The following is a 168,104-nucleotide window of genomic DNA, read 5'->3' as shown; positions in this document are numbered from 1 at the left end:
ATGACGTCTTTGAGCGATGAACGCCGGAAGATCATGAGAGTGCTCAGTGGTGAAACGCTGACCCCTCCCCCTCTCTGGCTGATGCGCCAAGCTGGCCGCTATCTTCCGGAGTATCGGGAGACAAGGGCAAAGGCCGGGAGCTTTCTCGAGCTCTGTTATACCCCTGAACATGCGGTCGAAGTGACGTTGCAGCCGATCCGGCGGTATGGCTTTGACGCTGCAATCCTGTTCTCCGATATCTTGGTGATCCCTGATGCGCTGAAACGCAATGTGCGTTTTACCGAGGGGCATGGTCCCGAGATGGATCCGATCGACGAAGCCGGTATTGCGGCGTTGAAGACCGACGGCGTCATTGATCATCTGGCTCCGGTGATGGAGACGGTACGGCGGCTGCGGAGCGAACTGCCCGAGGAGACGACGCTGCTCGGGTTCTGCGGTGCGCCCTGGACGGTCGCGACCTACATGATCGCCGGCCATGGCACACCGGATCAGGCCCCTGCCCGGCTTTTCGCCTACCGGCATCCAAAGGCATTCGAGCATCTGTTGATGCTGCTTGCCGATATTTCCGCTGACTACCTGGTGGCGCAGATCGATGCTGGCGCGGATGCGGTGCAGATCTTTGATTCCTGGGCGGGCGTGCTCGGTGAAACGGAGTTCGAGGCTTTTGCCATCAAGCCGGTTGCCAGAATGATCGCTTCGGTCAAGGCACGGCGGCCGCAGGCGCGGATCATCGCCTTTGCCAAGGGCGCGGGCTATCTGCTGAAAACCTACCGGCAGAAGACAGGAGCCGATGCGATCGGTCTCGACTGGTCGGTGCCGCTAAGCTTTGCGAGGGAGCTGCAACAGGAAGGACCGGTGCAGGGCAATCTCGATCCGATGCGTGTCGTTGCCGGCGGTAAGGCTCTTAGCGATGGGATTGACGATATTCTGCAGCATCTCGGCCATGGTCCGCTGATCTTCAATCTTGGCCACGGCATCACGCCGCAGGCCGATCCATCCGATGTCGCCGCCTTGGTCGAGCGCGTGCGTGGATGGAAGGGCTGACGAGATGAACGAGCAATCGGGAGAAAAGCAGATAGATCCTCGCGCCGGCGCATACGCCAGCCGGCGCGCCTATTTCATGATCCTGCTGTTCGCGGCATTGGCGATCGGCCTGTTTGCCTGGCATCCGGACAATCTCTATCTCTGGATCAAGGCCTTTCATATCATCGCGGTGATCTCGTGGATGGCCGGGCTCTTCTATATGCCGAGGCTTTTCATCTATCACACCGATGCCGAGCCCGGTTCGCAGCAGTCGGAAACCTTCAAGGTGATGGAGCGCCGGCTTTTGCGGGTGATCATGACGCCGGCAATGATGCTGACCTGGATTTTCGGGCTCTATCTCGCCTGGTCGGTTTACGATTTCCACGGCGGTTGGCTGCATGCCAAGATTGGCCTTGTCGTGCTGCTGACCATCGTCCATATGTTCTTCAGCCGCGCCGTTCGCGCCTTTGCGCGCGATGAAAACCGGCATTCGGCTCGCTATTGGCGGTTCATGAACGAGGCGCCGACGGTGCTGATGATCCTGATCGTCATTCTGGTCGTGGTGAAGCCGTTTGCGTGATATAAGACGCAGAACTTAACGCGAAACTTAAATTTCCTTCATTTTGCCAGCCCCCCTTGCGGGGCCGAAAGTGAATCGCTATTTTCCCGCCATCTCTTCTTCGTGGCATGTATCAGTTCTGTCGCCCGCGAACACCCTCATCGCGGTTCTGAATACGACCAACATTGCCTTTCCCCTTCTAAAACAGAGTAAATCCCTTCATGGCTGAAATGAAGCTTCAAGAACTTAAGAACAAATCCCCGACCGATCTCTTGGCCTTTGCCGAATCGCTCGAGGTCGAAAATGCAAGCACGATGCGCAAACAGGAACTGATGTTTGCCATTTTGAAGGTGCTTGCCAGCCAGGACGTGGAAATTATCGGCGAAGGCGTTGTCGAGGTCCTGCAGGACGGGTTCGGCTTCCTGCGTTCCGCCAATGCCAATTATTTGCCGGGTCCGGACGATATCTATATCTCTCCATCGCAGATCCGCCGCTTCTCGCTGAAGACGGGCGATACGGTCGAGGGGCCGATCCGCGGACCGAAGGAAGGCGAGCGCTATTTCGCGCTGCTCAAGGTCAACACCATCAATTTCGACGATCCGGAAAAGATTCGTCACAAGGTGCATTTCGATAACCTGACGCCGCTTTATCCGAACGAGCGCTTCCGCATGGAGCTCGACGTTCCGACCTCGAAGGACTTGTCGCCGCGCGTCATCGATCTCGTGGCGCCGCTCGGCAAGGGTCAGCGCGGCCTGATCGTAGCACCGCCGCGCACCGGTAAGACGGTGCTGCTGCAGAACATCGCGCATTCGATCACCGCCAATCATCCGGATTGCTATCTGATCGTTCTTCTGATCGACGAACGTCCGGAAGAAGTGACGGATATGCAGCGTTCCGTGCGCGGCGAAGTCATTTCGTCGACCTTCGATGAACCCGCCGTTCGCCACGTACAGGTCGCCGAAATGGTCATCGAAAAGGCTAAGCGCCTTGTCGAACATGGTCGCGACGTCGTCATCCTGCTCGATTCGATCACCCGTCTTGGCCGCGCTTATAACACGGTCGTCCCCTCATCCGGTAAGGTTCTGACCGGTGGTGTTGACGCCAACGCCCTGCAGCGTCCGAAGCGTTTCTTTGGTGCCGCCCGTAACATCGAAGAGGGTGGTTCGCTGACGATCATTGCGACGGCGCTGATCGACACCGGCAGCCGCATGGACGAAGTGATCTTCGAAGAATTCAAGGGAACCGGCAACTCGGAAATCGTCCTCGACCGCAAGGTTGCCGATAAGCGCATCTTCCCGGCGATGGATATTCTGAAGTCCGGCACCCGTAAGGAAGACTTGCTGGTTCCGCGCCAGGATCTGCAGAAGATCTTTGTTCTCCGCCGTATCCTTGCGCCTATGGGCACTACGGATGCGATCGAATTCTTGATCGACAAGCTGAAGCAGACGAAGAACAATCCGGACTTCTTCGATTCAATGAACACGTAATCCTTAGCCGGATTCATCGTTCATCTGAGCGCCGGGTATCCTGTGAATTTGATCGGGTCGCTTTATGCGGCCCGATTTTGTTTGTAAGCATGTGCCGTAGGCTTTGAAAGTCGATCTCGGCCAATTCGATTCGGATGCGGATCAATTCTATGCAGCACTCCAGCGATACGATCTTTGCGCTTTCCAGCGGCGGTCTCCCGGCGGGCGTCGGAGTCGTCCGCATCAGCGGTTCGGAGGCTCTGGCGGCGACCAAGGCGCTCGTCGGAGCGTTGCCGAAGCCGCGGCAAGCGGCGCTGAAAACGATTCGGACTCGAAATGGTCTCGTGATTGACCGAGGCTTAGTCCTTATTTTCCCCGCTCCAGCTTCCTTTACCGGGGAGGATTGTGCCGAGATTCACGTTCATGGCGGCAAAGCGGTTGTGGCTGCGCTTCTCAAGGAGCTCGCCGGCATTAAAGGCTGCCGCTTGGCGGAACATGGCGAATTTTCGCGTCGCGCCCTTGAAAATGGCAAGATGGATCTGGTGGAAATCGAAGGCTTGGCCGATCTCATCGCAGCCGAGACGGAAATGCAGCGCCGGTTGGCTGTGGAACACGCGGCGGGCGGTCTTTCAAAGCTTTATGAGGGATGGGCGGATCGTTTGACACGCGCTCGGGCTCTTATCGAGGCGGAGCTGGATTTTGCGGATGAGGATGATGTGCCAGGTTCGGTATCCGATCTGGTCTGGACGGATATGGCAAAGCTGCAATCCGAATTGTCAACACATCTTGCTGGGGCCGATTTGGGCGAGATTGTCCGGGATGGGTTAAAAGTCGTTATCGCCGGCGCGCCGAACGCCGGCAAGTCGAGCTTGATGAACGCACTGGCGCGCCGCGAGGTGGCGATCGTGACGGATATTGCTGGAACCACGCGTGACGTTCTCCATGTCGATCTCAATATCGAGGGATATGCGGTCAGGCTCTATGACACTGCCGGCTTGCGGGACACGGAGGAAGTCATTGAACGCGAGGGGATCCGGCGGGCGCTGAAGACAGCGTCGGAGGCGGATATTATTCTGTCGTTGGCTGAGATAGGGTCTGCCCCGCAAACCAAATTCGACGGATTTGACGGAAAAGTCTTTCGAATAGGCACTAAATCGGACATACATCCGATTGGTGGTGAAGATTACGATCTTCGCATTTCTTCCACGACTGGCGCAGGCTTGGCCGAACTGCATCAATTGTTGGTTAACGATTTGCTAACGCGGTCATCAGCACTTTCATTGGCTTTGCCAAGCCGCTTGCGGCATCGGACGCTGTTTGCGGAAAGTCTGGAGGCACTGAACCAGGCCGTGACCTTCAATGCTGCAGGCTTGGATATACGCGCGGAGTTCCTGCGGCAGGCTGCGCACAGTTTAGGCCGCATCACCGGAAGGGTAGATGTCGAGGATTTGCTTGATGTTATCTTTTCCGAATTCTGTATCGGCAAATGATTCACGTGAAACACGGCGTTAGGTACGCTGTGGAAAACGTTTCACGTGAAACCTTCTTGACTCCTGATTTTGGTGTGCCAAACAGACGGCAATACCGAGGGCTTTACGATGCTCGATAAAATATATGATGTGATTATTGTTGGTGGTGGACATGCGGGCAGTGAAGCTGCGGCCGCAGCCGCCCGTCTGGGCGCGCAGACCGGGCTCGTCACCCATAAACGCGATACGATTGGTGTGATGTCGTGCAATCCCGCGATCGGCGGCCTGGGCAAGGGTCACCTGGTTCGCGAGATCGACGCCCTCGATGGTCTAATGGGCCGCGTCGCGGATGCGGCAGGTATTCAGTTCCGCATGCTGAACCGGAAGAAGGGTCCGGCCGTTCGCGGTCCGCGCACCCAGGCAGACCGGAAGCTCTATCGTCTCGCCATGCAGCGTGAGATCGACGCGATCGAAAACCTGGACGTGATCGAAGGGGATGCCTTTGATCTCGCCATAGAAAGTGACCGCGTTTCCGCGGTGATTCTAAAGAATGGCCGCATCCTTCGATGTGGTGCTGTCGTTCTGACGACCGGGACCTTTCTCCGTGGCTTGATCCATATTGGTGATAGAAAGATCCCGGCCGGCCGAGTTGGCGAGGAACCCTCGATGGGCCTATCCGCCACGCTTCATCGTTATGGTCTGGCGCTCGGCCGTTTGAAGACCGGGACGCCGGCGCGCTTGGATAGCACGACCATTGACTGGGATTCCGTGGGCCGCCAAGGCGCTGATGACGAGCCCGTGCCCTTCTCTTTCATGACGGATGCCATTACGACTCCGCAAATCGAATGCGGGGTGACGCGGACAACACCGGCAACGCACAAGATCATTGCGGACAACCTCCTGCGGTCGGCGATGTATTCCGGCCAGATCGAGGGTGTGGGTCCGCGTTATTGTCCATCGATCGAAGACAAGATCGTTAAGTTCGGCGAGCGCGACGGTCACCAGATTTTTCTGGAGCCGGAGGGGCTCGACGATACGACCGTCTATCCCAACGGCATATCGACCTCGCTTCCCGAGGACGTACAGGATGCATTTATCAGAACCATTCCGGGTCTGGAACGAGTCCGAATTCTGCAGTGCGGCTACGCGATCGAATATGATCATGTCGATCCCCGCGAATTGAAGCCATCGCTCGAAGTCATGAAGATTCCCGGTCTGTTTTTGGCTGGGCAAATCAATGGAACCACGGGTTACGAGGAAGCTGGAGCACAGGGCTTGATTGCCGGCCTGAACGCCGCTCGCTTAGCCTCCGGCGGAGAGGCTGTGAAGCTCAGCCGCACGGAATCCTATATTGGAGTAATGATCGACGACCTCACCTCTCGTGGAGTGGCCGAACCCTATCGCATGTTCACCTCTCGCGCAGAATATCGTTTGTCCCTGCGAGCCGATAACGCTGATGTTCGGCTGACACCGCTGGGGATGTCTATTGGTTGCGTCGATGTGAATCGCGGCGAGCGGTTCAAAATCTATATGGAGAAGCTCGAGCAAGCTCGGGCTCAATTGAAGAGTTTGAGTGTCACGCCGACGGAAGCGGCAAAAGCCGGGCTGCATCTGAATAAGGATGGTCAGCGCCGATCGGCATATGATCTTCTATCCTATCCGGGTCAATCCGTTGACTCACTGTCTGGCCTGTGGCCGGAGTTGCGATCGATCGAGGGCCGCGTCGTTGAAGCTGTCGAGATCGAAGCTGCCTATGCAGTCTATATGGATCGCCAGACTTCGGACATCGTGCAGGTGCGACGCGAAGAAGAGCGCGTAATTCCGATGGGCTTCGATTTTTCCGTCTTGTCCGGTCTATCGAACGAGCTGAAGCAGAAGTTGACGGCTGCGCGCCCGAAGAATATTGCACAAGCGTCGCGTGTCGACGGGATGACGCCGGCGGCCATATCGCTTTTGTTGGCCCATCTGCGGAAGCACGTCGAGGCGGAAGAGCAGAAGCTCGTTTCCTGATATTGCAAGGTGTGAGAGTCCTGCCATGGAATTAAACGGTGTGCGTGTTTCACGTGAAACACAGGGACGCTTGCAGCATTTTGCTGAGCTGTTTCAGAAGTGGGCGAAGACCATTAATCTGGTGGCGCCCTCGACGATCAACGATCTCTGGCAAAGACATATTGCCGATAGCGCACAGATCTTTCAACTTCATCCGAAACCAGCCCGATGGGTTGACCTCGGTAGCGGCGGCGGTTTTCCCGGCATCATTACCGCCATTCTACTGGCGGAACAGGCCGATGGACATGTCGATCTGGTGGAGAGCAATCAGAAAAAGGCTGCGTTTCTGCGGGTTTGCCTCAGGGAATGCGAGGCTCTCGGCGCCGTCCACGCCATCCGTATCGAGGAAGCGCCGAAGGTCATTCGTCACTGCGAGGTGATCTCGGCAAGAGCGCTGGCCGAGCTGGATGTGTTGCTGGACTACGCAGCGCCTTGGGCGGAACGCAACGAAAATATCCGTTTGCTGCTGCATAAAGGCCGGGATTACGAGCGTGAAGTCGAGAAAGCCCGTGGTCGGTGGGAATTCGATCTGGTAAAACACAACAGTGTGGTCGAGCGAGATTCTGTTATTTTGGAGTTAAATCGCCCTCGACGTCGAATTTAACCATAATTGGATATGCGGCAATGATCGGCGAGCGAAACCGGATTATTACTATCGCAAATCAAAAGGGTGGCGTCGGCAAGACAACCACTGCGATCAACTTAGCCACGGCCCTAGCCGCTATCGGCGAGCGGGTCTTGATCGTCGACCTCGATCCGCAAGGCAACGCCAGCACCGGCCTGGGCATCGAACGGCGGGATCGAAAACTGTCGTCCTATGATCTCCTGGTCGGGACCCATACGATTCTTGATACGGTTCAGGAAACGGCTGTCCCCAATCTCTACATCATTCCCTCGACGATGGATTTGCTTGGGATTGAGATGGAAATCGCTCAACAGTCCGATCGTGTCTTCCGGCTGCGCCGCGCGCTGAATGGCGCGGCTACCGCTTTTTCCTACATCCTGGTCGATTGCCCGCCCTCGTTCAACCTGCTGACCATGAACGCCATGGCGGCCGCCCATTCGGTTCTGGTGCCGCTGCAGTGCGAATTCTTTGCGCTGGAAGGTCTCAGCCAGTTGCTGGAAACCGTCGATCAGGTGCGCCGCACCGTCAATCCCCTGCTCGATATTCAGGGTATTGTCTTAACCATGTTTGATTCCCGCAACAATCTTGCGCAGCAGGTCGTCAATGATGTGCGCACGCATTTGGGCGAGAAGGTCTACCATACGTTGATACCGCGCAATGTTCGCGTATCTGAAGCGCCCTCTTATGGCAAGCCGGCGATCCTTTACGATCTAAAATGCGCCGGCAGTCAAGCCTATCTGCAACTGGCGTCGGAAGTGATCCAGCGGGAGCGGCAGCGTAAGGCAGCCGCCTGATCTATTGTTTGTTCTGAAGTGAGTAATTGCGATGAATGATGATGTTTCGAAACGGCGTCTCGGCCGCGGCTTGGCCGCTCTCATCGGAGAGATGGATCAGCCGACGCCGGTGGACGCCGGCAAGCCGGGCGTCAATCCGGATCGCATGGTGCCAATCGAATTCATCAGCCGCAACCCAAAGAATCCGCGTCGCTATTTCGACGAAACCGAGCTGCACGATCTTGCCAGCTCAATCCGACAGCACGGCATCGTTCAGCCCGTGGTCGTGCGTACGGTCTCGGTCGATCGCTATGAAATCATAGCCGGAGAAAGACGCTGGCGCGCGGCGCAACTGGCCGGCCTGATCGAAATTCCCGTTATCGTGCGCGATGTTGATGACAAAACCGCTCTGGAAATCGCCATCGTTGAAAATGTTCAGCGCGCCGATCTCAATCCTTTGGAAGAAGCGCTGGGCTACGAGCAGTTGATAGCCGAACATGGCTATACGCAGAATGACCTTGGCGAGATCATTGGCAAAAGCCGCAGTCATGTCGCCAATTCGCTGCGCCTGCTGAAGCTGCCGGAACCGGTTCGCGACATGCTCGCCGGCGGTAGTCTATCGGCCGGCCATGCACGCGCGCTGGTTTCGACTTCCGATCCGGCAGCACTTGCTCGGACGATTGTTTCCAAGGGAATGTCGGTGCGTGATGCCGAGCGGCTGGCGCAGAACGATATCAAGGCTCAGAACGATCCCCGCCCCGTAAGCGCTCGCAAGGACGAGAAGGATTCCGATACGCTGGCGTTGGAAAGAACATTATCCGACACGCTGGGGCTGGACGTCGCGATCAATCATCGTGGCAGCGGCGGTCAGGTGAAGATCTCCTACAAGACCCTGGAGCAGCTCGAAGAGATTTGCCGGCTGCTGGAGCGGCGTTGAGCGGTTTCGCGTCAGTCAGCCCTTGCGGGCCGATTGCAGCGTGGTTGCCAGCAGCGTCTGGGTGGCGATTGTGTCTTCCAGACTGGCGCGTTGCCGCGTTTGAAGAATGGCGGCCTGCAATCTGTTCATTTCCCGCGCGATTGCCGGCGCCGTCCAGCTCTTGAGGGCCTGTTCGATGATCGGCTTACGGCGGAAGTGCAGGTGCCGGCCGAGTGTCTGCATGACCTGTGCCGGCGGCACGCGCTTTTCGTCCATTTCCGTCCGCATCATGTCCAGCAACTGAAATTGTCTCAGACAACCCTGAAGCACGAGAAACATCGGTGTTTTGGAAGACGCGATTTTTTGCATGGCATGCAGAAAAGCTTCGGAATCGCCTTTGAGAATGGCATCCACCGCGTCATCTGCCGAAATGGCGCTGGCATCGCCGATGATATCGGTGACGTGATCCTCTTCAATTGTCCCCTGCCCGCGGCAATAAAGCGCCAGTTTACGGACTTCGTTGCGCGAAGCGATGCGATCGCCGCCGAGAAACTCTAACAGGATTTGACGCGCCGCCGGTGTGATGCGCAGATTTTCGTTGGCCAGCTCCACATCGATGAGGCTGTTCAGCGCGCGAATGTCGTCGGTATAGCACGGAATAGTTGCGACAGCTTTGGAAGTCTCTGCCACCTTGCGAAGGCTGGAGCCCTTCTTCAGATCACCGCCCTCGACAATGACAAAACTGGCATCCGGCGGATTATTGGCAATAATCTGCAGCGAATCGACGAGAGCCTTTTCGTTGGCGGCACCGCGGATCCACACCAGCTTTTCACCGCCGAAAAGGCCGATAGCATTGACCTCATCGAGCAGGCGGCCGGCATCGTTTTGGAGATCGCTCACATCGAGCTTGATCAGGGAAAAAGGGTCGTTCAGATCAACGCCGGTCTTGCCGGCGATCTGCCCTGCCCGCTCGGAGACAAGGCCGCGGTCAGGGCCGTAGATGACAAAGAGGCGGTAGCTGCGCGCGGCGTTTTGGAGAAATCCGTCAAACTCGTGGGATTTGATTTCCGCCATGCCGCGCGCTCATATTAACGGCTAAGCGCCGCAGCGATGTCGGCGCCTACCAGCTCGGCAACTTCGCGGGCTGCGCGGTCTTCAGAATCGCGGATGGCGCGTGCCTTGGCGAATTCCTGAGTTGGGAAGTCCACCAGCGACGTGACTGAGCGGCTACCGGATTTCAGAACCTTGCCATCGCTGGCATCCTTGAGGGTGAACGATGCCGTCACCGTCGTGCGGCCTGCGGCCGACGTATCGGAGGACGGCAGGTAGAGAACGCCGCCCGTGCCGGAGCTAACGCTCAGATCGACCGTATATTTCGGGGTCTTCGTTTCGCCGGCGCCGCGGCCGGCGATGAAGATCAATTGATTGCGAACCTGCTGACCGACGCGCGAACCGGCGTCGGAAAAGGCAACGTCCGCGAGCTTCTGCGTCACGCCGGTACTCTCCGCGTAAAGCGGCTTGACCTGGCATGAGGACAAAAGACTGGCAACGGCAACCAGAGACGCAACGCCTGCAGCGCGAGCGAGCTTGAAAAGACTATCAGACGACAATGTTCACGATCCTCTGTGGAACGACGATGATCTTCTTTGGCGCCTGACCATTCAATGCGCTTGCGACGGCATCCAGGGCGAGTACAGCCTCTTGCACGGCATTCTGATCTGCATCGCGCGCAATTGTCAATTCGGCGCGCTTTTTGCCGTTAATCTGCACCGGATACACGATCTCATTCTCGACGACGAGCACTTCGTCGTAGCGCGGCCAAGCGCTCACGGCGACCAGATGCGCATTGCCGAGCGCTGTCGAGCATTCCTCGGCCAGATGCGGCGTGATCGGTGCGACCAATGCGATGAGAATCTCGACCGCTTCACGAACGGCGGAACGATAGCTGGCATCCGTGTCGCCAGCGGCGACCTTGGCCAGCGGAGCAGCCAATGTGTTGACGAATTCATAGATGCGCGCGACGGCCTTGTTGAAGGCGAGCTTATCATAATCGCCCTGAACCGCTTTCAGCGTGCGATGGGCGACCTGTGAGATCGCCAGCGCGCTGCCTTCTTTAGCCGGAGTCGCGCTGACGGTCTTCAGCGCGTCAGCGGCCTCCGACACCAAGCGCCACATGCGCTGCGTGAAACGATGCGCGCCCTCGACACCCGCTTCCGACCAGATAACGTCACGGTCGGGCGGCGAATCGGACAGCACGAAGAAACGAGCCGTATCGGCGCCGTAGGAGGCGATGATATCGTCGGGGTCGACGACGTTCTTCTTCGATTTCGACATTTTCTCGATTGCGCCGATGGTTATCTCTTCGCCGCTCGACAGCAATGTCGCGCGGCGCTGACCGTCGGTTTCCTCGATGCGGATGTCGGCTGGCGATACCCATTCGCGCGTCAGGCCATTGCCACGGCTATAGGTCTCGTGAACGACCATACCCTGGGTGAACAGGCCCTTGAAAGGTTCCTTGGCCGCGACATGACCGGTTTCGCGCATGGCGCGGGTGAAGAAGCGGGAATAGAGCAGATGCAGGATCGCATGCTCGATGCCGCCAATATATTGATCGACGGGCAGCCAGCGATCAGCGGCCGCTTTGTCGGTGGGCTCATTTTCCCAAGGTGCCGTGAAGCGAGTGTAGTACCAGCTAGAATCGACGAAGGTATCCATGGTGTCGGTTTCCCGGCGGGCATCCTTGCCGCACTGCGGGCAGGCGACATGCCGCCATGTCGGATGGCGGTCGAGCGGATTGCCCGGCTGGTCGAAGGTGACATCGTCCGGCAGCTTCACCGGCAGATCCTGCTTCGGCACTGGCAGGACGCCGCAATCCTCGCAATGGATGACCGGGATCGGGCAGCCCCAATAGCGCTGGCGCGAGATGCCCCAGTCGCGCAGGCGGAAATTCACCTTGCGCTCGGCCTGCGGCGCATTGCCGAGGCTTGTCGCCGACAATTTCGTCGCCACCGTCTCAAAAGCTTCTTCAATGCTCATGCCGTCGAGGAAGCGCGAATTGATCATGACGCCGTCGCCATCATAGGCGACATCGTCGATGCTGAAGCTTGCGGCGTCACCATCCCTCGGCATGACGACGGGCACGACCGGCAGGCCGTATTTACGGGCGAAATCCAGGTCGCGCTGGTCACCGGAGGGGCAGCCGAAGATGGCGCCGGTGCCATAATCCATCAGCACGAAATTGGCGATATAGACCGGCAGCTCCCAGGACGGGTCGAGCGGATGGCGGACGCGGATACCCATGTCCATGCCCTTCTTCTCGGTGGTTTCCAATGCGGCAAGCGAGGTGCCGGCGCGGCGGCATTCTTCGCAGAAGGCATCGATAGCCGGATTCACCGCTGCCGCTTCCTTCGCCAGCGGGTGGTCGGCCGAAATCGCCAGGAATGAGGCGCCGAACAAGGTGTCCGGACGCGTGGTATAGACGGTAATTTCGCGTTCAGAGTTGGGCGAGGTTTCTAGCACGATTTCCCAACGAATCGTCAGGCCTTCGGAACGGCCGATCCAGTTCTTCTGCATCAGCCGCACTTTTTCCGGCCAATGGTCGAGCGTATCCAGCGCGTCCAGCAGGTCCTGGCTGAATTCGGTGATCTTGAAGAACCATTGCGTCAGCTCGCGCTGTTCGACCAGCGCGCCGGAGCGCCAGCCGCGGCCGTCGATGACCTGCTCGTTGGCGAGCACTGTGTTGTCGACCGGGTCCCAGTTGACCTTGGACTTCTTGCGGTAAACCAGGCCCTTCTCCATCATGTCGATGAAGAGCATCTGCTGGCGATGGTAATAGTCGACGTCGCAGGTGGCGAATTCGCGGCTCCAGTCCAGCGACAGGCCCATGGCCTTCAACTGCGCCTTCATCGAGGCGATGTTCTGGTAGGTCCATTCCTTCGGATGCACTTTGTTGTCGCGGGCGGCGTTTTCCGCCGGCATGCCGAAGGCGTCCCAGCCCATCGGATGCAAGACGTTGTAGCCACGGGCGCGCTTGTAGCGGGCGACGACGTCACCCATGGCATAGTTGCGCACATGGCCCATATGGATGCGGCCCGACGGATAGGGGAACATCTCGAGGACGTAATATTTCTCGCGCGGATCGGCGTTGTCAGTGAGGAAGACCTTTTCCTCGTTCCATTTCTGCTGCCAGCGAGGCTCGGCATCGCGCGGATTATAACGTTCGGTAGCCATCTGATCTTGTATTCCAGAAAATCATGGGGAGTTGGCCGTGACCTTCATCACGAAACCAACCAAGCGTCAAGTTTAGCGGGTGCGGCAAGTGCTTTATCTTGCAAAGCAAAGCCGGATTCTGTGGCATCGGCCCTTGGCAAAGGCCGCCTGCCTCATTACTGCAAAGTCTCAAGGAACAGGCGTCAATATCGAGGTGAAAAGATGGAACTTCAAGAGCGGTTGAACGCGGTTCGTGCCCATATCGCTGCAGCGGAGCATCAAGCCGGTCGACCGGCGGGTGCCGTGCAGCTCGTCGCCGTTTCCAAGACCTTCGATGCCGAAGCGATTCGCCCTGCCATTTCGGCCGGCCAGCGGGTGTTCGGGGAAAACCGTGTGCAGGAAAGCCAAGGCAAGTGGCCGCTGCTCAAGGCGGAAACGCCCGAGATCGAGCTGCATCTGATCGGGCCGCTGCAATCGAACAAGGCGGCGGATGCCGTGGCCTTGTTCGACGTCATCGAAACGGTGGATCGCGAAAAGATCGCCCGCGCCCTCGCCGATGAAATGAAACGGCAGGGCAAGGTGCTGAGGCTTTATGTGCAGGTCAATACCGGGCTGGAGCCGCAAAAGGCCGGGATTGCGCCGGACGATACGACCGCCTTCGTCGATTTCTGCCGGAAGGAGCTTGGACTTTCGATCGAGGGACTGATGTGCATACCGCCAGCGGATGAGAATCCTGGGCCGCATTTCGCGTTGCTCGCCAAGCTAGCCAAGAAGAGCGGGGTCGAGAAACTCTCCATGGGCATGTCGAGCGACTATGAGATTGCCGTGGCTTTCGGCGCTACGAGCGTTCGCATTGGGTCGGCGATTTTCGGAGCTCGGTGAGGCCCAAAAGAAAGCCCCGGTGAAAACCGGGGCTTCGAACTCGCTAGAGAGCTGATCGCGTCTCAATAACGGTCGTCGTCGTCATCGTCCGGCGTGGTGGACTTCAGCGACTTCAACTTGGCGAAGACGGCGTCGGCGTCGATTTCCTTTTCCTTCTCTTCATCGCGATCATAGCTGAAGCCGAGCTTCTCGGTTTCCTGCGCCGGCTGCAGCGTCGCGCCGAGTTCGGCGGCTGTCGGCAGCGGACGGCCCTTGGCGGCCTTTTCGACTTCCATGTCGAGGTCGATCTGGCTGCAGAGGCCGAGCGTTACCGGATCCATCGGCGTCAAGTTCGTCGAGTTCCAGTGCGTGCGGTCACGGATCTGCTCGATGGTCGACTTGGTGGTTCCGACGAGGCGGGAAATCTGTGCGTCCTTCAGTTCCGGATGGTTGCGCACCAGCCAGAGAATGGCGTTCGGGCGATCCTGGCGCTTGGAAACCGGCGTGTAGCGCGGGCCACGACGCTTGGATTCCGGCACGCGAACCTTCGGTTCGGAAATTTTCAGCTTGTGGTTCGGATTGGCTTCGGCGCGGGCAATTTCGTCGCGCGAGAGCTGGCCGGTGGCGATTGGGTCGAGGCCCTTGATGCCCTGTGCCGCTTCGCCATCGGCGATAGCCTTGACTTCGAGCGGATGCAGCTTGCAGAACTGTGCAATCTGGTCGAACGACAAGGCCGTATTGTCGACAAGCCAGATGGCTGTTGCCTTCGGCATGAGCAATTGTTGAGCCATGGATATAGTCCTTCTGTCAGTCCGCGCCGGTGTCGCGGTCCGGGGTGTAACACCACATTGTCCGGGAAATATGGCCCTATATAACCGCAGCGTTGCAGAATTGCAATTCTTTGCCGATGAAATGCGCTTTGTCTAATTGCTGTCGTAACTTGAGCTGCTATTGATGGCACGGAATGAGCACCCATAGTCTCGATAGAGGGTGCCAAGGTTGAGGAGGAAATGATGTCGGAAAAGATTCATCCGGTGACGAAGCCGGTTCAAGCGCGCGCTTTGATCGACGCGGCGAAATATCAGAAATGGTACAAGCAAAGCGTCGAGGATCCCGACAGGTTCTGGGGCAAGCACGGCGAACGCATCGACTGGTTCAAGCCCTACACCAAGGTCAAGAACACGTCTTTCACGGGCAAGGTCTCAATCAAATGGTTCGAAGACGGACTGACCAACGTCTCTTACAATTGCATCGACCGCCACCTGAAGAAGCACGGCGATGACGTGGCCTTCATCTGGGAGGGCGACAATCCCTATATCGACAAGAAGATCACCTATAACGAGCTCTACGAGCATGTCTGCCGGCTGGCGAATGTCCTGAAGAAGCAGGGCGTCAAGAAGGGCGATCGCGTCACCATCTACGTGCCGATGATCCCCGAGGCCGCCTATGCGATGCTTGCCTGCGCCCGTATTGGCGCCGTGCACTCCGTCGTCTTCGGTGGTTTCTCCCCGGAGGCGCTGGCCGGCCGCATCATCGATTGCCAGTCGACCTTCGTCATTACCTGCGACGAGGGCCTGCGCGGTGGCAAGCCGGTGCCGCTCAAGGACAATACCGATACGGCGATCCACATTGCCGGCCGGCACTATGTCACCGTGGAAAAGGTGCTGGTCGTGCGCCGCACCGGCGGCAAGACCGGTTGGGCGCCGGGTCGCGATCTCTGGTATCACGAGGAGGTCGCCAAGGTGAAACCGGACTGCCCGCCGGCGAAGATGAAGGCGGAAGACCCGCTGTTCATCCTCTATACGTCGGGTTCGACCGGCAAGCCGAAGGGCGTGCTGCACACGACGGGCGGCTATCTTGTCTATGCGGCGATGACGCATGAATATGTCTTCGATTATCATCCCGGCGACATCTACTGGTGCACGGCCGATGTCGGCTGGGTGACCGGCCATTCCTATATCGTCTACGGGCCGCTGGCGAACGGCGCGACCTCGCTGATGTTCGAAGGCGTGCCGAATTTCCCGGATCAGGGCCGCTTCTGGGAGGTCATCGACAAGCACAAGGTCAATATCTTCTATACGGCGCCGACGGCGATCCGCTCGCTGATGGGTGCCGGCGATCAGTTCGTCAAGCGCTCGTCGCGCTCCAGCCTGCGCCTGCTCGGCACGGTCGGCGAGCCGATCAATCCGGAAGTCTGGGAATGGTACTATAACGTCGTCGGCGATGGCCGCTGCCCGATCGTCGATACCTGGTGGCAGACGGAGACCGGCGGCCACATGATCACGCCATTGCCGGGTGCGACCGACCTGAAGCCGGGTTCGGCGACGACCCCGTTCTTCGGCGTCCAGCCGCAATTGGTGGACAATGAGGGCAATCTGCTGGAAGGGGCGGCCGACGGCAATCTCGTCATCGCCGATAGCTGGCCCGGCCAGATGCGCACGGTCTACGGCGATCACGAACGCTTCATCCAGACCTATTTCTCCACCTACAAGGGCAAATATTTCACCGGCGACGGCTGCCGGCGCGACGAGGACGGCTATTATTGGATCACCGGCCGCGTCGACGACGTGCTGAACGTCTCCGGTCACCGCCTCGGCACGGCCGAGGTCGAATCGGCCCTCGTCTCGCACCAGCATGTCTCGGAGGCCGCCGTTGTCGGCTATCCGCATGCGATCAAGGGTCAGGGCATCTATTGCTACGTGACGCTGATGGCGGGTCAGGAGGGTTCGGATGCGTTGCGCCAGGAGCTCGTCAAACATGTTCGTGCCCAAATCGGCCCGATCGCCTCGCCCGACAAGATCCAGTTCGCCCCGGGCCTGCCGAAAACCCGCTCCGGCAAGATCATGCGCCGCATCCTGCGCAAGATCGCCGAAGACGATTTCGGCGCACTCGGCGATACCTCAACGCTGGCCGATCCCGCTGTTGTCGATGATCTGATCGCCAACCGGCAGAACAGGGCGGATGCGGCTTGATCAAAAAGCCGCCACACATGACCGAGTGATAATTCACTTCAATCGACGGAACGAAGCAGAATTTTTTTGGCGCCGGAATCTAAATTTCGGCGTCAATCCTGCGAAATTGCTTTGAGCCCCTTTTGTAGCCGGCGCGCGGTGAATTCGCCTTAATGGTGGTAAGAGCTACGTCAAAACATTCGTCAAAACAAAAGAGTCGCCAATCAGGTATAGGAGGCGTGCTACTTTGACCGTCTACTTGGTAGACGCACATAGCGGGGCGGCCAGCAGTAGTTACTCCTACAGTATGAACCTCAACTGTGCGGGGAAACCCATCGTAAGTCAGACTAAGTGAAACGCCCGCTCCTAAAGCTGATAGGGCTAACAGTTTATTCGATTCCGCTTGTGATGAATTCTTCGGCTTAAACGGTTTAGCGGCCTTCGGCCAAACAGAGTTATTCCAGCTCGAAGGTTTCGGCATTGGCATCTCCCTTCAAATCAGAGATTCCAATTTAAGTGATTCTCATTGAGTTTGCCGAAATATGTATCGGCTCAAAAATCGATCGCACGCCCATTGATCTCCCAATCGCCGAAGCGCGAGGGCTCGGCGCCGCCGCGGCCGCCGGTTTCGGGGGGGAGATCGGGTTGCGCCTGGGCCTTGCGGCGCTCCTCCGCTTCCGCGAGCGCCCGTTTGGCGGCTGGCGAGAGCGGTTTGTGAGGCGCCGTGCCGGCGTCGATGTCATTTTTATTATCGTTATCTGCAATCTGCATGGCGTGATGCGGCCTGGAACCGTTGAAATAGGCGGGTGAATAGCCAAATCATAGAGCGTCCGGCCGCAAAGAGAAAGGTTCGGACTGACGATGTGATGGAGACATCAGATGAACCTCATGCGCACTGCCATGTTGCTTGCCTTCATGACCGCCCTTTTCATGGGCGTCGGCTATTTGATCGGTGGTCAAGCCGGCATGATGATCGCGCTTGTCGTCGCGGCGGGGATGAATTTCTTTTCCTATTGGAATTCCGATCGCATGGTGCTTTCCACCTATCACGCACAGGAGGTAGACGAGCGCAGCGCGCCGGAATTCTATCGCATCATCCGCGACCTTGCCCGGAATGCAGGCCTGCCGATGCCGAAGGTCTATCTCTATGACAGCCCGCAACCGAACGCGTTTGCCACCGGCCGCAATCCCGAAAATGCTGCTGTCGCGGCATCGACGGGCCTGCTCAATGCGCTGACACCGGAGGAAGTGGCTGGTGTCATGGCGCATGAGCTGGCGCATGTGCAAAACCGCGACACGCTCACGATGACGATCACGGCGACGCTCGCCGGCGCCATCTCCATGCTCGGCAATTTCGCCTTCTTCTTTGGCGGGCGCCGCGACAATAACAATCCCCTCGGTGTCGTCGGCGTGCTGGTGGCGATGATCGTCGCCCCTCTCGCCGCCATGCTGGTGCAGATGGCGATCAGCCGTACGCGTGAATATTCGGCGGACCGTCGCGGCGCTGAAATCTGCGGCAATCCTCTCTGGCTCGCCTCGGCGCTCGGCAAGATCGCCCGCGGGGCGGAGCATATCCCCAATGAAGAGGCCGAAGGGCATCCGGCGACGGCGCATATGTTCATCATCAATCCGCTTTCGGGCGCGCGCATGGACAATCTGTTCTCCACGCACCCGGATACGGAAAACCGGATCGCCGCACTTCACGAGATGGCGCGCTACGGCGGTGACGGCGGCCCTGCTGCCGACATGCAGGCCGGCTTTGGCTCGACGGGACCGATCTTGACTGATAATCCGGTGCGCAAATCGCGCTCCGTACCGAATACGGGTCGCGGTGGTTCGCAACCGCCGAAGGGACCCTGGTCTTGAATTCCAACAATAAGAAGCCTTTCAACAAAGACGGAAGGCAATCGGGCAATCGCCCGCCGCGTGATTCGGCTCCCGCCAAGCCAGGATTTGCGGCGCGCGCCGCTGCGACGAAGATTCTGGCGGCGGTCATCGATCGCAAGACGCCGCTCGACGGCATGCTGGATGCCGAAGGCGGCAATCCTGCCTATAGAGCGCTTGGCGAGAGCGACCGGGCGCTGGTGCGCGCCATTCTGAATTCGGCGCTTAGGCATTTGCCGCGCATCGAGGCGGCGATCGCTTCCCTGCTGGACTCACCACTGCCGGAGGGCGCCCGCGCCCTGCATCATGTCCTGGTGGTGGGTGCGGCACAGATGCTCTATCTCGACGTGCCGGATCATTCCGCGGTCGATATTGCCGTCGAGCAGGCCAACCAAGACCCGCGCAACCGCCGCTTCGCCAAGCTGGTCAACGCGATTCTCAGGCGGATAGGGCGGGAGAAGCAAGAGATTCTGAGCCGGGTTGCCAATGTGCCAGCCATGCCGGCCTGGTTCCTGGCGCGTCTCGAGGCTGCCTATGGCACGGAGGCTGCGGCAAGGATTTCCGATACGCAACTGGAGCCGGCGGCGATTGACGTTACGGTGAAATCCGATGCCGAGGGCTGGGCGAAACGCTTGAATGGCGTCGTCTTGCCGACCGGCGGCGTGCGGCTTGCCGCTTTCGAAGGCTCCATTCCTTCGCTCGATGGGTTTTCGGACGGCGAATGGTGGGTCCAGGATGCCGCCGCCAGCATTCCGGCAAAATTGTTCGGTTCGCTTTCTGGCCGTAAGGTGGTGGATCTCTGCGCCGCGCCGGGCGGCAAAACCGCGCAGCTCATTCTCGCCGGCGGCAAGGTGACCGCGCTCGACCAATCCGCCAATCGCCTCAAGCGGCTCTCCGCCAATCTGGCAAGACTTGGGATGGAGGCGGAAACCATCGCCGCCGACATGGCAAAGTTCCAACCCGACGATCTTTTCGACGCGGCCCTTCTCGATGCTCCCTGCTCGTCAACGGGCACGACGCGTCGCCATCCCGATGTGCTGTGGACCAAGGGTCCGGAGGACATCGCCAAGCTTGCCGGCCTGCAGGAGCGTTTGCTTCGCCATGCTTTGACCCTGGTCAAGCCTGGCGGGCTCGTGGTCTTCTCCAACTGTTCGCTTGATCCGGAAGAGGGCGAGGATCTTGTCGCGCGCGTTCTGGCCGAGACGGAGACGGTCGAGCGCGTGCCGATCAAGCCTGAGGATTGGCCGGGTCTCGAGGCCGCAATCTCGCCTCTCGGTGCTTTCCGCACCACGCCCGACATGCTGCCGCTTTCCGGCGGTTTCGCATCCGGACTGGATGGGTTCTTCGCAGTGGTGCTGCGCCGCACGCGATAGTAGCGGCTCCGAGGGGTTACGCTCGACTTGTTCAAAAATCGGGCACAATGTCCTTATTTGGCATATTCCTAACCTCTTCTTAACCACCGATATAGAGAGTAAGCATAAGCAAATATGCAGTTTTCCGGCAGGGTTCGGTGAGTTTACACATGCGGGAAGCATGGCGGCGAATGTCGCGCCGCGCGGCACTGACGCGATTGCGTCTCACCCGCCACACGATGCGTGTGCCGGAACGATTGATCGTGGCTCCGACGGACCTGCGCAGCATCGATCCGTTTTTTGTCGAAGAGCTTTTGAACGGCCGTATCCTGTTGGCAGGCCGGGTGCTGGAAACGGAGGGGAAATCTCCCTTCGCGCTGGAGCTGCCGTCGCAGGCCTTTGCGGCCCGCCTGCATAGCTTCCGCTGGCTGCGGCATTTGCGGGCGGAAAAAAGCGATCAGGCTTCGGCGCTGGCGCGCGCCATCCTCAATGACTGGATGGCCGTGCATGGCCGTCGGCTGCATGGGATAGCCTGGTCGCCCGATATTGCGGCACAGCGGCTGATCGCCTGGTTGTCGCATTCGCCCGTGGTCCTGCAGGGCACGGATGGCGGCTTTTATCGCCGTTTCATGCGCATGCTGGTTTTCCACGTCTGCTATCTCCGCCGTGTGGCGGCAACGACGCGTGACGGCGAGACGCGGTTCCGGGTGCGGATCGCGCTCGCCATGTCCTCGGTTGCCATGCCGAACGGCAGCTCGACACTGAAGCGTGCCGGCCAGGCGCTCGATCGCGAAATCGACCGGCAGATTCTCCCCGACGGTGGGCATATCTCGCGTAATCCCCGCGTGGCGCTGGAACTGCTGCTCGACTTGCTGCCGCTGCGCCAGACCTACGTCAATCTTGGCCACGACGCGCCGGCGCGTCTGATTCCTGGCATCGACCGCATGTATCCGGCCTTGCGCTTCTTCCGGCATCAGGATGGCGATCTCGCGCTGTTCAATGGCGCGACGTCGACGCTGGCCAACGAGCTGATGTCCGTCCTGCGTTATGACGAAACCGCCGGCCAGGTGTTCAAGGCGCTGCCGCATACCAAATACCATCGGCTGGCGGCCGGACAGGCCGTGGTCATCATCGATACCGGGGCGCCCGCTTCCGCCGACCTCAGCCGCACGGCGCATGCCGGCTGCCTGTCCTTCGAAATGTCTTCGGGCAAATCCCGCTTCATCGTCAATTCCGGCTCGCCGAATTTTGCCGGCGACCGCTACGTCCAGGCGGCGCGCGCCACCGCGGCGCATTCGACCGTGACGCTCGATGACACTTCGTCGAGCCTGTTTTCGAGGTCCAAAGCGCTCGGGCCTGTGATGGTCGGCGGCGTCAAGAAGGTCATTGTTGAGCGCGCGGAGACCGAAGATGGCCGCGACTATGTCCGGGCGGTGCATGACGGCTATCTCTCGACCTTCGGTTATGCCCATGAGCGCGAGGTGAGCCTCAATGCCGCCGGCACCATTCTTGCCGGCCGCGACCGTTTTTTTGTGCCGGAGGGCAAGAAATCGCTACTGAAGAGCGACGGTCTTGCCTCCGCCCGCTTTCATGTTCATCCCTCCATCAGCCTATTGCAGACCGAGACCGACGCCGCGCTGTTGATCGCGCCGGATGGCGAGACCTGGGTGTTCTCCTCGCCGGGCAATGAGGTGCTGGTGACTGAGGATATCTTTTTTGCCGACGCTTCCGGCATGCGCTCCTCCGACCAGCTCGAGATCGTTTTCCCGATCACCGAAAAGCCGGAAATCCGCTGGTTTTTATCCCATCGGCCATAGGCTAAGTGCTTAAGCTGTGTTAACGGGGCGGGCATATTGTCCCGCGCCGTTTTGCCGGACATCTCCTCACGCTCGATTGGAGAAAGCCATGGCCGTCGTTTCCAAAAAAATCCCCGCCCCCGACAAAGTGAAGGTGAAGACCGCGCTTCTGTCCGTCTCCGACAAGACCGGCATCGTCGAGCTGGCGCGTGCGCTCAGCGAAAAGGGCGTGCGGCTGCTGTCGACCGGCGGCACGCACAAGGCCATTGCGGCGGCGGGTCTTGCCGTGACCGATGTATCCGAAGTGACGGAGTTTCCCGAAATCATGGATGGCCGCGTCAAGACGCTGCATCCGAAGGTGCATGGCGGCCTGCTCGCTATTCGCGATGACGCCGAACATCAGGCGGCGATGAAGGAGCATGGCATCGAGGGTATCGACCTGGTCGTCATCAATCTCTACCCCTTCGAAGATGTCCGCAAGGCCGGGGGCGATTATCCGACGACGGTCGAGAATATCGACATTGGCGGCCCTGCGATGATCCGCGCTTCGGCCAAGAACCATGCCTATGTCACGATTCTGACCGATCCGGCCGACTATCCGGAGCTGCTAGAGCAGCTTTCGGCCGATGCCGGCCAGACCGCCTATGCCTTCCGCCAGCGCATGGCCGCCAAGGCTTTCGCCCGCACCGCGGCCTATGATGCGATGATCTCCAACTGGTTCGCCGAGGCTCTGGATATCGCGACGCCGCGCCATCGCGTCATCGGCGGCGTCTTGCGCGAGGAGATGCGCTATGGCGAAAACCCGCATCAGAAGGCGGCTTTCTACGTCACCGGTGAAAACCGTCCTGGTGTCTCGACCGCGACACTGATCCAGGGCAAGCAGCTTTCCTACAACAACATCAACGATACCGATGCGGCCTACGAACTTGTTGCCGAGTTCCTGCCGGAAAAGGGTCCGGCATGCGCGATCATCAAGCATGCCAACCCGTGCGGTGTTGCCACCGGCCCTACCCTGGTTGAGGCCTATAAGCGGGCGCTGGCTTGCGATTCCGTTTCGGCCTTCGGCGGCATCATTGCGCTGAACAGCCTGCTCGATGCGGAAACCGCCGAGGAGATCGTCAAGCTCTTTACCGAGGTCATCATCGCGCCAGAGGTCAGCGAGGAAGCCAAGGCGATCATCGCCCGCAAGCCGAACCTTCGCCTGCTGTCGGTCGGCGCCCTGCCCGATCCGCGTGCGGCCGGCCTGACTGCCAAAACCGTCTCTGGCGGTTTGCTCGTCCAGAACCGCGACAATGCGCTGGTCGAAGATATGGAGCTGAAGGTCGTCACCAAGCGTGCACCGACGGCACAGGAGCTGGAAGACATGAAGTTTGCCTTCCGCGTCGCCAAGCATGTGAAGTCGAACGCCGTTGTTTACGCCAAGGACGGCCAGACGGCCGGTATCGGCGCCGGCCAGATGAGCCGCGTCGATTCGGCCCGCATCGCCGCGATCAAGGCCGAAGAGGCCGCCAAGGCCATGGGGCTCGCCGAGCCGCTGACGCGCGGCTCTGCCGTGGCCTCCGAAGCCTTCCTGCCGTTTGCCGACGGCCTGCTGTCGGCGATTGCCGCCGGCGCGACGGCGGTCATCCAGCCGGGCGGTTCGATGCGGGACCAGGAAGTCATCGATGCCGCCGACGAGCATGGTGTTGCGATGGTCTTCACGGGCGTACGTCATTTCCGGCATTGAGCCATAGCTCGCTTCGTCGTCGTTTCGTCCACCCTCATCCTGAGCTTATCGAAGGACGAGGGTGGCCCATAAGCAACCACCCGCCCTTGTGGTTCGAGGCTTCGGCCTTTCAGGCCTCCGCGCCTCACCATGAGGGCTGATCCTCTCGCTTGCTGGTATATCCCTAATTAAATGGAGGGATATCTCACTTCGCCTTATCGGCCGGATAGGGCGTCGGCAGCAGGAGCAGCAATCCGCCTGCAAGGAAGATGATCAAGGTCGCCATGCCGAGGCGGGCGGAGCCGCTCCAATAGGTCATCAGCGAGAAAAACAGTGTCGCCATGAAGCTGGTGGCGCGGCCGGAGAGTGCGTAGATGCCGAAATAGCGGCCTGCTTCGGCGAGGCTGACACTGCGGGCGAGATAGGAGCGCGAGGAGGCCTGGACCGGGCCGAAGGCGAGGCCGACGAGCAGGCCATAGGCAATATAGGCCTTCTCCGCCGCTGTGCCGAACAGGCCGCCAGAATCGGCGGTCGAGAGCGGCACGAGGCCGAAAAGCGTAAAACCCGGTCCGGTGGAGATGATGCCGAGGGCCGCGAGGAGCAGCATGGTCAGGCTGATGACGACGGTTATCTTCGAACCCAGCCAGCGATCGACATAGCCGGCGATAAAGCAGCCGAAAATAGCGACGACGTTGAGGATGATGCCGTAGATGCCGATCTCGATGGTCGCCCAGCCAAACATTCCCGCGGCGAAGGTGCCGCCGAGGATCAGCAGGCCGTTAACGCCGTCCTGGTAGACCATGCGGGCAATGAGGAAAAGACTGATGCCCCGGCGGCGTTTCAGTTCGCCGAGTGTCATTCTCAGCTCATGCAGGCCGGAGCGAACCGCCGTACCGAGCGGCAGACCGCGGGCGGCATCCGGCGTGAAGAAAAACATCGGCAGAATGAAGAGAAAATACCAGACGGCGGAAATCGGTCCGGTGATGCGCGCATCTTCGCCGAGACTGGCGTCCAGGCCGAAGAGCGGTGTCAGGCCGAGGATGGTCTTGCCAGTTTGCGGGTTGCCGGCCAAAAGCGCCACCACGGCGATAAGCACGATCATGCCGCCGAGATAGCCGAGTCCCCAGGCGGCATTCGACAACCGGCCGATATCGTCCTTGCTGACGAGCCGCGGCATCATCGAATCGTTGAAGACGATTGAAAACTCTGCCGAGATCGAGGCAAGGATCATGAAGATGACGGGGTAGATCACCGGCGAACCGGGTGCCGCACCCCAAAGGCAGAACAGGCTGGCGATCTTGATGACGGCAAAGAAGGCGATCCAGGGTTTACGGGCGCCGGACTGATCGGCGATCGAACCGAGCACCGGCGACAAGACGGCGATGATCACCGAGGAGATCGTCGCCATATTGCTCCACATTGCCTGCGCGGCCACCGGATCCGCCGTCAGGCGCGCGACGAAATAAGGACCGAAGATGAAGGTGGTGACGACGGTGAAGAACGGCTGCGCCGCCCAGTCGAAGAACATCCATCCCCAGATGCCCCGCGCCGGCACTTTCGCCGGCGCGTCGTCCCTTATCTCTGTGGCCACCAAATTCCTGCCCCTGATTCGATAGTGCGTCTATCACGCGGGGCGGACTGTCTCATCTCGCCCGATCGTGCGCAAGGTCGGTCAGGAGGCCGGCGGCGACGGTGATCCGGGCAAGGTTCGGATCGCCGCTTTCGCTGAGGCCCGCAAGCTCTTCGGCAATGCGGTTGATGCGGATGCGGTCTTCGGCGTGCCATGCAAGGATCGGCTGCTTGTCCTTCGGATGATTGCTGAGCGCCGAGATGACGATATCACGGCGGGCCCCAGCGATCTGGTCGAGGCTGCGGGCCAGCGCCAGGCTTTCATAGTGATCGCCGGTGATGATCCGGCTGCCGGCGAGCAGCAGACGGCCGACCCGGAAGGTCTGCGACACCGTGAAGTAGCTTTCGGCGGCGCGGTTGAGCGTATCGCCTGTCCGTTCGGCGATCTGCATGATTTCCGGCACGAGGACGAGCGCGTAGATCGTCGCGATCTCGGAAGCGAGCTTTTCAGGCAGACCGGCGGCCTGATAATCCGCCTGGCGGGTCGCGATCTCGGCGGCGAAATCCGCCGGGATCTGGCTGAGGAAGACCGGTCTCAGCTTTTTCAATGCCGCCTGAAGCCGGCTAACGGTTTCCTCGATATCGCCCTTCGCCGCTCCGGTTTTCAGCAACAGGCGGGTCAGCACCGTATAGACTTCGGTGATTTCGCCATAGACGCGGTTCTGCGTCTGGCCGCCGACCTTACCATCCAGCGCATCGGTCTCGTTCCAGAGGCGATCGAGATCGAAGCCGTCGCGGGCGAGCACGGCAGCCTTGACCACTTCGGCGGCAGACGCGGCCGTCGCATCCATCATGCTGACGGCAAAGCCCGGTCCGCCGCGGTTGATCGCTTCGTTTGCCAGTACCGTCGCGATGATTTCGCGGCGCAGACGATGGCCGGCGATATCGGCGGCATGCGAGCGCTGCATTTTTACCGGGAAATATTGGCTGAGCGTCGCGGCAAAATAGGGATCGTCCGGTAGGTCGCTCGCCGCCAGGGCATCGAACAGGACGATCTTGGCGTAGGAGAGCAGGACACCGATCTCGGCGCGGCTGAGGGGCCGGCCATTGGCGTAGCGTTCGGCAAAGGTCTGGTCGTCGGGCAGCGTCTCAACCTTGCGGTTGAGCTGCTTCGCCCCCTCCAGCACGCTCATGAAACGGCTGAGTTCCAGACCGTTGCTGGTGCCTTTGCGTTCCGTCAGGGAAATCGCCAGAGACTGCAGATAGTTGTTGCGCAGCACCAGCGCCGCCACCTCGTCGGTCATCGAGGCCAACAGCGTATCGCGTTTGGCGCGTGTCAGGCGGCCGTCGAACATGGCGGATGCCAGGGCGATCTTGATATTGACCTCGACGTCGGAGGTATTGACGCCTGCCGAATTGTCGATGGCGTCGGAATTGCAGCGCCCGCCCTTGAGGCCATAGGCGATGCGGCCCTTCTGGGTAACGCCGAGATTGGCGCCTTCGCCGATCACTCTGGCACGAACCTCTTCCGCGGTGATACGGATCGGATCGTTGGCACGGTCGCCGACTTCCGAATCCGTTTCGGCCGGTGCCTTCACATAGGTGCCGATACCGCCGAACCAGAGCAGGTCCACCGGGCTCTTCAGGATCGCCGTCATGATCTCGAAGGGTGTCGCCACGGTCTTGTCGATGCCGATAGTGGCAGCGGCCTCATGAGTCAGCGTCACCGATTTTGCCGAACGTGAGATGATCATTGCGCCCTTCGACAGGACGCTCTTGTCGAAATCCTGCCAGCTCGAGCGGGCGAGATTGAAAAGCCGCTGCCGCTCGGCGAGCGTCTTTTTCATGTCCGGATCGGGATCGATAAAGATGTCGCGGTGATCGAAGGCGGCGAGAAGGCGGATTTTCGGCGACAGCAGCATGCCGTTGCCGAAGACGTCGCCCGACATGTCGCCGACGCCGGCGACAGTGAAGGGCGTCGTCTGGATATCGATGTCCATTTCGCGGAAATGCCGCTTGACGGTCTCCCAGGCGCCGCGGGCCGTGATACCCATCTTCTTGTGGTCATAGCCGGCCGAGCCGCCCGAGGCGAAGGCGTCGTCGAGCCAGAAGCCGGCTTCCTGCGCCAGGGCATTGGCAGTGTCGGAGAACGTCGCGGTGCCCTTGTCGGCGGCGACGACGAAATAGGGGTCGTCTCCATCCTGCCGCACCGTGTCCGGTGGCGCAATGATATCGGCGCCGGAGATATTGTCGGTGATCGACAGCAGGGTGCGGATATAGGTCTTGTAGGCCTCGCGGCCGGCATTGAAGATCTCGTCGCGGCTGCCGCCGACCGGGAGTTTCTTCGGATAGAAGCCGCCCTTGGCGCCGACGGGCACGATGACGGCATTTTTAACCTGCTGCGCCTTCACAAGGCCCAGAACCTCGGTGCGGTAGTCTTCGGCGCGATCCGACCAGCGCAAGCCGCCGCGAGCGACCTTGCCGAAGCGCAGGTGCACGCCCTCTACCTCGACGCCATAGACGAAGATCTCGCGGAAAGGCCGCGGCTCCGGCAGGCCATCCAGGAGTTTCGGATCGAGCTTGAAGGCAAGCATGGCTTTCGGTGTGCCGTCCGGGTTTTTCTGGAAATAGTTGGTGCGTAGCGTCGCATCGACGGCGTTGACATAGCGGCGGAGAATCCGGTCGTCGTCGAGGCTTGGAACATCGGCGAGTTCGGTCTCGATCGTCGCATGCAATTCGCTGAGTTTTTTCGTGCGGTTCTTGTCGTTGAGCTTGGGGGCGAGCGTGTCGTGGAACAGGCGGAAGATCGAGGCTGCGATGCGCGGATATTTGTCCAGCGTCGCGGCGATATAATCCTGCGAATAGGCGATACCAGCCTGGCGAAGATAGCGGGCATAGGCGCGCAGGACGTTGGTTTCGCGAGCCGAAAGACCGGCGGAGATGATCAGCCGGTTGAAAGCATCGTTATCGATCGTGCCGCCGAAGGCTGCGAGGAAGGCTTCCTCCAGCGCCGCGCCGTGGCGCGCGAGATCGATCGTCACGCCGCCGCGGGCTTCGAGTTCCATATCGTGGAGAACGACACGGCCGTTCGCGCCGTTCTTGCCGGTGACGTAAATGTCGAAGGTCCGCTCGCTGAGGACATTGAAGCCGAGATTTTCGAGCAGCGGCACGCGGCGCGACAGCGCCAGATTGTCTTCGGCGTGGAAGATCTTCAACGACAGGATATCGCCCGCTTCCTCCTTGCGGATGTAGAAGGCGATTCGGATCTGATCGGGGCCAGCGGTGGCGGTGATATCGGGCAGGTCGGCAACGGCGTCCTCCGGCGAAAAGGCCTCCTGGAAGGCCTGGCTGACGGAGATATGCGGGGCCTTGGGTCCGGCCAGCATTTCGAAGCGGTCGTCCCAGCGGGCGGTGATGGCGCGGATCGCCGCTTCAAGCTTCGCCTGCGGAACATGCGGGGTCTTGCCGCCGCTGCGGCCGATGATGAAATGCACGCGCGCGACGCCGCCTTCCGGGAAGGCCGGATAGTAGGCGGAAACGCGACCGTCATAGACGGTCTTCAGGTAATTGCCGATCCTCTCGCGGACGACGGAATCATATTCCTCGCGCGGAACATAGACGATCACCGAGACGAAGCGGTCGAAATGGTCGATGCGCGGCAGCGCGCGCACGCGCGGGCGGTCGGCAAGGTCGTTGATCTGTTCGGCAAAGCTTGCGAGCAGCGTCGTGTCGATCTGGAAGAGATCGTCGCGCGGATAGGATTCCAGCGTATTGTCCAGCATGCGCCCGGAATGGCTGGCCGGGTCGAAGCCGAAATGGTCCTTGACCTTCTGCACCTTGGACCGCAGCAACGGCACCTCGCCGGCGGCGCTGGTGTACGCTGTGGACGTATAGAGGCCGACGATGCGCAGTTCGCCGGTGACATTGCCGTCGGCATCGAAACGCTTGACGCCAACATAATCCATATAGGCACGACGGTGAACGACCGACTTCACATTGGCTTTGGTGACGATCAGGAAATCCGGCCCGTCGAGGAAGGCCAGGATTTCCGGCGTGGTGGTGACGGCGTCTTTTCCCTGGCGCAGGACGAGGACGTCGGGATTGGAGAGGATGCCGAGGCCGGCGCCACGGTCGCGCTCCACCTTGGCGCTGGCGCCCTTGCCGGAATAGACATATTCGCGCATGCCGAGGAAGGTGAAATTGCCGTCGCGCAGCCAAGCGAGAAAGGCCAGCGCCTCATCACGATCCGCCTTGCGGCGGGCGGCGGTCTCATAAGTGGAAAGCTCCGTTATCACTGTATCGAGCCGCGTCAGCATTGGCTTCCAGTCGGAAACGGTCAAATGCGTCTGATCGAGCACGATTTGCACGCGCTTGATCAGGTCCGCCGCCTGCGCCGCGGTCAGCGGTGACAGATGTAGTTGAATATGGCTGACACGATCGGCGGGATCGCTCGGATGATCGGCAGAGTAAAGCGTCGGCTGCTTGCCGTCTTTGATGACGAGGATCGGATGCACCGCCATGAAAAGATCGCGGTAGCTGCTGGTCACCTCGCCCATGGCCGATTCGTAGAGGAACGGCATGTTATGATCGGTGATCGAGAGGATCGAAACCGGCACGCCTTCGGGGTCGATATTGGCGACCTGTTCGATGGTGACGCGGGGAGAATCGCCGTTCCAGGCTGCCAGTTCCCCAGCCGCATGCACAGCGGCAAGGGCAAGCATTTCCGGGCTGTAGCGCTCCAAATCGTCATTGCTCGCCCGGCCGAACAGGATTTCCGGATCGAGATGCGCCTCGCCGGTTGCAGCGGCGATCTTGCGGGCCGCTTCGATCTGTTTTTCCCGTTTCGGATTGGTCCTGGGTGCCATGAAATTCCTCCCTTATTCCAAGTTTGGTCACTTTATCAGAAGGTTTATCGAAAAAACTGGCAAATTGAATGCGAATTTCATCGCTTTTCGACCAATTCGGTCTCAAATTTTGAAGAATCTTGCTGATTTGCGATGATCTTGATGCAATCCGTGTAAAAATTGGCGCAGAATTGGCGATATTGCGTAGTCAACAGAGGTTTTCATGACTCTGTGAAGCGCGATTGACAGAGTGACGATAAAAAGATCATCAAACGGCGCAATCAAGGCCGGAAGATCGGAACTGGAAGCAAGCATCATGTCGGATATCGCGGCGGGCGCCGTTATCGTCATCTCCAGCCATGTCGTCAGAGGTTCCGTCGGCAATCGTGCCGCCGTCTTCGCGCTGGAAACCCTGGGCCACCCCGTTTGGGCGCTGCCAACAGTCGTTTTGCCCTGGCATCCCGGCCATGGCCGCTCGACCCGGCTGACCTTTGCCGAGGCGGATTTCGACCACGCGATCGACGATCTTATCGCCGCGCCCTGGCTCGCGGAGGTGAAGGCGGTGCTGTCGGGTTATTTCGGCAATGCCGCGCAGGCACGCTCCGTCGCGCGGCTGGTAACGGCACTCAGGGAAAAGAACCCCGATCTCTTCTATGCCTGCGATCCCGTTATCGGCGATGCCGGTGGGCTCTATGTGCCCGACGCAACCGCCGAAGCGATCCGCGATCAGCTCATCCCGCTCGCATCGCTGGCGACGCCGAACCGCTACGAGCTTGCCTGGCTTGCCGGCGCGCCGCTGGAGGACAACAATGCCGTCATGGAGGCTGCCCTGGCGCTGGGGCCGCCGCGCATGCTGGTGACGTCGGCCGTGCCGATGATGACCGGTGGCACCGGCAATCTCTATCTCAGCGGCCGAAATGCGCTGTTTGCCGAACATCGCAGCATCGACAACGCGCCGAACGGGCTTGGCGACCTGCTCTCGGCCGTGTTCCTGTCGCGGCTTCTGTCGGGCATGGACGAAGAGAGGGCTTTGCAATTGACCACGGCCAGCGTCTATGAAGTCCTGGCGCGGGCGGTCAAGCGCGGCAGCGACGAATTGACGCTCGCCGCCGATGCTTCCAGCCTCTCGACCCCCATGGCAATGGTGCAGATGCGGCGCCTGCTGCATCCGGCGCAGCGACGGAAAAAATAGCGGTCGCCGATGCGATAGCTTTTTGCGTTGCAATAGTTGCCATTGGCGGCGGTGCGCTGTAATTCAATGTCATGAGCTTTCCTACCTCCCTTCTGAACGGCTATCGCAACTTCATGAGCGGGCGTTACGTCGATGAACGCGATCGCTATCGCAATTTGGCGGAGGAAGGGCAGAAGCCCGGAACCCTGGTGATTGCCTGTTCCGACAGCCGTTCGGCGCCGGAGACCATTTTCGACGCTGGTCCCGGAGAGCTTTTCGTTATCCGCAACGTCGCCAATATGGTGCCGCCCTATGAGCCGGACGGCCATTTTCACTCGACGTCCGCAGCTCTGGAATTCGCGGTGCAGTCCCTGAAGGTCGCGGATATCGTTGTCATGGGACATGGTCGCTGCGGCGGCATCCGCGCAGCGTTGGATCCGAATGCCGAGCCGCTGTCGCCGGGCGATTTCATCGGCCGGTGGATGGGCCTCGTAAAGCCGGCCGCCGAGCAGATCCAGAGCAATGACGTTATGACGCCGGCCGAGCGGCAGACGGCGCTGGAGCGCATCTCCATCCGCAATTCGCTCGACAATCTACGCAGCTTTCCCGATATCAAGGCGCTGGAAGAGGAAGGGAAATTGAACCTGCACGGCGCATGGTTCGATATCTCGACCGGCGAGCTGTGGGTGATGGACCCGACGACGCGCGATTTTATCCGGCCGGAAATCTGAGACTACGATAAGGACAAACGAAAAAGGCGCTCCGGGCCATTTGGCCGAGCGCCTTTTGTCGATTTGTTGCCGTAGTTATTGGCCGTCGATCTGCTTGCCGATATAGGCGATCGCCTGCTGGTAGACCGCTGCATCGTTCCAGCCGCCGATCGCCGCGAAATTGGGTTCGCCGGGCTGGTAGCCAAGACCTGGCTGCCAGCCATGGCCCTTCAGGAAGTTTGCAGTTGAGGCCAGCGCGTCGGCGCGGGATCCGACCAGATCGACCCTGCCGTCGCCATCGCCGTCGACGCCGAAATTGACGACGTTCTTCGGCATGAATTGTGTCTGGCCGATTTCGCCATGGGCCGCGCCGCGGGCGGTCGGGCTCAGATAGCCTTCGCCGACGAGCTTGAGGGCGGCGTAGAGCTGATCGGTGAAATAGTCGGAGCGGCGGCAGTCATAAGCGAGCGTCGACACGGCCGAGAGCGTATGCTGGTCGCCCATGAAGCCGCCGAAACCGGTTTCCATGCCCCAGATGGCGATGATCGGGCCGGCGGGCACGCCATAACGCTTCTCGATTCTCGCGAACAGAGCGGCGTTGGCCTGCTTCATGTTCTTGCCACGAGTGATAATCGCCTGGCCACCGCGCTTTCTCATGAAATCTTCGAAGGAGAGCTTGAAGCTCTTCTGGCCGCGATCGGCGCGGATGGTCGGTTGATTGTAATGCACGTTGGCGAAGGCTCGGTCGAGAACAGAGGCACTGACGCCCTGGGCCTGTGCTTCCTGCTTGAATTCCTGCATCCAGTTCTCAAAACCGGCCGACGAGTTGCCGCAAGCTGCCGCATTCGCCGCAAATGGCGTCACCAACAGCAACCCGCCTGCCACGAGAGCTGCCATTCCAGACTTTGTCATGCGCATTCAGAGTCCCCGAATTCTTACCGCGCGAGGCGCGGTAATGGTTTTTGATGGCGCATAAGCCTTCCATTTTTGAGGCCTACGCGCGGTCTTACTGTGACCGGACCATGCCAGTATCCGGCAATTCTGTCATTATCACGGTTAAGCGATCAATATTTTCGCTTCACGTGAAACACTATACCTGACGCAGCTTTGTAAAAGCCTCGCCATTCGATCGGAAATAGCGAGGCTTTTATTTGGTTCCTACTTAGCCAGCAAAGGTTGAAAAACCGTAAATGGTTTATAAACCCTTTATGCCGCCTGCTTGCGCGGCTTGACCAGGCCACGGTTGATCAGGAGTTCGGCAATCTGGATGGCGTTCAGCGCCGCGCCCTTGCGCAGATTGTCGGAGACGACCCAGATGTTGAGACCGTTTTCAACCGTTGCGTCCTCGCGAATGCGCGAAATGTAGGTCGCGTCCTCGCCGGCGGACTCATAAGGCGTGATGTAGCCGCCGTTTTCGCGCTTGTCGATGACGAGGCAGCCCGGGGCTTCGCGCAGGATATCGCGGGCCTGATCGGCAGTGATCTCGTTTTCAAACTCGATATTGACCGATTCCGAATGACCGATGAAGACCGGCACGCGCACGGCGGTGCAGGTAACCTTGATCTTCGGATCGAGCATCTTCTTGGTTTCGGCCAGCACCTTCCATTCTTCCTTGGTGTAGCCGTCTTCCATGAAGACATCGATGTGCGGAATGACGTTGAAGGCGATGCGCTTGGTGAACTTCTTCGACTCGATCGGATCGGCGACGAAGACGGCGCGGGTCTGGTTGAAAAGCTCGTCCATGCCGTCCTTGCCGGCGCCGGAGACGGACTGGTAGGTCGAGATGACGACGCGCTTGATCTTGGCGAAGTCGTGCAGCGGCTTCAGCGCCACAACAAGCTGCGCGGTCGAGCAATTCGGGTTGGCGATGATGTTGCGCTTGGTGAACTGCGTGACGGCATCCGGGTTTACTTCCGGCACGATCAACGGCACGTCGGCGTCGTAGCGCCAGGCGGAGGAGTTGTCGATGACGACGCAGCCCTGGGCGCCGATCTTCGGCGAGAACTTCTTGGAGACATCGCCGCCGGCCGACATCAGGCAGATGTCGGTGTCGGAGAAATCGTAGTTCTCCAGGTTCGAAACCTTCAATGTCCGGTCGCCGAAGGAAACTTCGGTGCCCTGCGAGCGGGCCGATGCGAGGGCTACGACCTCGTCAGCCGGAAAACCGCGTTCGGACAGGATATTGAGCATTTCGCGGCCGACATTCCCGGTCGCGCCCGCAACTGCAACTTTGAAACCCATTTCTCAAGCTCTCTTTCTCTTCTCTCCTCTTGGGCGAGGGGGGGGAACCGCGGCCATAACGGCCGGTTCCTGTCCCCAGCCGAGCCGGGGAGAGAGCGGCAGGCCAGAGACGTCAGACGGTTTTCGTCGTCGTTTTGGCCTTGGTTTTGGAAGAAACCGGAAAACGGAACTCCTGCCCGGCATAGTCTGCCAGGTGACCGAAGCTATCGATCTGTTCGAAGCGAACCATGGAGGTCTTCCTTTTCCGTCGCCGGTTCTACGGGGTTTTCCACAGGAGTCAAGGATTTCCGCGTTCCGACCGATGCGGGAACGCGGAAATCAACATCAGCCCTCAGCGGTTGGTGTTGCGGGTGGATTCGAACAGGAACCAGGTGCGGCGTTCCGTCTCGTCCAGCCAGCTTTCAAGCAGGCTGGCGGTGGCGATATCGCCATATTCATCGCAGACATCGTGGGCGGCGCGGATTTCGGCGGAAAGCCTGAGATTGTCGTCGGCCAGTTCGGCGAGCATGTCCTGGGCGTCGACATATTCGGCGTCATTGTCGGGGATACGCTGCAGCTTGGCGATGTGGCCGATCGAACGCAGCGTGGTGCCGCCGATCTTTCTGGCGCGTTCGGCCATCGGGTCTGTCATGGCGAAGATCTGCTCGCCCTGCTCGTCCAGCAACAGGTGGTAATCGCGGAAATGCGGTCCACTCATATGCCAATGGAAATTCTTGGTCTTGAGATAAAGGGAAAAGACGTCGGCCAGCAGCGCATTCAGTGCTGCGGAAATATCGCGTGTCGCTTCTTCGCTGAGATTGGTGCGCGTGCCCAGTTTCGATTTGGTGTTGGCGGTATTCATGATGACGTGCTCCGTTTCGTTGGTCGCAACAGCGATCCTCAGAGATTTTCGCAGTAATTCATGGCGTTCGCTCGCGAGGGGTCGCATTGCAGACAGGGATCTGTCTTGAAAGTTTCCGCGGTCAAGATGTCGTTTTGCAGCAAAAGCGGCTGCGGAGATCTTCGGAAAAACCCGAACGGCAATGATACTATGAAGACGGAGACGGTTTGGCAATTCTCGCCGGAGGTGGCCGCGCGGATCGGAACCATGGCATGCGGGCAATTCCGCTTCCCTTGCCAAGGAGGGAAGCGGCTCTGCGGATAGGCGGTTACTTCAGGCCGCCGCCGGCATAGAGGGTTTCGCCCGTCAGCCAGCCGGAGTCCTTCGAGGCGAGGAAAACGGCGATCGGGGCAATATCGGTCGGCTGTCCGAGGCGGCCAAGCGGCGTTTGGGAAACCATCTGCTTTTCGAGATCGCTGCCGATGATGCCCGCTGCAATGACGCCTTCGGTTTCGACCCCGCCAGGCGAAATGGTGTTGACGCGGATATTGCGCGGACCGAGCTCCTTGGCGAGGATCTGGGTGATCGAGGTGACGGCGGCCTTGGTCGCCGTGTAGACCGTGGCGGTTGGCAGGTTCATGGTGACGGCGGTCGAGGCGATGTTGATGACATTGCCGCCTTCAGGACCGAAATGCTTCACCGCTTCCTGCGTCGTCAGCAGCGTGCCGAGAACGTTGATGTTGAACTGCCGGTGGAATTCCTCTTCGGTGATCTCTTCCAGCGGCTGGAATTGATAGACGCCGGCATTGTTGACGAGGATGTCGACGCCGCCGAAGGCTCCCTTCGTTTCAGCAAAAAGCCGCTTCACGTCGGCGGATTTCGAAACATCGCCGTGAGCTGCGATCGCCTTGCCGCCCTTGGCGGTGATCTCGGCCACGACCTTGTCGGCGCCTTCGCGGCTCGACGCATAGTTGACGACGATAGCCGCACCCGCCTCGCCCAATGCCTTGGCGATGCCTGCGCCGATCCCCTTCGATGCTCCGGTCACGATTGCGACCTTGCCTGCCAGTTTGCTCATGTCTAGCTCCTGTCGAGATAATTGTTAGATGATTTTATAAATATCGAACTGATGGCGCAGACGAGGCCTTACACCGGCGGTCTTCGCTGCGTCACTTTGATATTTAGATACTCATCTAACTGATGCAAGAGCCGCCGGCGCGGCGTGTGGGGAAAATGATTGTCAGATGTTGGAGAGTTCCGCCATGTAGGCATTCAGGACATCGCGCCGAAGCACCAGGTTTGCGAACTTGCCTTCCCGCACGATCTCGATGAGACCGGCGTTTTCGAGTTCCTTGATGTGATGCGATATCGTCGCGGCACTGACGGTGTGGCACTGCGTCAGGACGCTGCAAGGCATAGGCTCGCCGCGACCGCCGATTTCTTTCAGCATCTGCACACGGCGCGGCTCGGCGAGCGCCCGGGCAATCAATCCCATCTGCCTTTCGCTTAGCCTCGTCTGTCCTGCATCGGTCATCGTCTTCGCCACACTCAAACGGGGAAAGGTTTCCCGCAAATTCGCCGCTTCAGATATATGAATGCAGGGGATGCTTGGCAACCATTCAGGGTGCAGCGATGGACGGGACCAAGGTAGTTCACGAATGATTTTTCGAGAGCTGTGGGGGGGCGGCCCTCGTGGTTCGAGGCTTTGCTGCCTTTGCTGACGCTCTGACATCAAAACACCTCACCATGGGGGCGGAGCGATGACGCGGGCCAGCTCAAGGAGAGCTCTCACCCTTAAGGAGCGGAACCCGAAGGGTGGAGCCTCGAAGGGCGAGGGCGGATGAGGGAAATGATCCCTACTTCCCCTTCAGCAGCGGTAATTTTGGCACCGGCCAGCCAGTCTCGCCGATGCGAAAGAGCAGGCCGTAGCGGGAATAGACGATCGCCGTCATGAAGGAGAACCAGCCGCCAAGCGCGAGGCCGGCGATGACGTCGCTCGGATAGTGCGCGCCGATCATCACTCGCGTCGTCGCGAGCCAAAGAGCGCAGGCGACGAAGATGTAGCGATAGCGGGGGAAGAGGAAGGCAAGTGCCACGAAGAAGGCGCCAATGGTGGTCGCATGGCCGGATGGGAAGCTTTCGAAGCTGGCATGGCCGTTGAAGGGGGAGAAACCGAAAGGACCCCAATCCTCAAAATGAGTGGGGCGGGCACGACCGATGGCGCGCTTGAGGAGATTGGCGATGATGCCCGAAAGCGCGATGGTCGTCAGCAGATAGCCGCCGATCTGACAGATGCGCAGGGCCTGGCAGCGACAGCGCGGCGACTGCAGCAGCCGGCTGCCGGCCCAGCCTTCGAAGAACAGGAAGGCGCTGACCAAGATGATCCAGCCGGATTCGCCGAAATTGGTGAGCAGCTTGCCGAAGAAATGAATGGGCGGTGCAATGTTCTTGATGGTCGCGCCGACCGGCCAATCGAACAGCAGGGCCGCCAGCAATACGATATTGGCGGTCAGGAACAGGCAGATCTTCCAATGCGAAGGAGCGAAGCCGCTCCTATTGCGCCGCCACCGCCTGTCCAGAGACGTCAAGATCGCCTGCATACCCACCGCCTGTCGTCGATACTCCACCCCAGTCGACGATCACGCGTAGCAGGCTCCTGCTACAGTTTTTTTACAGATTTAAGACGATCGGCAGCGAAGCCCATGGTTCAGCCGCGGCCGCGGCCAACCGTCTTGTCCTGTGGAGAAGACCAGGCCGAAACGGGAAAAGAGGATCGCGACGGCGAAGGCGATCCAGGCGCCGAGCGCCAGCCCCGCGGCGACGTCGCTTGGATAATGAACGCCGATGATGATGCGAGAAGCGCCGAGCCAGAGGCCGATGCCGATGAACAGCAGCCGGAATCGCGGGAAAAGCAGAGCCAGCGCGGTAAAGAGAGCACCCACATTGGCCGAATGCGCCGAGGGAAAGCTCTGAAACAGGAAGTCACCATGAAACGGTTCGAAGCCGAGAATGCCATATTGGTCATAAAGCAGGGGCCGCGCCCGTCCGATCGCGTATTTCAGAAGATTGACGATGATGCTGGTGGAAAGAACCGACAGGCCGACATAGGTGACTATCCGGATGAGAAGGACGCTTCGGTAACCGCCATGCGTCGGCGAGCGTCGTACGATAAAAAGACCGACGGCAAACACGACGGCGATGGCGGCGAGGATCCAGGCCAGCCTGCCGATATCGGTGACGGCGCCTGCGACCGCAATCAGTCGCGGCGAGAGGTTTTTCGCAGCCTGCCCAAGCGGTGTGTCGAAGACGAAGAAGGCGAGAACGACGATGTTGATGGCGGTCAGCGTGCAGCCGAGCCAAGGAAGGCGGCCATGACGGCTGCGGCGGACGTCATAGCGCCGCGCCAGCCTCTGCCAAGGTCGTAATTGCCTCTGGATTGTGCTTACTGGTGGCGATGTCGTTTCCGTGCTCATGCGATGGGAAATAGGAGTCCGTCGCGTTGAGTTCAACAAAAAGCCCCCGCTCTGCAAGCAAAGAGCGAGGGCTTTGAATGTTTCACGTGAAATACTAGAGCGAGCTTTGGGCGTTCAGATGAACGCGTGGCGCTCTAGGCGGCGATTATGCCGACAGAGCCTTGAATTCGGCAAGGATGGCATCGCCCATCTCGGCGGTGCCGACCTGGCGGCTGCCGGCGGACATGATGTCGCCGGTGCGGATACCGCTGTCGAGCACGTTGGCGATTGCCTTTTCCAGCGCATCGGCTTCGGAAACCAGGCCGAAGGAGTAGCGCAGGCACATGGCGAAGGAGGCGATCATGGCGATCGGGTTGGCAATGCCCTTGCCGGCGATATCGGGTGCGGAACCGTGTACCGGCTCGTAGAGCGCCTTGCGCTTGCCGGTCTTGGCATCCGGAGCGCCGAGCGAAGCGGATGGCAGCATGCCGAGCGAGCCGGTCAGCATGGCGGCAACGTCGGACAGCATGTCGCCGAAGAGATTGTCGGTGACGATGACGTCGAACTGCTTCGGCTGGCGAACGAGTTGCATGCCGCCGGCATCGGCGAGCATATGCTCGAGCTGCACGTCAGCATATTTTTCCTTGTGCGTCGCGGTGACGACTTGGTTCCAGAGCACGCCCGACTTCATGACGTTGCGCTTTTCCATCGAGCAGACGCGGTTGTTGCGAGTGCGCGCCAGTTCGAAGGCGACGCCGGCGATGCGCTCGATCTCGTAGGTGTCGTAGACCTGGGTGTCGATGCCGCGCTTCTGGCCGTTGCCGAGGTCGATGATTTCCTTCGGCTCGCCGAAATAAACGCCGCCGGTGAGCTCGCGGATGATGAGGATATCAAGGCCGTCAACCAGCTCCGGCTTCAGCGAGGAGGCCGATGCCAGCGCCGGATAGCAGATGGCCGGGCGCAGATTGGCGAAAAGCTGGAGATCCTTGCGCAGGCGCAGCAGGCCGGCTTCCGGACGCACTTCATAGGGAACGCTATCCCACTTCGGGCCACCGACGGCGCCGAAGAGCACGGCATCGGCCGCAAGTGCCTTCTGCATGTCTTCTTCGGAGATGGCGGCGCCATGCGCATCATAAGCGCTGCCGCCGACGAGACCTTCGTCGGTGACGAAACCGGCATTCTTCGCCTCGTTCATATAGGCGATGATCTTGCGGACTTCGCCCATGGCTTCGGGACCGATGCCGTCGCCAGGCAGGAGGAAAAGATTGCGCACTGTCATGGGAAAGCCTCCGCAAAAGAAACAAGTTGCGGGTTCTTAGACCCGCAGATGCGGCTTTTCAAGCGAGGAAGGAGCGGAAACGGTACGGTTTGGGGCTTTTGCGGCCGACCCTCGTGGTTCGAGGCTGCGCCTTTTGGGCTTCGCACCTCACCATGAGGGCGGAGCGAACTATAAGCCAGGCGAGAGCATGAGCCCTCATGGTGAGGAGGCCCAAAGGGCCGTCTCGAACCACGAGGGCGGATGGCTTGCGTTGCTTTATCCTTACTCCGCCAATCCAAGCGAGGCGAGATAGGCGGCCGATGCCGGGATTTTCGACTTGTCCTTGATCTCGATGATCAGGCGCGGATTGCTGTCGAGTTTGGCAAGGGCGGCGAAGACGGCGCGCCAGTGGATATTGCCTTCGCCAAGGCTCCAGTGGCGATCGGCATAGCCGTCGGCATCCTGCAGGTGGACATGCTGCAGGCGGTTGCCGGCGGCGTGGACATAGTAGTCAACCGGCGGTGCGCCGGTGTAGCCATGGGCGTAATGGGCATGGCCGGTGTCGATCGAAACGGCGACGGCGGGTGTATTGAAGCTGTCGGCGAGACCGACGCGGATATGCGGATCCTTGTCCTCGATATTCTCGATGACCATGGTCAGGCCGATATTCTCGGCGCGTCTGACAGCGTCCCTCAACGTCAGATGCGTGTATTCGATGATCTTCTCGCGTTCGCCCTTGTTGTTGTCGAGGTTGTTGTAGGACCAGGACGTATAGGGGCTATGAATGACCATCTGCGTGGCGCCGATATTGGCGCAGACGTCGAGCGCCTGCGTGAGGCGCTTGGTGACGACGGCGCGGATCTCCGGATCCTGCGAGGCGATGATGAAGCCCCAGAATGGTCCGTGGATGCCGAGCCGGCCCTGGTGACCGTCGAGCAATTTCCTGGCGTGCTCGGCGAGCGGCGCCCAGTCGCCATTCAGGATTTCGGCTTCGACGAAGCTCTGCAGTTCCAGATCGCGCGGTTTTTCGAGCAGCCAATCACGATGGGCTTCGACATCGGCAAGCGTCATGGCTGCGCCAAGAATTGGAAGGGAGGTCATGAAATGCTCCGATTGGGAGGAGGAAATGGAGGAGCGGGAGCAGCCTGAAGGGCTCCGCAAAGACTATATGATCCCCCTTTTTGTCGGGCATATTACAGCCGGCAACCTCATGAACTTTCCATGGCATGAAAAGAAAAAGCCGGGCTTTTCAGCCCGGCTCTGACACGCAAATGTGATAATGAAATCGATCAGGCAGCCCAGGGACGGGATGCGGCGTTCGTCTTTTCGAAGCTGTCGATCGCCTTGGCCTTTTCCAGTGTCAGGCCGATATCGTCGAGGCCGTTCAGCAGGCAATGGCGCTTGAATTCGTCGAGCTCGAACTTGATCGAGCCGCCGTCCGGGCCGGTGATCTCAAGGTTTTCCAGATCGATCGTCAGAATGGCGTTGGAGCCGCGCGAGGCGTCGTCCATCAGCTTGTCGAGCTCTTCCTGGCTGACCTTGATCGGCAGGATGCCGTTCTTGAAGCAGTTATTGTAGAAGATGTCGGCGAAGCTCGTCGAAATGACGCAGCGGATGCCGAAGTCGAGCAGCGCCCACGGGGCATGTTCGCGCGACGAACCACAGCCGAAATTGTCGCCGGCGACGAGGATCTTAGCATTCTGATAGGCCGGCTTGTTCAGCACGAAATCCGGGTTCGGCGAGCCATCCTCATTGTAGCGGGCTTCGGCGAACAACCCTGTGCCAAGACCGGTGCGCTTGATGGTCTTCAGATAGTCCTTCGGGATGATCATGTCGGTATCGACATTGACGACCGGGAGGGGTGCCGCGACACCGGTCAACTTCACGAACTTGTCCATGGGGGTCCTGCCTTCAATTTTCGTCTATGCACGAATTATCCTGCCAATAGAGCAAATCCCTGCAAAAATGAAGGGGAATCTTGGAAATGCTCTGAAACCGGGCGCTTCGGCCGCAGTTCCGCAATTCAGGAATTACGCGTGGATGAGCGTACTGGAGAGCGGCGAGGCGCCGCCCTGCCCTGACCTTGGCCTAGAGATCGATGATCGTGCCGCGACCGTCGTTCCAAATGCGCATTTCGCGCTGACCGTTCGCCTTGGCGCGCACCGGAGCAGGCTTCATCCGCAACGAAATCGCGCGACCCACCATAAGCACGGTGAGGATGCCGCCGACAGCGAGCGTGAGTGAAACGGTAAACAGCGCCAGGGCTGCAAACACGGTGATGCCGGCAAGCGCGATAAACAAGGAACGGATATTCTGCATGGTCGAGACCTCTCTACTCATGGCAATGTGGTCCTCTCTGTTTCTCTCTGCAAGAGGAGCATGGCTTTTTGTTGTCTTGCTTGTTGTTGTCTTGCGTGATGGCCGAAAGCGCGGCAAAACTGTATTATGAGCCGTCCCGCCCCTCCCCGTTCCGTCCGTCTGCGCCGCTCGGTGCTGAGTGTCCCTGCGATCAACCGCCGGGCTCTTGAGAAGATAGCCGATCTCGATTGCGATGCGGTCATCTTCGATCTCGAGGATTCCGTGGCGCCGGAGAAAAAGGCGGAAGCGCGGGAGAATTTGCGGGCTTTTTTCGCCGGCTCGCCGCCTGATAGCGAAGAAAAGGCCGGCAAGGAGCGCATCATCCGCATCAATACGCTATCGTCGGGCTTCGGTGCCGATGACCTGGAGTTGGTGCTGGCGCTCGAGCCGGATGCGGTGTTACTGCCCAAGATCGACGAGCCGCAGGATGTGACCGTTGTCAGCGATAGGTTTGCCGAGGCGGATGCGCCGGAGAGCCTGCGCATCTGGGCGATGATCGAGACGCCGCGCGGCGTCTTGAACGCCGCGGCAATCGCCGAGGCCGGGCGCACGGCGGGAAGCCGGCTCGATTGTTTGGTCGTCGGCCTCAATGATCTGCGCAAGGAGACCGATGTGTTGGCGCAGCCAGGCCGCGCCTATCTCGTGCCCTGGCTCATGCAGGTGATCCTGGCCGTCAGCGCCTACGGGCTCGACGCCATCGACAGTGTTTTCAACGATTTCAAGGATATGCAGGCAGTGGACGCCGAATGTGCCGAGGGCCGCGCTATGGGCTTTGCCGGTAAGATGTTGATCCATCCGAACCAGATCGAAGCCGCCAACCGGCATTTCGGCCCCGATGAAGCTGCCATTGCGGAGGCGGAAGCCATCATCGCCGCTTTCGCCGATCCGGCGGCGGCCGGCCTCAATGTCGTAAACCTCGGCGGACGCATGGTCGAGCGGCTGCATCTTGTCCAGGCGGAAAGGCTGGTCCATAAAGCTCGCCTGATTGCAGAACGCCATCGTCCTTCGACAGGCTCAGGATGAGGCTGATACGTATGAAAGACGACTTGATGAAACTCTACCGCTTCCTCACCGGCCCTGACGACGCTTCCTTCTGCCATAAGGTGACCGCGGCACTGAACAAGGGCTGGGAACTCTCGGGCTCGCCGACCTATGCCTTCAATGCCGCGACCGGCCTGATGCAATGCGGCCAAGCGGTCGTCAAGGACGTCGAAGGCAAGGATTACGATCCGGAAATGAAGCTTTCCGAGCAGTAAGCATAGCAGGATCGGTTCCTCACCGGTCCGTCGCTTCTTCGGCGCTCGCCTCGATGCGCTCCATGTCCTCGTCGCTCAGGCCGAAATGGTGGCCGATTTCGTGGATCAGGACGTGGGTGATGATGTCGCCGAGGGTTTCCTCGTTTTCCGCCCAGTAATCGATGATCGGCCGGCGATAGAGGCGGATCTTGTTCGGCATTTCCCCGGTTTGGGCGGTGAAACGCTCCGATATGCCGCGGCCTTCGAACAGGCCGAGCAGATCGAAGGGCGTTTCCAGCGCCATGTCCTCGAACACGTCGTCGTCGGGGAAATCTTCGATGAGGATGATGAGATTGCCGGTGAGCGAACGGAATTCGTCCGGCAGGTGGCTGTAAGCCTCCGTGGCCAGGGATTCGAATGTGCTGATCGAGGGGGCATGGCGGTCCCGCCAATCCTCGCTCTGGTCAATGCGGGCCATGAATGCTTCCTTCCTTAGCTGGTCATATAGAGCCTTTGTTTCGGTTTTTCGAGAGTGGATTCAGGCAGAGGAATATTTTCTCATAAAATGGTGTTGACTCTTCTTCCGACCTCTGGAATCCATAAGAACATAACAGGAACATAATTGATCTGGAGCTAACGTCATGGCCGAGGCCGCCGTGGCGCGGGAGACGCTTTTTGCCCTGCGTGAAACCATTGCCCGACTGGAAGGCAGGCCGATACCGGCGCTGGCTGCCGTGGCGCATGAGGCACGGGCAGCAGAGCCGGAGGTTGGTTCAGCCGATGCCGTCCAGCCGCTTGCGATAGGGGTTGCCGATCTCGACGAGGCGATGCAGGGCGGCGTGCCGCTCGATGCGCTGACGGAGATCCGCTCACTGGCCTTGCGGGATGCCGGAGCGGCCAGCGGTTTCACGCTTGCTCTCGCTGCACGGCTTAGAGCTCTCGCTGCGCGGCCTGGGGGGCAAGCCGCCGGCAAAACTGCGGCCGTATCGCCGGTTCTGTGGATCGGCGATACGGTCGCGGCGATGGAGGCCGGCCTGCCCTATGCGATCGGGATTCGGGATTTCGGATTGGAGCCGGCCGGTTTTCTGCAGGCATCGCCGCGCAAGCTGGAAGAGGCGCTATGGCTGGCGGAGGCGGCTCTCGTCAGTGCGGCCTTTGCGGTCGTCATTCTGGAGGTACGCGGCAATCCGGCCCGTTTCGGGCTGACGGAGAGCCGGCGGCTTGCGCTTCGGGCCAAGGCAGCGGGGCGGCCCTTGTTTCTGTTGCGTCAAGCGGGCGAGGAGGAGGCGAGCAGTGCTCTCTTCCGTCTCGCCGTCGAACCCGCGCCGGCCCTGGCGCGGCCCCTGCCGGACGGATCGCTACTTGGCGGCAGCATCGGTCATCCGGCCTTTCGTCTCACCCTGGAAAAGAGCCGCAACCCGGCACCCTTTTCCATAACCCTGGAGTGGAATGCCCATGACCGCCAGTTTGCCCCTGTCCTCGACACTCAGCGCCCTGCCTTTCCCGGCGAATACGCAGCGCATTCTGGCGCTGACCTTTCCGCATCTGCCGACCGACCGGATCGCCCGCAAGCGATGGGGTCTGTCCTGGCGTTCGACCGGTCGGCTTGAGGCGCCACCACTCGCCTGTGCCGGCAAGCTGAACAATGCCATGCGGCTCACCGCGCTCAATGAAAGGGCCGAGACGATCGGCCTGAAGCTTGCACAGGGCGTCGCCGAGGCGAAGGCGATCTGTCCCGCCCTTGACGTCGTCGAAGAGAATCCGGCCGCGGATCGCAAGCTGCTGGAGGCGATCGCCGATTGGTGCGATCGCTATACGCCGCTGGTGGCGATCGACGGCAAGGACGGGCTTTTCCTCGATATTACCGGCTGTGCCCATCTCTTCGGCGGCGAAGAAGCGCTGCTCGAGGATATTCTGATCCGGATTTCCCGGCTTGGTCTCGATGTCCGTGGCGCCATCTCCTCTGCGCCGGGTCTGTCCTGGGCGGTGGCCCGCTTCGACGAGAGCCGTGTCGTTCCTCCGGAAGCCATGGAAGAGGCGCTGGCGCCACTGCCGGTCGCCTCGCTCAGGCTTGGCGAGGAAACAGTCGCCGCATTGCAGAAGCTGGGATTGAAGCAGGTGGGCGATCTCCTGGCCGCACCGCGGGCGCCGCTGACCCGCCGTTTCGGCGCGCAACTCCTGTTGCGGCTCGATCAGGCCGTCGGCCTGATCGAGGAGCCGATCTCGCCGCGCCGGCCGGTCGCGCAGTTGTCAGCCGAGCGGCGGCTTGCCGAACCGGTGCAGGCGGAGGCCGATATCCTGCAGCTTGCCCGCCAGCTTGCCGAAACCTTGAAGCCGGGGCTGGAGGCCCGCGGTGTCGGTGGCCGTTCGTTCGAGCTTTTGCTGTTCCGGGTCGACGGCATGGTGTTCCGCATCGCCGCCGGGGCGTCGCAGCCGCTGCGGGAGCCGAGCCGGATCGCCAACCTGTTCACGGAGCGCTTCACTGCCATTCATGACGATCTCGATGTGGGATACGGCTTCGAAATCGTCCGCCTCAATGTCCTGGAACATGCGCCTTTCGACGCGGCGCAAGACGATTTCATCGAAGAGGGCCGGCAGGATGGCTCGCTCGCCGCCTTCGCCGACCGGGTCGCGGCACGGCTGGGGCCGGACTGCCTGCAGGGCTTCGCGCTGCAGGAAAGCCATATTCCCGAACGTGCCGTTCGATCGATACCTGCCGTAGAAATCCTTGCGGCCCACAGACGGACAGGAAGCGAGCATGCCGGTCATGGCTTCTTCCGCGGGGAGCGCCCGCTCCGGCTGTTTCGCATGCCCGAGCCGATCGAAACCTTTGCCACCGAAGTGCCTGACGGTCCGCCCCGGCAATTCCGTTGGCGGCGGATCACGCATAAAGTCCTGCGGGCCGAAGGACCGGAGCGGCTTGCGGCGGAATGGTGGGTCGACGAGGAGGAAACCCCGGCCCGCGATTATTTCCGCATCGAGGATGAGGCCGGTCATCGTTTCTGGCTGTTTCGCAAGGGTCTCTATGGTCAGGGTGCAACAAGGCCGAGCTGGTACATGCATGGAATCTTCCCATGAGTGCCCCTGCCCCAACTCTCGAAACCGTGCCCTTTTTCGAGATCGGGGCACGATCGAATTTCTCCTTTCTCGAAGGAGCTTCGCATCCGGAAGAAATGGTTCTGGCCGCAAAGATCGCCGGCCTCAGCGGCCTCGGCATCGCTGATCGGAACAGCGTCGCCGGCGTGGTCAGGGCGCATGTCATCGCCAAGCAGCATCGCTATCGCTTCCAGCCCGGCGCCCGCCTGATCTTTTCGGACGAGACGCCCGACATCCTCGCCTTCCCGCAGAATCGCAAGGGTTGGGCGCATCTCTGTCGGCTGTTGAGCGCCGGCAATCTCAGGGCCGAGAAAGGGGAATGCGAGCTTCACGAGGCCGACCTCCTGGAATGGGGCGACGAGATGATGCTGGCGCTCGTGCCGGATGCTGCGAGCGTGGAGACGCAGGAGGGACAGGCGAAACTGGAAGGGTGCCTGGCGCGGCTGTGGATGCGCTTCGGCAGGAAGCTCCATATGGCGCTGTCGCCCGCCTATGACGGGCGCGATCACCTGTTCTTCGCGACACTCTCCATCCTCGCGCTCAGAAACGGGGTGCGCTTGATCGCCACCAATCAGCCGCTTTATCACGCGAGCGAGCGCAAACCGCTTGCCGATATCGTCGTTTCGATCCGTGAGCATGTGCCGATCGCCGAGGCCGGCTTCAGGCTGGCGGCCAATGCCGAACGCTGTTTGAAGGGCGGGGCGGAAATGGCACGGCTTTTTAAAAACTACCCGAAAGCCATCGCCAATACGCAAAAGTTTTTTAGCCGGCTGTCTTTTTCGCTGGATGAGCTGAAGCACAATTATCCCGACGAAAGTGTTCCGGGCGAGACTGTCTCGGAAACGCTGGAGCGACTGACGCGGGCGGGCGCCAAATGGCGCTATCCTAATGGTATTCCACCCAAGGTCGCCAAGCAGATCGACTACGAGCTCGATCTGATCAAGCAGAGGCAGTACGAGCCCTATTTCCTGACGGTGCATCGCATCATGGAACATGCTCGCAGCGAAAATATCCTGTGCCAGGGCCGCGGCTCCGCTGCCAATTCCACGGTCTGCTATTGCCTTCGAATTACCGAGGTCAATCCGGAGATCACGACGCTTTTGTTCGAGCGCTTCATTTCGACGGAACGGGAAGAGCCGCCGGATATCGATGTTGATTTCGAGCACGAGAAGCGCGAAGACGTTATTCAGTATATCTACAAACATTACAAAAAGGAGCATGCCGGGCTGACGGCGGCAGTCACCAGCTATCGGGCGCGCTCGGCTGGCCGCGAGGTGGCGAAGGCCTTCGGCCTGTCGGAGGATGTGCAATCGGCTCTGGCGAGCGGTGTCTGGGGCTGGTCGACAGAAGAATTATCCGAACGCGAGGCAAGGATTGCCGGCCTCGACCTCAGGGATCGGACGACGCAGCGCGTTCTGTCCTATGCTTCGACGCTGATGGGATTTCCCCGGCATCTGACCCAACATGTCGGCGGCTTCGTCATCACCAGGGACCGGTTGGATGAAGTCGTGCCGATCATGCATACGGCGATGGACGACCGCTATATGATCGAGTGGAACAAGGACGATCTCGATTCCCTCGATATTCTCAAGATCGACGTCCTGGCGCTGGGGATGTTGACCTGCCTTGCCAAGGCCTTCGATCTGCTGCGCCTCCACTATGATGTGAAGAAGACGCTCGCCGATCTCGGCAATGCCAATCATCCGGACGGCGAGCCGGTCTATGACATGATCTGCCGCGCCGATACGATTGGGGTTTTCCAGATTGAGAGCCGGGCGCAGATGAGCATGCTGCCACGGCTGAGGCCTCGTAGATTCTACGATCTGGTCATCGAAGTGGCGATCGTCCGGCCTGGACCGATCCAGGGCAACATGGTGCATCCCTATCTCAAGCGGCGAGAGGCAGACCGGGCAGGAAAGGAACTCGACTATCCGAGCCCGGAGCTGAAGGAGGTTCTGAAGCGAACGCTGGGAGTCCCCCTCTTTCAGGAACAGGCAATGCAAATCGCCATTACGGCAGCGGGGTTTACACCTGCGGAGGCTGACAAGTTGCGCCGGGCGATGGCGACCTTCAAACGAACGGGGACCATCCACACTTTCGAGAAGAAGATGATCGAAGGCATGGCTGAAAGGGGGTACGAGCGGGAATTCGCCAAAAACTGTTTCGAGCAGATCAAGGGTTTCGGCGAATATGGCTTTCCCGAAAGCCACGCGGCTTCCTTCGCCCTCCTCGTCTACGCCTCTTCCTGGCTCAAGGCCTATTATCCCGATGTCTTTTGTGCGGCGATCCTCAATGCGCAGCCCATGGGTTTCTATGCGCCGGCGCAGCTCGTGCGCGATGCGCGTGAGCATGGCGTCGAGATGCGGCCGGTGGATGTAAATCATTCCAGTTGGGATTGCCTGCTGGAGAGGGCGCGCTTCGATCAGGACGCCGTCGAGCCGCGTCATGTGTCGATGCGCGCACTGATCAAGACGCAATGCGCCGTCCGCCTCGGTTTCCGGCAGGTCAAGGGCCTGTCGGATAAGGAGATGGAACAGCTCGTCGAGCGTCGTGGCGCTGGTTACAGTTCCGTGCGCGATCTCTGGCTGCGCTCCGGTCTTGCCAAAGCGCAGATCGAACGCCTCGCGGATGCGGATGCCTTCCGCTCCATCGGTTTGAGCCGTCGCGAGGCGCTTTGGGCCGTGCGGGCTCTCGATGTCGGCAGCGCTGCGGAAAAGCTACCTCTCTTCGATCTTGCCGACCGCACCGACCTGCAAATCGAGCCGGTGGTGTCCCTGCCGGAAATGCTGCCTGGCGAGCAGGTGATCGAGGATTATCGCTATCTTTCGCTGTCGCTGAAGGCGCATCCGGTGTCTTTCCTGCGGGCGGATTTCGCCCAACTGGGCATCGTGCAGAACAGGGATTTGCCCAATGTTCCTAATGGCAGGATGGTGACGATTGCCGGGTTGGTGCTGGTGCGACAGCGGCCGGGCTCGGCGAAGGGCGTGATCTTCATGACGTTGGAGGACGAGACCGGCGTTTCCAATGCGATCGTCTGGCCGAAGATGTTCGAGAAATACCGCGCCATCGTCATGGGCGCCCGGCTGGTCAAGATCCGCGGCCGTCTGCAGAGCGAAAGCGGCGTCATCCATGTGGTGGTCGACTATATCGAGGATATGACTTCGGCGCTGGGGATCCTGCAACGCGAAGCTAGGCGGTTCGGCGTCAGCGATCGGGCGGATGAGGCCCTGCGTCCGACCATGGATCACCGGCAGAAGAAGCGGCTTACCGAAACAAGTGCGTCCGTGCGAGAGGCTGCCGAGATAGCGGCAGATGGCCGCAGCAATGCGGCCGAGACGGCAAGCGTCATGCCGCGAGGCCGTAACTTCCATTGATGCGCAGGGCATCATGCGTCACGCCAAAGTGACCCTGTCCGGCTCGCCCGATGAAAAATGAATCGAATTTTTCTTGACAAAGATCGTCTTCTTTCGCAGATAACAAGACAGCAGATGTCATGTTTGACGGGCTGAGCGAAGAATGCTGGTTTGCAGTTGTAATTACATCACCGACAAGGAAATCCGGGAGGTCATCATCGAGCTCCTCGATCAGGATTGTTGGCAGCTCATCGTTCCTGCCAAGGTCTATCACGCCATGTCGAAGCGCGGCCGTTGCTGCGGCTGCTTCCCGAATGTCGTCGACATCATTATACAGACGACCGAGGACTATCATGCCCGCCGCCACTCGACGGAGGCGGAAATATTTGATTTCATGTCCCGCTTGAAAAAGTTCCATGAAGAAAACAGGAGAGCGGACATTGAAAGGCGACAAAAAAGTCATCGAGCGGCTTAACGAGGCCCTATTTCTCGAACTCGGTGCAGTCAATCAATATTGGGTTCATTACCGGCTTCTGGAAGATTGGGGCTATACCAAGCTTGCCAAGAAGGAGCGTGCGGAATCCATCGAAGAGATGCACCACGCCGATCGTCTCGTTGCTCGCATCATCTTCCTCGAAGGGCATCCGAACCTGCAGACACTGGCGCCGCTGCGCATCGGCCAGAATGTCAAGGAAGTGCTGGAGGCCGATCTCGCCGGCGAATATGACGCCCGCACCGCCTACAAGAAGTCGCGCGACATCTGTCACGATGCCGGCGACTATGTTTCGATGAAGCTGTTCGAAGAGCTGTTGGCGGATGAGGAAGGTCATATCGACTTCCTGGAAACCCAGATCGACCTGCTTGAAAAGATCGGCGAGGCCAAATACGGCCAGCTCAACGCCGATTCCGCTGATTCTGCTGAATAATTAGCATCGATTTTCCGGCCGCCCTTTCAGGCGGTCGGAATGCGCTCAGTCTTCCGCCTTCAACCCAGCCAAATTTTGGAATTCGGCGACGACCTGCTCGTAGACGGACCGTTTGAAGGCGACGATCAGACTGGGTAGCTCCGCCATCGGCTTCCAATCCCAGGCCTCGAATTCCGGTTCATGGCCGCCCGGCGGCGGATTGATGGCGATTTCGCTTTCGTCGCCGTCGAAGCGGAAGGCGAACCAGCGCTGGGTCTGGCCGCGGAATTTTCCCTTGAGGCCGATGCCGATCAATTGCGGCGGCAGATCGTAGTTGATCCAGTCCTTCGCTTCGGCGAGCAGCGTCACGGTCTTTATGCCGGTCTCTTCGTAAAGCTCGCGATAGGCGGCCACTAGCGGGTCCTCGCCTTCGTCGATGCCGCCCTGCGGCATCTGCCAGAGATGCGGCGAGCCGTCATATTCGGAATTGCCGTCCGGAATGCGCTTGCCGGCCCAGACCAGCCCTTCGCGATTGAGCACCATGATGCCGACGCAGGGGCGATAAGGCAGGTCTTCAGCTCTGATGGGGACGCGGCTCTTGCTCATGGTAATCCTCTAAGCCTTCAGGGATGTTTGGGGTCGTCGGCAAGCGCCGAGACGGCGACGATCTCGATGCCGCGCATGGCGGCCTCCTCGCTCCATTTGCTGATGGCGTCGACGCTCTCGTCGAAAGCGGACGCAACGCCGATAGCCGAGCCATTACGGCGGGCGATGCGCTCCAGCTCGTCGAGCTTCTTCAGGATGGCATCCTGCTTCAATTCTCCGTCGAGCTGCACATCCGCAAATGCATGCGGCACCTCAAGCGCCTTGGCAACCGTACCGGATTTGGACTGTGCCGAGGAGCCGTCGTCGAGGAACAACAGACCGCGCTTGCCGATATCACGCATGACCGGTTCCATGGCATCGGCATTCGACAGGAATCGTCCGCCGAGATAGTTCATCACGCCAGTATAGTTGGTGATTTCGGCCAAAGCCTTGTGCAGGTCTTCGATGTTTTTGGCCGCGGGCTGCGAGGTCAAAAGCGTATCGGGTCCGGGGTTGTTGCCTGGGTAATCGAATGGCTCGAAAGGCACCTGGATCAGGATTTCATGGCCGCCACGCCGCGCCTCCTGCATCCAGCGCTGCAGGCTGTTGCCGCTGGCGGCAAAGGCGAGCGTGATTTCCTCCGGCAGTTTCTCGATGGCGCGCTGCGTACCGGTCTGGCTGAGGCCGAGGCCGCTGACGACGATGGCGACGCGCGTGCCGCGGGCACCGGACCAGGGCCGCGCATATTGGTCCATCGGTCTCAATCCGCTCGGCGCGATAATCGGCAGCTTGCCGAAAGGCGAATCCTCCAGCAGGCTGTCGTTCGGCGTCGCCGCCATGCGCGGATCCTGGCCGACCTGATTGGCATTGATCAGCACAGGGCCGTCGCCGTCGCGCGTATTCGGGCTGAACATGGTCACGACCGAACCGTCGCTGGTGACGATGCGATGCGTATCGGCGCCGGATTGCGGATCGACCTGCTTCAGGCCTGTCGTTTGATCGCCCGTGGCCGGCTTGTTACTGGCCTGCGGTGATGGCGACGCCTTTTCGGCAGTCTCGACCGGGGGAGTCTTCTGCAGATGGTCGCGCAACAGTGCTGAATAGAGGGAAAAACTGGCGATCGCGATCAGACAGAAGCCGGCGAGGATGCGCCCGAAGGGCGGACGCCGCCGCTTGCGGCCAGAGCCGCGGTTCTGGCCCAGCGGTGCATGCAAATCCGTTCCCAAAGTCCGTATCCACCCCAAAATGGGAAAATGTCCGCCCCCGTGCATTCCAGTTTCATGCAGCCATCAAAGCAGGGAGACGCTGCAGATTCAAAACACTCAAGCAGATCCAAAATGGATTTCGAATAAGACATGCTTATTCAAATAGTTAGAGCGAGATGAGATCAATCACCTCGCCCTGGATATGAAAGCGCCGGGTCTGTTTCCAGCCCGGCGCTATTTCCTTATTTGGAGGAAACCGCCTTTTCCGGGTTCGGCGGGAAGGACGGGTCGGTCTTTGCGCCGCGCAACAGGTCAAGCGCGTAGTTGAGCTGAACGTCGTCCTTCGGATCCGGCGGCACGTAAGCGGCCGAGCCGGAGCCCTGGTCGGTTTCGCTCTGGCCCTTGATGTGGCCCGGCAGGCTGGATTCGCCTTCCGTCACCAGCTTGCCCTTCAGATCGTCCGGCAGCGGCTCGTCGACCTTGACGTCGGGCGTAATACCGGTGCCCTGGATCGAACGGCCCGACGGCGTGTAATAAAGCGCCGTCGTCAGACGCAGCGCGCCGTTGCCATCGCCAAGCGGGATGATCGTCTGCACGGAGCCCTTGCCGAAGGACTGGGTGCCGAGGACGGTGGCGCGGCGTAGATCCTGCAGAGCGCCGGCAACGATTTCCGATGCCGAAGCAGAACCGCCATTGATGAGCACGATGATCGGCTTGCCGTCGGTCAGGTCGCCCGGGCCCGCGTTGAAGCGGCGGGTTTCGTCCGGATTGCGGCCGCGGGTCGAGACGACTTCGCCACGCTCCAGCACATCGTCGGCAACGTTGATCGCCTGGTCGAGCAGACCGCCCGGATTGAGGCGCAGGTCGAGGACATAGCCCTTCAGCTTGTCGGCCGGGATATCCTTCTTGATCTTGGCGATCGCGGCTTCCAGGTCCGGCGTGGTCTTTTCGGTGAAGGAGATGATGCGGAGATAACCGACATCGCCGCCTTCTTCGCGCGACTTGACGGCGGCAACGGCGATCACGTCACGGATGATGGTGAGTTCGATCGGCTTGTCGGCGCCCTTGCGCATCAGCGTCAGCTTGATCGGCGTCTTGACGGCGCCGCGCATCTTCTCAACAGCGTCTTCCAGCTTGAGGCCGCGGACCGACTGGCCGTCGATGGCGGTGATATAGTCGCCGGCGAGAACACCGGCCTTGGCGGCGGGCGTGTCGTCGATCGGGGTGATGACCTTGACGAGGTCATTGTCCATGGTCACTTCGATGCCGAGACCGCCGAATTCACCCTTGGTCTGGGTGCGCATGTCGTCGGCGTCCTTGGCATTCATGTAGCTCGAATGCGGGTCCAGCGAGGACAGCATACCGTTGATGGCGGCTTCGATCAGCTTGTCTTCCTGGGGCGGCGTTACGTATTGCGCGCGCACACGTTCAAAGACGTCGCCGAAAATCGACAGTTCCTTGTACGTGGAAGCGCCCGCGGCTTCCGCCGGCGCTACCGCCGTGTAGATGACGCTCATCGCGGTCGCACCCATCAATGCGCCAACGAGAACAAGAGAAGCCCTACGTATCATTGCGTGCCTTTCCAGTGTCTTTGGAGGTCCACCAAGGCCGAGAATCGACCGGCTTCCCATCTTTTCGAAATTCAATGTAAAGCGTTGGTCGATCCGTTTCCAGCGCCAATGCAGTCGCGCTCGCGACTCTTTTTTGGCCCATTACAGCGAGCGGCTCGCCAGCGAAGACAAATTTGCCGAGACGCGTCTTGATCGCGTCCATTCCCGACAGCACCATATGATAACCGTCGCCGGTATCCAGAATAACCATCTGGCCATAGCTGCGAAATGCGCCGGCGTAAACGACAGTCCCATCGGCAGGAGCGGTGACGAGCGCGTCGGCGCCGGTTGCGAGGGTCAGGCCCATCGCGGTATGTCCCGTACCGTCATCGTCGCCGAACTGGCGGAGAATATCACCCGCCACAGGCAGCTCCAATTTCCGTTTAAGGTCGGAAAACGGATATGCGGGCGCAATGCGGTTTTTATCGGGCACGCCGCTTTCGGCCAGTGCCCTCGCCTGTTCGCGCTGCTGATCGGTCATCTGCTCCCGGCGGGCCTCTTCCGCCCGGGCCGCGGCGGCGGCATCGCGCACCGAGCCGATCTGGCTTTCCAGCGATGCGACGAGGCCCTCGAGACTGGTCGCCTGACCCGCCAATTCTTCGGAACGCTTGCGTTCGGCGTCCAGTTCGGCGGCATTCTCATGGCTGTGCTTGTCGTTTTCGGCGACCAGCATGTCCATGCGTCGTTCCTCCTCCAGACTGTTGGTCATGGTGGCGGTGAGATCGGCCTTTTCTGCCGCGGTGGCGGCATGCAGTTTGGTGAGATCGGTAAGGTCGGCGATGAGCTTGTCCGTCTCCTTGCGCATGCCGGGAACGACGGCGCCGAGCAGGATGGCGCTGCGCACGGAAGCCAGCGCATCGTCGGGCGTTACCAGCAGCGCCGGCGGCGGGTTGCGGCCCATGCGTTCCAGCGCGCCCAGAACTTCGGCCAACAGCGCACGTCGCTCATGCAATGATTTGCGAATCTTGTCTTCCTTGACTGCGAGATCGGTCAGCTTCCTTTCGCTCTGCTCTATCTTGCGGTCCATATCCCTTCGGCGGGCCGCGCTGTCGATCAGCGCCTGGCGCAGGCTGGCCGTGCTCTTGTCGAGCGAGGCGATGCTGTCTTCCAGGGCTTTCGTCTTGTCGGAGGAAAGGCTGATCGTCTTTGACAATTCCTCCAGCTCGGTGCGGGTTTGATCGCGCTTCTTGGCAAGATCGGCGGCAGGGTCCGGCGCCTGTTCGGCCGGCTGCGTCGAGGATGCGGTCGAGGCGACGCCGGGCTGGTCGTCCTTGGTTTGCGTGGGGGTCTGCGCGGGCGAGGCGCCGTCATCTTCCTGCGCCAGGGCCATATCCCGGAACTGAAACGGGCTTTCCACATAGACACCGACGCCAAGACACACCGCCAGTGAGGGCAGCAGCAAGCGGGAAAGCGTGGGTGGGGTTTTTCTCATCCAGTCGTTTGGGCTCGGCCCCTTCAGATCGCGCGAAATTAAACCGGTTTGCCGCGATTATCCAGGAAGCATCATCAATTTTGCGGCGGGAATCAAAACACGCCTGTGTGAGCGTTCCGTTAACGCAAAATAGCCGAAAGCCAAACTGTTTTCGAGCAATTCGATCCGGGGCAGCGGAATCTCAAACCCGATGGTAGGGGTGACCGGAGAGGATCGTGACCGCACGATAGAGCTGTTCGGCGATGAGAATGCGCACAAGCTGATGCGGCCAGGTCATCTTGCCCAGGCAGATGGTTGCGTCGGCTCTCTCGTAAAGGGAGGGGTCGAGACCGTCGGCGCCGCCGATGGCGATCGTGAGATCGCGCTTGCCCTGGTCGCGGAACGTGCCAAGCAAAGCGGCGAAGGCTTCGCTGTCCAGCGCCTTGCCCCGCTCGTCGAGCAGAATAAGAACGCCGCCGTCCGGATGCGCTTTCTGCAACAGGACCGCTTCTTCACGCTTGCGCGTCTCGCCGTTGGATGCGCGGCTTTCGGCGACTTCCGTCATGCGCGCCAATTCGAGGCCGATTGCTGGACCAGCCTTGGCGAAACGGTCGAGATAACGGGCCGCAAGATCCTTTTCAGGGCCGGTTTTCAACCGTCCCACGGCAAAAAGGCCTATCCGCATTCCCGCTCCCAAGCATATCCGCCATCATGGCGGCACAAAATATAGACCGTTGCCGGACAATCATGTCCGGCTATTCAAACCTACTAACCGGGACCGGGAATAATGCCCGGAATAGGTCAGTGCAGCGTGCCCTCGTCGAGATCGGGCGCGGCCCACATCTTTTCGATGTTATAGAACTCGCGAATCTCGGGACGGAACACGTGAATGATAATGTCACCCGTGTCGATCAGCACCCAGTCGCCGCCTTCCAGGCCTTCGACGCGGGCATTGCCCAGGCCTTCTTCCTTGAGGTCGGTGATCAGATGGTCGGCGATCGCCAGGACATGCCGGTTCGAGCGTCCGGAGACGACGACCATGTAGTCTCCAAGCGCGGACTTGCCAGCAATGTTGATGGTGACGATATTTTCGGCCTTGGAGTCCTCGAGGCTTACGAGGACGGCTTGCAGGGCGCGGGCAGCGGCATCGACGCCACGTTCCGGGCTCTTCGGGACAACGACAGGCGTTCTTCCCTTGGCGTGTACTGTTGTCAGTGCTCTTCCTTCCTTGAGTAACAGAACAGGCACATGATCTGAGTCGATCACACCTTAAAGATAGGCACCAAAGCATTAAGGTTTCAAGACGCTGGTTGTCATCTATTGGACGTAAAGACAAGCTTTTGTGGTATTTCCCGCCTCTTTCGCACCATATGTGGGCAATTCGGCCGGGCGGCTGCGCGGCGAGCGTCAGGGTAACGCAAGGTGAGGTGAGCCCCGTCCTCCGATCTCGGCCGCCCGCTTCCCATGTACAGGCGCGCGAAGGACGCGTATACACAAGATCAGATCGAAACGCTCCGACGCCATGACCAAAGCTCCACAACAATCCCTGAAACCCATCCTCCGCATCAGTTTTTCGGGGCAGGGCCGGCTTGGGCGCGGCAAGATGGAACTCCTTGAACATATTCGCGAAACCGGTTCGATCTCGGCCGCCGGTCGGGCCATGGACATGTCCTATCGCCGTGCCTGGCTGCTGATCAGCGAATTGAACCATATGTTCCAGGAGCCGGCCGTCGAATCCCAGCGCGGCGGCCCGAACGGCGGCGGCGCGGCATTGACGCCCTTCGGCGAGGAATTGCTGCGGCGGTTCCGCGGCATGGAGAGTTCGGTGCGGGCCGCCATTGCCGGTGATCTCGAATGGCTGGAGGCCAATCGCAACCCTGACGACGCCGTCGCAGAGCCGCAGGTGGAGTCCTGATCGCCCTTAGGATTCGAGCGCCACGGTCTTGATGACCGCGTGGATGGGCAGTCCGATGCGCAGACCCAGCCGTTCGGAGGAAAACTGCGTAATGCGGGCAAGGACCGTGTCGCCACCGCAATCCACTTTCACTTCCACGGTGCCATCGGCCGCCGTGCCGAGGGCAAGCACCCGTCCTTCGAGGATATTGAGGGCGCTGAGACCTTCGGGCCGTGCCGTTGCCAGTATGACGTCGCGGGCGGGAATGTGGACGCGGACGATCTTGCCAATTCCAGCCGCTTCCCCGGGCACGAAGAGCCTTGCCGCTTTCAGCGCCACAATGGTCAGGCGGTGCTCGCGGTCGATATGCTCCACACGGCCCTCGAGCAGAACGCCCGCTTCGCGGCGGTCGATCGCCTGTGGGCCGGAAAGCTGGCTAAAGATCTCGACCGCCGGTCCCGTCGCTTCCACCTTGCCGTCGCGCATGACGACGACACGGTTGGCCAGTCGCGCTACCTCGGCGATCGAGTGGCTGACATAGATGATCGGCACCTTCGTCTCGTCGCGAAGCCGTTCGAGATAAGGCAGGATCTCGGCTTTGCGGGCCTCGTCGAGTGCGGCCAACGGTTCGTCCATCAAGAGCAGCCGTGGTGACGACAGCAGGGCGCGGCCGATGGCGACGCGCTGTTTCTCGCCGCCGGAGAGTTTGGCCGGTCGTCGATCGAGAAGGGCTGCGATGCCGAGGAGATCAACGACGCCATCGAAGCTTTCGCTATGGCCGCTTTTCGGCGCGAACCAGCGGCCGTAATTCAGGTTCTGCCGCACGGAAAGATGCGGAAACAGCCGCGCCTCCTGGAAGACGTAGCCGAAACGGCGGCGGTGGCGCGGAACGAAGACCTGGGCGTCGGTGTCTCCGAGCACCGTGCCATCGAGGTCGACGCGGCCATGATCGGGTTGGATCAGGCCGGCGATGATGCGGATGATCGAGGTCTTGCCCGAGCCGGAGCGGCCGAACAGGGCCGTGACGCCGCCGTCGGAGGTGAAGGCGGCTTCAAGCGAGAATGCGCCCAATCGATGGCGGATATCGACGATCAGCGTCATTCCCAATCCACCCTCTTGCCGGCGAGATAGGCGAGGAATTCAGAGGCGAGCAGTGCCACCATGGAAATGACGATCGCGACAATCGTCAACCGCAACGCGCCGGCATCACCACCTGGCACCTGCGTAAAGGTGTAGATCGCCGACGACAACGTCTGCGTTTCGCCGGGAATGTTGGAGACGAAGGTGATGGTGGCGCCGAACTCGCCCATGGCCTTGGCGAAGGAAAGGATCATGCCGGCGATGATGCCGGGCAGGATCAGCGGCAAGGTCACCGTGAGGAATATCCAGAGCGGGCTGGCGCCAAGCGTTCCGGCAGCCTCTTCCAACTTGCGATCGACCGCTTCGATCGACAGGCGGATGCTTCTGACCATCAGCGGAAAGCCCATTACGCCGCAGGCAAGCGCCGCGCCGGTCCAGCGGAAGGAGAAGACGATACCGAGATATTGATCGAGCAAAGCCCCGATGGGGCCTTTGCGGCCGAAGAGGATGAGGAGGACGAAGCCGGTAACGACGGGCGGCAGGATCAGCGGCAGATGGATGATGCCGTTGAGGATCGATTTGCCCCAGAATTTGCCGCGCGCCAGCAACATCGCGGCGGCTATGCCGAAGGGCAGGCTCACCAGCATGGCGACGGTCGAGACGCGCAGGCTCAGCTCGATCGCCGTCCATTCGTCGCTGCTCAAACCCAATGCGTCCAAGTTCGGCCTCGCAAAGACATGTCAGGCCCGCCATCAGCCGGCGAGCCTGTAAAGACGAGCTTTTTTGCCTACGGTCGAGCGATGACGCTCACTTCTTGAGAACCGTGAAGCCTTCGTGCTCGAAGAACGGAACAGCCTTAGCCGATTTCAGATAATCGACATAGGCCTGTGTATCAGGGTTGGTGCTGCTGGCCGTGATCGCGATCGGATAGATGATCGGCGGATGGCTGTCTTCCGGAAAGGTGCCGACCACGGCAACGCCCGGATCGGCGGAAACGTCGGTCTTGTAGACGATGCCATAGGGCGCTTCGCCGCGTGAAACGAGCGCAAGCGCGGCGCGCACGCTTTCAGCGCCGGCGACCTTCTTCTCGACGGAAGACCAGATGCCGAGCTTTTCCAGCGCTGCTTTGCCGTATTTGCCCGCCGGCACCGATTCCGGCTGGCCGATCGCTAGGCGTCCGTCGCCGAGAAGGCCGGCAAGGTCCATGCCCTGCTTGACGTCGACGGGTTTGGCCTTGTCCTTGGCGGAGACGAGAACGATCTGATTGCCCAGCAGGTTGACGCGGCTGTCGTCCTTGATCAACTTTTTCTTGGCGGCATAGTCCATCCAGTCGGTATCGGCGGAAATGAAGACATCGGCCGGCGCCCCGTTTTCGAGCTGCTTGGCCAGCGGTCCGCTTGCCGCATAGGAGACGGTGACTTGCTTTCCGGTTTCCTTGGTAAAGGCAGCGTCGATATTATCCAGGGCGTTTTTCATGCTGGCGGCGGCAAAGACGGTGATCTTGTCGGCGGCGAATGCCGGCGTCGGAATGACCGACACGCCGAGCCAGGCGGCGGAAAGGGCGGCGGTTGCAAGCTTGATCCATTGGCGGCGGCGCGTGGCCATTCTATTTCTCCTGGAAGATATCGACATATCTGGACAGATATAACGGCCGACGATGCTTGGCTAGGGGATATGTTCCAGAAAATATAGCGTTACGGCGGAGCGTAACTCTACGAATTTTATAGGGATTTGCCCCCGGGGCGCATACAAGAACGCCCTGCCATTGCATAAATGCATGGCTGAATACGCCCAAAAGGATGGCGAACGCTCACGGGATGAGACGTAACGTTACGAATCGTGCGATTTTAGGGAGATTTTGGAGAAGGTCGCGCCGGAAGCCGCGACGCAATTAGCTCAGATCATGTAAAAGAAGCGTTTTTTGGGCAGATTGTTTTCGGAGCCACGATGAAAATGCATTGCTGCATTGCGCTATCAGCGTTTTATCATTTGGTCAAATCTGCTAAAACATAATCATCGAAACGGCGATCTCCTCCTCCCAAAGCCTTTCGATATCGATCAGCAACACTCCTCCTCCCAGTTGCTGATCAGGTTTGAAAGCCCGACGGATCTCCTCCCCCGTCGGGCTTTTTCATTTTGGAGGTTTTCCTGAAAATCAGACTCGTTATCGCGCCGAGGCCGTCATTGTGCTGCGCGCAAGGCGGTTGAGCTCAATGTCGAGCGCCGACCGTGAATGAAGGTCCAGGCCGGAGCCGGTTTTTTCCACAATACCCGTGCGTCATCCTCGTCGACGCGCGCATAGTGAAACGTCTTGGCCATCTTCGCGGAGAGATAGGATAGCGTCGATCCCGGCCGGTCGATGACGGCGATCGGAAAGGTGCGGGCAATCTCCTGCCATTTCTGCCAGCGGTGAAACGTGTTGAGGCTATCCGCACCCATGACCCAGATGAAATGAACATGGGTATTGCGCGCCTTGACGTAGGCGAGCGTATTGGCCGTGTAGCTCATGCCGAGCGTCTGCTCGAAAGCTGTCACCTTGACGCGCGGGTCATGCGTGACCGCCTCGCTGAGCGCGATGCGCTCGGCAAGCGGCGCCAGATGATTGCGGTTCTTCAACGGATTGCCAGGCGTCACCATCCACCAGAGTTGGTCGAGGCCAAGCCGTCGGATGGCGATTTCAGCCACCAGCGCATGGCCCTGATGCGGCGGATTGAAGGAACCGCCGAAAAGACCGACTACCATGCCGCGTTCGGCATGCGGCATGCGCAGATAGCGGTAATCGATCTCTTCTTTCAGCACGTCAGGGCCGTATCTGTCCGGTGCCGCGCACGCGATATTTGAAAGAGGTAAGCTGCTCGACGCCAACGGGCCCGCGCGCATGCATCTTGCCCGTGGCGATGCCGATCTCCGCGCCCATGCCGAACTCGCCGCCATCGGCAAACTGCGTCGAAGCATTGTGCAGCAGGATCGCCGAATCGATCTCGGTGAAGAAGCGCTCGACCACGGCGGGATCCTCGGCGATGACGGCTTCGGTATGGTTGGACGAATATTTGCCGATATGGCCAATCGCGCCGGAAATACCGTCGACAATGGCGACGGAAATAATGGCGGCGAGATATTCGGTCGACCAATCCTCTTCCGTCGCGGCTTTCAATCCCGGCACAAGCTTGAGCACCTCGGCAGAACCGCGGATTTCGCAGCCTGCCGCGGCAAGCCCGTCGAGCAGCGGCTTCAGATGGGTGGACGCCACCTTCGAATCGACCAGCAGCGTTTCAGCCGCGCCGCAGATGCCCGTGCGGCGCATCTTGGCGTTGACGACGATGGATTTCGCCATCTCCAGATCGGCCGAGGCATCGATATAGATGTGGCAGAGGCCTTCGAGATGGGCGAAGACCGGCACGCGCGCTTCGGTCTGCACCCGGGCGACGAGGCTCTTGCCGCCGCGCGGCACGATGACGTCGATATTGCCCTCGAGGCCGCGCAGCATGGCGCCGACGGCGGCACGGTCGCTCACGGGCACGAGCTGAATGGCGTGCTCGGGTAGGCCGGCTGCCTTCAGCCCCTCGACCAGGCATTCATGGATCGCCTGAGAGGAACGGCGCGAATCGCTGCCGCAGCGCAAGATTACGGCATTGCCGGCTTTCAGGCACAGCGCGCCGGCATCGGCGGTGACGTTCGGCCGGCTTTCGAAGATGACGCCGATGACGCCGAGCGGCGTGCGCACGCGTTCGATCTTCAGCCCGTTCGGACGATCCCAGGCGGCGATAACTTCACCCACCGGATCGGCCAAGGCGGCGATGGCGCGAATGCCTTCGGCCATCTCGGCGACGCGCTTGTCGTTCAGCGTCAGGCGATCGACGAAGGAGGCCAGCATATCCGTGCCTTCGACGTCTTTCAGGTCCTTGGCGTTTTCGGCAAGGATATGATCCTTGCGGGCAAGAATGGCATCGGCCATGGCGTTCAACGCCTTGTTCTTGCTTTCGGTCGAAGCGAAGGCCAGAGGTCGCGACGCAGCCCGGGCCTTGCGGCCGATATCGTTCATCAGCGCATCGATGTCGGGGCTTTGTGCGACAGTATCAAGCATGAGCTTCATCCTTCTTCAATTTCTCGGCCTTCGTCTTGACGGACGCGGTCATGACGAGGTCGTCGCGATGCACCATGGCGGCGCGGCCGGGATAGCCGAGGATCGCCTCGATCTCCGCCGACTTGCGGCCGGTGATCTGGCGGGCTTCCTCGGCATCGTAACCGACAAGGCCACGGGCGATTTCTCGACCGGAGGGGCCGATAACGGCAACGGTGTCGCCGCGGCCGAAATTGCCGACAATGCTGCGCACGCCGGCAGGCAGAAGGCTCTTGCCGGCGCCGAGCGCGGTGACGGCGCCCTCGTCGACATGCAGCTCACCGGCGGGCTGCAATTGCCCGGCAATCCAGGTCTTTCGGGCGGTGACGGGCGTGCCCGAAGGCGCGAACCAGGAGGAGCGCGCGCCGTTTTCGATTGCGTTCAGCGGCCGGTCGGTCTTGCCCGAGGCGATGATCATGGCGCAGCCGGCGCCCGTGGCGATTTTGCCGGCATCGATCTTGGTGCGCATGCCGCCGCGCGACAGTTCGGAGGCCGCGCCGCCGGCCATGGCTTCGATTTCCGGCGTGATCTCGGCGATCGTTTCCAGGAATTTCGCTTGCGGATCGAGATGCGGTGGGGCGGTGTAGAGCCCATCGATGTCAGACAGCAGGATCAGCAGGTCGGCGCCGGTCATGGTGGCGACGCGGGCGGCCAGCCGGTCATTGTCGCCATAGCGGATTTCGCTGGTGGCGACCGTGTCGTTTTCGTTGATGATCGGTACGGCGCCGATCTTCAGGAGCTGATTGATGGTGGCGCGGGCGTTGAGATAGCGGCGGCGCTCTTCGGTATCGCCGAGTGTCAGCAGGATCTGGCCGGCGACGATATCGTCATGCGACAGGCTTTCTGACCAGGCGCGCGCCAGCGAAATCTGGCCGACGGCCGCGGCCGCCTGGCTTTCCTCCAGCTTCAATGCACCGGAGGGCAGGTCGAGCACCGAACGGCCGAGCGCGATAGCGCCGGAGGAGACGACGAGGACATCGGCCCCCTTGGCCTTCAGCCCGGCAATATCGGCGCACATGCCGTCAAGCCAGGTTTTCTTCAGGCCGGCCTTGCGATTGACCAGAAGGGCGGAGCCGATCTTGATGACGATGCGGCGGTAGCGGTCGAGCGGCTTGCGGGCAGTCATCCCTGCTGCTCCTCGTCGTCGTCGCTTTCCTTATCGACAACGGCCATGTCACGATGGCGCAGTTTCGGCGCTTTCGCCGGCTTCTCTTCCTGGGTGCCAGCGTTCGCCTCGACAATCACGTCGCGCAAAGCGCGCAACACCTCGGTCATGCCGCTGCCGGTGATGGCGGAAATGCGGAACGGCGTCTTGCCGCAGGCTCGCGCCAGTTCCCGCGTCTTTTTCTTCAACGTCTCCTCGTCCAGCACGTCGATTTGCGACAGTGCGACGATCTCCGGCTTGTCGGTGATATCGTTGCCATAGGCTTCGAGCTCGTGCTTCACCATCTTGTAGGCCTTGCCGACCTTTTCTTCCTGGGCGGAGACCAGATGCAGCAGCACGCGGGTGCGCTCGACATGGCCGAGGAAACGGTCACCGATGCCCACACCTTCATGCGCGCCCTCGATCAGGCCGGGAATGTCGGCCAGAATGAATTCCTGGCTATCGATGGTGGCGACGCCGAGATTGGGGTGCAGCGTCGTGAATGGATAGTTGGCGATCTTCGGCCGGGCGCGGCTGACGGCGGCAAGGAAGGTCGACTTGCCCGCATTTGGCAGGCCGACGAGGCCGGCATCGGCGATCAGCTTCAGCCGCAGCCAGATGGTCTTTTCTTCACCGGGCAGGCCGGGATTGGCCCAATCGGGCGCCTGATTGACCGAGGATTTGAAATAGGCGTTGCCGAAGCCGCCATTGCCGCCGGCGGCGAGACGAAAGCGCTGGCCCTCCTGTGTCAGGTCGCAGATCAGGGTTTCCTCGTCTTCTTCGAAAATCTGCGTGCCGACCGGGACCTTCAGCGTCACGTCGTCGCCCTTGGCGCCGGCGCGGTTCTTGCCCATGCCATGCATGCCGATCTTCGCCTTGAAATGCTGCTGATAGCGGAAATCGATCAGCGTATTCAGCCCGTTGACGGCCTCGACCCAGACATCGCCGCCGCGGCCGCCATCGCCACCGTCCGGACCGCCGAACTCGATGAATTTCTCACGCCGGAAGGACACGCTGCCCGCGCCGCCATCACCAGACCGAATATAGACCTTTGCTTCGTCGAGAAATTTCATTTTACTTCCGTCACTCGGTATTGGCGCATAACCCCTTACAACGAATGGAGTCAGGAAAGCCTATGCGCTCTTTTCAATTGTTACCGCGTCCTCTGCATGTCCGCCAGGACAGGCGGCGCGGTCATTTGCCCGTCATGTCGCCTTCGATATAGGCGCTTCAGCCGGAGGTCAAAGATTATCGTGAAGTTGGCAAGCTATAACATCCAGTGCGGCTTCGGCCTCGATGAAAGATATGATCTTGAACGCATCGTCGGAAACCTTGCGGGCGCCGATATCATCGCTTTGCAGGAAGTAACCCGCGGCTTTGTCCGCAACGGCCGTACCGATATGGTCGCTGCGATCGAAGCGTTGCTGCCAGACTATTACTCCATCTATGGAACGGGGCTGGATCTGCTGCCGCCGGGAGCGGCCCACGCGATCTGCGCTTCCAGTTCGGTAATATGGTGCTGTCGCGCTGGCCGATCCTTGCGACGCGGACGCTGCTTCTGCCGCGCAGCCGCACGCTTTCCAAACTCAATCTGCAGCGCGTTGCCGTCGAAGCGGTGATCGATGCCCCAGGCGGCGCGGTCCGGGTCTATTCCGTGCATCTCGACCACGTCTCTCCGGATGAGCGCATCCGCCAGATCCACTATCTCAAGGATCGTGCGATCAATTTTGTGCGTGATGGCGGTTCGCTGACGGGCGCCGTGGAGATCGACTTCGACGATCCGCCGCTGCCGGAGGATTTTATCCTGATGGGCGATTTCAACATGGTGCCGGAATCGCCGGAATATTGCGCGCTTGCCGGCCTGAAGGACGCCTTCTACGGGCGCATGCCGCGTTTCGATGTGCCGACCGACGCGCTCGACGTTGTCGGCGCGCTGAAGCCCGAAGCCTATAGCTGGATGGATCCGAAGGATCGTAACAAGCGCATGCATCTCGACTACTGCTTCATCAGTTGCGGGTTGAGTGACCGTCTGCGCTCGGCCCATGTGGATATCGATGCGGAAGGCTCCGATCATTTTCCGGTCTGGGTCGAAATCGACGGATAGGGCGCCATCGCCGGTGGAGCCGGCGATGACTGGTTTTTAAAGCGCATTGCAATCTTTCAGATTCGCTCCTTGCGCTTTAGATCTTTGATTTTGCGGATGTCGTTATCGCAAAACCGCTGCGCACTTTTGCGCGACATGTTTGGCTTCACGCCGCCTGCGAGAGCCGCAGCGCGCCCGGATTCAGCACGGTTTCGATATGCGGAACCATGGTGTTGCGGGCGAAGCTGTAGACCTCCGCGCAGCCGATGATGTCGAAGCCGAGCTTCTGCTGCAGCTTCAACGAGGCCGGATTGTCGGCGAAGACGCCGGAGAAGACGGCGACTTCGGGCATGCGGCGGGCGAAGCGCTCGAGTACGGCCGGGACAGCCTCGCTCATGATGCCGCGCCGCCAGTAGTAGCGGTTCAGCCAGTAGCCGAGATGCCAGCGGCCATGCCGGAGGTCGATGCCGACGCAGCCGATATGGACGTCGTCCCCCTCGGTGATGGCCAGCATCCAGTCGCTATCGAGGCCGGCGGTGCGCGGGACAAGCCAGTCCAGCGCATCCTGTCGGTCGTACGGCACCGGCACGCGGGCGAGCATGCGAGTGACGGCGAAATCCGACAGGGATTCCGTCATCGCGTCGGCATCGCCGAGCCGGTGCGGGCGCAGCGTCAGTCGCTCCGTCCGGATGACCGGCGTCGGTCCGGGCGTCAGGCTCCTGACGTCCCGGCGGGGCAAGATGGCGGCGTTCATCGCATGCCTCCCCAGCTTCTGAGTGACATCCAGGTCTTGCGGTCGAGCCGGTACCATTCGACCGATACCGTGCTGCCGAGTGCCAGCGATGCGGCAAGGCCGGATCCCTGGAACTGGAAGCCGCACTTCTGCACCACCCGCCTGGAGGCGACGTTCATGACCCTGCAGCGGGCGTCGATCTGCGCGACGTTTTCGCGCGTGCGGAAGACCATGTCGATCAGGGCATGGGCGGCTTCCGTCGTGTAGCCCTGGTTCCAATAGGGCTCGCCCAGCCAATAACCGATCTCAACAGTGCGCGGATCGGCCGTGGGTTCGACCCCGCAGCAACCGAGAAAGGCGCCGTTGTCGGCTTTGGTAATCGCATAGACGCACTTGCCAATCTCGCCAAGCTTCGTGCGTCGCACGAAATCGGCGGCATCATTGGTCGTATACGGGTGCGGCATACGCGATACCATTGTGGCGACGTTGGCGTTGTTGGCGAGATGGGCAAGGGCGTCGATGTCTTCTTCGTGGGGCGCGCGCAGAACGAGCCTTTCCGACAATAAGACAGGGCAATCGGTCCTTAACCGCTCCGGCCTCAGCCGTTCTTCGGGAGACCTCGATTGGCCTTCCCTTAACAATTCGCCTTGCATGGTTCAGTCCTCCTTGGTTGAGGGTAAAGAAAAAAGGGGAGATGGCGCCCCATCTCCCCTTTTTTCTTGACTGAACCTGATGCTTCAGCCGGGTCGATGAGACGCCGGCTGTTTTAGAGCGCTACCGGCTTATTCCGCTGCTTCCGCTTTCGGCATTACAGAGACGTACACGCGGCCATTGGCCTTCGTACGGTAGTCCACGTTGCCCGCCGTAAGCGCAAAAATCGTGTGATCCTTGCCGAGGCCGACATTGGCGCCCGGATGCCACTGCGTACCGCGCTGACGCACGATAATGTTGCCTGCGAGGACGGCTTCGCCGCCGAACTTCTTCACGCCAAGGCGCTTGGATTCGGAATCGCGACCGTTGCGCGAGGAACCGCCAGCTTTTTTGTGTGCCATTGGAGTTCTCCTTTAAACCTTGATCCCGTTACTTACTTGGCAGCCACGATGTCCGTGATGCGGACGACCGTGTGATGCTGGCGATGGCCGCGCGAACGCTTCGAGTTCTGACGACGGCGCTTCTTGAAGGCGATGACCTTCTTGCCGCGGTTGTGCTCGACCACTTCGGCCTTGACGGAAGCGCCCTTGACGAAGGGAGCACCAATCGCAGCGTCGGCGCCTTCGCCGATAACGAGGACTTCGGTGAATTCTACGGTGTCGCCGGCGGTGACTTCAAGCTTCTCGATGGTCAGCACGTCGTTTGCTGCCACACGGTACTGCTTACCGCCGGTCTTGATGACTGCGAACATTTTTTATCCTTTCATGTTCGTTCCGGCTCTCTCGCCCGAAAGGACAAGCGGCCGTCTTTTTATCAGTCTAAGTTTAGCAGGGATTCCAAAGGCTTGCGGCCTCGAAAAAGATCTGCCGGTGAAACCCCGCACAGAGCGAGGCGGCCAAGGCACGGACTTATCCACACCTATTGCGTCGCACGGGATATATAAGGGCCTGTGATCTGTCAAGGCAAAAGGATGAAAAGCTTGAATATTCACCCTTGCCATCCCATCCTTCTCTCGCTATGAGAACGCCCGCGCCGAGAAACGCGCCGACCAGCATAACCGGAGAGGTGGCAGAGTGGTCGAATGCACCGCACTCGAAATGCGGCATGCCTGCAAGGGCATCGTGGGTTCAAATCCCACCCTCTCCGCCATTGTCTTGTGCAGAATGCTGATTTTCCGGTTTCCCAAGCTGGAAGCCTTCCGCCAAAAGCCGAGCCCAGCCCGCCGATTGAATACGCCCAGCCTCATCGAAAATGCAAAAGAAACATCGTCGGCCCGACCAAAGTCATGGCGAAGATGAATAGTGATATGCCGAGCTTCAGTATCTTCATGCGGCGTGTCTTCACGCCATCCCAGTCGTAGTCCATGGCTATATCCCCCTTCCTTATTTGCACCGAGTTCGACGGCGCATTAGGAGTATCTTGTATGAGGGATGTGCGAGGCTTGCCGCGCTGCTGGGGAGTCTTTCTTCGACCGCCAGACCTTCGTGCGTTCATTTGAACGCACGAAGGTCGCTCCGGTCTTTCGAATGGGTGTACTTTTCGCTTTCGGTCGATTTCGCCTGAAAGCGGGATGCTCTACGTGCGATGGAAGACTTCGTCCGTTAGCAGCAAAAGGAAATTCTCGTCGTCCAGTTTGTTGGCGATCTGGCCGTCTTCCGTCATGTAGTCGAAAACGGGGCCTCCCGGTCGGTCCGAGAAGGCGAATTTGGGCCATTTCAATTGTTCGATAATGACGATGCGGCGTCCGGCGTCATTTTCGCATGCTATTCTTTTGGTCTCCTCGAAGTAGGTCATGGCGACACCTCAGTAGTAGTTCCAAACTGAAGCTTAGGTCGCGCTAACAGCGAGTCAACCTTAACATCGTGGCTAACACGTAAGTATTATCGCGCCCCGCGCCCTTCATTCGATCTATCGCCTTGGGCGGCATCACGAAAATCGCCGTTCGATGAACTCTCCAAGTGCGCGGCCTCATCCGTTTTAGCTACTTTAAGAGTGCTAAATTGACCAATAACAACTTCAGGTTTATTGTTGTCTCTCTAACGTAATGGAGAGGGGCATGAGAACGTTCGTGTGTTTTCTCGTCGTATTTTGGGGTGCCACGGCCGCAGGCGCAGCGCAAAACATTATACGTGTGTCGTCGATAATACCCGCAGCCGAGATCGCAGAAAGTGCCTTGTTGCTGCCGGGCCGCACGGACACGACCGGTTGCGTCTATACTAAAAAATACGGTCCTGACGGGGTTCGACTATGCTGCCGGCGGGCTGCCGGCTTACCGTCGAGCGAATCTGCGCCGGCAAAAGCGCGGGTGGTCGTTCACCCGTAGCCTTGCTCGCATTGCCCGGATTTCGAAAACCGGGTGCATTTGCTGTTTGAATGAGGAGGCCGGGGCGACGACGGCGGCCTCTCAACGTGTATGCCTGTGTAGAGCCGATGCGCTAGCGGACGGCCGGACCCTACTCCTGTGAATCATCAGACTCTTCGGGCTTGGGCTTGGCGCCGAAGAGGCTCTTCAAGGCATTGGTCTTCACTTTCGATGCCTTGCTGACTTTCAGGGCGCGCGTGGCCGCCTTGGCTTGTTCCAGCATCATCTCGATCTGGATCTGCTGGATTTCGGTCAGCCGCTCCCATTGGCGATTGAGCAGATGGTCGACTTTTTCGTGCAGGTGGCGGATTTCCAGTTCGGCTTTCAGGTTGACCTTATAGTCGTTGAGGGCACGCAACCGGTCCTTTGCTTCCTGCCGGCGCTGGCTCATCATGATGATCGGCGCCTGCAGGGCGGCGATGGTCGAAAGGATCAGGTTCAGCAGGATGAAGGGATAGGCGTCGAAGGCTTTGCTTTCGCCCATGGCGAGGTTGATGCCCATCCACACCGTCAGGAACAAGCAGAATGAGATGATGAAGGTCCAACTGCCGCCGAAGGCTGCGACCATATCGGCCATTCGGTCGCCGATGGAGCGATGGTCCTCGTAATCCTCTTCGATGTTCTCGGCCAGGGTGTCGTGCGTCTTCAAGCTTTCGACGACTTCGTCCTCCAAGTTCGAAAGCTCGCCGCGCTCGTCCGTCAGCAGCTCGGCGATATATTGGGCGCGATAGTCGTCCATCGCCTTGCGGCTGATATAGTCGTCGGAGCGGATGCCCGGATGTTTCTGGCGCACGAATTCCGCAAGCGATGGGCGCAGGTCATCGAAATGGACCGCATCCTTCTTCTTGAGGGTTGCGCCGGTAATGGCGTCGACGAGCTTGACCGACTTGGCCTTCGCCTGCGCGAGGCTTTTCGTATAGTCGTCCATCTCCACGGTCGCTGCTTCGCCTTCGCCCGCGTCAAAATCGACTATACCTTCCGCCGGATCTGTCTCTGTCATATCGCCCTCTTTCGCAGTTGCTGGTCGTCTAGCCGATGATCGGAACAGGATTGTGACTGTAGATTGGCGGCGCGATTGGCTTTGACAAAACTGTCCGGTTCTGCCTCAGTCTCGGCCGGCCACTCCTTCTCTGTAAATGCTCCTAGCGATCTTATCCTAAGCAATGGCAAATAAATTTATGCTGCAAGTGCGTTGGCCCAGCGAATGATGCTCCATTCGCCCATCGCCAGAAATATATTAGCAACATTTAACAACTGATCCGTGAGTCATTGAAATCGCTTGTAAAATCGCAAGGCGATTGCCTCGCAAATTTTCGTCAAACAAGCAGAAATGTGCGTTTTGAGCCCCTTGACCATGGTGAGTGGGTTTCTATTTGCCGCAGTGCAGCAGGCGTCTCGCAACGCCTTACAGTGGCCAACTTCCAACGAATTTCTCAATAGGCCTCGGCCTGTTGCATGGATTTATGCGCGTGCGGAAAGGATACTTATGCACAATCCCCCGGCAGATGACTTGGAGTCCATCGCCCGGCAGGGCGGTCGTCTCAAGCGAATGGCTGTTCGCATACCCACCTATTTGACGGATGTGCGGGAAAATCCGGCTTGGTTGCCGATGTTTCTGCTGGCGCGAACGATGCCGTTTCGGCGCATGCATTGGTTCGCGACCAGGCGGCCGGTGGCGCGTCCAGGGGCCGGCACATCGATGTTCACGGGGGTCGAGTGCGATGCTGTCGTCAATGCGCTGCGAACCGACGGGCTTTTTCCCGGCCTGATACTGCCCGACAATATTCATCGGGAAATTGCCGAGTTTGCCGGGAGCACCGGCTGCTTCGGCAATTTCGACAGGAAGCTGGAATTCGTGGCGCCCGAACATACGGATGCGGAGGCGCGATTCGGGCGCTCGCTCCTCAGCGGGCATTTTTTCGAGCGTTCGCTCGATTGCGACGCGGTGCTGGCGGTTCAGCGCGATCCGCTGCTCGGGGACGTCGCCCGACATTATCTCGGCGGGCAGGCCCAGGTGATAACCACCCGCATCTGGTGGAGTTTTCCGACAAAATCGGCCTCCGAGGCCGAGTTAAGCCGTGCCTCGTTCAAATATCATTTCGACCTTGATGACTGGCGAATGCTGAAGTTCTTTTTCAATCTGGTCGATGTGGATGAAGGCACCGGGCCGCATGTCTTCGTCAAGGGCAGCCACAGACGGCGGCGGATGAAGCATCAATTGACGCTCCTCGTCGGCCATCCGGCGGAGGAGGTGCTTCGATTTTACGGAGAGGAAAGCGCCGTCACGCTGACCGGCAAGGCCGGTTTCGGCTTCGTCGAAGATCCCTTCGGTTTCCACATGGGCACCATGCCGACGCAAAAGCCGCGGCTGATGATGGAAGTCGGCTTCGGCGTTTCGAAACCGTCTCGCCGCCGATTCCATGGGGAGCCGGTCTTGCGGTAGATGATGGTCCATGGGCTCTGCCCGGACGCTGTTCATTCGGGCGGTTTTTTCAGATAGGCGCCGGTCCCTCTGCCAAGGTGCCATGGCCGTTCGGCGTCTGGATCGTTTCGCAGGTTCCGGCAGGAACCAGTTTCCAGGCATTCTGCTGGTAGTCGATTGTCGAGGTGCCGGCACAGGTGGTGCCCGCGCCGGTGGCGCAATCGTTCTGACCCTTGAGCGCAACGCCGTAGCACTTTTCCTTGGCCTTGCTGTCGGCTGCTGTAGCGGGAGCGGCGACAAGGGATGCGACCGCGGAGGCCAGCATGCCGGCAATGGCCACCGTGACGACGCTGTCTTTCATCATCCTGGCTCCCTCAAGCGTACAAAGCGTCGTTGCATTGCACTGACGTCGATAGAAACGCTCGGCGTATATTACAGCATTAGCGGTGATGTTTGATTGCTGTCCAAATTCCTGCGAGAGCAGTCTATTACTCGATTCCTTGCATGTATACCGGGAGCAGGGATGAGCTTTGGTTCTGTAAGCAGGGAAGATACCATGGCCGAGGGGCATTATTAGACTGATCGTCAGATAGCGGCCTTTCCAAGCTGCGCTCTTTCATGTCTCATAACGGTCGAATCACTGGCTGAAATCCGCTTCAGGCAAGGTTTTGCAAAAGAATGACCATTGCCAGTAACAAAATCGTGGAGTCGCGCGTAGGAGATGTCGAATGAATTATTCGGCGCGCGAAGAGGAATGGGCAGTCTGGATGCGGGCAGCCATAGACGGCGATGCGCAGGCCTATCATCGCTTCCTGTCCACTGTCACTCCGCATTTGCGCGCCATGGCGCGCCGACGTTGCGATCAGTTCGGCGCGCCGGCAAGCGAGGCCGAGGACGTGGTCCAGGAAGTGCTACTGACGATCCATCTCAAACGCGGAACGTGGGACATCTCCCGTCCCATCGGGCCGTGGCTATCGACCATCGTGCGCAACAAGCTGATAGACAGCCTGAGGCGACGCGGGCGGCATATGAGCGTGCCGATCGACGATGTCATCGATATTTTGGAGGCGGAAGAGCAGACGGATGCCTTGGATCGCCTTGATGTCGATCACATGCTGGAGCAATTGAAGGATCCGCAGCGAACCATCGTACGCTCGATTTCCGTCGAGGGAACAAGCGTGCGCGAGACGGCCGATCGGCTGAAGATGACGGAGGGTGCGGTGCGCGTCGCCCTGCATCGCGCATTGAAGGCGCTTGCCGCCTTATATCGGAGCGAGACCAGTGAAAACCGATGACCTCATCAATCTTCTGGCGCAGGATGCGCCGGTCCGCGCGCGGATCGGGCAGGCGCTGACGCTGGCGGTCGTCGGTGGCATCCTCATCAGCGGCGCGATCTTTTTCGCTGCAATCGGGTTTCGTCCCGATATCGGCAATGCCATGGAAACGATCCGCTTCCTGTTCAAATTCGTCGTCACCATTGCGCTGGCCGTCACCGCCGGTGCCGTCGTCTTCCGCATCGGCCGGCCCGGCGTATCGTTGCGCCCCTGGGGCTGGATGCTTTTTGCCGCCCCGCTGTTGTTGGCTGCTGCCGCGCTGGCCGAAATGATGGTCATGCCGGTCGATAGCTGGGGCGCGCGGATGATCGGGCACAATGCCCGCTTTTGCCTGACCTTCATTCCGCTACTGTCGATCGGCCCGCTTGCCTGCTTCCTTTTCGCACTGCGCCAAGGAGCGCCGGAAAATCCGGGCATCGCCGGCGCGGTCGCCGGGCTCGCAGCAAGCGGCATCGCCGCCACCTTCTATGCTTCCAATTGCACGGACGACAGCCCGCTCTTTGTTTTGCTCTGGTATCCGATCGCCGTCGCTGCGGTGACGGCGGTTGGATATTTCGCTGGTAAGCGCATGCTGCGCTGGTGATGTAGCTGCTGTTGTCGGTGGCCAGCCGATTTTAGATATAGGCTGGAAACGCCGCTATTCAGGGACTATCTTGTCTCTTGCCCAAAAAATCGCATTCGCTGGCGTTAAAGTGTTTGCATCCGCGGCGAATTCCATTATAGAGGCGCTGCTTTCCCCGCGGGGGCGTCCATCGTCCGGCGGCTGTTGGGAAATAGTTCAATGGTAGAACAGCGGACTCTGACTCCGTTAATCTTGGTTCGAATCCAGGTTTCCCAGCCAATCTAAGCTTCCAATCAACAGGCCCTCGTTCGCAGACATAAACTGTCCGCGTTCATACGCATGTTGCAAGCGGGCTGCCCGCAAGGCGTCGATACGACTTTTTGATCGCCGGCCTCGATCGCCTCTTTCCGCGAGCGAAATCGCAACACACCGAGACAATCTGTGAGCGAATTGGCAGTGGGAGCTTCCAAAAACGTTTGTGGACGTTGTACAAGTCGGGCATCCATCGCCAATATTTCTTGGCAATATAGGTCTGGCGACCGCGACGTACATTAGAAGTTGTATTTAAAAGTTTTAGGTGAGACTAAAAGCGAAATGACGATACTGGTTTCTGGTGGCGCCGGGTTTATCGGCGGGAATTTCGTTCTCGATTGGCTCGATCAGTTCGATGAAACGGTGATCAATCTCGACAAGCTGACCTATGCCGGCAATTTGGACACGCTGAAAGAATTGAACGGCAATAATCGCCACGTGTTCGTTTATGGCGATATTGGCGACCGCGATTTGGTCGGTGATCTGCTCGCTACCCATAGGCCGCGCGCCGTCGTCAATTTTGCCGCCGAAAGCCATGTCGACCGCTCCATTCATGGACCTGGCGAGTTCATCCAGACGAATGTCGTCGGCACGTTCAATTTGCTCGAATCGGTTCGTGGTTATTGGGACGGCCTGCCGGGTGACGAGAAGCAGGCGTTTCGCTTTCTTCATGTCTCGACCGACGAGGTCTATGGCACGCTTTCAAAGGACGATGCGCCGTTCAACGAGCTCAATCGATACGAACCGAACAGCCCCTATTCCGCGAGTAAGGCGGCGTCCGACCATCTGGTGCGGGCCTGGCATCATACTTATGGCCTGCCGGTATTGACGACGAATTGCAGCAATAATTACGGCCCCTATCATTTTCCTGAGAAGCTGATCCCCCTGGTGATCTTGAATGCCTTGGCGGGAAAGAGCCTTCCGATCTATGGCGATGGCCAGCAGATTCGCGATTGGCTCTATGTCAGGGATCACTGCAGCGCCATCCGCCGCGTGCTTCAATCCGGCAAGGTCGGCGAGACCTATAATGTCGGCGGCTGGAACGAAAAGCCCAATCTCGACGTCGTGCATACGATCTGCAGTATTCTCGACGAGTTGCGGCCCAAGTCTGGCGGCGGTCGCTATAAGGACCAGATTGCTTTCGTGAAGGACCGGCCCGGTCACGATCGCCGCTATGCGATCGATGCCCGTAAGCTCGAACGCGAATTGGGCTGGAAGCCCGAAGAGACCTTCGAGACCGGCATTCGCAAGACGATCGAATGGTATCTCGCTAATCAGGATTGGGTGGGGAACGTCACCAGCGGCGCTTACCGCGAATGGGTCGGCAAGCAGTATGAGGTTCAGGCGTGAGCGCGCTTCTGATCACCGGCGCCAATGGGCAGGTCGGCTTCGAATTGCAGCGTTCTCTGGCGTCGTTGGGCCAAATAATTGCCGCGACGCGTGCCGAGATGGATTTGGCCGATGAAGCGAGCATCCTCTCCGTGCTCAGGGAGCACAAGCCGGCGATCATCGTAAATCCCGCCGCCTATACGGCCGTCGATCGCGCCGAGAGCGAAAGGGAGCAGGCGATGGCGGTCAATGCCGCAGCGCCCGGCGTGCTGGCGCGCTGGGCTGCCGATAACGGCGCCTATCTCCTGCACTATTCGACGGACTACCTCTTCGACGGGATGAAAGCCGATCCCTATGCGGAGAGCGACCCGGTCAATCCGCAGTCGGTCTATGGTGAAAGCAAGTGGCTGGGCGAAGAGGCCGTGCGCGCTGCCGGCGCAAATCATGTCATCTTGCGGACAAGCTGGGTTTACGGGCATCACGGCAACAACTTCCTCAAGACCATCCTGCGGCTGGCGCAGGAGCGCAGCGCGTTGAACGTCGTTGCCGACCAGGTCGGCGCACCGACTTCGGCGGCGCTGATTGCGGATGTCACGCGCAGGATCATCGAGGTCGTCAGTGGCCCGAATGCGTCTGATGTGTCGGGCACCTATCACCTGAGCGCCGGGGGCAATACGTCATGGCATGGCTATGCCACGCATATCGTCCGCGAAGCTTCGGCGAAAAACGTCAAGCTTGCTCTGACGCCCGATGCTCTCAAGCCGATTTCGACCGCCGAATATCCGACGCCGGCGAAGCGGCCACAAAATTCCAGACTGGACTGCGCGAAATTGACGGATTGTTTCGACTTGCGTCTTCCCGCGTGGCAGGAAGGTGTGAATGAGGTGATTGAAAGGCTTGCACGGGCCATCAATTGAAGGCGCTTATTTCCATAATTATGATTTGTAATCAATGAGTTGATTGGCTGTAAGACGAATTCGATACGAGACGTTTCTACAATGAACAAAGCACGTAAAGGCATCATACTCGCCGGCGGATCCGGGACTCGCCTGTACCCCGCCACCCTTGCCGTCAGCAAGCAGCTCCTGCCGATCTACGACAAGCCGATGATCTACTATCCGCTGACGACTTTGATGTTGGCCGGCATTCGCGAAATCCTGATCATTTCGACGCCGCAGGATACGCCTCGTTTCGAACAGTTGCTGAGAGACGGAAGCCAGTGGGGCATCAAGCTCGACTATGCGGTTCAGCCGAGCCCGGATGGTCTTGCCCAGGCGTTTCTCATCGGGGAGGCGTTTCTCGATGGTGCTCCGTCCGCCCTAGTGCTGGGAGACAACATCTTCTACGGGCACGATTTCACCAAGCTTCTTCATCAAGCAAACGACAAGCAGGGCGGCGCCACCGTTTTTGCCTACCACGTGCAGGATCCGCAGCGTTACGGCGTGGTCGAGTTCGATTCGCAGGGGCGTGCGATCAGCCTCGAAGAAAAGCCGAAAGTCCCCAAGAGCCACTATGCCGTCACCGGGCTCTATTTCTACGACGCCGATGTCGTCAATGTGGCGAAGTCCATACGTCCCTCGCCGCGCGGCGAACTGGAAATAACCGATGTCAACGCGCATTACCTCAGGGCAGGGCAGCTCGACGTCCAGACGATGGGCCGTGGCTATGCCTGGCTCGACACCGGCACGCATGAATCGATGCTGGAGGCGAGCCATTACATCGCCACCATCGAAAGCCGGCAGGGCCTGAAGGTAGCCTGCCCCGAGGAAATCGCCTATCGGAGCCGCTGGATCGACGCTTCCCAGGTCGAGGCCCTGGCCGATCCGCTGAAGAAAAATGCTTATGGGCAGTATCTTCTCGGGATGCTGCGGGAACGGGTATTTTAACAACGCGCTTGGTGATGCCGCGCGCTGCCGGCCGCGCCAATGCGGGCTGAGTGAAGCAGGAAAGACAGATGAAAGCCATCGATACCGCCATACCGGACGTCAAGATCATCGAACCCACGGTGTTTGCCGACGATCGCGGGTTTTTCTTTGAGAGCTTCAGCCAGGTAAAATTCGAAGCAGCGACCGGACTAAGCCCGACATTCGTGCAGGACAATCACAGCCGGTCCGGGAAAGGTGTCCTGCGCGGCCTGCATTATCAGTTGCCGCCACGCGCTCAGGCCAAGCTCGTCCGGGTCGTCATCGGAGAGGTGTACGATGTTGCCGTCGACATCAGACGGTCTTCCCCGACCTTCGGCCAGTGGGTCGGTGTGCTTCTGTCGGAGGAGAACAAGCGCCAGCTTTGGATTCCGGAAGGGTTTGCGCACGGGTTCCTGACCTTGAGCGACCGCGTCGAATTCCTTTACAAGACCACTGATTATTATGCTCCGGAGAGCGATCGCGGCATTCGCTGGGACGATCCGGAGCTCGCGATCGATTGGAAATCCGCCATCGACGATCTGACGCTTTCCGGGAAGGATCAGCGGCAGCCGCTGCTGGCGGATGCCGAGATATTCGATTGATCCCGCATTCGCCGCGCGGCTCGCGAGGCTGCCGAAGATGATAGATTGGCTGCGGTATGAAGGAATGATCTGACATCCGGATCTTCGCGCGATACCGGTTATGGACCTGCGCAGCTTCTCTCGCTACAGGAGGGACATGCGCGTTCTACATTTTTTCAAAACATATTGGCCGGATACGTTCGGCGGGGTCGAGCGGACAATCCATGCGATCGTCAAGGGCGTCGCAGGACACGATATACAGTCCGAAGTCCTCTCGCTCAGCAAAACGCCGGAGAAAAACGCCGTCGAATTCGATGGCCATATGGCTCACAAGGCGAAGCTTGATCTTGAATTCGCCTCCACCGGCTTTTCGCGCGAGGCATTTGGGCGTTTTCGAGAGCTGAGCCGGAAGGCCGACATTGTCCACTATCATTTTCCGTGGCCGATGATGGACATCGTCCATCTTGCCATCCCGCCCGGCAAGCCGACGGTCGTAACCTACCATTCCGACATCGTGAAGCAGAAGTTCCTGCTGAAACTCTATGGGCCTGTCATGCATCGCTTTCTCGCGAGCGTTGACAGTATCGTTGCGACATCACCGAACTATCTGGCGACGAGCGAGGTCCTGCAGCGCTACAAGGATAAGACCGCCGTCATCCCGCTCGGTCTGGATGAGGCGGATTATCCCAGGGCGAGTGAAGAGGATAAAGCGCGTTGGCGCACGCGGTTTCCCAAGCCGTTTTTCCTCTTCGTCGGCGTGCTGCGCTACTACAAGGGCGTTCACATCCTTCTTGAGGCGGCGCGACAGACAGCCAGCGATATCGTCATCGTCGGCGAAGGTCCGATGGAGGCGTCCTTGAAGGCCTATGCGCAGCAGAACAATCTCAAAAACGTCTTCTTTTTGGGTGCGCTGCCGGATGCCGATAAGACCGCTCTTCTCGAACTATGCACCGGGGTCGCATTCCCTTCCAACCTCCGCTCGGAAGCATTCGGCCTTTCACTCGTCGAAGCCGCAATGTTCGGCAAGCCGATGATTTCCTGCGAAATCGGCACGGGGACGAGTTTCGTCAACCAAAATGGCAAAACGGGCTATGTCGTGCGCCCCGACGATCCGCCGGCGCTCGCGGAGGCGATGAGACGGCTTGTGGACGATGCTGAAGCGGCAGCGTCCTTGGGCGCAGGGGCCCGCCTGCGATACGAAGAATGCTTTACCGCAGAGCGGATGGGGAATGCCTATGCAGCGCTCTACAAAAGACTGCTCGGTCAAACGTCTTCCGGCTCAATGGAAAGAAAGCGCTGAAGGGGCTCGTCGACCGCAGGGTTGCCGCGCCGACCCGCTCATGATCAGGCGCTGACGGCCTCTGCCTGTTGTTTTTTCGCCGGTATCAGCAGGCGTCCCCCGCTCAAGCGGATGCTGCACCAACAGGCGAAGGCCGAGCTGGTCAACGCAAAGCTTTCGCCGATCGCGAGGCGGTTGTTGGAGTTGCTGAGCAGCGTCAATGAAAAGAAGAATAGGCTGACGGCATAGGCATGCCAGGCGGTGCGCGGTATGAGGCCCGCCTTACGGGCACGCCAGACATTGACGATGAGCCCAGTGAGAATGACCGTCATGACAAGGCCGCCGAACAAGCCGTGCCGCACCAGCATCTCGAGATAGCCGTTGTGCAGCAGCGTGTATTGGACGTTGGCATAGCGCGTGTGCTTCCAGCGTTCCACCCATTGGCCGCCCCAGCCGAAGATTGGCGCGGAGGAGAACAGTTCCCAGCCGTTCGACCAGAGCTGCAGCCGTGCGTCCATGGCAAAGGGCGTGGTATCGGAGGTGATCGTGCTCGACACGGCGTCACCGAGATTTTGGCTCTTGGTGATGTTGTCGATCATCTCGATGGTGGAAGACACCGTCGGGCCGGCGGTCTTTTCGATATTGTGCCGCACCGCATAGGCGCCGGCCAGCAGAAGCACCGCGGTGCAGGCGACGACGATAAGGCCGGTTTTCAAGCGTAGATAGGTCAAGGTCACCAATCCCAGCACCGGCAGTGTGGCGGCAAGCGCCAGCCAGACGCCCTTCGACTTGGCGCCGTAGATGGCGATCAGACAGAGAATGGCAATCAACGGCGAGACGATGTAGGCGAAGCGGGCGATCAAACGACTGCTGGATTTGTCCGTCAGATAATGCAGCAGCCAGAAAGCGGTGAGGATCAGGATCAGGCCGCAGGCGACCGCGCCGTGAATCTGATTGTTCATGATCAGCGGGCGCACCGTTTCGCCGGCAAAGACGTCGCGGAAGTGCTGCGTCGCGATCAACATGATCAGCACGACGGCAAAAACTGCGGCGATGATTTTTTCCAGCACCGGTTCGTAGAGCAAGAAGGCGACGCCAAGGATCGGAAAAAAGAACGGATAGGCATAGAGCCAGTCGGACGCGCCGATCGAATGCTCAGGGGTCATGAGGAAGATGGCGACAAAGCGGATGAGCACGTAGGCGCCCCAACCCATGCACAGCCAACCAAGCCAGTTGGTGCTTGGGCGCACCAGCGCCTTCCGGTAGTAGTGGAGGGCGATGAGCGCGAGGAACGGAGCGACATACCGATAGGCGGCGCTTTCGATGAATAGCGGCGAAATGATCACCAGCCACAGCAAGCTGCCCAGGATGATCAGGCGCTGCGGCAGGACGACGGGCACCAGTTCGCCGGCATTGTTTCCGGACGCGAGATCGACGGGTGGTTTATTCGTCTGCAACTGTGCCAATAGTGCGTCCGCCTTTGTTCCTATTTCAGCCAGCAGCCGGTGTCCGTTGCCAGTAAGGTCGCAAGCGGGCAGGAATACGGCATTTTGGTGACCGGCATTTTGCGTGCTCTGTTTATGATATCAAAACCTTTGATATCGCCGTCCCGTTAATGCGTCACTCCATCACTGCGCAGAACTTTCAGCACCGTCAGGACGATGATCTTCAGATCGAAAAGAAACGAGCGCCGGCGCAGATAGTCTTCGTCCAAAGCCACTTTCTGCGGGATCGGCAGTTCGTCGCGGCCGTTGACCTGCGCCCAGCCGGTTAGGCCCGGCGGTAGGGCGTCGACGCCGCGCTCGGTACGCAGCGCAATCAGGTCATGCTGGTTGAAGAGGGCCGGGCGAGGGCCGACGATGCTCATCTCGCCCTTCAGGATGCACCAGAGCTGCGGCAGTTCATCCAGGCTGGATTTGCGCAGGAAGGAACCGATCGGCGTCAGATAGGCGTTGGCGTCCTTCAGCAGATGGGTGGCAACCGCCGGGGTGTCGGTCCGCATGCTGCGAAATTTCGGCATGCGAAAAATCCTGTTTTCACGGCCGACACGGTCCGACCAGTAGAGTACGGGGCCGCGGGAGGTCAGCCGGACGGCGATGGCGACGATCAGGATCGGGATGGAAAAGACCACGGCTGCGCCGAGGGCGGCCAGGAAATCGAAAAGGCGCTTGGCAATGGTATAGGGCATCGTTTCCGTTGGTTCTGCCGGTGCTCGTGTCTCAATTGCGCCGATAAGGGCTTTCTGCGGAGTGCATCTCATATCACGGACTTGTTCACAATCGCCCTCATCACGAATTTTGCCGGGCTTGTTCCCTGCAAAGGGAATGTGCAAAGCATGGCGGGAGTGAAAACCGGGCAGAACGAGGGGTAGCAGAGGCATGATCCTGGTGACGGGCGCGACGGGTTTTGTCGGGCAGGCGCTTTGCGCCGAGCTTTCGCGGCGACAGATGGCCTATCGACCGGTCAGCCGTACCCCGAGGCCGGGATTTCTGGCGCTGGGAACGATCGATGGCGGGACGGATTGGACCAATGCGCTCGTCGACGTCGAAACGGTCGTGCATCTGGCGGCGCGGGTCCATGTCATGAACGACACCGCGGCCGACCCGCTTGCGGCCTTTCGCGCTGTCAATGTCGACGCCACGGTCAACTTGGCGCGGCAGGCGGCGCAGGCCGGCGTAAAGCGCTTCATCTTCTTGAGTTCGATCAAGGTCAATGGTGAGGCGACCGCGCCCGGCAAGCCGTTTACCGCGTCCGATACGCCGCATCCGGAAGACCCCTACGGGCAGTCGAAGCGGGAGGCGGAGGAGGCGCTCCTTGCTATCGGCAAGGAGACGAACATGGATGTCGTCATCATCCGCCCGCCACTCGTCTATGGCCCTGGGGTGAAGGCGAATTTCGCGAGCTTGATGAAATGGGCTAAGCGGCCGTTGCCTTGGCCTTTCGGCCTGGTCGCAAACCGGAGATCCCTAGTGTTCGTCGGCAATCTCGTCGATTTCATCCTGCTTTGCATCAGCCATGCCGATGTGGGAAATCGAGTGTTCCTGATTAGCGATGGCGCGGATCTTTCCATCGGCGAGCTGATAGGCAAACTCTCCTCGGCAATGGGGCGCAGAGCTTTCCTGCTGCCCGTACCGCCGCGCCTGTTGGAAGGGCTTGCGGCGCTGCTCGGGCGCCGTGCGGCGGCGCAACGCCTTCTCGGTTCGTTGCAGGTCGATATCGGCGAAACGATCGCAATTACCGGATGGTCGCCGCCCTATTCGGTCGATGACGGCCTGCGGCAGACAGTCGCCGCAGCCGAGAGGGATCACTGACTGTCGTTCACAGGCTCCAGACGGCGTGGCCGTTGAGTAGAGGGTTGTTCTGCTCAAGGGCAGCCTTCACGTCGACGACCACGCCGTTCTCGCCCAACAGATTCAGGATCTGCGCCGCACCGTCGCTCAGGTAGGATTTGTGCGGCACGGCAAGCACGAGGGCGTCGAGCTTGCCGAAATCATCGAGCGCCGCCAGCCGCACACCATATTCCTCTTCCGCCTCGTGATGGCTGGCCATGGGGTCGTGCACCAGCGGCTCAAGGCCGAATTGGTGTAGTTCGCGGATGATGTCGGGCACGCGGCTGTTGCGCAGATCAGGCACGTTTTCCTTGAAGGTCAGCCCGAAGATGCCGATCCGGGCACCATTGATCGGCTTTTGCGCCGCTACCAGCATCTTGATGAGTTTCTGGGCGATGAAGGCGCCCATGCCGTCATTGATACGGCGGCCGGAGAGGATGACTTCAGGATGATAGCCGAGTTCCTCGGCCTTGGCGGTGAGGTAATAGGGATCGACACCGATGCAGTGGCCGCCGACCAGGCCGGGCGTGAAGGGCAGGAAATTCCATTTGGTCCTGGCCGCCTTCAGCACGTCGGCGGTGCGGATATCCATCTTCTCGAAGATGATCGACAGCTCGTTCATCAAGGCGATGTTGAGGTCGCGCTGGGTGTTTTCGATCACCTTGGCGGCCTCCGCCACCTTGATGCTAGGCGCGCGGTGAATGCCGGCCTCGACCACGGCGCCATAGACGGCGGCGATCCTTTCCAGCGTTTCCTCATTGTCGCCGGCGACCACCTTCACGATGCGTTCGAACGTGTGCTCCTTGTCGCCGGGGTTGATCCGCTCCGGTGAATAGCCGACGTGAAAATCCTCGCCCTGGCGCAGGCCCGAGACCTCGGCAAGCACGGGGCCGCAGACCTCTTCCGTCACGCCGGGATAGACCGTCGATTCATAGACGACGATGCCGCCCTTCTTCAAAGCCAGGCCGACGGTACGCGAGGCGGCAATCATCGGCCGCAGATCCGGCTGCCGATTGCGGTCGATCGGCGTCGGAACGGCGACGATGAAGATGTCACGGTCCTGCAGGTCATGAATGTCGCTGCTGATGCGGAGGCCACTTTCCTTCAGGCGGGCCGGCGACACCTCGCGCGTGTCGTCTTCCCCGGCTTTCAGGGCGGCAATGCGGGATGGCTTGATATCGAAGCCGACCACATCGGAAAATTTTCCGGCGAGCGCGATCGCAACAGGCAATCCGACGTAACCCAGGCCAATGACGGCAATTTTTTCGCTCAACACAATCCACCTCGAACAATCGACCTGAATTAGCCCAAACCCAAGCGGCGTGTCAGCGCAAATCTTTGTTAGGAGACGTCAATTCAGGCGCAAGTCAGATCAATGTGACGATCGGGCGGAGGCTTTGCAAGAGAGGCATCGGCGGGGCGCCGTTGCAAGCCGCCTGTCTTCTTAAGGCAGCCGAATAAAAAGGAAACCTCACGTGTTTGCTGCTTGTTCCTCCCAAGGAGATCGCAAATCATGAGTAATTTCAATATGGCTGCCGCGGATGCGCGGGCAGCCCGCTACGACCATGTCACCATCACGTTCCACTGGCTGACGGCTCTTCTGGTGCTGACCATGTTCACATTGGCCGAGGCGCGAAGCTTCGTAGCCCGTGGGACGCCGCTTCGCGGGGATCTGATCTTCGTGCATATCTCGCTCGGCATTCTGCTTGCGGCCGTCCTAATCCTGCGCATCGTCTGGCGCATTGCGACCCACCGGCGCACGGCCCCGGCGGTCTCCGGGCTTCAGCATGCGGTGGCGACGCTTGCCCACCTTGCTCTCTATGCACTGATGATTTCGCAGGTGTCCTATGGCTTCCTGATGATCTGGGCCTCGGGCAACGAACCGAGCTTCTTCGGCCTGTTCTCGGTGCCGCCCTTGATCGTCCTCGATCAGCCGACACGGCATGTGATGGGTGAACTGCATGACTACACCGCCTGGGCAATCATCGCCGTTGCGGGAATTCACGCCGCCGCCGCCCTTGGGCACCATTACGTGTTTCGGGATCGCGTGCTTGTCCGGATGATCCCCGTGCGCAAATAAGCGCCGGCGGTTCATTCTCAAATCGCCGCGGCAGGCCAAAAGGTCGCGGCGCTCCCTATCGAAACCCTTCGCAGCGTACCTATTTTAGTATTCAGAGACATATTTCTCGGAATGCGTGGTTCGCAATGCGTAACACATATCTTGCCCATTTATACGCCAGGCGCTCGGAGCTGGAGTCCAAGCTCGAGCTGCATATAGCACGCTATTGTTTCGGCGAGGGAGAGGTTGATGACGGCACCGAGGCGGAGCTCCGGCAACGCATCACGGAAATCTCCGACGAAATCGCCGATCTTGAGGCTGAACGTGGCGTATAGTCCTTTGGCTCGCGGACGCAGCCGCTACTTTGTTGTGTCTGGCTGTTCGGTGTCGCAAAGGATGGAAGGTAATCCTGCACGGGGCTAAGTTGCCAATCCGCAAAGGGTGGATTGGCAAGAAGAGCCGTTGAATCCGTGGATATGGGCGCGACGCAGGCCGAAAATGGCTGACCGACTGCGCAAGCGCCGGCCTTGACTAAGTCGTCGGCGGAAACCTTATCGGTCAGTAGGCCGATTTTCATTGCTTCATCCGGCGTAATGAGCCGTATCGAACTTGGCGCGGCACTCATCGCCATATCGAGGATCGACCGATCGACGCCCATTTCCTTGAAATAGGTGAGAATCTTCGATCGCAGCGATTTCGACAGCTTCGTGCTATCGTACAGTCCGACAAATTTGCGACTGACCTCCTGGCGACTGATGATGTGCTTCTTGCCGTTAACGACCTGATATTTCTCCCGATAGATTATCCGCTCCTGATCAAAGGTTGTCCTGACCTGATGGACACCCACGATGCTGAAGGGACTGGTGACGCGTCTAACCCCGGCTGCCAGTACGAAAGGGCAGGCCGAAAGACATTCGGCGCCGGCGGAATAAACCATGCCCTTCGCGCCGGCCCGCCAGCCATCGCCACAGAGCGGCTGGCCGCTTGGACAGGACTGGAGCCTCGTGCCGCCCACAGCGACGGACAGGCCGCGCTTCCGGATGATCTCACCCATTTCCATCGCAGCCGCTACATTTCCGCCGGGCGAATTGACGATTATGGGCAGTTTCCGGTCACCGATGCTAGTGAGGAGCTTGCGCAGATCGCCAGGAGATCTCGCATCGATCATGCCTTCCGCCGCGATCCAGTCCACGCAGCCCTCGGGCCGACAGTTGCCGGAGCTGGGATCGGCATGAACGAGCATGAATTGCATGGGTGCGCCGGGCACCTGGGCCGCAGCAACAGTCGCCAGCCCCAAGAGTGCCGATCCCGCTATGGCTCCAAGCCGACAAGCGTTAGCGGCGCCACGTACAAGATGCCATAAAACTGCAAAAATCATGAACCGATGCCCCACCCTCTGAACCGAAAGCTAGCAAAGCACAACCCAATCAGGCAAGGGTATACAACCTCGGTCTGCAACATGTTACGGGCCTGCCGATTGGCAAGAAATACGGTGCTTTGATCGGCAGACGCGCAAACGTCTCGACATCGGCGGCTATATGGCGCGATAAGGTCGGAGCCGATCGAAATGAGCGAGGAGCCGATGAAGCCGAGCCTGCCGACCCTTCTCAGCATCAACGGCGGCTATGTCGACACTGCCGGATTCCTTGCCCTGCACGGTCTGTTCACCGCACATGTCACCGGCAATTTCGTTACCTTCGGCGCTTCCATGGTACTGGGAACCTCGGGTGCGATTGCCAAGCTGCTGGCGCTGCCGGTCTTCTGCATCGTCGTCATTCTCGCCCATCTGTTGGGCGGTGATCTATCTCGACGCAAATTGCCGGTGTTGCGGATAATCCTGACGTTGAAATTCCTGCTGCTCGTGCTTGCGGCCATCTTTGCCATCAGCTTCGGCCCCTTCCCCAGCGGCGACGGTTGGCAGGCGATCCTCACCGGAATGACGCTGGTTTCAGCCATGGCTATCCAGAATGCCTTGCATCGCATCCATCTTGCCTCCGCGCCGCCGACGACTTTGATGACGGGCACGACGACGCAGATCATGATCGATATCGCCGACCTCCTGCTAGGAACCACCCCAGAGGCGAAAGCCACCATCAAGGCAAGACTCGGCCGGATGGGTGCTGCGGTCGGCGGTTTTGCCTGCGGCTGCGCCGCGGCGGCCCTGCTTTTCATGTTCGCCGGCGTGGAATGCTTCCTCGTGCCGCCGGTTATGGCGCTGGTCGGAATCCTATTTCATGCAAGCAAGCCGCAGGCAAAGCCGGCATAGGCCATTCTGATGCTCTTCGTTAGAGCTGGCAGAGCTCCCGTCTTTTTCTGGTCTTGCAACTGATCTACAGGTCTCTAACTCTACGCGGGGATTCGAGCGCGACGCTGCGTGCTTGAGCAGTCAGTCTTTGAGAAGGGATGGTCATGGCAGGAGAAACGGTTCTGGTGGTCGGGGGAGCCGGCTATATCGGCTCGCATACGTGTCTGGATCTGGCGAATAAGGGGTTTCAGCCCGTCGTCTACGACAATTTTTCCAACGGTCATCGCGAATTCGTCAAATGGGGTCCGGCGGAAGAGGGCGATATCCGGGATCGGGCTCGGCTCGACGAGGTCTTGGCGAAATACAAGCCAGCCGCCATCCTGCATTTCGCGGCGCTGATCGAGGTCGGCGAGTCGGTCAAGGATCCTGTCTCCTTCTATGAGAACAATGTCATTGGCACGCTGACGCTGCTGTCGGCGGCGCAGGCGGCCGGCATCGGGGCTTTCGTATTTTCATCCACCTGCGCGACCTATGGCCTGCCGCAGAGCGTTCCGTTGGATGAAAGCCACCGGCAGGTGCCGATCAATCCCTATGGCCGCACCAAATATATCGTCGAGCAGGCGCTTGCCGATTATGATCAATACAAGGGCCTGCGCTCCGTGGTGCTGCGCTATTTCAATGCGGCCGGTGCCGATTTCGAAGGGCGCATCGGCGAGTGGCATACGCCGGAAACCCATGCCATCCCGTTGGCGATCGATGCGGCGCTTGGCCGCCGTCAGGGCTTCAAGGTGTTCGGTAGCGACTATGATACACGCGACGGCACCTGCGTGCGCGACTATATCCACGTCCTCGACCTGGCGGATGCGCATGTCCGGGCGGTGGAATATCTGCTGCGCGGCGGCGAATCGGTCGCGCTCAATCTCGGCACGGGTACGGGCACGACGGTCAAGGAATTGCTGTCGACGATCGAGACGGTGTCGAACCGGCCTTTCCCCGTCGAATATGTCGGCCGCCGCGAAGGCGATTCGACCACGCTGGTGGCCAATAACGACAAGGCCCGCGATATTCTCGGCTGGTCGCCGAAATATGATCTGTCGCGGATCATCGAATCCGCCTGGAATTGGCATGCCAAATCCAATCAGCATTAAGCGTCGGGCTTCGAGCGAGCGCCCGAATGTATTGCTGATATCGGCTGATCAATGGCGGGGCGATTGTCTCTCCGCCGTCGGTCACCCCTGCGTGAAGACGCCCAATATCGACGCTCTGGCGCGCGACGGTGTGTTGTTCCGCCGGCATTTCGCCGGAGCAGCACCCTGCTCGCCGGCGCGGGCGACGCTTTATACCGGCCTTTATCAGATGAACCATCGCGTCTGCCGCAATGGTTCGCCGCTGGATGTGCGTTTCGACAACCTGGCGCTTGCCGCCCGCCGCGCCGGCTATGATCCGACCTTGTTCGGCTATACCGATACGGCGCCGGATCCGCGTGGCATGGACCCCAACGATCCGCATCTGACGACCTATGAGGGCGTACTTCCCGGTTTCAGCGTGCGCCAGCTTCTGCCGGAGCATGAAAAGCAATGGCTTTCATGGCTGCGCTCGAAGGGGCATGAGGGGGCGACGAGCCGTGATATCCACATCCCCGTCGGCGTGAAGCCAGGTGACATCTCCAATGCCGCGCCGGCTTACTCCAAGGATGAGACGCAGACGGCTTTTCTCGCCGGCGAATTCATTCGCTGGCTCGGCGAACAGGACGAGCCCTGGTTCGCGCATGTCTCGTTCCTCAGGCCGCATCCGCCGTTTTCGGTGCCTGAACCCTATAACCGCATGTTTGCCGCAAGCGACGGACCGGCTTTTGCGCGCGCTGCCGACCGCCAGGCAGAGTTGGCGGCACATCCCTTTCTCGCCTTCGCCATCCCGCTGATCGGCAAGGGCGGCTTCATCCATGGCGGCGAGGGGCCTGCGAGCGACTGGACGGCTGAGGATCTCTCAGCGATCCGCGCCACCTACTACGGCATGATCGCCGAAGTGGATGCGCAGCTCGGGCGGATCTGGCAGGCGCTGAGGGATGCGGATGCCTGGGACGATACGCTGATCGTCTTCACGTCAGACCACGCGGAAATGATGGGTGATCACTGGATGCTGGGTAAGGGCGGCTTTTTCGATGGCAGCTATCATATCCCGCTGGTCATCCGCGATCCCGGGCAGCCTGGCGGTACCGGCCGGCAGGTGGAGCGTTTCACCAGCGCCGCCGATATTTTCCCGACGCTTTGCGATCGCCTGGGTCTCGTGCCCGACAATCATCTCGACGGTGAGACGCTTCTGCCCTTTATGGAGGGCGCGGAGCCGGAGCGGTGGCGCGATGCGGCCTTCTGGGAGTTCGATTTCCGCGATATCGCTAACGGCGAGGCGGAACGGCATCTCGGCCTCAGGTCGAATGCCTGCAATCTCGCCGTCATCAGGGACGAACGTTTCAAATACGTCCACTTCACCGGCCTGCCGCCCTTGCTGTTCGACCTAGCGAATGATCCGATGGAGCTCTCCAATCTCGCCGATGACCCGGATTATGCGGCAACTCGGCTTGCCTGTGCCGAAAAGCTGCTGTCGCTGAGGGCCGAGCATCTCGATCAGACACTCGCCTATACCGAACTGACGGAAAAAGGGCCGGTATCGCGCCGGCCCTGATCCAGCTTAAATAGCAGGCTATCGGGCAAACGGGCCGAGATAGGTCATCTTGCCGACCGGCAGCCCGCGGCTGCGCAGAATGTCGTGCACTGTGGTGACGTGGAAGAAGAAGTTCGGCAGAGCGAAGCTTGCGAGATAATCCTCGCCGCTGAACACGATCTTGTTTCCGCCGGGCGCGATCGTCACTTCGCGGCTCTCGGTGCCTTGCATCGTCTCCGGCGTGATCGTCGCCAGGAAATCCTCCGTCTTCTTCACGCGTTCGCGCAGCTCTGCAACGGTGGTTTCGTTGTCTTCGAAGCGCGGCGCGTCAATGCCCGTCAGCCGGGCGATAGCGAGTTTGGCGCTGTCGGTGGCGCGTTGAAATTGGCCGGAGAGCGGCAGCATGTCGTCAATGAGGCGTGCGCCGACAAGTTCGTTCGGATCGGTGCCGTTTTCCGCCGCATAGGCCTCGATCGCGTCGAGATAGGTCGCAAGATTCGCGAGGCCGCGTTGAAAGACGGGGACTGAGAAGCGGTACATCGAGGGCATGCTGGTTCTCCATTGTCAGTCGGTGGCTTCGGCCTGAGGTCGACGGTATTTTACGTCATTCGAGTGTCGATGGAATGTCCGTTCCATCAGGGTGAGCGGCCCACATGTATGCTCGATCGTCAGCTTTTACAGCCTTTTTGGGCCAAAAATTCCCTATCGCGCGTCGATCGCCGGTTCCGTCGGCGCGGCTACAAAATAGTGTTGACGTTTTTACGGAAAAATGGAATAAATATTCCGAAGATGGGATTTTACGGTTTGTTTGTTCCGTTTTTTGAGGTGCCGTTATGGGAGATGGCAGCTCGGGATTGTTGGCCCTGCGGTCGAAACCGAGGGCTCCGGCGTTCAGGAGGGGTGTGGCCGGACACCGCAATTGGGAGGAAAAATCATGAGAAAACTCATTCTGGGCTCCGCGATGGCGCTTCTGCTGTCGACTGCGGCCCATGCCGAAAACATCGGCGTGTCGATGGCGCTGTTCGACGACAACTTCCTGACCGTTCTGCGCAACGGCATGCAGGACTATGCCAAGACGATGAAGGGTGTGACGCTGCAGGTCGAAGACGCCCAGAACGACGTCGCCAAGCAGCAGAGCCAAATCCAGAATTTCATCGCCAGTAAGGTCGATGCCATCATCGTAAACCCGGTCGACACGGATGCCACGGCTGCCATGTCGAAGCTCGCTGCTGATGCGAAAATTCCGCTGATCTACGTCAACCGCGAACCGGCAAACGTCGACAGCCTGCCGGATAAACAGGCTTTCGTCGCTTCCAACGAGCAGGAATCCGGCACGCTGGAAGCCAAGGAAGTTTGCCGCCTGCTGAAGGGCAAGGGCAAGGCCGTCGTCATGATGGGCGAACTGTCGAACCAGGCAGCCCGCATGCGTACCAAGGACGTGCATGACGTTCTCGCCACCGACGAATGCAAGGGCATCCAGATCGTTCAGGAACAGACTGCCAACTGGCAGCGTACCCAGGGCTCCGACCTGATGACCAACTGGCTCTCCAGCGGTTTGGAATTCGATGCCGTCATTTCCAACAATGACGAAATGGCGATCGGTGCCATTCAGGCGCTGAAGGCAGCCGGAAAGTCGATGGATAAGGTTGTCATCGGCGGTGTCGACGCCACGCAGGACGCCTTGGCGGCCATGCAGGCCGGCGACCTCGACGTCACCGTTTTCCAGGACGCAGCCGGTCAGGGCAAGGGTGCGGTCGATGCCGCGCTGAAGCTTGCCAAGGGTGATAAGGTCGACAAGAAGGTCTATATTCCCTTCCAGCTCGTGACGCCCCAGAACGTCAAGGACTTCGTCAAGAAGAACTAACAGAGCGCTGTTAGCGACGGATGCGGGCGCAACAGCCCGCATCCCCAAATTCCGACAGCTCCCGGGAGGGAAAAGATGGTTGTGAGCCCATCCACCATGGCTGCGGTGCGCGCCAGCGGCGCGGTCCCCAATGCCGCCTATCTGCTGAGTGCCGAAGGCATTCGCAAGGAATTTCCGGGCGTGCTGGCCCTCGATGATGTTTCCTTCCGTCTAAAGCGCGGCACCGTGCATGCGCTGATGGGCGAAAACGGCGCCGGCAAGTCGACGCTGATGAAAATTCTAGCCGGCATCTATATTCCGGATCAGGGCGAAGTGCGCCTGAAGGGCGTCGAGATTCGTCTGAAGTCTCCGCTGGATGCGCTGGAAAACGGCATTGCGATGATCCATCAGGAGCTCAACCTGATGCCGTTCATGACCGTTGCCGAGAATATCTGGATCCGTCGCGAGCCGAAGAACCGCTTGGGCTTCGTCGACCATGCCGAGATGAACAGGAAGACCGACGAGCTCTTTCGCCGCCTGAACATCACCATCGATCCGGAAATTCAGGTGCGCGAGCTTTCGGTCGCCAACCGCCAGATGGTCGAGATCGCCAAGGCGGTATCCTATAATTCCGACGTGCTGATCATGGATGAGCCGACGTCGGCGCTGACCGAACGCGAAGTGGCGCATCTCTTCGAGATCATACGCGATCTGCGCGCGCAGGGCATCGGCATCGTCTACATCACCCACAAAATGAACGAGCTGTTCGAGATCGCCGATGAATTCTCGGTGTTCCGTGACGGAAAATATATCGGCACGCATACGTCCACCGACGTCACCCGCGACGACATTATCCGCATGATGGTCGGCCGCGAGATCACCCAGATGTTCCCGAAAGAAGAGGTGCCGATCGGCGACACCGTCCTTTCCGTCAAGGGGCTCACCCTGAACGGCGTGTTTTCCGATGTCTCCTTCGATGTTAAGGCCGGCGAAATCTTGGGGGTCGCGGGTCTCGTCGGCTCCGGCCGTTCGAATGTCGCCGAAGCGCTGTTCGGCGTGACGCCGGCTTCGTCCGGCACGATCGAGCTTTTCGGCAAGAAGGTCGATATCTCCTCGCCGGCGACGGCAATCCGGCACGGCATGGCGTTCCTGACGGAAGACCGGAAGGATACCGGCTGTCTGCTGATCCTCAGTGTGCTCGAGAACATGCAGGTCGCCGTGCTGCACGACAAGTTCGTGCGGGCCGGCTTCGTGCAGGAGGGCGCGATGGAGGCGACTTGCGAGGAGATGGCGCGCAAGCTGCGCATCAAGACGCCGAACCTTGACGAGCGCATCGAAAATCTTTCCGGCGGCAATCAGCAGAAAGCGCTGATCGGCCGTTGGCTGCTCACCAATCCGCGCATCCTGATCCTGGACGAGCCGACCCGCGGCATCGATGTCGGCGCGAAGGCGGAAATCCACCGCCTGGTCACCGAAATGGCGCGTAACGGCGTCGCTGTCATCATGATTTCGTCGGAGATGCCGGAGGTTCTCGGCATGAGCGATCGCATCATGGTGATGCATGAGGGACGGGTGACCGGTTTTCTCGATCGTGCGGAAGCAACTCAAGTGAAGGTGATGGAACTGGCCGCGCAGTGACGCCGCCAATCATCGCAAGGGAGGACTGAACCATGGTTAGCAAAGTTGCAGAGGCGACCGCACCGTCAGTGACGCGTCCCAGGCGCCGCCGCGTCCCGCCGGAACTCGGCATCTTCCTGGTGCTGATCGGCATTGCGCTCCTGTGCGAAATCCTCGGCTGGATCTTCGTCGGTCAGAGCTTTCTGCTCAATGTGCAGCGCCTGAAGATCATGATCCTGCAGGTTTCCGTGATCGGCATCATCTCGGTCGGGGTCACGCAGGTCATCATCACCGGCGGCATCGATCTTTCATCGGGCTCCGTCGTCGGGTTGACCGCCATGGTGGCGGCGAGCTTCGCACAGTCCTCGACCTGGGCGCGGGCGCTTTATCCAGCGCTGACCGATATGCCGTTTTTCGTTCCGATCGGCATCGGCCTGCTGATCGGCCTTGCCGCCGGTTACGTCAACGGCCAGCTCATCACGAAAACCAAGATTCCGCCGTTCATCGCGACGCTTGGCATGATGGTATCGGCCCGCGGCCTGTCGAAATTGTACACGAAGGGGCAACCGGTCTCCGGCCTCACCGATCAGTTCAATTTTATCGGCACCGGCATCTGGCCCGTCGTCGTCTTCCTGCTTGTCGCGCTGATCTTCCATATCGTGCTGCGCTACACGCGCTACGGCAAGTTCACCTATGCGATCGGCGCCAATGTGCAGGCAGCACGCGTCTCCGGCATCAATGTCGAGGCACATCTGGTAAAGGTCTATGCGATTGCCGGACTTCTGGCCGGGCTTGCCGGCATCATCACCGCCGCCCGCGTCCAGACGGCGCAGGCTGGCATGGGTGTAACCTACGAGTTGGATGCGATCGCCGCTGCCGTCATCGGCGGCACCTCGCTCACGGGCGGTGTCGGACGCATTACCGGCACGATCATTGGTACGGTTATCCTCGGCGTGATGATCTCGGGATTCACCTTCCTGAACGTCGACGCCTACTATCAGGAAATCGCCAAGGGCATCATCATCGTCGCCGCCGTCGCAATCGACGTCTACCGCCAGAAGAAGCGGGTCAAACACTGAAGCGGCCAAGGTTTCGTCTGATATCTCGAGGCGGGGTTTTGGCCCCGCCTTTTTCGTTTGCTGCGACATTCTATGCTAATGCAGATTTTTTTCATTTAGGTATGGCGAATCCTGCCATCTTTTCTATTCTGGCCGCTTCCCGCCGCTCGTCCGAGCGCATTATCCAGGATAGACAATGCAATCCGTATTTGATGGCCATAACGACGTTCTACTGAGACTCTGGAATCATGCCCGCGAAGGAACTGATCCGGTCGCCGAGTTCAGGGATGGAATATCGACTGGCCATATCGATGCGCCCCGCGCCAAGGCCGGTGGGCTGGGCGGCGGCCTCTGCGCCATCTATATCCCCTCCGGCAATCTCGTCTTCGCCGATCCCGATCGCAACGGCCATTATGCAACACCGCTCTCGCCGCCGCTGGAGCGGGCGTCGTCGCTCGATATCGCGCTTGAAATGGCGGCGATCGCCCTCAAGCTCGATCGCGCCGGCGTCTGGAAGCTTTGCCGCTCGACCGCCGAAATCCGCGACTGCATGGAAAAGGGCATCTTCGCCGCGGTGATGCACATGGAGGGCTGCGAGGCCATCGACGCCGATCTCGTCGCGCTCGAAACCTTCTATGCGGCCGGCCTGCGCTCGCTCGGCCCCGTCTGGAGCCGCAATAACGTCTTTGCCCATGGCGTACCCTTCGCCTATCCGAGCTCGCCCGATACCGGGCCGGGCCTCACCGATGCTGGTTTTGCGCTGGTGCGCGAGTGCAATCGGCTCGGCATCGTCATCGACCTTGCCCATATCACCGAGAAAGGCTTCTGGGATGTGGCGAAGACATCGGATCAGCCGCTGGTCGCCAGCCATTCCAACGCGCATGCGCTCACCCCCGTCGCCCGCAATCTCACCGACAAGCAGCTCGACGCCATCAGGGAGAGCCGCGGCATCGTCGGTTTGAACTATGCGACGGCCATGCTGCGCGAGGACGGCCGCTCGGATGCCAACACCCGGATCGAGGTGTTGGTTCGCCATGTCGACCACCTCGTCAGCCGTGTCGGCATCGATTGCGTCGGCCTCGGATCGGACTTCGACGGAGCGACGATTCCGGAAGAAATCGGCGACGCTGCAGGCAACCAAAAGCTGATTGCTGCGCTCAGGAACGTTGGCTATGCTGAAGCCGATCTTGTGAAGCTATGCAGGGAGAACTGGCTTCGTATCCTGGCTTCTGCTTGGGGAGAGAGCAGCAAGTCGCGTGCGTGATTGATAGTAATAAAAGCTAAAATAAGGGAACGAAAACATGATGATGATCAAGATGAACCGCAACTTTCGCGCCCTTTCGGCCGGTGCGGCTCTCACGCTTTTGACGATGGCTGTGCCGAGCGCTTTCGCGACAACGCCGAAGGATACGCTGGTTGAAGGTTTCGCCTTCGACGACATTCTCAGCATGGACCCGGCCGAAGCCTACGAACTCTCCGCCGCCGAGGTTACCGGCAACAGCTACAGCCTGCTCGTTCGCCTCGATATCAACGATACCTCCAAGATCCAGGGCGATCTTGCCGAGAGCTGGTCGGTCTCCGACGATCACCTGACCTATACGTTCAAGCTGAAGCCCGGCCTCAAATTCGCATCGGGCAATCCGATCACCGCCGATGACGTCGCCTGGTCCTTCGAGCGCGTCGTCAAGCTCAACAAGAGCCCCGCTTTCATCCTCACCCAGTTCGGCCTGACCGGCGACAACGTCACGGAAAAGGCTAAGGCTACGGATCCGAGCACCTTCACCTTCACCGTCGACAAGCCCTATGCGCCGAGCTTCGTGCTGAACTGCCTGACAGCGACGGTTGCGGAAGTGGTCGACAAGAAGCTGGTTATGGAGCACGTCAAACCGGTGACGCCGTCGGCCGACAACAAATACGACAACGATTTCGGCAATGGCTGGCTAAAGACCGGCTATGCCGGCTCCGGTCCGTTCAAGCTGCGCGAATGGCGCGCCAACCAGGCTGTCGTTCTGGAGCGCAACGACAATTATTACGGTGAAAAGCCGAAGCTTGCGCGCGTCATCTACCGCTTCATGAAGGAAAGCTCGGCGCAGCGCCTGGCGCTGGAGAATGGCGACATCGACGTTGCCCGCAACCTGTCGCCGACCGACCTCGCGGCCATCGAGAAGAACGCTGAACTTACCTCCACCAATGCGCCGAAGGGCACGATCTATTACGTCAGCCTCAACCAGAAGAACCCGAACCTCGCCAAGCCGGAAGTGCAGCAGGCGTTCAAATACCTGGTGGACTATGACGCCATCAGCAAGACGCTTATCAAGGGCATAGGCGAAATCCATCAGACCTTCGAGCCGAAGGGCATGCTTGGCTCCTTGGATGAAAATCCGTTCAAGCTTGATGTTGCCAAGGCCAAGGACCTGCTTGCCAAGGCCGGCCTGCCGAACGGTTTCTCCGTGACGATGGACGTGCGCAGCATCGAGCCGGATACGGGCGTTGCCACCTCGATCCAGCAGACGCTCGGCCAGGCCGGGATCAAGGTCGAGATCATCCCCGGCGATGGCAAGCAGAAGCTGACCAAGTATCGCGCCCGTAACCACGACATCTATTTCGGCAACTGGGGCAATGACTATTGGGATCCCCATTCCAATGCCGATACGTTCACGAACAATCCCGACAACTCCGACGCCGGCACCAACAAGACGCTCGCCTGGCGCAACGACTGGACGACACCTGAACTCGACAAGGAGACAAAGGCTGCCCTGTTCGAGGTCGACGCTGCCAAGCGCGGCGCCATGTATCAGGAGATCCAGAAGAAGTATCTGGATGCCAGCCCCTTCGTCTTCCTCTTCCAGCAGACGGAAGTCGCCGGCTATCGCAAGGATGTGAAGGACTTCAAGCTCGGCCCGAGCTTCGACACCAATTTTGTCTGGCCCGTGTCGAAGTGATGGTCCGATAGGACTGGTTCTTTGAGCACTGTCGAACGGAAAATGGAGGTGCGGCCCAAAAAGGGCCGTGCCGCGCCCATTCTGATGGGCGTTCTGCGCTTCCTGGTCGTGGCGGTCACGACCTATCTCGGCCTTCTCGCCGTCACTTTCTTCATCGGGCGCGTCATCCCGATCGATCCGGCATTGGCGATTGCCGGTGACCATGCACCTACGCAGGTGCTGGAGCGCCTGCGCCGTGAAATGCATCTCGATCAGCCGCTCTATCTGCAGTTCTATTATTATCTACTGAGTGCCCTGACCGGCGATTTCGGCACATCCGTGCTGACGACCAATCCGGTGATGGACGATATCCGGCGCGTTTTTCCGGCGACGATGGAGCTTGCGACCGTTGGTACGATCATCGGCGCGATCTTCGGAATTCCCTTCGGCGTGCTTGCCGCCGTGCGCCGCAACAGCTTCATCGACCAGATCGTCCGCGTCATCGGCCTCGTCGGCTATTCGGTGCCGGTATTCTGGCTGGCCATGGTGTCGCTCGTCATCTTTTATGCCAAGCTGGGCTGGGTGGCCTATCCCGGGCGCATCGACATCGCCTTCGAATATACCTTCACGCCGATCACCGGCTTTTATCTGATCGACAGCGCCATGCAGGGGCAATGGGATGTGTTCTGGGATGCATTCCGCCACATCATTCTGCCGGCCTCGCTGCTCGGCTACTTCTCGCTTGCCTATATCAGCCGGATGACGCGCAGTTTCATGCTGAACGAACTCGGCCAGGAATATATCGTCGCGGCCCGCGCCAAGGGGCTTTCGGAAACGCGGGTGATCTGGGGACATGCGCTGCGCAGCGCCGCCGTGCCGCTGATCACGGTGATCGCGCTCTCCTATGCCGGATTGCTGGAAGGTTCGGTGCTGACGGAGATCGTGTTCTCCTGGCCGGGCATCGGTTTCTACATCACCAGCTCGCTGCAGAACGCCGATATGAACGCCGTGCTCGGCGGAACTGTCGTCGTCGGTACAGCCTTCATCGGGATTAACCTGCTCTCCGACCTGCTTTACCGCACTCTCGATCCAAGGACGCGACGCAAATGACGGCGACCGCTGAGACCACGCAACCTGGCTGGCGTGACTGGCTGCTGTCGGATCGGCCGCAGTCGCGCCGGCAAGCGAGCCTCGGACGTGCCTATGTCACATGGCGGCAATTTTCCGCCAATCGGCTGGCGGTTCTCGGATTGCTGATCATTGTCGTCCTCATTCTTGTGGCGGCATTTGCCAATGTTATCGCCCCCTATCCGCCGAGTATTGGGGATCTCACCAATGCCTATCTGAAGCCGCCCGGGACCGGCGGCTATCTTCTCGGTACCGACAATCTCGGGCGCGATATCCTGTCCCGTTTGATCTATGGGTCGCGATGGACCCTCTATATCGTTGTTCTCGTCGCGATCATTTCGGCGCCGCTCGGGCTGTTTATCGGTATGATAGCTGGCTATGCAGGTGGCTGGATCGACACCGTGCTGATGCGTATCACCGATATCTTCCTTGCCTTTCCGAAGTTGGTGCTGGCGCTCGCTTTTGCCGGCGCGCTCGGCCCCGGCATCGAGAATGCCATCATTGCGATCGCCATCACCTCCTGGCCGCCCTATGCGCGCCTGGCGCGGGCTGAGACGATGACGGTGCGGCGCTCCGATTATATCGCTGCCGTGCAACTCATGGGCGCCTCGCCGATCCGTATCGTCTTCCGCCATATCATGCCGCTCTGCATCTCCTCGGTGATCGTGCGTGTCACGCTCGATATGGCCGGCGTTATTCTGACGGCGGCGGGTCTCGGTTTCCTCGGCCTGGGCGCACAGCCCCCTCTGCCGGAATGGGGCGCGATGATTGCCACCGGGTTCAAATACTATCTCGATCAATGGTGGGTGGCGGCAATGCCGGGTATCGCCATCCTGATCGTCAGCCTGGGCTTCAACCTGCTCGGCGACGGTTTGCGGGATGCGCTCGATCCGAAGGAGAGCGGCCAATGACGCCACTGTTGACGGTCGAGAACCTCAGGGTTCGCTATCCCACCCGCACCGGCATCATCGAAGCCGTGCGCGGCGTCTCCTTCACGCTCGGCCGCGAGCGACTCGGCATTGTCGGCGAGAGCGGTTCCGGCAAGTCGCAAACCGGCCGCGCGATCATGGGCCTCACTTCGTCGCATGGCATCGTCACGGCCGACAAGCTGAACTTCAGCGGCATCGACCTGCTGTCGGTCTCGGCCAGGGAGCGCCGGTCGCTGCGCGGCAAGCGCATTGCCATGGTGCTGCAGGACCCGAAATATTCGCTCGATCCGGTGATGACCATCGGCAAGCAAATTACCGAGACGTTGCGCACGCATGAGAAGGTGAGCAGGGCGGAAGCGCGCGAGCGCGCACTCGCCATGCTGGAAGCGGTGCAGATCCGCGATCCCAAGCGCGTCTACGACCTGCATCCGCATGAAGTCTCCGGCGGCATGGGCCAGCGCGCGATGATCGCGATGATGCTGATCGCAGGCCCGGAGCTGCTGATCGCCGACGAGCCGACCTCGGCGTTGGACGTCACTGTGCAGCTCGATGTGCTGAGGATCATGGACAGGCTGGTATCGGAACGCGGCATGGGGCTGATTTTCGTGTCCCACGATCTGAGGCTGGTGTCCTCCTTCTGTGACCGGGTGATCGTCATGTATGCCGGCAAGATCGTCGAGGAATTAAAAGCTTCCGAACTCAACAATGCGCAGCATCCCTATACGCGCGGTCTGTTGAACTGCATGCCCGTCATCGGCGAGGACCGTCACCCGCTGCCGGTCCTTGATCGCAAGCCGGAGTGGGCGGCATGACGGCGGCGCTTGCGGTCGACGGCCTCAGTGTCGTCTATGACGGTTATTACGCCCTCGATGCGGTCAACATCGATGTGAACAAGGGCGAATCCTTCGGTCTTGTCGGCGAATCCGGTTCCGGCAAATCGACCTTACTGCGCGCCGTCGCCGGTCTCGCGCCTGTCAGCGACGGCGTGATCCGCGTCGATGGCGAGGCGCTGAAGGGTGCAAAACGCACCAAAGCGTTTTACCGCCAGGTCCAGATGGTGTTTCAGGACCCCTATGGCTCGCTGCATCCGCGTCAAACCATCGACCGGCTGCTGCTGGAGCCGCTGGCAATCCACGGCATCGGCGACAGCGAGACGCGCATTACCCGGGCGCTTGACGAAGTCGGCCTCGGTTCAGGCTTCCGTTTCCGCTATCCGCACCAACTATCGGGCGGCCAGCGCCAGCGCGTGGCGATTGCCCGCGCTTTGATCGTCGAGCCGTCTATCCTGTTGCTCGACGAACCGACCTCGGCGCTGGATGCTTCCGTGCAGGCGGAAGTGCTCAATTTGCTGGAGCAGGTGCGCAGGGATCGTCATCTGACGTTCGTTATGGTCAGTCACGATCTCGGTGTCGTCACCCATATGTGCGAACGCCTCGTGGTGATGCAGAATGGCGCTGTCGTCGAGCGGCTGAGCGCAAAAGAATTGGCGGCCGGCGATGTCAAGCAGGACTACACGCGCAACCTGATGATTGCGAGCAAAGGCTTTGTCCGTGCCTAATTGATTGTAATCATTAGTCCTTCATCGCCCTTTTAGTTAAGCTTCGCTTAAAAGACGACTAATCGTATAGACTATTGACTCGTGCCGCAATTCTGTCATGATCCCATTAATGGCGGTTAACTTTCGTGATCTCCTACATGGGGTCATGCGCGAGTGGAGGCAGGCATGTTTTTCATGGGTGGCATGACCATGGGGTATCTTCATCCGCCAGCACCGGCAAAAGAAGAGGACGCGTTGACCGTCACTCTGCCGGAAGAACAGAGCCGCCGTCAGATCGGTCCGACCGAAACTCCGGCTGCTGAAGCAAGCGCCGTAGAGCGCACTTTGATCTGGGCTCGCCGCATTCTCTGCTGATGTCAGCCTTGCTGATCTTTCGAGCCAGACCGCCGTCCAATGGTTTATTTTTTCTTGCGTTGGCCTCTGGACAAAAATTCATCTCTACCTAATTGATAGGGATTGTATAAATGTCGGACGTGGGCTCGCCCACATGACAACGACAAAAACGAACGGAGGCAACACATGGCGAATTTGGGTATGTCGAATACGCATGTGAATCAGTTCGACGGCTCGAAGCGCGTTGCGACGACGCGCAGCAAGATCCAGACTGCAATCCACGTTGCGCTGTTTTCTGCCGCATTCCTCTTCGTCGTCGCCATCGTCTTCGGCATCGTGATCTGAACGCGCTGCAAGGATGATATGACCGGCATTGATCGGTCATATCATGGGCGCGCGCCGCTGCGGTGCCGCGTTTATAGAGCGATGGTTGGCGTCATCTCTTTTTTGTTTTCTAACGGCCACGGCCGATCGGGCTAATCTTCAGGTCAGCCAGACGTTACCGTCGCATTCCTGTTTCTTCCCAAGTTGAAACGCTTCCCTAACGGCAATTCTTCTTTCCCGGCCTTGTCAAAACTTCGCCGGGCAAAGAAAATTTCCCATGACCGATAGAATGCGCTTCATGAAAACAGTAAGCTTCGCCAAAACACAAAATAGAGTGGGGCGGAGCATGACCAAAGCGGAGGCTGGGCGCAGCGGCAGACGGAATGGTGGTCAAGACGGGCGAGCGGTCCTGGACCAGGATTCGCATGCCATACGCGACGTAAAAGAGAATAATCTCGAATTGGCGATCGGCCACGAGGTCCGCGCCTTTCGCAAGAAGCTCGGCATCACCGGCGCCGACCTTGCTTCGGCCACCGGCATATCGCTCGGCATGCTCTCAAAGATCGAAAACGGCAACACGTCGCCGTCTCTCACCACATTGCAGGCGTTGGCGCGGGCGCTTGGAGTGCCCGTCACCTCGTTTTTCCGGCGGTTCGAAGAAAAGCGCAACGCCGTCTTCGTCAAGGCCGGCGAGGGTGTGGAGATGGAGCGGCGGGGTACGCGCGCCGGTCATCAGTACAATCTGCTCGGTCACATAGCCAACGGGTCTAGCGGGCTGCAGGTCGAGCCCTATCTCATCACGCTGACGGCCGATTCTGATGTTTTTCCGGCATTTCAGCATGAAGGGCTGGAATTGATCTATATGTTGGAAGGGGAAGTCGAATACCGTCATGCCGACAAGCTTTATGCGATGCGGCCGGGTGACAGCCTCTTTTTCGATGCCGATGCGCCGCATGGTCCGGAAGTGCTCGTTAGTCTGCCGATCCGCTTTCTGTCGATCATTTCCTACCCTGAGAAACACAGCTCTTGAGAGGAATTTGCGAATCTTTTGAGGGAGTTCAGTTTAAGTTCATCTTCCGCGGGATATGGAGGGCAACCTACCAAACCCTACTGAATTTCCGATTGCAAGAAATCAGCCTAAGGAGAATACCTCATGACCTTGATCGATTGTCTTTGACACGTGCAGACTGCTGCCGGAACCATCCGGTCGCGTCTCAAGTTTCACGGAAGCCTGTTTCGAATGATGGCGCAAAATTGCCATGATCCTGACGAAGAGGCCGTGAAAATCTTCGCCTGAATACGTTTGTTCTAAGCCGCCACTTCGAATTCATCCCCTTCGCGCGCCGGGAAGCGAAGCAAAGGGTCCAAATGCATGAATAGTCGTGTGGGGCAGGACAAAAACGGTAAAGGCGACAATGCCTGTCACTCTGTTTGGACCCAGAACCCGAATCCATGACGTCTCAAAACCTCTCCACTGTTCCGCCGCGCGATTCTGAAGCCAAGCAGATCGATCATAACGATTCGATCCGTGCCACCTATTTCTCCAACGATCAGATCCGGGAATGCGGTTCGATCTTCGCCCGCAACGGCGCTGCGACGAAGCTGCCGGGCTTTGCGCCCTTCGATTTCTTCGACCGGCACAAGGAGAACGAAAAAGAGATCCTGCGCGTCTATCGTTCGGCCAATGCCGACGTCGATGCCGGTGAATCGATCACGCCTGCGGCCGAATGGCTGCTCGACAACCACTACATCATCGAAGAGGCGATCCAGGAAGTCCGCCGCGATTTCCCGAAGAAGTACTACGATCAACTGCAGAAGATCACCATAGACGGCATGGTGATGCCGCGCACGCTGGCGCTTGCCTGGCTCTATGTCGCTCACACGCACAGCACCGTATCCAACCAGGGTCTCTTGGCACTTGTCGAAGGCTTCCAGTCGCACGACATGCTGAAGATCGGTGAGCTCTGGGCGGTTCCGTCGCTGGTGCGCTATGTGCTCGTTGACAATCTGCGTCGCATCTCCAGCCGCGTCGAGCAGAGCCGCCTGACGCGCAAGAAGGCCAATGCCGCGGTCGATGAGCTGATTCGCCTCAATGACGACGCCAAGGTCACCGAGTTCCTGAGGACGCTCGAGCCCTATACGTCCGACAATACCTTCGCCACGCAGTTCCTCTATCGTCTGCGCGACGGCTCGCACACTTCGGGCCTCGCCGTCACCTGGCTGGAACGGCGTCTGACGGAAGCCGGCACCGATGCCGAAACCGTCATGATGGCCGAGCACAACCGCCTGTCGTCCGGCAATGTGACGATGGGCAACATCATCAAAAGCCTGCGGCTGATCGACGATACCGACTGGTCGGGCTGGGTCGAGGAGGTCAGCGCAGTCGACAAGCTGCTCTGGGACGAGACCGATTACGCAAAGCTCGATCCTGGCTCGCGCAACAGCTATCGCCGCGCCATTGAGAAGCTAGCACGCCGCTCCGACAAGACGGAAATGGAGATAGCCCAGGTCGCCATGGCCATGACCGAAGCGGCCAAGGCCTCGGGCGAGCCGCAGCCGCATGAGCCCAATATCGGCGATTTCATCGTCGGCCAGCAGATCGAGAAGCTGGAAAAGGCGATCGGCTTCCGCCCGAAGCTGTCGCAGCGTTTCGTCCGCCAGTGGCGCAAGTTCAACTGGCTGGCGATCGCCGCCCCCGTTCTCCTGATCACCGTCATCGCTCTCTGGATCGTCGGTTATTTCATGATCCAGGCTGGCATGGGCTGGGCTGAAACCATCATCCTGCTGTTGATGTTCTCGCTGCCGGCATCCGAAGGCGCCACCGGCCTGTTCAACTTCGTGGTCACCATGTACCTCACGCCGGCGCGTCTCGTCGGCTATGAGTTCAAGGAGGGCATTCCGGAAGAGGCTCGTACACTGGTCGTCGTGCCGACTTTGATCGGTAATCGCGACAGCGTCGACGAACTGGTGCGCAACATCGAGGTCCATTATCTCGCCAATCCGCTTGGCGAAGTCTATTACGCGCTTCTGAGCGACTGGCCGGACAGCAAGGAAGAAGAGAGCGAACGCGATCTGGAGATTCTGGATTACGCCCGCCGCGAAGTCGCCAATCTCTCGGCCCGCTATGCCGAGGACGGCAAGCAGCGCTTCTATCTGCTGCATCGCCGCCGTCTTTACAATCCGGCCGAAGGCGCCTGGATGGGCTGGGAGCGCAAGCGCGGCAAGCTGCACGAGCTGAACCTGCTGCTGCGCGGCGACCGCGACACGACCTTCCTGCCCGGCGCCAATACCGTGCCGAAGAACGTGCAATACGTCATGACGCTCGATTCCGACACGCGCCTGGTGCGCGACACGGTCACGAAGCTCGTCGGAAAGCTGCATCATCCGACCAACCGCCCGGTCTTCGATCCTGAGACCAAGCGGGTCGTGCGTGGTTACGGCGTGCTGCAGCCGCGCGTCACCCCGTCGCTGACGACGGGCAAGGACGCCTCGGTGTTCCAGCGCGTCTTCTCCGTCAATCGCGGTCTCGACCCCTATGTCTTCGCCGTCTCCGACGTCTATCAGGACTTAGTCGAGGAAGGCACCTTCACCGGCAAGGGCCTCTATCATGTCGACGCCTTCGAGGCTTCGCTGAAGGGCAAGATCGAGGAAAACGCGGTTCTCAGCCACGATTTGCTCGAAGGCTCGATGGCGCGCTGTGCCCTCGTCACCGACTGCGAACTCGTCGAGGATTTCCCGATCCGCTACGAAGTTGAAGTCTCGCGCCAGCATCGCTGGGCTCGCGGCGACTGGCAGTTGCTTCCCTATCTCTTCAATCCGAAGCGCGGCGTCACCGGCCTCGGCCGCTGGAAGATGATGGACAATCTGCGCCGCTCGCTGACGCCGATCGCCTGGTTCTTCGCCTCCGTTCTCGGCTGGTATTTCATGGGGCCGTTCGCCGCCCTGATCTGGCAGATCCTCTTGATCTTCTGCCTGTTCGTGGCGCCGACACTGTCGCTGATCAACGGCATCATTCCGCGCACCAGCGATATCGTTGCCCGGGCCCATCTCTATACGGTCTGGTCGGATATCCGCGCCGCCAATGCGCAGGTCGCGCTGCGTATCGTCTTCATCGCCGACGGCGCCTGCATCATGGCCGACGCCATCGGCCGCTCGCTCTACCGTGCCTTCGTCAGCCGTAAGCTGATGCTGCAGTGGCGCACGGCGGCCAGCGCCCAGGCCGCGGCGCAGACGACGATCCTCGGCCACTACCGCGTCATGTGGCATGCACCGGTGCTGGCGCTGCTGGCATTGGCTTTCGCATCTCTTTCCGGCGACAATGCCTTCTTCGTCGGCATCCCCTTCGCGCTGCTGTGGATTCTGTCGCCGGCGATCGCCTGGTATGTCAGCCAGACGGCGGAAACCGAAGACAAGCTCGAAGTGCCGGAAGGCGTCTCCGCCGAGCTGCGCAAGATCGCGCGGCGCACCTGGCGTTATTTCGACACCTTCGTGGTCGAGCAGCAAAACCACCTGCCGCCGGACAATGTGCAGCAGACGCCGCATGCGGTGGTCGCTTCGCGGACTTCGCCGACCAATATCGGCGTCTACCTGCTCTCCGTGATCTCGGCCCGCAATTTCGGTTGGATTTCCTTCGAAGAAACCATTGATCGCATGGAAAAGACCATGGCGACCGTCGAGAAGCTCGAGAAATTCCGCGGGCATCTCTGCAACTGGTATCATACGGACACGCTGAAGCCGATGGGCGCGCGCTATGTCTCGGCGGTCGACAGCGGTAACTTCGCCGGTCACCTGATCGCCGTGTCGTCGGCCTGCCGCATCTGGGCGGAAGCGCCCTCCGCGCATATGCAGGGCAATCTAGACGGCATCGGCGATGTCGCCGGCATTCTCGGTGAAATGCTCGCCGAACTGCCGGATGACCGCAAGACCGTTCGTCCGCTGCGTCATCGTCTGGAAGAGCGCATCATCGGCTTCCGGAACGCGCTGGCCGCCGTCAAGCGCGAGCACGAGTTCGCCTCGATCCGCATCATCAACCTGTCGGTCCTGGCGCATGATATTCAGAAGCTCGCCGCCAACCTCGACCATGAGGTCAAGTCGCAGCAGAGCGGCGAGGTGCTCACCTGGTCGGAATCGCTGGTGAAGGTCTGCGAAGGCCATATTGCCGACAGCGTCTTCGATCTCGCCAATGTCGATGCGCTGCGCCAGCGTCTGGCAAAGCTGCGCGACCGCATGCGCGATACTGCTTTCGGTATGGAATTCGCCTTCCTCTACCGTCCGGAACGGCGCCTGCTTTCTATCGGCTTCCGTGTTGAAACCAACGAACTCGATGCCGCCTGCTACGACTTGCTGGCATCCGAAGCGCGTCTTACCAGCCTCTTCGCCATCGCCAAGGGCGATCTGCCGACGGAGCATTGGTATCGCCTCGGCCGCCAGGTCGTGCCGATCGGCTCGCGGGGTGCTCTGGTTTCCTGGTCCGGCTCGATGTTCGAATATCTGATGCCGCCGCTCGTCATGCAGGAGCGTCAGGGTGGTATCCTCAACCAGACCAACAATCTGATTGTTCAGGAGCAGATGAATTATGCCAAGCGCCTCGGCGCCGGCATCCCCTGGGGCATTTCGGAAGCGGCCTTCAACGCCCGCGACCACTACATGCACTACCAGTACACCAACTTCGGCGTGCCTTCGCTCGGCCTGAAGCGCGGTCTCGGCCAGAATGCGGTCATCGCGCCCTATGCTTCGATTCTGGCCAGCCAGTATCGTCCGGAAGCGGCGCTCGAAAACCTGCAGAAGCTGCGCAAGGTCGGCGCGCTCGGCACCTATGGCTTCCACGACGCCGTCGATTTCACGCCGACCCGCGTTCCCGAGGGCAAGAAGTGCGCGGTGGTCTACAACTACTATGCCCACCATCACGGCATGTCGATTGCGGCTATTGCCAACGTCGCCTTCAACGGACGCCTGCGTGAGCTGTTCCATGCCGATCCGGTGATCGAAGCGGCCGAGTTGCTGCTGCAGGAAAAGGCGCCGCGCGATATCCCTGTCATGGCCGCAAAGCACGAGAGCGACCAGCCGGCCAATATCCAGGAAGACATGCTGCGTCCGGAAATCCGCAAAATTGCCGATCCGGCGACGCACGATCGCGAACTCGCCTTCCTGTCCAACGGCCATTACGCCGTCATGCTGACGGCGACCGGCGCCGGCTACTCACGCTGGAATGGCTTGTCGGTCTCGCGCTGGCGGCCCGATCCGACGGAAGATCGCTGGGGCACCTTCATCTTCCTGCGCGATACCGCATCCGGCCAATGGTGGTCGGCCACATCAGAGCCGCGTAGCGTCGAAGGCGAAAAGGTCAAAGTCACCTTCAGCGATGAAAAGGCGGAGTACAGCAAGACCATTGGTGATCTCACCAGCGATGTCGAATGCATCGTCGCAACCGAACACGATGCCGAGGGCCGCCGTGTGACGCTGCTCAACATGGGCGCGGAGGATCGCTTCATTGAAGTGACCTCCTATCTCGAGCCGGCAATCGCCAGCGACGATGTCGATTCGGGCCATCCGGTCTTTGCGCGCATGTTCGTGCGCACCGAGATCGGCAGCACCGGCGACGTGATCCGCGCCGAGCGCAACAAGCGCGATTACAATGAGCCTGACATGTCGATCGCCCATCTGGTCGTCGACAATGCCGGCACCGAGCGCCCGACGGAATTCGAGACAGACCGCCGCAAGTTCCTCGGCCGTGGCCGGACGCTCGCGGAAGCCGCCGCTTTCGATCCGGGCGCAACTCTGTCCGGCACGGACGGCTTCACCATGGACGCCTGCTTGTCGCTGCGTCGCGTCGTGCGCGTGCCGGCCGGCAAGAAGGTCAGCGTGATCTTCTGGACGATCGCCGCACCGAGCCGCGAGGATGTCGACAAGGCGGTCGATCGCTACCGCAATCCCGATACCTTCGGCATCGAGCTCACGCAGGCCTGGACGCGCACGCAGATGCAGATGCGCCATGTCGGCGTCACCTCGCAGCAGGCCGCAGCCTTCCAGAAGCTTGCCCGCTATCTCGTCTATCCGGACATGCATCTGCGCGCCGACAGCGCCACCGTTCAGGCCGGCCTGCATTCGCAGTCCGCACTTTGGCCGGTGACGATCTCGGGTGATTTCCCGATCTTCACCCTGCGCATCAACGACGATATCGACCTCGAAATCGCGCGGGAAGCGCTGAGTGCCGCGGAATATCTGCGTTCACGCGGCATCAATGCCGATCTGGTGATCGTCAATGAGCGGGCCGTAGACCAAGCCCAGGACATGCAACGTGAGCTCGACAAGCTCGTCGAGCATATTCGCCACAATCAGGGCGAGGGCCTGCGCCAGAATATCTTCTCGGTTCGCAAGGATCTGATCGAGCAGGAGACCTACCAGCAGATTCTTGCTGCCTCGCGCGTGATCTTCCATGCACGTAACGGCAAGCTTGTTGATCAAATCGCCCGTGCGGCGACGCTGTTCGGTTCGGCGCAGTCCGATGGGCCGGCGCCGGTCAATCGCCTTGCCGTACCGATGGTGCCGCAGAAATCCGTCTTTGCAGCCGGTGAACTGGAAGCACAGGACGACCTCGACTTCTGGAACGGCTATGGCGGCTTTGCCGACAATGGCCGCGAATATGTCGTCCGGCTCGCCGGCGGCCAGTCGACGCCGCATCCGTGGATCAACGTCATCTCCAACGAGCGTTTCGGCTTCCATGTGCCTGCTGAAGGCGGCGGTTTCACCTGGAGCCACAATTCGCGCGACTATCAGTTGACCCCATGGACCAACGACATGGTCATCAACCGTCCGGGCGAGGCGCTTTATGTGACCGATCTCGACAGCAATACGGTGATGACCCCCTATGCGGCCCTGTCGCGCAATCCGAAGGTCCAGTATGAGGCCCGCCACGGTCTCGGCTATTCGGTGTTCTCGAGCGAACAGAGCGGCATAGCGCTGGAGCTGACGCAAACGATCGATCGCGAACGCCCGGTCAAGCTTTTCCGCCTGCGCATCCGCAATACGGGCGAGGGTAGCCGCCGGCTGCGGCTCTACAATTATGCGGAATGGGTGCTCGGCATCAATCCGCACAAGACACGGCCGTTCATCCTGTCGTCGGTGGATGAGGAAACCGGCGCGCTGTTTGCCAACAATCCCTACAGCATCGATTATTCCAAGCGTATCGCCTTCATGGCGGCGAGCGAGGCGCATTCGAGCTTCTCGGCCAGCCGCCGCGAATTCATCGGCCGTTACGGCACGGTGCAGATGCCGGAAGCCGTCGTTTCCGGCGCTGCCCTTTCCAATTCCACCGATCTCGACGGCGATCCCTGCGCGGCGCTCGCCTTCGATCTGACGGTCGGAGCCGGCGAACAGAAGGATATCTGCTTCTATATGGGCGATACCGCTTCGATCGAAGAGGCGCGCGCATTGGTGGCCGACATCCGCAATGCCGATTTCGAGGCTGTGCTTTCGGCCAGCCGCGGCTTCTGGGATAACTTCACCGGCCGTCTGCAGATCTCGACGCCGGACAAGGCGATGAACAACCTGATCAATGCCTGGCTGCCCTATCAGAGCCTCGGCTGCCGGATCATGGCCCGCACTGCCTTCTATCAGGCTTCCGGCGCCTTCGGTTTCCGCGACCAGTTGCAGGATACGCTGGCCTTCCTGATGCATGCGCCGGAGCTTGCCCGCAAGCAGATCCTGAATGCGGCGCAACGCCAGTTCCGCGAAGGCGATGTGCAGCATTGGTGGCTGCCGGGCAGCGGGGCCGGCGTGCGCACGAGTATCTCGGACGATGTCGTCTGGCTCGCCTATGCCATCAACCAGTATTGCACGGTGACCGGCGACAAGTCGCTTCTCGATGAAGAACTCGCCTTCGTCGAAGGTGCGGCCCTTATGCCTGGTACGCACGATGCCTTCTACCAGCCGACCGTGTCGCAGGATAAGGTCAGCGTCTATCAGCATGCGGCCTTGGCGCTCGATCTGGCGATCAAGCGCAAGGGCGGCAACGGCCTGCCGCTGATCCTCGGCGGCGACTGGAACGACGGCATGAACCGGGTCGGCATTCAGGGCCGTGGCGAAAGCGTCTGGCTTGGCTGGTTCCTGGCCGGCACGCTCACCGCTTTCCTGCCCTATGCGGAAGCGCGGGGCGACCGGGAGCGTGTCGAACGCTGGACCAAGCATCTGCCGGAACTGCGCAAGGCGCTGGAAACGGCGGGCTGGGATGGCGGCCACTATCGCCGCGGCTATTTCGACGATGGCAGCCCGCTCGGCTCGGACGAGAATTTCGAATGCCAGATCGATTCGATCGCGCAGTCCTGGAACATCTTGTCCGGCGAAGGCGACCGCGAGCGCGGCGAGAAGGCGATGAATGCCGTTCTCGAAAAGCTAGTCGACGATGATAACCGCATCATCCGGCTGTTCACGCCGCCCTTCTCCAAGTCGGCGCGCGATCCGGGCTACATCAAGTCCTATCCGCCGGGCGTGCGCGAAAACGGCGGCCAGTATACCCATGCCGCGACCTGGGTGGTCATGGCACTGGCAGAGATGAATCGCGGCGACGATGCCTGGCGTTGCTTCGAACTGCTCAATCCCGTGAACCATGCACGAAATCGTGATGAGGCCGATACCTACCGCGTGGAGCCCTATGTCATTGCCGCCGACGTCTACGGCGAGGGGCAATTGACCGGCCGCGGCGGCTGGACCTGGTATACGGGCTCGGCCGGATGGCTTTATCGCGTGGCAATTGAGGGAATTCTCGGCATTCGCGTCAAAAATGGCCATCTCTACGTCAAGCCGGCGCTGCCGTCGAAGTGGGATGGCTTTGCGGCGGACCTCGATCTGCCGAGCGGAAAATACCGCATTTCCGTCTCAAAAGCGCCCGATGCTAAGGGATACTTGGTGTCTGTGAATGACAGGGCGATCGCCCATCCCGAAGAGGGCTATCCGATCGGACAGTAGCGCTTTCCTGCACTGTTTCGCTTCAACGATCGGGGCCAAAGGGGGAACTCTTTGGCCCCGATCGCATTTGGTTGTCGGAACAGGAGAGGTCCATGAATTCCAGGGCAAATATCGACGTGGCCTCGGCAACGCGAATCACCTTGCCGAAGGCGACGACGCAGCGGGATACGAGACTGGATGTTCTGAGGGCTTTGGCCCTGATCACGATCTTCATCAATCATGTGCCCGGTCAGTTCCTCGAGCGGCTGACCACCAAGAATTTCGGTTTCTCCGACGGGGCGGAAGCCTTCGTGCTGATCTCCGGCATCTCCGTCGGTCTTGCCTATGGCACGCGGTTCAAGCCGGGCAACCGGCTTTCAACTGCCTTAAAGGCGGTCAAGCGCGCTTTCACGCTTTATACCGCGCATATGATCACCACTTTCATCACGCTGGTGCTGTTCATTTCCGGCGCATGGGTATTCCGCCAGGCGGGCCTGCTCTGCGAGGTGAACATCCTTGCCGTGCTGATGGATCCGGCTCGCGGCATTCCGGCCCTGCTGTTGCTCGGCCACCAGATCGGCTACAACAACATCCTGCCGATGTATGGCGCCTTGTTCCTGATGCTGCCGCTGATGTTGGTGCTAGAGGCGCGAAGCCCGCTGCTTTTGCTTTTGGTTTCCGGCAGCGTCTGGCTGGTCGCTGGCATCTATCAGATGGCGCCGCACACGACGTTGCTGGATGGTTTCTGGTTCCTCAATCCGCTGTCCTGGCAGTTCCTGTTCGTCATCGGCTTCGTTGCCGTCATGCATGTGAAGCGCGGCGGCCGGATATCCTATAATCCGGCCCTGTTTGCGCTGTCGCTCGCCTATGTCGTGCTGTCCTTCATCTGGGTCACCGACAAGCTCTGGGTGCTGGGCGATCATCTTGCTGCGTTTGGTCTCCCGACGGTCGTCACCGGTTTCGACAAGACATTTCTGTCGCTGCCGCGCTTGCTACATGTGCTGGCGCTCGCCTATCTCATCATCACTGTGCCGTCCGTTTCGCGCTTGCTGCGTCGGTCCGCCGATCATCCGTTGACGATCCTTGGACGGCATTCCCTCAGCATTTTCGTTGCGGGCACGATCCTCGCCATGGCCGGCCAGGTCATCCTCTACGTTACCGACAAGGATCCGGCCGTTGGCGGCGCCTATGTGCTCGTCGGGATCGCCGCACAGTTCGCCTATGCCTATTATCTCGAGCATAAGCGGCAGGATGCAGTCAGCCGCCCGTCCCTTGCGACGTCCATAGCGACGATTCCACTGCCGGTGCGAACCGAAAAGCGCCGATAGTCGGCTCTGCGGCCATCGGCTACCACAACACGTAATCCATTGAATTATATTCCCAATTCGTTTTGCGACACTTGTGTGAACGAAGTGTGACGTGATTTTTCTGCAACGCAATGACAATCCAGTGCGTTGCAGCAAAGATTCCATTGCTCGAAATCTTGTTGTGCAAAATTGAATTGCCTACATCGGGACCGTGACGGCGCTCGGGGAGTGCCGCCACCCCGGCGCTATACGCGTCCCAACGACGGGCGCGGCGCATTCGTGGGGATTGTCAAAACGGGAATGGGGTAGGGAACGTCGATTTTTCGGCGCGATAGCTCATGCCCAATCGATACTGGATTGGAGTAATCTATGAATATCAGAAGTCTTCTTCTCGGTTCGGCCGCTGCTCTGGCTGCCGTTTCGGGAGCACAGGCGGCTGACGCCATCGTGGCCGCCGAGCCGGAGCCGCTTGAATATGTTCGCATCTGCGACGCCTTTGGCGCCGGTTACTTCTTCATTCCCGGCACGGAAACCTGCCTGAAGATCGGCGGCCGCGTCCGCACCGAAGGCGAATGGTACGATGCCTACAACGCCAACAGCAAGAACGGTACGCTTTGGCATACTCGCGCCGAGCTCAGCATCGACACGGCGAGCGATACCGAATACGGCCCGCTGAAGACCAACACCGTCTACCGTTGGGATTGGCAGGAAGGCAACTCCACGAGCACGAAGCTGCTTTGGGCCAATATCAGCCTCGCCGGCTTCACCGTCGGTAAGCTCGACTCGCAGTACAACCTCTTCATGGGCTATGCCGGCAACGTCATCAACGACGACGTCGTCTATGACGGCCCGAAGGAACTCAACCAGTTCACCTACAAATATGATGCCGGCAACGGCTTCACGGCAGTGATCTCGCTGGAAGATTCCAACTCGTCGGCCGACACCTCGTCCTACGGCGGCGCATGGCGCACCGGCAAGGCCGATCATTATGCTCCTGACGTTGTTGCCGGCGCCGGCTACAAGGCCGGTGCATGGACCCTCCGGGTCATCGGCGGCTATGACTCGATCGTCGAAGAAGGCGCCATCAAGGCTCGCATCGACGCCGATTTCGGCGACTTCAAGGCCTTCCTGATGGGCGGCTGGAACACGGATGGCGACAAGCTGAACAAGTATGCCGGTTCTTACCTCAACAGCAACCGCTCAGCCTGCCCGACCAATGGCGCGGATTGCGGCTGGGGCGACTGGGCCTTCTGGACGGGCGCCAGCTACCAGTTGACGCCGAAGCTGCAGGCCAATGCTCAAGTCGCTTACACCGACTCGAAGATCCTCGCCGCCACCGCCAACGTTGCCTGGCGTCCGGTCAAGGACCTGCTGATCGAGCCGGAAGTCTCCTACACGGATTGGGACGCTGCCGACAAGGATCAGTGGGCCGGCGTGCTCCGCTTCGAACGCAAGTTCTGATCTGATCCCGGTTTGACGCCAGTCGCAACCGGTTTGACGTCGGCCGTGACTCCAGCTTGACGCCAAAACCGATTTGACCTCCGATCAGAGAAGGAGAAAGGCCCGGGTTCCCTGCCGGGCCTTTCTTGTTTTTGGTTTAGTTGCCGTATTCGAAGGGGATGTTTCTTGCGAGGGGCCAGGCACAGGGCTGCGGCGTCATCGTGCTTGCCTGATAAACTCCGCGCTGTCGGCAACAAAAAAGCCGGAAGAGCATCGCTCTCCCGGCCTCGATCTTTAAGCCCTTTGCAAATATCAGGCGGCTTCGTTTTCCGTGGTATGTGCCTTCCGGACTTCGTCGTCCGTTAGGATACCGCTGGCGCGAAGCAGGGCGGCGAAGCGGCCGTTGCTCTGGCTGAGCTCGTTGAAGCTGCCGTTTTCGATCACGCGGCCATTGTCGAGGAAGAGGACGATATCGGCCTCGCGCACCGTCGACAGGCGGTGGGCGATGATGAAGGTCGTGCGGTTCTGGCGCAGATTGTCGATCGCCGCCTTGACCCGGTTCTCGGTCTCCACGTCGAGCGCGCTGGTCGCTTCGTCGAGCACGAGGATCGGCGCGTCCTTCAGGATGGCGCGGGCGATAGCGATACGCTGGCGCTCGCCGCCGGAGAGCTTGTTGCCGCGCTCGCCAACCCGGGTCTCGTAACCGCTCTCGCGATTTTCGATGAAGTCGTTGGCGGCAGCCGCTTGGGCGGCGCGGACCATCTCCTCTTCGGTCGCGCCTTCGCGGCCGAGACGGATGTTGTCGCTGATCGAGCGGTTCAGCAGGCCGGCATCCTGGAAGACGGTGGCGATGTAGCGGCGCAGCGACTTGCGTGTCACCTTGGTGATGTCGTTGCCGTCGACGAGGATCTGGCCGTCCTGCGGGTCGAAGACGCGCTGCAGCAGGTTGACCAGCGTCGTCTTGCCGGCGCCGGTCGGGCCGACGATGGCGACCGTCTGGCCGGCCTTCACCGTGAAGTTGATGTTGTGCAGGCCCTGCGACGTATTGCCGAAGCCGAAGGATACGTTGCGGAACTCGACTTCGCCCTTGACGTCCTTGATTTCGGCAAGGCCGGCCGGCTCTTCACGGTCGCGCACGGAATCTTCCAGCGTGTAGAAGTCTTCCAGCTTGGCACGTGCTTCGAAGATCTGGTTGGCAAAGTTGCGGAGCTGCTCCAGGCGGCCGATCAGCACGTTGGCGAAGGCGATAAAGGTGATGAGCGCGCCGAGGCTCAGGCTGCCGTCTTGGACGAGCACCGTACCGATCATCAGGATCGCCATCATCGCGACGGTCGAGGCCGTGCGGTTCAGCGCGCCGGCGAGCGCCCACCAGTCGAGAACCGGATACTGCGCGGCGAGCAGTCGTTCGGTGAAGGACTTCAGCGCCCTGGTTTCGGCTTCGATGCGGTTGTAGCTATGCAGCACGGAAACGTTGCTGATGCTGTCGCTGACATGCGAGAACACCGTGTTGTAATGGCTTTCCACCGAGGTCTGGCCATCCTTCGTGCGGTTCATGACCAGACGGCCGATGATCCAGTAGAAGACGCCGAGTAGGATGAGAACGGCCGACAGGCGCAGGTCCATGGCAATGGCCGTGGGAACCATCACGACCAGTGCGACCGCCGTCGTCAGATGGTTGCGCATGAATTCGAGCCAGAGGCCGAAGAGGGCTTCGCAGGCGCGGAGCAGCGTATTCAGAGCACTCGCCGTGCCGCGCTGGCTGTGCCAGGAGAGCGGCATGGAGATGATGCGGCTAAACGCTTCGGTCAGCAGCGAGGCGCGGCGTCCATGGGCGAGACGATCCGCCTCGCGGGAAACGACGATGAAGGCGACTGCGCTGAAGACGGCGAAACCGGCCCACAGCATCATCGTCGGCGCCGCGGCCTCTTTCTTGGCAATGGCGTCGAAGATACGGCCGAACAGAACCGGCTCGTAAATAGTGGTCATCGCCAGTGCAATGTTTGCGATGACAACCATCCAGACGCGGTATCGATACGCGCCAAGATACTTCAGGGCTCTTGCATAGACTTTGAACAACGACACGTCGGGCACCCTCTGTGCATCTGCGAAAATTCGGAATGATCGGATGCTACAGATTGGTTCCTGAACCGGCGATTAACGGAATCCGACGCTGTTTTTTCAGGGTAATTTTTACCCCTTATGTCAGGGGCCGCGAGGGCACGAAATCGGCTGCCAGAGAAATGTGATAATTAAAGAATACTTTATATCATGGCATTGTCGCGCAGCGATGCGATTGCTATTCAGGGTTGATCACTAAATTTTTCGCCAATGACGTTCAATTTATTTTCGATCCGATTATGTTTGCCCGCCATCCGCCGACTCGGGAGGCAAGGCGGAACATGAAGGCGGCATCTGCTGACGAACAACCAGGCTTTCAAGCCAGGGGGTAGCTGTGAATATTCATTCCTTAATACAATTGCTTGTGGTCATTGAAGAATGCAAGCTTGCCAAGAATGTCGTGGCGGAGCTGGAACTGGTGCTGCGGTCCTACAAGTTCGATTTCTACGGTCTGCTGAAGCAGCCGCGGCCGAATGTGGACCCCACGACCCTGATGCTGGCCGGACGCTGGCCCGACAAATGGCCGCTCACCTATGTCGCCAAGAAATACCTGCTTATCGACCCCACCATCCGTTATCTCGGCCGGGCGCAGCGGCCTTTCCGCTGGCGCGATGCCATGGCGGCGCTGAAGGGTGATCCGCTGCGCCGGCGCATGGAGCAGATGATGGCCGATGCCCGCGCCCACGGGCTGATCGATGGCTATATCTTCCCCATTCATGGGCGCAGCGGCCTGCTCGGCAGCATGACCGTCGGCGGCAATGTGGTCGATCTGTCGCCCGTCGAACTCTCGCTACTCGATGCGGTGGCGAAAAAAGCCTTCTGGCGGCTTCTGGAACTGCGCGGCGAAGCGCAATCGCTGGAGCAGCCGGCTACTATCGACGTGAAGCTGACCAGGCGCGAGACCGAGGTGTTGAACCATCTGGCGGAAGGCATGACCTCCATGGAAATCAGCCGGACGCTCAAAATCTCAAATCACACCGTCGATTGGTATATGAATAGTATCCAGGACAAGCTGAACGCCAAGAACCGCCAGCATATCGTTGCCATCGCCTTCAGAAACGGGCTTATTCCGTAGTGGCAACTATTTTGATGTCGGATGTCGCAGGAGAAATTGAACTTCTTGTGACAAGAAGTTAAGAATTCTCTTCGCGGGTGCAGCATTGCCCGTTTCGATGCCGTGAGGAGACAGCATTGCCCATTTCCAAGATCCTGGTTGCCAACCGTTCCGAAATCGCCATCCGCGTATTCCGCGCCGCCAACGAGCTTGGCATAAAAACGGTGGCCATTTGGGCCGAGGAAGACAAACTCGCGCTGCACCGCTTCAAGGCGGATGAGAGTTATCAGGTCGGCCGCGGCCCGCATCTTTCGCGCGATCTCGGCCCGATCGAAAGCTATCTGTCGATCGACGAAATCATCCGCGTCGCCAAGCTGTCCGGCGCCGACGCCATCCATCCCGGCTATGGCCTTTTGTCGGAAAGCCCGGAATTCGTTGATGCGTGCGATGCCGCCGGCATCATCTTCATCGGCCCGAAAGCCGATACGATGCGCCAGCTCGGCAATAAGGTCGCAGCGCGCAATCTCGCGATTTCGGTCGGCGTGCCCGTCGTGCCGGCCACCGAGCCGTTGCCGGACGATATGAAGGAAGTCGCCAAGATGGCCGAGGAGATCGGCTATCCGGTCATGCTGAAGGCCTCCTGGGGCGGCGGCGGTCGCGGCATGCGCGTCATCCGCGCTGAGGCGGATCTCGCCAAGGAAGTGACGGAGGCCAAGCGCGAGGCGATGGCCGCCTTCGGCAAGGACGAGGTCTATCTGGAAAAGCTCGTCGAACGCGCCCGCCACGTCGAAAGCCAGATCCTTGGCGACACGCACGGCAATGTCGTGCATCTTTTCGAGCGCGACTGTTCAGTCCAGCGCCGCAACCAGAAGGTCGTCGAGCGTGCGCCGGCGCCTTATCTGACCGATGCGCAGCGCCAGGAACTGGCCGCCTATTCGCTGAAGATCGCCGAGGCGACGAATTATATCGGCGCCGGCACCGTCGAATATCTGATGGACGCCGACACCGGCAAATTCTACTTCATCGAAGTCAATCCGCGTATCCAGGTCGAGCATACCGTGACCGAAGTCGTCACCGGCATCGATATCGTCAAGGCGCAGATTCACATCCTAGACGGCTATGCGATCGGCACCGAAGAGTCCGGCGTTCCGAAACAGGAGGACATCCGTCTCAACGGTCATGCGCTGCAATGCCGCGTGACGACCGAGGATCCGGAACATAATTTCATCCCGGATTACGGCCGGATTACCGCCTATCGCTCGGCCTCCGGCTTCGGTATCCGTCTCGACGGCGGCACGTCCTATTCCGGCGCCATTATCACCCGCTACTACGATCCGCTGCTGGTGAAGGTGACGGCCTGGGCACCGAACCCGCTGGAGGCCATCGCCCGCATGGATCGCGCGTTGCGCGAATTCCGCATCCGCGGTGTGGCGACCAACCTCACCTTTCTCGAAGCGATCATCACCCATCCGAAATTCCGCGACAACAGCTATACGACGCGTTTCATCGACACGACGCCGGAGCTGTTCCAGCAGGTCAAGCGTCAGGACCGCGCCACCAAGCTCTTGACCTATCTCGCCGACGTCACCGTCAACGGCCATCCGGAAGCCCGCGGCCGACCGGCGCCGTCGCCGAAGGCGGCCGAACCGGTCTTGCCCTATAGCGACGGCAAGGTTCCGGACGGCAGCAAGCAGCGCCTGGATCAGCTTGGCCCGCAGAAGTTCGCCGAATGGATGCGCAACGAAAAGCGCGTGTTGATGACCGACACGACGATGCGCGATGGCCATCAGTCGCTGCTCGCCACTCGTATGCGCACCTTCGACATCGCCCGGGTTGCCGGCACCTATGCGCGCGCTCTGCCGCAATTGCTGTCGCTGGAATGCTGGGGCGGCGCCACCTTCGACGTTTCCATGCGCTTCCTCACCGAAGACCCGTGGGAACGCCTGTCGCTGATCCGCGAGGGCGCGCCGAACCTGCTCTTGCAGATGCTGCTGCGCGGTGCCAACGGCGTCGGCTACACCAACTATCCCGACAATGTCGTCAAATACTTTGTTCGCCAGGCGGCCAAGGGCGGCATCGATCTCTTCCGCGTCTTCGACTGCCTGAACTGGGTCGAGAACATGCGGGTGTCGATGGATGCGATTGCCGAGGAGAACAAGCTCTGCGAAGCGGCGATCTGCTATACGGGCGATATTCTCAATTCGGCCCGTCCGAAGTACGATCTGAAATATTATACCGATCTCGCCGTCGAGCTGGAAAAGGCCGGCGCGCATATCATCGCGCTGAAGGATATGGCCGGGCTTTTGAAGCCGGGTGCGGCCAAGGTCCTGTTCAAGGCGCTACGCGAGGCGACCGGCCTGCCGATCCATTTCCATACGCATGATACCTCGGGCATTGCAGCCGCAACCGTGCTGGCGGCCGTAGACGCCGGCGTCGATGCCGTCGATGCCGCGATGGATGCGCTCTCCGGCAATACCTCGCAGCCCTGCCTCGGCTCGATCGTCGAGGCCTTGAAGGGAACGGAGCGCGATCCGGGCCTCGATCCAGAATGGATCCGTCGTATCTCCTTCTATTGGGAAGCGGTGCGCCATCAGTACGCCGCCTTTGAAAGCGATCTCAAGGGACCGGCATCGGAAGTCTATCTGCACGAAATGCCGGGCGGCCAGTTCACCAATCTCAAGGAACAGGCCCGCTCGCTTGGCCTCGAGACCCGTTGGCATCAGGTGGCGCAGGCTTATGCCGACGCCAACCAGATGTTCGGCGACATCGTCAAGGTGACGCCGTCCTCGAAGGTGGTCGGCGACATGGCGCTGATGATGGTGTCCCAGGACCTGACGGTCGCCGATGTCGAAAACCCGGCCAAGGATATCGCCTTCCCGGATTCGGTCGTTTCCATGCTGAAGGGCGATCTCGGCCAGCCGCCGTCCGGATGGCCGCAAGCACTACAGAAGAAGGCACTGAAGGGCGACAAGCCCTATACCGTCCGTCCAGGTTCGCTGCTCACTGAGGCCGATCTCGATGCCGATCGTAGGGCGATCGAAACCAAGCTGGAACGCAAGGTCGACGACTTCGAATTCGCCTCCTACCTGATGTATCCGAAGGTCTTCACCGACTATGCGCTGGCGGCCGACACCTATGGCCCGGTCTCGGTGCTGCCGACGCCGGCTTACTTCTACGGTCTGAAGGAAGGCGACGAGCTGTTTGCCGAAATCGAGCGGGGCAAGACGCTCGTCATCGTCAACCAGGCGATGACGGCGACCGACGAGAAGGGCATGGTGACGGTGTTCTTCGAGCTCAACGGCCAGCCGCGGCGCATCAAGGTGCCGGACCGTGCCCATGGTGCGTCGGGCAGCGCCATCCGCCGCAAGGCCGAGACCGGCAATGCCGCCCATGTCGGCGCGCCGATGCCGGGTGTCATCTCCACTGTCTTCGTCTCGCCCGGCCAGGCGATCAAGGCCGGCGACGTGCTCGTCTCCATCGAAGCGATGAAGATGGAAACCGCGCTGCATGCGGAGAAGGACGGCACGATTTCCGAGGTGCTGGTGAAAGCCGGCGATCAGATCGACGCAAAGGATCTGCTCGTCGTATATGGCGCTTGAGCGTCCATAAAACACGGAAAGGGGGCGGCTCGTCATCCGGCCCCTTTCTGCAGCCCGCGAGCGGAGTCGCATCCATGACCGATTATTCCCTGCATGTCGGGCAATACGACGTTACTCTTCTGCACGACGGGTTATTCGAAGCGCCGGTGGATGTGTTGATCCACACGGATGGCGATGCTGCCCGGCAACATGCGATCGAAAGCTGGGGTAAGCCGACGCTTCAGGTGGATGTGAACTGCTTTCTCCTGCGCGGGCCTTCCGGTGTTCTTCTCGTCGATGCCGGGACGGGCACTTCCTGGGGGCCGAAATACGGCCATGCGCGATCGGCGTTGCATGAAGCGAGGATCGCGCCGGATGAAATCCAGAGCGTTTTACTCACCCATATTCATGGTGACCATGCGCTTGGCTTGTTCGATGGAGACAAGCCGTATTTCCCTCATGCAGACGTGTTCGTATCGGACCGTGATATCGCCTTCTTCACCGATCCCGTCGCGCGCGAGGCTGTGCCGGAGGCGCGGCGCGGCGGCTTCAAGGTGGCCGAGCAACTGCAGCGCGTCTATGGCTCCCGCATAAAGCGGATCGGTGCTGGCGAAGTGCTGCCCGATATAGAGGCGCATCCGCTGCCGGGCCACACGCCGGGCCACACCGGCTATCTGCTGCGCGGTGGCGACGATTCTCTCCTGATCTGGGGCGATGCCTTGCATTTGGGGGATCTGCAGCCCGGCGATCCGAAGATCGGCCTCGCCTATGATCTCGATCCCGAGCTGGCCGTCAGAACCCGCTGGGCTGCTCTGGAAGATGCTGTCTGCGAAGGCTGGATCGTCGCAGGCGGCCACATCACCGGCTTCGGGCGCGTGGAGCTGGTTTCCAACGGCTACAGGATTTCGCCGGTGTGAAGCATCCGCCGGCCAGTGCACTGAGCAAGCGCATCGGATAGGCTCTCTTCGCTCACAATCTCTGCTTCTCGATCAAGGCAGCCCAGACTGCCGCCAGCAGCGCGAGCACCGCGGATATCAGCATCAGAGCAAACAGGGTATGGATCGTCGCCGATTGCGCGATGAACAACCCGCCAATCGAGCCGATGAGGGCGCCGCCCGCGATCCTCATGGCGGCGGCGAGCCCCGCAGCCGTGCCGACCATATCCGCCCGGACCGACATTGCACCACTGTTGGCAGCCGGCATGGTGAGACCGTTGCCGATGCCGATGAACATGCAGGGGCCGAAGAGCGCCCAGATATACGTCATTCCCGACAGGGACAGTGCCAAGCCGATCGACAGGCCGATGCAGGTCAGAAGCCGCGCGATGACAAGGATCCTGCCGAGCGGGATTTTCGCGGCGTAGCGGCCGGCGAGATAGCTGCCGAGAATGAACCCGGCGGGAACCAGGCCCATGTAGAAGCCGAGCTTGGTGCTCGATCCGCCGAGGGAATCGCCTATCGTGAGCGGGGCTCCTCCGAGGAAGATATAGAGCACGCCCATGGAGCAGGCCATGCAGAGCGTATAGGCCCAGAATCGCGCCGAACGCAAAAGCAGTCCATAGGAGTCAAGGTAGTTCCTCCGCGCATCCGATAAGGGCGCTCTCGATCCCGTCAATTCACGCAGGGAGAGGAGGAAGGCGGCGATGCCGAGGATCGCGAGGACGACGAAGCTTGCGCGCCAGTCGAAAAACTCGTCCAGCGAGCCGCCGAACAGCGGCCCGACCATGGGCGCCAGCGCCCATCCCATGGCGAGATAGCCGAATTTGCTGGCGGCCTCGTGCTCGTCGGATGTTTCCTTGATGACGACGAGAGCGACGGAATAGCACGGCCCGATGCATGCCTGCATCGAGCGAAAAACGAGAAAGGTGCCGATATCGGGCGCGAGAACGCAGCCGATCGAGGCGATGATGAAGATCGCAAGCGCCGTCAGGACCACAGGCCGGCGGCCGAACCGATCCGATATCGCTCCCCCGATGGCCTCAAGGGACGCGGTGACGATGGAAAAGCCGGCGACCGAAAGGTTCACGAGGGCGAAATCGGCATGGAACGCCGCTGATATCTTCGGCAGCGACGGCAGGATCATGTTGACCGGCAGCACGGCAAGGGCGGAAAGCAGGATGAGGGTCGTTAGCCGCGGCTGTGCGGCGGCTTGCCCGATGGTCGTGTCTTCGATTGCTTGCGTGGCTGAATGGTCTATGCGGCTTTTGGTGCGCGTCATGGCCTTGTCCGTCGCGTGAGTGGGAAGTCGAGGGAGATCTGACGGGGCGCTGCCCGGATTGAGGGCAATAAAAAAGGCCCCGTCAGGAGCCTGCTTACCGCGCATGGGTGCTTTCGCCGGATGGTTACACCATCCTGCCCATGCGCCTTCCTACCACTGCGAGAACGAGTGCCGTGTTCATGACACCAGAGCTAGACGGAAAGCTGTGCGCGGTCAATGCGCCTTTTCCGGCGCAATGGATGCCCGGCAGCGCTGTCGCTCAAATATCGTAGCTGTGCCCGGCATTCAGCGTCGAGATGAACCGCTTCGTGCGCTCCTGCGTCGGGGCGCTGAAGATGGCGCGGGAGGGGCCGGTTTCGACGATGTTGCCGGCCTCGAGGAAGACGACGCTGGTGGCGATTTTCGAGGCGAGGCGCAGGTCGTGCGTTGCCATCACCATGGTGGTGCCTTCATTGGCGAGCTGGCCGAGAACGTCGACGACTTCAGCGGCGAGTTCGGGGTCGAGCGCCGAAGTGGGTTCGTCGCAGAGAAGAACGCGGGGCGAGGGGGCAAGCGCGCGGGCGATTGCCACGCGCTGCTGCTGCCCGCCGGATAGTGTCGAGGGCCAGGCGTCCATCTTGTGCGACATGCCGACCTTGGTCAAAAGCTCGACGGCGCGGGCGCGCGCCCTTTCGGCCGGCCAGCGCAGCACGGTGACCAGGCCTTCCATGACGTTTTCGATTGCCGTCTGATGCGGGAAGAGCTGGAAATTCTGGAAGACCATGCCGGTCTGGCGGCGGATTTTCTGAATATCCTGCCAGCCGGTTTTCTTGCCCGGCTGAAAGGTGGCCGTCTCCTCGCCGATACGGATCATGCCGGCGGTCGGGATTTCCAGAAGGTTGATGCAGCGCAGCAGCGTACTTTTGCCGCCGCCGGAAGGGCCGACCAGCGCTGTCACCGTGCCTTCCGGAATGAGCAGGCTGATGTCGCTCAGGATGATATTCTCGCCAAAGCGTTTTTCGATGTGCGACAGCTCGATCATGTCCGTGCCTCCAGCGTGCCGCCATAGCGGGCGAAACGGCGTTCGAGAGAGACCTGTAGCGTCGACAGGAAAGAACTCATCACAAGATAGATCAGGGCTGCTTCGATATAGAGGATTAGCGGCTCATAGGTCGTTGCCACAATGCGCTGCGCGGCCTGGAACAGTTCCGGCACCGTGATCGCCGCGGCAAGCGAGGTATCCTTGACCAGCGAGATGAAGGTATTCGACAGCGGCGGCACGGCGACGCGTGCGGCTTGTGGCAGGATGGTGCGGTTCATCGCCTGCCGCCAGCTCATGCCGATGGAATAGGCTGCTTCCCACTGGCCCTTCGGCACCGAGGAGATGACGGCGCGGATGATCTCGGACGTATAGGCGCCGACGCTCAGCGTGAAGCCGATGACGGCGGCGGGAAAGGCATCGAGCAGGATGCCAAGGCTCGGCAGGCCGTAAAAGATAACGAAAAGCTGCACCAGCAGCGGCGTGCCGCGGATCACCCAGACATAGAAGCGTGCGACAGCGACGAGCGGGCGCGGGCCGAAAAGCCGGGTGACCGCGGTGAGCAGCCCGAGCAGCAGGCCGAGAACGAAGGTAATCAGGGTGAGCGGGATGGTGAAGACGAGCCCCGCCCAAAGCAGCGAGCCCAGTGATTCCCACATCAATTGCAACCAGTGCTGCACGAAGAAGCGGCCTCTCAATAAAGGAATGCGTCCGGAAAGGGTTCCGGACGCATCTTTTTCACAATTTGGCGGCGATGCCTATTACTTCGAAACGTCTTGGCCGAAGTATTTCTGCGAAATCTTGGCATAGGTGCCGTCAGCCTTGATATCGGCCAGCGCCTTGTTGATGGCGGCCTGCAGCTCCGGCTCGCCCTTGCGGATGATGGCGGCGGAATAATCGGCATTGGCCTGCTGGGCGACGATCTTCACCGGCGCATCCGGCTTGTGCTTCTTGAAATCGAAGAAGGAGAGGCTGTCGTTGATGGTGGCGTCGGCGCGGCCGGTCAGCACGAGCTGGATCGACTGGTCGAAGCCATCCGTGCCGACGAGTTCGGCGCCGGACGTTTGGGCGAGCTTGCCGAAATTGCTGGTCAGCGACTGTGCGGCCTTCTTGCCCTTGAGGTCGGGGAAGTCCTTGATGTCGCTGTTGCTTTCCTTGACGATCAGCACCGCCTTGGAGGCGATATAGGGATCGGAGAAATCATATTTCTGCTTGCGGGCATCGGTGATGCCGACTTCGTTGATGACGGTGTCGTAGCGGTTGGCATCGAGACCGGCGATCAGGCCGTCCCACTTGCCTTCCAGAAACTGCGCCTTCACGCCGAGCTTGCCGGCGATCGCCTCGGCGATCTCGACATCGAAGCCGACGAGCTTGCCGCTTTCGTCATGGTAGGTGAAAGGAGCATAGGTGCCCTCCGTGCCGACCTTCAAAACGCCGGCGGACTGAATCGCCTTGAGGTTATCGCCTGCATGGGCGGGCAGGAGAAATGCGGTCTGCACGAGGGCGGCAGCGGCGACGGTCTTCAACCAGTTCATTGTTTTCTTCCGTTTCTTGAGCGGTTCAATCGATGAGGAATACATTGCAGAAAATCTAGGGCAGTGAAGCGTAGAAAACTGCAAAAGAATTCGGCAATTGCGAATATTTTTCTCAAAGGAGCTGAAGGCACAAATCGAGTTCGTCTCTGATGGGGATTCCGTTGTCGGCGATCCCTGGAATGCTTGGTTTCAGCCGCCGTGCCTCGTCGACCGCCCCGGGTCGAACCCGCCGAAGTTCGAAACCTCGACGTTGGTAGAAACGGAGGGCATCGAGATTGTCGTTCGTCGTCATGACCCAGAGTGCCGACACGCTTTGCTGGCGCAATTGATCGGCGAGCGCTTCTATCAAAGCGGTTCCCACGCCCTGGCCGGAGTGAACCGCATCCAGCGACATCAGTTCCGCCTCATTGCCTTGTATTCGGTAGGTTGCCAATCCCCGCTCGGGATCAACGACGAGCGCCGGCAGATCCAGCAGGTCAAAAATCTCGCCATGGGCGGCGACTTTCGTGCCCCCCCATCGCTCTGTGAGGAGCTTGACGATCCAATCCTTGTCTTGCGGTCCAGCTTCGCGAGTCATCATAAGCCCGATTAACAGCATTGGTTTCGCGCCGGATGGAATGAGGCATCCGCCGGTGCGAAATGGCGGCAAAAGTCAGCCCTGCCGACGCCATGGCCAGCTCGGAAATTAAGTGCCACGCCGTCCTTTCCGCGTTATAATAATCGGCTGCAATGTAGACGGAAAGGTGAAGCTAATGAAGAGGCTAGCAATCGTTGCCTTGTCGCTAGCGACGGCGCTGACAAGCGTCCCGCCGGCTGAGGCGTTTCCCATCATTGTTGTCCCGAAAGTCGAGGCACCGAAGGCGCAGCCGATAGACTGGCATGGCGGTTATCATGGCGGATACTACCATCATGGCGGATACTATCACCACCACGGCGACAACTGGGGTTGGGCGCTCGGCGGCCTTGCTGCTGGCGCGTTAATCGGCGGGCTACTGGCGCAGCCGAATTATTACGGCGGCTATTACGGGTCGGGCTATTACGGCGGCGGCTATTATGGGCCTGGCTATTACGGCGGCTATTATGGTCCGCGGTATTACGGCGGCTATTATGGTCCGCGCTATTACCGACGAGCCTACTATGGCGGCAGTGCGCATGTGCGCTGGTGCTATGCGCGTTATCGGTCCTACAGGGCTTACGATGATACGTTCCAGCCCTCCTATGGTCCGAGACGGCCGTGCGTCGCGCCATACTAGTGATGGCGCAAAAAGCATCTTTTAGGATTGGTTACTGGTGGCGGATAGCTGCCGGTCAGTCAGGCCATGGTTGCTGTCGAACCGCGCGTATGGCCGACTGCGCATAACGAGTCCAGCCGCCGCTATCTGCTCCTCGTCAAACCGTTGCCACTTTCCCCTTCATTCGCTCGCTGACGATGATGATCAAGCCGGCGCTGAGGATGAAGGCTGCGCCGAGGAAGGTGTTGGCCTTGGGGATGTCGCCCCAGATCAGGAAGCCAAGCAGGAAAGCCCAGATGAGGGACGTATATTCGAACGGCGCCAGAACGGAGACCGGCGCCTGCCGCATACCTTCGAACAAGGCAAGCTGTCCTGCGCCGGCAATGACGCCTGTGCCGAAAAGCAGCAACATCTGATAGGCGGTTGGCGTCTGCCAATGCAGGATGGCCATGGTGGCGGTCAGGAGGATGAAGATGATGTTCGAGACGGCCATCTGGATATGGCTTTTTTCGTGCAGCGCGGTCTTGCGCAGGAGCACCATGCCGGTCGCCCAGAGCACGGCGGCCTGCAGCGCCAGATAGACGGGCCAGGAAATGGACAGGCCGACCGGATTGGAGGCGATCACGACGCCGCAGAAGCCGAGGCCGACCGCCGTCCACCGGACCAGGGTGACCTTCTCGCGCAGGACGATGGTCGCCAGGATCGTGCCGACGACCGGGGCGGCGTAATAAAGTGTCGTCACTTCGGCAAGCTGCAGGTAGCGGGCGGCGGAATAGTAGGAGGTCCAGGCGATAACCAGCAACATGCTGCGCACGATCATCGGCTTGATGATCGGCGAGCGGCGGACCTTGCGCGCCAGCGACGGCCCTTCGAAGAGGAAGCAGCCGGCGAGGATGGTGCAACTGCGCCAGAAGAGGATCTGCCAGACGGGGATGTCGGCGACGAGCAATTTCACCACCGAATCGTGGGCAGTGAACAGCATATAGGCAAACACCGTAAGCAGGATGCCGTAGCTGATGGGGTTTTTCACGGAAGCACCAGGGGAATGGCTTGAGGCAGGCCGGCGGAAAATTTCTTTTAAGGCTCAACGGATAGGCGGCTACTTTTTCGCCGTCAATAGGCCATATGGGCTGGATAAACCGCATGAGAAACATTGTTTGCGGTTGTGACTTCCTTGCCTCCGTTTTAACAGACGGAGACGAAACGTGACCGATCGGCGTCTTTTCGGATGTTGAGATTTCAATCGATTTAAATATCCTGCGGCCACCGATTTGGGGATTTCTTATGGATGATATGACTCGATCCGGGAGCTTTCAGGCTCGTAGAAGCGGATTTTTCACAAAATCGCGCGCAGCCGTTTCCCTGCTGTTTTTGATGAACGGCTTCACCGTCGGCTGCTGGGCGCCAAAGATTCCGGAGTTCGCCGAACGGCTGCAACTGACCAAATTCGAGCTCGGCCTGATGATCCTTGTCTTCGGTCTGGGGTCGCTGGTGATGATGCCGATGGCTGGCGCGCAGATTGCCGGGCGCGGCTCGAAGATCGTCGTCAAGGCCTTTGCCGTGTTGCTGGTGCCGATGTTGCTCGCCTTGACCGTCACCCAGAATGTCTGGACTGCCGCGATCGCCATCTTCCTGTTTGGCGGCTTCATCGGCGCCATGGATGTGGCGATGAATGCCAATGCCGTGTCGGTGGAGAAATCCATGCGTCGGGCGATCATGTCGTCCTGTCACGCGTTCTGGAGTCTTGGCGGCCTCATCGGCTCGGCGATCGGCGGTTTTCTGATCTCGCGCTGGGGCGTGCTCGGCCATGCCGAGGCGGCCACGGCCCTTGCTGTTCTCTTCCTCGCTGTCGCCTGGCCGATGATGCTCGGCGACCAGCCGCATCCGGACGAGGCAAAGCCGAAGGCGCGCTTGCCGATGATCCCCCTGCCCTGGCTGCTCGGCATGATGGCGCTGTTCTGCATGATTCCGGAAGGTGCGGTGCTTGATTGGAGCGCCCTCTATCTCGGCCAGGAAAAGGCCGCTTCGGTGACATTGTCCGGATTTGGCTTCGCCGCCTTCTCCCTCACCATGGCAACGATGCGCTTTGCCGGCGATTTCGTTCGCGACCGGCTGGGCGCCGTCAAGACGCTGCGGGTCTGCACCGTCTTTGCGATTGTCGGCATGCTGCTTGCGGCGCTGGCGCCGAATGCGGAACTTGCCATTGTCGGCTTCGCGCTCTGCGGCATCGGTATTTCCAACATGGTGCCGATCGCCTTTTCGGCCGCCGGCAATATTCCGGGGCTGCAGCCGGGCATCGGCATCTCCGTCGTCACCACCATGGGCTATTCCGGCATGCTGGTCGCTCCTTCCGCCATCGGTTTCGCCGCCGAGCACGTCGGCTTTTCGCCGGTTCTGATGGCGCTGCCGGTGCTGCTGCTCATCGTGCTGGCGCTGTCGTCTCTGGCCCATTACGCCGACGGCATTGGCAGCGGCTCGCATTAATTTGGTCGCTTTCGCCTGCTATCGCCTGAGCAAAAGTGAAGCCCGGAGCGGTTGACAACGACCGCTCCGTGATCCACCTGAAAGGCACCCATTTCCCGAGGCTAACGAGAGCTTTCCATGTCGTCCGCCAGTGATTTCGATCCGAAACCGCGCCGTTCCTCCGTTGCCGTCGATGTCGGCGGCGTGATTGTCGGCGGCGGCGCGCCCGTGGTCGTGCAGTCCATGACCAACACCGATACCGCCGATATCGATTCGACGGTGGCGCAGGTCGCAGCGCTCTATAGGTCCGGTTCTGAGCTGGTGCGCATCACCGTCGATCGCGACGAAAGTGCCGCCGCCGTTCCGAAGATCCGCGAGCGGCTGCTGCGCCTTGGCATGGACGTGCCGCTGATCGGCGATTTCCATTATATCGGCCATAAGCTGCTTGCCGACCATCCGGCCTGCGCCGAGGCGCTGGCGAAATACCGCATCAATCCCGGCAATGTCGGCTTCAAGGACAAGAAGGATAAGCAATTCGCTGAAATCATCGAGATGGCGATCCGCTACGACAAGCCGGTGCGCATCGGCGTCAACTGGGGCTCGCTCGACCAGGACCTGCTGACGGCGCTGATGGACAAGAATGCGGCCGAGGGCTCGCCGCTCTCGGCCCGCGAGGTGACGCGCGAGACGATCGTGCAGTCGGCGCTGATTTCGGCCGACCTTGCCGAGGAAATCGGCCTGCCGCGCAATCGCATCATTCTCTCGGCCAAGGTCAGCCAGGTGCAGGACCTGATCGCCGTCTATTCCATGCTCGCTGCCCGTTCCGATCATGCGCTGCATCTTGGCCTCACCGAGGCCGGCATGGGCTCGAAGGGCATCGTCGCCTCATCCGCCGCCATGGGCTATGTGCTGCAGCACGGCATCGGCGACACTATCCGTGTCTCATTGACGCCGGAGCCGAATGGCGACCGCACCCGCGAAGTGCAGGTGGCGCAGGAACTGCTGCAGGTGATGGGTTTCCGCCAGTTCGTGCCGGTTGTCGCGGCCTGTCCCGGCTGCGGCCGGACGACCTCGACCGTGTTCCAGGAACTGGCGCAGAACATTCAGAACGACATCCGCAAGAACATGCCGGTCTGGCGCGAGAAATATCCGGGTGTCGAGGCGCTCAACGTCGCCGTCATGGGCTGCATCGTCAATGGTCCCGGCGAGAGCAAGCATGCCGATATCGGCATCTCGCTGCCCGGCACTGGCGAAACGCCCGCCGCCCCAGTCTTCATCGACGGCAAGAAGGCGATGACGCTGCGCGGCCCGAATATCGCTTCGGACTTCGAGGCGCTGGTTACCGACTATATCGAGAAGCGTTTCGGCCAGAAGAGTGCTGCGGCGGAGTGATCCGCCGCCGGAACTGGCCTCAGACGTTGCTGGTCAGCAGCTTGATGCCGGCAAAGCAATAGAAGCCGGCCATGGCGCCTTCGATCCATCGGCGCGCGTTCCTGTAAATCTTCAGAGCATGCGGCGTCGAGAACAGCGTCGCATAGCCCATGAAAGCAACAAAACCGGTCGCTCCGCACACGGTTATAATGAGTACCGCAACGGAAGCCGGCGCACCCGGCGGCATACCGAGCGCGATGATGGCGAGCCAAGCGAAGATCGCTTTCGGATTGGTGACGTGGATGCCGTAGCCGCGCAGGATCAGCGACTTGAAGCTTGGCGTCTTCTGCTCCGCCGTGGCGGCCGGCAGGTCGCCACTGGCGCGCACAGCGCGAAATGCCTTGTAGGCGAGATAGAGCAGATAGAACCCGCCAAAAATCTTCAGGATCTCCAGCGCCATCGCGTAGGTTTGCAACAGGGTGGCAAGCCCGGCGGCGGCAGCGATCGCCCAGGTCAGCGAGCCGCCGAAGATGCCGAGCGAAATCGTCATGCCCGCCTTGCGGCCGTGGGTCATTGATGTTCCGATGATGGCCATGATCGCCGGTCCAGGACTGACGACGGCGATGATATAGGCAATATAGGCCGGCAGGATCTGCGGCAGATAGGCAAGCGCCTCATTGCATGGGATAGCTCCGCAGGATGTCAGACAGCGCGGCCAATTCCGCGTGCTTGACACTGCAGGCGCCAGAATTGCCACGGAATCGCCAGGACGTCACTCTTGTCCCGGAGATTTTTTGTCACGGTGACATTTTGCGCCGAGAGCTTCTCAGCTCCGGCGGCTTGCCACGAAGCGCGCCGTCTCGATCAGCAAAGCCGCCTTCTCTCCATAGGGAGAGAGCAACTCCGCGGCTTCCGCCACCAGGCGCGCAAGCGTGGTTTCGGCCCAGGCCTGGCCATGCAGCGCGACCAGCGTGCCTTTGCCGCGGGCGGCATCCTTGCCGGTGGCCTTGCCCATGGTTGCAGCATCGGCGGTCAAATCGAGGAGATCGTCGGCGAGTTGGAAGGCGAGACCGATCTTTTCGCCGAAGATACGCAGCCGCTGACGGTCCTCAGCCGGGGCACCGGCGATGATGGCGCCGGCTTCGCAGGCAAAGCGGATCAGCGCACCGGTCTTCATGGCCTGCAGCGTGGTGATGCCGCGTTCGTCCGGCGTCTCTTTTTCGGCAGCAAGATCAAGGGCCTGACCGCCGGCCATCCCGCCGATCCCCGCCGCGCGCGATAGCGCCAGCACGAGCTCGATCTTCCGGTCGGCCGGCAGGCTGGTTTCCGGCGCGGCGATGATATCGAAGGCATAGGTCAGCAGGCTATCGCCGGCGAGGATCGCCGTTGCATAGTCGAAGGCGACATGCACGGTCGGCTGCCCGCGGCGCAGATCGTCGTCGTCCATCGCCGGCAGGTCGTCGTGGACCAGCGAATAACAGTGCACGCATTCGAGCGCCGCTCCGATGCGGAGCGCTGCGTCGCCGTTGCCGCCGAGAAGTGCGGCCGTCTCCATCACGAGAAAGGGTCGCAGTCGCTTGCCGCCGTTCAGCACGCCATGACGCATCGCTTCGAGCAGGCGGGTGGGACGGATGATCTCACCGTTCAGGCAGGCGTCCGCGAGAAGCTCGTTCAGGACAGCCTCGACCTTGCCGGCATTGTCCCTGAGGCGATGTTCGAAGGAGGAATTGGTGCTGTCCATGGCCGCTGTTTGGCATGAGTGCGTGTTGCTGGCAACGAGAATTGTCAACAGCCAGGGTGGGAATCTCGTCGCACTCTGGTCATCGCTCTGTGTAGACGGTATGACAATTGCAGCATTCCTGCGCGTTCCTCGGACGCAGGAGTGCTCCGGGGTGGAGCAACGGGTGGACCTTCAGCAATTGGACATACCGACGGACAGCGATGAGGAAGCCGAGATGCCGCAACGCTCGGGCCGGCTTGCACGGTTCAAGGCCCGTCCGCTCTGGCAGCGTATCGTTCTCCTCCTCGTCGGTTTGATGCTGCTGCCCTATCTGTTCATCCTGCTTTACGTTCTGCCATTCACCCACCCGATTTCGACTTTGATGCTGCGCGATGCCCTCACGTTTCAGGGATATGATCGTCGGTGGGTTTCCTTCGATGAGATAGCGCCGGTGCTGGTGCAGTCGGTCATGGCTTCTGAGGACGGACAATTCTGCTTTCATGGTGGGGTCGACTGGGGCGAGATGCGCATGCTGGTACAGGATACGCTGCGGGGCCAGTCCACGCGGGGCGGCAGCACCATCCCCATGCAGACCTCAAAGAATCTTTTCCTCTGGAACAGCCGCTCCTTCGTGCGCAAGGCGCTGGAGCTGCCGCTGGCCGTCTCCTCCTCGTTCGTCTGGTCGAAGCGGCGGATGATGGAAATCTATCTGAATATCGCCGAATGGGGGCCGGGCATCTACGGCATAGAGGCGGCGGCACGCTATCATTTCAAGGTGCCCGCCTCGAAGCTGAACGCCCGTCAGGCCGCTCTTCTCGCCGTCTCTCTGCCCAATCCGATCGACCGGGTGGCAAGCAAGCCGGGGCGCGGACTGCGCCAACTCGCCTCGCTGATCCAGCGCCGCGCGAGGAGTTCCGGCGAGTACATCAAATGCCTTTATAACTGATATCAGAACTTGTCGTTCGATTGGCTGACCGTCATCTGACATTCTTGCTTGTGACGTAAGGGCGGGTATCTGCCAACCAAACCGGACATTTGCCCAATGAACATTGATGCCTTCTCGCCCGAACTGCTGAACTATTCCAAGAGCCGCCATCCCGAACCGTCCATTCATCTCGGCACGCGCTTTGATCTCTCGGGCAATTTCCAATACGAGCCTGGCAATACGATCGTCTGCCATGTGGTGGAAGGCTCCGAAACGCAGCAGGCCCTCGTTGCGGCGCGCGAGAAATTTCTGGCGATGCCGGAAGCCGCGCAATTCACCTTTACGCCGATTTCCAGCCTGCATATGACGCTGTTTCAGGGTATTATCGAATATCGCCGCAAGCAGCTCTATTGGCCGGCGGATATCGCGCTCGATACGCCGATCGATGAGATGACCGAGATCATGGGCGAGCGCCTGAAGGCTTTTTCCATGCGCGATCCCTTCAACGTGGCGGTGACGCGTGCGCGGCCGAGCGGCCTCTTGATGGATGGCGCGACCGAGAGGGATCAGCAGGTGATGCGGGAGTGGCGCAACGCTTTTGCGGATCTACTCGGCTATCGCCATCCCGATCATGACGTCTATCCGTTCCACATCACCTTCTCCTATGTCATCGAGCGGCTGGATGACGAGGCGCTGCCACGCTGGCAGGCGATGCTGGACAAGGTTGCCGCCGATGTTCGCGCCGAGGTGCCGGTTCTCGAGCTGCGACCACCGGCTTTCTGCGCATTCGACGACATGAAGCATTTCGAGGAACTTCTGGTATTCGAGTTCCAAAAATAAGAAGGACAAATCATGGACAAGCTGACCCTCTATATCGGAAACAAGAACTATTCCTCCTGGTCGTTTCGGCCGTGGATCGCCTTGGAGGGTTGCGGCATCGCATTCGAAGAGGTGCTGATCCCCTTCGACTTTCCGGCCGGCAACCCGCGCATCCGCGAGGTTTCGCCGACCGGCAGGGTGCCGATGCTCGTTCATGATGGCTTCAAGGTCTGGGAATCGCTCGCCATCATCGAATATGTGGCCGAGCTTTTCCCGGATGCAGGCCTCTGGCCTAGTGATCGCCAGGCACGGGCCACGGCGCGCTCGATTTCCATGGAAATGCTGGCGGGCTTCCGGGCGTTGCGCAACGCCTGCCCGATGAACATCCGTCGCCCCGTCAGCCGGCTCGACCTGCCGGAGGGTGTCATGGAGGACGTGGCGCGGATCGAGACGATCTGGCGCGACATGCGCGCCCTATCCGGCGGCCCGTTCCTGTTCGGCGCTTTCTCCGGCGCCGATGCCATGTTCGCGCCGATCGTCAACCGCTTTGAAGTTTATGATCTCGTCAGTGCCGCCGACACGCTGGACTATATGGCCGCGATGAAAGCCCTGCCCGCCTGGCAGAAATGGGAAAAAGCGGCGCGTGAGGAGCCGTGGATCGTGCCGGAAGACGAAGCCTGATCGCTGATTCGGCTTCCATCCCGCCGAATCAGATGGTGCGGGCAAAAAATGCGGGAAGGGACTGGTCAAAGTCCCTTTAGCCATGTATAAGCCCGCCCAATTTCCGAAATTGATCCATGTCTGTTTCGGCCGCCTGGCTGGCCGCTGATATGTTTCGTCCGCAAAGTGGAGTAACGAGAATGGCTGTACCGAAGAGAAAAACGAGCCCGTCCAAGCGCGGTATGCGCCGCTCGGCCGATGCGCTGAAGGCTCCGACCTATGTCGAAGACAAGAACTCCGGCGAACTGCGTCGCCCGCATCATATCGACCTGAAGACCGGCATGTATCGCGGTCGTCAGGTTCTGACGCCGAAGGAAAGCGCATAATTCAAGCGCTGCCTTAAAGGCTGAGATTAAAAGGCTGGCGTCTCGCCGGCCTTTTTCTGTTTGTGCATTCGGTTCAGCAGGATCACGCCGGAAAACGCTTCGCACTTTTCCTGGATTTGCTTTAAGACTCGCGGCGACTTCAATTCCGAAGGGATTTTCCTGGCTATGATTGTTGCCTTCCCGCTGATGATCGTTCCGCTCGTGCTCTACAATCTGGCGATGCTGGGTCTGATGGGCGCCGGCGGCATCGCTTCGCTCAACAATGTCATCCTTGCTCTTCCCATGCTCTCGGGCGCGACATGGACGCTGCAGCTCGGCGATCTCTTCATCGTCATCGCGCTGATCACGCTGTTCTTCGAAATCTTGAAGGCGACGCGCAACGGTTCCGGCTCGCTGCTCAATCACATACTGTCGATGCTGGTGTTCATCGCCTATCTCGTCGAATTCCTGCTGGTCAAGGATGCGGCGACACAGACCTTCTTCATCCTGATGGTCATCACCTTCATCGATGTCATCGGCGGATTCACGATCTCGATCCGCTCGGCGGGACGGGATGTTTCGATCGGATTGTGAGGGTTTTTGACTTCTCCCCCGACGGGGAGAAGCTCGTACAGAGCACGGATTAAAGCGGCGCTGCACTGTGGGCGGGCATCGGCAAGATGCTCACAAACTATCCAGCTTGTTCTGCATCGCGCGGAGCTGCTCTTTCAACTCGTCGATGTCCTTTGCCTCCGCCTTGCGACTTTCCTTTGCCGGCGGCTTCATGAAGGGGGAGAACATCTGCATGGCCTGCTGGAACATTTCGGTATTGCGGCGGACCTGTTCTTCGACCATCTGGATCGGCAATTGCAGGTTCTTGCCGAGCGGCGTTTCGCCGAAGGCGCGGTTGATCTGATCGCGCATCTGTGTCTGCTGTTCGGTGAAGGCGCGCATGGAATGTTCGAGAAAGCTCGGGACGACCATCTGCATCTGATCGCCGTAATAGGTGATCAACTGCCGGAGGAATGAAATCGGCAACAGCGTATTTCCGGTCTTCGATTCCTGTTCGAAAATAATCTGCGTCAGCACCGAATGCGTGATTTCTTCGCCGCTTTTTGCATCTTGGACGATAAATTCCTCTCCCTTCTTCACCATCTCCGCCAGGTCATCCAGCGTCACGTACGTGCTGGTGCCGGTATTGTATAGGCGGCGATTGGCGTATTTCTTGATTACGATCTGGCCCTCATTCTTTGCCATTATCAGTCTCCTGGACCCGTCTGATTGTATGGAAACTCCTCCACCCCCAAGTGTAGACGCAAAAGAAGCTTGGTGACAATCGGTTTGTGCGATGCGGCAAGCCCTTTCCATTAATCAGATTTTTGCCGGCGATGACGGCTTCATGAAATCTGGAAGATCAAAATTCTTGGCGTTTGACTCCGGCGCAAAGCTTTGACAGTTTCGCCTTATATATGTTCAACCTGTGAGGAGGCTTCCATGAGCAATCCATCCATCGTCGTCGCCAGTGCAGCTCGCACTGCTGTCGGTTCCTTCAACGGCGCCTTTGCGACCATTCCGGCTCATGAGCTCGGCGCTGCTGCCATCAAGGGCGCATTGGAACGCGCCGGTGTCGAGGGCAGGGAAGTCGATGAGGTGATTCTCGGCCAGGTGCTGCAGGCCGGCGAAGGGCAGAACCCTGCCCGTCAGGCCGCCATGAAGGCCGGCATCCCGCAGGAGGCAACCGCATGGGGCGTCAACCAGCTCTGCGGTTCCGGTTTGCGCGCCGTTGCGCTCGGCATGCAGCAGATCGCTTCGGGCGACGCCAAGATCATCGTTGCCGGCGGCCAGGAATCCATGTCGATGGCCCCCCATGCCGCCCATCTTCGCGGCGGCACCAAGATGGGCGACATGAAGATGATCGACACGATGATCAAGGACGGCCTGACGGACGCCTTCTACGGCTATCACATGGGCATCACGGCGGAAAACATCGCCCGCCAGTGGCAGCTCTCGCGCGATGACCAGGATCAGTTCGCCGTTTCCTCGCAGAACAAGGCCGAGGCTGCCCAGCTCGCAGGCCGTTTCAAGGATGAGATCGTGCCCTTCATCGTCAAGGGCCGCAAGGGCGACGTCAGCGTCGACGCCGACGAATTTATCCGTCACGGTGCGACGCTGGACGGCATGACCAAGCTGCGCCCGGCCTTCGACAAGGAAGGCACGGTGACGGCCGGCAATGCTTCGGGCCTGAATGACGGCGCGGCTGCTGCCGTGCTGATGACCGAGTCGGAAGCCTCGCGCCGCGGCATCCAGCCGCTTGCACGTATCGTCTCCTGGGCAACTGCCGGCGTCGATCCGCAGATCATGGGCAGCGGCCCGATCCCTGCCTCGCGCAAGGCCTTGGAAAAGGCGGGCTGGTCGGTCGGCGATCTCGACCTCGTCGAGGCAAACGAGGCCTTCGCTGCACAGGCCTGCGCCGTCAACAAGGATCTCGGCTGGGATACGTCGATCGTCAACGTCAATGGCGGTGCCATCGCCATCGGCCATCCGATCGGCGCCTCCGGCGCGCGCATCCTCAACACGCTGCTGTTCGAAATGAAGCGCCGCGGCGCCAAGAAGGGTCTCGCAACGCTCTGCATCGGCGGCGGCATGGGTGTCGCCATGTGCTTCGAGGCGCTTTGAGCCGCGTCGCGCCAAACGATGCGGGAATGGTTGTAAACAAGGTCATGCTAAAATAAATAGCGAGAGACGGATGAGCGATTCGGGTTCGCTCATCCTGCTCTAGCGGTAACAGAGGGGAGTGGACATGAGCAGAGTGGCGTTGGTGACAGGCGGGACACGCGGCATCGGGGCGGCCATTTCGATAGCGCTGCGCAATGCAGGCTACCGGGTTGCGGCAACCTATGCCGGCAACGACGAGAAGGCACAGGCTTTCCGCGAGGAGACGGGCATTTCCGTCCATAAATGGGATGTGTCCGACTATGAAGCTTGCGGCGTCGGCATTGCCAAGGTGCAGGAGGAGCTTGGCCCCATCGAGATCCTCGTCAACAATGCCGGGATCACCCGTGACGCCATGTTCCACAAGATGACGCCGCAGCAGTGGCACGAGGTCGTCAATACCAACCTTACCGGCCTGTTCAACATGACGCATCATGTCTGGCAGGGCATGCGTGACCGCAGCTTCGGCCGCGTCATCAACATCTCTTCGATCAATGGTCAGAAGGGCCAGATGGGCCAGGCGAACTATTCCGCCGCCAAGGCCGGCGATCTCGGCTTCACCAAGGCGCTGGCCCAGGAGGGTGCTGCCAAGAACATCACCGTCAATGCCATCTGCCCCGGTTATATCGGCACCGAGATGGTGCTGGCGGTGCCGGAAAAGGTGCTGAACGAGCGCATCATTCCGCAGATCCCTGTGGGACGCCTCGGCGAGCCCGAGGAAGTCGCCCGCGTCGCGGTCTTCCTTGCTAGCGACGATTCCGGCTTCATCACGGGATCGACGATCAGCGCCAATGGCGGCCAGTTCTTCGTTTGAGCTGATGGGCTGAAGTGGCGGATGATTGCCGGGAAATTGCCCGGCAGTCATCGCTGGCGTGAATTCACGGACGGCCGTGGCCGGGGTTTGAATTCCAAAACGACAGGCTTAAGGACCACACGGCGCATTTCCTTGTCCCGCATCCGTACGGCATGGCCGAGTACATAAAATGTGGTGCCGACAAGAGCGAATGCTGCGATACTTGCAATGAATTCGGCCATGGTGCCGTTCCTTTCCAAAAACGTTGACGCGATCCCCCCGAAACCTGCGTGGGTGTGAGTGTTCGTCTCAAGAAATGTCGGCCCAAATTTTCGGCGCGAAAGATTTGGCTTTCATGACCGATCGTCAACGAAGCGCTGACGATCGGCCGGAAGAAATCGATCTTTGTCTATACCGGCTTACCGGCAGCGAGCCTCATAGCGGCGGCCATAGCGGTCGCGGTAGATGCAATAGCCCTGGTGCTCGTGGGACCGGCCGATGAGGTAGCCAACGGCGCCACCGGCGACGGCACCGATTGCGGCGCCACCCCAGCTATTGCTGGCGACACCGCCTATGATCGCGCCGGTGCCGGCGCCTATGGCTGTGCCCTTCTCGGTTGCTGTGCATGAGGCGAGTGCGCCGACAAGAGCGATCGCGACAATGATTTTCTTCATGGTATTGCTCCCTAGTGTGAGATTTTCAACAAACTCAGCCGGATCAGATCCGGCCCATCAATAGCAGAATAAGAACGATGACGAGAACTAGTCCGAGACCACCTGATGGACCATATCCCCAACCTCGGCTGTAACCCCAGTTCGGGAGCGCTCCGATCAGCAGCAGAATCAAAATCACGAGCAATATTGTACCAAGCATAGCGTATTCCTCCGCGTCCAGCGCCTAGAGCATCCCGCCAGAGCGACCTCACGCAAGCGGATAAGATGCGCCTAGATACAAGTGCCGATGCGTCCTTATCCACTCCTCGAGAATGAGGGCGCACCAATGCCGCTGTCGATAGAAACTTATTTCACGAGAAATTGTTCCGGCTCAGAAATAACAAGACATGAAGATGAGCCGGCATGCCCCGGGCAAAGGTTAATGCCCGGCTGCGAGCTGCGCAAGAAAATACCCGCCGACGACCGCGGGATATGGTTAAAAACAATTTAAAATACAATATGTTGCGGTGAACGAAACGGGAAAGCGAGCTTGTCCGTGATTCGTCAGCGATTCGTTCTGTATTTGGGCTTTGGTTAACGGCGGCAGGGATTGTGGCCTCGGAGAACCTACCCCTTTCGGCGAGGAAGGTTTAGGCCTTATCGCCGGAAAGTGGTAATTCCTCGGTCGAAATGGTTAATGCCGGCGAATTTTTTCGCTACCCATATCGTCACATCATCCTCCCTTTGGATGAGCTTCCCCTCCGAACGCTATATCTAGCCGTGAACAAATACAGTACACGACATAATCAGCGATTCGTCGCCGATTCGTTCCGGCTTTGGTCGGAAAGTTAACGATTGCAATCAATGCGAGAGATTATGGACTTTTCATATTACGTTTCGCTCAAAAGTTAATTGCAATCCACGATTCGACGTGATTTGGCGCTTCAACCCTGCAGAGTCCTGGGCATTTCGCCGGAGAAGGCACTAGATGTTGTGGAGAACAAATGCGGAATTGTGGAAAGTCAGCGATTCGTCGCCGATTCGTTCCGGCTTTGGCCCGAATCTTAACTCAGAGCCGTTCTCGATATTTATCTCGGAAAATTGCGGAATTTACAGATGGTTAACCATGTTTCCAAACGGGAAGGCTGGTTCGCCGGATTCGCGTGATGGCTCCTGATTCACGTGAAAAAGGAGTCCCAATGCGATTCACTATCTGGTGGCGGTTTGTAAATCGAAATCCATATAGTGGTGAACACAAAGGGAACAGGGCGGAGTCAGCGATTCGTCGCCGATTCGTTCTCAAGCTGTTCTCGACTCACCCGGACTCGTTTTGGATGCAGAGAGAATGTAGCTTTCGGTTGAGACGGCCAAAGATAAAATCGCATATTCTAGCCGTTGTTTTTTCATTCAGGTCTTGCCTTTGTCACATATGGTCGTCATCTCTTCTTCTCTTCCCTGGGGACCTTGCTGATCGGAAGACAGTGGTTTCTCGCCCATGCATGGACCTATGACTCAGACTTCGCAGCCAATGATCCTGAGCGGACGCGGCGTGACCGCGGTGCTCGGACCCACCAATACCGGCAAGACTCATTATGCCATCGAGCGCATGGTGGCGCACGGCAATGGCGTCATCGGCCTGCCGCTGCGGCTCTTGGCGCGCGAGGTCTATACGCGTGTCGTCGAGAAGGTCGGGGCTCAGTATGTCGCGCTGGTCACCGGCGAAGAAAAGATCTCGCCGCCCAATGCGCGCTATTCCGTCTGCACCGTCGAAGCGATGCCGCGTGAGACGCGGGCCTCTTTCGTCGCGATCGATGAAGTGCAGCTCGCCGGCGATCTGGAGCGCGGCCATATCTTCACCGACCGTATCCTGCATTTGCGCGGGCGGGACGAGACCCTGCTGCTCGGCGCCGGCACGATGCGGCCGATCCTTGAGCAGCTCCTGCCGGGGATCACCGTCGTTGAGCGGCCGCGGCTGTCGCATCTCTTCTATGCCGGACAGAAGAAGATCACCCGCCTGCCGCAGCGCACAGCGATCGTCGCCTTCTCCGCCGACGAAGTCTATGCCATCGCCGAACTCATCCGTCGCCAGCGCGGCGGTGCCGCCGTTGTCCTCGGCGCGCTCAGCCCGCGTACCCGCAACGCACAGGTCGCGCTCTATCAGGCCGGCGATGTCGAATATCTCGTGGCGACCGATGCGATCGGCATGGGGCTCAATCTGGATGTCGATCACGTCGCCTTTGCCCAGGATCGCAAGTTTGACGGCTATCAGTTCCGCAATCTCAATCCGGGCGAACTCGGCCAGGTCGCCGGCCGCGCCGGTCGTCATCTGAAGGACGGCACTTTTGGCGTAACGGGCCAGGTGGATCCCTTCGACGACGAATTGGTACGGCGCATTGAGGGTCACGAGTTCGATACGGTTAAAGTGCTACAATGGCGAACCAAGGAATTCGATTTCTCCTCGATCGCTTCGCTGCGCGCGAGCCTCGAGAGCGCACCGCGCGTACAGGGCTTGACGCGGGCACTGCCGGCGGTCGATCAGCAGGCGCTGGAATATCTGTCGCGCGATCTGGAGATTTCCGATCTCGCCAATAATCCGGCGCGGGTCGAAAAATTATGGGAAGCCTGCGCGCTTCCGGATTATCGGCGGATTACGCCCGCCCAGCATGCCGATCTTATCGCCACCCTCTTTTCCGACCTTGTGCGCTATGGCACGGTAAAAGAGGACTTCCTCGCCGAGCAGGTGCATCGCGCCGATCGGACGGACGGTGAGATCGACACGCTTTCGGCGCGAATCGCGCAGATAAGGACTTGGACCTATGTGTCGAACCGGCCCGGTTGGCTTGCCGATCCGACACACTGGCAAGAAAAGACGCGGGAAATCGAAGATCGATTGTCTGACGCGTTACATGAGAGGTTGACGAAACGCTTTGTTGATCGCAGGACATCTGTGCTCATGAAGCGCCTGAGAGAGAATGCGATGCTGGAAGCTGAAATCAGTGTGAATGGGGATGTCTTCGTTGAGGGGCATCATGTGGGACAGTTGACCGGATTCCGGTTCACGCCTATCGCGGGAACCGAGGGGCCGGACGCCAAGGCTGTCCAGACGGCCTCGCAGAAGGCGCTGGCGCTGGAATTCGAGGCGCGCGCCGCCCGTATCCATGCGGCAGGCAACAGCGATTTGGCGATCAGTGCGGATGGCCTCGTCCGTTGGCTCGGCGATCCCGTGGCGCGGCTGTCGGGCAGCGATCACGTCATGCGTCCGCGCGTCATCCTGCTCGCAGACGAGCAGTTGACGGGCAATGCGCGTGATCATGTCGCCGCGCGCATCGAGCGCTTCGTGAATCATCATATCAGCACGGTGCTGAAGCCGCTCGACGATCTGTCGCGCGCCGAAGATTTGCAGGGTCTTGCCAAGGGGCTGGCGTTCCAGCTCGTCGAAAATCTCGGCGTGCTCTTCCGCCGCGACGTCACGGAAGAGGTGAAATCGCTGGACCAGGACGCGCGCGCCTCGATGCGCCGTTACGGTGTCCGCTTCGGCGCCTACCACATTTTCGTGCCCGCTCTGCTGAAGCCGGCTCCGGCCGAGCTCATCACCCTGCTTTGGGCATTGAAGAACGACGGCCTCGACAAGCCGGGCTATGGCGACCTGATCCCGGTTCTGGCGGCGGGCCGTACGTCCGTGGTCACCGATCCGACTTTCGAGCGCATGTTCTATAAGCTCGCCGGCTTCCGCTTCCTCGGCAAGCGGGCGGTGCGCATCGACATTCTCGAGCGGCTAGCGGATATTATTCGTCCGCTCTTGCAGTGGAAGCCTGGGCAGGCGTCGCGTCCGGAAGGCGCCTATGACGGCCGCCGCTTCACGACGACGACCGCGATGCTCTCCATTCTCGGCGCAACGCTGGAAGATATGGAAGAGATCCTGAAGGGTCTCGGCTATCGGGCCGACGCGGTGAAGGCCGAAGATGCGGCAGCCTTCCTTTCGCAGCAGGATACCTCCTCGGCACCTGCTCCGGCGCAGGTTGCGGAAACCGTCGCAGAGAAGGCCGATCACGACGATGCCGATGGCGCAGGCGATGAGCCGGCTACCGAAGGCGAAACCGCCGCACAGGATGCGGTTCCCGCAGCGCAAGCTCCTGCTGAGCCTGCCGCCGCTGCCGAGCCAATGGAAGCCTCTGAGGCTACAGCCGAGCTGCCGGGTCCGGGTGCGGATGTCGCCGCCACCGAGCCGGTCGAACCGAAGCCGGTTCTGCTTTGGCGTCTTGGCGGACGCAGCGATAACCAGCAGCGCCAGGGTGGACGCGGCCATGGCGATCGTCGCGGCCATCAGGGCGAGGGGCGCGGTCACCAGGGTAATCGCCGCAACGGCGGTGGCGAGCAGCAGGCGAACGGCGAAGGCAACCGCGAGGGCCGGGATAATCGCGAAGGGCGCGAGGCCCGTGGCGACAACCGAGGACCGCGCGGCAATCGCGACGGCGGCCGTCCGCAGCATCAGGGCAATCGTTCCGAACGCAACGACCGCCAGGATCGCGGCGACCGGGGTGACCGGAAAGAGCGTAACGATCGCAATGATCGGAACGACCGCAACAATCGCGGCGCATCGCAGCCGCTGCGCTTCGAGGCCAAGCCGCCGCGCAAGGAAAAGCCGATCGATCCGGATTCTCCTTTCGCCAAGCTCGCTGCCCTCAAGGAGCAGATGAAGAAATAGGCCATGACGGACGAAAAGCAGCCATCTTCCGGTTCGCGCCAGCGCATCGACAAGTGGCTGTTCTTTGCCCGCATGGTAAAATCCCGCTCGCTGGCGCAGGTCTATGTCCAGAACGGCAGCGTGCGGGTGAATGGCGAGCGGGTCGTTCAGCCGAGCTACGGCGTCAAGGCAGGCGACCGGATCGAGCTCTCGCTCGAGCGGCGCGACGTCGTCCTGATCGTGCGTCAGCCGGGCGAGCGCAGAGGTCCCTTTGAAGAAGCGAAGCTGCTTTATGAGGATCTGACGCCGCCGCCAGATGAGACAAAACGTCTCACTCCCTTCGAGCAGGCGCTCCGCGCGCCGGGCAGCGGACGGCCGACGAAACGCGACCGGCGAGCTATAGACCGGCTGACCTCCGAGGATGATTAGAAAACTCTGCTCGAACTCCATGATTTTGGGACTGTTTATCCCTTGAAATTGGCCGGCAAAGTCGATACCTCACGGTCAACCCGCTGGTAACCAGCCGGTCGGCATGCCTGCGCATAGCGCATACGCCTGTCCGCCGGCTTCCGAGGGAAAAGCGTGACGTTCCAGGTTGCGCATCCGCGGAAAACGAGAGACATCCCTGGAGTGCTTCATGACATACGTCGTGACCGACAATTGCGTTCGCTGCAAATACACCGATTGCGTGGAAGTCTGCCCCGTCGACTGCTTCTACGAGGGTGAGAATTTTCTCGTCATTCATCCCGACGAATGCATCGATTGCGGCGTTTGCGAGCCGGAATGTCCCGCCGAGGCGATCAAGCCCGATACCGAGCCGGGCCTCGACAAGTGGCTGAAAATCAACGCGGATTATGCCTCGATCTGGCCGAATATTACGGTCAAGCGCGATCCTCTCCCGGAAGCCAAGGAAATGGACGGCGAACAGGGCAAGTTCGAGAAATATTTCTCGACCAACCCTGGTTCGGGTGACTGATTGAGGGCCGTGACAGGCCGTCGATAAAGGTGTAGTCGATAACGCTTAAAGACGAATCATTGCCGTTGGCCGCCGGAGCGGTCGACGTGGCCGTTTTGGTGTGCGTAAAGCAAATTATTGATTTAGTCAGATTTTTGTGATAGCTTCCTCACACTGATCCACTGCGGCATTTCGCGTGCCCCAAACCATCACGAAAGCAAGTAACAAATCCGTACGCGGTTTCCTTGACATATCAACGTTTTGAGTTGTCGGGTCTGGGATCGCGATGAACGGATTTCTTTTTGCACGCGTCTGGCTGGACCAGGATGAAGTCACCCCGACGGTGCTTCCGTCTCAACCGGGCCTGACTGACCCGGCCCCGGCTCATGCTGGGTGCGTAACAGGGAGTTTTTGAAAAGAATGACGATCCAGCAGAAAAAACCTTCAGCAGCACGCCATGGCTTCAAGACCGGCGAATCGATCGTATACCCCGCTCACGGTGTTGGTACGATTACCGCGATTGAAGAGCAAGAAGTCGCAGGCATGAAGCTTGAGCTTTTTGTAATCGACTTCGAAAAAGACAAGATGCGTCTGAAGGTGCCCGTGGCCAAGGCCATGAGCATCGGAATGCGTAAGCTTTCCGAGACTGATTTCGTCGATCGGGCGCTTAAGGTTGTTCAGGGCAAGGCTCGCGTCAAGCGTACCATGTGGTCGCGCCGCGCCCAGGAATATGATGCCAAGATCAATTCCGGCGATCTGATCTCGATTGCCGAAGTGGTTCGCGATCTCTATCGCGCCGAGAACCAGCCGGAGCAGTCCTATTCCGAACGTCAGCTCTATGAAGCTGCGCTCGATCGCATGGCGCGCGAAATCGCCGCCGTCAACAAGATGTCCGAGACCGAGGCCGTTCGCCTCGTCGAAGTCAATCTGAACAAGGGCCCGAAGCGCGGCAAGGTCGTCGAAGAAGACGATTCCCAGGACGAAGCCGCATAAGGCCGGAAGCTCACATACCACGTCAAAAAACCCGGCCTTCGAGCCGGGTTTTTTCTTTGGAACCTTTTTTGGTCTGATGCGTTTAGGTTTCGTATTTGCGGCTGGTGCGCGCTTTCTCGTTATCAGAGTTTCTCGCCCAGCCGTTTCCCTTAACGTTCACGAGGACCGGACCCCATGCGTTTTGATTGGAAATTTCCCGGCGATCGGAAGTCATTTCCTTCGCCAGGTCATTTCGGAGAAGCCGAATTAGACCCGTAACACCGATCGTCGGATATCCGGAGATCGGCCTCCAATTGCATTCCATTCATAGATTTTCACCCGCGCAGCGATGTCGGGAAACGATGTTTGTTGTCTTTTCCGTTGACCGTAGCACAGAGACGATTTTGGGGCAGGATTAGGGGATATGCATATGAAGAATATGTCTGCAGATCGGCGTATGATTAAGATCGCGATGGCCGCTCCCTATCTCGGCCGCGATGAAGAGCACGACCTCGCCATCCGCTGGAAGGATCACGACGACCGCGGCGCTCGCAACAAGATCGCCACAGCCCACATGCGCCTCGTTATTTCGATGGCGGGCAAATTCCGCAATTTCGGCTTGCCGATGAGCGATCTGGTACAGGAAGGCTATGTAGGTCTCCTAGAGGCGGCGGCAAGGTTCGAACCGGAACGGGAGGTACGATTCTCGACCTATGCAAGCTGGTGGATCCGCGCTTCGATCCAGGATTATATCCTGCGCAACTGGTCGATCGTGCGCGGGGGCACGAGTTCGGCGCAGAAGGCGCTGTTCTTCAATCTCCGCCGCCTGCGTGCAAAGCTCGCCCGGGGCAATACCGGCGTTACGGTGCAGTCGATCCACGAAGAAATCGCCGTCGCCCTCGGCGTCAGCCTTGCCGATGTGCAGACCATGGATGCGCGCCTCTCCAGCAATGATGCATCCCTGCAGGCGCCGTCGATTTCCGGTGACGCCGAAAGCGCCGAGCGCATGGATTTCCTGATCAGCGACGAGCCTCTGCCCGACGAACAGGTCTCCAATATGATCGATGGCGAGCGCCGCCGCGTCTGGCTGGCTTCCGCCTTGAAGCACCTCAATGAGCGTGAAATGAAGATCATCCGGGCCCGCCGGCTGGTGGAGGATGGCGCGACGCTGGAGGAGCTGGGCGCCGATCTCGGCATTTCCAAGGAACGCGTGCGTCAGATCGAAAGCCGCGCCATGGAAAAACTCCGCAGCGCTCCGGTCGACGCCGATCCGCGTATGGCGAGTTACGCTTGATAAAAACCTTCTCCCCATGGGGGAAGGATCAGGTACCAGCAAAAAGGCAGCTTTTCTCGATAACGCCCTCAAGCCGCGCTGTGCGCGGCATTTTCGTGCTGGGGCGAAGATACGCGATCAATTATTCGGAAATAATCTTGACCCTGTCGCCGGGCGCGACGTTTGCGCCCGTTGGCAGGGCGTTGATCAGCTTGAAGAGATCGAGTTTGCGGTCGGTGCCCATCATGCGGGCGGCGAGCGTTGTGATATTATCGCCTGTCTTGACCGTCACGACGCGCACGCGCAGCGGCTTCAGTGATGAGGCTTCTTCCGGCGTCATGTGCCGGAAGCTTGAGCGAAGCACGTCGGCCGTCTGCTGCAAGGCGGTCGTGTTGCCTTTCGGCACGGCCGTCAGGAAGCGAAAGATCTGCGAGCGGTCGCGGATGACGGTTACGTCGAAATCCCAGCGATCGGCCGAGGCACGCGCAGTGGCCGCCTCCATGCCGTTGACGGTGATGGCCCTGATGGTCGAGGGATCGAGACCGGTGACCCAGCCGCTGGAAATATAATTCGTCAGGTTCTGATTCTGATTGTCCGCTACGCCGTCGAAGCGGACGGCGATATCGCCCGGGCCGGTCGCCATGACCGCCTCGACCTTGTTGTCGATGTGGAAATCGGGCGGGACATCGAAGCGAATGCCGAGACCGCCGTGCAGGAAGGTCTGGCCACGCACATAGCCTTCTTCCGGGCTGTCGCCATAAAGCAGGCCGTCGATGCCGTTGAGGTAATAATCACGGCCGGCATCGCCGACCTTACCTTCCTCGCCGAATTCACGGGCATGCATCTTGGCAAGATCGATGCGCTGCGGCGTGCTCGGATGGCTCGATAAGAAGTCGAGGCTCTGGTCTGCGTCGGAATTAGCCGTCATGAAATGGCTGTAGTCTTCCATCGCATTGAGGAAGCGGGCTGCCGCATAAGGATCGTAGCCGGCCTGGCCAAGCGTGCGGATGCCGATCTCGTCGGCCTGAAGCTCCTGCTGGCGAGAGAAGGCGGCAAGGCGCAGCTTGCCGCGGGCGAGGGCTTGCTTGCCGGCAAGATCGCTCGACAGAACTTCGGAGACAACGCGGCTGGCGATGACTTCAGCCTCTTCTCGCTTCTGGCGCTCGATACCGTGATTGGCGGTGACGTGCGCCATTTCATGCGACAGCACGGCGGCGACTTCCGAGGCATCGTTGGCAAGCGCCAACAGGCCGCGCGTGACGTAGAGATAGCCGCCGGGCAGCGCGAAGGCATTGATCGACGGCGAATTCAGAATGGTGATGCGATAGGATTGCTGCGGATTTTCCGACACGCTCGTTAGTGCGCCGGCGATGCGGGCGACCAGGCGCTCGGTCCTGGCATCCTTATACTCGCCGCCATAGCTCGCCAGAATGCGCGGATGCTCGCGGGCGCCCATCTGCGCGCGCGGATCGTTCTTCTGTACTTCGGAAACGATCTGCGGGCTGGACGATGGCGAAATATTCGGCTGGTAGGATTGATCCAGCACCGACTGACAGCCGTTGAGCACCGCCGCGGCAATGAGGATGGGGGCCAAGCGGCGCGCATGGGCCGCGACAGTCGTGCTGATCCTTCGTCCTGCGTAGTCGCTCTGCTTCAGTGCCTGTGTCCCACTCATCTTACTGCCATGCCGGCCGGACGCCGAACCCGGTTGATCATGACTAGGCAGATCATCGCCGCGTTTCGTCAAAGGTTGCATCCACCCCGATCGGACCTGAGTTCGTCCGGGTGGTCTCTGCCCTTTGCTGTAGCCGATTTCGGCAGCAGTTGCATAGCGAGACTCCGTTTAAATGTGGCAGCGTTGTATTTTGGCAAGCATATGCCAGGACTTTCAGCCGTCCGCCGCGACGAAATTAAGGCAAAACCGGCAGCAAAATGCTGCATCGCATTCAATGTTGCAAAAATGTGGTCAGTGCTGGAATGCCGTCCTGCATCAAAAAACGCTCGATGGGAGCTGAAAGCGGAACGGTTCCGCCATCGATGAAGACGGCATGATCGGCAAGACGGCGAACTTCAGCCGGGTCGTGCGAGACGATCAGCACCGTATTGCCGGTTTCGCGGTGAAGCTCGGACAAAAGCTCCGCCATGCCGGAGCGCAGGCCGGGATCGAGCGCGGCGAAGGGCTCGTCGAGCAGTAGGATCGGCTTGTCGCGCACCAGCGCCCGGGCGAAGGCCGCACGTTGGCGCTCGCCGCCGGAAAGGGTGCCGGGCTTGCGTCTGTCGAAGCCGGCAAGCCCTACGCGTGCCAGGGCTCCCGAAATCCTTTGCCGGTCGTCCACCGAGAGTTTCAGCGACGGGCTGATGCTAAGCCCGACATTGGTGAAGAGATCGAGATGGGCAAAGAGGTTGTTATCTTGGAAAACCAGCGATACCGGCCGCTCGGAGGGATGCAGCCTAGTCGCATCCTGCCCGGCAAGCATGATACGGCCACGGTCGGGCGTCTCGAAGCCGGCGAGCAGATTGAGGAAGGTGGATTTGCCCGATCCGGACGGGCCGGTAATAGCGATGATCCGGCCTTGCGGCAGTTCGCAATCGAAGCGGAAATCATGGGTGCCGAGCCGCAATTCGACCCCGGTCATTGTGATGCCCCGTTGTCCCGTGCGCTGATTATCGATCATTCCGCCTGCCTTCGTCCTCATGCCTGCCTTGACCGGCCGTGCCGGCGACAGTCAGGAGTAGACATATCAGCCCCAGAATGAAAGCAAGTCCGTCCGCATCGTTGGTGCGATAGCTGCCGAGCTTGCTGTAGACCAGCCAAGGCAGTGTCACCAGGCTATCGGAGCCGAAGAGAGCGACGGCGCCGAGATCGCCGAGCGACAGCGCCATGGCGAAGGAGAGCGCCGTAAAAAGCGGCTTGCGCAGGCCGGGCCAGTCGACCAACCGCAACCGCGCGAGGCCCTGAAGACCGAGGCTTGCGGCCAAACGTTCCGTGCGGCGACGATGGACAGCATGGGCCGGTTCGATGACGCGGATGACAAAGGGAAGCGCCATCAGGGCGTTGATGGCGACGATCAGAAGCGCTGCAAATCGGGCGGGATCGCCAAACAGCCTCAGCGCCAGGAACCATCCGGTCGCCAGCACGATCGGCGGCACCAGCAAGACGAGGGAGGACGTGCCGCTCAAGGCGAAGGCGAGGGCGCGCAGGCCCGGCGCTTTCCGGCGTTCGGCCGCTATCGCCGCGCGGGCGCGGATGATGGCGAAGGAGATGAGAACCGCCAGAATGCCGGCGGCAAGCGCGATTGCGAGGCTGGTCGAGGCTGCCTGCAGGAAGATCGTCTGGCTGACAAGCCTCAGAAGGTCTGCCTTGAGGCCGGTGACGACCACCGAGGCGAGCGGCAGGCCGATGAATAGGGTGGCGAGCAGGAGCAGCGTGCTGTCGGCGAGTTTGGCGGCGGGCACTGTTCCATCGATGCGCCGCACGGCGCGGCCTGCCGTCAGCCCGTGATCGTCCGGCGCCGGAAGCAAGGCCATGGCGCCGAGAATGGCGGCGGTCACCACGATTTGCAGGAGGGACAGGGCTACGGCGCGGCCAGGGTCGAAATCGAAGCGCAGCGCCTGGTAGATTGCCACTTCGAGCGTGGTCGCGGCCGGGCCGCCACCGAGGATCAGCACCAGCGTGAAGCTGGTGGCACAGAGCATGAAGATCAGGCCCGCGATGCCGGGAATGAGGCCGCGCAGCACCGGCCATTCGACGAAACGAAAGACGGAGGCGGGGCGCATGCCGAGGCCACCGGCCATCAGCCAATATTCCGCCGGCACGCGTTCCAGCCCGGCAAGCATCAGGCGGGCGGCGAGCGGCAGGTTGAAGAAGACGTGCGCCAGCAGGATGCCCGTCAGCCCGTAGATGCTGACCGGCTGCGCTAGGCCGAGCCCCGTCAATACTTGGTTGAGAATGCCCTGACGCCCCCATATGCCGAGCAAGCCCAGCGCGCCGATCAGCACCGGCAGGCCCATCGGGACGGCCATCAGGCGGATCAGCCAGAGCCGGCCGAGAAATCGCGGTTGCCGCGCCAGCGCGCGGGCGACCGGAATTGCGAGGGCGACAGAAAGCAGGGTCGACAGCGTTGCCTGCAGCAGGGTGAAACGCAGCACGCGCAGAAGATAGGGATCGGCAAGCGGATTGCCGCCGGCGGATTCGATGCCAGCGGCAAGCAGGGTGACGATGGCAAGGCCGATGAAAAACGCGATACCGGCGAGGCTGAAGGCCCCGCCGGCAATAGCATGTCTTTTCTCAGGCGCCGTCAGCAGCATCTCGACATCAATTGGTGCTGGTGGCGGCCAGCCATTCGTCGATCCAGGCCTTGCGGTTCTTTTCGACCACATCGGGGCTCATCAGGAAGGTCTTCGAAGGGACGACCAGCTTGCTGAAGGCATCCGGCAGCGGTTCGGAGGTGGCCGAGACCGGCATCATCCAGTTGTTGGTCGGGATTGTGTCCTGGAAGCCGGGCGAAACCATGAACTTCAGGAAGTCGCGGGCAAGGTCCTTGTTCGCAGACGACTTGATCAGGCCGCCGACTTCGATCTGGATATAGTGACCTTCGGAGAAGGCGGCCGCCTGATAGCGGTCGGTCTTGTCCACGACCATATGATAGGCCGGCGACGTCGTATAGGAGAGCACCATCGACGCTTCGCCCTTGGTGAAGAGGTCATAGGCTTCCGACCAGCCGGGCGTCACGGTCAGGATGCGGCCCTTGAGCTTCGTCCAGGCATCGGCCGCCTTGTCGCCATAGACCGACTTGACCCAGAGCAGCAGGCCGAGGCCCGGCGTCGAGGTGCGGGGGTCCTCGATGACGATCTTCTGCGACGGATCGCCCTCGACCAGATCCTTCAGGCTCTTTGGCGGATTCTTGACTGTCTGCGTATCGTAGACGACGGCGAAATGGCCGTAGTCATAGGGGACGAAGACGTCGTCTTTGAAATCGCCCGGAACCTTCAGGCCTGATGTGTCGATGCCACTGGCGTCGAACAGGCCAGTGTCCTTGGCCTCATCGACGAGGTTGGTGTCGAGGCCGAGAACGACGTCCGCTTTCGTGCCCGTGCCTTCCAGCTTCAGCCTAGAAAGCAGCGCCACGCCGTCGGTGACGCTGACGTAATTGACCGTGCAGCCGCAGGTCTTCTCGAAGGCGGCCTTGACCTTGGCGCCCGGACCCCAGTCGGCGGTGAAGCTTTCATAGGTGTAGATGGTGAGCGTCTTGTCGGCGGCTTCGGCGCCCGGGGCGGCGAAAAGCGTTGCGCCGGCGGCGAGAGCCAAGCCGGTAAACAGTGACAATAGCGATCGGTTGGGCATGACAGCGCCTCCTCGTTGGTTTCGTTTTGAACGGGAAAAGGGCGCCATGATTTTGTCACGCGTCTAATCCCTCCGCCGGTGTTAGCCGGATCAGGTTCCGCGGGTTGGCCGGTGAAAGCCTCTCAGCCAGATGTCTTCGAAAGACATAAGGCACCCCGTTAGAGCGTTGGCAGGTTTATTCCTGTGACGAAGGGATGACAAGGGGAATGATTCCCCTGTCGATTGCAGTACGTTCGTTTTACTCGGCTGCGTGCGCAGCCGCCTGGCTGTCGAGCTTCTTGGCGGAGCCGGGCAATTGCACGTTCTTCAATGAGATCGCCGTCAGCAGGCCGAGGAAACAGATGGCGGCGGCCGTCATGAACAGTGGGCTGAAGGCGCTCGCATAGGCATTGGCAACGCTTTCGCGCGTGGCGTCCGGCAGGGCCGCCATCATCTTCGGCGTCAGTTCCTCGATATTGGCGACACCGGGAATGGAAACGCCGATATTGCCGAGCTTGGCGGCGATGATGGCGCCGTAGATGGAAATGGCGATCGAGGCGCCGCCCATGCGCGAGAGCGTCACGGCGCCGGTGGCGGCACCGACGTCGCGGCTGGCTGCGGCATTCTGCACGCCAATGACCGGGACTTGTTGTGCCAGGCCGATGCCGATGCCATGCAGCAGCATCAGGGCGCCGATGAAGACGATCGGCGTGCCGGCGTGAACATGCGCCAGCGTGGCGAAGGCGATGGTGCTGCAGGCGGCGCTGGCGATGGCGAAGGGCTTGTAGCGACCCCTCATCGAGATCAGCCGGCCGGCAGAAAGCGAACCGCAGACGATGCCGCCGGTCAACAGAATGAACAGCAGACCCGCCATGGATGGCGACAGGCCGGTCGTCGTCTGCAGGAAGAGCGCGAAATAATTGACCATGCCGATTGCCACCGCGCCGCTGGTGACCGAGATGATCAGCAGCAGGCCGAAGGTCGGGTTGCGGAACAGCGTCATCGGCACGATCGGCTCCGGCGCGCGGCGTTCGACGAAAACCCAGGCCAGCGCGCAGAGCGCACCGAAGACGATGATCCCGAGGCATTGCGGCGAAAGCAATGAGCCGAAGAGTTCGGTGCCGTCAGCGGCAAGTACGATGCTGGTGGTCGTCAGCGCAAGGAGAAGCGCGCCGGCATAGTCGATCTTCGGCTTGCGGGCCGGTTTGCGGTACGGCAGCATGAAGGCGAGGCCGGCCAGAACGATAAAGCCGATCGGCACGTTGACGAGGAAGATCGAGCGCCAGCCGAAAAGGTCGCTCATCGTGCCGCCAAGAACGGGGCCAATGGCGCCGGAGGCCATCAGCACTAGGCTGGAATAGCTCTGATAACGGGCGCGTTCGCGCGGTTCGAAGAGATCGGCGTTGACGGAGAAGATTGATACCAGAATGCCGCCGCCGCCAAGGCCCTGCAGCACGCGGGCGGCGATCAGCGTGTTCATCGATATTGCAAGGCCGCAGACGGCCGAACCGACGGTGAAGATGGCGATGGCGGTCATCATCACATATTTGCGGCCGAAGAGGTCACCGAGCTTGCCGTAAACGGGCATCGAGGCGGATAGGGCCAGCAGATAGGCCGAGCCGATCCAGCCGAAGCGTTCCAAGTGCCCGAATTCTCCGACGATGGTCGGCAACGCCGTCGATACGATCTGGTTGTCGAGGGTTGCCATGAACATGGCGGTCATCAGGAAAAAGAAGAGAATCAGCCGGCGGCGATGATCCGCCACGAGTGGCGCGGGCGTGGTCTGCATATCCATGGAACGAGAAATCCGAGCTTGCCCGAAACGCTATGCGCTCGACCGAACGCATGGGAACGCCCCGGTTCCTGAATGCGGAACATGGCGTTTTCGGACAGGTCTTCGAAAGCGAATGTTCCGAAACAATATATGTGCTATCAGCATATAACTGTCAATGGCAAGTGAATGCTGTTTGCATATTTTAATTCCTATCCGTCTCTGATATGTTGGAATGATGACATCAGCGACGAACACACGAGAAGTTGAAGCCTCAACCTTGCCCGAAGATGAAAACCGGTTGCGCATCGGGCAGGTGATGACCCGCATGCGCCTGATGACCGGCCGCCGCATGATCGGTCGGCTTGCCATCCAGAACGTTGCGCCGGGCCTGGAGCTTTCGCATCTCGACGTCATCGATGCCGTAAGGCGCGCGGAAGAGGCCGGCGAAGTCACGGTCGGGACCATCGCCGACATCCTGCGCATCGATCCATCGCGGGCAAGCCGCATCGTCGCTGATATGGTCGCCCGCGGCGTTCTGCGCCGCAAAGCCTCGCAGGCGGATGCGCGCCGCATCGTGGTCGTGCTGACCGCGCTGGGCCAAAGGCTGCTCGCCGAAATCCAGGCGCAGAAATTTTCGGTCATCGAGAGCATCATTGCCGACTGGTCGACCGAGGACATCGAGACTTTCTCGCTGCTGTTCGATCGGTTCGTCAGCGGTTATGAGCAGGTTTTCCAGGCGCGCATCAAGGAAACAGACGGCTGAACGGCTGACACCGCCGTTCTTGCCAACAGCGCTCTTCCCTTAGGACGCGTCTTTGCGCTATGGGCTTGGCACATGAGCCAATCCACCACCTTCACCATCCTTCTCGGCGGCGAGCTTCGCCTGACGGACCGGCTGCGCGCGGCGGTCGCCGGTAGCCGTTTCATTGCGGCAGATGGCGGCATGCGCCATGCCGTGGCGCTCAAGGCGACGCCCGAGCTCTGGGTCGGCGATTTCGACTCGACGCCGGCGGATCTGCACGGTGCATTTCCGGATGTGCCCAAGCAGCCCTATCCGGAGGCAAAGGCAGCGACGGACGGCGAGATCGCCGTGTCGGAAGCGATCAATCGTGGTGCGAAGCGGTTGATCCTCGCCGGCGCCATGGGTGGAGAACGTTCGGATCACGCGATCCAGCATCTGCTCAATGGCGTTCAGCTCGCCGAAAAAGGTTTCGACGTGCTGCTGACCTCGGGCGATGAAGAGGCCGTGCCGCTGCTGCCGGGCGACTTGGAACTGGCGCTGCCGGCCGGCTCGCTGTTTTCCATTCTGGGCTTCAGCGACTTGAAGGGTCTCTTCATTCACAACGCCCGCTATCCCCTGCGCGATTTCCATCTGCCCTTCGGCGCGTCGCGCACCATTTCCAATGTGGCTGAAGGCACTGTGCGCCTTTCGCTCGGCAGCGGCAGGGCGATCGTCCTTGCCCGCCCCTATGATCTCAGCGGAGTCTGATCTTGGCCCCTCCCATCCTGAAACTCGACGACATCTTTCTGAGCTTCGGCGGCGCGCCGCTCTTGGCCGGCGCCGGGCTGCAGGTGGAGCCGGGCGATAAGATCTGCCTTGTCGGCCGCAATGGCTCCGGCAAGTCGACCCTCCTCAAGATCGCCGCCGGCCTTGTCGAGGCGCAGTCCGGCGAAGTGTTCCGTCATCCGTCATCGACGGTGCGCTATCTCGAGCAGGCGCCGGATTTCGCCGACTATAAGACGGTGGCCGCCTATGCCGAAGCCGGGCTCGGACCGGGCGACGATCCTTATCGCGTTACCTACCTGCTCTCCCATCTTGGCCTGACCGGTGAGGAGGACCCGAAAAACCTCTCGGGCGGCGAGGCGCGCCGCGCGGCGCTTGCCCGCGTTCTTGCGCCGGAACCGGATATCCTTCTGCTCGACGAGCCGACCAACCATCTCGACCTGCCGACCATCGAATGGCTGGAAGGCGAGCTACAGAAGAGCCGCAGCGCCCTGGTGCTGATCTCGCACGACCGGCGCTTCCTGGAAAAGGTGTCGACGGCGACCGTCTGGCTCGATCGCGGCACGTCGCGGCGGCTCGATCGCGGCTTCGCGTTTTTTGAAGGCTGGCGCGACCAGGTGCTGGAGGCCGAGGAGCTGGAACAGCACAAGCTCGGCAAGGCGATCGAGCGCGAGGAGCACTGGCTGCGCTACGGCGTGACCGCGCGGCGCAAGCGCAATATGCGCCGCCTCGGCGAGCTGCAGGACATGCGCGCGCGCCATCGCGGCCATAAGGGACCGCAGGGCACGGTGCAGGCAGCGGCGGCCGACGCGCAGGAAAGCGGCAAGCTGGTGATCGAGGCAGACAAGATCACCAAGACCTATGACGAGCGCGTTATCGTCGCGCCGTTTTCGATCCGGGTGCATCGCGGCGACTGTATCGGTCTCGTCGGTCCGAACGGTGCCGGCAAGACGACGCTCCTGAAGATGCTGACAGGCCAATTGCCGCCGGACGGCGGCACGGTCAAGCTCGGCACCAATCTGGAGATCGCCACCCTCGACCAGAAGCGCGAAGACCTCAATCCGGAGGATACGCTCGCCAATTACCTGACGGACGGCCGCGGTGAAAACCTGCTGGTCAATGGCGAGCAGCGGCACGTCACCGGCTATATGAAGGAGTTCCTGTTCCAGCCGGAACAGGCGCGTACGCCAATCAAGAATCTTTCCGGCGGCGAGCGTGCCCGGCTGATACTGGCGCGTATCCTGTCGCGGCCGACCAATCTCCTGATCCTCGACGAACCCACCAACGATCTCGACATCGAGACGCTTGACCTCTTGCAGGAGATCGTCGCCGGCTTCAACGGCACCGTTATCCTCGTCAGTCACGACCGTGATTTCCTCGATCGGACCGTGACCTCAACCATCGCACCTGCCAATCCCGAAGAGCCGGACGGCCGCTGGATCGAATATGCCGGCGGCTATTCCGACATGCTCGCTCAGCGCAAGGGCGCAATCGAGGAGCGCAAGCGAGCCGAAAAGGCAGCCGAGAAGCCGAAAGCAGCGGAGACGCAGGCAGCCACCGCTGAAGCTTCGAAGGGTAAGGGCAAGCTCTCCTACAAGCAGAAATTCGCCCTGGAAAACCTGCCGAAGGAGATGGCGAAGGCCGAGGCTGACATCGCCGCCCGCGAAAAGAAAATGGCCGATCCCAACCTCTTCGCCAAGGATCCGGCAAGCTTCAACCGCCTTGCGGCCGAGATGGAAAAGCTGCGCGACAGCCTGACGAAAATGGAAGAGGAATGGCTGGAGCTCGAGATGCTGCGGGAAGAGCTGGAGGGCTGAGGCGCGGTTCAAACCGTGTCATCAACCTTTCATAGCCATCGGTATATTAAAGAAAACAGATGGTTGCAGCCGGTGCTATTCCCTGTTGTCGAATTCGATAAACTGTTTATACATTGTGTTGAAAGTACCAGACTAGAGCATCCTGCTTTCAGGTAAATATCCCCTCCAAGCGAACAGATGCTCCAGGTTCAAACGTCCAGAGCGCCCCTTCTGCGTTTAAACCAACGCACGGCGTTCCAGAGCTGGAGGACGCCGCGGATCGTCAGTCATCCGCGACGCATTGAGAAGTCCGAAGAGATCTGACGAGATTCCGCCGCTGGCGGTGTAGGTCCTTCGCGGAAGGCTGCAGGCAGACATCATGAACGCTTGACGCGGCAGTTTTTGCCGTGGGTGATTTATTGGTCAGGGGGTTCCTTCATGCCGATGACGCTGGCGCGTGTCGCTTTCTTAAGCTGTGCAATTGCTGTTCTCACGGGATCTCAGGCGCTAGCGCAAAATGCGCCGCCCGCGGCACCGGTGACGGTCGCCAAGCCCGTGGTCCGCAATGTCATCGACAGCGATGAATTCATCGGCCGCTTCCAGCCGGTCGATGAGGTCTCCGTGCGCTCGCGCATCGGCGGCTATCTGCAGGAGGTGCATTTTCAGGACGGTACCATAGTCAAGCAGGGAGACCTGCTTTTCGTCATCGACCAACGGCCCTACGTCAACGCGCTGAATGAAGCCACGGCTTCCCTCGAAGTCGCGAAGTCGACACTGACGAATGCCGATGCGCAATTTCAGCGCACGCAGGCATTGGCGGGTACCGGCAGTTTGTCCGCATCCAATCTCGACGATCGCCGCCGCGATCTGATCTCGGCGCAGGCAAATGTCCGCGGCGCGCAGGCGGCTGTCGATCGTGCCTCGCTCGACATGGAATATACCAGGATCACTGCGCCGCTCAGCGGCCGCATCGACCGGCGCCTGATTTCGGTCGGCAATCTCGTCCAGGCGGACCAGACCGTTTTGACGACCATCGTTTCGCTCGATCCGATTGACTTCTATTTCGACGTCGATGAACGGCGGCTGCTTTCCTATGCTGATGAGGCGCGCAAGAACGGCAGTGTTCTGCAGCAGGGCGGCGGCGGCCTCGATGTCACCGTGATGATCGCCGACAATCGCCAGCAGCCGTTCAAGGGCAAGCTCGATTTCGCGGAAAACCGCGTCGACAACCAAACCGGCACGATCCGTGTGCGCGCCCGCTTCCCCAATCCGAATCTCGTCTTGCAGCCTGGCCTTTTTGGGCGCATCCAGGTCGCGGGTTCCAATAGTTACAAGGCGGTCCTTGTTCCCGACGAGGCCATCGGCGCCGATCAGGATCAGCGCGTCGTCTACGTCGTCGGTGCCGATGGCAGCGTTACGCCGAAATCCGTGCGGCTTGGGCCGAAGCTTTACGGCTACCGCGTCATCCGCAGCGGCATGACTGGCGACGAAACCATCGTCGTCAACGGGCTGATGCGCATCAGGCCCGGCGTCAAGGTTGCACCGCAATTGGTCCAACTGCCGCCGGATGCGACCAACGAGGAGGCGCCGACACAGGCATCGGTCCAGGGGTCGGACCAATGAGATTTTCCCATTTCTTCGTCGACCGGCCGATTTTCGCGTCGGTCCTTTCCATCGTGCTGCTGATCGTCGGCGGCATCGCCTATTTCCAGCTTCCGGTCGCGCAATATCCGGAAGTGGCACCCCCGACGATCGTGGTGCGAACCTCCTATCCGGGTGCGGATTCGCAGACCATTGCCGATACGGTGGCGACGCCGATCGAGCAGGAGGTCAACGGCGTCGAGGACATGCTCTACATGTCCTCCTATTCCAGCGCCGACGGTTCGATGTCGCTGACCATTACCTTCAAGCTCGGCACCGATCTCGACAAGGCGCAGGTTCTGGTCCAGAACCGCGTCTCCATCGCCGAGCCCCGCCTGCCGGATGAGGTTCGCCGCATCGGCATCACCACGGTCAAAAGCTCGCCTGACCTGATGATGGTCGTGCATCTGCTTTCTCCGAGCAATCGCTATGATCAACTCTATATCTCCAACTACGCCCGCACGCGCATCCGCGACCTTCTCGTCCGGCTCGACGGCGTCGGCGACGTGCAGCTCTTCGGCGAGCGGCAATATTCGCTGCGCATCTGGCTCGACCCCGAAAAGCTTGCCGCCTACGGCATGACGGCCGGCGATATAGTCCAGGCCTTGAGGGATCAGAACGTGCAGGTATCGGGCGGCTCGATCGGCGGGCCGCCGGTTTCGGGCACCAATGCCTTTCAATATACGGTGACGACCCAGGGGCGCTTTTCCGATGCGCGACAATTCCGCTATGTCATCGTCAAGGCGACGGATAGCGGTCGGCTCGTGCAGTTGCAGGATGTGGCGCGCATCGAACTCGGCGCGCAGGACTATGTCACCAACAGCTATCTGAACGGTGCTCCCGCCGTTGCGCTCGGCATCTTTTCGCGGCCCGGCACCAATGCGCTCGATGCCGCCGCAGATATCCAGAAGACGATGAAGGATCTGGCACAGGATTTCCCCCAGGGCCTCGAATATCGCATCGTCTACAATCCGACGGAGTTCATCTCGGAATCGATCAACGAGGTCTACAAGACGATCTTCGAGGCAGCGATCCTCGTCGCCATCGTCGTGCTGGTCTTCCTGCAATCCTGGCGAACGGCGATTATTCCGATCGTCGCCATCCCGGTATCGTTGATCGGCACCTTCGCCTTTTTGCTGGCCTTCGGCTTCTCGCTCAATATGCTGACGCTGTTCGGCCTAGTGCTCGCCATCGGCATCGTCGTTGACGATGCGATTGTCGTCGTCGAAAACGTCGAACGCAATCTTGCGCTCGGGATGACGCCGAAAGAGGCGTCGCACGTGACCATGAACGAGGTCGGTACCGCCGTGCTGGCGATTTCGCTGGTCCTCATCGCCGTCTTCCTGCCGACGGCTTTCATTCCCGGCATATCGGGGCAGTTCTACCGGCAGTTCGCGGTGACGATTTCCGTTGCAACAGCGATTTCCTGCCTGAATTCGCTGACGCTGTCGCCGGCGATCGCGTCGATCGTGCTGCGCCCGCATGACCATAAGAAATCGAATAACATCTTCTCGCGCTTCGGCCGCGCTCTTGGCAACGGTTTCAACCGCGGCTTCGACCGGATGAGCAGCGGCTATTCCTGGGTCATCAGCCATCTCGTCACGACCTGGGTCGCGCTCGGCTGCGCTCTTGTCGTTTTCGTCGGGCTGCTGGGTGCGACGTGGTACATGGGCAAGATCGTGCCGCAAGGCTTCATCCCGACCATGGACCAGGGCTATGCCATCGTTGTCGTACAGCTTCCGGATGGAGCGTCGCTCGCGCGCACCAACGCCGTCATTCAGAAGGCGACCGAGATCATCAGGAAAACGCCGGGCGTCGAAAACGCTGTTGCCTTCGCCGGTTTCAACGGCGCGACCTTCACGAATGCCTCGAATTCCGGTGTCATCTTCACGCCCTTCAAACCGTTTGAGGAGAGATTGAAGAACGGGGAGAGCGCCAGCAAAATCATTGGTCAGCTCTACGGCAGCCTGCAGGGCATCCAGGAAGCCTTCATCATCGCGATTCCGCCGCCTTCCATCCGCGGCGTCGGCAATTCCGGCGGCTTCAAGATGCAGCTTATGGACCGGGAAAATGCCGATATGCGCCGGATTCTCCCGCTGGCCTATCAGCTCATGGGCGTGGCCGCGCAGAACAAGGGGGTCAGCGGCGTCTTCACCACCTTCTCGGCCAATAGCCCGCAATATTTCCTCGCGGTCGATCGTGACAAGGCGCGGGCGCTGAACGTGCCGATCCCGAATATCTTCGAGACCTTGTCGATCAATCTCGGCACGTCCTATGTCAACGACTTCAACGCCTTCGGCCGCGTCTATCAGGTACGGGCGCAGGCGGACCAGCAATATCGCATGGACCGGGAGGATATTCTCGCTCTGAAAGTTCGCTCGGCAACCGGTGCGCTCGTGCCGCTCGGGACGCTGGTCGACATTCGGGATACGACCGGGCCGACGCTTGTCCAACGCTACAACATGTATGTCTCGGTCCCCCTCCAGGGCAATCCGGGGCCGGGAGTTTCGACCGGCACCGCGCTCGATACGATGGAAGGATTGGCGAAGAACCTCCTGCCGGCGGGTACGACCTTCGAATGGACGGAGCTCGCTTATCAGGAAAGGAACACCGGCAATACGGCCGTCTATATCTTCGCGCTGTCGGTCATCTTCGTCTTCCTGGCGCTCTCGGCGCAGTATGAAAGCTGGATCTTGCCGCTGGCCATCATCCTGATCGTGCCGCTGGCGGTGCTGGCTGCCCTCATCGGCGTGCATCTCAGGGGCATGGACAACAATATCCTGACGCAGATCGGCCTCATCGTGCTGATCGGCCTTGCGGCGAAGAACGCGATCCTGATCGTGGAATTCGCCCGCCAGGCGCAGGAGGAGGGCAAGAGTGCCGTCGAAGCGGCAATCGAGGCCAGCCATCTGCGCCTGCGGCCGATCCTGATGACTGCCTTCGCCTTCATCTTCGGCGTCGTGCCGCTGATGATCGCCACCGGCCCCGGCGCGGAAATGCGCCAGTCGCTGGGTACGGCGGTTTTCTCGGGCATGCTCGGCGTGACGTTGTTCGGCCTGTTCCTGACGCCCGTCTTCTACGTCGTGCTGCGCAGGCGGCGCCGGCCGGCGGCGGAGGCTGCGGCGGAAGCGCCTTCAGCCCACGACGCCGCGGCGCAGTGATACGGATCAGAGATGTGGATTGCGCGGCCGGTATTTTTTCACCAGCCGCTGATTGATTTCCTTGGCGCGCGGCATGTTGGCGCTGAGATAGACCGGCGGGTCGCCGTCCTTGCAAAGCTCGGCGGCGACTTCGGCAAAAACGGCATTCAACACCGTGGCGCCGATCGCAGTCGATGCCGGCCCGACTTTCAAATCGCTGCCTGGCAGATCGATGACGGCGTCGCCAGGCGGCAGGCCGTTGTCGAAGACGATATCGGCGATATCGGCTAACCGCCGGCGGCCATTGGCGATAGCGGTGGAGTAGGCGAGGGAAGTAATGGCGATGACGGTCGCGCCGATCTCGCGGCCGTAATCGGCAGCCTCGATCGGGGCGGCATTGACGCCGGAATTGGAGGCGATGATCAGTACATCGCCGGACTGCATGCCGTAGCGCTCGAAAATCGGCCGTATCAGGCCCTCGGTGCGCTCATAGACCGAACTGATGACGGCGCCTTCGTGCAGCATGGCGGAGCCGACCAGCACGGGGATGGTGAAGGCCAGGCCGCCGGCGCGGTAGTGCACCTCCTCCGCCAGCATATGCGAATGGCCGGTGCCGAAGACATAGACGCGTCGATCGGCGCGCGCCGCCGCGCTGATGACGGCGGCAGCCTTGGCCATCGGCTCGGCGAGCGTCTCGCGCAAGGTTTCCAGCCGGCCGATGAGGGCGGAGAAATAGCTGTCCGTGACTGCGGTCATTCCGTGCCTCTCTCGTTTGCGGTTTCAGGCCGATCGCTGGCCGGAGATCCATGTCTTGGTGACTTCGATGCCGTCATTGATGTGGACGAGATCGGCACGCGCGCCGGGCGTCAGATATCCACGGTCGGTAAGCCGCAGGAAGCGCGCGGGATAGGACGTCGCCATGCGCAAGGCTTCTGCCAGCGGCAATTCAAGGATATTGACGCCGTAACGGATCGTCGAGGCCATATCGACATCGGAGCCGGCAAGCGTGCCGTCATCCAGCGTCAGCTTCGAGCAATAGCCGCCCTTGGTGCGATAGACGGTGCGGCCGTTCAGGGTGAAGCTCGGAAGGTCGGTGCCAACCAGCGACATGGCATCGGTGACGAAGAACAGCCGGCCCTCGCCGCGCTTGGCGCGAAGCGCGATGCGCAGGGCTCGTGGATCGACATGGTGACCATCGGCGATGATGCCGCACCAGGGCGCGGGATGGTCGATCGCTGCGCCCACGAGGCCCGGCGCGCGATGACCCATCTGGCTCATGGCGTTGAAAAGATGGGTGACGCCACGGGCGCCGGCGTCGAAGCGGGCATCGGCCGCTTCCGCGGTGCAGTCGCTATGGCCGATGCTGACGATGACGCCGCCTTCGTTCAGCGCCTGTACCTGGCGTGCGGTGACCTGCTCGGCCGCCATGGTGACCAGCAGGATGCCGATCGCCTCGCGGGCGCGGATGAGGGTCTTGACGTCGCTGTCTTCGACCGGGCGCATCAGTTCGGCAAGATGTGCACCCTTGCGGGCCGGCGCCAGATGCGGGCCTTCGAGATGCAGGCCGACGACGCCTCGGTTGGCCTTGACGGCTTCGGTCGCCGCCTCGATCGCCGCCGTCGTCGTCGCAGCGATATCGGTGATCAGCGTCGGCAGCAGCGCCGTCGTACCATAGGGGCGATGCCCCTCGGCGATCGTATACATGGCTTCCGGCGAAGGGCCGTCGTTCAGCATGCGGCCGCCACCGCCGTTCACCTGTGCGTCGATGAAGCCGGGGGACAGGACGCCGCCGTCAAGGCGGATCACTTCGGCATTATCCGGCACATTGTTGGCGGCGGTGATCGCCTGCACCCGGCCATTGCCGGTCACCAAGGCGCTGTCCTCGTGAAACCGTTCGCCGTCGAAGACGCGGGCGCCGGTAAAGACCTTGTAATCCATCACATGGTCTCCGTTACCTTGAGAAGATTAGCCGGCTTATCCGGATCGAATCCCTTGCGACGCGTCACGGATTCGATGAGGCGATAATAGCAGAGCAGCGACACCAGCGGGTCGAGCAAACCGTTGCCGGTGGTCGGCATGCGAAGGTTGATGCCGGGTAGCGGAGCGGTAGAGAAGGAGACGGCGGTGGCGCCGAGCTTCTGCAGGCGCTCCAGCGCCTGGGCATTGTTGGCAAAGGCGGCATCGTCGGGCGAAAAGGCAACAATCGGGAAGCCCGGCTGCACTAGCCGCATCGGTCCGTGCATCAGCTCGGCAAGCGAAAAGGCTTCGGCATGCAGGCCAGAGGTTTCCTTGGCCTTCAGGGCTGCCTCCAGCGCAATGGCGAATGCTGGACCGCGACCGCCGGTATAAAGCGATGTCGCGTTGAACAGCACGTCCTCGGCGGCCTTGCCGTCGATCCCCGATGTCGCTGCAAGCGCTTCCGGCAATTTGGCGAGGCCGGCGGCAAGCGCCTGGTTTCCCGAGATCGCGGCGGTGACGCCGGCGAGCGCTGCGACGGAGGCAATGAAGGATTTCGTGGCGGCGACGCTCTTTTCCGGGCCGGCGTTGAGACCGAGCACGATATCGGCCTCCTTGGCGAGCGGGCTGTCGGTGACGTTGACGACGGCGATCGTGGTGGCACCACCTTGCTTGGCGGCGGCCTGCAGCGCGATGATGTCGGGGCTGCCGCCGGATTGCGATACGGTGAAGTGGATGCCGCCCTTTAGATGCAGGGGGGCGCCATAGACCGAGGCGATCGACGGACCGACCGACGCGACGGGTACGCCATGGGAGATCTCGAAGAGATATTTGAAGAAGGTGGCGGCATGGTCGGAAGACCCACGTGCGGCCGTGGTGATAACAGAGGGACGCGTAGAGGTGAAGAGCTTTGCGATTTCAGCAAAGACGGGCTTTTCTTTCTCAAGCAGCGCCGCGACAACATCCGGCGACTGGCCGGCTTCCGTCAGCATCAGGGATTGGGTCTCGCTCATAGGTCATCTCCAATTCTCAATTCGGCAACGAAATCATAGGCATCGCCGCGATAATGCGAGCGGGTGTATTCAACGACGCGCTGGTCTTCCAGGCGTGAAATACGTTCGATCAAAAGCGCGGGCGCGCCGGCTTTGACGTTGAGGATCGACGCGGAGGTCGGATCGAGCGTCACGGCTGTCAGCCGTTGCAGGGCCCGGACCGGCTTGAAGCCGTTTCCAGCCAGCGCATCATAGAGCGAACCCTCGGAAACCGCATCCTCGCCGACGAATTTGATCGGTACGACGGCGCGCTCGATGGCGAGCGGCTGGCCATCGGCCAGGCGCAAGCGATCGAGCCGCAGCACGGGCTCGTCCTGCCCGAGACCGAGCAGAAAGGATTCTTCGGGTGCCGGCGTGCTGACGCTGCGCGACAGGATCCTTGCCGCCGGCTCGCGACCGCGCGAGCGCATATCGGCGGAGAAGGAGGAGAGGCGCCAGAGCGATTGTTCGATACGCTCGACGCGCTGCGACACGAAAGTACCGCTGCCATGGCGTGACTCGATCGCGCCGGAGGCCAGCAGATCGCGATAGGCGGTGCGGACCGTGACGCGGCCGACCTGCAATGCCTCGGCCAGGTCGCGCTCGCCCGGCAGCGCTGCTCCCGATTTCAGCAGGCCTTCCTGGATGAGCCCGGTCAGCGCCTGCGCCAGGCGCTTGTACAACGGGCCGCTCATGGCCGCGTCGCGCAGGCCACGACTGTTCAATTCAGCGACTAAACTGGTTCTATCCATGGGTCCTTCATAGAACCTATTTAGAACCAATCTGCAAGGTGAATCTGATCTGCGGGGCTAAAATTCAATCGGCTGGGCGCAGTGCGCCCGGCCGACAATTCCGTGATTGGGTACCTTCAGCTCAGTTCTTGGTGAAGATGTAATCCGTTTCCTGCCGCAGTACTTCGCCGGGACGAAGAACGGCGTTCGGGAAGCCCTCGTGGTTGATGGCATCCGGCCAGACCTGGGTTTCCAGGCAGAACCCTGCGAAGGGGCCGATCTTGCGGCCATCGTGGCCGGGAACGGGAACATCCAGCTTGAAGCCCGCATAGAACTGCACCCCGGGCTCGGTCGTGCGCACTTCCAGCGAGACGCCGGAATTGACGCTGCGTGCCAGCACCACCGAGCGCTTGGCGGTGCGTTCGGACGACAGGCAGAAATTATGGTCGTAGAGCGCCTGTTCGGTCCCATCGAAGCGCATCATCGGCGCCATTTCGCGGAAATCGAAGACAGTGTCGGCGACGGGACGCACTTCGCCCGTGGGCACCTGCTTTTCATCCGTCGGGGTATAGTGGTCGGCGGCGATCATGATGTCGTGGCCGAGCGCGTCGTCGTGGCCATCGAGGTTGAAATAGGCGTGCTGGCAGACATTGGCGAGCGTCGGCTGATCGGTCGTCGATTCATAGGTAACCGAGAATTCGCCGTTGCCATGCACCCAATAGGTCGCCTGGATCGTGCAATTGCCAGGATAGCCGGCGCGGCCATCCGGATCGACGATCTTCAGCACGACGCGGTCGATGGCGTGTTCGACGATCGTCCAGTTGCGCTTGGCGGTATTATCCTTGCCGCCATGCAGATGGGTGACGCCTTTTTCGTTGAGGTCGAGCTGATATTCCTTGCCGTCCAGCGTGAAACGGCCGGCGCCGATGCGGTTGGCGCAGCGGCCGGGCGTGGCGCCGAAATAGGAGGAATGGGCCGGATAATCGGCGAAGTCATCGAAGCCGAGCAGCAGGGACGGGCTATGGCCGTCCAGCCGCAGGTCCTGAATGACGGCACCCCAGGTCATGATGTGAGCCGTCAGGCCGCCGCCGACTATCTTGACGCGATAGACCGTTTCTCCATCGGCCGTCGTCCCGAAAACTTCCCGCTCCAAATTGTCTTTCGTCATATCAGCTCATCCATTCCCATTGAAAATTCGAGGCTTGACCCTGCCCCCATTTGCGCCGGTCCGCAATCGGTCGATTGCGAAATTTAGAGGCGGCGGGTGGCCGATCAAGTGCCGCTCGGGTTTCTCCCGACGGCTTCGGAACCGGCAGACTGCGCCGGAAATGTGCAATGCGTACGACAGGCCGGCGAGGTGTTTTGTTCGGGTTTGCCGCGGTCTTGTGCCTAGCCATCGCCATCAAGCATGCATGATGAAGACAAGCAGGCAATCAATGTAGATTGTCTCAGCGGGACAGTTCCTTCGTCGCCCTCTCCAAACCACCAAGCGTCAGCGGGTACATCCGCTCGGCAAGCAGACGGCGGATGATTGAGATCGAGGTGGTGTGGGTCCAATAGTTTTCGGGCACGGGATTGAGCCAGACGCATTTGCGGAAATGGCCGGTGATACGGCTGAGCCAGGCTTCGCCGGCCTCCCTGTTCCAATGTTCCACGGAGCCGCCGGGATGGGTGACCTCATAGGGGCTCATCGAGGCATCGCCGACGAAGACGACGCGATAGTCGGGACCGAAGGTGCGGATCAGGTCGGCCGTTGCGGTAATATCGGCGCGCCGGCGGCGATTGTCCTTCCATACGCCTTCGTAGAGGCAGTTGTGAAAATAGAAATATTCCATGTGCCGGAATTCGGCGCGGGCGGCGGAGAATAGTTCCTCGACCACACGGATATGATCATCCATCGAACCGCCGACATCGAAGAACATCAACAGTTTGACGGCATTGCGCCGCTCCGGCCGGGTCTGGACGTCGAGATAGCCGTGCTCTGCGGTGGAGCGGATCGTTCCGGAAAGATCGAGCTCTTCGGCAGCTCCTTCGCGCACCCAGCGGCGGAGCCGTTTCAGCGCCACTTTGATGTTGCGGGTGCCGAGTTCGACGCTGTCGTCGAGATTTTGAAATTCGCGGCGGTCCCAGACTTTCGCCGCCTTGC

General features: G+C 60.2%; 146 protein-coding genes, 2 tRNA genes, 2 pseudogenes and 1 riboswitch (1 of these 151 running past the window's edge). Of the genes and pseudogenes, 81 read left to right on the top strand and 69 right to left on the bottom strand.

Translation table 11 applies throughout. The annotated features are described in order from the left end of the window. Window positions 1-9: 9 nt before the first annotated feature. The 8 genes from hemE to NXC24_RS20275 all read left to right on the top strand — a co-directional run bounded on the left by hemE (window position 10) and on the right by NXC24_RS20275 (window position 8,901). Window positions 10-1,044 (top strand): uroporphyrinogen decarboxylase, encoded by a 1,035-nt coding sequence (hemE, locus tag NXC24_RS20310; protein WP_104824927.1) that lies wholly within the window; start codon window positions 10-12, stop codon window positions 1,042-1,044. A gap of 4 nt (window positions 1,045-1,048) precedes the next feature. Next, window positions 1,049-1,603 carry a protoporphyrinogen oxidase HemJ gene (gene hemJ, locus NXC24_RS20305; protein WP_104824926.1) on the top strand — a complete coding sequence of 185 codons (555 nt, stop codon included), beginning with the start codon at window positions 1,049-1,051 and terminating at the stop codon, window positions 1,601-1,603. Between the two features lie 200 nt (window positions 1,604-1,803). Continuing rightward, window positions 1,804-3,069: a transcription termination factor Rho gene (rho, locus tag NXC24_RS20300; protein ID WP_004127423.1), complete on the top strand. Its 1,266-nt coding sequence runs from the start codon at window positions 1,804-1,806 to the stop codon at window positions 3,067-3,069. A 149-nt stretch (window positions 3,070-3,218) separates the two neighbouring features. Next, window positions 3,219-4,538, top strand: coding sequence for a tRNA uridine-5-carboxymethylaminomethyl(34) synthesis GTPase MnmE (gene mnmE / locus NXC24_RS20295; RefSeq protein ID WP_199773505.1), 1,320 nt, complete (start codon window positions 3,219-3,221; stop codon window positions 4,536-4,538). A 108-nt stretch (window positions 4,539-4,646) separates the two neighbouring features. Beyond that, window positions 4,647-6,527: a tRNA uridine-5-carboxymethylaminomethyl(34) synthesis enzyme MnmG gene (gene mnmG / locus NXC24_RS20290; protein ID WP_104825281.1), complete on the top strand. Its 1,881-nt coding sequence runs from the start codon at window positions 4,647-4,649 to the stop codon at window positions 6,525-6,527. 25 nt (window positions 6,528-6,552) lie between these two features. Then, the gene (gene rsmG / locus NXC24_RS20285) at window positions 6,553-7,170 is read left to right on the top strand and encodes a 16S rRNA (guanine(527)-N(7))-methyltransferase RsmG (protein WP_104824924.1); all 618 of its coding nucleotides are present in this window, start codon (window positions 6,553-6,555) and stop codon (window positions 7,168-7,170) included. A gap of 20 nt (window positions 7,171-7,190) precedes the next feature. After that, window positions 7,191-7,985 (top strand): ParA family protein, encoded by a 795-nt coding sequence (locus tag NXC24_RS20280; RefSeq protein ID WP_104824923.1) that lies wholly within the window; start codon window positions 7,191-7,193, stop codon window positions 7,983-7,985. A 31-nt stretch (window positions 7,986-8,016) separates the two neighbouring features. Further along, entirely contained in the window at window positions 8,017-8,901 is an 885-nt protein-coding gene (locus NXC24_RS20275) for a ParB/RepB/Spo0J family partition protein (RefSeq protein WP_104824922.1), read from the top strand. Window positions 8,902-8,916: 15 nt separating this feature from the next. Here NXC24_RS20275 and holA read toward each other — a convergent pair whose 3' ends face one another. Genes holA through leuS form a run of 3 tightly spaced genes read right to left on the bottom strand, consistent with a single transcriptional unit; the run spans window position 8,917 to window position 13,110 of the window. Next, window positions 8,917-9,954: a DNA polymerase III subunit delta gene (gene holA / locus NXC24_RS20270; protein ID WP_104824921.1), complete on the bottom strand. Its 1,038-nt coding sequence runs from the start codon at window positions 9,952-9,954 to the stop codon at window positions 8,917-8,919. A gap of 14 nt (window positions 9,955-9,968) precedes the next feature. Beyond that, the gene (gene lptE / locus NXC24_RS20265; RefSeq protein WP_104824920.1) at window positions 9,969-10,490 is read right to left on the bottom strand and encodes an LPS assembly lipoprotein LptE; all 522 of its coding nucleotides are present in this window, start codon (window positions 10,488-10,490) and stop codon (window positions 9,969-9,971) included. Further along, a complete protein-coding gene (gene leuS / locus NXC24_RS20260; protein WP_104824919.1) occupies window positions 10,480-13,110 on the bottom strand; it encodes a leucine--tRNA ligase in 2,631 nt (876 codons plus the stop codon). Before leuS ends, lptE begins: the two co-directional genes overlap by 11 nt. 201 nt (window positions 13,111-13,311) lie before the next feature. On the opposite strand from leuS, the gene NXC24_RS20255 reads away from it, so the two are divergent. Further along, on the top strand, window positions 13,312-13,971 hold the full coding sequence (locus tag NXC24_RS20255) for a YggS family pyridoxal phosphate-dependent enzyme (RefSeq protein ID WP_104824918.1): 660 nt from the start codon (window positions 13,312-13,314) through the stop codon (window positions 13,969-13,971). A 62-nt stretch (window positions 13,972-14,033) separates the two neighbouring features. Here the strand turns inward: NXC24_RS20255 and NXC24_RS20250 are convergent, their stop codons facing one another. Beyond that, on the bottom strand, window positions 14,034-14,741 hold the full coding sequence (locus NXC24_RS20250) for a DUF1013 domain-containing protein (RefSeq protein ID WP_104824917.1): 708 nt from the start codon (window positions 14,739-14,741) through the stop codon (window positions 14,034-14,036). 222 nt (window positions 14,742-14,963) lie between these two features. Between NXC24_RS20250 and acs the strand changes: the two genes are divergently transcribed. Then, complete coding sequence (acs, locus tag NXC24_RS20245) at window positions 14,964-16,922, top strand: acetate--CoA ligase (RefSeq protein ID WP_104824916.1); 1,959 nt, start codon at window positions 14,964-14,966, stop codon at window positions 16,920-16,922. 531 nt (window positions 16,923-17,453) lie between these two features. Here the strand turns inward: acs and NXC24_RS20240 are convergent. Then, a complete protein-coding gene (locus NXC24_RS20240) occupies window positions 17,454-17,672 on the bottom strand; it encodes a DUF1674 domain-containing protein (protein WP_104824915.1) in 219 nt (72 codons plus the stop codon). 108 nt (window positions 17,673-17,780) lie between these two features. On the opposite strand from NXC24_RS20240, the gene htpX reads away from it, so the two are divergent. The 4 genes from htpX to purH all read left to right on the top strand — a co-directional run bounded on the left by htpX (window position 17,781) and on the right by purH (window position 23,659). After that, window positions 17,781-18,767 carry a zinc metalloprotease HtpX gene (htpX, locus tag NXC24_RS20235; protein WP_104824914.1) on the top strand — a complete coding sequence of 329 codons (987 nt, stop codon included), beginning with the start codon at window positions 17,781-17,783 and terminating at the stop codon, window positions 18,765-18,767. Continuing rightward, the gene (locus NXC24_RS20230; protein WP_199773590.1) at window positions 18,758-20,158 is read left to right on the top strand and encodes an RsmB/NOP family class I SAM-dependent RNA methyltransferase; all 1,401 of its coding nucleotides are present in this window, start codon (window positions 18,758-18,760) and stop codon (window positions 20,156-20,158) included. Before htpX ends, NXC24_RS20230 begins: the two co-directional genes overlap by 10 nt. Before the next feature lie 149 nt (window positions 20,159-20,307). Next, on the top strand, window positions 20,308-21,954 hold the full coding sequence (locus NXC24_RS20225; protein WP_104824912.1) for a heparinase II/III family protein: 1,647 nt from the start codon (window positions 20,308-20,310) through the stop codon (window positions 21,952-21,954). A gap of 88 nt (window positions 21,955-22,042) precedes the next feature. Next, window positions 22,043-23,659, top strand: a complete 1,617-nt coding sequence (purH, locus tag NXC24_RS20220; protein WP_104824911.1) for a bifunctional phosphoribosylaminoimidazolecarboxamide formyltransferase/IMP cyclohydrolase — start codon at window positions 22,043-22,045, stop codon at window positions 23,657-23,659. 184 nt (window positions 23,660-23,843) lie between these two features. Here purH and NXC24_RS20215 read toward each other — a convergent pair whose 3' ends face one another. From NXC24_RS20215 to NXC24_RS35150, 3 genes are all read right to left on the bottom strand, one after another. Further along, complete coding sequence (locus NXC24_RS20215) at window positions 23,844-25,232, bottom strand: MFS transporter (RefSeq protein ID WP_104824910.1); 1,389 nt, start codon at window positions 25,230-25,232, stop codon at window positions 23,844-23,846. A gap of 49 nt (window positions 25,233-25,281) precedes the next feature. After that, window positions 25,282-30,072: an NAD-glutamate dehydrogenase gene (locus NXC24_RS20210; protein ID WP_104824909.1), complete on the bottom strand. Its 4,791-nt coding sequence runs from the start codon at window positions 30,070-30,072 to the stop codon at window positions 25,282-25,284. A 102-nt stretch (window positions 30,073-30,174) separates the two neighbouring features. After that, window positions 30,175-30,369, bottom strand: a complete 195-nt coding sequence (locus tag NXC24_RS35150) for a hypothetical protein (RefSeq protein WP_158704502.1) — start codon at window positions 30,367-30,369, stop codon at window positions 30,175-30,177. Between NXC24_RS35150 and pdxY the strand changes: the two genes are divergently transcribed. Both pdxY and NXC24_RS20200 read left to right on the top strand, forming a co-directional pair. Beyond that, complete coding sequence (pdxY, locus tag NXC24_RS20205; RefSeq protein ID WP_104824908.1) at window positions 30,368-31,243, top strand: pyridoxal kinase PdxY; 876 nt, start codon at window positions 30,368-30,370, stop codon at window positions 31,241-31,243. The two genes, NXC24_RS35150 and pdxY, sit on opposite strands and share 2 nt — an antisense overlap. Window positions 31,244-31,314: 71 nt before the next feature. Beyond that, window positions 31,315-31,953 carry a carbonic anhydrase gene (locus NXC24_RS20200; RefSeq protein ID WP_104824907.1) on the top strand — a complete coding sequence of 213 codons (639 nt, stop codon included), beginning with the start codon at window positions 31,315-31,317 and terminating at the stop codon, window positions 31,951-31,953. A 75-nt stretch (window positions 31,954-32,028) separates the two neighbouring features. On the opposite strand, the gene NXC24_RS20195 is transcribed toward NXC24_RS20200, so the two are convergent. From NXC24_RS20195 to NXC24_RS20150, 10 genes and pseudogenes are all read right to left on the bottom strand, one after another. After that, window positions 32,029-32,850, bottom strand: coding sequence for a lytic murein transglycosylase (locus NXC24_RS20195; RefSeq protein ID WP_104824906.1), 822 nt, complete (start codon window positions 32,848-32,850; stop codon window positions 32,029-32,031). Window positions 32,851-33,138: 288 nt separating this feature from the next. After that, on the bottom strand, window positions 33,139-34,173 hold the full coding sequence (locus tag NXC24_RS20190) for an aspartate-semialdehyde dehydrogenase (RefSeq protein WP_104824905.1): 1,035 nt from the start codon (window positions 34,171-34,173) through the stop codon (window positions 33,139-33,141). Between the two features lie 112 nt (window positions 34,174-34,285). Beyond that, window positions 34,286-34,476 (bottom strand): annotated as a pseudogene (locus tag NXC24_RS35515) (hypothetical protein). 28 nt (window positions 34,477-34,504) lie between these two features. Next, window positions 34,505-35,014 (bottom strand): DNA starvation/stationary phase protection protein, encoded by a 510-nt coding sequence (locus NXC24_RS20185; RefSeq protein WP_104824904.1) that lies wholly within the window; start codon window positions 35,012-35,014, stop codon window positions 34,505-34,507. 307 nt (window positions 35,015-35,321) lie between these two features. Further along, window positions 35,322-36,071: a glucose 1-dehydrogenase gene (locus tag NXC24_RS20175; protein ID WP_104824902.1), complete on the bottom strand. Its 750-nt coding sequence runs from the start codon at window positions 36,069-36,071 to the stop codon at window positions 35,322-35,324. A 162-nt stretch (window positions 36,072-36,233) separates the two neighbouring features. After that, window positions 36,234-36,527, bottom strand: coding sequence for a helix-turn-helix domain-containing protein (locus NXC24_RS20170; protein WP_104824901.1), 294 nt, complete (start codon window positions 36,525-36,527; stop codon window positions 36,234-36,236). Between the two features lie 322 nt (window positions 36,528-36,849). Beyond that, the gene (gene lpxE, locus NXC24_RS20165) at window positions 36,850-37,593 is read right to left on the bottom strand and encodes a lipid A 1-phosphatase LpxE (RefSeq protein WP_104824900.1); all 744 of its coding nucleotides are present in this window, start codon (window positions 37,591-37,593) and stop codon (window positions 36,850-36,852) included. Between the two features lie 78 nt (window positions 37,594-37,671). Beyond that, window positions 37,672-38,466: a phosphatase PAP2 family protein gene (locus NXC24_RS20160; protein WP_104824899.1), complete on the bottom strand. Its 795-nt coding sequence runs from the start codon at window positions 38,464-38,466 to the stop codon at window positions 37,672-37,674. Between the two features lie 145 nt (window positions 38,467-38,611). Further along, window positions 38,612-39,724 carry a 3-isopropylmalate dehydrogenase gene (gene leuB, locus NXC24_RS20155; protein ID WP_104824898.1) on the bottom strand — a complete coding sequence of 371 codons (1,113 nt, stop codon included), beginning with the start codon at window positions 39,722-39,724 and terminating at the stop codon, window positions 38,612-38,614. Between the two features lie 261 nt (window positions 39,725-39,985). Beyond that, window positions 39,986-40,804 carry a sugar phosphate isomerase/epimerase family protein gene (locus NXC24_RS20150; protein ID WP_104824897.1) on the bottom strand — a complete coding sequence of 273 codons (819 nt, stop codon included), beginning with the start codon at window positions 40,802-40,804 and terminating at the stop codon, window positions 39,986-39,988. 25 nt (window positions 40,805-40,829) lie between these two features. Here NXC24_RS20150 and NXC24_RS35145 point away from each other — a divergent pair, with 25 nt between their 5' ends. Further along, window positions 40,830-40,967 carry a hypothetical protein gene (locus tag NXC24_RS35145; protein WP_158704501.1) on the top strand — a complete coding sequence of 46 codons (138 nt, stop codon included), beginning with the start codon at window positions 40,830-40,832 and terminating at the stop codon, window positions 40,965-40,967. Between the two features lie 25 nt (window positions 40,968-40,992). On the opposite strand, the gene leuD is transcribed toward NXC24_RS35145, so the two are convergent. Together leuD and NXC24_RS20140 are read right to left on the bottom strand one after the other, a co-directional pair. Continuing rightward, entirely contained in the window at window positions 40,993-41,601 is a 609-nt protein-coding gene (gene leuD, locus NXC24_RS20145) for a 3-isopropylmalate dehydratase small subunit (protein WP_104824896.1), read from the bottom strand. A gap of 190 nt (window positions 41,602-41,791) precedes the next feature. Next, window positions 41,792-42,022 carry a hypothetical protein gene (locus NXC24_RS20140; protein ID WP_104824895.1) on the bottom strand — a complete coding sequence of 77 codons (231 nt, stop codon included), beginning with the start codon at window positions 42,020-42,022 and terminating at the stop codon, window positions 41,792-41,794. Between the two features lie 126 nt (window positions 42,023-42,148). Between NXC24_RS20140 and NXC24_RS20135 the strand changes: the two genes are divergently transcribed. Both NXC24_RS20135 and NXC24_RS20130 read left to right on the top strand, forming a co-directional pair. Then, entirely contained in the window at window positions 42,149-43,084 is a 936-nt protein-coding gene (locus NXC24_RS20135) for a CoA ester lyase (RefSeq protein WP_104824894.1), read from the top strand. Window positions 43,085-43,110: 26 nt separating this feature from the next. Then, window positions 43,111-43,317 (top strand): DUF1737 domain-containing protein, encoded by a 207-nt coding sequence (locus NXC24_RS20130; protein WP_104825280.1) that lies wholly within the window; start codon window positions 43,111-43,113, stop codon window positions 43,315-43,317. Between the two features lie 19 nt (window positions 43,318-43,336). On the opposite strand, the gene NXC24_RS20125 is transcribed toward NXC24_RS20130, so the two are convergent. After that, window positions 43,337-43,774 carry a metallopeptidase family protein gene (locus NXC24_RS20125; RefSeq protein WP_104824893.1) on the bottom strand — a complete coding sequence of 146 codons (438 nt, stop codon included), beginning with the start codon at window positions 43,772-43,774 and terminating at the stop codon, window positions 43,337-43,339. Window positions 43,775-43,937: 163 nt separating this feature from the next. Here NXC24_RS20125 and NXC24_RS35755 point away from each other — a divergent pair, with 163 nt between their 5' ends. The 5 genes from NXC24_RS35755 to bfr all read left to right on the top strand — a co-directional run bounded on the left by NXC24_RS35755 (window position 43,938) and on the right by bfr (window position 50,671). After that, the gene (locus NXC24_RS35755; RefSeq protein WP_245463911.1) at window positions 43,938-44,906 is read left to right on the top strand and encodes a hypothetical protein; all 969 of its coding nucleotides are present in this window, start codon (window positions 43,938-43,940) and stop codon (window positions 44,904-44,906) included. A gap of 40 nt (window positions 44,907-44,946) precedes the next feature. Further along, the gene (locus NXC24_RS20120) at window positions 44,947-46,374 is read left to right on the top strand and encodes a DNA polymerase Y family protein (RefSeq protein ID WP_245464002.1); all 1,428 of its coding nucleotides are present in this window, start codon (window positions 44,947-44,949) and stop codon (window positions 46,372-46,374) included. Continuing rightward, window positions 46,371-49,766: an error-prone DNA polymerase gene (locus NXC24_RS20115; protein WP_104824891.1), complete on the top strand. Its 3,396-nt coding sequence runs from the start codon at window positions 46,371-46,373 to the stop codon at window positions 49,764-49,766. The genes NXC24_RS20120 and NXC24_RS20115 overlap by 4 nt, the downstream gene beginning before the upstream one ends. Before the next feature lie 142 nt (window positions 49,767-49,908). After that, complete coding sequence (locus tag NXC24_RS20110; RefSeq protein WP_104824890.1) at window positions 49,909-50,220, top strand: (2Fe-2S)-binding protein; 312 nt, start codon at window positions 49,909-49,911, stop codon at window positions 50,218-50,220. Beyond that, on the top strand, window positions 50,186-50,671 hold the full coding sequence (gene bfr / locus NXC24_RS20105) for a bacterioferritin (protein WP_028753752.1): 486 nt from the start codon (window positions 50,186-50,188) through the stop codon (window positions 50,669-50,671). The genes NXC24_RS20110 and bfr overlap by 35 nt, the downstream gene beginning before the upstream one ends. Before the next feature lie 45 nt (window positions 50,672-50,716). Here the strand turns inward: bfr and NXC24_RS20100 are convergent, their stop codons facing one another. From NXC24_RS20100 to rsfS, 6 genes are all read right to left on the bottom strand, one after another. Next, entirely contained in the window at window positions 50,717-51,256 is a 540-nt protein-coding gene (locus NXC24_RS20100; protein ID WP_104824888.1) for an RNA pyrophosphohydrolase, read from the bottom strand. A gap of 17 nt (window positions 51,257-51,273) precedes the next feature. Further along, window positions 51,274-52,461, bottom strand: coding sequence for a divergent polysaccharide deacetylase family protein (locus NXC24_RS20095; protein ID WP_104824887.1), 1,188 nt, complete (start codon window positions 52,459-52,461; stop codon window positions 51,274-51,276). Between the two features lie 221 nt (window positions 52,462-52,682). Beyond that, window positions 52,683-54,011 carry a S41 family peptidase gene (locus NXC24_RS20090; RefSeq protein ID WP_104824886.1) on the bottom strand — a complete coding sequence of 443 codons (1,329 nt, stop codon included), beginning with the start codon at window positions 54,009-54,011 and terminating at the stop codon, window positions 52,683-52,685. After that, window positions 54,001-55,482, bottom strand: a complete 1,482-nt coding sequence (locus tag NXC24_RS20085) for a murein hydrolase activator EnvC (RefSeq protein ID WP_104824885.1) — start codon at window positions 55,480-55,482, stop codon at window positions 54,001-54,003. The genes NXC24_RS20090 and NXC24_RS20085 overlap by 11 nt, the downstream gene beginning before the upstream one ends. Before the next feature lie 181 nt (window positions 55,483-55,663). After that, window positions 55,664-56,146, bottom strand: a complete 483-nt coding sequence (gene rlmH / locus NXC24_RS20080; protein ID WP_104824884.1) for a 23S rRNA (pseudouridine(1915)-N(3))-methyltransferase RlmH — start codon at window positions 56,144-56,146, stop codon at window positions 55,664-55,666. Window positions 56,147-56,262: 116 nt separating this feature from the next. Next, window positions 56,263-56,709: a ribosome silencing factor gene (gene rsfS, locus NXC24_RS20075; protein WP_104825279.1), complete on the bottom strand. Its 447-nt coding sequence runs from the start codon at window positions 56,707-56,709 to the stop codon at window positions 56,263-56,265. 274 nt (window positions 56,710-56,983) lie between these two features. On the opposite strand from rsfS, the gene NXC24_RS20070 reads away from it, so the two are divergent. Continuing rightward, window positions 56,984-57,376 carry a winged helix-turn-helix domain-containing protein gene (locus tag NXC24_RS20070; RefSeq protein ID WP_104824883.1) on the top strand — a complete coding sequence of 131 codons (393 nt, stop codon included), beginning with the start codon at window positions 56,984-56,986 and terminating at the stop codon, window positions 57,374-57,376. 6 nt (window positions 57,377-57,382) lie between these two features. Here NXC24_RS20070 and modC read toward each other — a convergent pair whose 3' ends face one another. From modC to obgE, 7 genes are all read right to left on the bottom strand, one after another. Further along, window positions 57,383-58,456: a molybdenum ABC transporter ATP-binding protein gene (gene modC, locus NXC24_RS20065; RefSeq protein WP_104824882.1), complete on the bottom strand. Its 1,074-nt coding sequence runs from the start codon at window positions 58,454-58,456 to the stop codon at window positions 57,383-57,385. Further along, window positions 58,453-59,154 (bottom strand): molybdate ABC transporter permease subunit, encoded by a 702-nt coding sequence (gene modB, locus NXC24_RS20060; RefSeq protein ID WP_104824881.1) that lies wholly within the window; start codon window positions 59,152-59,154, stop codon window positions 58,453-58,455. Before modB ends, modC begins: the two co-directional genes overlap by 4 nt. 88 nt (window positions 59,155-59,242) lie before the next feature. Then, window positions 59,243-60,040, bottom strand: coding sequence for a molybdate ABC transporter substrate-binding protein (gene modA, locus NXC24_RS20055; RefSeq protein WP_104824880.1), 798 nt, complete (start codon window positions 60,038-60,040; stop codon window positions 59,243-59,245). Window positions 60,041-60,616: 576 nt separating this feature from the next. Then, window positions 60,617-61,198 carry a nicotinate-nucleotide adenylyltransferase gene (locus NXC24_RS20050; RefSeq protein ID WP_245464001.1) on the bottom strand — a complete coding sequence of 194 codons (582 nt, stop codon included), beginning with the start codon at window positions 61,196-61,198 and terminating at the stop codon, window positions 60,617-60,619. A gap of 37 nt (window positions 61,199-61,235) precedes the next feature. Next, window positions 61,236-62,519: a glutamate-5-semialdehyde dehydrogenase gene (locus tag NXC24_RS20045; protein WP_104825278.1), complete on the bottom strand. Its 1,284-nt coding sequence runs from the start codon at window positions 62,517-62,519 to the stop codon at window positions 61,236-61,238. Further along, window positions 62,512-63,681, bottom strand: a complete 1,170-nt coding sequence (proB, locus tag NXC24_RS20040; RefSeq protein WP_104824878.1) for a glutamate 5-kinase — start codon at window positions 63,679-63,681, stop codon at window positions 62,512-62,514. The genes NXC24_RS20045 and proB overlap by 8 nt, the downstream gene beginning before the upstream one ends. Further along, the gene (gene obgE / locus NXC24_RS20035; protein ID WP_104824877.1) at window positions 63,678-64,772 is read right to left on the bottom strand and encodes a GTPase ObgE; all 1,095 of its coding nucleotides are present in this window, start codon (window positions 64,770-64,772) and stop codon (window positions 63,678-63,680) included. Before obgE ends, proB begins: the two co-directional genes overlap by 4 nt. A 180-nt stretch (window positions 64,773-64,952) precedes the next feature. Here obgE and NXC24_RS20030 point away from each other — a divergent pair. After that, window positions 64,953-65,803 (top strand): annotated as a pseudogene (locus NXC24_RS20030) (endonuclease/exonuclease/phosphatase family protein). Between the two features lie 145 nt (window positions 65,804-65,948). On the opposite strand, the gene NXC24_RS20025 reads toward NXC24_RS20030, so the two are convergent. The 4 genes from NXC24_RS20025 to rplU form a co-directional block, all read right to left on the bottom strand. After that, window positions 65,949-66,536, bottom strand: a complete 588-nt coding sequence (locus NXC24_RS20025; protein WP_104824876.1) for a GNAT family N-acetyltransferase — start codon at window positions 66,534-66,536, stop codon at window positions 65,949-65,951. Then, entirely contained in the window at window positions 66,533-67,168 is a 636-nt protein-coding gene (locus NXC24_RS20020) for a GNAT family protein (RefSeq protein ID WP_104824875.1), read from the bottom strand. The genes NXC24_RS20025 and NXC24_RS20020 overlap by 4 nt, the downstream gene beginning before the upstream one ends. Window positions 67,169-67,297: 129 nt before the next feature. After that, window positions 67,298-67,567: a 50S ribosomal protein L27 gene (rpmA, locus tag NXC24_RS20015; RefSeq protein WP_104824874.1), complete on the bottom strand. Its 270-nt coding sequence runs from the start codon at window positions 67,565-67,567 to the stop codon at window positions 67,298-67,300. A 32-nt stretch (window positions 67,568-67,599) separates the two neighbouring features. Beyond that, entirely contained in the window at window positions 67,600-67,917 is a 318-nt protein-coding gene (rplU, locus tag NXC24_RS20010; RefSeq protein ID WP_028753733.1) for a 50S ribosomal protein L21, read from the bottom strand. 308 nt (window positions 67,918-68,225) lie between these two features. Between rplU and NXC24_RS20005 the strand changes: the two genes are divergently transcribed. Further along, window positions 68,226-68,315, top strand: a tRNA-Ser gene (locus NXC24_RS20005). Between the two features lie 93 nt (window positions 68,316-68,408). Here NXC24_RS20005 and NXC24_RS36195 read toward each other — a convergent pair. The 3 genes from NXC24_RS36195 to NXC24_RS19995 form a co-directional block, all read right to left on the bottom strand. Beyond that, on the bottom strand, window positions 68,409-68,531 hold the full coding sequence (locus NXC24_RS36195) for a hypothetical protein (protein ID WP_260303210.1): 123 nt from the start codon (window positions 68,529-68,531) through the stop codon (window positions 68,409-68,411). Between the two features lie 210 nt (window positions 68,532-68,741). Further along, window positions 68,742-68,960 carry a hypothetical protein gene (locus NXC24_RS20000; RefSeq protein WP_104824873.1) on the bottom strand — a complete coding sequence of 73 codons (219 nt, stop codon included), beginning with the start codon at window positions 68,958-68,960 and terminating at the stop codon, window positions 68,742-68,744. Window positions 68,961-69,619: 659 nt separating this feature from the next. Continuing rightward, window positions 69,620-70,528, bottom strand: a complete 909-nt coding sequence (locus NXC24_RS19995; RefSeq protein WP_104824872.1) for a DUF1003 domain-containing protein — start codon at window positions 70,526-70,528, stop codon at window positions 69,620-69,622. Between the two features lie 486 nt (window positions 70,529-71,014). On the opposite strand from NXC24_RS19995, the gene NXC24_RS19990 reads away from it, so the two are divergent. Continuing rightward, window positions 71,015-71,971, top strand: a complete 957-nt coding sequence (locus tag NXC24_RS19990; RefSeq protein ID WP_104824871.1) for a hypothetical protein — start codon at window positions 71,015-71,017, stop codon at window positions 71,969-71,971. Window positions 71,972-72,020: 49 nt separating this feature from the next. On the opposite strand, the gene NXC24_RS19985 is transcribed toward NXC24_RS19990, so the two are convergent. Beyond that, entirely contained in the window at window positions 72,021-72,311 is a 291-nt protein-coding gene (locus NXC24_RS19985; protein WP_104825277.1) for a DUF2282 domain-containing protein, read from the bottom strand. Window positions 72,312-72,678: 367 nt separating this feature from the next. Here NXC24_RS19985 and NXC24_RS19980 point away from each other — a divergent pair, with 367 nt between their 5' ends. The 8 genes from NXC24_RS19980 to NXC24_RS19945 all read left to right on the top strand — a co-directional run bounded on the left by NXC24_RS19980 (window position 72,679) and on the right by NXC24_RS19945 (window position 79,272). Next, the gene (locus NXC24_RS19980; protein ID WP_104824870.1) at window positions 72,679-73,245 is read left to right on the top strand and encodes a sigma-70 family RNA polymerase sigma factor; all 567 of its coding nucleotides are present in this window, start codon (window positions 72,679-72,681) and stop codon (window positions 73,243-73,245) included. Beyond that, window positions 73,232-73,867 (top strand): NrsF family protein, encoded by a 636-nt coding sequence (locus NXC24_RS19975; protein ID WP_104824869.1) that lies wholly within the window; start codon window positions 73,232-73,234, stop codon window positions 73,865-73,867. Before NXC24_RS19980 ends, NXC24_RS19975 begins: the two co-directional genes overlap by 14 nt. A gap of 184 nt (window positions 73,868-74,051) precedes the next feature. Further along, window positions 74,052-74,125 (top strand) — tRNA-Gln (locus NXC24_RS19970). Window positions 74,126-74,440: 315 nt separating this feature from the next. Then, window positions 74,441-75,508 (top strand): dTDP-glucose 4,6-dehydratase, encoded by a 1,068-nt coding sequence (gene rfbB / locus NXC24_RS19965; protein ID WP_104824868.1) that lies wholly within the window; start codon window positions 74,441-74,443, stop codon window positions 75,506-75,508. Further along, window positions 75,505-76,404, top strand: a complete 900-nt coding sequence (gene rfbD, locus NXC24_RS19960; RefSeq protein WP_104824867.1) for a dTDP-4-dehydrorhamnose reductase — start codon at window positions 75,505-75,507, stop codon at window positions 76,402-76,404. The genes rfbB and rfbD overlap by 4 nt, the downstream gene beginning before the upstream one ends. A gap of 81 nt (window positions 76,405-76,485) precedes the next feature. Then, entirely contained in the window at window positions 76,486-77,373 is an 888-nt protein-coding gene (gene rfbA, locus NXC24_RS19955) for a glucose-1-phosphate thymidylyltransferase RfbA (RefSeq protein ID WP_104824866.1), read from the top strand. Window positions 77,374-77,441: 68 nt separating this feature from the next. Then, complete coding sequence (rfbC, locus tag NXC24_RS19950; RefSeq protein ID WP_104824865.1) at window positions 77,442-77,993, top strand: dTDP-4-dehydrorhamnose 3,5-epimerase; 552 nt, start codon at window positions 77,442-77,444, stop codon at window positions 77,991-77,993. A gap of 136 nt (window positions 77,994-78,129) precedes the next feature. Beyond that, window positions 78,130-79,272, top strand: coding sequence for a glycosyltransferase family 4 protein (locus NXC24_RS19945; RefSeq protein WP_104824864.1), 1,143 nt, complete (start codon window positions 78,130-78,132; stop codon window positions 79,270-79,272). Between the two features lie 44 nt (window positions 79,273-79,316). Here the strand turns inward: NXC24_RS19945 and NXC24_RS19940 are convergent, their stop codons facing one another. Beyond that, entirely contained in the window at window positions 79,317-80,717 is a 1,401-nt protein-coding gene (locus NXC24_RS19940; RefSeq protein WP_104824863.1) for an O-antigen ligase family protein, read from the bottom strand. A 146-nt stretch (window positions 80,718-80,863) separates the two neighbouring features. Continuing rightward, window positions 80,864-81,439, bottom strand: a complete 576-nt coding sequence (locus NXC24_RS19935; RefSeq protein ID WP_104824862.1) for a sugar transferase — start codon at window positions 81,437-81,439, stop codon at window positions 80,864-80,866. Window positions 81,440-81,629: 190 nt separating this feature from the next. Between NXC24_RS19935 and NXC24_RS19930 the strand changes: the two genes are divergently transcribed. Continuing rightward, window positions 81,630-82,562, top strand: coding sequence for an SDR family oxidoreductase (locus NXC24_RS19930; protein WP_104824861.1), 933 nt, complete (start codon window positions 81,630-81,632; stop codon window positions 82,560-82,562). A 7-nt stretch (window positions 82,563-82,569) separates the two neighbouring features. Here NXC24_RS19930 and NXC24_RS19925 read toward each other — a convergent pair whose 3' ends face one another. Next, window positions 82,570-83,856, bottom strand: coding sequence for a nucleotide sugar dehydrogenase (locus tag NXC24_RS19925; protein WP_104824860.1), 1,287 nt, complete (start codon window positions 83,854-83,856; stop codon window positions 82,570-82,572). 237 nt (window positions 83,857-84,093) lie between these two features. Between NXC24_RS19925 and NXC24_RS19920 the strand changes: the two genes are divergently transcribed. From NXC24_RS19920 to NXC24_RS19895, 6 genes are all read left to right on the top strand, one after another. Beyond that, entirely contained in the window at window positions 84,094-84,660 is a 567-nt protein-coding gene (locus NXC24_RS19920) for a cytochrome b (protein ID WP_104824859.1), read from the top strand. Window positions 84,661-84,785: 125 nt separating this feature from the next. Beyond that, on the top strand, window positions 84,786-84,974 hold the full coding sequence (locus NXC24_RS35750; RefSeq protein WP_104824858.1) for a hypothetical protein: 189 nt from the start codon (window positions 84,786-84,788) through the stop codon (window positions 84,972-84,974). Window positions 84,975-85,474: 500 nt separating this feature from the next. Continuing rightward, window positions 85,475-86,002 carry a hypothetical protein gene (locus NXC24_RS35745; protein ID WP_158704500.1) on the top strand — a complete coding sequence of 176 codons (528 nt, stop codon included), beginning with the start codon at window positions 85,475-85,477 and terminating at the stop codon, window positions 86,000-86,002. A 219-nt stretch (window positions 86,003-86,221) separates the two neighbouring features. After that, window positions 86,222-86,905 carry a DUF1275 family protein gene (locus NXC24_RS19905; RefSeq protein WP_104825276.1) on the top strand — a complete coding sequence of 228 codons (684 nt, stop codon included), beginning with the start codon at window positions 86,222-86,224 and terminating at the stop codon, window positions 86,903-86,905. 143 nt (window positions 86,906-87,048) lie between these two features. Next, a complete protein-coding gene (galE, locus tag NXC24_RS19900) occupies window positions 87,049-88,032 on the top strand; it encodes a UDP-glucose 4-epimerase GalE (protein WP_104825275.1) in 984 nt (327 codons plus the stop codon). Further along, on the top strand, window positions 88,010-89,566 hold the full coding sequence (locus NXC24_RS19895; protein WP_104824856.1) for an alkaline phosphatase family protein: 1,557 nt from the start codon (window positions 88,010-88,012) through the stop codon (window positions 89,564-89,566). Before galE ends, NXC24_RS19895 begins: the two co-directional genes overlap by 23 nt. Before the next feature lie 18 nt (window positions 89,567-89,584). Here the strand turns inward: NXC24_RS19895 and NXC24_RS19890 are convergent, their stop codons facing one another. Then, the gene (locus NXC24_RS19890) at window positions 89,585-90,094 is read right to left on the bottom strand and encodes a DUF1993 domain-containing protein (RefSeq protein WP_104824855.1); all 510 of its coding nucleotides are present in this window, start codon (window positions 90,092-90,094) and stop codon (window positions 89,585-89,587) included. Between the two features lie 385 nt (window positions 90,095-90,479). Between NXC24_RS19890 and NXC24_RS19885 the strand changes: the two genes are divergently transcribed. The 15 genes from NXC24_RS19885 (at window position 90,480) to NXC24_RS19820 (ending at window position 113,966) form a co-directional block, all read left to right on the top strand. Next, the gene (locus NXC24_RS19885; protein WP_104824854.1) at window positions 90,480-91,409 is read left to right on the top strand and encodes a sugar ABC transporter substrate-binding protein; all 930 of its coding nucleotides are present in this window, start codon (window positions 90,480-90,482) and stop codon (window positions 91,407-91,409) included. A 75-nt stretch (window positions 91,410-91,484) separates the two neighbouring features. Further along, window positions 91,485-93,026, top strand: a complete 1,542-nt coding sequence (locus tag NXC24_RS19880; RefSeq protein ID WP_104824853.1) for a sugar ABC transporter ATP-binding protein — start codon at window positions 91,485-91,487, stop codon at window positions 93,024-93,026. Between the two features lie 32 nt (window positions 93,027-93,058). Further along, window positions 93,059-94,084, top strand: a complete 1,026-nt coding sequence (locus NXC24_RS19875; protein ID WP_104824852.1) for an ABC transporter permease — start codon at window positions 93,059-93,061, stop codon at window positions 94,082-94,084. Window positions 94,085-94,259: 175 nt separating this feature from the next. Beyond that, a complete protein-coding gene (locus NXC24_RS19870) occupies window positions 94,260-95,327 on the top strand; it encodes a dipeptidase (RefSeq protein WP_104824851.1) in 1,068 nt (355 codons plus the stop codon). Between the two features lie 37 nt (window positions 95,328-95,364). Next, entirely contained in the window at window positions 95,365-97,005 is a 1,641-nt protein-coding gene (locus NXC24_RS19865; RefSeq protein WP_104824850.1) for an ABC transporter substrate-binding protein, read from the top strand. Between the two features lie 21 nt (window positions 97,006-97,026). Continuing rightward, window positions 97,027-98,094: an ABC transporter permease gene (locus NXC24_RS19860; RefSeq protein WP_104824849.1), complete on the top strand. Its 1,068-nt coding sequence runs from the start codon at window positions 97,027-97,029 to the stop codon at window positions 98,092-98,094. After that, window positions 98,091-99,023 carry an ABC transporter permease gene (locus NXC24_RS19855; RefSeq protein ID WP_104824848.1) on the top strand — a complete coding sequence of 311 codons (933 nt, stop codon included), beginning with the start codon at window positions 98,091-98,093 and terminating at the stop codon, window positions 99,021-99,023. The genes NXC24_RS19860 and NXC24_RS19855 overlap by 4 nt, the downstream gene beginning before the upstream one ends. Continuing rightward, a complete protein-coding gene (locus NXC24_RS19850) occupies window positions 99,020-99,853 on the top strand; it encodes an ABC transporter ATP-binding protein (protein WP_104824847.1) in 834 nt (277 codons plus the stop codon). The genes NXC24_RS19855 and NXC24_RS19850 overlap by 4 nt, the downstream gene beginning before the upstream one ends. Next, window positions 99,850-100,599, top strand: coding sequence for an ABC transporter ATP-binding protein (locus NXC24_RS19845; RefSeq protein WP_104824846.1), 750 nt, complete (start codon window positions 99,850-99,852; stop codon window positions 100,597-100,599). Before NXC24_RS19850 ends, NXC24_RS19845 begins: the two co-directional genes overlap by 4 nt. Before the next feature lie 165 nt (window positions 100,600-100,764). Beyond that, window positions 100,765-100,953, top strand: coding sequence for a hypothetical protein (locus NXC24_RS19840; protein WP_104824845.1), 189 nt, complete (start codon window positions 100,765-100,767; stop codon window positions 100,951-100,953). Between the two features lie 165 nt (window positions 100,954-101,118). Continuing rightward, window positions 101,119-101,277, top strand: a complete 159-nt coding sequence (locus NXC24_RS35505; RefSeq protein WP_199773502.1) for a hypothetical protein — start codon at window positions 101,119-101,121, stop codon at window positions 101,275-101,277. 325 nt (window positions 101,278-101,602) lie between these two features. Further along, entirely contained in the window at window positions 101,603-102,286 is a 684-nt protein-coding gene (locus tag NXC24_RS19835) for an XRE family transcriptional regulator (protein ID WP_104824844.1), read from the top strand. Window positions 102,287-102,708: 422 nt separating this feature from the next. Beyond that, window positions 102,709-111,219, top strand: coding sequence for a glucoamylase family protein (locus tag NXC24_RS19830; RefSeq protein WP_104824843.1), 8,511 nt, complete (start codon window positions 102,709-102,711; stop codon window positions 111,217-111,219). Between the two features lie 92 nt (window positions 111,220-111,311). After that, the gene (opgC, locus tag NXC24_RS19825; RefSeq protein WP_104824842.1) at window positions 111,312-112,526 is read left to right on the top strand and encodes an OpgC domain-containing protein; all 1,215 of its coding nucleotides are present in this window, start codon (window positions 111,312-111,314) and stop codon (window positions 112,524-112,526) included. A 348-nt stretch (window positions 112,527-112,874) separates the two neighbouring features. Further along, on the top strand, window positions 112,875-113,966 hold the full coding sequence (locus NXC24_RS19820) for a porin (RefSeq protein ID WP_104824841.1): 1,092 nt from the start codon (window positions 112,875-112,877) through the stop codon (window positions 113,964-113,966). A 291-nt stretch (window positions 113,967-114,257) separates the two neighbouring features. Here the strand turns inward: NXC24_RS19820 and NXC24_RS19815 are convergent, their stop codons facing one another. Then, a complete protein-coding gene (locus tag NXC24_RS19815; RefSeq protein ID WP_104825274.1) occupies window positions 114,258-116,027 on the bottom strand; it encodes a glucan ABC transporter ATP-binding protein/ permease in 1,770 nt (589 codons plus the stop codon). A gap of 370 nt (window positions 116,028-116,397) precedes the next feature. Here NXC24_RS19815 and NXC24_RS19810 point away from each other — a divergent pair, with 370 nt between their 5' ends. From NXC24_RS19810 to NXC24_RS19800, 3 genes are all read left to right on the top strand, one after another. Then, complete coding sequence (locus tag NXC24_RS19810; RefSeq protein WP_104824840.1) at window positions 116,398-117,138, top strand: LuxR family transcriptional regulator; 741 nt, start codon at window positions 116,398-116,400, stop codon at window positions 117,136-117,138. Between the two features lie 116 nt (window positions 117,139-117,254). Further along, window positions 117,255-120,716 (top strand): pyruvate carboxylase, encoded by a 3,462-nt coding sequence (gene pyc, locus NXC24_RS19805; RefSeq protein WP_104824839.1) that lies wholly within the window; start codon window positions 117,255-117,257, stop codon window positions 120,714-120,716. A 74-nt stretch (window positions 120,717-120,790) separates the two neighbouring features. Continuing rightward, a complete protein-coding gene (locus tag NXC24_RS19800) occupies window positions 120,791-121,612 on the top strand; it encodes an MBL fold metallo-hydrolase (protein ID WP_104824838.1) in 822 nt (273 codons plus the stop codon). A gap of 52 nt (window positions 121,613-121,664) precedes the next feature. Here NXC24_RS19800 and NXC24_RS19795 read toward each other — a convergent pair whose 3' ends face one another. From NXC24_RS19795 to NXC24_RS19775, 5 genes are all read right to left on the bottom strand, one after another. Next, window positions 121,665-122,912 (bottom strand): multidrug effflux MFS transporter, encoded by a 1,248-nt coding sequence (locus NXC24_RS19795; RefSeq protein WP_104824837.1) that lies wholly within the window; start codon window positions 122,910-122,912, stop codon window positions 121,665-121,667. Between the two features lie 259 nt (window positions 122,913-123,171). Further along, window positions 123,172-123,933, bottom strand: a complete 762-nt coding sequence (locus NXC24_RS19790) for an amino acid ABC transporter ATP-binding protein (RefSeq protein WP_104824836.1) — start codon at window positions 123,931-123,933, stop codon at window positions 123,172-123,174. Then, window positions 123,930-124,610 (bottom strand): amino acid ABC transporter permease, encoded by a 681-nt coding sequence (locus NXC24_RS19785; RefSeq protein WP_104825273.1) that lies wholly within the window; start codon window positions 124,608-124,610, stop codon window positions 123,930-123,932. The genes NXC24_RS19790 and NXC24_RS19785 overlap by 4 nt, the downstream gene beginning before the upstream one ends. Window positions 124,611-124,691: 81 nt before the next feature. Then, window positions 124,692-125,465 (bottom strand): amino acid ABC transporter substrate-binding protein, encoded by a 774-nt coding sequence (locus tag NXC24_RS19780; protein ID WP_104824835.1) that lies wholly within the window; start codon window positions 125,463-125,465, stop codon window positions 124,692-124,694. A 112-nt stretch (window positions 125,466-125,577) separates the two neighbouring features. Continuing rightward, window positions 125,578-126,042: a GNAT family N-acetyltransferase gene (locus NXC24_RS19775; RefSeq protein WP_199773501.1), complete on the bottom strand. Its 465-nt coding sequence runs from the start codon at window positions 126,040-126,042 to the stop codon at window positions 125,578-125,580. Between the two features lie 175 nt (window positions 126,043-126,217). Between NXC24_RS19775 and NXC24_RS19770 the strand changes: the two genes are divergently transcribed. Further along, the gene (locus tag NXC24_RS19770) at window positions 126,218-126,718 is read left to right on the top strand and encodes a BA14K family protein (RefSeq protein WP_104824834.1); all 501 of its coding nucleotides are present in this window, start codon (window positions 126,218-126,220) and stop codon (window positions 126,716-126,718) included. 136 nt (window positions 126,719-126,854) lie between these two features. On the opposite strand, the gene NXC24_RS19765 is transcribed toward NXC24_RS19770, so the two are convergent. Continuing rightward, on the bottom strand, window positions 126,855-127,727 hold the full coding sequence (locus NXC24_RS19765) for a DMT family transporter (protein WP_104824833.1): 873 nt from the start codon (window positions 127,725-127,727) through the stop codon (window positions 126,855-126,857). A 254-nt stretch (window positions 127,728-127,981) separates the two neighbouring features. On the opposite strand from NXC24_RS19765, the gene NXC24_RS19760 reads away from it, so the two are divergent. After that, window positions 127,982-129,181: an MFS transporter gene (locus NXC24_RS19760; RefSeq protein ID WP_104824832.1), complete on the top strand. Its 1,200-nt coding sequence runs from the start codon at window positions 127,982-127,984 to the stop codon at window positions 129,179-129,181. A 117-nt stretch (window positions 129,182-129,298) separates the two neighbouring features. Continuing rightward, on the top strand, window positions 129,299-130,552 hold the full coding sequence (ispG, locus tag NXC24_RS19755; RefSeq protein WP_104824831.1) for a flavodoxin-dependent (E)-4-hydroxy-3-methylbut-2-enyl-diphosphate synthase: 1,254 nt from the start codon (window positions 129,299-129,301) through the stop codon (window positions 130,550-130,552). Between the two features lie 19 nt (window positions 130,553-130,571). Here the strand turns inward: ispG and NXC24_RS19750 are convergent, their stop codons facing one another. Together NXC24_RS19750 and NXC24_RS19745 are read right to left on the bottom strand one after the other, a co-directional pair. Next, window positions 130,572-131,219, bottom strand: a complete 648-nt coding sequence (locus tag NXC24_RS19750) for a LysE family translocator (protein ID WP_104825271.1) — start codon at window positions 131,217-131,219, stop codon at window positions 130,572-130,574. A gap of 138 nt (window positions 131,220-131,357) precedes the next feature. Then, window positions 131,358-132,272 (bottom strand): polyprenyl synthetase family protein, encoded by a 915-nt coding sequence (locus NXC24_RS19745; RefSeq protein ID WP_104824830.1) that lies wholly within the window; start codon window positions 132,270-132,272, stop codon window positions 131,358-131,360. Between the two features lie 214 nt (window positions 132,273-132,486). Between NXC24_RS19745 and mtgA the strand changes: the two genes are divergently transcribed. The 5 genes from mtgA (at window position 132,487) to NXC24_RS19720 (ending at window position 135,614) form a co-directional block, all read left to right on the top strand. After that, window positions 132,487-133,197: a monofunctional biosynthetic peptidoglycan transglycosylase gene (gene mtgA, locus NXC24_RS19740; protein WP_104825270.1), complete on the top strand. Its 711-nt coding sequence runs from the start codon at window positions 132,487-132,489 to the stop codon at window positions 133,195-133,197. Between the two features lie 96 nt (window positions 133,198-133,293). Beyond that, a complete protein-coding gene (locus tag NXC24_RS19735; protein ID WP_104824829.1) occupies window positions 133,294-134,016 on the top strand; it encodes a DUF1868 domain-containing protein in 723 nt (240 codons plus the stop codon). Between the two features lie 12 nt (window positions 134,017-134,028). Next, entirely contained in the window at window positions 134,029-134,676 is a 648-nt protein-coding gene (locus NXC24_RS19730) for a glutathione S-transferase family protein (RefSeq protein ID WP_104824828.1), read from the top strand. 179 nt (window positions 134,677-134,855) lie between these two features. Next, window positions 134,856-135,041, top strand: coding sequence for a 50S ribosomal protein L32 (rpmF, locus tag NXC24_RS19725; protein ID WP_003543812.1), 186 nt, complete (start codon window positions 134,856-134,858; stop codon window positions 135,039-135,041). Between the two features lie 165 nt (window positions 135,042-135,206). After that, window positions 135,207-135,614 carry a hypothetical protein gene (locus tag NXC24_RS19720; protein ID WP_104824827.1) on the top strand — a complete coding sequence of 136 codons (408 nt, stop codon included), beginning with the start codon at window positions 135,207-135,209 and terminating at the stop codon, window positions 135,612-135,614. A 90-nt stretch (window positions 135,615-135,704) separates the two neighbouring features. On the opposite strand, the gene phaR is transcribed toward NXC24_RS19720, so the two are convergent. After that, window positions 135,705-136,277, bottom strand: coding sequence for a polyhydroxyalkanoate synthesis repressor PhaR (gene phaR, locus NXC24_RS19715; protein WP_104824826.1), 573 nt, complete (start codon window positions 136,275-136,277; stop codon window positions 135,705-135,707). A 237-nt stretch (window positions 136,278-136,514) separates the two neighbouring features. Here phaR and NXC24_RS19710 point away from each other — a divergent pair, with 237 nt between their 5' ends. Together NXC24_RS19710 and NXC24_RS19705 are read left to right on the top strand one after the other, a co-directional pair. Continuing rightward, complete coding sequence (locus tag NXC24_RS19710) at window positions 136,515-137,696, top strand: acetyl-CoA C-acetyltransferase (RefSeq protein ID WP_104824825.1); 1,182 nt, start codon at window positions 136,515-136,517, stop codon at window positions 137,694-137,696. 124 nt (window positions 137,697-137,820) lie between these two features. Continuing rightward, entirely contained in the window at window positions 137,821-138,546 is a 726-nt protein-coding gene (locus NXC24_RS19705) for a beta-ketoacyl-ACP reductase (RefSeq protein ID WP_104824824.1), read from the top strand. A 398-nt stretch (window positions 138,547-138,944) separates the two neighbouring features. Here NXC24_RS19705 and NXC24_RS19700 read toward each other — a convergent pair whose 3' ends face one another. Beyond that, complete coding sequence (locus tag NXC24_RS19700) at window positions 138,945-139,199, bottom strand: YMGG-like glycine zipper-containing protein (RefSeq protein ID WP_104824823.1); 255 nt, start codon at window positions 139,197-139,199, stop codon at window positions 138,945-138,947. 43 nt (window positions 139,200-139,242) lie between these two features. After that, window positions 139,243-139,398: a DUF3309 family protein gene (locus NXC24_RS19695; RefSeq protein WP_104824822.1), complete on the bottom strand. Its 156-nt coding sequence runs from the start codon at window positions 139,396-139,398 to the stop codon at window positions 139,243-139,245. A gap of 1,287 nt (window positions 139,399-140,685) precedes the next feature. Here NXC24_RS19695 and NXC24_RS19690 point away from each other — a divergent pair. The 5 genes from NXC24_RS19690 (at window position 140,686) to NXC24_RS19665 (ending at window position 147,083) form a co-directional block, all read left to right on the top strand. Continuing rightward, window positions 140,686-143,883: a helicase-related protein gene (locus NXC24_RS19690; RefSeq protein ID WP_104824821.1), complete on the top strand. Its 3,198-nt coding sequence runs from the start codon at window positions 140,686-140,688 to the stop codon at window positions 143,881-143,883. Window positions 143,884-143,886: 3 nt separating this feature from the next. After that, on the top strand, window positions 143,887-144,291 hold the full coding sequence (locus tag NXC24_RS19685; protein ID WP_104824820.1) for an RNA-binding S4 domain-containing protein: 405 nt from the start codon (window positions 143,887-143,889) through the stop codon (window positions 144,289-144,291). A gap of 208 nt (window positions 144,292-144,499) precedes the next feature. Beyond that, entirely contained in the window at window positions 144,500-144,838 is a 339-nt protein-coding gene (fdxA, locus tag NXC24_RS19680; RefSeq protein WP_028751539.1) for a ferredoxin FdxA, read from the top strand. A gap of 399 nt (window positions 144,839-145,237) precedes the next feature. Further along, entirely contained in the window at window positions 145,238-145,810 is a 573-nt protein-coding gene (locus tag NXC24_RS19675; RefSeq protein ID WP_028751538.1) for a CarD family transcriptional regulator, read from the top strand. Window positions 145,811-146,219: 409 nt separating this feature from the next. After that, window positions 146,220-147,083 carry an RNA polymerase factor sigma-32 gene (locus NXC24_RS19665; protein ID WP_104824818.1) on the top strand — a complete coding sequence of 288 codons (864 nt, stop codon included), beginning with the start codon at window positions 146,220-146,222 and terminating at the stop codon, window positions 147,081-147,083. Window positions 147,084-147,204: 121 nt separating this feature from the next. Here NXC24_RS19665 and NXC24_RS19660 read toward each other — a convergent pair whose 3' ends face one another. From NXC24_RS19660 to NXC24_RS19640, 5 genes are all read right to left on the bottom strand, one after another. Next, window positions 147,205-148,737, bottom strand: a complete 1,533-nt coding sequence (locus tag NXC24_RS19660; protein ID WP_104825269.1) for a M48 family metalloprotease — start codon at window positions 148,735-148,737, stop codon at window positions 147,205-147,207. Between the two features lie 271 nt (window positions 148,738-149,008). After that, entirely contained in the window at window positions 149,009-149,737 is a 729-nt protein-coding gene (locus NXC24_RS19655; protein ID WP_104824817.1) for an ATP-binding cassette domain-containing protein, read from the bottom strand. Next, window positions 149,727-151,370 carry a thiamine/thiamine pyrophosphate ABC transporter permease ThiP gene (gene thiP, locus NXC24_RS19650; RefSeq protein WP_104824816.1) on the bottom strand — a complete coding sequence of 548 codons (1,644 nt, stop codon included), beginning with the start codon at window positions 151,368-151,370 and terminating at the stop codon, window positions 149,727-149,729. Before thiP ends, NXC24_RS19655 begins: the two co-directional genes overlap by 11 nt. Window positions 151,371-151,377: 7 nt before the next feature. Beyond that, entirely contained in the window at window positions 151,378-152,406 is a 1,029-nt protein-coding gene (thiB, locus tag NXC24_RS19645) for a thiamine ABC transporter substrate binding subunit (RefSeq protein WP_104824815.1), read from the bottom strand. Window positions 152,407-152,456: 50 nt separating this feature from the next. Beyond that, window positions 152,457-152,574: riboswitch (TPP riboswitch) on the bottom strand. Between the two features lie 70 nt (window positions 152,575-152,644). After that, window positions 152,645-154,180 (bottom strand): MDR family MFS transporter, encoded by a 1,536-nt coding sequence (locus NXC24_RS19640; protein WP_104824814.1) that lies wholly within the window; start codon window positions 154,178-154,180, stop codon window positions 152,645-152,647. A 214-nt stretch (window positions 154,181-154,394) separates the two neighbouring features. Between NXC24_RS19640 and NXC24_RS19635 the strand changes: the two genes are divergently transcribed. From NXC24_RS19635 to NXC24_RS19615, 5 genes are all read left to right on the top strand, one after another. Continuing rightward, complete coding sequence (locus NXC24_RS19635) at window positions 154,395-154,922, top strand: MarR family winged helix-turn-helix transcriptional regulator (RefSeq protein WP_104825268.1); 528 nt, start codon at window positions 154,395-154,397, stop codon at window positions 154,920-154,922. A 72-nt stretch (window positions 154,923-154,994) separates the two neighbouring features. Then, window positions 154,995-155,648, top strand: a complete 654-nt coding sequence (locus tag NXC24_RS19630) for a thiamine diphosphokinase (protein WP_104824813.1) — start codon at window positions 154,995-154,997, stop codon at window positions 155,646-155,648. A gap of 2 nt (window positions 155,649-155,650) precedes the next feature. Beyond that, entirely contained in the window at window positions 155,651-157,480 is a 1,830-nt protein-coding gene (locus NXC24_RS19625; protein WP_104824812.1) for an ABC-F family ATP-binding cassette domain-containing protein, read from the top strand. A 423-nt stretch (window positions 157,481-157,903) separates the two neighbouring features. Then, window positions 157,904-159,082 (top strand): efflux RND transporter periplasmic adaptor subunit, encoded by a 1,179-nt coding sequence (locus tag NXC24_RS19620; protein WP_245464000.1) that lies wholly within the window; start codon window positions 157,904-157,906, stop codon window positions 159,080-159,082. Next, window positions 159,079-162,261, top strand: coding sequence for a multidrug efflux RND transporter permease subunit (locus NXC24_RS19615; protein ID WP_104824810.1), 3,183 nt, complete (start codon window positions 159,079-159,081; stop codon window positions 162,259-162,261). The genes NXC24_RS19620 and NXC24_RS19615 overlap by 4 nt, the downstream gene beginning before the upstream one ends. Before the next feature lie 6 nt (window positions 162,262-162,267). Here the strand turns inward: NXC24_RS19615 and NXC24_RS19610 are convergent, their stop codons facing one another. The 6 genes from NXC24_RS19610 to NXC24_RS19585 form a co-directional block, all read right to left on the bottom strand. Beyond that, complete coding sequence (locus tag NXC24_RS19610; protein ID WP_104824809.1) at window positions 162,268-162,996, bottom strand: SIS domain-containing protein; 729 nt, start codon at window positions 162,994-162,996, stop codon at window positions 162,268-162,270. Window positions 162,997-163,020: 24 nt separating this feature from the next. Continuing rightward, window positions 163,021-164,178 carry an N-acetylglucosamine-6-phosphate deacetylase gene (nagA, locus tag NXC24_RS19605; RefSeq protein ID WP_104824808.1) on the bottom strand — a complete coding sequence of 386 codons (1,158 nt, stop codon included), beginning with the start codon at window positions 164,176-164,178 and terminating at the stop codon, window positions 163,021-163,023. Further along, the gene (locus NXC24_RS19600; protein ID WP_104824807.1) at window positions 164,178-165,209 is read right to left on the bottom strand and encodes an SIS domain-containing protein; all 1,032 of its coding nucleotides are present in this window, start codon (window positions 165,207-165,209) and stop codon (window positions 164,178-164,180) included. The genes nagA and NXC24_RS19600 overlap by 1 nt, the downstream gene beginning before the upstream one ends. Next, on the bottom strand, window positions 165,206-165,979 hold the full coding sequence (locus tag NXC24_RS19595) for a GntR family transcriptional regulator (protein ID WP_104824806.1): 774 nt from the start codon (window positions 165,977-165,979) through the stop codon (window positions 165,206-165,208). Before NXC24_RS19595 ends, NXC24_RS19600 begins: the two co-directional genes overlap by 4 nt. A gap of 121 nt (window positions 165,980-166,100) precedes the next feature. Further along, window positions 166,101-167,126, bottom strand: coding sequence for an aldose epimerase family protein (locus tag NXC24_RS19590; RefSeq protein ID WP_104824805.1), 1,026 nt, complete (start codon window positions 167,124-167,126; stop codon window positions 166,101-166,103). A 280-nt stretch (window positions 167,127-167,406) separates the two neighbouring features. Continuing rightward, on the bottom strand, window positions 167,407-168,104 hold the 3' portion of the coding sequence (locus NXC24_RS19585; protein WP_104824804.1) for a VWA domain-containing protein. Its footprint extends 490 nt past the window's final position; 698 of the gene's 1,188 nt are visible here — the last part of the coding sequence; the start codon falls outside the window, past its right edge; its stop codon occupies window positions 167,407-167,409.

The sequence above is a fragment of the Rhizobium sp. NXC24 genome (assembly GCF_002944315.1).
GTDB lineage: Bacteria > Pseudomonadota > Alphaproteobacteria > Rhizobiales > Rhizobiaceae > Rhizobium.
This window is presented reverse-complemented; position numbering and strand designations above follow the sequence as displayed.

Excerpts from the sequence above, each read along its gene's own strand:
- leuB (WP_104824898.1), bottom strand. The coding sequence starts at position 39,724 with ATGACAGTGCGCAATCTTTTCCTCCTGCCTGGCGACGGCATCGGTCCC.
- NXC24_RS20045 (WP_104825278.1), bottom strand. The coding sequence starts at position 62,519 with ATGCTTGATACTGTCGCACAAAGCCCCGACATCGATGCGCTGATGAAC.
- opgC (WP_104824842.1), top strand. The coding sequence starts at position 111,312 with ATGAATTCCAGGGCAAATATCGACGTGGCCTCGGCAACGCGAATCACC.
- mtgA (WP_104825270.1), top strand. The coding sequence starts at position 132,487 with ATGCCGCAACGCTCGGGCCGGCTTGCACGGTTCAAGGCCCGTCCGCTC.
- NXC24_RS20240 (WP_104824915.1), bottom strand. The coding sequence starts at position 17,672 with ATGCAGATTGCAGATAACGATAATAAAAATGACATCGACGCCGGCACG.
- NXC24_RS19775 (WP_199773501.1), bottom strand. The coding sequence starts at position 126,042 with ATGACTCGCGAAGCTGGACCGCAAGACAAGGATTGGATCGTCAAGCTC.
- NXC24_RS19930 (WP_104824861.1), top strand. The coding sequence starts at position 81,630 with ATGATCCTGGTGACGGGCGCGACGGGTTTTGTCGGGCAGGCGCTTTGC.
- rlmH (WP_104824884.1), bottom strand. The coding sequence starts at position 56,146 with ATGCGGATAGGCCTTTTTGCCGTGGGACGGTTGAAAACCGGCCCTGAA.
- NXC24_RS19845 (WP_104824846.1), top strand. The coding sequence starts at position 99,850 with ATGACGGCGGCGCTTGCGGTCGACGGCCTCAGTGTCGTCTATGACGGT.
- NXC24_RS19695 (WP_104824822.1), bottom strand. The coding sequence starts at position 139,398 with ATGCTTGGTACAATATTGCTCGTGATTTTGATTCTGCTGCTGATCGGA.
- nagA (WP_104824808.1), bottom strand. The coding sequence starts at position 164,178 with ATGGATTACAAGGTCTTTACCGGCGCCCGCGTCTTCGACGGCGAACGG.
- NXC24_RS19780 (WP_104824835.1), bottom strand. The coding sequence starts at position 125,465 with ATGAACTGGTTGAAGACCGTCGCCGCTGCCGCCCTCGTGCAGACCGCA.
- NXC24_RS20100 (WP_104824888.1), bottom strand. The coding sequence starts at position 51,256 with ATGAGCAAGAGCCGCGTCCCCATCAGAGCTGAAGACCTGCCTTATCGC.
- NXC24_RS20200 (WP_104824907.1), top strand. The coding sequence starts at position 31,315 with ATGAGCTTTCCTACCTCCCTTCTGAACGGCTATCGCAACTTCATGAGC.
- NXC24_RS19865 (WP_104824850.1), top strand. The coding sequence starts at position 95,365 with ATGATGATGATCAAGATGAACCGCAACTTTCGCGCCCTTTCGGCCGGT.
- NXC24_RS20135 (WP_104824894.1), top strand. The coding sequence starts at position 42,149 with ATGAGCCGTCCCGCCCCTCCCCGTTCCGTCCGTCTGCGCCGCTCGGTG.
- NXC24_RS20255 (WP_104824918.1), top strand. The coding sequence starts at position 13,312 with ATGGAACTTCAAGAGCGGTTGAACGCGGTTCGTGCCCATATCGCTGCA.
- NXC24_RS35505 (WP_199773502.1), top strand. The coding sequence starts at position 101,119 with ATGGCGAATTTGGGTATGTCGAATACGCATGTGAATCAGTTCGACGGC.
- NXC24_RS19875 (WP_104824852.1), top strand. The coding sequence starts at position 93,059 with ATGGTTAGCAAAGTTGCAGAGGCGACCGCACCGTCAGTGACGCGTCCC.
- NXC24_RS20185 (WP_104824904.1), bottom strand. The coding sequence starts at position 35,014 with ATGAATACCGCCAACACCAAATCGAAACTGGGCACGCGCACCAATCTC.
- NXC24_RS19710 (WP_104824825.1), top strand. The coding sequence starts at position 136,515 with ATGAGCAATCCATCCATCGTCGTCGCCAGTGCAGCTCGCACTGCTGTC.
- NXC24_RS19890 (WP_104824855.1), bottom strand. The coding sequence starts at position 90,094 with ATGCCCTCGATGTACCGCTTCTCAGTCCCCGTCTTTCAACGCGGCCTC.
- NXC24_RS19685 (WP_104824820.1), top strand. The coding sequence starts at position 143,887 with ATGACGGACGAAAAGCAGCCATCTTCCGGTTCGCGCCAGCGCATCGAC.
- NXC24_RS19745 (WP_104824830.1), bottom strand. The coding sequence starts at position 132,272 with ATGGACAGCACCAATTCCTCCTTCGAACATCGCCTCAGGGACAATGCC.
- thiB (WP_104824815.1), bottom strand. The coding sequence starts at position 152,406 with ATGCCCAACCGATCGCTATTGTCACTGTTTACCGGCTTGGCTCTCGCC.
- proB (WP_104824878.1), bottom strand. The coding sequence starts at position 63,681 with ATGACTGCCCGCAAGCCGCTCGACCGCTACCGCCGCATCGTCATCAAG.
- NXC24_RS20140 (WP_104824895.1), bottom strand. The coding sequence starts at position 42,022 with ATGCAGAATATCCGTTCCTTGTTTATCGCGCTTGCCGGCATCACCGTG.
- NXC24_RS19610 (WP_104824809.1), bottom strand. The coding sequence starts at position 162,996 with ATGACCGCAGTCACGGACAGCTATTTCTCCGCCCTCATCGGCCGGCTG.
- mnmG (WP_104825281.1), top strand. The coding sequence starts at position 4,647 with ATGCTCGATAAAATATATGATGTGATTATTGTTGGTGGTGGACATGCG.
- NXC24_RS19985 (WP_104825277.1), bottom strand. The coding sequence starts at position 72,311 with ATGAAAGACAGCGTCGTCACGGTGGCCATTGCCGGCATGCTGGCCTCC.
- hemJ (WP_104824926.1), top strand. The coding sequence starts at position 1,049 with ATGAACGAGCAATCGGGAGAAAAGCAGATAGATCCTCGCGCCGGCGCA.
- acs (WP_104824916.1), top strand. The coding sequence starts at position 14,964 with ATGTCGGAAAAGATTCATCCGGTGACGAAGCCGGTTCAAGCGCGCGCT.
- NXC24_RS20000 (WP_104824873.1), bottom strand. The coding sequence starts at position 68,960 with ATGACCTACTTCGAGGAGACCAAAAGAATAGCATGCGAAAATGACGCC.
- NXC24_RS20110 (WP_104824890.1), top strand. The coding sequence starts at position 49,909 with ATGCTGGTTTGCAGTTGTAATTACATCACCGACAAGGAAATCCGGGAG.
- obgE (WP_104824877.1), bottom strand. The coding sequence starts at position 64,772 with ATGAAATTTCTCGACGAAGCAAAGGTCTATATTCGGTCTGGTGATGGC.
- lpxE (WP_104824900.1), bottom strand. The coding sequence starts at position 37,593 with ATGCAGGCGATCTTGACGTCTCTGGACAGGCGGTGGCGGCGCAATAGG.
- NXC24_RS35745 (WP_158704500.1), top strand. The coding sequence starts at position 85,475 with ATGGACACCCACGATGCTGAAGGGACTGGTGACGCGTCTAACCCCGGC.
- NXC24_RS19895 (WP_104824856.1), top strand. The coding sequence starts at position 88,010 with ATGCCAAATCCAATCAGCATTAAGCGTCGGGCTTCGAGCGAGCGCCCG.
- NXC24_RS19935 (WP_104824862.1), bottom strand. The coding sequence starts at position 81,439 with ATGCCCTATACCATTGCCAAGCGCCTTTTCGATTTCCTGGCCGCCCTC.
- pdxY (WP_104824908.1), top strand. The coding sequence starts at position 30,368 with ATGTCGGATATCGCGGCGGGCGCCGTTATCGTCATCTCCAGCCATGTC.
- NXC24_RS20280 (WP_104824923.1), top strand. The coding sequence starts at position 7,191 with ATGATCGGCGAGCGAAACCGGATTATTACTATCGCAAATCAAAAGGGT.
- NXC24_RS20070 (WP_104824883.1), top strand. The coding sequence starts at position 56,984 with ATGACCAAAGCTCCACAACAATCCCTGAAACCCATCCTCCGCATCAGT.
- NXC24_RS20170 (WP_104824901.1), bottom strand. The coding sequence starts at position 36,527 with ATGACCGATGCAGGACAGACGAGGCTAAGCGAAAGGCAGATGGGATTG.
- NXC24_RS20190 (WP_104824905.1), bottom strand. The coding sequence starts at position 34,173 with ATGGGTTTCAAAGTTGCAGTTGCGGGCGCGACCGGGAATGTCGGCCGC.
- NXC24_RS20275 (WP_104824922.1), top strand. The coding sequence starts at position 8,017 with ATGAATGATGATGTTTCGAAACGGCGTCTCGGCCGCGGCTTGGCCGCT.
- NXC24_RS19615 (WP_104824810.1), top strand. The coding sequence starts at position 159,079 with ATGAGATTTTCCCATTTCTTCGTCGACCGGCCGATTTTCGCGTCGGTC.
- NXC24_RS20225 (WP_104824912.1), top strand. The coding sequence starts at position 20,308 with ATGCGGGAAGCATGGCGGCGAATGTCGCGCCGCGCGGCACTGACGCGA.
- NXC24_RS35755 (WP_245463911.1), top strand. The coding sequence starts at position 43,938 with ATGGCCGAGGCCGCCGTGGCGCGGGAGACGCTTTTTGCCCTGCGTGAA.
- NXC24_RS19835 (WP_104824844.1), top strand. The coding sequence starts at position 101,603 with ATGACCAAAGCGGAGGCTGGGCGCAGCGGCAGACGGAATGGTGGTCAA.
- NXC24_RS19640 (WP_104824814.1), bottom strand. The coding sequence starts at position 154,180 with ATGGATATGCAGACCACGCCCGCGCCACTCGTGGCGGATCATCGCCGC.
- purH (WP_104824911.1), top strand. The coding sequence starts at position 22,043 with ATGGCCGTCGTTTCCAAAAAAATCCCCGCCCCCGACAAAGTGAAGGTG.
- rfbC (WP_104824865.1), top strand. The coding sequence starts at position 77,442 with ATGAAAGCCATCGATACCGCCATACCGGACGTCAAGATCATCGAACCC.
- NXC24_RS19665 (WP_104824818.1), top strand. The coding sequence starts at position 146,220 with ATGAAGAATATGTCTGCAGATCGGCGTATGATTAAGATCGCGATGGCC.
- galE (WP_104825275.1), top strand. The coding sequence starts at position 87,049 with ATGGCAGGAGAAACGGTTCTGGTGGTCGGGGGAGCCGGCTATATCGGC.
- NXC24_RS19700 (WP_104824823.1), bottom strand. The coding sequence starts at position 139,199 with ATGAAGAAAATCATTGTCGCGATCGCTCTTGTCGGCGCACTCGCCTCA.
- leuD (WP_104824896.1), bottom strand. The coding sequence starts at position 41,601 with ATGGACAAGTTCGTGAAGTTGACCGGTGTCGCGGCACCCCTCCCGGTC.
- modC (WP_104824882.1), bottom strand. The coding sequence starts at position 58,456 with ATGACGCTGATCGTCGATATCCGCCATCGATTGGGCGCATTCTCGCTT.
- rpmA (WP_104824874.1), bottom strand. The coding sequence starts at position 67,567 with ATGGCACACAAAAAAGCTGGCGGTTCCTCGCGCAACGGTCGCGATTCC.
- NXC24_RS19920 (WP_104824859.1), top strand. The coding sequence starts at position 84,094 with ATGAGTAATTTCAATATGGCTGCCGCGGATGCGCGGGCAGCCCGCTAC.
- NXC24_RS19595 (WP_104824806.1), bottom strand. The coding sequence starts at position 165,979 with ATGGATAGAACCAGTTTAGTCGCTGAATTGAACAGTCGTGGCCTGCGC.
- NXC24_RS19770 (WP_104824834.1), top strand. The coding sequence starts at position 126,218 with ATGAAGAGGCTAGCAATCGTTGCCTTGTCGCTAGCGACGGCGCTGACA.
- NXC24_RS19880 (WP_104824853.1), top strand. The coding sequence starts at position 91,485 with ATGGTTGTGAGCCCATCCACCATGGCTGCGGTGCGCGCCAGCGGCGCG.
- NXC24_RS20115 (WP_104824891.1), top strand. The coding sequence starts at position 46,371 with ATGAGTGCCCCTGCCCCAACTCTCGAAACCGTGCCCTTTTTCGAGATC.
- NXC24_RS19720 (WP_104824827.1), top strand. The coding sequence starts at position 135,207 with ATGATTGTTGCCTTCCCGCTGATGATCGTTCCGCTCGTGCTCTACAAT.
- NXC24_RS19730 (WP_104824828.1), top strand. The coding sequence starts at position 134,029 with ATGGACAAGCTGACCCTCTATATCGGAAACAAGAACTATTCCTCCTGG.
- NXC24_RS36195 (WP_260303210.1), bottom strand. The coding sequence starts at position 68,531 with ATGGACTACGACTGGGATGGCGTGAAGACACGCCGCATGAAGATACTG.
- phaR (WP_104824826.1), bottom strand. The coding sequence starts at position 136,277 with ATGGCAAAGAATGAGGGCCAGATCGTAATCAAGAAATACGCCAATCGC.
- NXC24_RS19980 (WP_104824870.1), top strand. The coding sequence starts at position 72,679 with ATGAATTATTCGGCGCGCGAAGAGGAATGGGCAGTCTGGATGCGGGCA.
- ispG (WP_104824831.1), top strand. The coding sequence starts at position 129,299 with ATGTCGTCCGCCAGTGATTTCGATCCGAAACCGCGCCGTTCCTCCGTT.
- NXC24_RS19855 (WP_104824848.1), top strand. The coding sequence starts at position 98,091 with ATGACGGCGACCGCTGAGACCACGCAACCTGGCTGGCGTGACTGGCTG.
- NXC24_RS20125 (WP_104824893.1), bottom strand. The coding sequence starts at position 43,774 with ATGGCCCGCATTGACCAGAGCGAGGATTGGCGGGACCGCCATGCCCCC.
- NXC24_RS20250 (WP_104824917.1), bottom strand. The coding sequence starts at position 14,741 with ATGGCTCAACAATTGCTCATGCCGAAGGCAACAGCCATCTGGCTTGTC.
- NXC24_RS19705 (WP_104824824.1), top strand. The coding sequence starts at position 137,821 with ATGAGCAGAGTGGCGTTGGTGACAGGCGGGACACGCGGCATCGGGGCG.
- NXC24_RS19820 (WP_104824841.1), top strand. The coding sequence starts at position 112,875 with ATGAATATCAGAAGTCTTCTTCTCGGTTCGGCCGCTGCTCTGGCTGCC.
- NXC24_RS19990 (WP_104824871.1), top strand. The coding sequence starts at position 71,015 with ATGCACAATCCCCCGGCAGATGACTTGGAGTCCATCGCCCGGCAGGGC.
- NXC24_RS20050 (WP_245464001.1), bottom strand. The coding sequence starts at position 61,198 with ATGCCGCATGCCGAACGCGGCATGGTAGTCGGTCTTTTCGGCGGTTCC.
- NXC24_RS19735 (WP_104824829.1), top strand. The coding sequence starts at position 133,294 with ATGAACATTGATGCCTTCTCGCCCGAACTGCTGAACTATTCCAAGAGC.
- NXC24_RS19660 (WP_104825269.1), bottom strand. The coding sequence starts at position 148,737 with ATGAGTGGGACACAGGCACTGAAGCAGAGCGACTACGCAGGACGAAGG.
- NXC24_RS20020 (WP_104824875.1), bottom strand. The coding sequence starts at position 67,168 with ATGCAAGGCGAATTGTTAAGGGAAGGCCAATCGAGGTCTCCCGAAGAA.
- NXC24_RS19885 (WP_104824854.1), top strand. The coding sequence starts at position 90,480 with ATGAGAAAACTCATTCTGGGCTCCGCGATGGCGCTTCTGCTGTCGACT.
- NXC24_RS19795 (WP_104824837.1), bottom strand. The coding sequence starts at position 122,912 with ATGACGCGCACCAAAAGCCGCATAGACCATTCAGCCACGCAAGCAATC.
- NXC24_RS20195 (WP_104824906.1), bottom strand. The coding sequence starts at position 32,850 with ATGCGCATGACAAAGTCTGGAATGGCAGCTCTCGTGGCAGGCGGGTTG.
- NXC24_RS20085 (WP_104824885.1), bottom strand. The coding sequence starts at position 55,482 with ATGAGAAAAACCCCACCCACGCTTTCCCGCTTGCTGCTGCCCTCACTG.
- NXC24_RS19635 (WP_104825268.1), top strand. The coding sequence starts at position 154,395 with ATGACATCAGCGACGAACACACGAGAAGTTGAAGCCTCAACCTTGCCC.
- thiP (WP_104824816.1), bottom strand. The coding sequence starts at position 151,370 with ATGCTGCTGACGGCGCCTGAGAAAAGACATGCTATTGCCGGCGGGGCC.
- NXC24_RS19790 (WP_104824836.1), bottom strand. The coding sequence starts at position 123,933 with ATGATCGAGCTGTCGCACATCGAAAAACGCTTTGGCGAGAATATCATC.
- NXC24_RS19630 (WP_104824813.1), top strand. The coding sequence starts at position 154,995 with ATGAGCCAATCCACCACCTTCACCATCCTTCTCGGCGGCGAGCTTCGC.
- NXC24_RS19690 (WP_104824821.1), top strand. The coding sequence starts at position 140,686 with ATGACTCAGACTTCGCAGCCAATGATCCTGAGCGGACGCGGCGTGACC.
- NXC24_RS19840 (WP_104824845.1), top strand. The coding sequence starts at position 100,765 with ATGTTTTTCATGGGTGGCATGACCATGGGGTATCTTCATCCGCCAGCA.
- NXC24_RS20025 (WP_104824876.1), bottom strand. The coding sequence starts at position 66,536 with ATGAACGCCGCCATCTTGCCCCGCCGGGACGTCAGGAGCCTGACGCCC.
- NXC24_RS19590 (WP_104824805.1), bottom strand. The coding sequence starts at position 167,126 with ATGACGAAAGACAATTTGGAGCGGGAAGTTTTCGGGACGACGGCCGAT.
- rfbB (WP_104824868.1), top strand. The coding sequence starts at position 74,441 with ATGACGATACTGGTTTCTGGTGGCGCCGGGTTTATCGGCGGGAATTTC.
- NXC24_RS19945 (WP_104824864.1), top strand. The coding sequence starts at position 78,130 with ATGCGCGTTCTACATTTTTTCAAAACATATTGGCCGGATACGTTCGGC.
- NXC24_RS19600 (WP_104824807.1), bottom strand. The coding sequence starts at position 165,209 with ATGAGCGAGACCCAATCCCTGATGCTGACGGAAGCCGGCCAGTCGCCG.
- NXC24_RS20150 (WP_104824897.1), bottom strand. The coding sequence starts at position 40,804 with ATGACCTCCCTTCCAATTCTTGGCGCAGCCATGACGCTTGCCGATGTC.
- NXC24_RS19620 (WP_245464000.1), top strand. The coding sequence starts at position 157,904 with ATGACGCTGGCGCGTGTCGCTTTCTTAAGCTGTGCAATTGCTGTTCTC.
- rsmG (WP_104824924.1), top strand. The coding sequence starts at position 6,553 with ATGGAATTAAACGGTGTGCGTGTTTCACGTGAAACACAGGGACGCTTG.
- NXC24_RS35750 (WP_104824858.1), top strand. The coding sequence starts at position 84,786 with ATGCGTAACACATATCTTGCCCATTTATACGCCAGGCGCTCGGAGCTG.
- NXC24_RS19655 (WP_104824817.1), bottom strand. The coding sequence starts at position 149,737 with ATGATCGATAATCAGCGCACGGGACAACGGGGCATCACAATGACCGGG.
- NXC24_RS19995 (WP_104824872.1), bottom strand. The coding sequence starts at position 70,528 with ATGACAGAGACAGATCCGGCGGAAGGTATAGTCGATTTTGACGCGGGC.
- NXC24_RS35150 (WP_158704502.1), bottom strand. The coding sequence starts at position 30,369 with ATGATGCTTGCTTCCAGTTCCGATCTTCCGGCCTTGATTGCGCCGTTT.
- mnmE (WP_199773505.1), top strand. The coding sequence starts at position 3,219 with ATGCAGCACTCCAGCGATACGATCTTTGCGCTTTCCAGCGGCGGTCTC.
- NXC24_RS20090 (WP_104824886.1), bottom strand. The coding sequence starts at position 54,011 with ATGATACGTAGGGCTTCTCTTGTTCTCGTTGGCGCATTGATGGGTGCG.
- NXC24_RS19870 (WP_104824851.1), top strand. The coding sequence starts at position 94,260 with ATGCAATCCGTATTTGATGGCCATAACGACGTTCTACTGAGACTCTGG.
- NXC24_RS20175 (WP_104824902.1), bottom strand. The coding sequence starts at position 36,071 with ATGAGCAAACTGGCAGGCAAGGTCGCAATCGTGACCGGAGCATCGAAG.
- NXC24_RS19760 (WP_104824832.1), top strand. The coding sequence starts at position 127,982 with ATGGATGATATGACTCGATCCGGGAGCTTTCAGGCTCGTAGAAGCGGA.
- NXC24_RS19850 (WP_104824847.1), top strand. The coding sequence starts at position 99,020 with ATGACGCCACTGTTGACGGTCGAGAACCTCAGGGTTCGCTATCCCACC.
- fdxA (WP_028751539.1), top strand. The coding sequence starts at position 144,500 with ATGACATACGTCGTGACCGACAATTGCGTTCGCTGCAAATACACCGAT.
- NXC24_RS19800 (WP_104824838.1), top strand. The coding sequence starts at position 120,791 with ATGACCGATTATTCCCTGCATGTCGGGCAATACGACGTTACTCTTCTG.
- rplU (WP_028753733.1), bottom strand. The coding sequence starts at position 67,917 with ATGTTCGCAGTCATCAAGACCGGCGGTAAGCAGTACCGTGTGGCAGCA.
- NXC24_RS20130 (WP_104825280.1), top strand. The coding sequence starts at position 43,111 with ATGAAACTCTACCGCTTCCTCACCGGCCCTGACGACGCTTCCTTCTGC.
- modA (WP_104824880.1), bottom strand. The coding sequence starts at position 60,040 with ATGGCCACGCGCCGCCGCCAATGGATCAAGCTTGCAACCGCCGCCCTT.
- NXC24_RS20120 (WP_245464002.1), top strand. The coding sequence starts at position 44,947 with ATGCGGCTCACCGCGCTCAATGAAAGGGCCGAGACGATCGGCCTGAAG.
- NXC24_RS19830 (WP_104824843.1), top strand. The coding sequence starts at position 102,709 with ATGACGTCTCAAAACCTCTCCACTGTTCCGCCGCGCGATTCTGAAGCC.
- NXC24_RS20160 (WP_104824899.1), bottom strand. The coding sequence starts at position 38,466 with ATGAGCACGGAAACGACATCGCCACCAGTAAGCACAATCCAGAGGCAA.
- holA (WP_104824921.1), bottom strand. The coding sequence starts at position 9,954 with ATGGCGGAAATCAAATCCCACGAGTTTGACGGATTTCTCCAAAACGCC.
- NXC24_RS20210 (WP_104824909.1), bottom strand. The coding sequence starts at position 30,072 with ATGGCACCCAGGACCAATCCGAAACGGGAAAAACAGATCGAAGCGGCC.
- rho (WP_004127423.1), top strand. The coding sequence starts at position 1,804 with ATGGCTGAAATGAAGCTTCAAGAACTTAAGAACAAATCCCCGACCGAT.
- rpmF (WP_003543812.1), top strand. The coding sequence starts at position 134,856 with ATGGCTGTACCGAAGAGAAAAACGAGCCCGTCCAAGCGCGGTATGCGC.
- NXC24_RS19905 (WP_104825276.1), top strand. The coding sequence starts at position 86,222 with ATGAAGCCGAGCCTGCCGACCCTTCTCAGCATCAACGGCGGCTATGTC.
- leuS (WP_104824919.1), bottom strand. The coding sequence starts at position 13,110 with ATGGCTACCGAACGTTATAATCCGCGCGATGCCGAGCCTCGCTGGCAG.
- NXC24_RS19675 (WP_028751538.1), top strand. The coding sequence starts at position 145,238 with ATGACGATCCAGCAGAAAAAACCTTCAGCAGCACGCCATGGCTTCAAG.
- rfbA (WP_104824866.1), top strand. The coding sequence starts at position 76,486 with ATGAACAAAGCACGTAAAGGCATCATACTCGCCGGCGGATCCGGGACT.
- htpX (WP_104824914.1), top strand. The coding sequence starts at position 17,781 with ATGAACCTCATGCGCACTGCCATGTTGCTTGCCTTCATGACCGCCCTT.
- NXC24_RS35145 (WP_158704501.1), top strand. The coding sequence starts at position 40,830 with ATGGAGGAGCGGGAGCAGCCTGAAGGGCTCCGCAAAGACTATATGATC.